General features: G+C 63.3%; 203 protein-coding genes and 1 riboswitch (2 of these 204 only partly in view). Of the genes, 118 read left to right on the top strand and 85 right to left on the bottom strand.

Annotated elements, in window-relative coordinates; genetic code table 11:
• The 9 genes from ACYVNQ_RS16370 to ACYVNQ_RS16330 form a co-directional block, all read left to right on the top strand.
• Positions 1–1,133, top strand: partial view of an efflux RND transporter permease subunit gene (locus tag ACYVNQ_RS16370; protein WP_460903539.1) — the end only. Its footprint begins 2,056 nt before the window's first position; the window shows 1,133 of its 3,189 coding nt (coding positions 2,057–3,189); its start codon lies off the left edge, out of view; its stop codon occupies positions 1,131–1,133.
• An 11-nt stretch (positions 1,134–1,144) separates the two neighbouring features.
• Positions 1,145–2,674, top strand: a complete 1,530-nt coding sequence (locus tag ACYVNQ_RS16365; protein WP_460903538.1) for an efflux transporter outer membrane subunit — start codon at positions 1,145–1,147, stop codon at positions 2,672–2,674.
• A gap of 218 nt (positions 2,675–2,892) precedes the next feature.
• Complete coding sequence (locus ACYVNQ_RS16360; protein ID WP_460903613.1) at positions 2,893–3,726, top strand: MetQ/NlpA family ABC transporter substrate-binding protein; 834 nt, start codon at positions 2,893–2,895, stop codon at positions 3,724–3,726.
• An 88-nt stretch (positions 3,727–3,814) separates the two neighbouring features.
• Entirely contained in the window at positions 3,815–5,209 is a 1,395-nt protein-coding gene (locus tag ACYVNQ_RS16355) for an LLM class flavin-dependent oxidoreductase (RefSeq protein ID WP_460903537.1), read from the top strand.
• 19 nt (positions 5,210–5,228) lie between these two features.
• Complete coding sequence (locus tag ACYVNQ_RS16350; protein ID WP_460903612.1) at positions 5,229–6,491, top strand: methionine ABC transporter ATP-binding protein; 1,263 nt, start codon at positions 5,229–5,231, stop codon at positions 6,489–6,491.
• The gene (locus ACYVNQ_RS16345; protein WP_460903536.1) at positions 6,484–7,140 is read left to right on the top strand and encodes a methionine ABC transporter permease; all 657 of its coding nucleotides are present in this window, start codon (positions 6,484–6,486) and stop codon (positions 7,138–7,140) included. Before ACYVNQ_RS16350 ends, ACYVNQ_RS16345 begins: the two co-directional genes overlap by 8 nt.
• Before the next feature lie 25 nt (positions 7,141–7,165).
• Entirely contained in the window at positions 7,166–8,011 is an 846-nt protein-coding gene (locus ACYVNQ_RS16340) for a hypothetical protein (protein WP_460903535.1), read from the top strand.
• Entirely contained in the window at positions 8,008–9,201 is a 1,194-nt protein-coding gene (locus tag ACYVNQ_RS16335) for an acyl-CoA dehydrogenase family protein (protein ID WP_460903534.1), read from the top strand. Before ACYVNQ_RS16340 ends, ACYVNQ_RS16335 begins: the two co-directional genes overlap by 4 nt.
• A 66-nt stretch (positions 9,202–9,267) precedes the next feature.
• Complete coding sequence (locus tag ACYVNQ_RS16330; RefSeq protein WP_460903533.1) at positions 9,268–10,599, top strand: Nramp family divalent metal transporter; 1,332 nt, start codon at positions 9,268–9,270, stop codon at positions 10,597–10,599.
• A gap of 105 nt (positions 10,600–10,704) precedes the next feature.
• Here the strand turns inward: ACYVNQ_RS16330 and flhC are convergent, their stop codons facing one another.
• The 3 genes from flhC to ACYVNQ_RS16315 form a co-directional block, all read right to left on the bottom strand.
• A complete protein-coding gene (gene flhC / locus ACYVNQ_RS16325) occupies positions 10,705–11,337 on the bottom strand; it encodes a flagellar transcriptional regulator FlhC (protein WP_460903532.1) in 633 nt (210 codons plus the stop codon).
• A 14-nt stretch (positions 11,338–11,351) separates the two neighbouring features.
• Positions 11,352–11,672 carry a flagellar transcriptional regulator FlhD gene (gene flhD / locus ACYVNQ_RS16320; RefSeq protein ID WP_460903531.1) on the bottom strand — a complete coding sequence of 107 codons (321 nt, stop codon included), beginning with the start codon at positions 11,670–11,672 and terminating at the stop codon, positions 11,352–11,354.
• Positions 11,673–12,303: 631 nt separating this feature from the next.
• On the bottom strand, positions 12,304–13,167 hold the full coding sequence (locus ACYVNQ_RS16315) for a helix-turn-helix domain-containing protein (RefSeq protein WP_460903530.1): 864 nt from the start codon (positions 13,165–13,167) through the stop codon (positions 12,304–12,306).
• Here ACYVNQ_RS16315 and ACYVNQ_RS16310 point away from each other — a divergent pair.
• The 19 genes from ACYVNQ_RS16310 (at position 13,166) to ACYVNQ_RS16220 (ending at position 30,391) form a co-directional block, all read left to right on the top strand.
• Positions 13,166–13,441, top strand: coding sequence for a hypothetical protein (locus ACYVNQ_RS16310; RefSeq protein WP_460903529.1), 276 nt, complete (start codon positions 13,166–13,168; stop codon positions 13,439–13,441). The two genes, ACYVNQ_RS16315 and ACYVNQ_RS16310, sit on opposite strands and share 2 nt — an antisense overlap.
• 100 nt (positions 13,442–13,541) lie before the next feature.
• Positions 13,542–13,910 carry a nuclear transport factor 2 family protein gene (locus ACYVNQ_RS16305; protein WP_460903528.1) on the top strand — a complete coding sequence of 123 codons (369 nt, stop codon included), beginning with the start codon at positions 13,542–13,544 and terminating at the stop codon, positions 13,908–13,910.
• Positions 13,911–13,948: 38 nt separating this feature from the next.
• Complete coding sequence (locus tag ACYVNQ_RS16300) at positions 13,949–14,209, top strand: hypothetical protein (RefSeq protein ID WP_460903611.1); 261 nt, start codon at positions 13,949–13,951, stop codon at positions 14,207–14,209.
• Between the two features lie 506 nt (positions 14,210–14,715).
• A complete protein-coding gene (locus ACYVNQ_RS16295; protein WP_460903527.1) occupies positions 14,716–15,765 on the top strand; it encodes a porin in 1,050 nt (349 codons plus the stop codon).
• A 180-nt stretch (positions 15,766–15,945) separates the two neighbouring features.
• Positions 15,946–16,692, top strand: coding sequence for a GntR family transcriptional regulator (locus ACYVNQ_RS16290; RefSeq protein ID WP_460903526.1), 747 nt, complete (start codon positions 15,946–15,948; stop codon positions 16,690–16,692).
• A complete protein-coding gene (locus ACYVNQ_RS16285; protein WP_460903525.1) occupies positions 16,689–17,465 on the top strand; it encodes an ABC transporter ATP-binding protein in 777 nt (258 codons plus the stop codon). The genes ACYVNQ_RS16290 and ACYVNQ_RS16285 overlap by 4 nt, the downstream gene beginning before the upstream one ends.
• Before the next feature lie 70 nt (positions 17,466–17,535).
• Entirely contained in the window at positions 17,536–18,288 is a 753-nt protein-coding gene (locus tag ACYVNQ_RS16280; RefSeq protein WP_460903524.1) for an ABC transporter permease, read from the top strand.
• Positions 18,289–18,364: 76 nt separating this feature from the next.
• Positions 18,365–19,366, top strand: coding sequence for a zinc-binding dehydrogenase (locus ACYVNQ_RS16275; RefSeq protein ID WP_460903523.1), 1,002 nt, complete (start codon positions 18,365–18,367; stop codon positions 19,364–19,366).
• A gap of 14 nt (positions 19,367–19,380) precedes the next feature.
• Positions 19,381–19,821: a PaaI family thioesterase gene (locus ACYVNQ_RS16270; RefSeq protein WP_460903522.1), complete on the top strand. Its 441-nt coding sequence runs from the start codon at positions 19,381–19,383 to the stop codon at positions 19,819–19,821.
• 8 nt (positions 19,822–19,829) lie between these two features.
• The gene (locus ACYVNQ_RS16265) at positions 19,830–20,753 is read left to right on the top strand and encodes a VOC family protein (protein WP_460903521.1); all 924 of its coding nucleotides are present in this window, start codon (positions 19,830–19,832) and stop codon (positions 20,751–20,753) included.
• Positions 20,740–22,281 (top strand): class I adenylate-forming enzyme family protein, encoded by a 1,542-nt coding sequence (locus ACYVNQ_RS16260; RefSeq protein ID WP_460903520.1) that lies wholly within the window; start codon positions 20,740–20,742, stop codon positions 22,279–22,281. Before ACYVNQ_RS16265 ends, ACYVNQ_RS16260 begins: the two co-directional genes overlap by 14 nt.
• A gap of 60 nt (positions 22,282–22,341) precedes the next feature.
• Positions 22,342–23,937: a UbiD family decarboxylase gene (locus ACYVNQ_RS16255; RefSeq protein WP_460903519.1), complete on the top strand. Its 1,596-nt coding sequence runs from the start codon at positions 22,342–22,344 to the stop codon at positions 23,935–23,937.
• A 76-nt stretch (positions 23,938–24,013) separates the two neighbouring features.
• Complete coding sequence (locus ACYVNQ_RS16250) at positions 24,014–25,030, top strand: ABC transporter substrate-binding protein (protein WP_460903518.1); 1,017 nt, start codon at positions 24,014–24,016, stop codon at positions 25,028–25,030.
• Positions 25,027–25,614 carry a UbiX family flavin prenyltransferase gene (locus ACYVNQ_RS16245; RefSeq protein WP_460903517.1) on the top strand — a complete coding sequence of 196 codons (588 nt, stop codon included), beginning with the start codon at positions 25,027–25,029 and terminating at the stop codon, positions 25,612–25,614. The genes ACYVNQ_RS16250 and ACYVNQ_RS16245 overlap by 4 nt, the downstream gene beginning before the upstream one ends.
• A gap of 136 nt (positions 25,615–25,750) precedes the next feature.
• Positions 25,751–26,482: a GntR family transcriptional regulator gene (locus ACYVNQ_RS16240; protein WP_460903516.1), complete on the top strand. Its 732-nt coding sequence runs from the start codon at positions 25,751–25,753 to the stop codon at positions 26,480–26,482.
• A gap of 129 nt (positions 26,483–26,611) precedes the next feature.
• A complete protein-coding gene (locus tag ACYVNQ_RS16235; protein WP_460903515.1) occupies positions 26,612–27,610 on the top strand; it encodes an ABC transporter substrate-binding protein in 999 nt (332 codons plus the stop codon).
• Entirely contained in the window at positions 27,607–28,860 is a 1,254-nt protein-coding gene (locus tag ACYVNQ_RS16230; RefSeq protein ID WP_460903514.1) for a Rieske 2Fe-2S domain-containing protein, read from the top strand. The genes ACYVNQ_RS16235 and ACYVNQ_RS16230 overlap by 4 nt, the downstream gene beginning before the upstream one ends.
• Complete coding sequence (locus ACYVNQ_RS16225) at positions 28,853–29,362, top strand: aromatic-ring-hydroxylating dioxygenase subunit beta (RefSeq protein ID WP_460903513.1); 510 nt, start codon at positions 28,853–28,855, stop codon at positions 29,360–29,362. The genes ACYVNQ_RS16230 and ACYVNQ_RS16225 overlap by 8 nt, the downstream gene beginning before the upstream one ends.
• Positions 29,363–29,380: 18 nt before the next feature.
• Complete coding sequence (locus ACYVNQ_RS16220; protein WP_460903512.1) at positions 29,381–30,391, top strand: D-2-hydroxyacid dehydrogenase; 1,011 nt, start codon at positions 29,381–29,383, stop codon at positions 30,389–30,391.
• A gap of 36 nt (positions 30,392–30,427) precedes the next feature.
• Here ACYVNQ_RS16220 and ACYVNQ_RS16215 read toward each other — a convergent pair whose 3' ends face one another.
• A complete protein-coding gene (locus tag ACYVNQ_RS16215; RefSeq protein ID WP_460903511.1) occupies positions 30,428–31,366 on the bottom strand; it encodes a LysR family transcriptional regulator in 939 nt (312 codons plus the stop codon).
• Positions 31,367–31,767: 401 nt separating this feature from the next.
• On the opposite strand from ACYVNQ_RS16215, the gene ACYVNQ_RS16210 reads away from it, so the two are divergent.
• Positions 31,768–32,466, top strand: a complete 699-nt coding sequence (locus ACYVNQ_RS16210; RefSeq protein ID WP_460903510.1) for a response regulator transcription factor — start codon at positions 31,768–31,770, stop codon at positions 32,464–32,466.
• 108 nt (positions 32,467–32,574) lie between these two features.
• Positions 32,575–33,114, top strand: coding sequence for a carboxymuconolactone decarboxylase family protein (locus tag ACYVNQ_RS16205; protein WP_460903509.1), 540 nt, complete (start codon positions 32,575–32,577; stop codon positions 33,112–33,114).
• Positions 33,115–33,222: 108 nt separating this feature from the next.
• On the opposite strand, the gene ACYVNQ_RS16200 is transcribed toward ACYVNQ_RS16205, so the two are convergent.
• Positions 33,223–34,122 (bottom strand): fructose bisphosphate aldolase, encoded by a 900-nt coding sequence (locus ACYVNQ_RS16200; protein ID WP_460903508.1) that lies wholly within the window; start codon positions 34,120–34,122, stop codon positions 33,223–33,225.
• A 457-nt stretch (positions 34,123–34,579) separates the two neighbouring features.
• On the opposite strand from ACYVNQ_RS16200, the gene deoC reads away from it, so the two are divergent.
• The 8 genes from deoC (at position 34,580) to ACYVNQ_RS16160 (ending at position 44,490) form a co-directional block, all read left to right on the top strand.
• On the top strand, positions 34,580–35,590 hold the full coding sequence (deoC, locus tag ACYVNQ_RS16195) for a deoxyribose-phosphate aldolase (protein ID WP_460903507.1): 1,011 nt from the start codon (positions 34,580–34,582) through the stop codon (positions 35,588–35,590).
• Between the two features lie 18 nt (positions 35,591–35,608).
• Complete coding sequence (locus ACYVNQ_RS16190; protein ID WP_460903506.1) at positions 35,609–38,017, top strand: aldehyde dehydrogenase family protein; 2,409 nt, start codon at positions 35,609–35,611, stop codon at positions 38,015–38,017.
• A gap of 53 nt (positions 38,018–38,070) precedes the next feature.
• Positions 38,071–38,553 carry an RbsD/FucU family protein gene (locus ACYVNQ_RS16185; protein WP_460903505.1) on the top strand — a complete coding sequence of 161 codons (483 nt, stop codon included), beginning with the start codon at positions 38,071–38,073 and terminating at the stop codon, positions 38,551–38,553.
• Positions 38,550–39,527, top strand: a complete 978-nt coding sequence (gene rbsK, locus ACYVNQ_RS16180) for a ribokinase (protein WP_460903504.1) — start codon at positions 38,550–38,552, stop codon at positions 39,525–39,527. The genes ACYVNQ_RS16185 and rbsK overlap by 4 nt, the downstream gene beginning before the upstream one ends.
• Positions 39,528–39,570: 43 nt before the next feature.
• Positions 39,571–40,593, top strand: a complete 1,023-nt coding sequence (locus tag ACYVNQ_RS16175; RefSeq protein WP_460903503.1) for an ABC transporter permease — start codon at positions 39,571–39,573, stop codon at positions 40,591–40,593.
• 141 nt (positions 40,594–40,734) lie between these two features.
• Positions 40,735–41,739 (top strand): substrate-binding domain-containing protein, encoded by a 1,005-nt coding sequence (locus ACYVNQ_RS16170; protein ID WP_460903502.1) that lies wholly within the window; start codon positions 40,735–40,737, stop codon positions 41,737–41,739.
• Positions 41,740–41,824: 85 nt separating this feature from the next.
• Positions 41,825–43,357: a sugar ABC transporter ATP-binding protein gene (locus ACYVNQ_RS16165; RefSeq protein WP_460903501.1), complete on the top strand. Its 1,533-nt coding sequence runs from the start codon at positions 41,825–41,827 to the stop codon at positions 43,355–43,357.
• An 86-nt stretch (positions 43,358–43,443) separates the two neighbouring features.
• Positions 43,444–44,490 (top strand): ABC transporter permease, encoded by a 1,047-nt coding sequence (locus ACYVNQ_RS16160; RefSeq protein ID WP_460903500.1) that lies wholly within the window; start codon positions 43,444–43,446, stop codon positions 44,488–44,490.
• A gap of 57 nt (positions 44,491–44,547) precedes the next feature.
• Here the strand turns inward: ACYVNQ_RS16160 and ACYVNQ_RS16155 are convergent, their stop codons facing one another.
• The gene (locus tag ACYVNQ_RS16155; RefSeq protein ID WP_460903499.1) at positions 44,548–45,273 is read right to left on the bottom strand and encodes a DeoR/GlpR family DNA-binding transcription regulator; all 726 of its coding nucleotides are present in this window, start codon (positions 45,271–45,273) and stop codon (positions 44,548–44,550) included.
• 252 nt (positions 45,274–45,525) lie between these two features.
• On the opposite strand from ACYVNQ_RS16155, the gene ACYVNQ_RS16150 reads away from it, so the two are divergent.
• Both ACYVNQ_RS16150 and ACYVNQ_RS16145 read left to right on the top strand, forming a co-directional pair.
• Positions 45,526–45,957 (top strand): DoxX family protein, encoded by a 432-nt coding sequence (locus ACYVNQ_RS16150; RefSeq protein WP_460903498.1) that lies wholly within the window; start codon positions 45,526–45,528, stop codon positions 45,955–45,957.
• 130 nt (positions 45,958–46,087) lie between these two features.
• Complete coding sequence (locus ACYVNQ_RS16145; protein ID WP_460903497.1) at positions 46,088–46,360, top strand: hypothetical protein; 273 nt, start codon at positions 46,088–46,090, stop codon at positions 46,358–46,360.
• A 188-nt stretch (positions 46,361–46,548) separates the two neighbouring features.
• Here ACYVNQ_RS16145 and ACYVNQ_RS16140 read toward each other — a convergent pair whose 3' ends face one another.
• The gene (locus ACYVNQ_RS16140) at positions 46,549–48,024 is read right to left on the bottom strand and encodes an MFS transporter (RefSeq protein WP_460903496.1); all 1,476 of its coding nucleotides are present in this window, start codon (positions 48,022–48,024) and stop codon (positions 46,549–46,551) included.
• A 283-nt stretch (positions 48,025–48,307) separates the two neighbouring features.
• Between ACYVNQ_RS16140 and ACYVNQ_RS16135 the strand changes: the two genes are divergently transcribed.
• Positions 48,308–49,039, top strand: a complete 732-nt coding sequence (locus tag ACYVNQ_RS16135) for a response regulator transcription factor (protein ID WP_460903495.1) — start codon at positions 48,308–48,310, stop codon at positions 49,037–49,039.
• A 116-nt stretch (positions 49,040–49,155) separates the two neighbouring features.
• Here ACYVNQ_RS16135 and ACYVNQ_RS16130 read toward each other — a convergent pair whose 3' ends face one another.
• Both ACYVNQ_RS16130 and ACYVNQ_RS16125 read right to left on the bottom strand, forming a co-directional pair.
• On the bottom strand, positions 49,156–50,292 hold the full coding sequence (locus ACYVNQ_RS16130; RefSeq protein WP_460903610.1) for a branched-chain amino acid ABC transporter substrate-binding protein: 1,137 nt from the start codon (positions 50,290–50,292) through the stop codon (positions 49,156–49,158).
• Positions 50,293–50,464: 172 nt separating this feature from the next.
• Complete coding sequence (locus ACYVNQ_RS16125; RefSeq protein ID WP_460903494.1) at positions 50,465–51,370, bottom strand: dihydrodipicolinate synthase family protein; 906 nt, start codon at positions 51,368–51,370, stop codon at positions 50,465–50,467.
• A gap of 381 nt (positions 51,371–51,751) precedes the next feature.
• Here ACYVNQ_RS16125 and ACYVNQ_RS16120 point away from each other — a divergent pair, with 381 nt between their 5' ends.
• The 6 genes from ACYVNQ_RS16120 (at position 51,752) to ACYVNQ_RS16095 (ending at position 56,791) form a co-directional block, all read left to right on the top strand.
• Complete coding sequence (locus tag ACYVNQ_RS16120) at positions 51,752–52,708, top strand: 4-hydroxyproline epimerase (protein ID WP_460903493.1); 957 nt, start codon at positions 51,752–51,754, stop codon at positions 52,706–52,708.
• Entirely contained in the window at positions 52,665–53,912 is a 1,248-nt protein-coding gene (locus ACYVNQ_RS16115; RefSeq protein ID WP_460903492.1) for an NAD(P)/FAD-dependent oxidoreductase, read from the top strand. The genes ACYVNQ_RS16120 and ACYVNQ_RS16115 overlap by 44 nt, the downstream gene beginning before the upstream one ends.
• A complete protein-coding gene (locus ACYVNQ_RS16110) occupies positions 53,905–54,174 on the top strand; it encodes a (2Fe-2S)-binding protein (RefSeq protein WP_460903491.1) in 270 nt (89 codons plus the stop codon). Before ACYVNQ_RS16115 ends, ACYVNQ_RS16110 begins: the two co-directional genes overlap by 8 nt.
• Complete coding sequence (locus tag ACYVNQ_RS16105) at positions 54,171–55,496, top strand: FAD-dependent oxidoreductase (protein ID WP_460903490.1); 1,326 nt, start codon at positions 54,171–54,173, stop codon at positions 55,494–55,496. Before ACYVNQ_RS16110 ends, ACYVNQ_RS16105 begins: the two co-directional genes overlap by 4 nt.
• A 148-nt stretch (positions 55,497–55,644) precedes the next feature.
• On the top strand, positions 55,645–56,424 hold the full coding sequence (locus tag ACYVNQ_RS16100) for a PAS domain-containing protein (RefSeq protein ID WP_460903609.1): 780 nt from the start codon (positions 55,645–55,647) through the stop codon (positions 56,422–56,424).
• A 31-nt stretch (positions 56,425–56,455) separates the two neighbouring features.
• On the top strand, positions 56,456–56,791 hold the full coding sequence (locus ACYVNQ_RS16095) for a hypothetical protein (RefSeq protein ID WP_460903489.1): 336 nt from the start codon (positions 56,456–56,458) through the stop codon (positions 56,789–56,791).
• A 64-nt stretch (positions 56,792–56,855) separates the two neighbouring features.
• On the opposite strand, the gene ACYVNQ_RS16090 is transcribed toward ACYVNQ_RS16095, so the two are convergent.
• The 3 genes from ACYVNQ_RS16090 to ACYVNQ_RS16080 all read right to left on the bottom strand — a co-directional run bounded on the left by ACYVNQ_RS16090 (position 56,856) and on the right by ACYVNQ_RS16080 (position 59,080).
• Complete coding sequence (locus tag ACYVNQ_RS16090) at positions 56,856–57,116, bottom strand: hypothetical protein (protein ID WP_460903488.1); 261 nt, start codon at positions 57,114–57,116, stop codon at positions 56,856–56,858.
• Between the two features lie 146 nt (positions 57,117–57,262).
• Positions 57,263–57,598 carry a hypothetical protein gene (locus ACYVNQ_RS16085; protein ID WP_460903487.1) on the bottom strand — a complete coding sequence of 112 codons (336 nt, stop codon included), beginning with the start codon at positions 57,596–57,598 and terminating at the stop codon, positions 57,263–57,265.
• A 201-nt stretch (positions 57,599–57,799) separates the two neighbouring features.
• The gene (locus ACYVNQ_RS16080) at positions 57,800–59,080 is read right to left on the bottom strand and encodes an NAD(P)/FAD-dependent oxidoreductase (protein WP_460903486.1); all 1,281 of its coding nucleotides are present in this window, start codon (positions 59,078–59,080) and stop codon (positions 57,800–57,802) included.
• A gap of 378 nt (positions 59,081–59,458) precedes the next feature.
• Between ACYVNQ_RS16080 and ACYVNQ_RS16075 the strand changes: the two genes are divergently transcribed.
• Positions 59,459–62,557 (top strand): transglycosylase domain-containing protein, encoded by a 3,099-nt coding sequence (locus ACYVNQ_RS16075; RefSeq protein WP_460903485.1) that lies wholly within the window; start codon positions 59,459–59,461, stop codon positions 62,555–62,557.
• A gap of 191 nt (positions 62,558–62,748) precedes the next feature.
• Positions 62,749–63,765, top strand: a complete 1,017-nt coding sequence (locus ACYVNQ_RS16070; protein WP_460903484.1) for a tripartite tricarboxylate transporter substrate binding protein — start codon at positions 62,749–62,751, stop codon at positions 63,763–63,765.
• Positions 63,766–63,778: 13 nt separating this feature from the next.
• Here the strand turns inward: ACYVNQ_RS16070 and leuD are convergent, their stop codons facing one another.
• The 9 genes from leuD to ACYVNQ_RS16025 all read right to left on the bottom strand — a co-directional run bounded on the left by leuD (position 63,779) and on the right by ACYVNQ_RS16025 (position 74,634).
• Entirely contained in the window at positions 63,779–64,402 is a 624-nt protein-coding gene (leuD, locus tag ACYVNQ_RS16065) for a 3-isopropylmalate dehydratase small subunit (protein WP_460903483.1), read from the bottom strand.
• Between the two features lie 8 nt (positions 64,403–64,410).
• Positions 64,411–65,814, bottom strand: a complete 1,404-nt coding sequence (gene leuC / locus ACYVNQ_RS16060) for a 3-isopropylmalate dehydratase large subunit (RefSeq protein WP_460903482.1) — start codon at positions 65,812–65,814, stop codon at positions 64,411–64,413.
• A gap of 201 nt (positions 65,815–66,015) precedes the next feature.
• Entirely contained in the window at positions 66,016–67,242 is a 1,227-nt protein-coding gene (locus ACYVNQ_RS16055; protein WP_460903481.1) for an ROK family transcriptional regulator, read from the bottom strand.
• A gap of 79 nt (positions 67,243–67,321) precedes the next feature.
• On the bottom strand, positions 67,322–68,119 hold the full coding sequence (locus tag ACYVNQ_RS16050; RefSeq protein WP_460903480.1) for an ATP-binding cassette domain-containing protein: 798 nt from the start codon (positions 68,117–68,119) through the stop codon (positions 67,322–67,324).
• An 87-nt stretch (positions 68,120–68,206) separates the two neighbouring features.
• On the bottom strand, positions 68,207–69,202 hold the full coding sequence (locus tag ACYVNQ_RS16045; RefSeq protein WP_460903479.1) for an ABC transporter permease: 996 nt from the start codon (positions 69,200–69,202) through the stop codon (positions 68,207–68,209).
• Positions 69,203–69,287: 85 nt separating this feature from the next.
• On the bottom strand, positions 69,288–70,292 hold the full coding sequence (locus ACYVNQ_RS16040) for a substrate-binding domain-containing protein (protein ID WP_460903478.1): 1,005 nt from the start codon (positions 70,290–70,292) through the stop codon (positions 69,288–69,290).
• 588 nt (positions 70,293–70,880) lie between these two features.
• A complete protein-coding gene (locus tag ACYVNQ_RS16035) occupies positions 70,881–71,621 on the bottom strand; it encodes an SDR family oxidoreductase (RefSeq protein ID WP_460903477.1) in 741 nt (246 codons plus the stop codon).
• Positions 71,622–71,836: 215 nt separating this feature from the next.
• Positions 71,837–72,736, bottom strand: coding sequence for an SDR family oxidoreductase (locus tag ACYVNQ_RS16030; protein ID WP_460903476.1), 900 nt, complete (start codon positions 72,734–72,736; stop codon positions 71,837–71,839).
• An 893-nt stretch (positions 72,737–73,629) separates the two neighbouring features.
• Positions 73,630–74,634, bottom strand: coding sequence for a helix-turn-helix domain-containing protein (locus ACYVNQ_RS16025; RefSeq protein ID WP_460903475.1), 1,005 nt, complete (start codon positions 74,632–74,634; stop codon positions 73,630–73,632).
• Between the two features lie 496 nt (positions 74,635–75,130).
• Here ACYVNQ_RS16025 and ACYVNQ_RS16020 point away from each other — a divergent pair, with 496 nt between their 5' ends.
• Positions 75,131–76,009 carry a LysR family transcriptional regulator gene (locus ACYVNQ_RS16020; RefSeq protein ID WP_460903608.1) on the top strand — a complete coding sequence of 293 codons (879 nt, stop codon included), beginning with the start codon at positions 75,131–75,133 and terminating at the stop codon, positions 76,007–76,009.
• Between the two features lie 210 nt (positions 76,010–76,219).
• On the opposite strand, the gene ACYVNQ_RS16015 is transcribed toward ACYVNQ_RS16020, so the two are convergent.
• On the bottom strand, positions 76,220–77,845 hold the full coding sequence (locus ACYVNQ_RS16015; protein WP_460903474.1) for a GMC family oxidoreductase: 1,626 nt from the start codon (positions 77,843–77,845) through the stop codon (positions 76,220–76,222).
• 577 nt (positions 77,846–78,422) lie between these two features.
• Between ACYVNQ_RS16015 and ACYVNQ_RS16010 the strand changes: the two genes are divergently transcribed.
• The 3 genes from ACYVNQ_RS16010 to ACYVNQ_RS16000 all read left to right on the top strand — a co-directional run bounded on the left by ACYVNQ_RS16010 (position 78,423) and on the right by ACYVNQ_RS16000 (position 81,644).
• A complete protein-coding gene (locus tag ACYVNQ_RS16010) occupies positions 78,423–79,400 on the top strand; it encodes a helix-turn-helix domain-containing protein (RefSeq protein WP_460903473.1) in 978 nt (325 codons plus the stop codon).
• Positions 79,401–79,957: 557 nt separating this feature from the next.
• Positions 79,958–81,043, top strand: a complete 1,086-nt coding sequence (locus ACYVNQ_RS16005; RefSeq protein WP_460903607.1) for a branched-chain amino acid ABC transporter substrate-binding protein — start codon at positions 79,958–79,960, stop codon at positions 81,041–81,043.
• A gap of 214 nt (positions 81,044–81,257) precedes the next feature.
• A complete protein-coding gene (locus ACYVNQ_RS16000) occupies positions 81,258–81,644 on the top strand; it encodes a DUF3331 domain-containing protein (protein WP_460903606.1) in 387 nt (128 codons plus the stop codon).
• Between the two features lie 98 nt (positions 81,645–81,742).
• Here ACYVNQ_RS16000 and ACYVNQ_RS15995 read toward each other — a convergent pair whose 3' ends face one another.
• From ACYVNQ_RS15995 to ACYVNQ_RS15985, 3 genes are read right to left on the bottom strand one after another with little or no spacing between them, the layout of a single operon-like run.
• Positions 81,743–82,990, bottom strand: a complete 1,248-nt coding sequence (locus ACYVNQ_RS15995) for a metal-dependent hydrolase family protein (RefSeq protein ID WP_460903472.1) — start codon at positions 82,988–82,990, stop codon at positions 81,743–81,745.
• Between the two features lie 14 nt (positions 82,991–83,004).
• Positions 83,005–83,547, bottom strand: a complete 543-nt coding sequence (locus tag ACYVNQ_RS15990; protein ID WP_460903471.1) for a GAF domain-containing protein — start codon at positions 83,545–83,547, stop codon at positions 83,005–83,007.
• Positions 83,544–84,908, bottom strand: a complete 1,365-nt coding sequence (locus ACYVNQ_RS15985; protein ID WP_460903470.1) for an MFS transporter — start codon at positions 84,906–84,908, stop codon at positions 83,544–83,546. The genes ACYVNQ_RS15990 and ACYVNQ_RS15985 overlap by 4 nt, the downstream gene beginning before the upstream one ends.
• A gap of 180 nt (positions 84,909–85,088) precedes the next feature.
• On the opposite strand from ACYVNQ_RS15985, the gene ACYVNQ_RS15980 reads away from it, so the two are divergent.
• Together ACYVNQ_RS15980 and ACYVNQ_RS15975 are read left to right on the top strand one after the other, a co-directional pair.
• Positions 85,089–86,000 (top strand): LysR family transcriptional regulator, encoded by a 912-nt coding sequence (locus ACYVNQ_RS15980; protein ID WP_460903469.1) that lies wholly within the window; start codon positions 85,089–85,091, stop codon positions 85,998–86,000.
• Positions 86,001–86,156: 156 nt separating this feature from the next.
• Positions 86,157–87,143, top strand: a complete 987-nt coding sequence (locus tag ACYVNQ_RS15975) for an aldo/keto reductase (protein WP_460903605.1) — start codon at positions 86,157–86,159, stop codon at positions 87,141–87,143.
• A gap of 127 nt (positions 87,144–87,270) precedes the next feature.
• On the opposite strand, the gene oxlT is transcribed toward ACYVNQ_RS15975, so the two are convergent.
• The 3 genes from oxlT to ACYVNQ_RS15960 all read right to left on the bottom strand — a co-directional run bounded on the left by oxlT (position 87,271) and on the right by ACYVNQ_RS15960 (position 91,941).
• Positions 87,271–88,617: an oxalate/formate MFS antiporter gene (gene oxlT, locus ACYVNQ_RS15970; protein WP_460903468.1), complete on the bottom strand. Its 1,347-nt coding sequence runs from the start codon at positions 88,615–88,617 to the stop codon at positions 87,271–87,273.
• 442 nt (positions 88,618–89,059) lie between these two features.
• Positions 89,060–90,793 (bottom strand): tetratricopeptide repeat protein, encoded by a 1,734-nt coding sequence (locus ACYVNQ_RS15965; RefSeq protein WP_460903467.1) that lies wholly within the window; start codon positions 90,791–90,793, stop codon positions 89,060–89,062.
• A 131-nt stretch (positions 90,794–90,924) separates the two neighbouring features.
• On the bottom strand, positions 90,925–91,941 hold the full coding sequence (locus tag ACYVNQ_RS15960; RefSeq protein WP_460903466.1) for a DUF2891 domain-containing protein: 1,017 nt from the start codon (positions 91,939–91,941) through the stop codon (positions 90,925–90,927).
• Between the two features lie 378 nt (positions 91,942–92,319).
• Between ACYVNQ_RS15960 and ACYVNQ_RS15955 the strand changes: the two genes are divergently transcribed.
• On the top strand, positions 92,320–92,739 hold the full coding sequence (locus tag ACYVNQ_RS15955; protein WP_460903465.1) for a DUF3331 domain-containing protein: 420 nt from the start codon (positions 92,320–92,322) through the stop codon (positions 92,737–92,739).
• 166 nt (positions 92,740–92,905) lie between these two features.
• A complete protein-coding gene (locus ACYVNQ_RS15950; protein WP_460903604.1) occupies positions 92,906–93,799 on the top strand; it encodes a LysR substrate-binding domain-containing protein in 894 nt (297 codons plus the stop codon).
• 13 nt (positions 93,800–93,812) lie between these two features.
• On the opposite strand, the gene ACYVNQ_RS15945 is transcribed toward ACYVNQ_RS15950, so the two are convergent.
• The 5 genes from ACYVNQ_RS15945 to ACYVNQ_RS15925 form a co-directional block, all read right to left on the bottom strand.
• A complete protein-coding gene (locus tag ACYVNQ_RS15945) occupies positions 93,813–94,547 on the bottom strand; it encodes an SDR family NAD(P)-dependent oxidoreductase (protein WP_460903464.1) in 735 nt (244 codons plus the stop codon).
• A 256-nt stretch (positions 94,548–94,803) separates the two neighbouring features.
• On the bottom strand, positions 94,804–96,108 hold the full coding sequence (locus ACYVNQ_RS15940; RefSeq protein ID WP_460903463.1) for an NAD(P)/FAD-dependent oxidoreductase: 1,305 nt from the start codon (positions 96,106–96,108) through the stop codon (positions 94,804–94,806).
• A 117-nt stretch (positions 96,109–96,225) separates the two neighbouring features.
• The gene (locus tag ACYVNQ_RS15935; protein ID WP_460903462.1) at positions 96,226–97,662 is read right to left on the bottom strand and encodes an aspartate aminotransferase family protein; all 1,437 of its coding nucleotides are present in this window, start codon (positions 97,660–97,662) and stop codon (positions 96,226–96,228) included.
• Positions 97,663–97,718: 56 nt separating this feature from the next.
• Positions 97,719–99,053 carry a glutamine synthetase family protein gene (locus ACYVNQ_RS15930; RefSeq protein WP_460903461.1) on the bottom strand — a complete coding sequence of 445 codons (1,335 nt, stop codon included), beginning with the start codon at positions 99,051–99,053 and terminating at the stop codon, positions 97,719–97,721.
• Positions 99,054–99,802: 749 nt separating this feature from the next.
• On the bottom strand, positions 99,803–100,588 hold the full coding sequence (locus tag ACYVNQ_RS15925) for a TetR/AcrR family transcriptional regulator (RefSeq protein WP_460903460.1): 786 nt from the start codon (positions 100,586–100,588) through the stop codon (positions 99,803–99,805).
• A gap of 285 nt (positions 100,589–100,873) precedes the next feature.
• Here ACYVNQ_RS15925 and ACYVNQ_RS15920 point away from each other — a divergent pair, with 285 nt between their 5' ends.
• The 4 genes from ACYVNQ_RS15920 to ACYVNQ_RS15905 all read left to right on the top strand — a co-directional run bounded on the left by ACYVNQ_RS15920 (position 100,874) and on the right by ACYVNQ_RS15905 (position 106,763).
• The gene (locus ACYVNQ_RS15920) at positions 100,874–102,055 is read left to right on the top strand and encodes an isovaleryl-CoA dehydrogenase (protein ID WP_460903459.1); all 1,182 of its coding nucleotides are present in this window, start codon (positions 100,874–100,876) and stop codon (positions 102,053–102,055) included.
• 53 nt (positions 102,056–102,108) lie between these two features.
• Entirely contained in the window at positions 102,109–103,716 is a 1,608-nt protein-coding gene (locus tag ACYVNQ_RS15915) for a carboxyl transferase domain-containing protein (RefSeq protein WP_460903458.1), read from the top strand.
• A gap of 101 nt (positions 103,717–103,817) precedes the next feature.
• On the top strand, positions 103,818–104,612 hold the full coding sequence (locus ACYVNQ_RS15910; RefSeq protein WP_460903457.1) for an enoyl-CoA hydratase/isomerase family protein: 795 nt from the start codon (positions 103,818–103,820) through the stop codon (positions 104,610–104,612).
• Between the two features lie 99 nt (positions 104,613–104,711).
• On the top strand, positions 104,712–106,763 hold the full coding sequence (locus ACYVNQ_RS15905; RefSeq protein ID WP_460903456.1) for an acetyl/propionyl/methylcrotonyl-CoA carboxylase subunit alpha: 2,052 nt from the start codon (positions 104,712–104,714) through the stop codon (positions 106,761–106,763).
• A gap of 9 nt (positions 106,764–106,772) precedes the next feature.
• On the opposite strand, the gene ACYVNQ_RS15900 is transcribed toward ACYVNQ_RS15905, so the two are convergent.
• Both ACYVNQ_RS15900 and ACYVNQ_RS15895 read right to left on the bottom strand, forming a co-directional pair.
• A complete protein-coding gene (locus tag ACYVNQ_RS15900) occupies positions 106,773–107,564 on the bottom strand; it encodes a phosphate/phosphite/phosphonate ABC transporter substrate-binding protein (protein WP_460903603.1) in 792 nt (263 codons plus the stop codon).
• Positions 107,564–108,331, bottom strand: coding sequence for a GntR family transcriptional regulator (locus ACYVNQ_RS15895; RefSeq protein ID WP_460903455.1), 768 nt, complete (start codon positions 108,329–108,331; stop codon positions 107,564–107,566). Before ACYVNQ_RS15895 ends, ACYVNQ_RS15900 begins: the two co-directional genes overlap by 1 nt.
• A gap of 158 nt (positions 108,332–108,489) precedes the next feature.
• Between ACYVNQ_RS15895 and ACYVNQ_RS15890 the strand changes: the two genes are divergently transcribed.
• The 3 genes from ACYVNQ_RS15890 (at position 108,490) to ACYVNQ_RS15880 (ending at position 112,398) form a co-directional block, all read left to right on the top strand.
• Positions 108,490–109,221, top strand: coding sequence for an enoyl-CoA hydratase/isomerase family protein (locus ACYVNQ_RS15890; protein ID WP_460903454.1), 732 nt, complete (start codon positions 108,490–108,492; stop codon positions 109,219–109,221).
• 149 nt (positions 109,222–109,370) lie between these two features.
• Positions 109,371–110,765, top strand: coding sequence for an MFS transporter (locus ACYVNQ_RS15885; protein ID WP_460903453.1), 1,395 nt, complete (start codon positions 109,371–109,373; stop codon positions 110,763–110,765).
• Positions 110,766–110,886: 121 nt separating this feature from the next.
• Entirely contained in the window at positions 110,887–112,398 is a 1,512-nt protein-coding gene (locus tag ACYVNQ_RS15880) for an aldehyde dehydrogenase (RefSeq protein WP_460903452.1), read from the top strand.
• 102 nt (positions 112,399–112,500) lie between these two features.
• Here the strand turns inward: ACYVNQ_RS15880 and ACYVNQ_RS15875 are convergent, their stop codons facing one another.
• Positions 112,501–113,592: a fatty acid desaturase gene (locus tag ACYVNQ_RS15875; protein ID WP_460903451.1), complete on the bottom strand. Its 1,092-nt coding sequence runs from the start codon at positions 113,590–113,592 to the stop codon at positions 112,501–112,503.
• Positions 113,593–113,751: 159 nt separating this feature from the next.
• Entirely contained in the window at positions 113,752–114,657 is a 906-nt protein-coding gene (locus ACYVNQ_RS15870) for a LysR family transcriptional regulator (protein ID WP_460903450.1), read from the bottom strand.
• A gap of 193 nt (positions 114,658–114,850) precedes the next feature.
• Between ACYVNQ_RS15870 and ampC the strand changes: the two genes are divergently transcribed.
• Complete coding sequence (gene ampC, locus ACYVNQ_RS15865) at positions 114,851–116,002, top strand: class C beta-lactamase (protein ID WP_460903602.1); 1,152 nt, start codon at positions 114,851–114,853, stop codon at positions 116,000–116,002.
• A 21-nt stretch (positions 116,003–116,023) separates the two neighbouring features.
• Here ampC and ACYVNQ_RS15860 read toward each other — a convergent pair whose 3' ends face one another.
• From ACYVNQ_RS15860 to cuyB, 7 genes are all read right to left on the bottom strand, one after another.
• On the bottom strand, positions 116,024–116,773 hold the full coding sequence (locus ACYVNQ_RS15860; RefSeq protein ID WP_460903449.1) for a CDP-diacylglycerol diphosphatase: 750 nt from the start codon (positions 116,771–116,773) through the stop codon (positions 116,024–116,026).
• Between the two features lie 15 nt (positions 116,774–116,788).
• A complete protein-coding gene (iaaH, locus tag ACYVNQ_RS15855) occupies positions 116,789–118,237 on the bottom strand; it encodes an indoleacetamide hydrolase (protein ID WP_460903448.1) in 1,449 nt (482 codons plus the stop codon).
• 93 nt (positions 118,238–118,330) lie between these two features.
• Complete coding sequence (locus tag ACYVNQ_RS15850; RefSeq protein ID WP_460903447.1) at positions 118,331–119,227, bottom strand: ferritin-like domain-containing protein; 897 nt, start codon at positions 119,225–119,227, stop codon at positions 118,331–118,333.
• 155 nt (positions 119,228–119,382) lie between these two features.
• Positions 119,383–119,598 (bottom strand): transcriptional regulator, encoded by a 216-nt coding sequence (locus ACYVNQ_RS15845; RefSeq protein ID WP_460903446.1) that lies wholly within the window; start codon positions 119,596–119,598, stop codon positions 119,383–119,385.
• Positions 119,599–120,108: 510 nt separating this feature from the next.
• A complete protein-coding gene (locus ACYVNQ_RS15840) occupies positions 120,109–120,762 on the bottom strand; it encodes an NADPH-dependent FMN reductase (RefSeq protein ID WP_460903445.1) in 654 nt (217 codons plus the stop codon).
• Positions 120,763–121,055: 293 nt separating this feature from the next.
• On the bottom strand, positions 121,056–122,384 hold the full coding sequence (locus tag ACYVNQ_RS15835) for a dicarboxylate/amino acid:cation symporter (RefSeq protein WP_460903444.1): 1,329 nt from the start codon (positions 122,382–122,384) through the stop codon (positions 121,056–121,058).
• Between the two features lie 191 nt (positions 122,385–122,575).
• Positions 122,576–123,391 (bottom strand): cysteate racemase, encoded by an 816-nt coding sequence (cuyB, locus tag ACYVNQ_RS15830; protein WP_460903443.1) that lies wholly within the window; start codon positions 123,389–123,391, stop codon positions 122,576–122,578.
• Positions 123,392–123,663: 272 nt separating this feature from the next.
• Here cuyB and ACYVNQ_RS15825 point away from each other — a divergent pair, with 272 nt between their 5' ends.
• Positions 123,664–124,986: a TIGR00366 family protein gene (locus ACYVNQ_RS15825; RefSeq protein ID WP_460903442.1), complete on the top strand. Its 1,323-nt coding sequence runs from the start codon at positions 123,664–123,666 to the stop codon at positions 124,984–124,986.
• Positions 124,987–125,079: 93 nt separating this feature from the next.
• Here the strand turns inward: ACYVNQ_RS15825 and ACYVNQ_RS15820 are convergent, their stop codons facing one another.
• Positions 125,080–125,571, bottom strand: coding sequence for a YkgB family protein (locus ACYVNQ_RS15820; RefSeq protein WP_460903441.1), 492 nt, complete (start codon positions 125,569–125,571; stop codon positions 125,080–125,082).
• A 113-nt stretch (positions 125,572–125,684) separates the two neighbouring features.
• Complete coding sequence (locus ACYVNQ_RS15815) at positions 125,685–126,056, bottom strand: DUF4148 domain-containing protein (protein WP_460903440.1); 372 nt, start codon at positions 126,054–126,056, stop codon at positions 125,685–125,687.
• 120 nt (positions 126,057–126,176) lie between these two features.
• Here ACYVNQ_RS15815 and ACYVNQ_RS15810 point away from each other — a divergent pair, with 120 nt between their 5' ends.
• On the top strand, positions 126,177–126,308 hold the full coding sequence (locus tag ACYVNQ_RS15810; protein ID WP_460903601.1) for an alpha/beta hydrolase fold domain-containing protein: 132 nt from the start codon (positions 126,177–126,179) through the stop codon (positions 126,306–126,308).
• Between the two features lie 238 nt (positions 126,309–126,546).
• On the top strand, positions 126,547–127,620 hold the full coding sequence (locus ACYVNQ_RS15805; protein WP_460903439.1) for a DUF6765 family protein: 1,074 nt from the start codon (positions 126,547–126,549) through the stop codon (positions 127,618–127,620).
• Between the two features lie 57 nt (positions 127,621–127,677).
• Here the strand turns inward: ACYVNQ_RS15805 and ACYVNQ_RS15800 are convergent, their stop codons facing one another.
• Together ACYVNQ_RS15800 and ACYVNQ_RS15795 are read right to left on the bottom strand one after the other, a co-directional pair.
• Positions 127,678–128,232: a carboxymuconolactone decarboxylase family protein gene (locus ACYVNQ_RS15800; RefSeq protein WP_460903438.1), complete on the bottom strand. Its 555-nt coding sequence runs from the start codon at positions 128,230–128,232 to the stop codon at positions 127,678–127,680.
• Between the two features lie 152 nt (positions 128,233–128,384).
• A complete protein-coding gene (locus ACYVNQ_RS15795; RefSeq protein WP_460903437.1) occupies positions 128,385–128,927 on the bottom strand; it encodes an ankyrin repeat domain-containing protein in 543 nt (180 codons plus the stop codon).
• A gap of 247 nt (positions 128,928–129,174) precedes the next feature.
• Here ACYVNQ_RS15795 and ACYVNQ_RS15790 point away from each other — a divergent pair, with 247 nt between their 5' ends.
• Positions 129,175–129,723 (top strand): DUF3280 domain-containing protein, encoded by a 549-nt coding sequence (locus tag ACYVNQ_RS15790; protein ID WP_460903436.1) that lies wholly within the window; start codon positions 129,175–129,177, stop codon positions 129,721–129,723.
• A 48-nt stretch (positions 129,724–129,771) separates the two neighbouring features.
• Here the strand turns inward: ACYVNQ_RS15790 and ACYVNQ_RS15785 are convergent, their stop codons facing one another.
• Positions 129,772–130,857 carry a DnaJ C-terminal domain-containing protein gene (locus ACYVNQ_RS15785; protein WP_460903435.1) on the bottom strand — a complete coding sequence of 362 codons (1,086 nt, stop codon included), beginning with the start codon at positions 130,855–130,857 and terminating at the stop codon, positions 129,772–129,774.
• Between the two features lie 222 nt (positions 130,858–131,079).
• On the opposite strand from ACYVNQ_RS15785, the gene ACYVNQ_RS15780 reads away from it, so the two are divergent.
• The 10 genes from ACYVNQ_RS15780 to ACYVNQ_RS15735 all read left to right on the top strand — a co-directional run bounded on the left by ACYVNQ_RS15780 (position 131,080) and on the right by ACYVNQ_RS15735 (position 141,257).
• The gene (locus ACYVNQ_RS15780; protein WP_460903434.1) at positions 131,080–131,820 is read left to right on the top strand and encodes an SDR family NAD(P)-dependent oxidoreductase; all 741 of its coding nucleotides are present in this window, start codon (positions 131,080–131,082) and stop codon (positions 131,818–131,820) included.
• 252 nt (positions 131,821–132,072) lie between these two features.
• Positions 132,073–133,386 carry an MFS transporter gene (locus ACYVNQ_RS15775; RefSeq protein ID WP_460903600.1) on the top strand — a complete coding sequence of 438 codons (1,314 nt, stop codon included), beginning with the start codon at positions 132,073–132,075 and terminating at the stop codon, positions 133,384–133,386.
• A gap of 67 nt (positions 133,387–133,453) precedes the next feature.
• Positions 133,454–134,650 (top strand): alpha-hydroxy acid oxidase, encoded by a 1,197-nt coding sequence (locus tag ACYVNQ_RS15770; protein WP_460903433.1) that lies wholly within the window; start codon positions 133,454–133,456, stop codon positions 134,648–134,650.
• A 44-nt stretch (positions 134,651–134,694) separates the two neighbouring features.
• The gene (locus ACYVNQ_RS15765) at positions 134,695–135,519 is read left to right on the top strand and encodes a phytanoyl-CoA dioxygenase family protein (RefSeq protein WP_460903432.1); all 825 of its coding nucleotides are present in this window, start codon (positions 134,695–134,697) and stop codon (positions 135,517–135,519) included.
• A gap of 37 nt (positions 135,520–135,556) precedes the next feature.
• Entirely contained in the window at positions 135,557–136,654 is a 1,098-nt protein-coding gene (locus tag ACYVNQ_RS15760; protein ID WP_460903431.1) for a Zn-dependent alcohol dehydrogenase, read from the top strand.
• 2 nt (positions 136,655–136,656) lie between these two features.
• Entirely contained in the window at positions 136,657–137,700 is a 1,044-nt protein-coding gene (locus ACYVNQ_RS15755) for an alpha/beta fold hydrolase (protein ID WP_460903430.1), read from the top strand.
• 90 nt (positions 137,701–137,790) lie between these two features.
• Positions 137,791–138,831: a GntR family transcriptional regulator gene (locus ACYVNQ_RS15750; RefSeq protein WP_460903429.1), complete on the top strand. Its 1,041-nt coding sequence runs from the start codon at positions 137,791–137,793 to the stop codon at positions 138,829–138,831.
• 118 nt (positions 138,832–138,949) lie between these two features.
• Positions 138,950–139,849 carry an L-threonate dehydrogenase gene (ltnD, locus tag ACYVNQ_RS15745; RefSeq protein WP_460903428.1) on the top strand — a complete coding sequence of 300 codons (900 nt, stop codon included), beginning with the start codon at positions 138,950–138,952 and terminating at the stop codon, positions 139,847–139,849.
• Between the two features lie 270 nt (positions 139,850–140,119).
• Positions 140,120–140,389: a hypothetical protein gene (locus ACYVNQ_RS15740; protein ID WP_460903599.1), complete on the top strand. Its 270-nt coding sequence runs from the start codon at positions 140,120–140,122 to the stop codon at positions 140,387–140,389.
• Between the two features lie 145 nt (positions 140,390–140,534).
• Entirely contained in the window at positions 140,535–141,257 is a 723-nt protein-coding gene (locus ACYVNQ_RS15735) for a haloacid dehalogenase type II (protein ID WP_460903427.1), read from the top strand.
• A 117-nt stretch (positions 141,258–141,374) separates the two neighbouring features.
• On the opposite strand, the gene ACYVNQ_RS15730 is transcribed toward ACYVNQ_RS15735, so the two are convergent.
• On the bottom strand, positions 141,375–141,941 hold the full coding sequence (locus tag ACYVNQ_RS15730; RefSeq protein WP_460903426.1) for a winged helix-turn-helix transcriptional regulator: 567 nt from the start codon (positions 141,939–141,941) through the stop codon (positions 141,375–141,377).
• Between the two features lie 178 nt (positions 141,942–142,119).
• On the opposite strand from ACYVNQ_RS15730, the gene ACYVNQ_RS15725 reads away from it, so the two are divergent.
• Entirely contained in the window at positions 142,120–143,325 is a 1,206-nt protein-coding gene (locus ACYVNQ_RS15725) for an MFS transporter (RefSeq protein WP_460903425.1), read from the top strand.
• A gap of 64 nt (positions 143,326–143,389) precedes the next feature.
• Here ACYVNQ_RS15725 and nudC read toward each other — a convergent pair whose 3' ends face one another.
• The 7 genes from nudC to ACYVNQ_RS15690 form a co-directional block, all read right to left on the bottom strand.
• Positions 143,390–144,328: an NAD(+) diphosphatase gene (gene nudC, locus ACYVNQ_RS15720; protein WP_460903424.1), complete on the bottom strand. Its 939-nt coding sequence runs from the start codon at positions 144,326–144,328 to the stop codon at positions 143,390–143,392.
• A gap of 134 nt (positions 144,329–144,462) precedes the next feature.
• Positions 144,463–145,056 carry a DUF302 domain-containing protein gene (locus ACYVNQ_RS15715; RefSeq protein WP_460903423.1) on the bottom strand — a complete coding sequence of 198 codons (594 nt, stop codon included), beginning with the start codon at positions 145,054–145,056 and terminating at the stop codon, positions 144,463–144,465.
• 46 nt (positions 145,057–145,102) lie between these two features.
• Positions 145,103–146,692, bottom strand: a complete 1,590-nt coding sequence (locus ACYVNQ_RS15710) for a solute symporter family protein (protein WP_460903422.1) — start codon at positions 146,690–146,692, stop codon at positions 145,103–145,105.
• Positions 146,685–147,050, bottom strand: a complete 366-nt coding sequence (locus ACYVNQ_RS15705) for a DUF485 domain-containing protein (RefSeq protein WP_460903421.1) — start codon at positions 147,048–147,050, stop codon at positions 146,685–146,687. The genes ACYVNQ_RS15710 and ACYVNQ_RS15705 overlap by 8 nt, the downstream gene beginning before the upstream one ends.
• A gap of 60 nt (positions 147,051–147,110) precedes the next feature.
• Positions 147,111–148,433 carry a fumarylacetoacetase gene (gene fahA, locus ACYVNQ_RS15700; RefSeq protein WP_460903420.1) on the bottom strand — a complete coding sequence of 441 codons (1,323 nt, stop codon included), beginning with the start codon at positions 148,431–148,433 and terminating at the stop codon, positions 147,111–147,113.
• 54 nt (positions 148,434–148,487) lie between these two features.
• Positions 148,488–149,717 (bottom strand): CaiB/BaiF CoA transferase family protein, encoded by a 1,230-nt coding sequence (locus ACYVNQ_RS15695; RefSeq protein WP_460903419.1) that lies wholly within the window; start codon positions 149,715–149,717, stop codon positions 148,488–148,490.
• Positions 149,718–149,719: 2 nt separating this feature from the next.
• Positions 149,720–150,490 (bottom strand): enoyl-CoA hydratase/isomerase family protein, encoded by a 771-nt coding sequence (locus ACYVNQ_RS15690; RefSeq protein WP_460903418.1) that lies wholly within the window; start codon positions 150,488–150,490, stop codon positions 149,720–149,722.
• 423 nt (positions 150,491–150,913) lie between these two features.
• Between ACYVNQ_RS15690 and ACYVNQ_RS15685 the strand changes: the two genes are divergently transcribed.
• From ACYVNQ_RS15685 to ACYVNQ_RS15660, 6 genes are all read left to right on the top strand, one after another.
• The gene (locus ACYVNQ_RS15685; RefSeq protein WP_460903417.1) at positions 150,914–151,969 is read left to right on the top strand and encodes an AraC family transcriptional regulator; all 1,056 of its coding nucleotides are present in this window, start codon (positions 150,914–150,916) and stop codon (positions 151,967–151,969) included.
• Positions 151,970–152,138: 169 nt separating this feature from the next.
• Positions 152,139–153,902: an FAD-dependent oxidoreductase gene (locus ACYVNQ_RS15680; protein WP_460903416.1), complete on the top strand. Its 1,764-nt coding sequence runs from the start codon at positions 152,139–152,141 to the stop codon at positions 153,900–153,902.
• A 177-nt stretch (positions 153,903–154,079) separates the two neighbouring features.
• Positions 154,080–154,832 (top strand): SDR family NAD(P)-dependent oxidoreductase, encoded by a 753-nt coding sequence (locus tag ACYVNQ_RS15675; protein WP_460903415.1) that lies wholly within the window; start codon positions 154,080–154,082, stop codon positions 154,830–154,832.
• A 93-nt stretch (positions 154,833–154,925) separates the two neighbouring features.
• Positions 154,926–156,302: an MFS transporter gene (locus ACYVNQ_RS15670; protein WP_460903414.1), complete on the top strand. Its 1,377-nt coding sequence runs from the start codon at positions 154,926–154,928 to the stop codon at positions 156,300–156,302.
• A 2-nt stretch (positions 156,303–156,304) separates the two neighbouring features.
• Positions 156,305–157,483: an L-rhamnonate dehydratase gene (gene rhmD / locus ACYVNQ_RS15665; protein ID WP_460903413.1), complete on the top strand. Its 1,179-nt coding sequence runs from the start codon at positions 156,305–156,307 to the stop codon at positions 157,481–157,483.
• A gap of 56 nt (positions 157,484–157,539) precedes the next feature.
• Complete coding sequence (locus ACYVNQ_RS15660) at positions 157,540–158,322, top strand: SDR family NAD(P)-dependent oxidoreductase (protein ID WP_460903412.1); 783 nt, start codon at positions 157,540–157,542, stop codon at positions 158,320–158,322.
• Positions 158,323–158,329: 7 nt separating this feature from the next.
• Here the strand turns inward: ACYVNQ_RS15660 and ACYVNQ_RS15655 are convergent, their stop codons facing one another.
• Positions 158,330–159,325, bottom strand: coding sequence for a LysR family transcriptional regulator (locus ACYVNQ_RS15655; protein WP_460903411.1), 996 nt, complete (start codon positions 159,323–159,325; stop codon positions 158,330–158,332).
• 150 nt (positions 159,326–159,475) lie between these two features.
• Here ACYVNQ_RS15655 and ACYVNQ_RS15650 point away from each other — a divergent pair, with 150 nt between their 5' ends.
• The 6 genes from ACYVNQ_RS15650 (at position 159,476) to rhaS (ending at position 165,555) form a co-directional block, all read left to right on the top strand.
• Positions 159,476–159,802, top strand: a complete 327-nt coding sequence (locus tag ACYVNQ_RS15650) for an L-rhamnose mutarotase (RefSeq protein WP_460903410.1) — start codon at positions 159,476–159,478, stop codon at positions 159,800–159,802.
• A 27-nt stretch (positions 159,803–159,829) separates the two neighbouring features.
• Entirely contained in the window at positions 159,830–160,723 is an 894-nt protein-coding gene (locus tag ACYVNQ_RS15645; protein WP_460903409.1) for an amidohydrolase family protein, read from the top strand.
• A 151-nt stretch (positions 160,724–160,874) separates the two neighbouring features.
• Positions 160,875–162,380: a sugar ABC transporter ATP-binding protein gene (locus ACYVNQ_RS15640; RefSeq protein WP_460903598.1), complete on the top strand. Its 1,506-nt coding sequence runs from the start codon at positions 160,875–160,877 to the stop codon at positions 162,378–162,380.
• Positions 162,377–163,435 (top strand): ABC transporter permease, encoded by a 1,059-nt coding sequence (locus ACYVNQ_RS15635; protein WP_460903408.1) that lies wholly within the window; start codon positions 162,377–162,379, stop codon positions 163,433–163,435. Before ACYVNQ_RS15640 ends, ACYVNQ_RS15635 begins: the two co-directional genes overlap by 4 nt.
• Positions 163,428–164,444, top strand: coding sequence for an ABC transporter permease (locus ACYVNQ_RS15630; protein WP_460903407.1), 1,017 nt, complete (start codon positions 163,428–163,430; stop codon positions 164,442–164,444). Before ACYVNQ_RS15635 ends, ACYVNQ_RS15630 begins: the two co-directional genes overlap by 8 nt.
• A gap of 91 nt (positions 164,445–164,535) precedes the next feature.
• Positions 164,536–165,555, top strand: a complete 1,020-nt coding sequence (rhaS, locus tag ACYVNQ_RS15625) for a rhamnose ABC transporter substrate-binding protein (protein ID WP_460903406.1) — start codon at positions 164,536–164,538, stop codon at positions 165,553–165,555.
• 69 nt (positions 165,556–165,624) lie between these two features.
• Here rhaS and ACYVNQ_RS15620 read toward each other — a convergent pair whose 3' ends face one another.
• Complete coding sequence (locus ACYVNQ_RS15620; protein ID WP_460903405.1) at positions 165,625–166,287, bottom strand: response regulator; 663 nt, start codon at positions 166,285–166,287, stop codon at positions 165,625–165,627.
• 350 nt (positions 166,288–166,637) lie between these two features.
• Between ACYVNQ_RS15620 and ACYVNQ_RS15615 the strand changes: the two genes are divergently transcribed.
• The 6 genes from ACYVNQ_RS15615 to ACYVNQ_RS15590 all read left to right on the top strand — a co-directional run bounded on the left by ACYVNQ_RS15615 (position 166,638) and on the right by ACYVNQ_RS15590 (position 174,492).
• Complete coding sequence (locus ACYVNQ_RS15615; protein WP_460903404.1) at positions 166,638–166,793, top strand: hypothetical protein; 156 nt, start codon at positions 166,638–166,640, stop codon at positions 166,791–166,793.
• A 94-nt stretch (positions 166,794–166,887) separates the two neighbouring features.
• The gene (locus ACYVNQ_RS15610) at positions 166,888–167,844 is read left to right on the top strand and encodes a hypothetical protein (RefSeq protein ID WP_460903403.1); all 957 of its coding nucleotides are present in this window, start codon (positions 166,888–166,890) and stop codon (positions 167,842–167,844) included.
• Positions 167,845–167,967: 123 nt separating this feature from the next.
• Complete coding sequence (locus ACYVNQ_RS15605) at positions 167,968–169,152, top strand: HlyD family efflux transporter periplasmic adaptor subunit (RefSeq protein WP_460903402.1); 1,185 nt, start codon at positions 167,968–167,970, stop codon at positions 169,150–169,152.
• A gap of 2 nt (positions 169,153–169,154) precedes the next feature.
• Positions 169,155–171,272, top strand: a complete 2,118-nt coding sequence (locus ACYVNQ_RS15600; protein WP_460903401.1) for a peptidase domain-containing ABC transporter — start codon at positions 169,155–169,157, stop codon at positions 171,270–171,272.
• Positions 171,265–172,587 carry a TolC family outer membrane protein gene (locus ACYVNQ_RS15595; RefSeq protein ID WP_460903400.1) on the top strand — a complete coding sequence of 441 codons (1,323 nt, stop codon included), beginning with the start codon at positions 171,265–171,267 and terminating at the stop codon, positions 172,585–172,587. The genes ACYVNQ_RS15600 and ACYVNQ_RS15595 overlap by 8 nt, the downstream gene beginning before the upstream one ends.
• A gap of 192 nt (positions 172,588–172,779) precedes the next feature.
• Positions 172,780–174,492, top strand: coding sequence for an IlvD/Edd family dehydratase (locus ACYVNQ_RS15590; protein ID WP_460903399.1), 1,713 nt, complete (start codon positions 172,780–172,782; stop codon positions 174,490–174,492).
• Between the two features lie 107 nt (positions 174,493–174,599).
• Here ACYVNQ_RS15590 and ACYVNQ_RS15585 read toward each other — a convergent pair whose 3' ends face one another.
• From ACYVNQ_RS15585 to nirB, 5 genes are all read right to left on the bottom strand, one after another.
• The gene (locus tag ACYVNQ_RS15585) at positions 174,600–175,751 is read right to left on the bottom strand and encodes a CmpA/NrtA family ABC transporter substrate-binding protein (RefSeq protein ID WP_460903398.1); all 1,152 of its coding nucleotides are present in this window, start codon (positions 175,749–175,751) and stop codon (positions 174,600–174,602) included.
• 10 nt (positions 175,752–175,761) lie between these two features.
• Positions 175,762–176,337 (bottom strand): ANTAR domain-containing response regulator, encoded by a 576-nt coding sequence (locus ACYVNQ_RS15580; protein WP_460903397.1) that lies wholly within the window; start codon positions 176,335–176,337, stop codon positions 175,762–175,764.
• 75 nt (positions 176,338–176,412) lie between these two features.
• Positions 176,413–179,115, bottom strand: a complete 2,703-nt coding sequence (locus ACYVNQ_RS15575) for a nitrate reductase (RefSeq protein ID WP_460903396.1) — start codon at positions 179,113–179,115, stop codon at positions 176,413–176,415.
• Positions 179,116–179,134: 19 nt separating this feature from the next.
• On the bottom strand, positions 179,135–179,458 hold the full coding sequence (gene nirD / locus ACYVNQ_RS15570) for a nitrite reductase small subunit NirD (protein ID WP_460903597.1): 324 nt from the start codon (positions 179,456–179,458) through the stop codon (positions 179,135–179,137).
• A 28-nt stretch (positions 179,459–179,486) separates the two neighbouring features.
• On the bottom strand, positions 179,487–181,919 hold the full coding sequence (gene nirB / locus ACYVNQ_RS15565; protein ID WP_460903395.1) for a nitrite reductase large subunit NirB: 2,433 nt from the start codon (positions 181,917–181,919) through the stop codon (positions 179,487–179,489).
• Positions 181,920–182,367: 448 nt separating this feature from the next.
• On the opposite strand from nirB, the gene ACYVNQ_RS15560 reads away from it, so the two are divergent.
• A complete protein-coding gene (locus ACYVNQ_RS15560) occupies positions 182,368–183,675 on the top strand; it encodes a dienelactone hydrolase family protein (RefSeq protein ID WP_460903394.1) in 1,308 nt (435 codons plus the stop codon).
• Positions 183,676–183,790: 115 nt separating this feature from the next.
• Here ACYVNQ_RS15560 and ACYVNQ_RS15555 read toward each other — a convergent pair whose 3' ends face one another.
• Positions 183,791–184,009: a hypothetical protein gene (locus tag ACYVNQ_RS15555; RefSeq protein ID WP_460903393.1), complete on the bottom strand. Its 219-nt coding sequence runs from the start codon at positions 184,007–184,009 to the stop codon at positions 183,791–183,793.
• Between the two features lie 145 nt (positions 184,010–184,154).
• Positions 184,155–184,796, bottom strand: a complete 642-nt coding sequence (locus ACYVNQ_RS15550; protein ID WP_460903392.1) for a histidine phosphatase family protein — start codon at positions 184,794–184,796, stop codon at positions 184,155–184,157.
• A 40-nt stretch (positions 184,797–184,836) separates the two neighbouring features.
• Positions 184,837–184,993, top strand: a riboswitch (cobalamin riboswitch).
• A gap of 39 nt (positions 184,994–185,032) precedes the next feature.
• Here ACYVNQ_RS15550 and ACYVNQ_RS15545 point away from each other — a divergent pair.
• The gene (locus tag ACYVNQ_RS15545) at positions 185,033–185,260 is read left to right on the top strand and encodes a CbtB domain-containing protein (RefSeq protein WP_460903391.1); all 228 of its coding nucleotides are present in this window, start codon (positions 185,033–185,035) and stop codon (positions 185,258–185,260) included.
• 13 nt (positions 185,261–185,273) lie between these two features.
• Positions 185,274–186,035, top strand: a complete 762-nt coding sequence (locus tag ACYVNQ_RS15540) for a CbtA family protein (protein WP_460903390.1) — start codon at positions 185,274–185,276, stop codon at positions 186,033–186,035.
• A 74-nt stretch (positions 186,036–186,109) separates the two neighbouring features.
• Here the strand turns inward: ACYVNQ_RS15540 and ACYVNQ_RS15535 are convergent, their stop codons facing one another.
• Positions 186,110–187,036: a LysR family transcriptional regulator gene (locus ACYVNQ_RS15535; RefSeq protein WP_460903389.1), complete on the bottom strand. Its 927-nt coding sequence runs from the start codon at positions 187,034–187,036 to the stop codon at positions 186,110–186,112.
• Between the two features lie 98 nt (positions 187,037–187,134).
• Between ACYVNQ_RS15535 and ACYVNQ_RS15530 the strand changes: the two genes are divergently transcribed.
• Positions 187,135–188,079: an AEC family transporter gene (locus tag ACYVNQ_RS15530; RefSeq protein ID WP_460903388.1), complete on the top strand. Its 945-nt coding sequence runs from the start codon at positions 187,135–187,137 to the stop codon at positions 188,077–188,079.
• Positions 188,080–188,157: 78 nt separating this feature from the next.
• On the opposite strand, the gene ACYVNQ_RS15525 is transcribed toward ACYVNQ_RS15530, so the two are convergent.
• The gene (locus ACYVNQ_RS15525) at positions 188,158–189,402 is read right to left on the bottom strand and encodes an NAD(P)/FAD-dependent oxidoreductase (RefSeq protein ID WP_460903387.1); all 1,245 of its coding nucleotides are present in this window, start codon (positions 189,400–189,402) and stop codon (positions 188,158–188,160) included.
• A gap of 281 nt (positions 189,403–189,683) precedes the next feature.
• On the opposite strand from ACYVNQ_RS15525, the gene ACYVNQ_RS15520 reads away from it, so the two are divergent.
• Complete coding sequence (locus ACYVNQ_RS15520; RefSeq protein ID WP_460903386.1) at positions 189,684–189,968, top strand: helix-turn-helix domain-containing protein; 285 nt, start codon at positions 189,684–189,686, stop codon at positions 189,966–189,968.
• 43 nt (positions 189,969–190,011) lie between these two features.
• Here ACYVNQ_RS15520 and ACYVNQ_RS15515 read toward each other — a convergent pair whose 3' ends face one another.
• Both ACYVNQ_RS15515 and pdxR read right to left on the bottom strand, forming a co-directional pair.
• Positions 190,012–190,311, bottom strand: a complete 300-nt coding sequence (locus ACYVNQ_RS15515; protein WP_460903385.1) for a 2Fe-2S iron-sulfur cluster-binding protein — start codon at positions 190,309–190,311, stop codon at positions 190,012–190,014.
• A gap of 102 nt (positions 190,312–190,413) precedes the next feature.
• On the bottom strand, positions 190,414–191,901 hold the full coding sequence (gene pdxR / locus ACYVNQ_RS15510) for a MocR-like pyridoxine biosynthesis transcription factor PdxR (protein WP_460903384.1): 1,488 nt from the start codon (positions 191,899–191,901) through the stop codon (positions 190,414–190,416).
• A gap of 97 nt (positions 191,902–191,998) precedes the next feature.
• Between pdxR and ACYVNQ_RS15505 the strand changes: the two genes are divergently transcribed.
• Entirely contained in the window at positions 191,999–192,661 is a 663-nt protein-coding gene (locus ACYVNQ_RS15505; RefSeq protein WP_460903383.1) for a pyridoxamine 5'-phosphate oxidase family protein, read from the top strand.
• Between the two features lie 55 nt (positions 192,662–192,716).
• On the opposite strand, the gene ACYVNQ_RS15500 is transcribed toward ACYVNQ_RS15505, so the two are convergent.
• Positions 192,717–193,886 (bottom strand): VIT1/CCC1 transporter family protein, encoded by a 1,170-nt coding sequence (locus ACYVNQ_RS15500; RefSeq protein ID WP_460903382.1) that lies wholly within the window; start codon positions 193,884–193,886, stop codon positions 192,717–192,719.
• A gap of 128 nt (positions 193,887–194,014) precedes the next feature.
• Positions 194,015–196,030, bottom strand: coding sequence for a sigma-54-dependent Fis family transcriptional regulator (locus tag ACYVNQ_RS15495; protein WP_460903381.1), 2,016 nt, complete (start codon positions 196,028–196,030; stop codon positions 194,015–194,017).
• 440 nt (positions 196,031–196,470) lie between these two features.
• Here ACYVNQ_RS15495 and ACYVNQ_RS15490 point away from each other — a divergent pair, with 440 nt between their 5' ends.
• Positions 196,471–196,761, top strand: coding sequence for a DUF1488 family protein (locus ACYVNQ_RS15490; RefSeq protein ID WP_460903380.1), 291 nt, complete (start codon positions 196,471–196,473; stop codon positions 196,759–196,761).
• Positions 196,762–196,917: 156 nt separating this feature from the next.
• On the opposite strand, the gene ACYVNQ_RS15485 is transcribed toward ACYVNQ_RS15490, so the two are convergent.
• The 4 genes from ACYVNQ_RS15485 to ACYVNQ_RS15470 all read right to left on the bottom strand — a co-directional run bounded on the left by ACYVNQ_RS15485 (position 196,918) and on the right by ACYVNQ_RS15470 (position 201,609).
• The gene (locus ACYVNQ_RS15485) at positions 196,918–198,219 is read right to left on the bottom strand and encodes an NCS2 family permease (RefSeq protein WP_460903379.1); all 1,302 of its coding nucleotides are present in this window, start codon (positions 198,217–198,219) and stop codon (positions 196,918–196,920) included.
• 394 nt (positions 198,220–198,613) lie between these two features.
• Positions 198,614–198,874 (bottom strand): DUF4148 domain-containing protein, encoded by a 261-nt coding sequence (locus ACYVNQ_RS15480; RefSeq protein ID WP_460903378.1) that lies wholly within the window; start codon positions 198,872–198,874, stop codon positions 198,614–198,616.
• A 99-nt stretch (positions 198,875–198,973) separates the two neighbouring features.
• The gene (locus tag ACYVNQ_RS15475) at positions 198,974–199,747 is read right to left on the bottom strand and encodes a slipin family protein (RefSeq protein WP_460903377.1); all 774 of its coding nucleotides are present in this window, start codon (positions 199,745–199,747) and stop codon (positions 198,974–198,976) included.
• A 14-nt stretch (positions 199,748–199,761) separates the two neighbouring features.
• The gene (locus tag ACYVNQ_RS15470) at positions 199,762–201,609 is read right to left on the bottom strand and encodes an NfeD family protein (protein WP_460903376.1); all 1,848 of its coding nucleotides are present in this window, start codon (positions 201,607–201,609) and stop codon (positions 199,762–199,764) included.
• Positions 201,610–201,812: 203 nt separating this feature from the next.
• Here ACYVNQ_RS15470 and ACYVNQ_RS15465 point away from each other — a divergent pair, with 203 nt between their 5' ends.
• Positions 201,813–203,519: an AMP-binding protein gene (locus ACYVNQ_RS15465; protein WP_460903375.1), complete on the top strand. Its 1,707-nt coding sequence runs from the start codon at positions 201,813–201,815 to the stop codon at positions 203,517–203,519.
• 149 nt (positions 203,520–203,668) lie between these two features.
• On the opposite strand, the gene ACYVNQ_RS15460 is transcribed toward ACYVNQ_RS15465, so the two are convergent.
• From ACYVNQ_RS15460 to ACYVNQ_RS15450, 3 genes are all read right to left on the bottom strand, one after another.
• Complete coding sequence (locus tag ACYVNQ_RS15460) at positions 203,669–205,045, bottom strand: TIGR00366 family protein (protein WP_460903374.1); 1,377 nt, start codon at positions 205,043–205,045, stop codon at positions 203,669–203,671.
• Positions 205,046–205,271: 226 nt separating this feature from the next.
• Complete coding sequence (locus ACYVNQ_RS15455) at positions 205,272–206,087, bottom strand: siderophore-interacting protein (protein ID WP_460903373.1); 816 nt, start codon at positions 206,085–206,087, stop codon at positions 205,272–205,274.
• Between the two features lie 62 nt (positions 206,088–206,149).
• Complete coding sequence (locus ACYVNQ_RS15450; protein ID WP_460903372.1) at positions 206,150–206,926, bottom strand: PadR family transcriptional regulator; 777 nt, start codon at positions 206,924–206,926, stop codon at positions 206,150–206,152.
• Between the two features lie 398 nt (positions 206,927–207,324).
• On the opposite strand from ACYVNQ_RS15450, the gene ACYVNQ_RS15445 reads away from it, so the two are divergent.
• From ACYVNQ_RS15445 to ACYVNQ_RS15430, 4 genes are all read left to right on the top strand, one after another.
• Positions 207,325–208,002, top strand: coding sequence for a hypothetical protein (locus tag ACYVNQ_RS15445; protein WP_460903371.1), 678 nt, complete (start codon positions 207,325–207,327; stop codon positions 208,000–208,002).
• Positions 208,003–208,527: 525 nt separating this feature from the next.
• The gene (locus tag ACYVNQ_RS15440) at positions 208,528–209,277 is read left to right on the top strand and encodes an AraC family transcriptional regulator (protein ID WP_460903370.1); all 750 of its coding nucleotides are present in this window, start codon (positions 208,528–208,530) and stop codon (positions 209,275–209,277) included.
• A gap of 257 nt (positions 209,278–209,534) precedes the next feature.
• Positions 209,535–210,614: a rod shape-determining protein MreB gene (mreB, locus tag ACYVNQ_RS15435; RefSeq protein ID WP_460903369.1), complete on the top strand. Its 1,080-nt coding sequence runs from the start codon at positions 209,535–209,537 to the stop codon at positions 210,612–210,614.
• Between the two features lie 171 nt (positions 210,615–210,785).
• On the top strand, positions 210,786–211,565 hold the full coding sequence (locus ACYVNQ_RS15430; RefSeq protein WP_460903596.1) for an alpha/beta fold hydrolase: 780 nt from the start codon (positions 210,786–210,788) through the stop codon (positions 211,563–211,565).
• 63 nt (positions 211,566–211,628) lie between these two features.
• On the opposite strand, the gene ACYVNQ_RS15425 is transcribed toward ACYVNQ_RS15430, so the two are convergent.
• Complete coding sequence (locus ACYVNQ_RS15425) at positions 211,629–212,057, bottom strand: hypothetical protein (protein ID WP_460903368.1); 429 nt, start codon at positions 212,055–212,057, stop codon at positions 211,629–211,631.
• Between ACYVNQ_RS15425 and ACYVNQ_RS15420 the strand changes: the two genes are divergently transcribed.
• From ACYVNQ_RS15420 to ACYVNQ_RS15405, 4 genes are all read left to right on the top strand, one after another.
• Positions 212,044–212,271, top strand: coding sequence for a hypothetical protein (locus ACYVNQ_RS15420; protein WP_460903367.1), 228 nt, complete (start codon positions 212,044–212,046; stop codon positions 212,269–212,271). The two genes, ACYVNQ_RS15425 and ACYVNQ_RS15420, sit on opposite strands and share 14 nt — an antisense overlap.
• Positions 212,272–212,460: 189 nt before the next feature.
• Complete coding sequence (gene gltA / locus ACYVNQ_RS15415; RefSeq protein WP_460903366.1) at positions 212,461–213,762, top strand: citrate synthase; 1,302 nt, start codon at positions 212,461–212,463, stop codon at positions 213,760–213,762.
• 314 nt (positions 213,763–214,076) lie between these two features.
• Positions 214,077–216,356 carry an amylo-alpha-1,6-glucosidase gene (locus ACYVNQ_RS15410; protein WP_460903365.1) on the top strand — a complete coding sequence of 760 codons (2,280 nt, stop codon included), beginning with the start codon at positions 214,077–214,079 and terminating at the stop codon, positions 216,354–216,356.
• Between the two features lie 664 nt (positions 216,357–217,020).
• Positions 217,021–218,175, top strand: coding sequence for a porin (locus ACYVNQ_RS15405; RefSeq protein ID WP_460903364.1), 1,155 nt, complete (start codon positions 217,021–217,023; stop codon positions 218,173–218,175).
• A 221-nt stretch (positions 218,176–218,396) separates the two neighbouring features.
• Here ACYVNQ_RS15405 and ACYVNQ_RS15400 read toward each other — a convergent pair whose 3' ends face one another.
• Positions 218,397–218,705 carry a DUF4148 domain-containing protein gene (locus ACYVNQ_RS15400; protein WP_460903363.1) on the bottom strand — a complete coding sequence of 103 codons (309 nt, stop codon included), beginning with the start codon at positions 218,703–218,705 and terminating at the stop codon, positions 218,397–218,399.
• A 343-nt stretch (positions 218,706–219,048) separates the two neighbouring features.
• Here ACYVNQ_RS15400 and ACYVNQ_RS15395 point away from each other — a divergent pair, with 343 nt between their 5' ends.
• Positions 219,049–219,477: an OsmC family protein gene (locus ACYVNQ_RS15395; RefSeq protein ID WP_460903362.1), complete on the top strand. Its 429-nt coding sequence runs from the start codon at positions 219,049–219,051 to the stop codon at positions 219,475–219,477.
• A 648-nt stretch (positions 219,478–220,125) separates the two neighbouring features.
• Positions 220,126–220,404, top strand: coding sequence for a YodC family protein (locus tag ACYVNQ_RS15390; RefSeq protein WP_460903361.1), 279 nt, complete (start codon positions 220,126–220,128; stop codon positions 220,402–220,404).
• A gap of 85 nt (positions 220,405–220,489) precedes the next feature.
• Here ACYVNQ_RS15390 and ACYVNQ_RS15385 read toward each other — a convergent pair whose 3' ends face one another.
• Entirely contained in the window at positions 220,490–220,813 is a 324-nt protein-coding gene (locus ACYVNQ_RS15385; RefSeq protein WP_460903360.1) for a superinfection immunity protein, read from the bottom strand.
• Between the two features lie 211 nt (positions 220,814–221,024).
• Between ACYVNQ_RS15385 and ACYVNQ_RS15380 the strand changes: the two genes are divergently transcribed.
• Positions 221,025–222,482: a M20 family metallopeptidase gene (locus ACYVNQ_RS15380; RefSeq protein ID WP_460903359.1), complete on the top strand. Its 1,458-nt coding sequence runs from the start codon at positions 221,025–221,027 to the stop codon at positions 222,480–222,482.
• 506 nt (positions 222,483–222,988) lie between these two features.
• On the top strand, positions 222,989–223,867 hold the full coding sequence (locus tag ACYVNQ_RS15375) for a crotonase/enoyl-CoA hydratase family protein (protein ID WP_460903358.1): 879 nt from the start codon (positions 222,989–222,991) through the stop codon (positions 223,865–223,867).
• Positions 223,868–224,124: 257 nt separating this feature from the next.
• On the opposite strand, the gene pdeR is transcribed toward ACYVNQ_RS15375, so the two are convergent.
• The 3 genes from pdeR to ACYVNQ_RS15360 form a co-directional block, all read right to left on the bottom strand.
• Positions 224,125–226,137 carry a cyclic di-GMP phosphodiesterase gene (gene pdeR, locus ACYVNQ_RS15370; protein ID WP_460903357.1) on the bottom strand — a complete coding sequence of 671 codons (2,013 nt, stop codon included), beginning with the start codon at positions 226,135–226,137 and terminating at the stop codon, positions 224,125–224,127.
• 155 nt (positions 226,138–226,292) lie between these two features.
• A complete protein-coding gene (locus tag ACYVNQ_RS15365) occupies positions 226,293–226,622 on the bottom strand; it encodes a hypothetical protein (RefSeq protein WP_460903356.1) in 330 nt (109 codons plus the stop codon).
• Positions 226,606–230,686 carry the 3' portion of a DEAD/DEAH box helicase gene (locus ACYVNQ_RS15360; RefSeq protein WP_460903355.1) on the bottom strand. 512 nt of this gene lie beyond the right edge of the window, so only the last 4,081 of its 4,593 coding nucleotides appear in the window; its start codon lies off the right edge, out of view — the gene reads right to left on this strand; the stop codon is at positions 226,606–226,608. Before ACYVNQ_RS15360 ends, ACYVNQ_RS15365 begins: the two co-directional genes overlap by 17 nt.

The following is a 230,686-nucleotide window of genomic DNA, read 5'->3' as shown; positions in this document are numbered from 1 at the left end:
GCGGCTTCAAGATGCAGATCGAAGATCACGGCGCGGTCGGCTACGCGGCGCTCAACGATGCGGCCGAAGCGTTTGTGAAGCGCGCCGCGCAGACCAAGGAGCTCGGCCCGACCTTCTCGAGCTATCAGATCAACGTGCCGCAGCTGAACGTCGATCTGGACCGCGTGAAGGCGAAGCAGCTCGGCGTGCCGGTCACCGATGTGTTCAACACGATGCAGATTTACCTCGGCTCGCTGTACGTGAACGACTTCAACCGCTTCGGACGCGTGTACCAGGTGCGTGTGCAGGCCGATGCGCCGTTCCGCCAGAACGCCGACGACATCCTGCAGCTGAAAACACGCAACACGAATGGCGACATGGTGCCGTTGTCGTCGCTGGTGAAGGTGACGCCGACCTTCGGGCCGGAAATGGTGGTCCGCTACAACGGCTACACGGCAGCCGACATCAACGGTGGCCCGGCACCGGGTTTCTCGTCGGGCGAAGCGCAGGCAGCGGCTGAACGTGTCGCGGCTGAAGTGCTGCCGCGCGGCGTGAAGCTCGAATGGACCGACCTGACGTACCAGCAGATTCTCGCCGGCAACGCGGGGCTGTGGGTGTTCCCGATCAGCGTGCTGCTGGTGTTCCTCGTGCTGGCTGCGCTGTACGAAAGCCTGACGCTGCCGCTCGCGGTGATCCTGATCGTGCCGATGAGCGTGCTGTCCGCGCTGACCGGCGTGTGGCTCACGCAGGGCGACAACAACATCTTCACGCAGATCGGTTTGATGGTGCTGGTGGGGCTTGCGTCGAAGAACGCGATCCTGATCGTCGAGTTTGCGCGCGAGCTCGAACACGACGGCCGCTCGCCGCTGGCCGCGGCGATCGAAGCGAGCCGGCTGCGGCTGCGCCCGATCCTGATGACGTCGATCGCTTTCATCATGGGCGTGGTGCCGCTGGTGGTGTCGAGCGGTGCGGGCTCGGAGATGCGCCACGCGATGGGTATCGCGGTGTTCTTCGGCATGCTCGGCGTGACGGTGTTCGGCCTGATGCTGACGCCCGTGTTCTACGTGGTGCTGCGGTTGCTGGCAGGCGGCAAGATTCACGTCGCACAGAAAGATTCGCCGCATCTGGTTGCACATGCAACGACCGATGCGTGAAGGGAGAAAATATGAAACGAACTGAATCGATGCGCGGGTGGGGCCGCGCGGCCGCGAGCGCGCTGCTGGTTGCATTGCTGGCGGCGTGCTCGGTCGAGCCGACCTATCACCGTCCGGATGCGCCGACGCCGACGGCATTCAAGGAAGCCGCTCCGCTCGACGCAAAAGAAGCGGGCACGTGGAAGCCGGCTGAGCCGGCCGACGACGCACATCGCGGCCAATGGTGGATGGTCTTCGGCGACCCGGTGCTGAACGATCTCGAGCAGCAGGCGGCCACCGCGAACCAGGACCTGAAGGCGGCTGCCGCGCGCGTGCAGCAATCGCGTGCGTTGGTGCAGTCGGCGCGCGCCGCGTGGTTCCCGTCGATCGATGCAGGCTTTGGGCCCACGCGCGAGCGTCTGTCGCCGGCATCGCAGTTCCTGCCGCAGGATGCGAACGTGCCGACCCAGACCTTGTGGCGTGCGCAGGGCACGGTGTCGTATGAGGCGGATCTGTTCGGGCGCGTCAGCTCGAACGTGAGCGCGTCGAAAGCGGATTCGCAGCAAAGCGATGCGCTGTTCCGTTCGGTGCAGCTGTCGCTGCAGGCCGACGTGGCGTCGAATTACTTCCAGCTGCGCGAACTGGATTCGCAGGTCGATCTGTTCCGCCGCACGGTAACGCTGCGTGAAGATGCGTTGAAGCTGGTGGAGCGGCGTTTCAAGGAAGGCGACATCAGCGAACTCGATGTGTCGCGTGCCAAGAACGAGCTCTCCACGGCGCGTGCGGATGCGGTGGGTGTTGCGCGTCAGCGTGCGACTGCCGAGCATGGTCTGGCGATTCTGCTCGGCAAGGCACCGGCGGATTTCTCGTTCCCGGAAACGCCGCTCGTGCCGGTTATGACGAGCGTGCCGGCTGGCTTGCCGTCCGCGCTGCTCGAGCGCCGGCCGGATATCGCCGCGGCAGAACGGGCGATGGCCGCAGCGAATGCGCGTGTGGGTCTGGCGAAGTCGGCATTCTTCCCGAAGCTGGATATTACCGGCGCGTTCGGCTATGAATCGGCGACGCTCGGCGATCTGTTCCAGTGGTCGAGCCGTGCGTTCCTGCTCGGGCCGTTTGCCGGCACCGCGCTGGCGATGCCGCTGTTCGATGGCGGCCGGCGTCGCGCAGGGCTCGCCCAGGCGCGTGCCAAATACGACGAGGATGTTGCGCAGTATCGTCAGCAGGTGCTGCAGGCGTTCCGAGAAGTCGAAGACAATCTGTCGGATCTGCGTTTGCTGCAGGATCAGACGCGCGAGCAGAACGATGCGGTCAATGCGTCGCAGCGCGCCGCGCATCTGTCGACCACGCAGTACCAGGAAGGGCAGATTGCCTACCTGGACGTGATCGATGCGGAGCGTCAGGTGCTGCAATCGCAATTGCAGGCAAGCCGGCTGACCGGCACGCAGGCGGTGGCAACCGTCAACCTGATTCGCGCGTTGGGCGGCGGATGGGGTGACGCGAAGCCGCAGGACGGCAGCGCGGTTGGGATGCAAAGTGGGCCGGAGCAGGTCGCGAAGCAGTAAGTTCGCGGTTCGCTTTTCCAGCTCGACGCAAGCGGCGTTATTCGCGCATCAGTGTGCGGATAACGCCGTTTTGTTCTATATGGCGGCGCACACGGCTGCTCCCGCATATCGCATTTCGCGATTTCCTTTCGAAAATCGCTTGGTAGACGCTAGTCAGGGTCGCTTCTATCATCGGCTGCAGTCAATTGACGAGCCAACCGATGAACCCGTTCCATTCGATGATTCGCGCGCTGCGGCACGCTGCGCGCAGGCCGCTGCATGTGTTGGGCGTTGCTGTCTTTGCACTGCATCTGTGCGGCGCAAGCGTGGCCGCGAGTGCGGCTGATACGGCAACGCTAAAGATCGGCACCGCCACCAGCCCGCAGATCGAAGCGCTGAAAATCGCCGCGCAGGAAGCAAAGCAGCAGGGGCTCGACGTCAAGATCATCGAGTTCACTGACTGGAACACGCCGAACGCGGCGCTGGCGAACAAGGACATCGACGTCAACTATTTCCAGCACATTCCGTTTCTGGAAAACGCCAACAAGCAGGGCGGCTATCACTTCGTGGCGATTGCGCCGGGCACGATCATGAAGATCGGCCTTTATTCGAAGAAGGTCACGCGTTTCGACCAGCTGAAAGATGGCGCGACCGTGGCCATCGCCAACGATCCGGTGAACGGCGGGCGGGGTTTGCTGCTGCTGCAGCGCGCAGGCCTGATCAAGCTGAAACCGGGCGTCGATTATCGCGCCACCACGCTCGACATCGTCGATAACCCGAAGCATCTGAAGATCGTCGCGCTTGAAGCGTCGCAACTGGCGCGCTCGCTCGATGATGTCGATCTCGCGCAAGGCTATCCAAGCTTTATCAAGCTGGCCGGTACGGCTGACCCGAATAGTGCGCTGCTGTTCGACGGCACCGAGAACAAGATCTTCGCGATCCAGTGGGTGGTGCGTCCGGAGAGTACGAACGACCCGCGCATTCGCAAGTTCATTTCGATTTACCAGCATTCGCCGGCGGTGCGTACGGCGCTCGACAAGGCGTTCGGCAATCTGTATGCGGTGGCGTGGTAAGTGCGCCAGTGAGCACGAACAAGTGCACAAACAGACGTTGCAAACAGGCGCCCGCTGAGCGCCCGACGCGTTGACAAGGACCCTCCCGATGCCGAGCAAGAAGATCCTGCTGAACGCGTTCAACATGAACGCGGTCGGCCACATCAATCACGGCTTGTGGACGCATCCGCGCGACCGCTCGCCACACTATACGGATCTCGACTACTGGACGAGCCTCGCGCAAACGCTGGAGCGCGGCAAATTCGACGGCATTTTTCTGGCCGATATCGTCGGCGTCTACGACGTCTATCAGGGTGGCCCAGGCACGCCGTTGCGCGAGGCTGTACAGATTCCGATCAACGACCCGGCGCTGATCGTGCCGGCGATGGCGCACGTAACAAAGCACATCGGCTTCGGCGTCACCGCGAATCTGACCTACGAGCCGCCGTATCTGTTCGCGCGCCGCATGTCGACGCTCGATCACCTGACCAAGGGGCGGGTAGGCTGGAACATCGTCACCGGGTATCTCGACAGCGCCGCGCGCGGCATGGGGCTGACCCAGCAGATCAGCCATGACGACCGCTACGACCGTGCGGACGATTACATGGACGTGGTTTACAAGCTGTGGGAGCAAAGCTGGGAAGACAACGCTGTGCGCCGCGACCGCGTGGCGCGGGTGTTTGCCGATCCGGCTAAAGTGCATCGGATCACGCATACCGGGCCGTATTATTCGCTCGACGCGATCCATTTGAGCGAGCCTTCGCCGCAACGCACACCGGTGCTGTATCAGGCCGGTTCGTCGGCGCGCGGCATCGACTTTGCGGCGCGCCACGCGGAATGCGTGTTCGTCGGCGGGCAAAACAAGCCGCTCACGCGCTCGATCGTCGACGATCTGCGCCGTCGCGCGGTGAGTTTCGGCCGCGCGCCGGACGACATCAAGATCTTTGCCGGCATGACGGTGGTGGTCGGACAAACCGAGCGGGCCGCGCATGAAAAGTACGAAGAGTATCGCCGTTATGCGAGCGCCGAAGGCGGTCTCGCGCATTTTTCGAGTTCGACGGGTATCGACTTCGCTGAATTTGCGCTCGACGAGCCGATTTCATATGTGAAGACCGAGTCGATGCAGTCGGCGGTAGAGGCGATTTCGAAGAAGAGCGTGAGCGGTGTCTGGACCAAACGCAAGGTGCTCGAACAGATGACGCTCGGCGGCCGCGCAAAACCGGTGGTCGGCTCGCCGCAGCAGATCGCCGATGAAATGATCTCGTGGATCGAAGAGACCGGCATCGACGGTTTCAATCTGACGCGCACCGTGATGCCGGAGTCGTTCGAGGATTTTGTCGATCTGGTGGTGCCCGAGTTGCAGAATCGCGGCGTCTACAAGGAAGACTATGCGGCCGCGCCGACGCTGCGCGAAAAGCTGTTCGGCGCGGGCCGTGCGCGTTTGCCGGAAGCGCATAGCGGCGCGCAGCACCGTTTGCATGCGCGTGCAACGGTAGGAGCGTAATCGAATGGACCATCTGCTGATGAGCAATCTGCTCGATATGGCGCGCTTCGTCGAACCCGTGTCCGTGCCCGTGCCAACCCAGCGTTCCAGTGAGGCGGCGGGCGATCTGGCGGCGCCCGCGGTGATCTTCGACAGCATTGGCAAGATTTTCGGCGATGCGAAGCAAAACAAGGCTGCCAATCCGGCGGGCGGTACCGCGGCGCTCGACAAAGTCGATCTAAGCGTCGCGCGCGGCGAGGTATTCGGCATCATCGGACGCAGCGGCGCAGGGAAGTCGACGCTGCTGCGCCTCGTCAACGGTCTCGAGAAGCCGACCTCCGGCACGGTGCGCGTGCATGGTGTCGACGTAGGCGCGCTCGACGAACGTGCGCTAGTCGCGTTGCGGCGACGCATCGGCATGGTGTTTCAGCATTTCAATCTGCTCTCCGCGAAGACCGTGAGCGAGAACATCGGGCTGCCGTTGAAGATCGCCGGCGTGCGCAAGGCCGCGATCGATGCGAAGGTTAGCGAACTGCTGGAGGTTGTCGGCCTCACGGCGCGCCGCGACGCGTATCCGGCGCAATTGTCCGGCGGGCAGAAGCAGCGCGTGGGCATAGCGCGCGCGCTGGTGCACGATCCGGACATCCTGCTGTGCGACGAGGCCACTTCCGCGCTCGATCCGGAAACCACCCAGTCGATCCTTGCGCTATTGCGCGACATCAACCGGCGCCTCAAGCCGACCATCGTGCTGATCACGCATGAGATGGCGGTGATCCGCGAAGTATGCGACAGCGTGGCCGTGCTCGAACGCGGCACGGTGGTTGAAACCGGCCCGGTGTGGCGCGTGTTCGGCGATCCGCAACACGATGCGACGCGCGCATTGTTGCGCCCGCTGGTGCACGATTTGCCAGCCGATCTGGCCGCACGCATGCAGCCGCTCGACCGCGCGCCGCTGCCTGGCGCCGCAGTGCTGTTCGACGTGCGCTATACCGGCGCGGACGGCCGCGAGCCGGATCTGGCCGCGCTTGCGCAAGCGCTCGGCGGCACGCGTGCGCACGTGAGTTTCGTGCATGGCGGTATCGACAGGATTCAGGGGCGCGCGCAAGGGCGGCTGGTCGTCTCCGCGCAATTGCGCGGCGGCGCGGCAAGTAATGCATCTGAAGCACGCGATGCGTCAGACTCACGCGATACATCCGAGGTGTCCGCTGTCCATACCGTCGGCGCATGGCACACGCAAATCGCCGCGCTGGCCGACGCAGCCCGTGCCTACGCAAACCGGGTCGAGGTGCTGGGCTATGTCTGATCTGTGGCTTTCCGAGCTGTGGGGTGCGATCGGCGACACCGTGCTGATGGTCGGCATCTCGGCACTGGTCGCGCTGCTGCTGGGCATTCCGCTTGCGCTGGTGCTGGTTGCGACCACACGCGGCGGCATCTACGAACGCCGCGCGCTGAACACGACGCTCGGCTCGCTGGTGAACGCGTTCCGTTCGACGCCATTCATCATCCTGCTGGTCGCGTTGCTGCCGCTGACGCGGCTGGTTGTCGGCACGACGATCGGCGTATGGGCCGCCATCGTGCCATTGAGCATCGCCGCGACTCCATTTTTCGCCCGCATCGCGGAAGTGAGCCTGCGCGAAGTGGACCGCGGCCTGATCGAAGCCGCACAGGCGATGGGTGCGCAACGCCGTCACATCATTCGCCACGTGCTGCTGCCGGAAGCGCTGCCGGGCATTCTGGGCGGCTTCACGATCACGGTGGTCGCTATGATCGGCTCATCGGCGATGGCGGGCGTGGTTGGCGCCGGCGGGCTCGGCGATCTGGCGATTCGCTACGGCTATCAGCGTTTCGATACCACCGTGATGGTGACCGTCATCGTGCTGCTGATCGTCATCGTGACGGCCGTGCAGTTCACCGGCGACTGGCTGGTGCGTCGACTGTCGCGCCGCGCCTGAATTTCCTTCCTTTGGCCAATCCGCTATGACCACCCAAGCATGGAACCCGCCGCAATGGAATGCGGAGTTCGAGGAACGTCTGTTTCTGCAGGTTGCGCGCCGTCACGTACCGGCATTTCCCGAGCGACTCGCAGTTGCGCCGCGTGCGCCGCAGAGTGCCGCCGAACTCGAGGCGGTGTGCGATTACTACACGCGCATGGCGGCGCACGATCTGTTCATCGTACAGGTCGTTGCGCGCGCAATCGATACGCTGTTCGCCGACGACCCGCATTTCCAGCTGATCCTCGCGCGCCAGCTCGGCGACGACGGCGCGCATGCGGTGCTGGCGCGCGAGCGTATCGTCGCGTTGACGTCGGTCGATCCGCTGCCCGCGATCGAGCGGCGTGTCGCCGAGCATTGGCAGCGGATCGGTGATCTGGCAGTGGCAGACCTCGCCGGCTTCCTCGCGTTCGAGTGGCACTACGAACTGCACATCCTCGCGAAGCTATGGATCCAGCGTAAAACGGGCACCATCGCCGACCCCGCGATGCGCGAGCACGGCGAAAATCGCATCCGGCCCGACGAGGAATGGCACCGCGTGCAAATCATCGAATGGTGGCGCACGCGGCTGGCCAGCACGTCGGGCCGCGCGCGCGAAGCGCTGATCGACCGGGTACTCGCAGCCGACGACGCGCTGCAACAGCGTCTGGACGCGTATCTGCATGACGAATACGCGCATACCGCGCACGTATTCGGCGCGGACATCGACGCATACCCCGCAATCTATGACGACTGGCGGCGCGAGATGCTGGCACGCCTGACCGGACGCGATCCCGCTAAACTGTCGGCACTCGTGTCGCTTTCGACGCGAAGGTCGACGGAGAACGCATGAACGACGCTTACAGGCCGACACAGCAGCGCACAGACGCGAGCGCACCGGCAACCGATCTGACCGCGCTGGTCGACGCGCTGCGCGCTAGCGCGGCGGCGCGCGATGCCGCGGGCGGCCACGCGGCGCAGGAAAAACAGTGGATCGCCGATGCCGGCCTGCTCACGCTGACGGTGCCGCGCGAATTCGGCGGCGCCGGCGCCGGCTGGTTCGACGCATATCGCACGGTGCGCATGCTGGCCGCGGTCGATGCGGCGCTGGCGCATCTGCTGGGCTTCCAGTTTCTGCAGGTCGCAAGCGTCGACCTGTGGGCCAGCGACGAGCAACGCGCGCGTTATCTGCGCGCAACCGTCGACGAGCGCTGGTGGTGGGGCAACGCGATCAATCCGCTCGACCCGCGGCTGACCGTCACCGCAGCCGGCGACGGCGGCTACCGTCTCGATGGCGTCAAAGGCTTTTGCTCAGGAACCCGCGGCTCGCAGATGATGACGCTGTCCGCACACGACCCGTCGAGCAGCAAACCGGTTTTCGGCATCGTACCGACCACGCGCGCCGGTATCACCGTCAACGAAGACTGGGACCCGATCGGGCAGCGCCAGACCGATAGCGGCAGCGTGTCGTTCGACGGCGTTTCGCTCGCGGCGCACGAAGTGATGCACCGCCCGGAAACGCCGCGCGCGACGCTGCGCACGCTGGTCGCGCAGATGGTGCTGACCAACCTGTTCGTCGGCATCGCGTTCGGCGCGCTGGAGGAAGCCCGCCAGTTCGTCACGCAGAATGGCCGGCCATGGATCAATTCGGGCGTCGCGCGTGCAGTCGACGATCCTTATATGATCCAGCGCTTCGGCGAAATGCGGCTAAAGGCAATCGGCGCCGAAGCCATGGCCGATCGTGCCGCACTCGCGCTCGACGCCGCCTGGCAGAAGGGCGGCGCACTCGCGGCCGAGCAACGCGCACAGGTTGCGCTCGCAACGTCCGAGGCCAAGGTGTTCGCGCATCGCGCGTCGCTCGAGGTTAGCGAAGCGCTGTTCGATGCGTGCGGCGCGCGCGCCACCGGCGCAGGTCTCGCGCTCGATCGTTTCTGGCGCAACGCACGCGTGCACACCTTGCACGATCCGCTCGACTACCGGGTACGTGATATCGGGCGCTATGCGCTTCTAGGGACACTGCCGGAAGTTTCTTTGTACACTTGAGGGAGTCGGGGGCGTACGGGTTGGCTGTGCGGCTGCGGCATCAACCTGGATCGAGGGCCACCGGCTTTGCAGTTCAAACTTCCCACTACCGCTACCGCTCCGTTTTGCCCTGCCGAAGTGCAGGGGTCCGTCGTCGTCACGCCCGGCGCACCGTTCTGGAAGCGCATCATGCAGTTCGCGGGCCCCGGCCTGCTCGTGTCGATCGGTTACATGGACCCGGGCAACTGGGCGACCGACATCGAGGCCGGCTCGCGTTACGGCTACAGCCTGTTGTTTGTGGTCGTGCTGTCGAGCGTCGCCGCGATGGTGCTGCAATGTCTGAGCATGCGTCTGGGCATTGCAACCGGCAGGGATCTGGCGCAACTGTCGCGCGACCGTTACTCGCCGGGCGTCGCGCGCGTGCAATGGCTGCTCGCAGAACTATCGATCGTCGCGTGCGACCTTGCCGAAGTGCTCGGCGGTGCGCTTGCGTTCCACCTGCTGTTCAAGATGTCGCTGACTTCCGGCGTGCTGCTCACTGCGCTCGATACGTTGATCGTGCTCGGCCTGCAGGGCAAGAACTTTCGCGACCTCGAAGCGATCATGCTGGCGCTGATTGCAACCATTGGTATCGGTTACATCATCGAGCTGGCGCTCGTCAAACCGGCCTGGTCCGCAGTTGCGCAAGGGCTCGTGCCGTCGCTCTCCGTGCTCAGCGGCCGTGAGCCGCTCTATCTGGCGATCGGCATTCTTGGCGCGACGGTGATGCCGCATAACCTGTATCTGCACTCGTCGGTGGTGCAGACGCGGGCGGTCAAGCGTAACTCGCAAGGCATCGGCTCGGCGATCAAGATGTCGCGCATCGATACGATCGCTTCGCTGATGCTGGCGCTGCTGATCAACGCGGCGATTCTGATTCTGGCCGGCGCGGCATTTCACGCCACCGGCCACAACCAGGTGACCGATATCGAAGACGCATACCGGCTGCTGGCACCCGTGGTCGGCACCGGGCTTGCCGCTGTGCTGTTTGCAATCACGCTGCTCGCATCGGGACAAAGCTCGACGTTCACCGGCACCGTGGCGGGGCAGGTGATCATGGAAGGCTTTCTGAAGCTGAGTATTCCGTGCTGGCAGCGGCGTCTGATCACGCGTGGGCTGGCGCTGATTCCGGCACTGATCGGCATTCAGCTGCTCGGCAACGGGGCAGTAGGCAAGCTGCTGGTGGCAAGCCAGGTGGTGCTGAGCCTGCAACTGCCGTTTGCTCTGTATCCGCTGATCCGCATGACCAGCGACCGCAAGCTGATGGGCGAATTCGCCAACAAGCTGGTGACGCGCGTGGCCGCGTGGGCGCTGTTCGTGGTGATCAGCGCCGCGAATATCTGGCTTGTCGTGCAGACGGTGACGGAGTGGGGCAGCTAGTACCGAAGCCGGTTTGCCTGACCCGGGCTGGCGGCAATGCCGTCAACCGGGAGGGCAACGAAAAATGGGCAGGCGAGTGTAAAACGCGGACTTCAGACGCGGACTTCAGGCGGCCAGCGGTGTCGGTTCCGCTCGCGCAGCTTCGATCACTTCAGCAGCTTCCTGAGCTTCACGGCTGTGCGCCTCAAGCTGCACCGCTTCGATTTCCTGCTTCGCCGCGGCCGCTTTCTTCGTCTTGCCGGCGCGCGACGGCGGCTGGCATGCGCCGCACACGACATTGTTCTGCAGGTCGTGACGATGCGCGACGAACTTGCCGCTACAACGGCAGCAACGCGTCAGTTGCAGGATGTCCGCGTCGAAGAAGCGCACCAGCGTCCATGCACGCGTCAAGTCGAGAACCGGTTCGCTCTGTGTGTGACGGCAGTGCTCCAGATACAGCCGGTAACCCTTGGTCAACGCATCGAGGTGCGAGCAGTGCGCCTCGTTCTTCAGAAACTGGTACGTGTTGTAGAACAGCGACGCATGAATGTTCGCCAGCCACGTCATGTACCAGTCTGCCGAAAACGGCAGCATGCCTTTCGGCGGCGATACGCCCTTTACCTCGCGATAAAGGCGAATCATCCGGTCGCGCGAAAGCGTCAGTTCGCTTTCCAGCACTTGCATGCGCGCGCCGAGTTCGATCAGCGCGATGGCGCGGAATACTTCCTGCGCGTCTTCGGTCAGGCTTTTCTTCTGCATCGCAGTTCTCTCAGTTAAGCAAACTGCTCGGCAGGCTGGCCTGCAAGCAGAATCGCCGCGTGCGTCGACGCGACTTCAGCGTGCTTGGCCGTCTGCGTCAACGCCGACAACATCGAGTGGTCGTTGAAGCGGAAGAAACATAAAAGCTGGTCGGAAGAGGCCAGCTTCACGATCTGCGCGAGAGACAGACCAGAAAGCAAGTCGGCCAATTCCGACGACAGGCCCAGACGGAACATGCCGACTGGCTTGTCCTCACGCAACATACGTTGCGCAAGCATGATGTACGACAGATTAATCTCGCGGATTGATTCCAGCGTCTCGCTGCTACGGTCCATTTTTTCGTTCCCGAAGCCCCGATTGTTTCGGCATTTCCTGCCTTATGGTCTTTGCCTCGTCCGGAGGTGGCTCCCCTCCGGCACAGCGGCCGCTCTGATACAACTGACGGCTCTTTGATACAAGGAGTTACATTTCGTAACAGCCTGGAGCGAATTGTATGAACAGGCCTGGAGGAATGCAATCCCTTTCTCAAAAAAATGTCGCTTAAATTCCACGCCATTCAGGTAACTTTTTCATGGCGCTGTAATAGTCGTTCGTAAAGCGCGAAAAGGCATTGGACGATTCCCGGAAAGTGTTGCTACATAAGGGTCCTGGAAAAGCAGGCGAGTACCGGAGTTGAGGCCTGGAATTAGTTGCGTCGGCAATTTTCTTTAAGAAAGGAAAAAGAAAGCATGTTCAATTTGCGGTAAAAAATGCGGGTAATCCCGTGGGCTTTCGGGTTGGGTGAATTTGTAACTGTTATGCGCAATGACTGTTACAAGAGGGGTGAGTTTGTAACGTGTAACAGCACATTTGCATGGTGTGCGCGCGTACGTGGCGCTTTGGAAGGCGCAGAGCCCTGCTTTTACAGATGTGGGATAGGCATCTTTTCGAAGCGTTTTAGCCGTTTCTGTCTAATTGGTTCGGTGGCTAGTCCTGCGGCTTGCCTGCCGCCTGCTGGGCGAATTCCCGCAGCGCGTCGGCGGTCTGTGCGTCGGCTGGGAAGAACGCTTCAATCGCGAGTTCGGACAGTGTGATGTCGACTGGCGTGCCGAACACGGTGGTCGTGCTGAAGAACGACAGCACGCCGAGCGTGGTCTTCAGGCGCAGCGGCACGGCGATCTGATTAAGCTCGGCGCTTTCGTCCTGCGCGGCGTGCCCGGCGCCGGCTGGCGGCGGATACGCGACAAGTTCTTCATAAAGCGCGGCAAGCGTCGCATCGCCGCTTACTTCTATTTGCCGCTGCAGGCGCGCGAGCAGATGCGCGCGCCAGCTGTGCCAGTTGACGATCGACGGTGCGATGCCGTCCGGATGCAGGCTCAGCCGCAACGCGTTGACCGGCGCCGCAAGCAGCGCGGGCTGCGCATCGGCAATCAGCGGGGTCAGCGCCCGATTCGCTGCGACGAGGGTCCAGTGCCGGTCGATCGCCAGCGCCGGGTAGGGCTCATGCCCTTTCAGCACCATCTCGACAGCCTCGCGCGCCGCGTTCAATTGCGGGTCCGACAGCGGCCGCTCGCGAAACAGCGGTGCGTAGCCCGCCGCGACCAGCAACGCGTTGCGCGCCCGCAGCGGCACCTCGAGCCGCTCCGCGAGATGCATCAGCATTTCTCGGCTCGGCAGCGCACGCCCCGATTCGACGAAGCTCAGATGCCGTGTCGAAATCTCGGCCTCGGCGGCGAGCAGCAGCTGGCTCATGCGGCGGCGCTGCCGCCATTCGCGCAACAGGTCGCCGACCGTGCGGCTCGACGCGGATGCACCCCGCTGCCCTTCGTGAGTGATCGAGATCGTATTCATGGTGTCGATGATAGCTAAAGCGTGCCGGGTTTCTATTACCTCGGAGGTCATGGCGCGCCGTGCGGCGGTATGGACAACTGATACGCGCGAATCCGGCGAGCCGTGCCTGATCCGCGGAATAGACCGGCTCGACCGCGTGTTCTATGTGCATCGGTTACTTCGGTACGCCGTTATTCCGGAGTGCGAGCGGCCTGATATTGAACTTGCATGCAACGCGCGAAATCCGGGCTCGCATGCCGAACCGGCCGCCGCAATTGCATTACCTCGCACGTAATCGACAGGCTGCTGCGCATCGCCGAATCTTCATTCCGGACACACCGCAAAACGCTGCTTCGCGAGTGTCGCCCGAGTTCAACCCAATGAAGGAGTTCGCGATGGACGCACATACCGCTTTGATCGACCGCTATTTCGATGCATGGAATGAAACCGATGCCGAGCGTCGCCGGCAATTGATTGCCGCGATTTGGGCAAACGATGCGGCGTACGTCGATCCGCTGTTATCCGGTGCCGGCCATGACGGTATCGACGCGATGATTCGCGCGGTACATGAGCGTTTTCCGCGCCATACGTTCCGGCGTACGACGGCGGTCGACAGCTTTTCGGATCGTCTGCGGTTCTCGTGGGAGCTGGCGACTCCGGAAGGCATTTCGATCGTCAAGGGTTCCGATTTTGGTGTGCTCGACGGAGCTGGCCGTTTGCAGAACGTGACCGGTTTTCTCGATAGCGCACCGGGCGCTGCGTAAGCGCGCTCCGCAACAACTGATAAGGAGAAGAGAAGATGTTGCACGAGTCCGATGTCGCACACACGGCCGCCAGATTTGCGCGTGCGTCGGGCGCGATCGACGCGCTGTGCGCCGCAATTGCCGGCTTCGCGCTGCTCGCAGGCGCTCGCGTGTTCATGTTTATCGCGCTGGTTGCCTGGCGCGAGCCGGTGCTGGGTGGCGCCGGGCTCGTGCTGCTCGCGGTGGTTGGCTGGATCCGGTGGTTTTGCACGCACGTGATGGCCGACAAGACAGGGCTGTTGTTGCGTCGTTTCAGATAACGAAGCGCGTCACGCGCAAGTTCTGGGCTGCTCGCGAATGCGCGACAGCACCGGAACGAATCTCGGCTAGTCCGAGTGATTTTTCTCCATCCTCCCCCTTATTCCTCCCACGTCTTTTCAATTCGCGCTCCCGAATTTGGCGCATCAGAGACTCGCGACGCACCATGTCAGAGCAGACAGGATGTCGTGTCTGCGTGAATAGCCGTTGTCACGGCGATCAAAGCGACGCTCTTCGATCATCCTGTTCTTGTGCAAGCGGCCTACGTGAGCATTTCACGCCTGAGGCAAATTGAAATTTAGCTTGTACGAAACTTTTTTTACGTTCTAAATTCGCCCCATCGAAACGCCTACCTGACAACGGTGAGCATCTCACCATGTCAGCGTAGAAGAGCGTAGCGAAGGGGTCGCACATCGGTTTTCCATCTAGCGAATAACCTTATAAGCGCCCTTGTCGATTCAATATTCTTAGCAATCCGATATTTAATCCTGACGAGAGTGAATCGAGAATGAAAAGAAGCTATCTGGGCGGTTCAGCGGCGGTCTTCATGTTTGCCGCGCTGCTGGCAAAGCCCGCATGTGCGGAAGTCACGTTGTACGGGATTCTGGATACCTCTGTCGGCTACGCGAACGCAGGCGGCAAGGGCACGCAGATCAGCGAGCAAAGCGGCGGCCTTTACGCGAGCCGTGTGGGGTTGCGAGGCAGCGAGAACCTGGGCGGCGGCTTGCGTGCAACCTTCAATCTGGAAAACGGCATTCTGACCAACACCGGCGCGTCGACGGATTCCACGCTCGCGTTTAGCCGCAGTGCGTGGGTGGGACTCGCAAGCGATTACGGCGAAGTTCGTTTCGGAAAGCAGAATTCCGTGCTGTTGCTGATGCACAGCAAGTTCGACGCGTTCAACGGCGGCACCTACGGTTCGCTCCTGCACAACACGTCGACGTTTTCGTTCCGCTACGACAACATGATCACGTACTGGTCGCCGAATATCGCGGGCTTTACGTTCTCGGCCGGCGTCAGTCTCGGCGGGCAGACCTCGCCGCACGACAGCATGAACGCGTACGTCGGTTCAGCCGAATATCAGCGCGGCCCGCTTTATCTCGGCGTGAGCCACGCGGAACAGAACGGTGCCAACGGCCAGAACAACACGAAGACGACCTTCGCCGGCGGCAGCTACCGGTTTGGCGACGTGACGGGGTACTTCGCGTTCTATCGCGGCAACAACCTCGGTTCGAATCTGACCACCAACGTGCAGGGAAAATATCACAGCGTGTACCAGCTATCGGCCGGCTACATGGCCACGCCGGCGCTGCGTCTCACTGCGGGTATCGGCTACGTGCAGGACAGCACTGCGCAGAACAACAACGCGGGCGAGCTGAGCGTCGGCGCGTTTTACAACCTCAGCAAGCGCACGCTGATCTACAGCACGGTCGCACGCCTCGTGAACCGTCATGGTGCAACGTACTCGCTGATGGGCAATGGCCCGTCGACGCCCAACACGCCGTTGCGCGGTGAAGGCACCACCGGCGCTCAAGTGGGCTTTGTGCAGTTTTTCTGACCGGGCGCGCTGCGATAACAGCAGCTTGAATGCTGCAGCGTACACATGAATTCCTTATGCCTGAGCAGCCTAAGATACGCACATTTTTTCGCGTGCAATTTTTTTATGGCTGTTCTAAGTTAACTCAACGCCTGCTTAGGTAATGTTCGTGAGCAGCTCACCAAGAGAAGGAGAGGTGTTGTGAAAGACTCAGCAGTCGCTCCGCCGGTGCAGTTGATCGATTGTTCCAACGAGGCCAAGCTGCTCAGCGAGCGCGCGTGTTCCGCGATCCGCCAGGACATCCTGTCGTGCGTGATCGAGCCCGCAGCGACCTTGACTGAAGCAGCGCTGATGGCGCGTTACGGCATCGGCAAGGCCACTTGCCGCGTCGCGCTGCAGCGCCTCGCACAAGAGGGTTTTCTGCGTGCGGTGCCGCGGCAAGGCTACGTGGTGCGGCCAATCACGCTGAAAGACGTCGAAGAAGTGTTCGCGCTGCGCCTGCAACTGGAGCCGCTTTCCGCGCGGCTTGCCGCAGGCAAGGCGGATATCGACCTGCTGCGGCGTCTCGAGCGTGCCTGCCGCAACGACGACGTGTCGCTGGGCATCAGCAGCCGTATCGGCCTTTTTATGGATGCTAACGCCGCCTTTCATATGGCCATCGCCGAAAGCTCGGGCAACAGCCGGCTCGTCAAGATGCTCGGTGGATTGCTGAACGAAATGGAGCGGCTCGTCGCATTGGGTTTCGGCGTGCAGAACACCAAGCCGGAGATCCGGCACGACCACACGAAGATGATCGAAGCCCTCGAAAGCGGCAATGGCCGCCGCGCGGAACAGATCGCTTACCGGCACGTCGCGACCTTTCGCGACATGACCATGGAGAAAGTCATGGCCAGTCTCAGGGATACGCATGCCGGCACGCCGATCGTGCCGCTACGGGGGGCGCGATGAATGCGTTGCCGATGCGCTCGGTTCCGGTGACGCCGACAGCGCGTCACGCGGTCGAGCTCACGCATGTGTCGAAGCATTACGGCAAGCTGCCGGTGCTCGAAGACATTTCACTCGCGGCGCCGGCTGGTTCGGTACTGGCGATCGTCGGGGCATCGGGCTGCGGCAAGAGCACGCTGCTCAACATTATCGCGGGCCTCGTGCAGGCGGACAGCGGCAGTGTGCAGATCGATGGGGTGGCGCAGAGCCCGGCACAGGACACGCGTGTCATCAGCTACATGTTTCAGGAAGACCGGCTGCTGCCGTGGCGGACCATCATCGCCAACGCGGAGTTCGGACTCGAGGCGGGTTCGTTGAGCGCGGAAACACGCCGTGAACGTGCTCTCGAGGCGCTGAAGATGACCGGCCTCGAAGGCTTCGAACATGCGTATCCGCACGAGCTTTCAGGCGGCATGCGCAGCCGTGTGGCCCTGGCGCGCAGCCTCGTCGTGAAACCTTACATCCTGCTGATGGACGAGCCGTTCTCGAAGCTCGACCCGCAGATGCGCTCGCAAATGCATCAGGAATTGCTGCGCATTCGCGAGCAACTGAAGATGACCGTCGTATTCGTTACGCACGACGTCGAAGAGGCGATCGTGCTGGCCGATCGCATCGTCGTGTTGCGGCCGCGGCCGGGCCGCGTGCGCGACGTGCTGCCGATCGACCTCGCGCGGCCGCGCGACCCGCTGGCGGCCGACGTCGCTGAAACCGTGCGCCGCGTGCGCGCTCTTATCTAAGGACTATGCGATGTCGTCTCTTCCCGCAGAGCGTTCCGCGTTGCCCCGCAAGGCCACACGATTAGGCGCAATGGTTCGGGTTGCCGGCCAGCGGCTGTCGCTGGTAGTGGTCTTTCTGGTGTTGTGGTGGCTCGCGGCGCAACGTGTGCCGGCGTTCATCCTGCCGGGTGTCGGCAAGACTTTCGATGCACTGCGCGAACTGATCGCGTCGGGCACCTTCGGCGAGGATCTCGGCATCACGCTTTACCGGGTGGTAGCGGGCTTCCTGCTGGCCGCGCTGATCGGCACGCCGCTGGGCATCCTGCTCGGTTCGAACCGCATGCTCGGCCATTTCTTCGAGCCGGTGCTGTCGGTGCTCAACACGGTTTCCGCTGCGATCTGGGCGATCTTCGCGCTGATCTGGTTCGGCATCTCGAACGGCACGACGATCTTCGTGGTGTTCATGGAAGCCATGCCGCTGATCCTGACCAACGTCTGGCAGGGCGCGCAAAGCGTGAACGCCGAATACGTCGAACTGGCACGCAGCTTTCAGATGTCGCGTGCCAAGGTCATGACGAAAATCTATCTGCCGACCGTGCTGCCGTACTTTTTCTCAGGCGCACGGCTGGCATTCGGTTTCGGCTGGCGGGTATCGCTGGTGGCCGAGACGATCGGTTCGTCGAACGGCGTCGGTTACCGCCTGCGCCAGGCAGCCGATCTGGTGCAGACCGACCAGGTATTTGCGTGGACGCTGACACTGGTCTTTCTGATGGTGCTGCTCGAATACGGCATTCTGAAGCCGCTCGAGAACCATCTGTTTCGCTGGAAAAAGCGCGTGAGCTGATCAGCGCTCATGCGGAAGTAAATGCAACCGAATCTATTCATAGATTCTATATATAGGAATCCGTATGGACAGTACGATGAAGGCCCTGATACTTGACGAGCATGGCGATGTCGACAAGCTGAGAGTCGGCACCAAGCCGATCCCCAAAGTCATCCCCGGCCACGTAGTGATTCGCGTGCGCGCGTCGTCGTTCAATTACCACGATGTGTTCACCGTACGCGGCATGCCTGGCATCAAGGTGCCGCTACCGGTGGTGATCGGGCTCGACATGGCGGGTGAGATCGCCGAAGTGGGCGACAACGTCGAAGGCTGGAAGGCAGGCGCCCGCGTGCTGGTGAATCCGCTCAACAAGAAGAAAGGCCTGATGGGCGAAATGCTCGACGGCGGGATGGCCGAGTACTGTCTGGTCTCAGCCGACCAGCTGATCGCGATGCCGGATGAAGTGACGTTCGAAGAAGCGGCGTCGCTGCCGGTCGCCTACGGTACCGCGCATCGGATGATCGTCACGCACAACACGATCAAGGCCGGCGACCGCGTCGTGATTCTCGGCGCGAGCGGTGGCGTAGGCACGGGCTGCGTGGTGCTGGCGAAGATGCTCGGCGCCGAAGTGGTGGCCGCCGCCGGCAGCGCGGACAAGGCAGAGCGGCTAAAGGCGCTGGGCGCGGACCACGTGATCAACTACAAGGAAGTCGATTTCTCGAAGTGGGTGATCGAAAAATACGGCAAGCCGCAACGCCGCAGCTATGAAGGCGGTGCCGACGTCGTGATCAATTTCACCGGCGGCGATACGTGGGTTCCGTCGCTGAAGTGCATCAAGCGCGGCGGCAGCCTGCTCGTGTGCGGCGCGACGGCCGGCCACGATCCTAAAGAAGACCTGCGCTACATCTGGAGTTTCGAACTTCAGGTGAAGGGCTCGAACAGCTTCTATGACGACAACCTGTCGGCACTGATGGAGCTGATCCGCACGAAGAAAATCTCGGTGCAGATCGACAAGGTGCTGCCGCTCGAACAGGCGGCAGAGGGGCTGCGCATGATTCGCGATCGCGAAGTGCTCGGCAAGATCGTCGTTACGCCTTGAGCCCGGAGACCGCTATGGCAGAAACAAAACAGCTTACCGCCGAAGAAGTGCAGGCACTGATTGCGCGCGGCCCTTATCACCAGTGGCTGGGTTTGCGTGTTGTGAGCGTCGGCGACGGAGAAATCGAAATCGCCGCGAAATGGCGCGAGGAATGGGTCGTCAATCCGGAGCGCCGCTATACGCACGGCGGCATTCTGGCCGCACTGGTCGATCTGACCGCCGATTGGGCGCTGGTTTCGAAGACCGGCCGAGGCGTGCCGACCATCGATCTGCGCGTCGACTATCACCGTGCCGCGATGCCCGGCGACCTGGTGGCGCGCGGCAAGGTCGTGAAATTCGGCAGTTCGATCTCGGTGGCGGAAGCGTCGATTTTCGATGAGGCCGGTGTGCTGCTCGCGAGCGGCCGCGGTGTCTATTCGACGGCGCCGCTTCCCGCACCGGCACCCAAGGCGTGACAGCCGTCATGACGCAAAGCGCGACTGTTGCTACGGGCCAGATGCTGGACCACGTCGTCGTCAATGCGATGTTCGAAACCGATGCCGCGGCGGCCTGTTTTGCGGCGCTCGGTTTTGCGCTGACGCCGCGCGGGTATCACTCGCTCGGCTCAGTCAATCACCTGATGATGTTCGGCGACCACTATCTGGAGCTGGTCGGCTTGCCGGTGGGCGCGACCACGGTGCGACGCGAGATCCTCGAAAGCCGGCTTGGCATCGATGGTCTCGTGTTTAGCAGCGGCGATGCGCAGGCGACGTACGCGAGGTTGCGGTTAGCTGGCATCGACGCCTCGGAGCCGCAGACGTTTTCGCGCCCGGTGCAGATAGACGGCAGCGAGCAGCTGGCGAGGTTTGCGACGACGCGTCTCACGCCTGGTGAATTGCCGGCCGGGCGGGTCTATTTTTGCGAGCATCTGACGCCGCAATGGGTGTTTCGCGACGAATGGACCCACCATCCGAACGGCGCACGAGCATTGACGGAATTGACGGTAGTCAGTGCGAACCCGCTGGCGGAAGCACAGCGCTATGCGCTGACCGCCGGGCAAGGCGAGGTCGTGCCGGCGCCGCATGGCAACAGTGCAACAACGGGTGCCACGCTACGCATGCACGGCTTCACCCTGTCGTTCGCAACGGAAGCCCAATACCGCGCCCACTACGGCCCGCTCGCATGCAACGCCGCCGACCGCGACAGCTACTTCGGCGCGCTCACCGTAGAAGTCGCCGACCTCGCGCCGATCCGCACACGCCTTGCCGCGCTCGCCACGCAGCAGGATTGCGCGATGACGGTTGCGGACACAACCAGCACGTCCGGCCAGCAGTCCGTTGCCGTGCTGCTGAATTCATTGAACACCTTGATCGAATTTATCGGAACTGTCGAACATGCACACTCGTGAGAATCTCGGCGACCTGATCGATGTGACGCGCGATCCGCACAAGCTCGCGCTGATCGCAATCGGGGACCGGGACGAAGCGGAGGAAGGCTGGCGCGACACGCGTATGACCTATGGCGAGCTCGACGCGCTCGCCGATGGTGTGGCGCGTGCGTTGTTGAGCCGCGACCTTGAAAAGGGCCAGCGGGTAGCGATTCTGGCCGCCAACTGCGCGGAATATGTTGCAGCGCTGCTCGGCATCATGCGTGCCGGACTGGTCGCGACGCCGGTCAACTTTCGCTTTCCGCCGGCGCTGTCGACCTTTGTGATCCGCGACAGCGGCGCGCAACTGGTGTTTTGCGATGCGGCCCGGCTAGCCGATTGCCCAGCGGATCTGCCGACTGTCGTTTTTGACGGCGATGGCGAAAATAGCTTCACGTCGTTCGTCGATCCGGGACCGTTTGAAACGGTGATGCCGGAATCCGGCACGCCTGCGATGTTTCTGTACACGTCCGGTTCGACCGGCAAGCCGAAGGGCGTGATGCTGTCGCACGAAAGCCACCTATGGGTTGCGCATACGCGTGCGGCCGCGCAACCGCCCGAGGCACACCGCTTTCTGGTCGCGGCGCCGATGTATCACATGAACGCATTGACGCTGGTACTGATGTCGCTCTACGGGCACGGCACGGTGGTGCTGCTGCCGCAGTTCAAGGCGCGCACCTATATCAGCGCAATCGAGCGCTACAACGTGACATGGCTCACGTCGGTGCCACCGATGATCGCGATGATGCTGCGCGAAAAAGATCTGCTGGCACGCACGAATCTGTCGTCGGTGCGCTTTATCCGTATGGGTTCTGCGCCGGTCGGCGAGAGTCTGCTCGAACAGATCGGCCAGGTGTTGCCGAACGCGAAAGTGACGAACGTGTACGGCACCACGGAAGGCGGCCCGATCGTATTCGGCCCACATCCGCAGGGAATCGAGCCGCCGCCTTTGTCGGTGGGCTATCCGCATCGCGAAGTGCAGGTGCAATTGCTCGACGCCTCCGACGATGGCAACGGTACCGCAACCGGCGTGCTCGCGGTAAAGAGCCCGGCGGTGATGCTCGGTTACCACAACCGCAAGGATCTGCCGGTGCCGATCACCGCCGACGGCTTCTACATCACGGGCGACGTGTTTCACCGCGACGAGCAGGGCTTTTACACCTTCGTCGGCCGCGCGGACGACATGTTCGTTTCCGGCGGCGAAAACATCTTCCCGGGCGAAGTGGAGCGCGTGCTCGAAACGAATCCGGATATCGCGCAGGCCTGCGTCGTGCCGGTCGACGACGACATCAAGGGCACCAAGCCGGTGGCGTTCGTGGTGCGCCGCTCGGGCGCCACGCTCACGGAGGAAGACGTCAAGCAGTATGCGCTTGCGCATGCGCCGGCCTACCAGCATCCGCGTCGGGTCTGGTTCGTCGATGCATTGCCGCTCGCGTCCACTAACAAGATCGACCGTGCGGTGCTGAAGAAGACCGCACAAAGCGAATTGCCGGCAACCGGCGCCGCGTGATGCATGCGCGTTGCGAACCGGCTTGGCCCAGCCCGGCCATCACCTATCCAGGAGTCCAGCATGAAAGAGAACTTTCGCGAGTTTCTTGAGCGGCTGCGTACCGCACAGGAACTGATCGACATTCGCCAGCCGGTCGATATCCGGCACGTCGGTACGCTTGTCGATCAAAGCGACAAGGCATTGCTGTTTCATAACGTGATCGGCTACGACATGCCGCTGCTGTCGGGCATTATCCGCACGCAGAAGCGCGCGATGATGTCGATGGGCTGCGAAAGCTACGGTGAAATCGAAAAGATGCTGGCACACGGCATCCAGAATCCGATTCCGCCGAAATACGTCGCGACGTCTGCGACAAAAGAAGTGATCTACAAGGGCGACGACGTCGATCTGTTCCGCCTGCCGATTCCGATGTCGTCGATCTACGACGGCGGCCCGATGATCACCGCCGGCATCGTGATTTCGCGCGATCCGGAATATGGCCTGAATAGCGGCATCTACCGCTTCATGGTGAAAGAAAAAGCGCTGACCGGCATCGACATCGTCACGCCGAACAATATGCGCATGTTCGCGCAGCGCGCGTATGAACTGGGACGGCCGCTGCCGATTTCGATTTCGATCGGCAATCACCCGGTGGAGATCATGGGCGCCGGCTACCGTGCACCGATCGGCGTCGACGAAATGGCGATCGCGGGCGGTATTCGCGGCGAACCAGTCGAACTCGCGCCTTGTGAAACGATCGACTTGCCGTATGTCGCGGATTCGGAAATCGTCATCGAAGCAGAAATTCTGCCGACCGGATGGACGCAACCAGAAGGGCGTTTCGGTGAATTTACTGCGTTGATGGGCGGCCTGCACTGGAACCCGAACGTGCGCATCAAGGCGATCCTGCACCGGCGCGATGCGATGTACTACTCGCTGCATATGCCGTGGGAAAACACCTGGCTTGCCGCGCCGACCCGCTATCAGGCGATTCGCAGCGCGCTGCGCACAGCCGGCGTGCAGGTGAAAGACATCAACGTAACGCTCGGCGGCCGCGCATTCTGGCACGCGGTGATTTCGATCAGGAAGCAGGCCGGCGAAGGCAAAAACGCGTTGCTGGCCGCGCTATCCGTAATGGATCTGAAGCACGTGGTGGTGGTCGACGACGATATCGACGTGTTCAACGGCGAGCAGGTCGAATGGGCAATCGCAACGCGTGTACAGGGTGACCGCGATCTGATCGTGATTCCCGGCGCACGCGCCAAACCGCTCGATCCGAGTCTGCCGGTGATGCCGCACGGGCGCGTGCCGACTGGCGCGAAGGTCGGTATCGACGCGACGATTTCCGAAGGCATTCCGCACGAACGTTATGAGCGCATCTCGTATGCGTACGCGGATACCGCAAAGATCGCGGACTACGTGGCCGGCAAGGCGGATGAAGTCGCGGTGTCCGGCGCGGGCGAGATCGAAGCCGCCGCGCGCGATGCGCTCGAACTGATCGGTGTCGAGCCGCTGTATTACACAGCGCTTGCCGAACGCCTCGCGAAGTACGATTTCCAGACGCTGGCGCGTGCGCTGGGCGTGCTGCACGAACGCGAGCAGCTGTGGAAAACCGCGGAAGGCAAACTGTGCGTACGCGGTTCGCGTTTCGACGCGGTACTGCCATCGACACGCTAGTCGTCAGGCCGCTCGTAGAGCGTTCCGAAATGCGCCGCGCACGCGCGGCGCTTTACTCAAGCAGAGACGAACCAATATGTTGCGATTCAAACGGCGAGTTGCACATCGGCTGATGGCGGCTGCGGTTTCACTGGTTGCGCTGACGGCGCATGTGGCGCACGCGGCGCCGTTACGCATTGGCTATTGGACGAGCGGTGTGAGCCTCGGGCTCGGCGCCGTGCTGGAAACCGGCGACTTTCTAAAGAAAGCCGGCATCGACGACGTGCGCTTCGTGCACTTCTCCGAAATCAATGCGCCCGCCAGCGGGCTTGCGGCAAATGTGATCGATATTAGTTTCAGCGTGCCTGCGGCGAGTGCGTTCAGCATTGCGGCTAGCGGTGTGCCGGTGAAGATTTTCGGCGCGACGGCGCCGGCCGATGTGACCTTCGTCACACCGGCTACGTCAACGGTCACTTCGCTTGGTGCGCTGCGCGGCAAGAAGATCGGCATGTCGCCGGCGGGCAGCTCGGTGGCGTTGATGACGGCAGCCGTCATGCACGCGAACTACGGCTTCACCGCGGCCGACTATTCGCTGGTGCCCGGCAATGAAGCGCGCCTCGCGCAGTTTCTGATGCAGCAGCAAGTGGATGCCGCCGCGCTGCGTTCGGTCACGGTTGCGCAGTTGACCGAGGTGAAGACAAGACGCCTCGGCACGCTGGTCGACGAATGGCACAAGATGACGAAGTCCGATGCGATGCCTTATCTGGGCGTGGGTGCGGTACGTACCGAACTGATCCAGCAGGACCCGCAGACGGTGGCGAAACTGATTGTCGCGATTCATAACGCCATTGCGTGGGGCAGTGCGCACCCCGATCAGGTTGCAGCGACCTTGCAGAAAGTTGCGAATCTGCCGGCCGGCGACGCGCAGGTCTACGCCGCGCATTGGGCGGAGCTGAATACGGTGTCGTTCGAGCCGACAGATATCGACACGTTAAAGCGTGAGCAACAGATCTTCGCGGCAAGCGGCGCGATCAAGGGTACCTTGCCGCCCGACGTGTTCGTGAGCGGACCGTACGACGCGGCGAAAAAGATTCTGGCAAGCCAGAAGCCATGAACGCAACGGATCACACGCGACGCCGCATCGTGGTGGGCATCAGCGGCGCATCCGGCGCGATCTATGGCGTGCGGCTGCTGCATTTGCTGCGCGCGCTCGACGTGGAGTCGCATCTGGTCGTCAGCCGCTCCGCGCAGATCACGCTGACGCAGGAAATGAATATGCAGCTGGCGGACCTGAAGGCGCTCGCCGACGTGCACTATCCGAACGCCGACATCGGCGCGGCGATCTCGAGCGGGTCATTCCGGGTCGACGGCATGATCGTTGCACCGTGCTCGATCAAGACGCTGTCGGAAGTCGCCACGGGCTGCACCAGTTCGCTGCTGTCGCGCGCCGCGGACGTGATGCTGAAAGAACGCCGGCGCCTCGTGCTGATGGTGCGCGAAACACCGCTGCATGCCGGGCACATCCGCAGCCTGGCTGCAGTAACCGATGCAGGTGCGATCGTCTACCCACCCGTCCCTGCGTTTTATGCGCAGCCGGCGACGCTCGAGCAGATGGTCGATCACACGCTGGGCAGGGTGCTGGATCTGTTCGACCTGGACGCGCGCACGGTGCGCCGCTGGCAAGGAACGGTTGGTTGAGCCAACGTTATTTTGACCTCTGTTTACTTGGAAATATGCATCTCCTAGAATGGGTTTCAGGGTTGCTGTGAGGTGCCCACCGCACCGCGTAAGCACAATAAGCCGATACACCACGGGGTAGTGCAAGGAGGTCGATATGCGGGCAAAAATCATCGCCGGGAACAAGGCGTCGTCGGGTGAAAGCATGCTACTGGGCGAATCCACCTATCTTGCGATTCGCCAGGCCATTCTGTCGTGCACGCTGCAGCCTGGCAGCATGCTGACCGAGGCGGAGCTGATGGAGCATTACGGCGTCGGCAAGTCGACCTGCCGTCTCGCGCTTGCACGTCTGACGCACGACGGTCTGGTGCGTTCCGTGCCGCGGCATGGCTACGTGGTGGTGCCGATTACGCTGAAGGATGTCGAAGAAGTATTCGCGCTGCGGCTGATTCTCGAGCCGGAGGCGGCGCGGCTCGCGGCCGGCAACGTCGATACGCGCGCGCTGATGCGCATCGACAAGGCGGCACGCGGCAACAATGCTTCGCAGAATCACGGCAACCAGATCGGCTTCTTTCTGGAAGGCAACCGCGCGTTCCATCTGCAGATTGCGATGGCTTCCGGCAACGATCGTCTGGTGCGCAGCATCTCGGATCTGTTCGACGATATGGCGCGTCTCGTTGCACTTGGCTTTGCCGATGAAGACGATAGCCCGCAAATTGCCGGTGATCACAAACTGCTGGCCGAAGCGCTCGGCGCCGGCGACGGCAAGACGGCCGCGCGCATCGCGCGCCGGCACATCGAGCGCTTTCGCGACATGACGATGGAGCGCGTATTGCGCAGCATGAAGCAGGATTTCGAGCATGCGCCGCTGCTGGCGGTGGGCAAATGAGCGCGCAAACAAGCGGGTAAATAAGCGCGCAACACGACGCGCACTCGTACCGCAGTACCGCAACATCCCGGTCCTCGCTTCGAGGTGGTCCCACGCATGCCGCGCAAAGCGCGGCGTAACGCGCATTGCATGATGAAAACAATCGGTCTTCTCTCGCAGCTTTTTGTGGCGCTGGTATTCACGGCGTTTAGCGCAGGTTATACAGGTGCGGCCGAATTGCGGGTCGGCTACTGGACGAGCGGTATCAGCCTCGGTTTCGGCGCGCTGCTCGAAGCGCAGAAGTTTTTCGAAAAGCAGGGCCTGCAGGTGAAGTTCATGCGTTTCCCGGACGTCAACGGTCCGACTACCGCACTGGCATCGAATGCGATCGATCTCGCGTTCGGCGCGAGTCTCGCCGGTGCGTTCAGCTTGAGCCAGCAGGGCGTGCCGGTGCGGATCGTCGCGGCGACGCAGCTGGTCGATGCGGAGCTGGTCGTGCTGGCCGATTCGCCGGTGCGCAATCCGGGCGAACTGCGCGGCAAGAAGATCGGCATGTCGCCGCTCGGCAGCGGCACGACCGGTGTCGGCACCGCGGTGCTCGACGGCAACTACGGGCTGAAGCTGGCGGACTATCGGCTGATAGCCGGCGACGAGCCGCGGCTTGCGCAGTTTCTGCTGCAAAAGAACGTCGATGCAGCGGTGATTCGTCCGACCACCGTGGCGCAGGTGTCCGACAACGCAAACAAGATTCGCGTGCTCGGCACGCTGTCGGACCAGTGGAAGCAAATGACGAAATCGTCGGCGCCGCCTTATATCGGTGTGGCGGTGATGCGCAGCGAGTGGCTGCAGGCCAACCCGGCCGACGCGGTCAAAGTGCTCGCGGCAATGCGCGCAGCCGTTCAGTTCGGCTCGACCCATCCTGATGCGGTGATCGCCGCACTCAAGCAAACCGCGAATATCAGCGATGAAGGCGCGCGCTTTTACGGTAACCACTGGGCCAGCATGAATACCGTCGCGATGGGACCGGACGACATCGCAACGCTAAAGCGCACGTTCGACGTATTCAAGGCAGCGGGCACGCTGAAGGGCGATCTTCCGGCGCAGCTGTTCGACCCGAAGCCTTTTCTTGAAGCGGAGAAAACGAAATGAACAGTACGATAGCGCCGCCGGCGAGGCGGATCGAATGGCCCGCCGAAGGCATCACGCGCGTGCCGCTGCGCGTGTTTGCCGATGCGGCACTCTACGAGCGCGAGCAGGACGCGATATTTCGCGGCCCGACATGGAGCTTCCTGTGCCTGGACAGCGAGATTGCGAATCCGGGCGATTATGTGACGACCAAGGTCGGCCATACGTCGGTGATCGTCGTACGGCATCAGGATGGCGGGATTCGCGCGCTGGTCAACAAATGTGTGCACAAGGGCTCGGTGCTTTGTTATGAGGCGCACGGGCACCGTCAGCGGCCGAATCTGGTTTGCCCGTACCACAACTGGGTCTACAACTTCGAAGGCGAACTGACCAGCGTGGCATTCGAAAAAGGCGTGCAGGGCAAGGGCGGCATGCCGGAAGACTTCGACAAGAGCAAATTCCGCCTGACCACGCTGCGTGTGGCCAGCATTCGCGGCCTCGTGTTCGGTACGTTTTCGGATGAAACACCGGAGCTGGTCGACTATCTGGGCCCTGTGATGGTTGCGCACATCGAGCGGACGCTCTACGGCAAGGTGAAGATTCTCGGCCGCTACAGCCAGGTGATGCATAACAACTGGAAGCTGTACGTCGAAAACAGCCGCGACAACTATCACCCAAGTCTGCTGCATGCGTTTTTCTCGACCTTCAAGATCAACCGCCTTTCCGCGGAAGGCGGCACGCTACAGGACGCAGACAGCCGTCATCACATCACCTTCACCAAGCGCTTTACCGATGCAGGCGATGCGGTGTACGACTCCGGCATCATCCGCGCGATGCGCGACGACTTCGGTTTGAAGGACCCATCGCTGATCGATCAATGGATGGAGTACCCGGATCAGATCACCAACGCAATTCAAAGCATTTTCCCGGGCTTCGTGTTGCATCAGATCATGAATTCGCTTGGCGTGCGGCAAGTGGTGCCGCTCGGCGTGGATCGCTGCGAACTGATCTGGACCGTGCTCGGTTTCGAGGAAGACACGCCGGAGCAGACACTGATTCGCCGCAAACAAAGCAACCTGGTCGGCCCGGCAGGGTACGTGTCGATGGAAGACGGCACGATCGGCGCATTCGTCGAAAAGGGCATTCGCGGCGACCTCGACGATACCGCCGTGATCGAAATGGGCGGCAAGGGCACCGGCCCGATGGCGACCCGCGCGACGGAGACCTCGGTGCGCGGCTTCTGGAAGTTTTATCGGGAGTTGATGCATGTCTAGTACGACCACGCGTTATGCCGAAATCGAAGTCGGCGTGCACGCCACTGCGTGCATCGGCCGCATGAATGCGCATTACTGCAGCGCGATCGACAATGGCGACCTCGAACAATGGCCTGGTTTCTTTACCGATGACTGCACGTATCGGATCCTGACGCGCGCGGATTTCGAAGCGGGCCGCGATTTCGGCATCTGGTTCTGCAACACGCGTGGCATGTTGCTCGACCGCGTCAGTTCGATCCGCTCGGTGAACGTGTTCGAGCCGCACGTCTACCGGCATGTGATATCGCCGACCGAGATCGTCGGCGTCGACGAAGACGGTGTGATTCGCTGCGAGACGAGCTATATGATCGTGCGCACCGGTTATGAAGGCGAGATGGTTGTGTTCAGTGCCGGGCGTTACGTCGATGCGGTCATGATCGAAGGCAGCCGCGCGCTGTTGCGCGAGCGTACCGTGGTCACGGATTCATGCCGCTACGACACGCTGGTCGCGTTGCCGCTATGACGATGGAGCACCGATAAAATGCCTACGCCGCCCGCGCGTCGTTACCGCTTGCACCTCGAAAGCCGGCGCGGCCAGGTGCCGGCTTTTCATCTGACCGAGGCCGTGTGGCGAGAAGCCGCCGCACGGCATGCCGAACTCGCGGCCTCGCTCGACCTATCGTTCGGCTGGGACGGCGAGCGCTTCGCAGCGCCGCTCGATGACATCGACTTTCTGCTCGCATCGCGCTTTCCGAGTGAGGCGGTCAACGACGCGCCACGCTTGCGATGGATTCACACCACCGGCGCCGGAGTGGACCAGTTGTTGCCGCTGTCGCAGTTCCGTGCCGATCTGATCCTGACTAACAGCAGTGGCATTCATGTCGACAAGGCCGGCGAATTCGTACAGATGGCCCTGCTGATGTTGAACGCGCAACTACCGGCGGTGTTGCACGCACAGCGCGAGCATCGCTGGGACGCGCGTTTGACTGCGCCAATTCGCGGCAAGACGGCGTTGCTGATCGGCCTGGGCGACATCGGCGGTGCGGCCGCGCGTGCCGCGCATTCGCTCGGCTTGCGGGTGATCGCGTTGAATCGCAGCGGCCGCGCGCAGCCGGATATCGCAGGTCTCGTGGACACGCTCGCACCGATCGCCGCACTCGACGACTGGTTGCCGCAAGCCGATTTCGTGATCGTCACCGCACCGTTGACACCCGCTACGCGCAATCTGCTGTGCGCAGACCGGCTTGCGGCGATGCGCCCCGGTGCGGCCGTGGTCAATCTGTCGCGCGCGGCGCTGATCGACTACGACGCGCTGTTCGAGCGCTTGCGCAGCGGCACGTGCGGCGGCGCGGTACTCGACGTGTTCGAGCCCGAACCGCTGCCGGCGCACAGCCCGGCGTGGGACGTGCCCGGCCTGATCGTCACGCCGCACATTTCGTGCGACGCGCCCGATTACAACCAGCGCGTGCTTGAACTATGGTTCGGCAACTTCGCACGATGGTTGCGCGCGGAACCACTGCTCAACGTGGTCGAGCGCGAGCGCGGTTATTGAACCGGCAAGCCGGCGCGGCGTATCGCGCGATGTCGGCTATAGCGCAAGATCCACATCCTGGCACACCGCATAGCGGGTGCGCGACCCGTTCATCGTGTCGACCACGAATTCCAGAAACGCCCTGACTTTCGGCGATAGTTGCCGCAGCGACGGATAAACCGCTTCGATATTGCGGCGGGGCGTGCTGTAGTTCTTCAGTACCTGTTCGAGCGTCCCCGCGCGCAGATGGTCTGCCACCGCATAGGTGTGCACGTAGACGATTCCTGAACCGGCCAGCGCCGCATCGATCAGCGCATCGCAATGATCGATCATCTGGCGCGCCGTATCGCCGACCCGCACGGTCCAGTCACGGCTTGCCGACATGAAGTACCAGTCGCGGCAGCGCCGCGTTTGCGCCGAGATATGAGCGACGCAAGTGTGACCCGCCAGATCTTCCGGCGTTTGCGGCCGGCCGTGCTGATCGAGGTAAGCCGGGCTCGCACAGGCCACCCAGAAAGCGGTGCCCAGTTCGCGCGCAATCAGCCGGTTCGACGGCACATCGCCGATCCTGATCGCGATATCGAAGCCCTGCTCGATGATGTCCTGAATGCCGTCCGAAAGGCTTGTTTCGATCGTCACGTCTGGGTGCAGCCGGCGAAACTGCGCGAGTGCCGGCATCAGCACCGTGCGCCCGAAGGTGACTGGCGCCGTGATCCTCAGCTTGCCTGAAGGCACCTGCGCGGCCTGCAACAACGCGGCTTCTGCGTCGCGCAGTTCGATCAGGATGGCACGGCAACGCTCGAAGAAAATCGCTCCCTCGGCCGTAAGCCCGACGCTGCGCGTCGAGCGATGCAGCAGTGCGACGCCGGTTTGCGATTCGAGCCGCGTCACGGCTTTGCTGACACCCGAAGCGGTCAAGCCCATCTGCTTGGCCGCTTCGGTGAAGCTGCGAGATTCCGCGGCGCGTACGAACGCCTCAACGGCAGACAAATCCATCTGAGCCTCAATCGATCGAAGAAAACGGCGCAGATGCGTGAAGCAAGAGCCGCCAGCCGATGCGCTGCAAAGCCGCACGCCGCCACCGTTGCGATGCGCGATTCTACGGTGTACGTACACAGCGAAAAACCCTTGTGGATTCATGACAGTAGTGAGCACTATTCCATACCCACCTTTTCGCGCAAAACGTGCCAACATTTCACGTAAACCTTGATAGGGTGCGTTGCACGTGCGGTTCGCAATGCGGCGTTATCGCCTGCTTCGATTCGACCAGACTGCTTTCTTTGAATTCCAGTCACAACTGTGATGAGACCGGGGCATGTTCAACGTGATAGCTGTCATTTCTTACGCATCTGACGTGCGGTGCGGCCCGTGGTGCAATGCTATGCGCGGAGGCACCGATGCACAGTGAAGCCGCTGCGTATGCGACGCAGCGCGCCGACGATGCGATCGTCTATGTGATCGACGATGATCCGGCGATGCGCGAAGCCTTGAATGCGTTGCTGCGTTCGGTCGGCGTCAGCGTTGAAACCTTTTCGAATGCTCAGGAATTCTTTGCATATCCGCTGCCGGATCTGCCCGCCTGCCTGATTCTCGACGTACGCCTGAAAGGGCAGAGCGGGCTGGCCGTGCAGGAACAGATCGCGGCAGCGCAAATCCGGATACCCATCGTATTCATCACTGCGCATGGCGACGTCGAGATGTCGGTGCGGGCGATGAAGGCAGGCGCATGGGACTTCCTTGCGAAACCGTTTCGCGACCAGGACATGCTGGACGCGGTCACGCAGGCACTCGCCGCGGACGAGGAGCGCCGCGCGGCGGACCGCACGATTGCCGATCTGCGCCGCCGTTACGATTTGCTGACACCGCGCGAGCGCGAAGTGATGGCGTTCGTCGTCAATGGCTTGCGCAACCGGCAGATTGCATCGGTGATGAACCTCAGCGAGAACACGACGAAGTTTCACCGCAATCAGGCGGTGAAGAAAATGGCCGCGAAAACGCTGGTCGATTTCGTCTTGATGGGTGGCGCGCTCGGCTTGAAGGACACGGAAGATGGCTTGTGCTACCGGGCAGCGTCGCGCAAGGTCGGGGGTTTTTAAGCGACGCGCGGACATCGTTCGAAACCTCAATGGCCGTGCGAATGCGCAAGGCGACGCTTGAAAAAGCATCGAAGATCATTCTCTCTTTCCTTCGAGACCCCGTTCGCCATGACCACGATTACCGTTCCGACCCGTGACGAAGTTTCTCCTGCGAATCAGGCCATTTTCGACCAGCTGAAAGGCGCGCTAGGCGTCGTGCCGAACCTGTACGCGACCTTCGCGTACTCGGAGCACGCGCTCGGCAGCTACCTCGCGCTGCAGAATGCGAAGAGCAGCATTACCGGCAAGGCACGCGAAGTGGTGAACCTCGCGGTCAGCGAAGTGAACCAATGCGAGTACTGCCTGGCTGCCCATACGATGATCGGCAAGAAGGTCGGCTTCACGGATGCGCAGATTCTGGAAATCCGCAGCGGCAAAGCAAGCTTCGACCCGAAGCTCGATGCGCTGGCGCGCCTTGTGCACGACACGACTGTCAAGAAAGGCCATCCGGACGAGGCGCTGATCGACGCGTTTCTGGCGGCGGGCTGGACCAAGGGCAACCTGGTCGACGTGATCGTCGCGATCGGCGACAAGGTCGTCACCAACTATCTGCACGGCGCCACGCACGTGCCGGTGGATTTTCCGGCTGCGCCGCCGCTGCCGCGTTAAGCATCGGAGTGCCCGCGCAGCACAACTGCAGCGCAAAAAAAACGGAGCCATGCGGCTCCGTTTTTCGTTAGCGGGCGAACCCGATGATCGCCGCGGCACAGATCCCAATCAGTTCTTGACCACCGACGCCTGATAAATCCGATCGACCACCTTGCCCAGCGTCGCATCGAATTCGCTGTCGCTCATGTTTTTCTTCAGATCGTTGATCAGCGCACGCGAGAAGCTTGCGATCAGGCCGTGGTTCGCGGCAAGGCGATCGCATGCCTCGTCGAGCGAATAACCGCCCGATAGCGCGACCACCCGCACGACGCGCGGGTGCTCGATCAGCGGACGATAGAAATCCGCATGTTCAGGCAGCGTCAGCTTGAGCATCACGTTGCTCGATTCCGGCAGCGCATTCAGGCCCTTGTGCAGTTCGGCCAGCAGGATTTTTTCCGCACCCGCCTTGTCCGGGCTCTTGATCAGCACTTCGGGTTCGAGAATCGGCACCAGCCCATGCGCGATGATCTGCGCGCCGAACTCGAATTGCTGTCTGGCGATTGCGGCAATGCCGGCCTGCGAAGGCAGATTGATCACCGAACGCATCTTCGTGCCGAACACGCCAAGCTTCGCCGCGCGCTCGAGCAGTGCGTCGAGGCCGGGCATCGGCTTGAGTAGCCGCACGCCGTCGGCTTCTTCGTGAATGCCTTTATCGACCTTCAGGAACGGCACTACGCCGCAATCGTCCCATAGGAACGACGGCACCGGTTTGCCTTTCACGAGGCCGTCCATCGTCTGCTCGAACAGGATCGCGCCGATCACCTTGTCGCCGGTGAAGGCAGGCGACGTAATGATGCGGCTGCGCATTTCGTGCATCAGCCTGAACATCTCGGCTTCGTTGCCTTGATACGCGTCTTCGGGAATGCCGTACTGTTTTAACGCGCCGGGCGTCGAACCGCCGCTCTGATCGAGTGCGGCAATAAACCCCGGTTTGTCCTGCATCTGCGCAAGCATCTTGTCGTTAGCCATGAGCGTCTCTCCGTTCAAAATCCAATCAGACTTTTGTAGCCAGGCGCACCCGAATGGGCCTTTCCATTTTGCATCCGGCAAGTGTAATGGCAATGACCTTCACACTAATTAAAACAGGCCGGTAAAAAAATCGCAGCGTAGGGTGGGCGCCCCTCCGGGAGGCGCGCTTTTCACATAACCCAGAGCACGAATTAGACAGCGCAAGCAACGCGCGTGCCGCGCCCTGGCGCACAGTGCGCAACATTGAAAATCACGTTAGGTGAAAACCCCGAGAACGTTTTCAGTGTGGGTGAAAGCCTTACCCAGCTTGGCTGTGCGTCGTGACAAGAAGCATTGCGGCGCGATCGGGCGTGGAATCAACATAACGACACTTGTTACGATCCTATCATTCGAGTACATTAACTGCGAACAACCCATCAGCCGTTGCTGTGCATTGCACAAAATTGCGGGACGTCTCATGCCTGAAGCTTCTACTTTGTCTACGTCGGTCGTTGCGCTGCGGCGCGGCCCGATCATCCATCCCACGCGCAACCCGGGCGTGCCGTTCGATGCCGGCTGGCTCGACGGGCTGCGGGTCAATCAGTCGGCAGTCGAGCGGCGCACGGCGACGCTCGGCACGCGCCGCACCGTCAAGAAAGATGCGCAGGCCGCGTGGCTGCTCAAAGCGATCACCTGTATCGATCTGACCACGTTAAGCGGCGACGATACCGAGGGCCGCGTGCGGCGCCTGTGCGCGAAAGCGCGTCAGCCGGTGCGCTCGGACCTGCTCGCGGAACTGGGTGTGGCGCCCAACAGCATCACGACCGGCGCGGTCTGCGTGTATCACCGCTTCGTCGGTGCTGCGGTCGATGCGCTGCGCGGTAGCGGCATTCCGGTGGCCGCGGTGTCGACCGGTTTTCCCGCAGGTTTGATTCCGCACGAACTGAAGCTGAAAGAGATCGAGGCTTCGGTGGCGGATGGCGCGGAAGAAATCGATATCGTCGTCACGCGCGAATACGTGCTCACCGGCAACTGGCGCGCACTGTATGACGAAGTGCGCGAGTTTCGCGCCGCCTGCGGGCCGGCCCATCTGAAAGCGATTCTCGCCACCGGCGATATCCGCACGCTGTCGAACGTGGCGCGTGCATCGATGGTGTGCATGATGGCGGGCGCCGATTTCATCAAGACGTCCACCGGCAAGGAAGGCACCAATGCGACGCTCGACGTGTCGCTCGTGATGGTGCGGATGATCCGCGAATATCACGCGCGCACCGGCATCCTGATTGGCTTCAAGCCGGCCGGCGGCGTATCGAACGCGAAGACTGTACTGTCGTACCAGATTCTGATGAAGGAAGAGCTCGGACGCCCGTGGCTCGAGCCGGAACTGTTCCGGATCGGCGCGTCGAGCCTGCTCGCCGACATCGAACGCCAGCTCGAGCATTACACGAGCGGCCGTTATTCCGCATTTAACCGTCACCCCGTTGCTTAAGCAGGCAGGCCGATTCTCATGAGCGTAGCCGAGTATTTTTCTTCGATGGATTACGGTCCCGCACCCGAGGACGATCAACCTGCCCGCGCATGGCTCGCGCAGCATCACGCGGAGCTGGGGCATTTCATTGGTGGCGCGTGGCGCGCACCGGCATCGGGTGAGCGTTTCGCTTCGCAGGAGCCGGCCACCGGCAAGCTGCTCGCGCAGATTGCGCAGGGCGATGCGGCCGACGTCGACGCCGCGGTGGCTGCCGCGCGTGCGGCGCAGCCGGCATGGCGTGCGCTGGGCGGAGCGGGGCGCGCGCGGCATCTGTATGCGCTGGCGCGGATGGTGCAGCGGCATAGCCGTCTGTTCGCGGTGCTCGAAGCACTCGACAACGGCAAGCCGATTCGCGAAACGCGCGACATCGATATTCCGCTGGTGGCGCGGCATTTTCTGCATCACGCGGGCTGGGCTCAACTGCAGGACAGCGAGTTTGCGCATCACACGCCGCTTGGTGTGATCGGCCAGATCGTGCCGTGGAATTTCCCGCTGCTGATGCTGTCGTGGAAAATCGCGCCGGCGCTGGCTACCGGCAACTGCGTCGTACTCAAGCCTGCCGAATACACGCCGCTTACCGCGCTGCTGTTCGCCGAGCTCGCGCAACGCGCCGGTTTGCCCGCGGGCGTGCTGAACGTCGTGACCGGCGATGGCCGTACCGGCGCCGCGCTGGTCGAGCATCCGGACGTCGACAAGATCGCCTTCACCGGTTCGACCGAAGTCGGCCGGCTGATCCGTGCGGCCACCGCCGGCTCCGGCAAATCGCTGACGCTCGAACTGGGCGGCAAGTCGCCGTTCATCGTATTCGACGATGCGGACCTGGACGGCGCCGTCGAAGGCGTGGTCGACGCAATCTGGTTCAACCAGGGGCAGGTGTGTTGCGCCGGTTCGCGGCTGCTGGTGCAGGAAGGCATCGAAGCGCGCTTTATCGAAAAGCTGAAGCGCCGCATGTCGACGCTGCGGGTCGGCGCGTCGCTAGACAAGAGCATCGATCTCGGCGCGATCGTCGATCCGGTTCAACTCGAGCGGATCCAGCAACTGGTCGAAGCCGGGCGCCGCGAAGGCTGCGCGGTGTGGCAGGCACCCGAATCCGCATTGCCGCAGCAAGGCTGTTTCTTCCCGCCGACTCTGGTGACCGGTGTGGCGCCCGCATCGACGCTCGCGCAGGAAGAAATTTTCGGCCCGGTGCTGGTGACGATGACGTTCCGTACACCCGATGAAGCCGTCGAACTCGCCAACAATACGCGCTATGGGCTCGCTGCAAGCGTATGGAGCGAAACCATCGGCCGCGCGCTCGATATCGCACCGCGCCTCGCGTGCGGTGTGGTGTGGGTCAACGCAACCAATCTGTTCGATGCGGCGGTTGGTTTCGGCGGTTATCGCGAATCCGGCTACGGACGCGAGGGCGGACGCGAGGGCATCTACGAATACCTGAAACCGAACGCGTGGCTTAAGCTGCCGCAGCGTCGTACGGTGCAGCGCGCGGCCGCGAACGAAGCGCGTGACGATGCGTTCGGTACCGCGCCCACGTCCGACGATACGTTCAGCGTGGACCGTACGCCGAAGCTGTTTATCGGTGGCAAGCAGGCGCGTCCCGACAGCGGCTATTCGCTGCCGGTGTACGGCGCGAGCGGTGCGCTGGTCGGCGAAGTCGGTGCGGGCAATCGCAAGGACATCCGCAACGCGGTGGCCGCGGCACGCGGCGCGACGAAATGGTCGAGTGCGACCGCGCACAATCGCGCGCAGGTGCTGTACTACATTGCGGAAAATCTCGCGGTGCGCGCGACGGAGTTTGTCGCGCAACTGCAGGCGCGCACCGGAGCGAGCGAATCCGACGCACGCCGCGAAGTGGATGCAGCGGTCAAGCGGCTGTTTACGTACGGCGCGTGGGCCGACAAGTTCGACGGTGCGGTGCATGCGCCGCCGCTGCGCGGTGTCGCGCTGGCGATGAACGAGCCGCTGGGTGTGATCGGTATTGCGTGCCCGGAAGAAGCGTCGCTGCTGTCGTTCGTCTCGCTGATCGGGCCGGCGCTGGCGATGGGCAATCGCGTCGTGGTGCTGCCGAGCGAGGCAAACCCGCTGACGGTGACCGATTTCTATCAGATCGCCGAAACGTCGGATGTACCGGCCGGTGTGCTGAACGTCGTCACCGGCGAGCGTGGCGCGCTGCTCGATGCGCTTGCGAAACACGACGATGTCGACGCGCTGTGGTGCTTCGGTTCCGCGCAGGATTCGACGCTGGTCGAACGCCTGTCCACCGGCAACATGAAGCGCACGTTCGTCGATCATGGCCGGCAGTTCGACTGGTTCGATGCTGCAAGCGAAGGCCCGGCGCTGCTGCGTCAGGCCACGCAAGTGAAGAATATCTGGATACCCTACGGCGACTGATCCGTCTGAAAACACAGAACGGATAGCGCGCCAACCGGAATGGAGGAGACAACGTGCTAAAGAATCTGGACCCGCTGCTTAACGCCGACGTGCTGCATGCCTTGCGCGCGATGGGTCACGGCGACGAACTGATCATTTGCGACGCCAACTTCCCGGCCGACTCCGTTGCGCGCGCAACGGTGCTCGGCAAACTGCTGCGTATCGACGGCGCCGATGCGGCGCGCGCGATTCGCGCGGTGCTGTCGGTGCTGCCGCTCGACACCTTTGTCGACGACCCCGCATTGCGCATGGAAGTAGTCGGCGAACCCAACACGATTCCCGCGGTGCAGCGTGAAGCTCAGGCTGAGGTCAACGCTGCCGAAGGGCGCGACCTGCCGTTCCATTCGATCGAACGGTTTGCGTTTTACGAGCGCGCCCGCAACGCTTATTGCGTGATCGCCACCGGCGAACAGCGCGGCTATGGCTGCTTCGTGTTCAAGAAGGGCGTGCTGCTCGCGCCCGATGCGCCGAAGGATGCGCAGGAGTCACGCAAATGAGCACGTCGACGGGCACGCAACCGCAAAGCCGCGGGCGCGTGGTGATTCTCGGCATCTACGTGACGGATCTGACGTTTCGTGCCGAGCGTATGCCGCTGATCGGCGAGACCATCGCCGGTTCCGGGTTTGCGATGGGACCGGGCGGCAAGGGCTCGAATCAGGCGGTGGCGGCGGCGCGCGCTGGTGCCGACGTGGTGTTCTGCACGCGCGTGGGCAACGATGCGTTCGGCCAGATCGCGCGCGCGACGTGGGACGCCGAAGGCATTACGTCGCGCGCCACGGTGATCGATGGCGCGTCGACCGGTGCTGCCCACATCTTCGTCGACGACACGACTGGCATGAACGCGATCATCGTCGCAGCCGGGGCGGCAGGCACGATGAACGCCGCGGACGTCGATGCGATCGAGGCGGATATCGCCGGCGCGCGCGTGTTCGTTACGCAGCTCGAGCAGCCGCTCAGCGCTGCAAGGCGTGGCCTCGAAGTCGCGCGCAAGCATGGCGTGACGACGGTGTTCAACCCGGCGCCGGCGATGGCGCTCCCCGACGACATGTTCCCGCTGTGCGACTACATCACGCCGAACGAGACCGAAACGGCAGCGTTGACCGGCGTGCCGGTCAGCACCGTCGACGATGCGCGCCGCGCGGCCGACCTGCTGCTGAAAAAAGGCGTCGGCACGGTGATCGTTACGCTTGGCGAACAGGGCGCGCTGCTGCATAGCGCGACGCAATCGGTGTTCGTGCCGGCGTTCCGCTGCGGCCGCGTGGTCGAGACCGCTGGCGCCGGCGACGGCTTTACCGGTGGCTTCGCGGCAGCGCTCGCACGCGGCGAGGAACCGCTCGCGGCCATGCGCTTCGCTAGCGCGCTCGCCGGTATCTCGGTGACGCGTGCCGGCACCGCGCCTTCAATGCCGAAGCTCGCCGAGATCAACGAAGTATTGCAGCAGTCCGGCACGAGCCACGCGTTGTCCGCGTGACGCAGGCCGTGTTGCATCGCGCTGTATGGAGGAAGCCTCAACCATGAAGTCTTCGTTTTCCGCTGCCAGGCTGTTCGCCGACCGGCAACTGAACTTCCTGTTGATCGTCAACGTGCTGGTCGTGCTCGTTGCGACGTGGCTGTCGCACGGCCAGTTCGTCGATATCGACAATCTTCAGTCGATGGGCAGCCAGCTGCCCGAACTCGGGCTGCTCGCGCTCGGCATCATGCTGTCGATGGTGTCCGGCAACGGCGGTATCGACCTGTCCGGCGTCGGCCTCGCAAATCTGTCGGGCATGGTGGCTGCATTGATCGTGCCGAAGTTCCTGAGCGGCGACGATTCGCCGATGCTGTACACCGGTGCGTTCTGCGCGATCGTCGTCGCAATGGGCGCGTTGGGCGGCCTGTTGAATGGTGTGGTGATCGCGCGGCTGCGCCTCACCCCGATTCTGGCCACGCTCGGCACGCAGCTGTTGTTTACCGGTTTCGCCGTGGTGTTGAGCAATGGCGCATCGGTGCGGATCGATTATGTCGAGCCGCTGGCTGATATCGGTAACGGCACGGCCTTCAACGTGCCGATCTCGTTCATCATTTTCATCGCGGCCGTGGTGCTGCTCGGCTGGCTGCTCAGACGCAGCCCGTTCGGCTTGCGGCTCTATCTGATGGGCACCAATCCGAAAGCGGCGTTCTATACCGGCATTCCGCGCGACCGGATGCTGATCCTGACATACATGATGTGCGGCGTGCTCGCGTCGCTCGCGGGACTCATCAGCGCAACGCATACGTCGAGCGCGAAATGGGACTACGGCAACTCGTATCTGCTGATCGCGATCCTGATCGCCGTGATGGGCGGTGTGAATCCGTCCGGCGGTTATGGCCGCATTATCTGCGTGTTTTTCGCCGCTACCGTGCTGCAGTTTCTGTCGAGCCTGTTCAATCTGCTCGGCGTGTCGCAGTTTTTCGGCGATTGCGCGTGGGGTTTCCTGCTTCTGCTGTCTTTGGCTTTCGCGGGCGGCGAGCGGGTGCGCGCGATCTTCGGGTTCATGCAGCCGAACCGCAGGCGCTAGCGCGAACGTGATGATTTGCTGGCGGACCTCGGCGCCCTCCTGGCCCGCCAACGAAAACCCAGGGGCAGTGCGGCAGATTCGAAAGCCGACGATCGACACCAATAACCTAGACGAATTGCCTGATACCAAGGAGACAACGCAATGAAACTGAAACGACTGACTGCCGCGCTCGGCGCAGCCGCCCTTGCCGTAGGCGTGATCGCCGCCGCTCAAGCCGCGACCGACCAGACCATCGTGACGGTGGTCAAGGTGACCGGCATCAACTGGTTCAACCGGATGGACGACGGCGTCAAGCAGTTCGCGAAGGACAATCCGGGCATCAACGCGTATCAGACCGGCCCGGGCCGCGCCGATGCCGCGCAGCAACTGAAGATCATCGAAGATCTGATCGCGAAGAAGGTCACCGCGATCGCGGTGGTGCCGTACGATCCGCCGACGCTCGAGCCGGCGCTGAAGAAGGCGATGGACCGCGGCATCAAGGTTGTCACGCACGAAGCGGACAACGAGAAAAACACCATGGTCGACATCGAAGCGTTCGACAACAGCGCGTATGGCGCGGGCCTGAACGAACGCCTCGCGTCATGCATGCACAACGACGGCAAGTGGGCCGTGCTGGTCGGCTCGCTCGGCAGCCGCTCGCAGGTGCAGTGGGCTGACGGCGGCATCAACAACGCGAAGGCCAAGTACCCGAAGATGAACCTGGTCGAGCCGAAGCTCGAAACCAACAACGACGGCGAGCGCGCCTATGAAGTCGCGAAGGAAGTGCTGCGCAAGCATCCGGACCTGAAGGGCTTCCAGGGCTCGTCGTCGCTGGACGTGATCGGTATCGGCCGGGCGGTCGAGGAAGCCGGCCTGCAGGGCAAGATCTGCGTGTACGGCACGGGCCTGCCGACTGAAGCCGGTAAATTTCTCGAAAGCGGTGCAGTCAATGGCATCGCGTTCTGGGATCCGAAGCTCGCCGGCATCGCGATGAACAAGATCGCGAAGATGCTGATCGATGGCAAGACCATCAAGAGCGGCGATGACCTCGGCATTCCGGGCTACACGAAGGTAACGGTCGAAAAGGGCCCGGGCAAGGGCATCATCGTGCGCGGCCAGGGCTGGGTGGATGTCGACAAGTCGAACTACAAGCAGTACCCGTTCTGATCGTTGTGTATTACCGCGCATCTCTCGCGATGGCTGCGGCCGTTACGCGCCGGGATGCGCGTTCCAAGACTTACGGCCTGGTACCATGAACCAACACGATTCCTCGACGCCGTTTCTCGAAGTGGTCGGCGTGCACAAGCGCTTTACCGGCGTGCACGCGCTGCGCGGCGTGAGCCTGTCGTTCGCGCGCGGGCAGATCTACCATCTGCTCGGCGAGAATGGCTGCGGCAAGAGCACGCTGATCAAGATCATCTCCGGCGCACAGCCGCCCGATGAAGGCGAACTGGTGATCGAAGGCGTGCATCATGCGCGCCTGTCGGCGCTGGAATCGCTCGCGGCCGGCATCGAGACGGTTTATCAGGACCTGTCGCTGCTGCCGAACATGAGCGTGGCGGAAAACGTTGCGCTCACGGCGGAACTGGCCGAACACAACGGCCGCCTCACGCGCACGTTCGACCGCAAACTGCTCGCGCAAACCTCGGCGCGAGCGCTGCAGGCCGTCGGCTTGCCGGGCAATGCCGAATTCCAGGCGACACTGATCGAGCAACTGCCGCTGGCGACGCGCCAGCTGGTAGCGATCGCGCGCGCGATTGCCAGCGAGGCGAAGTTCGTGATCATGGACGAACCGACCACGTCGCTGACGCAAAAGGAAGTGGACAACCTGATCGCCGTGCTCGCGAACTTGCGCGCGCAGGGCGTGACGGTGCTGTTCGTCAGCCATAAGCTCGACGAATGCTATGCGATCGGCGGCGAGGTGATCGTGCTGCGCGATGGCCAGAAAATGGCGCAAGGTCCGATCGACCAGTACACGAAGGCGCAGATCAGCGAGCTGATGACGGGCCGCCAGCTGTCGAACGAGCGCTATCGCGCAGGCGAAGTGGGCGGCGACGTGGTGCTCGACGTCAAGCATCTGACGCGTGCCGCGCAGTTTGCCGATGTGTCGTTCACGCTGCATCGCGGCGAGATTCTCGGTGTGACCGGCTTGCTCGATTCCGGTCGCAACGAGCTGGCGCGCGCGATCGCCGGTGTCGCGCCTGCCGACAGCGGCGCGCTGGTGCTGGACGGCAAGACGATCAAGGTGCGCACGCCGTCCGACGCGCGAGATCATCGCATCGGCTATGTGCCGGAAGACCGCCTGAATGAGGGCCTCTTTCTCGACAAGCCGATTCGCGACAACGTGATCACCGCAATGATCTCGACGCTGCGCGACCGCTTCGGCCAGATCGACCGCGCGCGGGCGCAGCAACTGGCGGTGCAGACCGTGAAGGATTTGCAGATCGCCACGCCCGACGTCGACAAGCCGGTGCAGTCGCTGTCGGGCGGCAACCAGCAGCGCGTGCTGATCGGCCGCTGGCTCGCGATCGACCCGCGCGTGCTGATCCTGCATGGGCCGACGGTCGGCGTGGACGTCGGGTCGAAGGACATCATCTACCGGATCATGCAGCGGCTGTCGCAGCAGGGCATCGGCATCATCCTGATCAGCGACGATCTGCCGGAACTGCTGCAGAACTGCGACCGCATCCTGATGATGAAGAAGGGCCGTGTGGCCAATGAATATCGCGCGGACCAGTTGCATGAAGCGGATCTGTATCACGCGCTGCTGTCGGAAGCGGCGTGAAAGTTGCGCGCGCAAGCATCGCGATTGCAATTGCGATGGCGCGGCATGCAAGGCAAGTGCTCTAAAGGTTTTGAAGGATGTCATCGATGTCAACCAGCTTGAAGCAGACCATGACCACTCCCAATGTCGCCGAAGTCGCTCCTGACGTGAAACCGCCCGGGTTGCGCGCGCGGCTCGCGCGCCAGCCGGAATGGTTCACCGCCGGACTGATCGTCGTGATGTGCGTGATCGTCGGCGCGATCAACCCGCGCTTTTTCCAGCTCGCGACGCTATTCGACCTGCTGCATTCGGCGACCACGGTGTCGCTGTTTGCGCTCGGCACGCTCGTGGTGCTCGCGTCGGGCGGTATCGACGTGTCGTTCACCGCGATCGCCGCGCTGACGATGTATGGGATCACCAAGGCCGTGTTCGCGTGGTGGCCCGATGCGCCGTTCGCGCTGATCCTCGTCACCGGAGCGGTGGGCGGAATACTGCTTGGCCTGATCAACGGCTTGCTGGTGCACCGGCTAAAGGCGCCTTCGCTGATCGTCACGATTGGAACGCAGTACCTGTACCGCGGCATTCTGCTGACCTTCATCGGGACCACGTTCTTTATGAACATCCCGCACAGCATGGATCACTTCGGCCGCATTCCGCTGTTCCTCTATCAGACCGGCGACGGCCTGCGCGCGGTGTTGCCGGTTTCGGTGCTGGCGCTGGTGATCGCTGCATGGGTGACGTGGTGGCTGCTGAACCGCACGATGATGGGCCGCGGCGTGTATGCGATGGGCGGCAGCCTCGCGATCGCCGAGCGGCTCGGCTATAACCTGCGCGCGATCCATCTGTTCGTATTCGGCTATACGGGGATGCTGGCCGGTATCGCGGGCATCGTGCACGTGTCGAACAACCGGCTCGCGAATCCGTTCGATCTGGTGGGCAGCGAACTCGACGTGATCGCCGCGGTGATTCTGGGCGGTGCGCGCATTACGGGTGGCACCGGCACGGTGGCCGGCACGCTGCTCGGCGTCGTGCTGGTCACGCTGATCAACAACGTGCTGATTCTGATCGGCGTGCCGAGCACCTGGCAGAAGGTGATTATCGGCGGGTTCATTCTGATCGCCGGCACGCTGTTCGCGTTGCAACGCAAGCGCTGATCCTGGCTGTTGAAACAATCCCACCTGCTATAGCAACCGCCGGCGCCGATTGACCTGTTACTTGCGCCGGCGCGCTTGCTGCCCCTTCTCGGTGATGATCGAATCGAAGTCGTCGACCTGCGAGAAGCGCACCGCCTTGACGACGCCGAACTTGCTGCTGTCCACCACGAGGTGGCTTTCCACCGCGCTCGCCATTGCCGCCTGCTTCAGCGCGACTTCATGAAAATTCCAGCAGGTCACGCCGCGCGTTGGATCGACGCCACCCGCTGAAATAAACGCCTTGTTGATGCCCATGCGACGCAGCACGTCGATGCTGTCCTCGCCGGAAAACGAATCGGACGACGGCACGTAGACGCCGCCCAGCAAGATCATCCGCACATTGGGCTTGCGCCGCAGAATCTCCGCGACGTTCAGCGAATAGCAGACTACCGTCACATGCCGCTCCGCCGGAATCAGTCGCGCGAGCGTGGTGAGCGTGGTGCCGCAATCGATAAACAGGGTTTCGTTGTCGCCGATCAGTTTGGCCGCATGCGCGGAAGCTTCTGCCTTGGCGGGCGCGAAGTGATCCTTTTCCTGTTCCAGCGAATAGCCGGCGGAATTCGGCACGTCGGTCGCGCTGACGATATAGCCGCCGAGATACGTGAATTTGCCGGGACTCGCGGCAATATCGCGGCGCACCGTCATTTCCGATACACCGAGCAGCGCCGCCGCGTCGCGCAGGCGCATCACGCTTTGCCTTGTCAACGCATCGGAAAGCACACGCAGACGTTCAGTTTTGAGCATGGAAGTCCTCGCGCGCGGGTTACGCGGGCGCGTTAGATTTTTTTCGGGTTATGGGAGAATTATAACAACTTGACGTCAGAGTCTGTCACATCAAAGCGCATCGATTGCATTTTTATCGGCCGCATCGAGCGGCACGAAAAATCTGCAAGGCCTGAAAATTTTGCTGATTTACGCAGGGCCGTAACGTAAAAGGGGGAACTGATGCGCGGTTCGCAGGGTCTTCTGCTTAATTCAAACGAAGGGGGAGAACCCATGACGCGTGCCGTCGATTCCGGCGTCATTTTGATTGCGCGCATTGCGCTTGCCGTGCTGTTTCTATGGGCAGGCACGATGAAATTGCTGGGTTACGCGGGTTTTGTCGGCTACCTGCAATCGAAGGGGGTACCGTTCGTTGCGATCGCGGCGCCACTCGTCGTCGCGATCGAAGTGCTGGGCGGCGTGCTGCTCGTGCTCGGTTTCAAGATTCGCGCCCTCGGTTTGATTCTTGCGATCTACGCGGTGGTGACCGCGGTGCTCGGCCACGATTTCTGGAACGTCACCGACGCGAGCCTGCAGCGCGACATGGTGGTGCATTTCTGGAAGAACATCGGTATTGCCGGTGGTTTTTTGCTGCTGACCGTGACGGGCGCTGGACGTATCAGTATCGACGGTGCGCGCGCGCCGCGCAGCGGCTTGTCGCTTTAGGCCGGTATCGGTGGCGTGCGTTGCCTTGAAGCGTGGCGCGGCACGGCGGGCCCGAACGTTGCGTAACACTGCGTGATACGCTCTGGCGAATCTCCCCAACGGTTTCGATCAAGCTAAAAAGGAGCACGCAATGATTCAAGGTTTCGACTACACGATCGGCGGCCAGGTCATGCAGTTTTGCGCGAGCCTGGGCGAAGGGCCGACTCCGCATCGCGTCATCATCAGCATTGCGGACTCAGCCAAGACTCTCGTTCTGATGGATGCGTCCGGCTTGATCGGCACGATCAAGGCAGAGATCGAAGAGCCCAAGGAACTCATTGCCAATGCGATCCGCAAGGTGCAGCACGAGAAGCTGATCGAGAAGGCGCTCGACACCGGCGAGATTCAGGAAGTGCCGTTGTAGGCAGCGGCGAGTGCGGCGCGTCGGGCATGCGACATCGTTCGGGCGTGCAACAAAGCCGCACAGCCGCACAGATCGCAACGCCCGCGAATGCTTTAGAGGGCATCGCGGGCGTTGTCTTGTTTGATGTCCGGCGTCAGACGCAAAAGCGCATTTGCAGCGACGCGCAGCGCTGCCCCTACTGCGTTGTCTTATTCGGCCGTATGCACCGCGTTGCGCGGGCCGGACGCACTCCCTCCATCGCGTACCGCGGCACCCACATGCGGATGCGGGTCGACCAGCCACGCCAGCGCAAACGCCGTGACCAGCACGACTGCCGAGATGGCTGCCGCCGCGTGCAGCCCGGCCACGATGTGCGTGCCGACCGCCAGCGCGCCAAATGCCGCGACGCCCACCGCACCGCCCGCCTGACGCGCCGTATTCAATACCGCCGACGCGATGCCCGAGCGGCGCGCGTCGGTGGAGGCGAGTACCGCGGTGGTCATTGCAGGCACGGCAAGCCCCATCCCGGACGGAATCAGCACAAACGGCACAAACAGCGCCCAGAGCGGCGAGTTCGCATCGATGCCGTGCAGCAGACCATAACCGAGCGCTGCGATCAGCGCGCCGCCCACCATCGGCACGCGCACGCCGCAGCGGCCGGCCAGCCAGCCGCTCGCGACATTCGACACCAGGAAGCCGCCGGTCAGCGGCAGGAACACGAGGCCCGCCTGCAGCGGCGTGTAGCCGCGCACGCGCTGCAGAAACAGGCTCAGCACGAACACTACGCCGTAGTACGTCAGATTCACGCAGATGCCGAACAGCACGGCAGCGCTGAAGGTGCGCGCGCGAAACAGCGTCAGCGGCAGCATCGGTGCGGCGCCTTGCCGCTCGGCGCGACGCTCGACCGCGACGAACGCGAGCGCCGCGACCAGCGCAAGCGCGAGGCCGCCCGCGACGAGCGGATGCGCGATGCCAAGCGGCCGCCATTCGATCACCGCAGCGGTGAACGCGGTCAACGCGACGACCGCAAGCGCCTGGCCGCGCAGATCGATGCCACGCGCGCTAGCGGCGCGAGCCGGCTGCTGCGATGCCGCGCCCGGCACCCAGACGAAGGTGGCCGCCAGACCCGCCGCGCACAGCGGCAGGTTGACGAGAAAGATGCTGCGCCAGCCGAATGCTTCGATCAGCAAACCGCCGATCACCGGGCCCGCCGCGATCGAGACCGCGCCGGCGGCGGTCCACAGCCCGACGGCGCGTGCGCGCAACCTCGAATCGTGCCTGCACGCGTCGTTCAGCAAGGCGAGCGAGTTCGGCAGCATCGCCGCCGCGCCGATCCCCTGGCACGCGCGTGCAGCAACCAGCAGCGCCGCGTTGCCGGCCAGCCCGCATAACAGCGAGGCGACGGCGAACAGTGCAATGCCGCACGCGAACAGGCGACGTGCACCGAAACGGTCGCCGAGCACGCCGGCCGACAGCATCAGCACCGCGAACGCGAGCGTGTAGGCATCGACGATCCATTGCAGGCCGGCGACGCTCGCGTGCAGGTCGTTGCCGATCTTCGCGAGCGCCACGTTGACGATGGTCACGTCGAGCTGCGTGACGACGAAGCCGACGCTGACCGTCGCAACGATACGGGCCAGTGCGGGCGAGAACGATGAGGCTCGGGGAGGGGTTGGTGTGTTCATAGGCCCATGTTACGGGCGTGCCGAGCCGCGACGTTTCCGGCCTGGCTGAACCATGCATGCGGCAATGCAGGGGGCGCGCGGCGTTTTTGCTGATTTACGAGACAAGCGCCGGGAACAGACGCGAACCCTTGCTGCACAAGGCCCGGCCACGCCCACGACGCCGCTTGCCCAGCCGCGCGCGTGCCGCGCAAGCATGTGGCCCTGCAAATTCAGACTGGTCTTATGGGCGATCGCAGTCGCACCTCACAGAATCGCCAGCGAGGCGAACTTGAGAATTTTTACAATGCGAATTGCGATCCTTCAACGAGATCCGGTGCGGAGCAAACAGCTCGAACGCATCCTTGTCCAGGCCGGCCATAGCTGTCTGCTCTTCGACGACGGCCTGATGCTGGCGAAAGCCCTGGCCCGTTCGACCACCGATCTGCTGATACTCGACTGGCCCGGCGCACGAATGTCGGGCAGCGACGTGCTGAAGTCGGTGCGTTCGGTCAGCGGCGACCGGGTGCCGGTGCTGTTTGCATCGGAAGATGCATCCGAAGAGAGCATCGTGCGCGCGCTGTCGTGCGGCGCGGACGATTACGTGACGTTCCCGGTGCGCATCGCCGAATTCCGCGAGCGCATTACCGCGCTGTTGCGGCGTGCTTATCCGGAGCGTTTCGGTTTGTCGAGCTTCGAGGTCGGGCCGTATCGATTCGATACGCGGCGCCAGATCGTGACGCTGCGCGGTCAACCCGTGCAGCTGTCAGGCACGCAGTTCCGGCTGGCGTCGCTGTTCTTCTCGAACGTCGGCCGGGTGCTGTCGCGCGATCACATCTTCGCGATGGTGTGGGGGCGTGAATTCCGCGAGGTGACGCGTACGATCGACAGCCACGTGTCGCGGCTGCGCGTGCTGCTCGAGATCGGCGACCACAACGATTTCCGTTTGCAGCCGGTGTACAAGAGCGGATACCGGTTGTTGTGCGTGAGTACGGGCACCCGCGAGAACGCCGCTGAGCGGCAGCCCGCCGCGGCTTGACGATGTGACGAAGCGCGCCGCAACGAGGCAATGACACACTGCGCGCGCCACGCTGCCCATGCATAGGGCACCGCTGGCGCGCGCGCATGTCTGTCTGGCTTTCGCAGGCAGCTTGTTCAGCTCTTGCCGCCGATCGTATCCATCGGCACGAACGCGCCTTTGTCCACCTTGTAGATCGTCACCGGCGCATCCTTCAGGTCGCCCTTCGTGTCATACGCGATGTCGTCGGACGTCACGCCTTTCAAGGTCAGCTTGACCAGATACGGCGTATAAACCTTCGGGTCCGTCGAGTTCGCGTTCTTCATCGCCGTCAATAGCGCGATCGTGCCGTCGTACGAGTACGGCGCATACGTCACCGGGCTTTCGTTGAAGCGTGCCTTGTAGCGCTCTGCGAAGCTCGCGAAGCCAGGCATCTTCTGGTTCGGCAGGCCGCCCATATAGACGATCGAACCTTCCGCCGCGCTGCCGCCCACCTTCAGGAAGGTCGGCGATTTCGACATCTCGCCGGTAATGAACGCCGACTTGATGCCGAGTTGCCGCATCTTGCGGATCATCGGCGACGATTGCGCGTCGCCGCCGCCATAGAACACCGCATCGGGCGCGATGCCCTTCAGGTTGGTCAGGATGGCGGAGAAATCGAGCGCCTTGTCGTTGGTGAAGTCGCGCTTGACGATCGTGCCGCCGGCGGCCTGCACGGCCGTCGCGAATTCGTCGGCGATGCCCTGGCCGTACGCGGTGCGGTCGTCGATGATAACGACGCGCTTGTAGTTCAGGCGCTTCACCACATACGCCCCCATGATGCTGCCGGCCTGAGAATCGCTGGTCAGCAACCGATAGGTGGTCTTGTAGCCGCGTGCCGTGAATTCCGGCGAAGTGGCCATCGAAATCTGCGGCAGGCCCGCGCGGTTGTAAAGGTCGGATGCGGGGATGCTGGTGCCCGAGTTGAAGTGGCCGATGATGCCGTGCACGCCATCGTCGATCAGCCGCTGCGCAACGGTGGTGCCGGTGCGTGGATCGGCCTGGTCGTCCTCCGAGGTCAGTGCGAAGGTGACCGGCTTGCCGTCGATCACCGGATGCGTCGCGTTGAAGTCGTCGATTGCGAGCTGCGCGCCTTTTTGCATGTCGGTGCCGTAGTTCGACTGCTGGCCGGTCAACGGCGCCGCAAAGCCGATCTTGACGAGATCGCCGTCCGCGGCGGACGCGCTGCCGGCGGCGAAGGCGACGGCAATTGCCGACGCGATGACAACGTGCATTTTGCTGAGCTTCACTTTCACTTCCCCCGTGTATGGATGAACGCCGACGCGGCTTGCGCGTTCTTGCGCATGCCGGCGGCACTTCGTTGACGTACGTGGTGTTGCGAATGGATGCGTGAGCGGGCGCGCGGCGTGTGCAACGCGCGCCCGCTCACTTGCGATAGAGCGGCGTTTACAGCTTCGGCAGTGCAGGGCGCGTTTCGATCGAGCGGCGGATCAGCGCTTCGACGCTCTTGCGCTCGTCGCCGGCAAGCGGCAGGCGCGGCGGGCGCACCGGCTCGGTGCCGAGACCGACGATCGCTTCGGCAAGCTTGATGTTCTGCACGAGCTTGGCCGACACGTCGAGCGCGAGCAGCGGCGCGAACCAGCGGTAGATTGCGCGCGCTTCTTCGAAGCGGCCGGCCTTGAACAGCTTGTAGATCGCTACCGTCTCATGCGGGAACGCGCACACGAGGCCCGCGACCCAGCCGTGCGCGCCCATCATCACCGCTTCGAGCGCGAGGTTGTCGACGCCGCACAGAATCGCATAGCGGTCGCCGACGGCGTTGATCAGATCGGTCACGCGCCGCACGTCGCCGCACGATTCCTTGATCGCGACGATTTTCTTCTCGTCGGCGATTTCCGCGAACATGTCGGGTGTCATGTCGACGCCGTATGCGAGCGGGTTGTTGTAGATCATCAGCGGCAGGCTGCTTGCGTGCGCAACCATCCGGAAGTGATTCAGCGTCTCGCGGCGATCCGACAGGTAGCGCAGGCCCGGCAGCACCATGTAGCCTGCGGCGCCGTGCTTCGCACCGGCTTGCGCCTGGCGGCACGCGTCGAGCGTGCTGTTTTCGGCGATGGTCAGCAGCACCGGCACCCGGCCGCGCGATGCTTCGACCGCCACGTCGAGCACCTGCAGCTTTTCGTCGAGCGACAAGGTCGACGCTTCGCCGAGCGAGCCGCAGACGATGATGCCGTCGACGCCCGCATCGATCTGTGCTTCGATATTCTTCTTGGTCCAGGCGCGGTCTATGCTGAAATCCGCGTGGAATTTGGTGGTGACGGCAGGCATCACGCCTTCCCAGATATGCGCCACGACTGCTCTCCTGATGGTGATGAATCGATCGCAGTGTAAGCAGCGAAAATGCGCACGTCTTGCGCGATTCGCGCGTGCCGGATGACGATTTCAGCATAGTGCGGTCGTGATGGCTGGCAGGCTATTGGGCTTCACGTCATGGTGGTTTACGGCAATCAGGGATGTTACGGAGGCTCGCTGCCTGTATTGCAACGGCAAAGCCGTAGGGCCGACGAGCACGTGTCGCGGACGATCTGGCATGCGGCCTGTTGCGCTTGTAACGTGCTGCCGTAGCATGGATTCGCTACAATGCCAGACGGCTCGCATCGCTATGCCGAAATCGTCACAATCGGCGCGCAACCGGGTCAAGACTCACGCGCGCCGCATTCCTACCATGACGCCATGAAAACCTTGAACGTAATCGATTCCCACACGGGCGGCGAGCCGACCCGTCTGGTTGTAGCGGGTGGCCCTGAACTCGGCGCGGGCACGCTTGCCGAGCGCTTCGACGTGTTGCGTACCCGGTTCGACGCGTGGCGCGCCGGCGTGGTGACCGAGCCGCGCGGCTCGGACGTGGTGGTCGGCGCGTTGCTGTGCGAACCGGACGACCCGGAATGCGCGGCGGGCGTGATCTTCTTCAACAACGTCGGCTATCTCGGCATGTGCGGGCACGGCACCATCGGCCTCGTCGTGTCGCTTGCGCATATGGGCCGCATCGGGCCCGGGCGGCACCGGATCGAAACGCCGGTCGGTATCGTCGAAGCGACGCTCAACGACGATCTGAGCGTGTCGGTGCGCAATGTGCCGTCGTATCGCTATCGCAAGGACGTCAGCATCGACGTGCCGGGTTACGGCGCTTTCACCGGCGACATCGCGTGGGGCGGTAACTGGTTTTTCCTCGTTGCGGATCATGGCCGCGCGCTGGAAGCGGCGCATATCGCGGAACTGACGACGTTCAGCTCGACAATGCGCGACGCGTTGAGCGCCGCCGGCATCACCGGCGCAGACGGCGCGCTGATCGATCACATCGAACTGTTCGGACCGGGCGCGCAAGCGGGTATCGATAGCCGCAGCTTTGTGCTGTGCCCGGGCGATGCCTACGACCGTTCGCCGTGCGGCACCGGCACCAGCGCGAAGGTCGCGTGCCTTGCGGCCGACGGCAAGCTCGAAGCGGGCCGCGTGTGGCGTCAGCAAAGCATTATCGGCAGCGTATTCGACGCGAGCTACGTACAAGGTGCACCGCTCGGCGGTACGCCGACGGTGGTGCCGACCATCACCGGCCATGCTTACGTGATGGCGGAGAGCCGTCTGTGTTTTGACGAGCGCGATCCGTTCGCCGCAGGCATCCGCCTCAGATGAGCACGGGCAATACGGTCACACGCATGCGGCGACGCATGCACGCGTCGATAGCCATGTTCGAGTCATGACGCATTCGATGAGAGCAGATGCAGTGATCGTCGGCGCCGGCATCGTCGGTGCGGCGTGCGCGGCGGAACTGGCGGCGCGCGGCATGCGCGTGATGGTGCTCGACGCGCAGGGTATCGGCGGCGGTGCGACGGCGGCCGGCATGGGCCATATCGTTGCGATGAACGACTCGCCTGCGGAACTCGCGTTGAGTGCTTATTCGCGCAGCTTGTGGCTGGAGCTTGCGCCGCAGCTGCGTGCACGCGATGCGTTCGTGCGCTGCGGCACGCTGTGGGTCGCCGAGGACGACGACGAATGGCAAGCCGCGCGCGCGTTGCACGACGGCTTCGCCGCGCAGCAAGTCGCGGCGCAATTGCTCGACGCGCACGCATTGCGCGAGTGCGAACCGGCGTTGGCCGAGCGGATGGCAGGCGGTCTGCTGATCGAAGACGACGGCATCGTCTATGCGCCGGCCGTTGCGCAATGGTTGCTGCAGGAAGGGCCGGGCGCATCGCGCATCGAATTGCGGCTCGGTGCGCAGGCGGTGGCAGTCGATGCGCGCAGCGTGACACTGGCGGACGGCGCACGCGTCGAAGCGGCACACGTGATCGTCGCGAACGGTATCGGCGCGAATACGCTGGTGCGATCGTTGCCGATGCAACCGAAAAAAGGCCACCTGCTGATCACCGACCGCTACCCGGGGCTGATCCGCCATCAATTGCTCGAGCTTGGCTATATCAAGAGCGCACATCACGCGAGCGGCACGTCGGTCGCGTTCAATGCGCAGCCGCGGCCCACCGGCCAACTGCTGATCGGTTCGTCGCGGCAGTTCGAGACGACCGATCCCAGCGTGGAAATGCCGGTGCTCGCGCAGATGCTGCGTCGTGCCGCGCATTATCTGCCCGCGTTGCCCACGCTGAACGGCATTCGCGCCTGGACGGGTTTTCGTGCGGCGTCGCCCGATGGCTTGCCGCTGATCGGACCCGCCGGCGCTTTCGCTCCCGGTGTGTGGCTCGCAACCGGCCATGAAGGGCTCGGCGTGACGACTTCGCTTGCCACCGCCAGACTGCTTGCCGCGCAGATCACTGCCAGTGCCGCGCCGATTCCGTGCGAACCGTATTTGCCTGCGCGCTTTGCGCTGGGAGTTTGTCATGCGTGACGAACATGCTGCGACGCTACGCGTGACGGTGGATGGCAAGACCGTCGACGTCGCGGCCGGCGCGACCATCGTAGCGGCGCTTGCGATGCGTACGGGAATTGCCGGTACGCGTCTGTCGGTAAGCGGTATGCCGCGCGCTGCGCTGTGCGGCATGGGCATCTGCCAGGAGTGCCGTGTGACGGTTGACGGCCGCGCGCACGTACTGGCGTGCCAGACGCTGTGCCGCGAGGGCCAGGTCATCGAAACCGTGAGGCTGCGATGAAGCAGCAATACGACGTGGTCGTGGTGGGGGCAGGGCCGGCAGGTTTGAATGCGGCGCACGCGGCGGCACGCGCGGGCGCACGCGTGGCGGTGCTCGACGACAATCCCCGCGTGGGCGGCCAGGTGTGGCGGCACGGTCCGCGGCATCCGCGCGCGGCGGCGTTGAGTCAGCGTCTGGCGGCTTTGCAGGAAGCCGGTAACGTCGTGCTTTTGAGCGCCGCGCGGGTCGTTGCGCCGCTCGACGCGCGTGGTCTGCTGGTCGAATCGGTCGAACATGGCGCGGTGACGGTCCAGTATCGAAAGTTGATCCTCGCCACCGGCGCGCGCGAGCGATTGTTGCCGTTCAACGGCTGGACTTTGCCGGGCGTCACCGGTGCGGGCGGGCTGCAGGCATTGATCAAAAGCGGCGTGCCGGTGCGGGGCGAGCGGATCGTGATCGCCGGTAGCGGGCCGCTCTTGCTTGCCGCGTTGGCGACGGCGCGACAAGCCGGCGCCGAGGTGGTGGCGGTGGTAGAGCAGGCAGCCTGGCCGGCAGTGGCGCGTTTCGGTCTGTCGCTCGCGGCGACGCCGGCAAAGCTGTGGCAGGCGGCGCAACTGACGCGTGGCTTCGCCGGGTTGCGCTACTGGAGCGGCAGTGTCGTGCGCGAAGCGCTCGGCAACGGGCGGGTCGAGCGCGTGCGCATCCAGCGCGGCGCCGAGGTTGGCGACGATATCGTGCTGGCTTGCGAGCGCATTGCCTGCGGCTACGGGCTGGTGCCGAACGTCGTGCTGGCGCAGGCGCTCGGCTGCGAGATGCGCGGCGGCGGTGTCGCTACAACTGCAACTGCGGGCGACGGCGCGGCTATCGCGGTCGACGACGCGCAGCGCACATCGCTCGAGCACGTGTTTGCCGCAGGCGAATGCACCGGCATCGGCGGTATGGAGCTGTCGGCAGTGGAAGGCGCGATCGCGGGATTGGCGGCGAGCGGCAGCAGTTCGCAGGAGCTGCCGCGGTTGCGCGCGCAGCGCGCGCGCTGGCAGCGTTTTGCGGCGCGCGTCGAAACGGCGTTCGCGCTAGGCGAACTCGCACGTACGCCGCCATCGGACGATACGCTGCTGTGCCGTTGCGAAGACGTCACGTATGGCGCGGTGCGCGCGCATGCGAACTGGCGCGACGCGAAACTGCATACGCGCTGTGGAATGGGCGCATGCCAAGGGCGTATTTGCGGCACTGCTGCTGCGGTCTATTTCGGCTGGGATGCTGCGCAACCGCGGCCGCCGTTCAGCCCGGCACAGATCGCCACGCTGATCGAGGCCGCGCCGCAGCCGGCGAATGCGGATTGATGCACGAACGCGGGCAGCGCTGCGGCCCGGGCTCCGATTGTTTGCTGCGCAACCCGGCTTCAGGCTCCTCCTGGTTTTGCCTCCGGGCTCGGCCCTATAATCGATCGCACCCGTCAACCGTTCGCCCGCACAGGCTCGCACGATGAATATGGCCAATCCGCTGGAAGCGCTCGGCGCGAGCGCCGCGACGCTTGCCGTGATGCTCGCGCATTTCACGCTACTCGAGCCGGTGTTCGACGCGATGCCGGACGTCGTGTTCTTCGTCAAGGACGACGCAGCGCGCTACGCGCTGGTCAATCGCACGCTGGCCTCGCGCTGCGGCTGCAAGGAAAAGGAAGCGCTGCTCGGCAAGACCGCCGAAGACGTGTTTCCACGCCGCTTCGGCCGTGTCTATACCGCGCAGGATCAGGCGATCATCCACGTCGGCAACCAGATGCTCGATCAGCTGGAGTTGCATCTGTATCCGGGGCGTCAGCCTGGCTGGTGCCTGACCACCAAGCAGCCGTTGCGCGATCCGTCGGGACGGGTCGTCGGGCTTGCCGGTATCTCGCGCGACCTGAAAGCGGATGAAGGCAGCCACCCGGCCTACAGCCGGCTTGCGGTGGTGGTGCAGTACATCCAGCAGAACTACGTGCAGCCGCTGAATCTCAAGCAACTCGCGGCCATGGCCGACATGTCGGTCGCTCAACTCGAACGTTATTTTCACAAGGTGTTTCAGCTGACGCCGCGCCAGGTGCTGCTGAAAACGCGCCTCGACGCGGCCACCGCACTGCTGGTGTCGCAGGAGAAAGTGACCGACGTCGCGGCGTTATGCGGCTACACCGATCACAGCGCGTTCACGCGGCAATTCAAGGCGACGGTTGGCGTGACGCCGACCGAGTACCGGATGCTGCTGCTCGGCAACGGCCGGCAGCGCGCAGCCGCGTGATGCGCTGCCCGATACTCCGTCACGCACGCAAATGAGTCCGCGCGGCCCCGCATTACGCTATTACGTGTACGTGGTGGCGCTCGACGATACGGTGTGGAACGAGCCGCGCTTCAGGCGCGCGAACCCGGACTATCGTTTCGACAAGCCGTGTGTGTATGTGGGGATGACCGGTCTCGACCCGGACCTGCGTTTCGACCGGCACAAGGCCGGTATCCAGGCGAACCGCTTCGTGCGCGATTACGGCCTGCGGCTGATGCCGAAACTGTATGAGGTTTTCAATCCGCTGCCGTACGATGGCGCGCGCGATATGGAAGTGGAACTGGCGATCGGCCTGCGCGAAGCAGGCTACGCGGTGTGGCAGGCGTGAAGCATCACGCCGTCGGTCAGGGAGTTGTGAGCTTGATTACGTTTGATCGTGCGTTGATTCCGTTTTAACGCACCCCAAGACCACGCAGGATGGCATTACCGTGTTCGGTCAGACGAATGCGCGGCGCGCCGGCGTCGGAGGCGATGGTTTCTACCAGCCCGGCTTCCTGCAGCATCGGAATTTCCGGCTTCGCAAGCGCGTCGACCGGCGCATGCAGCAACAACAGCAATGTGGCAATTTCGTGATGACTCAACAGCCGGCGCAATATGGTCGCCCGTTTCGGGGCCGCTTGCGTCTGCTTTGCATCAGGCGGGCTGCTGTCCATCGGACACCTCTTGTCGATCATGTTTAATTCTGGTGACCGCGATCATGCGCAGCCAAACTTAAACCGCGCTTAAACCGCGCTCAGGCACCGCACGCGGTTTGCGCACGGGCGTTGCGCGCCGACGCACACTGTTGCTTACATTTGCCTCACGGTGCGCAGGTCTGGCTCGCGGCTTCGATCCACATGTTCGACATGTGCCGCTGGCCTGCATAGAAACGGTAGGTGGTGCCGCCGTTGTCCTCGCGCACCTTGACGATGTTCGAGTCGCCGAAATCGAGCATCGTGCCCTGCGGAATCGGCGTGGCCTTGAAACTCGTGTTGTGCTTTTGTGCTTCCTGCTTCATGCATTGAACGACATCGTCGACGGGGCGTTTCGTCATCGTGTCTTTCATCGGGTCGCCCGCGTCCGGGTTGCTCTGGAACTGCGCGCACGCGCTGAGCGCGAGCACCGCACACAGCGTTGCAATATGTGTTTTCCTCATGACTCTCCTTGGATTTCGGGTCGTTTCCGGCAATTTTGCCGGTCGCGCAACATCACGGATTATATCGGCGCAAGAGCTGTGCCTAGCGCAAAGCTGCGGTGCAGCACGCGGCACTGTGCCGCAAGCGGACGCGCCGGCGCGGTTTCAGCGGCCCTGTTGCGTCGTCCCTGCGCACGGGCCGAAGGATGCATCTGCGTTGTTTCAGCGTACCGTGCGGCGCCTTGCGGCCAGCGCGTCGCGTGTTTGCATCGCGGTGTAGGTGAACTGCGCGGCGGCGAGGCCAAGCGCGCCGAAAGTCGGGGCGAGACCGAACTGTGCGAACGCTTCGGGAACCGGCCGTTCGCCGGCGATCGCGGCAGCCAGCAGTTCGCCCGAGACGGTGGTCGGCGCCATGCCGTGCCCACCGAAACCGACCGCGTACCAGACGCCGTCGCTGCTGCGGCCGATCTGCGGCATCTTGTGCCGCGCATAGCTCATCAGTCCGCCCCACGCATGATCGATCTGCACGTCGTGCAGCTGCGGATAGACCTTCAGCAGGTCGCGGCGCAGCAGCCGTGCGATCGCCTGCGGTGTGCGTTCGACGATCGAGATGCGGCCGCCCCACAAAATGCGCGTGTCCGGCAGCGGGCGATAGTAGTCGAATGCAAAGCGCGTGTCGTACACCGCGCAAGCGCAGGCGAGCGCCTCGGCGAGACGGGCGCCGAGCGGCTCGGTCGTCATCACGTAAGTGGCGATCGGCAATACCGCACGTTCGACGCGGCGGTACACGTTGCGTGCGTAGCCACCGCTCGCCATCACGACATGCTCGGCGTCGATCGCGCCATGCTGCGTTTCGACCACGAAGCCGCCGCCACGCTGCGCGCGTAGCGCTCTCACCGGCGATTGCTCGTAGAGCCGCGTGCCGGCCGCCGCGGCAGCGTCGGCCACGCCGAGCACGTACTTCAGCGGGTGGAAATGGAACGCGTTGCGCTCGAACAGGCCGCCGTGATAGCGGCGTGTCATCAGACGCGCGGCGAGCTCCGGTGCGGCAAGCGGTTCCCAGTCGACGCCGAACGATTCCTTCATCAGCCGTCGCTGCGTGTCGAGCCGGGCGGGCTCGTCGAACCAGTTTGCGAGTATCACGCCAGCATCGGTCGCGTCGCAGTCGATCCCGTAGCGGCGGATCCGCTTGCGCATCAGATCGACCGCGTCGATAGTCAGCGCGTACAGTTCGCGGGCCCGCGCCGGGCCGAGCAGTTTCAGCAGGTCCGCGCAGTCGAGGCTGTAGCCGCCGAACACAAAGCCGCCGTTGCGGCCGGAAGCACCGAAGCCCATGTGCTGCGCTTCGAGCACGACGACGTCGGTCACGCCGCGCTCGGCGAGACCGAGTGCGGTGGAAAGTCCCGCAAGCCCGCCGCCGACGATGCATACGCGTGCGCTGTGCCGGCCGCTCAAACGCGCTCGCTCGGGGCGTGCAACAGTGGCTTCGTAGAAACTCTGCATCGGGCTGGATAAGTGGTGCGGCTCGGATTGGATTCGTGCGGGACGCATGTGCGCTTCATATGTGCTGCGTGGCACTTCGTCGCGTGCATGGCCGGCGCTTCCCGCACGTCTTTCAGCGTGCCTCTCAGCGCGCTTCCTTGTGCATTCTCTCGCGCATTTCTTCGAGTTCTACCAAACGAAGCGCGCTATGGTACTGAAAATCTCCCGGCGCTCCAATCGGGCTTTTCATGGGCTGCGCATCGGTTATGGCCCGAGTGTTGCGTAGCGTACTCACAACTGCGGCGCCTTTCCGCGACAGTCCATCGAAAGCGGCCGTTACGCGCTAGACTGATACGAGTCGCATTTTTTGTGGTCCGGCATCTGCAAGGAGACGCCACCATGAATCGGCCGCTGCTACGGGTTCCGCTACGTGCCACCAGCACCACGTCCTTCTGGAAGTGGTTCAAGTGGCTGCTTATCGTGGGGTTTCTGGTCGCCGCTGCTGGTTTCGTGCGCTTCGTGCAGATCGAAATGGATACGTCGAGGCTGCAGGCGCGCTATCTGTCCGAGTTGACCAGCGAAGTCGGTTTTACCGTATCGGCTGGCTCGAGCGACCATATCCGCTTCCCGAAAGACGGCCCCTACGATCTGCGCCTCGGCTACACACTGCTGCCGTCGATCGAGCGGCGCCTGCGCGAGCGCGGTTTCATGGTCGCCGCGCAAGCACGCGATTCGGACCGCATGCTGTCTCTGGCCGACCAGGGCCTGTTCATGCCGTACATGGAAAAAGACCAGGCGGGTCTGCGCCTGTTCGATACCACCGGCGAACCGCTATTCGGCGACGACTATCCGAAGCGCATCTATGCGAATTTCAACGCGATTCCGCCGCTGGTCGTCGATGCGCTGCTGTTTATCGAAGACCGCCATCTGCTCGATGCGGACCAGCCGAACCGCAATCCGGCGATCGACTGGACCCGGCTTGGCCGCGCGGTAGCCGACCAGGGCGCGCGCCTGTTCAATCACAACCAGCAGACGCCGGGCGGCAGCACGCTCGCCACGCAGATCGAGAAGTTCCGCCATTCGCCGGGCGGACGCACGGCGACGCCGAAAGAGAAGCTGCGTCAGGTGGCATCGGCTTCGCTGCGCGCGTATCTGGATGGCCCGCGCACCCTCGATGCGCGCCGGCAGATCGTGGTGCGCTATCTGAATTCGGTGCCGCTCGCCGCGCAACCTGGCGTCGGCGAAATCAACGGCATTGGCGATGGGCTGGCCGCCTGGTATGGCCGCGATTTCGACGATGTGAACCGTATCCTGAGCCAGCCGCCTGGCGACGACAATCTCGCGGCTCAAGGCCTTGCATTCCGCCAGGTGCTGTCGTTGATGATCGCGCAGCGCGGCCCGTCGCATTTCCTGCTGCGCCGGAATGTCGATCTGGCTGCGCTGACCGACAGCTACTTGCGGCTGCTTGCAAACGGCGGTGCGATTTCGCCGGCACTGCGCGATGCCGCGCTGGCCGCGTCGATCGAACTGCATCGCTCGCAATTGCCGCCGCCGACCGAATCGTTCGTGTCGCGCAAGGCGGTCACTTCGTTGCGCGCGCATCTGATGGGCGCACTCGGTGTGCGCAATGTGTACGACCTCGACCGGCTCGACCTGAGCGTCACGTCGACGCTGAACGACGAAGTGCAGCAGGCGGTCAGCGAGCGTCTGGCCAGCGTCGCGTCCAAGGACGGCGCGCGCGCCGCGGGCCTGTACGGCAAGGATATGCTGCGCCCGCAGGACGATCCTTCGAAGATCGCATTCAGCTTTACGCTGTACGAAATGCGCGACGGCGCGAACCTCACGCGCGTGCAGACCGACAGCGTGAACCAGCCGCTCGACATCAACCAGGGCGCGCGGCTGAACCTCGGTTCGACCGCCAAGCTGCGCACCATCGTCACGTATCTGCAAACCATCGCGGAACTGCACGGCCGTTATGGCGCGATGAGCGTCGACGAATTGCGCGCGGTGAAGCCGGATCGGATGGATGGTTTGTCGTACTGGGCAGTCGATTATCTGTCGCATACCAAGGACCGTTCGCTTACCGCGATGCTGGATGCCTCGGTGGAACGCAAATATTCGGCGAGCGCCGGCGAGATGTTTTATACCGGCGGCGGCGGACAGGTTTTCACGAACTTCGAATCGACCGACAACGGCCGCATTCTGACCGTGCATCGCGCGTTCCAGCATTCGGTGAATCTCGTGTTCGTGCGCATGATGCGCGACATCGTGCATTACCAGATGATCCAGACGTCGGGCCAACCGTCGCAATGGCTCGACGATCCTGCCACGCGCCATATGTACCTGACGCGCTTCGCGGATCAGGAAAGCCGTGTGTACATGAATCGTTTCTACACGAAGTATCACGGCAAGAGCGCGGACGCCGCGCTGGCTGCGCTGCTGCACGGCGTGCGCAAATCGCCGCCGAAAGTGGCGACCGCACTGCGCAGTGTCGCGCCGAACGAGTCGCAGGAATGGTTCAACGCGCAGATGCGCGCTGCGCTGAAAGGCACGCCGGCTGCAACGATACTCGACAACGAAGACCTCGAAAAGCTGTACACCAAGTACGCGATCGACAAGTTCAACCTGAACGATCGCGGCTATATTTCCAGCGTGCATCCGCTCGAACTGTGGACCGCAAACTACCTGCGCACGCATCCCGATGCGACGCTGAACGAAGTGCAGGAAGCGAGCAGTTCGGCGCGTACTGACGCGTACAAGTGGCTCTTCAAGACGCGCTATCACGCAACCCAGGATCGCCGCATCAAGCGCATGGTCGAGCAGCGCGCTTACGAAGAGATCGGCAAGTCGTGGCGCGCGCTTGGTTACCCGTTCGCCAAGCTGACGCCTTCGTATGCGGCGGCGATCGGCGCATCCGGCGACCGTCCGGTCGCGCTCGCGCAGTTGATCGGCATCATCGCGAATGGCGGCAAAGAAGCGCCGGCGCAAAACATCGACGAGCTCGAGTTCGCGAAGGGCACGCCGTATGAAACGCGTTTCACGCGCGCTGCTGCACAGCCGGAGCAGGTATTGCAGCCTGAGATCGCGAAGGTTGTGCATATGCTCACGCGCGATGTGGTCGCGGGCGGCACGGCACGCCGTCTGGCGCAGGGCATCACGTTCCCGAACGGGCAGACGCTGCAGCTGTATGGCAAGACGGGTACTGGCGACCAGCGCTTCAATGTCTGGGCGCGCGGCGGCCGGTTGATCGAATCGCGCAAGGTGAACCGCACCGCAACCTTCGTATTCGTGCTCGGCGACCGTTTTTACGGCACGCTGACCGCATTCGTGCACGAGCCGTATGCGGCTCGTTACGATTTTACGAGCGCGTTGTCGGTGCAGTTGCTGAAGTCGATGGCGCCGGCGCTCGAGCCGCTGCTCGATGCGCCGCAGCGCGTGCCGAAACAGCGTGTAGCAGTGGCCGATGAACCGACTGCGGGAACATCGTCGACGAAATAGCGGTGCGTCTCTTTGGGACTATTGTTCGACGCCCGAAAGGCACCACCGCTAAGCTTAGCTGTTTAAATCGTTTGTACACGGTGCAGCCTGATTCTATGATTAAAGGCTCTCGCCGCTGCAGCGCCGCGCTAAAGCCGATTTAGAACGCAAGGCCGGGCAGCCCGTCTATCGATACCAGCCCGAGCCCCAGCATGCCGCCAAGCCTGTCACGCTATTTTTATCGCGCATTGCGGGCCGCGCGACGTGCCGCCGTTCTCGGCGTCCTTGTATTCGGTGCTACGCAGCAAGGGTTCGCCCAGCAATGGCATCCCACACGCCCGCTCGAACTCGTCGTGCCGAGCGCGGCGGGCGGTTCCGCCGACCTCGTCACGCGCACCCTGCAGAACGTCGTGCTGCAGACAGAGCAGACCAGTGTGCCGCTGCTGGTGGTCAACAAGCCGGGTGGCGGTGGCACGATGAGCCTTGCATACATCGACTCGCATCCCGGCGATGCGCGCTCGGTGTCCTTGCAGTCGCTGCCGCTGATCACCAATCGCGTCACGGGTTCGAGCACGCTCGGCCTCGCCGACGTGACGCCGCTGGCCCAAGTCGTGTCCGAGCCGATCGCGTTTTCGGTGCCGGCCGGCTCGCCGATCAAGACCGGCCGTGACCTGATCGCGCGGCTGCGCCAGGATCCTGCATCGGTCACGATTGCGGTATCGAGTTCGCCGGGCGGGCAGAGCCATATCGCCGCTGCGTTGCTGCTGAAATCGGCGGGCATCGACCCGGCCAGGCTCAAGATCGTTTTCTTCGATTCGGGATCGCAGGCGCTTACCGCGCTGATGGGCAAGCACGTCACGGTCTCGGTGACCGCCGCCGATGTGGTTGCCGGCGCAGCCGCGTCGGGCCAGGTGCGGATCGTCGCGACACCCGCGGCGGCACGTCAGGGCGGCCAGTTGTCGGGCGTGCCGACGTGGAAGGAGCAGGGCGTCGACTTCGAGTTCAGCACCTGGCGCATCCTGGTCGGCCCGAAGGACATGACCGCCGCACAGGTTGCGTGGTGGGATGCGCTGCTCGCGAAGGCGATCGCGTCGCCGCAATGGAACGAGGCCGCGAAGCGCAACCTGTGGACCGTCGACTACAAGAACAGCGCCCAGACGCGGACCTTTCTGGCCGCCGAAAACGTGCGCCTTGGTGCATTGCTGGGCGAGCTTGGACTCGCGCGGTGATCACCGCGTTCGATCAGCGCGCGTCGTTGACGGGCAGCCAGCTCGCGCACTTGTAGTAGGCCGCCTCGAAGTCCGGCAGGCGCGACGCAAAGCGTTCGGTCATGCCGATATCGTCGAGCCCGAGCAACAGCTTCTCGCGAATCAGCTCGTCGATGGCGAAGGCGATCGGCGCTGCGTCATCGGGCTGTACCGTGAGGGCGGCCAGATCGACGGTGATCTGCAATCCGGGGCGGTCCGTCACGAGCGTTTGCAATGAACGAACCGTTTCGGCATCCAGAGTGATCGGCAACAAGCCGTTCTTCAACGCGTTGTTGTGGAAGATGTCCGCGAACTCGGGCGAGATGACCGCGCGGATGCCGAAACCCAGCAACGCCGTCACCGCCGTTTCGCGCGACGAGCCGCACCCGAAGTTGCGGCTGCCCACCAGGATCTTCGCGTCCCGATACGGCTTGCGGTTCAATACGAAGTCCGGTTTTTCGCTGCCGTCCGCATTGAAGCGGCGGTCGTGGAACAGCACGCGTTCGTAACCGGGTCCCACCACGGTCTTGTTGAAACGCGACGGGCACAACTGGTTCGTGTCGAGATTCGTCTCGTCGATCGGTGCGGCAACCGCGCGCAACTGGGTGAAGGCTTCCATTGCCGTGCTTATCCTTGCAAGAGTGTGCGCACGTCGGTCAGCTTGCCGGTCAGCGCCGCGGCAACCGCCATCGCGGGGCTCATCAGATGCGTGCGTCCGCCTACGCCCTGACGTCCCTGAAAATTACGGTTCGACGACGACGCGCAGCGTTCGCCCGGCGTCAGCATGTCGCCGTTCAGCGACGTGCACATCGAGCAACCGGGCTCGCGCCATTCGATATTCGCCGCGCGGAAAACCGCATCGAGACCTTCGGCCTCGGCCTGGCGCTTCACTTCCTTCGACCCCGGCACGATCCACGCGGCGATCTTCGCGCGGCCCAGACGCGCAACCCGCGCCGCTTCGCGGATATCTTCGATGCGCCCGTTCGTGCATGAGCCGACAAACACGCGATCGATAGCGATATCGGTGAGCGGTGCGCCGGCGCGCAACCCCATGTAGGCGATGGCCTTTTCGAACTCGGCGCGCTGGTCGGCGTCGGCGATCGATGCGGGATCGGGCACGCAACCTGTGATCGGCAGGCACTGCTCGGGCGTGGTTCCCCACGACACCATCGGCGCAATGTCCGTGACCGCGAGCGATACCTCGCGGTCGAAGTGCGCATCAGCATCGCTGGGCAGCGCACGCCACGACACTAACGCCGCATCCCAGGCCGCATTCTTCGGCGCGAAGGGTCGGTCGTGCAGGTACTCGAACGTGGTGTCGTCGGGTGCGATCATGCCTGCGCGTGCGCCGGCCTCGATCGACATATTGCACAACGTCATGCGCGCTTCCATCGACATCGCGCGCACGGCTTCGCCCGCATATTCGATCACGTGGCCGGTCGCGCCACCGATGCCGATCTTCGCGATCAGCGCGAGGATCACGTCCTTGGCGCTCACGCCCGCACCGAGCTTGCCATCGATCGATACACGCATGGTCTTCGGCCGGCGTTGCCAGATCATCTGCGTGGCCATCACGTGAGTCAGTTCCGACGCGCCGATGCCAAACGACAGGTTGCCGAACGCGCCATGCGTCGAGCTATGCGAATCGGCGCCGACGATCAGCATGCCCGGCTGGGTCATGCCTTGCTCCGGGCAGACGATGTGCTGAATCCCCTGGCGCGGATCGTCCATGCCGATCAGCCTGAGACCATGCCGATGCGCGTTGGCCTCGAGCGTCTCGACCATCATCCGGTAAGTCGGGTCGACGAAATCGCGGGTGCGCTCGTGAGTGGGTACGTAATGGTCGGTGCAGGCGATGATCTGCAGTGGCCGAACTACCTTGCGGCCCGCCGCATGAAGTGCGTTGAACGCATGGATCGAGCCTTCGTGCAGCAGACCGAGATCGACGAACAGCAGCGCATCGACGCCTCGTTCGACGGCTACTACGTGACGGTTCCAGATCTTGTCGAACAGGGTTTCCGGCTGGCTCATGCCAAGTTCTTTACAGATGAAAGTATTTGATGGGCGCACTGCACAGGGACACTGCATATGCACGCAACACATAGCCGAGCCATGCAAACGAATGATTGTGATGCGCCGATGCATCCTAGGATGTGAAGTGCAAACTGTCAACAATTTGCATGAGGCTGCTAGCGCTGCGCTTCGAGTGGCGCAGTGTCAGGTTTTTGTCGGCTAGTAGCCAACCTCGGCAGCGGGCTTCAGAAACAGCTCGTGAACCGGTGCGAAATGCGCGTATAGCGGCAGAATCGCGCCGCCCATCGCGCGCGCATCGGCGCCGATGGTGCCTTCCAGCAACTGCGGCCGCACCATGCCCTGCCATTCGAAGCGGTCGAGCACGCACCCGGTACGGCGGATGATTTCGCGCACCAGTGGCCGGTCGAGCTCGCCGTCGATCACCACGGCTTCGAGATCGAGCAGCGCCGCGGCGTTGGTCAACGCACTGGCGATCGCGGGGCATGCGGTGTCGAGCCATCGATCGGTCAGAGGCCAGCCTTCCGCCGACATTGCGCGGTGATCGTGCGCGGCCGAAGGTGGCATGCCCGCATCCTCGAACAGCTTTTCGAGCACGAACCCCGATGCCGCATGCAGCAGCTGTTGCGCGGGCTGCCGGCCGCGGGCGCCAAGCGGAATCGAGCCGACCGCGCCCGCGTTGTCGTGCGGGCCGCCGTGCAGACGTCCATCGATCACGAGGCCACCGCCGATAAACGTGCCGACGAACAGATACAGAAAATGATGGATGCCGCGCCCCTGGCCCATTACGAGTTCGGCGGCGCAGGCAGCGGTCGTGTCTTTGGCGAATTCGACCGGCAGGCCAGTCAGTTGCGCGATGCGCGCGCGAATATCGATGTCGTTCCATGCGTCGAGCGCATCGCGCGGTGCGCCGAGAAACTCGCGCCAGCCGCCGAGCCATAGCGGCGCGGCCACGCCGACACCGACCACCTTGCGTTTGCGCGCCGCACCGAGCGCCGCGTCGATGCGCGCGAGTTTGCCTTCGAGTGCCGGGAACAGCGCGCGCGGATCGGGGTATGCATAGTCGAGCACTTCGCGGCAGCACACGTGGCCGGCGAAATCCATCGCCAGTACGTCGAGGCTGCGCCGCCCGACCTTGATGCCGATCGTGTACGCGCCTTCAGGCCGCAGTGCGATCGGCACCGACGGCTGGCCAATGCGGCCGCGCACGCGAGCCTGCTTCGCGAGCAGCCCATCGTCGATCAGCCGCTCGACGATCATCGATACGGTCTGCATCGACAGGCGCGTCAAGCGTCCGACGTCCGCTTTGGGCAGCGGCCCGTGCAGTCGGATTGCCTGTAGCACGATGCGCTCGTTGAACTGCCGCATACCGACCTGGTTCGAACCGACCGTGCGTTTGAGCGGGGCGTGGGTGCCGGTGGTGTCCATGGCGGCCGGTGCGTTTTTCAGGCGTGTACGTCGACGCGAATGCGAGCACGAGCACGTGCGATGGTTGCGCGCGCATCCATCATGCGATCGCCTTTACGTCCGCTTCCTTGGCGCCGGTCATGATCGCGACCGCCTCGGACATATGAATCTCGCTGCGATTGACGAGCGCCGCGCGCCGGCCCAGCCGCTGGATATGAATGCGGTCGGCAATCTCGAACACGTGCGGCATGTTGTGGCTGATCAGGATCACCGGCAGGCCGCGATCGCGTACGCGACGGATCAGTTCGAGCACCATGTTGCCTTCTTTCACGCCGAGGGCCGCAGTGGGTTCGTCCAGAATCACCACGTGCCGCGCGAACGCCGCGCTGCGCGCCACGGCGACGCCCTGACGCTGTCCGCCGGACAGCGTCTCGACGGCCTGACGCATCGAGCGGATGCCGATCTGCAGGTCCTTCATATGCGCGGTCGCTTCTTCGAGCATGCGGCGCTTGTCGATCATCTGCAGGATCGAGCCGCGCCAACCCGGTTTGCGCAGCTCGCGCGCAAGGAACAGATTTTCTGCGATGCTCATCGCCGGCGCGACGGCAAGGTCCTGATAGACCGTTTCGATGCCCTGTTGACGCGCGTCGAGCGGACTGCGAAATCTGACCGGCTTGCCGTCGAGCAGCAGCTCGCCCTGGTCGGGCACCAGCGCGCCGGATAGCGCCTTGATCAGCGACGATTTGCCCGCGCCGTTATCGCCGATCACGGCCATGATTTCGCCGGGCATCACTTCGAAATCACAGCCGTCGAGCGCGGTGACCTGGCCGTAGCGTTTGACGAGGCCGCGCGCGGCAAGCACGGGCGTTGCAGGTGAAGCAGAGGCGGGCGTCGACATGACGGACTCCATGCATGTTGGTGTGCACATCGAGTGCGCGTGAGCGCTGTGCCCGATTGCGTTCGAGGTTCCCGGTTCAGCTTTGTTTTAGCGTGCGCCACGGCGCGACAGCTTGTCGGCGGCAACGGCGAGAATCACCAGAATGCCGGTGATCAGCACCTGATACACAGACGACACACCGATCAGCGTCAGCCCATTGCGAAACACACCGACAATCAACGCGCCGAGCAGCGTGCCCGCAATCGAGCCGCGTCCGCCGAACAGGCTCGTGCCGCCGAGCACGACCGCGGTGATGCTGTCGAGGTTTTCGGTTTGCCCGGCCTGCGGATCGCCGACGCCGGTGCGCGACACCGACAGCAGCGCAGCGACGCCGTAGATCGCGCCGGCGAGCGTATAGACCGTGAGCAGAATCTTCTGCGACGACAGGCCCATCAGCCGCGCCGCTTCCGGGTTGTTGCCGAGCGCATACAGGTGGCGTCCCGGCACCGTATCGCGCAGCACGAACCACGTCACCAGATACATGACGAGCGTCAGCACCGTGCCGTACGTTACTTCGGCAGGGCCAAGCCTGAACGTGTTGCCGAAGAACATGATCGCATCGGGCAGGTTCGACACGCTCTCCGCGTTCGAATAGATCTGCGTCAGCGCGAACGCGATGTTAAATGTGCCTAACGTGACGATGAACGAAGGCAGCTTGATGCGCGTGATCAGCACGCCATTGGCGAGCCCAAACAACATGCTCGCCACGATGCCGCACAGAATGGCGAGCCCCGGCGGCACACCGAGTACGACCGCGAATTTGGTCATCACGATCGAGCCGAACGCCATCACCATGCCGCACGACAGATCGATGCCGCCGGTCAGCACGATCAGCGTCTGGCCGATCGCGATCACGGCGACCACCATGGTTTGTTGCAGGATCAACGAAATATTCTGTGCGGACAGAAAGCGGTCGCTCTGCGAAATAAAGAATGCGCAGGCGAGCACCAGCGCGATCAGCGGGCCGGCTTCGGCCAGCGACGGCAGACGCTCGGCGAAGCGGCGCCGGTTGTCGGGGGCAGGGGCGGCGGGGGTGGTCGACATGATGTTTCCTCGATGCAGTGCGCGACGCGTGCAGCGCGCGGCGTTCGGTGTGGCTACGCCGCGCGGTGGCGTCGCATTCGTCGCGTTACTTGTTGCCCCAGCAGTTGTCGAGGCCGAACTGCGTGTCCTTGCTGTCGACGCCGGAAAGCGGCTTGTCGGTGATTAGCGTGACACCGGTGTCGTGATAGCCGGTCGGCTTCTTGCCGGTCTTCGCATATTCGACGCCGGCATTCACGCCCAATTCGGCCATCTTTAGCGGGTACTGCTGCGAGGTGGCGGCGATCGCGCCGGCCTTCACGTTGCGCACGCCTTCGCAGCCGCCGTCGATCGACACGATCATCACGCTCTTGTCCTTGCCCGCGGCCTTCAACGCGCGATATGCGCCGGCTGCGGCCGGTTCGTTGATGGTGTAGACCACGTTGATGTCCGGTGCTTTCTGCAGGCAGTTTTCCATCGCGGTCTGGCCTTTCGCCTGATCGCCGCGCGTATCCTGGCTGCAGACGATCGACGCGTCGCCTTCCTTCACGCCGAAGCCCTTCAGAAAGCCGTTATGACGCAGCACGCCGACCGATACGCCAGGCGCGAGGTCGAGCGTTGCGATCTTTGCGGGCTTGCCGGCCAGCGCAGATTTGGCGTATTGGCCGATCAGCACGCCGGCCTTGAAGTTGTCGGTGGCAAACAGCGCGTCGGTGGCGTCTTGCGGTTCGGTGGGGGTGTCGAGTGCGATCACGATTGCGCCGGCGGCGCGTGCTTTCTTGATGCTCGGCACGATCGCCTTGGTGTCGCTCGGCGTGATCAGGATCGCTTTGGCGCCGGCCGTCAGCATGTTTTCGATCGCGGTGACCTGGCTCGCGTTGTCGCCGTCGAATTTGCCGGCCGCGCTGATCAGTTTGGCGCCGTCTTTTTGCGCGGCTGCATCCGCGCCCTGACGCATCTTGACGAAGAACGGGTTGGTGTCCGTCTTCGTGATCAGGCCGACTACGGGCTGGTCCGCCGCGCGGCTCGCGTTGGCGTAGCACAGCGCCGATAGAGCCATGCATGCGGCGGCGATACGCGTTGCGGCGCGCGGCCCGCTGTTTTTGTGAGTCATGGAAACGCTCCTCCGGGTTGATTGACAACGACGTTATGGGCTGCGGTCGATTCAATGGGTCTTGTGCGGACGCGGTGGGCCGCGCTGAAAACGGGCGAAAGAGATGCGCGCCGATTGACGCATAAGCTGGTATTTGATTGAAAAATATCTTCCACTACCTCCCTTCGGCAGACCTGTCGGTCCAGGGCCGAAGCCGGTAAGGCTTAATTAAATCGATTTGCTTTAGTTAAGATTTTGCGTGAGTTGATGTCAAGGGATATGCATGTTGCGGCGCGCCGATCCGGCAGGGCCTGCTATAGGCAAGTCCTTGCTATATCTCGCAGTACGGGAATTATTGCGCCGCTCGATGAACGGATACGAGCAATTGAGTGCGGAAGAGAAGAAGGCAGCCGATTTGTGTGGAAGCCGCCTTCTCCAATACATGCACAAAAAACGCAGATACTGAAGCTGGCCGGCATAAGGCCGCCGGGTCACCGCGTAACGGCCAACGATCTCTTGCGACGCAGGCGTTAAACGAGCCACATGCCTGAAAATCGCTGGCCAGGACCTTATCGCGGCGCTTCTGTTGCAGAATGCAGGCCGGCCCGCTTACGCGAATCCGCCGTTCGCCCGCAGAACCTGGCCGTTGATCCATGCGCCATCCGGACCGGCGAGAATCGAAACGGCGCTGGCGATGTCGTCGGGCATGCCGAGGCGTTCAAGCGGCGACAACTCGACGAACGCCTTGATCTGCTGCTCGGTCTTGCCTTTGAGGAACAGTTCAGTACCGGTCGGTCCCGGTGCGACGCAGTTGACGGTAATGTTGCGTCCGCGTAGTTCATTGGCGAGTACGCGCATGAGGCCTTCAACACCTGATTTCGATGCAATATATGCGCCGTAGTTCGGAAACGATTTACCGAGCACGCTGCTCGAGAAGGCGATGATACGTCCGCCGCTGCCAAGTGCATTGGCCGCCGCCGAGAAAATGAGAAACGTGCCGCGAAGATTCGTCGCGATCACTTTGTCGAAGGCCTGGACGTCACCAGCCGCAATTGGCCCGAGCGGCATGATGCCAGCGCAATTGACGACGACATCCGCGGGTCCGAGTATCTCGCGTGTTGTGTCGAACAGGCGCGCAACGTCGTCGGCGTTCGATACGTCGGCTTTAACGGCGAGTGCGTCGCATCCAAGTTTCTTGATATCTGAAACGAGTGTGTCGGCTGCGGCGGAGTGGCCGGAATAGGTCGCGACGATGTCGCATCCGTCGCGTGCGAGGCGCGTGGCAACCGCACGGCCGATTCCGCCCGATGCGCCGGTTACGATTGCGACCCGGTTGGAAGGCTTAGTCATTTGAACTCTCCTGGATTTGCTTGTTGTCCTGTCGACGCCTTGAATTCAGGGCGTCGACAGGGAAGGGTGAAACAGGGCCGGCGAGACGGCCTTGTAACGCTAAGGCGTTGATGAAGGAATGCCCCCCGCGAGTGGAGGGCAGGACACCGCCATTACGGGCAGAACCGCTTGCGTCCCTCAGGCAACCACGCACGTGGTGCGTGGGTCGTGGTCCGCTACGTCAGCACACGCGGCTTGAGCAGGTCGCTCATGCCGACCCGGTGAAGCATCTCTGCACGCACCCGGTCGAGGACCGCAAAACCGACTTCGGCGCCGTCTTCGGTGGGATCGACATAGACACGGAATGGGCGCTTGCCGAATTGCGCGTTGACGACCTTGACGATCGCATCGGCCAGCAGCGACGCGTCCGCATCGGGTGGCACGATCGCTCCGAACGCGTTCTGGATCTGCTCGCCGAATCCCGTATAGGGACCTTCCTCATACTCGGCGGCGCGCGCTGCGTCGGCCGGTGCCCCGGCATGCGAAAAGTGGTTCGTACCGCTAGTGAACGCGCCGGGTACGATGATTGATGTCTCAACGCCCCAACGCGACAGCTCGCGCGCATATTGAACAGCGATCGCGTCCATCGCGGCCTTTGCCGCGAAGTACGGCGCGAGGTACGGCGGCGTGCCGCCGGCCGAGCTGCTGCTTGATATCCACACCAGCAAGCCTTTGCCCTGGCGGCGCAATTGCGGCAGCACCGCGCGGTTCACGCGCTGCGTGCTAAGCACGTTCACGTCGTAAAGGTGGGCGTATTGCTCGGGCGTGAATGCCTCAGCCGGGCCGAACGCCATATGGCCTGCGTTGTGCATCACCACGTCGATGCGCCCTGCGTCCGCGACGATCTGCCCGACCGCCGCATCCACCGACGATTGAGACTGTACGTCGAGTTCGATGGTGCGCAAATCGACGCTGTTCTGGTGCGAGAACTCGGTCATTTGCGTGACGATCGGCGCATTACGGCTAGTCGTATTGCGCATCGATGCGTAGACGGTGTGACCGGCCTTCGCGAGTGCTTCGGCGGTGAGGCGACCAAAGCCGCTTGAGGCGCCAGTGATGAGGACGATTTTTCTCATGATCTGCTCCTTGGTGCGCGTAGTGCGCTGAGATGTCGATTCGACAGGTTTTGTCAGTAAAATTTATGGGTAGCTCTTAAATCTCGCCACGATTCGTTAGAAGAGGCGTCAGCGATTCAGATGCGCGCAGTCGCCGGCAGAGTTGATGAGACGTGAGGCGCGCGCGGGTCAGGTGATGGCCGCGACGATCATGAGCGACTCAACCCTAACGAGGGGAAGTCTGGTTGAATTTGGGGCTCAGGACTGCGCCCCGTCAGGTTAGGCCGCGCGCTAAAGCGCGGCATGGGATGGACGATACGTTGCTGCTAACCAGATCACCAATACGATTGTTCGCATTGCCAGGATTATGGAGATTTCAGAGAATTCCGTGTGCGGGATCGTCCTGGCCGGCATTGAGCGCGCTCGCGATCTCGTTACAATGAATGCTTCGTTTTGAGCACGTCGGGCTATGAGTCCCCACCAAAGTCAGGAACGCATTCCGTTGCGAATTATTTCCAATAGTCGCTCGAACCGTCATATTGATCTCTTTCGCTTGTCAATTGATCGCCGTATCACACAAGTCAACCTCAAAGAGGTTCCCTCAAAAGCGACGTTCCAACGTTCTCTCTAGCAGGCTCAATTGTCCAGGCTATCCGCCTGGAAAACTTGTCCATAAGATACAAGTTGCTGCTCCATATAGGTCGAACTCATTTGGGCTTCCGCCGGGAGATTTGGAGTGGCACGCGACCGCGCGTTGCAGAAGAAGCGTTCAGATTTCTCCTCCAATGGGATCCGAGCGCTTTGCTCGACAGTGTCAGGCAAGCATGGCTACTATGAGTGCCTGCTTGAACAGGCCGACCTGTCTTTGGGTTGTGCGCATGGAACTGCTAAAATTTCGTCGCTGCGTGTGTATCTCAATGTTCTTCGTCAAGCTCCGGTATCGGGTCTATGGCCAAACTGTTTTCAAGTCGAACCCTTTTTCGGAATTCACTCACCGCATTACTGTTGGCCATCGCTTCGCTTGCTGATACACCATACCGCTGCTTGAAGATACGGCAAAAATGCGTATGTGTAGAGAATCCGCACTGCAACGCCACCTCTTGAATTTTCGCATGACGAATGCCAGATCTTAAGAGGAGGCGACAAGCTACCTCCAATCGACGATTCCAGACGTAGCGCATAAGAGACGTACCTTCTACTCTAAAGAGACGGTTAAGGTGGACCTCCGACGCGCCCACGCCAGACGTAATAGCCGCAGCACTTAGCTTTGCATTGCGCAAATTGCGATCAATGTATCGTTTCGCCCGGAACAACGTAGCCTCACCGCTAGGCACACGTGCAAGAGCCGACGCATCTTCGATGACGACATCTATCATATCCAGGAGTTGATTGGCCTGACGACGGCGCATAGCCGAACTTGTGGCTGCGTTCTGACCCGCTACGGCAAGAATAAAATCCCGAACAACTCGTACATCTGCGCCAGTCGTATCGGGACTACCTAGCTGCTGAAATCCTTGTTTAAAACCACGCTCTCGTAAACTTCGACGCGGAATCTTGACGGTGACTACTCGCGTGGTTTCCTGAATCCGTTCTCTGTATGGTTGACCGGTATCAATCAGCAGCATCGCGCCAGGGGCAGATGCACGCACACGGGATCCCTGCTCGACAATCAGCTTTCCGGAAGTGACTACCTGCAGCAGAACGCCAGCATCACCTTGTTGCTCCAGTGACGAAAGAGTCTGATGGGCAAGTCGTGCATCAACTAATAGTAAATCGCCAACCGACCAACCTCGTACACATGATCCGATTGAGCGGTCCTTCTCAAGCACACAGCTTATGCCAAGCTTTTCGATAAATATTCTGTGCCACGTGTCCACATTGCGATCAATAAGGTCAAACTCGAAAATTTCATGCTTCATATTTATGAACAGGACTAGAAAACAACAGCGCAACCGTCATCGGACGAACCTTGGCGATTTGTGTTGGGCTAAGCGCGTACCCATGTAACATCCTGACCGCAAGAGTCGTTATCAACGGATAGCTGAATTGCAATACAGCGATACTTGCCGTCCTCAGTCCACTTATGTCCGACGTACAGCACGACATGGGCTAAACCTTATGAATCGCACCGATGCCTTCAGGCGCCTGACGCCAGCACTCTGTTATTCAGCACGCTGGTCGCCAGCGCGCATCCACCATGCTCCTATGTGATAGTGCGACGCCGTCGGTGCTGAGCATGACGACGGCGAGAACCATCCGCGCGGCGTCGCTCCTCGCGGCGGATCACCCGCTGAACGTGCGTGACCGTGCTCGAAATCGGTGTTGTGGATTACATGCCGCGCATTGTGTGCGCCTTGACTTCATCTGAAAAGCAAATTTATATTGACCAAATCATTCGAAAATCGAATAGAAACCATGCCAACCAAAGACATGCAACCGGACTGGCTGCGCGCGTTTGTGGCGGCGGTCGACACCGGCTCGCTCACCGCAGCTGCTAGCTTGGTGCATCGTTCGCAATCGGCTGTGAGCATGCAGATCAAGAAGCTCGAAGAAGTAGTCGGCAAACCCTTGCTGACCCGAGACTCGAAGCATCTTTCGCTGACGCCGGAGGGGGCAGACTTGCTGGTTTACGCGCGGCGTATGCTCGAATTGCAAGCGGAGGCCTTGGCCGCCATCCATGGAGCGCTCATCAAGGGGCGGATTCGCCTCGGCGTACCCGACGACTATGCGATGGCCTACATAACGCCTGTTTTTCGCCAGTTTTCAACTCGCTACCCCAACATCGAAGTCACGCTGGTTTGCGAGTCGTCCACCGTGCTTATACCTAAGGTCGAGCGCAGCGAGTTGGAACTTGTCGTCGTTACGCGCGATCATCCCGAACGGGGCACACTATTGTTTCGAGAGGGCTTGGTCTGGGTGGGGGCCGAACAACACGAAGCCTGGCGTCGCGATCCCTTGCCGATCGCGGTACACGAAGCGGGCAGCGTCCCTCGAGCCATTGCGCTCTCAGCCTTGGCGGCCCAGAAGAGGGATTACAGGATCGTGTATCACAGCCCGAACGTGGCTGGCCAGCATGCGGCAGCCGCGAGTGGAATGGCCGTAGCCGTGCTTACACGTTGCAGCGTGCCGCCTGCTCTGACGATACTCGATGCCCGGCATGGACTACCCGACCTACCCGAGCTCGAGGTCGCGGTCGTTCGGGCCAGGAAGTTCGTGCGCTCGCAGGCAGTCGATGCCATGCATGAGCAGATCGTTCTCGCTCTAAGCAAAGGCGCGGATAAAAACACAAGATGATCGCTTCCGAGGCCGATGCGGTGCGGGCATGTCCCAATGAACTAGGGTAGACAGACCTGAGTCATCGCCGGGATCCGATATACGACCCATTCCACGCCGGAACTGATACTGCTGCGGAGAGAGCCGTCGAGTCTTTGGCCAGTGCGATCCAACGCACGTGCTCGAGACTGAACGGCATCATACGAGTACTTGAAGCTTCTTACGGTAAGGCTATAGATTGTGACGGGCTTGTAGCAGACTGGCTGCCCGCTCACCCACAACGACACAAGGTGCCATCGTGTTTCCCGTCGTAATGCGAGGCAAGACAGACCCGTCAGCGATCGTCAAACTATTCAGGCCGTGAACCGCGAGCTTTCCATCAACCACAGAATCGGCGTCGTTTCCCATCTTTGCCGTACAGGTCTGATGCCAAACGCTCATGACGGAATCGCGCACAAAGTTCTCCAGTGCGGCTCCCTCAAGCCGACCCGGAGTGACTTGCCGCTTGATGAACGGCCTGAGCACCGCTGATCGACCGATTTCCTGAATCCGTTCAATTGCTCTCGTCAACGCTGCCAGATCCGCTGACGCGCTCAACGCATTCGCTTCTATGACAACCGGATCCGCGGGACCGGCACCAGTCAGCCTGACCCTGCCTCTCGATTCCGGCCTGACAAGCACAGGCAACAGGGTCCATCCCGTGTGCGGAATGGCAAATTGCGCCGCAATTTCCCGGCTTGGAATTGGCATGCCAGTCTGAATCAGCTGGATGTCCGGCGAACTTAACGACGGATCACTACGGAGGAATCCATTGGCTTGCACACCGCCTTCGTGAGCCGGATTCATGGAGTCCGGATACTCCCAGATGCACCCCGCAACCATCAAATGATCTTGCAGGTTGCGTCCTACGCCTCTCAGGTGTTGTACGACCGGTATGCTGAATTCACGCAGCGCCGCTTGGTCGCCGACCCCCGACTGCATGAGTACCTTCGGCGTATGAATCGCGCCTAACGAAAGCACGACTTCGTGGGATGCCTCAACGACGTGATGTTTCCCGTCGATAAGATACTCGACTCCCGTGGCGCGCTTGCCGTTGAAGATGATGCGTGTGACCATTGCGCCTGTGAGGACCGTTACGTTCGGTCGGTCCATGATCGGGTAGAGGTAGGATCGGAATACGGACACGCGGCGACCGTCCTTGACGCAAACATCTCCGATAGATGCGCCTTCGGGGGCCTCTACGATCTTGCCGTTCTGGCTCTCGAAAACAGGTATGCCGTGCTCCTCGCTGCCTTTTAGCCACGCTTGCGCGATAGGTGAGATGGGGGCGGAAGGGCCCACGTGAACCATTCCCCCGACGCCACGGTAGCGCGTATCCGGTTCCCCGTGCCAGTCCTCGATCTGCCTGAAGGTTTCGAGCAGGGACATATAGCTCCAGTCTGGATCCCCAGCCTCGGACGCGAAATAATCCCAATCGCTTCGATGCCCACGTGCCCAGTGCATCGCGTTGATGCTCGAGCCGCCCCCAAGCACCTTGCCCATGCTCATCGGGATCGACCGCCCGTTCACGTGCGGATTGCTACGCGCGACAAAGCTCCAGTCACGTTCTGATCCCAGATTGGCGAACCAGTTAGCGGCCTCTGTTACTTCGGGCGCGTCGTCTGCACCGCCTGCTTCGAGCACGAGGACGGTTGTTGCCGGGTTTTCCGCAAGCCTGCGAGCCACAACCGAACCTGAAGTACCCGCACCGCACACAACAAAGTCATAGCCGCGGCGCATTTCCGACGCAAGCCTCTTTTGATTGCTTAGTACCCGAAGATTATGTTCCCGAGTGTCGCGTTCCGTGTGAATATACATTTCTGAATGTCCTCAACGTTTTTAAGATAAGAGGCTGGCAGTCGATTTATTTTCAATTAAATCGAGGCGCCCATGGGAGATGCCATGAAAAGATATCTTGAATATTAAATGATGAATCAGGGAATTAAAAAATAGCCGATGATTTTTCTTGGTGGCGTATTACGAAAAGCTCGCTAAGTTCTCGTCGATAGACTATACGTCCACAATAAGATGACATTAAAAGTCCTACATACCTCGGTGCAATTGCTTCTTGCATCATTGCAACAGCAGTAGTGTATTGAACGCGCCCGATGAATCAACTGGCCATCGTCGTAGGGCCTCCAGACGCCCCGCACCTTGGAATCCTCGCCAACGCAAAGAGGTCATTTTCGGGCAACTCCGCCGCAAAACCTTCTCCATAAAATACAGGTTTCTGATCTGGTTCAGTCATTTGTCAAGGGCGATGGGATCGTGTTGATAAAATGGAATAGAGTGCGGACATGATCGTTTTAGAGGAGCACTTCTGTCATACGCGTGATAGGACAATCTATTCTTCGACGATGCATGTTAACGATGCGTTTGGAACCAGCTTCAGAATATGCAAACTGACGTCTTCGAAGTTCATCTAGACGATGACAACAGCAGTAAAGAGGTATGGCGAAGTATTTTTGCCAAGCAATTTGGCTTACATTGCCAGTTTGATCAGAGTGAATTTATCGGATCGTCGTTGAGAAGTTGGTCCCTTGGAGATCTGCTGCTAGTTGATGCGAAACTTTCCCACGCGGTGCTTTGGCCGATCGAACACCAGGGGGCAGCTGATGTGCTACTAAAGATAGTAGGGGCTGGCCGGGTAACCATCGAACAACGAGAGCGCGTATGGAACTTTGACTCGGGAGCGATGTTATTGGTCGATACGGGATGCCCATACAAGCAGACCATCGTGGAAGCTACACGGCTGATCATCGTTCGTATTCCGCGCCATCGCCTGCGAGAACGCGGCTTTGAACACAGTCTCCGTGGACTGACCTCCCCCGATATAACTCTGGCGGACGTGCAAGCATTACGTGATTTAATTTTTAATATTGCGAAGCAGAATGCGAGCACCAGTACCGCTGTCCGCTGCCGCCAAGGAAATCAGCTCCTCGATCTGATCGACGTCGTCATTGAGGATCCGTCTGCGTTCGGACGCTCACGTAGTAGTGAGGCGACGTTGTTTCGCGCGAAGCGCTATATTGAACGTAATCTGCGCAATGCGGACTTGAATGCGGCCGCTATTGCGTCGGCAGTCTGGACGTCTCATGTTCATTTAAATCGCTTATTTAGAACCGACGGTACCACCCTCATGCGATACGTATGGGATCGTCGCCTGGAGGTCGCGGCTCAGCTGATCTCCATCTCAGGTGAAAGCAGGCTAAAAGTCCACGAAATCGCGTTGCGGTGCGGGTTCTCGACGCATGCCCACTTCAGTCGTGTGTTCAAGAAGAGATACGGCGTATCGCCTCGCGAGGCATTGGTGGCCCGAAGCATCGTTTTTAACGGTGATAAAAACAGGGAAGGAGGAGAAGAGGAACTTTAAGGTTTCCGCCAGAGTTGATGGCGACGCTGGACACGCGCCGGCCAGGTGCTAGCGCTGTTAGAGAATTACGGCTCGATGAGCTACAGGGAAAATTGGCTTGTATGGAGTAGAAACGCGTATATTTTGGATAAGTTTTCCGGATAAATATAATAGATAATCAACTTTTTCCTAGTGGATCTTGTCGAGACAGTGCTCGCGAGGAATGCGACTGCAGCGTCGAACAGGTAGAAAGACGAAATCGATCAAGATAATGATGCGTAAGAATATCTTGCATTTTTCTGTTTTTCATCTCATAAGCTCATTTTTTTCATGAGAAATTAATGAAACTCATCAGGCATATTGCCGATTCAATCGCGCAATGTCTCTGGCGAGGTCCATGTGGAGAACAAGAGCATCATTCAAGCGTCAATGTTGGCGTGGTCAGCAGGTCCCACGCGACACCCAATGCATGTGGGGATTCAATAGCAACTCTTTCGTTCATAAACAAACAGTCGGAAAAGAGAATCATGAGAAAGGCTTTGAGTAAAAGTTTGGCAACCGTCCTCTCAACGCTTGCTATGTGCGGTGGCGTTCACGCAGAGCAGACTGTCAAGATTGGCGATGCCGCTCCGACGACGGGCCAGATCGCGCACCTTGGCAAAGACATTGAGAATGGCGCGCGCCTTGCGATTGAGGAAAGCAACGCGAAAGGGCTGACGATTGGCGGTCAGAAGATCACGCTGGTGCTGGACGGGCAAGACGACGCCGCGGATCCGCGCACTGCGACCCAAGTTGCGCAGAAGCTCGTCGATGACAAGGTCGTCGCGGTAGTCGGCCACCTCAATTCGGGCACGTCGATTCCCGCTTCGAGGATCTACAGCGACGCGGGCATCGTGCAGATTTCACCGGCATCGTCGAACCCCGCATACACACTGCAGGGCTTCAAGACAACGTACCGCGTAGTCGCGACCGATGCGCAGCAAGGTCCCGCATTAGCCAATTACGTTGCAAAGATATTGCACCTGAAGCGCCTGGCAATCGTCGACGATTCGACCGCATACGGTCAGGGTCTGGCAAACGAATTCGAGAGGACCGCAAAGTCGCTGGGTCTGACCGTGATTTCGCATGATGCGACCAATGACAAGGCCATCGATTTCCGCGCGATTCTGACGAAGATCAAGGGCGAAAATCCGGATGCGATTATGTACGGCGGCATGGACGCCACCGCTGGCCCGTTCGCGAAGCAGGCAAAGCAGCTCGGCTTGCGCGCCAAGGTGCTGGGAGGCGACGGCGCCTGCAGCGAAAAGCTGTCCGAACTCGCGGGCGACGCAACCGATAATATCGTGTGCTCGGATATCGGCATGTCGCTCGACAAGATGCCGGGAGGCAAGGCGTTCGCGACTAAATACGAGAAGCGCTTTGGCCAGCAGGTGCAGATTTACGCCCCGTTCGCGTATGACTCAGTGAACATCATCATCGATGCAATGAAGCGCGCGAAGTCGACGGATCCCGCAAAGATTCTGGCGGCGATGCCGAATACCGACTACATGGGTGTGATCGGCGAAACCACGTTCGACGCAAAGGGCGACCTGAAGCGCGGCGTGATCTCGCTGTACGGCTACAAGGCCGGCAAGAAGACGCTAATTGACGCGATCCATATGTAACGGCGGGCGTTGCTTCGTCTGCGCGCTACGATTGCGGAACCATTCCATGGCAAGACACCCGTTGCGGATTTTGCCGTTAGCGCCTTCGTTCGTTCCGTTCTGCCACGGATTACCGGAATCGATCGGTGGCGGTTCGATTTTCTCTGCGTCGTTTATTGCACCACTTTCCCGATGACACTGGAGGTCTCTTGAAAGTCGGAGGTTCAACGTGGGCATGAACGACCCTTGGAACGCGATCGTATGGGGATTGGTCGAGTCCGGAGCCGCAATGTTTCATGTCCACCGTAAGGGCGATGGCTGTTCAACGGGCGCGCATCGCGCCAGCTTTCAGTGCGTTTCGACGAGCGGGTTGGTTGTTAGCCGCATCGAATGGCAAACCGACTGCACAATACTCGTGTCGTGGAGTGATCCTACCCGCGGCCGGTATGTCGATCAGATCTGGCGGATGGGCTATGCGAGAGGGCCGGGGGCGTGTCTGCTAAGCGGAGTGCGAGTCACGCGCGGCGACCAGGTGTTCCGGCCGCTGTTTCGCAAAGGTGCCGAGCCGCCAAATGCGAGCGATATGATCCTGAGCACGACGGTCATCCCCCCCGCTGCGTAAGCGGGATGGAAAGTAGAATATTCCAGTAAGGGAAGTTCTACGGATGAGGAAGTCGACGAGAAAGCTTTACGTTTCTTCTTCGTGCATGCCCTGCCGACTCAATGCGCCAGTTCGTCGAACTCGATCTTGCCGCCCTTCATCACCAGCGGAATATGCTCGCCCTGCCCGGTCAGACACGCGATGTCCTTGAACGGATTGCCATCGACGACGATCATGTCCGCCCACGCACCCGGAGCGATGCAGCCGAGCTTCTCCGGCACGCCGAGCACTTCCGCGCCAATCAGCGTCGCGCTGCGAATCGCCGCAGCCGCGCCGAGCACGTCCGCGCGAATCAGGAACTCGTTGCTCTGCAAGCGCTGCGACGGTCCGAGCAGATCGGTGCCGAAGCCCATTTTGACACCCGCGTCACGAAAGATTTCGAGCGAACGCTTGCCGGCATCGCGCACGTCTTCGATCTTCGCGACGCTTTCCTCAGCGAGGCCATATTGCGCGCCTTCGCTGGCGAGTGCTTCGTACGTGACGAGCGTCGGTACGACGTAGGTGCCGGTTTCCGCCATCAGCCTGGCGGTCGGCGCATCGATCAGGTTGCCGTGCTCGATGGTGCGCACCCCCCAGCGCACCACGCGCTCGATTGCGTCTGCCGTGTACGCATGTGCCATCACGTACGTATGCCGGGCGCGCGCTTCTTCGACGATCGCGCGCACTTCGTCTTCGGCGAAACCATACGCGCCGACCGGATCGGTCGGCGATGCGACGCCGCCCGAGGCCATGATCTTCAGATGGTCCGCGCCCATCTGCAGTTCTTCGCGCGCGGCGCGGCGCACTTCATCGACGCCGTCCGCGACGCGCGACAGCGCACCGACCCGCACGCAGCAGCCGCATGGCGCGCTGGCGCCGATGTAATCGGTGCGTGAGCGCATATCGCCGTGGCCACCGGTCGGGCTCAACGCGCGGCCCGCGACGAACAGCCGCGGCCCCGCCGCGAGGCCGCTTTCGACGGCCTGCTTGTGCGGCGCGTTGGCACCCCCCGCATCGCGCACGGTGGTGAAGCCGCGCCGCAGCATGCCTTTCATCAGCGGCACCGAGCGCAGCGTGACCAGCACGTTCGGCATGTGCACCTGCTGCGCGAGATTCAACTGCACCGCAATCACGTGCACGTGCAAATCGATCAGGCCAGGCATCAGCGTCTTGCCCTTCAGGTCGATCGTGCGCGCGCTCGCGCTGTGCAGCGGCCGGTCCGACACTTCCTTGACGAGACCGTTCTCGACCAGCACGTCGCGCGTTTCGAGCAATTCGTCCTTGTGCGGATCGAGCAACGCGGCATTCTTGAACAGGGTACTTTCCACGACTTCCTCCTCAGTCAATCGGTTTGCGGATCGAGCAGCGCAGGCAGCGCGTATTGCGCGAATGCACGCGCGAGCGGCACCTGCTCTTCCCGATACCAGTTCTGCGTGTGCAGCAGATTCAGCGATGCAAGCGTTTGCCCGCGCCAGCGCACCGGCACGTTCAGCACGCTTTCGCAGCCAAGCGATGCGATCAGTTCGTGATCGGCGAACACGCTGGCGAGATCGTCGCGCGTGCGGCCGATATAGGCGTCGCCACGCTCCAATACGATGTCGACCCACGGGCCGCCGGCGAGCGGTTTTTTAGCGCCAGTCGGATAGGGCACCGGCATGTTGCTGTAGATGCGCGCGGATTCGCGGGTCACGGGGTCGTACGACAGGATCGTGAACAGCGTATGGCCGATCGTGCGTGCGAGCGCGTGGTCGAGTGCTGTATAGAGTGCATGCGGCGCTTGAGCGTGTCGATGCGTTTGCGCATCCGCGACTTCCTGCAGCGCCTGCAACACGTCATCGCAACCGATGTTTTGCGCGCCGGCCATCGCACTCGTGGCGCCGCTCATGCAGCCTCTCCCGCAGCGATTTCCTCGAGCGAACGTCCGCGGGTCGGCACGCCCATCACGAGCACCGCCAGTGCACCGAGTACCAGCACGACGGTCGTCATGCCGAACACGCCGCCGAAGCCGAACTTCGGAAACATATAGCCGACCAGAATCGGCGACACGATCGCGCCGATGCGGCCGATCGCCGACGCGAGACCCGTGCCGGTCGTGCGCACGCCCGTCGGGAAGACTTCGGAGGTGTACGCATAGACGCCCGCATATGTGCCGTTCATAAAGAACGACAGGCAGATGCCTGCCAGCATGATTTCGTTGGGCGTGCTCGCGAACGCCATGCCAAGTGCGCAGGCCCCGCCGAGCACCATATACGACGCGATGGTCGCTTGCCGGCCGATCCGTTCGTTAAACCACGCTGCGCTGAAATAGCCGGGAATCTGCGCGAGATAGATCGTCACCGAATAGCCGAAGCTCTGCGTAATGCTCATGCCGCGTTGCACGAGCAGACCCGGAATCCACGTGAAAAACGCGTAGTAGCTGAACGTGATGGCGAGCCACATCAGCCAGGTCATCGACGTGATACGTGCCTGGCGGCCGGCCCACAGCGCGCGGAAATTGGCGAGCAGCGTGCCGGTCGGCGCAGCGGCTGCACCGCTTGGCCCCTGCGTTTCAGGCGGCGGGAGGGTGACGCCTTGCGCGGCAAATTCGGTTTCGATCTTGTTCAGCACGGCGTCCGCTTCGGTTTGGCGTCCGCGGCTTTCGAGCCAGCGCGGCGATTCGGGCAACGCGCGGCGCCACCACAGCAGCATCACGACCGGCGCCGCCGTGATGTACAGCACGATGCGCCAACCGTCGGCAAACGCGGGCACGATGAAATAGCCAAGCAAGGCCGCGCCGACAAAGCCGAACGAAAAGAATCCCGCAAGCGAACCCGTGAAGAGCCCACGATAGCGCCGCGCAACGAATTCAGCGAGGTAGGGCGCGATAATCGCACTCTCCGCACCGGTGCCGATCCCAGAGATGATGCGCGCCGCGAGGAACGCGGGCCACGAGTGGGTCGTCGCGCTGACCACGGTCGCCGCGCTATACAGTAGCAATGCCCACATCATCACCTTGCGCCGGCCGATCAGATCGCCGAGCGTGCCCGCACACAGCGCGCCGAAGAAATAGCCGATGAAGTTGCCGCTGCCGAGCACGCCGGTCTGCACGCTGGTCAGCGCCCATTCGTGCCGCAGCACCGGCAGCACGAACGCGACGATCGCCGCATCCATCGCATCAAAGGTGTAGCCCAGGCCTCCCATCAACAGCAGGCGCTTGTGAAAGCGCCCGAACGGCAAGCGTTCGATGCGGCCGGATATCGTCGACACGTTTTGCTCTCCCTTTGTCAGAAACCAACATCGTGGCGGCCTTAGCGCATCTCGCCGTGCGCTTGACCGTATGCGGAACACGCCATGCATGGCGATTCTAGGGCTTGGCGCAACGTCAACAATATTTATAATTGTGATCCGCTATATAAATGCGCTGAATGTACGCCGGGCTAATCAACGATGAACTTCCGCACGCTCGACCTGAACCTGCTCAAAGTATTCGAGGCATTGATGTCGGAAGGCACGGTCACGCGTGCCGCATCGAAACTGGCGCTGACGCAGCCGGCAGTCAGCAATGCGTTGAGCCGGTTGCGCGAGGCGTTCGACGATCCGCTATTCGTGCGCCACGGCTCGGGCGTCACGCCGACGCAGCGCGCGCTGGCGCTGTGGGGGCCGCTCGGCGAATCGCTAACGCGGATTCGCGCGGCACTCGACGAAGAATCGTTCTCCGCCGAGACGGCGCAAACCAGCTTTAGCCTGTCGATGTCCGACTACGTGGCCGGCATCGTGATGCCGCGGCTGATTGCGCGTTTCAGCGAAACGGCGCCCGGGCTGCACTTCCATTCGGTGCCGAACCTTTTGCTCGATGCTCCAACCTTGCTCGAGGACAATCGCGTCGATTGTCTGATCGGGGTTTACGTGAACGAGACGCTGCCGCCTTCGTTTATCCGCTCGCGCTCGTTGTGGACTGTCGAATACGCGTGCCTGATGCGGCGCGATCATCCGCTGGCGAGCGCCGGGCGGCTGACGGCGCGGCGCTTCCTGAATGCGCGGCACGTCGACGTCAGTCTTGCCGGCCAGACGCAGCCGTCGTTCGAGATTTTTCTGGCGTCGCGCGGCTACAAGCGCAATCTGGTTTCGACGGTGAACCATTACGCCGTAGCTGCGGAAATGGTGCGCGAGAGCGATCTGATCGCAGTGATGCCGCGCGATCTGTGCGAACGCTTCGGCATGGCCGGCGAACTGGTCAGCGTGCGTGCGCCGCTCGAAGCGCCGGAACGCGTGATCAGCCTGTTCTGGCATCAGCGCAATGAGAGCGTGCCCGCGCACCGCTGGTTGCGCGAGCAACTAGTCGGCATGTTCGGCGCATAGTGCGTGCGTTTTGCATCTGCACTTTGCGTATATGCCTCAAGCGCGCCACAAGCGCGCCGCAAGCGAAACGACACGACTTGCTGGCACACTAGCAGGCTTGGCCGCTAGCGGTCATGTCAATCTCACATGTTGAACAAGGAGGGACGTTTGATGCAGATCAATCATCGCCGCTTCGGCCGTACTGGCTGGGATGTTGCGGAAATCGGGTTTGGCGCATGGGCGATCGGCGGCTCGTGGGGCGACGTGTCGGACGCGGATGCACGGCAAGCGCTCAATGCGGCGCTCGATGCCGGCGTAACGTTCATCGATACCGCCGACGTGTACGGCGACGGCCGCTCCGAACGCATCATTCGCGACGTGCTCAACGAGCGCGGCGGCCCGCGGCCGGTCGTCGCGACCAAGGCCGGACGCCGGCTCAATCCGCATGTTGCCGACGGCTATACGAAGGCGAATCTCGAAGCGTTCATCGACCGCAGCCGCGAAAATCTCGGTGTCGATACGCTCGACCTCGTGCAACTGCATTGCCCGCCCACCGACGTGTACTTTCGCCCGCAACTGTTCGACGGGCTCAACGAGCTGGTCGCAAAGGGTAAGCTGAAGCACTACGGCGTGTCGGTCGAGCGCGTCGAAGAAGCGTTGAAGGCGATCGAGTATCCGGATGTCGTGTCGGTGCAGATCATCTACAACATCTTCCGTCAGCGTCCGGCGCAGTTGTTCTTCCGTGAAGCGCAGGCGAAGAACATCGCGGTGATCGTGCGTGTGCCGCTCGCGAGCGGCATGCTGACCGGCAAGCTGAATGCGCAGTCCACCTTCGCCGCCGACGATCATCGCAACTTCAACCGGCACGGCGAAGCCTTCGATGTCGGCGAGACTTTCTCAGGCGTGCCGTACGAGGTCGCGCTCGAAGCAGTCGAGGCATTGCGCCGCAGCGTGCCGCAAGGCGCGACGATGGCGCAGTTTGCGTTGCGCTGGATCCTGATGGAAAAGGCCGTGACGGTGGTCATTCCGGGCGCGAAGAACGCCGCGCAGGCGCAGGCCAATGCGCAGGCCAGCGCGCTTGCGCCGCTGCAAGAGGAAGTGCTCGAGCATGCGCGCAAGATCTATGACGAACTGATCGCGCCGCACGTGCATCAGCGCTGGTAAGTACCGACGTAAGCCGTAAACGCCAAACGGGCCGCTGTTAAAAGCGGCCCGTTTTTTGTGAACCGATCGGTCCGTTTGCGTGCGCGATGCTGTCTATCCATGCACCGCGCTACCGATCGTCAGCCTATCAATGCCCGTCAGCCGAGATCCGCGCCGAATCGCTGACGAGCGTGCCGCCATACGGCACCTCGCGGCTCGGCGTCGAATGTTGCAACGCATAGGCGCGCCGCATCGGCTTCAGCACGAATAGTGCGAGCAGTGCTGCCAGTGCAGCCATACCCGAAGCCAGCATAAACACTGCATGCCAGCTGCCGGTTGCCGCGGTAATCACGCTGGAAAACGGCACCAGCAAGGCGGCGGTGCCTTTTGCCGTGTACAGCAGGCCGGCATTGGTCGCCGCGAACTTCGGTCCATACGTGTCGCCGCAGGTGGCCGGGAACAGGCTGTAGATTTCGCCCCACGCGAAGAACACCATGCCGGTCAGGATGACGAATGCCACCGGGCTATGGCCGTAGCGCGACAGCGCAACGATGCCGATCGCCTCGATCGCAAACGCGAGGAACATGGTGTTCTCACGGCCGATGCGGTCCGAGATCCAGCCGAAGAACGGTCGCGTCAAACCGTTCAGCACGCGGTCGATGGTCAGTGCGAAGGTCAGCGCAGGCAGCGTCAGGCCGAGCAGCGAAACCGGCGAATCCTGCAGGCCGAAGTCTTTGGCGATCGGCGCGAGCTGTGCGGTGGCCATCAGACCGCCGGCGGCCATCATCACGAACATCAGGTACATCACCCAGAACACCGGCGACGTGATCACTTCGCGCGGCGTTGCGTTATGCACGACGCGCTTCGCGGCGTTCGCAACGTTCTTCGCGGTGGCGAGCACGTTGGCCGACGGCGCGATCAGCGCGAGGCCGAGCAGGAAGACGATCAGCCCCTGGCCAAGACCGAACCACAGGAAGGTCGCTTCGTAGCCGGCGCTCTTGATCATGCTGGCAATCGGCACGACGGTGGCCGCCGAACCCATCCCGAAGCCTGCCGCGGTGATGCCGGCCGCCAGCCCGCGACGATCCGGGAACCACTTCAGCGCATTGCCGACACAGGTGCCGTACACCGCGCCCGCGCCGATACCGCCGATAGCCGCAGCGAAGTACAGCATCGGCAGCGATCCGGCCACCGAGTTAAGCGCCCATGCAATTGCGCACAGCAGGCCGCCGCCTACGACCACCGGCCGCGGGCCGAAGCGGTCGACCAGGTAGCCTTCCACCGGCACCAGCCACGTTTCCGTGACCACGAAGATCGTGAAGGCCACCTGAATTGCCGCACGGCCCCACTGATACTTCTCGTTGATCGGATTGACGAACAAGGTCCAGCCGTACTGCATATTCGCGATCATGGCCATGCATATCACGCCGAATACGAGTTGCACCCATGGCGTCGCCATCCATGACGACGCTTGTCCCTGGTGATCCGTTTTCATTGCTGTCTCCTAGGCATGTGTGCCTTGCTTTGTGTTTGCGGGGACGATGCGACTAAGGCATCGCCTGCCGTACGAAAGGCCGGTCATGGATTGACATAGTATGTGATATATCAAGTAAGTAAAGCGAAAGAAACGACGGGGTTTTCACCAGGCCATTCATCGAAAGAAAGGAAAATGAAGGAAACGCTTATCTCAACAGGCCTAAATAAAAAAAGCCCGCAAGTTGGGGCTTGCGGGCGAGGACATGCGGCGAGACAAAGCGGGTTCGCAACATGCATTGCCTTTATAGATGAAAGCAAACCGTAAAGTAAAGTTTTTTATTCGTAGGGTTGTGGGATGTCGCGCATAGCGCCGGCTAGAGCGGCTATCGATTGATGATGTGTGGTGTTGAATCCTGATATCGCATCGCTACGCGTCGGTGCAATGAACCGGCGGCAAGGCGTCATTGCCTCGCGTAGGTCCGCGCATGCTCGGCCAATGCGTTTGCCATTGCATCGATCACGTCGTGCCACTCACCGAGACGTTGCTGACGAAACAGCCTCGCGCTTCGATACCACGGGCTGTCGTCGCGTGCGAGCAGCCAGCGCCAGCACGTGTCGACGCGGTTCGGAATCCAGACAGGCTTGCCTAGCGCGCCGGCCAGATGCGCGGTCGACGTATCGACGGAAATCACCAGATCGAGTTGCCCGATCAATGCAGCGGTGTCGGCGAAGTCGGCGATCTCGCGGGTGAAATCGGCGATACGCTGCGGTTCTTGCCGTGGCGCGTTCAGTGCCGCGACCTGATGCGCGGCATCGCCGATTTGCAGGCTATAGAAACGCACATGCGGCACATTCAGAAGCGGTGCGAATGTTTCGAGTTGCAACGAGCGGCGCCGATCGGTTCTGCGTAGCTCTGAAACCTGGGGACGATCGCCGCCGGCCCATACGAGGCCTACGCGCAACGTGCCGGGCTCGCGTGGGCCGACGCGCTGCGCCCATTGCTCGAGGTCCGCGGGGCTCGCGTGCAGATAAGGCGTGGTTGCAGGGATCGATGCCAGCGTCGTGCGCAACGCGAGCGGCAAGCTCAGCAGCGGACAGTGACAATCGAAGTCCGGCAGCGGTGCGCCTTCTTCGATCAACTGCGCAACGCCGTCGAGGCTCTGCAGCAGCCGCAGCAGCGGTGCCGGCACTTCGAGTAGCACCTTCGCGCCAAGGCGTGCGACCTCCGTCGCGTAGCGGCAAAACTGCAGCGTATCGCCAAGGCCCTGTTCCGCATGAAGCAGAATCGTCTTGCCGCCAGGCGAAAAGTCCCCAAGCCATAGAGGCTGCGCAAAAGCGCGTGGCCGCGCGCCAATCCAGCGCCGCTGCCAGCGCACTTCGTATTCCCGCCAGCCCTCGTCGAACCTGCCCATGCGCAGCAGGCAATTCGAGCGGTTCCAGCGGCATTCAAGGTAGTCGGGGTTCAGTTCGAGTGCACGTTCGAACGCAGCGAGAGCGGCTTCATGCTCGCCGAGATCGATCAGCGTCAGGCCGAGGTTGTTCCATGCATCGGCAAATGCAGGCGCGATGTCCAGCGCCTTCTGGTAGCTCGCGCGCGCATCGGCTGCGCGGTCGAGATCGCTTAGCGCATTCGCGCGGTTGCTCCACGCCTGCGCATAGGCGGGTTGCAGTTCAAGCGCGCGCTCGCAGCTCGACAGCGCATCTTGTGGCTGGTTCAGATCGCGCAGTGTGCATGCGCGGTTGTTCCATGCGGGCGCCATGTCGGGTGCCAGCGCGATTGCCTTGTCGAAGCTCGCCAGTGCATCGTGCGGCCGTTCGAGTGCGGCAAGCGCAGTGCCGTGATTGTTCAACGCGTCTGCAAAGCGCGGTTGCAGCGTGAGCGCGCGATTCGCGCTGGCTAACGCTTCTGCGTGACGTTGCAAGGCGTTCAGCGCGTATGACAGATTGGAGTGCAGCGCGGGCTGCTTTGCGTCGACTGCGAGTGCGCGCTGTAGTTGCGCGGCACCTTCTTCGAGCCGGCCTTGCTGCAGCATCAGTGTGCCGAGCAGTTGCAGCGCGTCGAAGTGGCGCGGCCGCGCAGCGAGCAATTCGCGGTACAGCTCTTCTGCTTCGGCCAGCGCGCCATTCTTTTGCAAGGCCAGGGCCTGTTGCAGCAGCGCATCGATCTGGCGTGGGGTGAGGGGCTTCCTGGTCATCGTTCTGTCTGAGAGTGCGGCTGCCTGACACTAATGCTTGCCGCCGACGGCGGACTATATATGGACGAGCTTACATTTGCCGGGCGTTGCGGCCGATGCCTTGCGGTCACGTCACCTTCGGGCGCGCATGTTCAGGCTTCGAGTGCGAGCGTCGCGAAGGTGGCAAGCCAGTGTTCGCCCATATAGTCGCCCGCGACGTGAGCAAGCGCATCTCGCAGATGAAGTTCAGCAGCTTCGAGCAGCACGTGGTGTCGCGCGTCGGTCTGCGGCAATGCACGCGCGAGCGCGCGCTGGCACCATGCGCGGCTCAGGTTCAGGCCGTCCAGATGCGCGATCTTGCCGTCGCTACGGTCGGTCACGGTGGCCGGCGCGAACAGCGTTGCCGGCTGGCGCGCCGCGAGGTCAGGTAGAAAACGCGTGAACCAGTCCGCAAATTCCGCGGGTGCGAGCACACGGCGCATCAGTTCGGCCTCCATCAGCGCCGGCGACAGAAACTCGTCGCCGGAGGGCTCCCATGCCTGGCAGCCCGCGTCGTTCAGATACCAGCGTTTCGACGTGGCGACGATCAGTTGCTCGAGCGATGTGCGTGCCGTCGCACGCGCAAAATCGAGCGTCAGTGCGAGCGCAAATGCCGTGTTGAAGTGCGTGCCCACGCGCAGTGGGTAAGTCGCCTTCGGCAGGAACTCGCCGAAACGCTCGACGAATGCCTCGGTGAGCGGCGCAAACGTGCTTGACCAGCGTGCGGCTTGCGGCAGCTTGAGCGCATCGAGTTGCGCGGCGAGCGCGAGCAGCCACGCCCAACCATAAGGACGCTCGAAGCCGCGGTTGTGCGGCAAGTCCAGATACGCGCGTTCGCCGGCTACATTTGCTTCGGTGAAGTGCGCATCGACAACGGCGACGATGCGCGCGGCGTCCGGCAGATCCGGGAAACGGTCGAGCAGATGCAGCACCAGCCAGTAGCCGTGCACGCACGAATGCCAGTCGTAGCTGCCGTAGAAAATCGGATGCAGCGCACGCGGGCCCTGCACATCTTGCGGGCCGGCGAGGGCGTGGGTCAGCTTGTTCGGGTATTCGCGCGTCAGATGGTCGAGCGCGAGCCGTGCGAATTTCGCCGCAGTGGCGGCATCGAGTTGCAGATAGGCGGACATCGAAGGTTCTCGCGAATCAAGGTCGAGCCATGGGCGGTGCCGTGTTACCGATAGCACCGGGCGTGTTGCAACGCTTATTGTGTCAGGTTTGCGTGACGCCATATCCGCCCGTCTACGCAGTGCCGGTCGTTCGATCTGCTCAAACGATGCGTTCTCCATTCGCGTGTCTTATTTGAAATCCGGCAAGTCATAATCGTCGCGCAGACATTGAGTAGCGCATCAAGCGAATTTCGGCTGGCTCGATGCCTCGCGATCAGGTGCGCAAGCGGGCAGACGAAATGCCATTCGGCGCAGTTCACTTTGATAGAGCGGTAACTTCATGGACGTCATACATTTCTTTCGCATGTCGCTGTCGCAGGACGATGCCTGGGTGCTTCGATGACCACTCGCATCGAAGACGATATCGTGCGGCGCGCACTCGTTGGCCTGTTGATGCCGCAGCCGGCAGGCAATACAGCGAGCCGTAAAGCGGCTTGCAGCTTGCGCGGTGCGATGCAGTTGAAGCGGCAGCCGCCGGCTTTAGAAACGCTCGACGGTGGCCCGCAAACGGTGCGCGTGAATATCGTGGACAAACTTTCGTCGGTGACGATCAGCGTGTACTGGAGCGACCCGTGTTCCGGACGCTACGCGGAACAGATATGGCGGATGGGCTTTGCGCGTATCGACGCAGCGTGCGTGCTGACCGGTACACCGATTCGCCGCGGCGACCCGGTGTTTCGACCACATGCCCGCGCGACCAAGGCGCCGGCCAACGCCGGACGGATGATTCTTGCGTCCGCGGTGCCGGGCTATGTCTGATCGGTGGCGAACTGCGTTTCGCAAGCTGACCGGGCTACCCGAGCGCGGTCTTTAGCCACCTGTTTGCGGGCTTATTGCCTCGTCTACCGCTTCGCTATCGAATCCACTAGAATCGAAAGCCATCTCGTCGATAAATGGATAAGCGACTTTGGACCGACTGGAAGCGATGGCCATGTTGCTGGCCGCGGTTGAGAAAGGAAGCCTTTCTGCGGCCGCGAGAGAAATGAATATTCCCGTGCCGACGCTCACCCGAAAGGTCAGCGATCTGGAGGATCAGCTAGGCACGAAGTTGCTGACGCGCACCACACGCAAACTGACGCTGACCGATGCCGGCGAGGCCTACGTGGCAACGGCACGTCGCATCCTCGAACTGGTCGATGAGCAGGAGCGCGAGGCGGCCGGCGAATTCACTACGCCGCGCGGCGAACTGGTGATTACCACGTCGATGTTGTTCGGCCGTCTCTACGTGTTGCCGGAAGTCGTTAATTTTCTGGCGCTGTTTCCCGACATCAACGTCAAGATCATGCAATCCGACCGCAACGTCGATCTGGTCGATGCCCGGGTCGACCTGGCGGTACGCATCGGCAATCTGCCCGATAGCGGTATGATTGCCACGCGGATCGGCTCGTTTCGCTTCGTCACCTGCGCGAGCCCCGATGTACTGTCCCAGCACGGTGTGCCGCAGCATCCACACGAGCTGGCCAACATGCCGTGCGTGATGTTCACTGGGCCGATGCTGTCGCCGTACTGGCGTTTTCGCTTGCCGGAATCCGGTGAGTACACCACCGTCGACGTGGTGCCGCGTTTGCAGGTGTCGAGTCCCGACTCGGCGGTCGAGGCGGCGATGAACGGCGTCGGCTTTACGCAGCTGCTGCACTATCACGTCGCCGACGCGGTTGCCGCAGGCAAACTGCGCATCGTGCTCGAAGAATTCGAGGCGCAGCCTGTGCCGATCCACCTGGTTCATGTATCGCGTAACCTGATGCCGCTGAAGCTGCGCCGTTTCATCGATTTCGTGGCGCCGCGCCTGAGAGACGCGTTGTCGAAACTCAACGCCTGAATTCCTGAACGATCTAGCGACCGGCGCTTGCGCCTCCATCTACGGGCAAGATCACGCCGGTCGTGAAGTCCGAATCCATCAGATAAAGCACCGCGGCCACGATCTGCGCGCTGTCGCCGACGCGGCTAAACGGATTGAGTGTCGCGAGAAACTCATGTTTGTCAGGGTTGTGCAACGGCGTGTCGATTACGCCCGGCGCGACTGCATTGACCTTGATGTGATGCGGAGCCAGCTCGATCGCAAGCGCTTTGGTGGCCTGGTTGAGACCGCCTTTAACCATTGTCGGCAAGACCGACGGAACCTTCGCGTTCGGCTGAATGCCGACTGCTGCCGTGATGTTCACGATATGGCCGCCGCCGTTGCCGATCATATGTTCGGCGGCGATCTGGGTCGGATAGAAAAAGCCTTTGAGGTTGGTGTCGATCAAGCTGTCGAGATCGTCGGGCGTATAGCGTGTAATGGGCTTAGCCACAAAAACGCCGGCGTTATTGACAAGCACGTCGACGCGTCCGAATTTCGCAATCGCTGCGTCGAACAGACGCTTCGACGTGTCGGCGAGTGCGATGTCGCCTGAGATGCCCAGAAAGTTTTCCGGCTTGCCGATTGTTTGCGCGGCGGCGTTCAGGCGGTCTGCCGACCTCCCATTGCCGACCACGTTGTAACCGCGCGCGATGCAGGCTTGCGCCAGCGCGAGGCCGATGCCGCTCGAGGCGCCGGTGATGACAACGGTGCGTGGTCTGTTCGACATAGAAAGTCCTTGAATGCGCTTTGCTGGTTGCCATCGCTGCTGGCTGTGCGCACATCATGCCGGTTAGCGTGCGATCGTTTAACCGGGTGAATTCGAGTTACTGTTGCTCAAAAAATGACGAGCTCGATCCACCGAATTACGCAGGGGCAACAAAGCCTGTGCCACACGTGTAAAAATAGTCGAGGGTGCTCGGCTTTCTGAAGTGCGTAGACGGACAGCACCTTTGGTGTTAGAGGCGCGTGAACTGCGCCGCGATCTAGAAGCATTCCCGCAACCGGTGATAAAGCATGCCGAGTTCGAGGGCGGGCGCGCGCCATGTCGCACCGCCCGGAAAGCGCGCATGCCTGAGCTTTGCAAAAAGATCGAACGCTGCGCGCTCGCCGACGATGGCCTGTGCGATCACGCGTCCTGCGATGCCGGTCAGTGCCACGCCATGCCCTGAAAAGCCTTGCGCATAAAAGTAATTCGGATCGATCGCACCGAAATCCGGTGCACGGTTGCGCGTGACGTCGACAAAGCCGCCCCATGAATATTCGACGCGCGCGTCGGCCAGTTGCGGAAACACGGCCAGCATCCGTTGGCGGATCTGCTCGCTGATCTGCTCGGGCGGCACGCCAGTCGACGTGGCGCGTCCACCGAATAACATCCGATGGTCTGCGGACAGGCGGAAGTAGTCGAGAAAGAAGTTGTTGTCGCAGACGGCCTCGCGGCCCGCGATCAGCGCATCGGCGCGTGCGTTGCCGAGTGGTTCGGTGGCGATAATGTACGAAGCGATCGGCGCAACGCGCGCCGCCACGGTAGCCGGCAACACATTGCCGATGGTCGCATTGCCGCACGCGACGACAAAACGGCAACGTACCGCACCGTTGCGTGTGCGCACCAGCGGTTGCGCGCCGCGTACCACCTCGACCACCTGCGAATCCGCGAACAGCAGCGCGCCCTCGCTGCGCGCAGCTTGCGCGAGGCCAAGGCAATACTTGAGCGGATGCAGATGCCCCGACAGCGGATCGTAGACGCCAGCCAGATAGCGTTCGGAAGCGATGCGTCCGCGCATTTCATCGCGTTCCAGCCACTGCAACTGCGGATATCCCCAGCGTGTGGTCACTGCGTCCATCCAGCCGCGCAAGTCCGGCACACGTCTGGTTTTCGTCGCGACTGTCAAATATCCATGCGTCAGGTCGCAATCGATGCCGTAGCGCTCGATCCGCTCGCGCACCAGCCTCACGCCTTCCACCGATAACGCCCATGCCGCGCGTGCACCGTCCGTGCCGAGTTGCTGGTCGAGGACTTCGTCTTTCGCGAAGCCGACGATCATCTGGCCGCCGTTGCGCCCCGATGCGCCCCAGCCGGCTCGATGCGCATCGAGCACGGCAACGGTCAGGCCGCGTGCCCGGCATTCGAGCGCAACCGAAAGGCCGGCGAAACCTGCACCGATCACGCAGACGTCTACGTCGAGGGTGTCGGCGAGGACAGGGTCGTCGATCGCCGGGCGCGGCGTGGTGGCTTCGTAGAAGGAGTGGCGAATCAGTGCGTCCGCGCGCTGGTCGAGAGTTGGGGACATCGGAGAGTCTGGGTTGCCGTACATTACGAGGCTCGCACTACCAGCGCGAGCAGGGCCGGTCGAAATTCTACCCGGTGCGCTACGGTCTGCCAGTCCGTTGATGTCCCCAAACGATGTTTAGCCCGCTCCAGTCTGCCGGGCGGTTGCATCGATGGCTTGCTTCGCCTTCTCAACGATCTCGTCGATCTCGCCGTGCGTGATCACCAGCGGCGGCGACAGCAACATCCGGTCGCCGGTGGCCCGCATGATCAGATCGCCGTTGAAGCAGAAATCGCGGCATATCGCGCCGACCTCGCCGCCATTCGCAAAGCGCCGCCGCGTGGCGGGTTCCTCGGCCAGTTGAATGCCCGCCACCAGCCCGGTACCGGCGATTTCACCCACCAGCGGATGCCCTGCGAACGTCTCGCGCAAGCGCCGCTGAAAGTACGGGCCGGTTTCGTTCCTGACGCGCTCGACAATGCCCTCGTCGCGCAGCAACGTGAGATTCGCAAGCGCGACCGACGCCGCGACCGGGTGCCCGGAATAAGTCATACCGTGATTGAATTCGCCATGCGCGGCAAGGGCTTCGGCAATCCTGTCGTGCACAGCCACGGCGCCCATCGGCACATAGCCGCTCGTCAATCCTTTGGCCAGTGTCATCAGATCCGGCTCGAAGCCGAAATGCTGATGCGCGAACCATTCGCCGGTGCGTCCGAAGCCGCCGATCACCTCGTCGGCGATCAGCAATACGTCGTACTGGCGGCAAATGCGCTGGATTTCCGGCCAGTAAGTTTGCGGCGGAAAGATCACGCCGCCGGCCCCCTGGAAAGGCTCACCGATAAACGCCGCGACATTCTCGACACCCAGTTCAAGAATTTTCGCCTCCAGTTGCTGTGCACGGGCGAGGCCAAATGCTTCGGGCGTGATGTCCTGTGCCGCTTCGCCGAAGAAATACGGTTGATCGATATGCACGATATGCGGAACGGGGGAGGGCATCTGTTCGTGCATATAGTCCATGCCGCCAAGCGTTGCGCCTGCGATCGTCGAGCCGTGATAGCTGTTGTTGCGCGAGATCACATATTTCTTTGCGTGCCTGCCTTGCGTGGCCCAATAGCGATGAACGATGCGCAGCGCGGTGTCGTTGCCCTCCGACCCGCTATTGCAATAGAAAAAATGGTTGAACGGGGCCGGCGCGAGTTCTGCCAGCAACGCCGAAAGTTCGATCACCGGTGGATGCGTGGTTTTGAAAAACGTGTTGTAGAACGGCAATTCCTGCATCTGGCGCCACGCGGCGTCGGCCAGTTCCTTGCGGCCGTAGCCGAGGTTGACGCACCATAGTCCAGCCATGCCGTCGATGATGCGGTGGCCATCCGAATCCCACAGGTACACGCCCTCGGCGCGCACGATCACGCGGCTGCCGGCGCGGTTCAGCGCTCCCATGTCGGAAAACGGATGGATGTGATGCGCGGCGTCGAGTGCGCGATATCCGGCGGTGCTGCGTGCAGTACGCGGCCGCGTGGCGGCGGCATTGGCGCTAACGCTGGCCGATGCGACTTCTTTTACGGTGTCACTCATGATTGTTCCCATACGTATTGGGCTAATCCAGCAAAACGGCAATTGGGCGTTTGACGCTATACGTGCAGCAGCAAATGTCTGCGCTCCCACGAACTGATCACGCGGAAGAACGCCTCGTATTCGGTTTCCTTGAGCGTTACGAATGCCTTGACGAACTGCTCGCCGAGCGTTTCCGCGAGCGGCGCGCACGCCGCCATCAGCGTGAGGCCTTCCTCGAGATTGCGCGGCAACTGGTAGGGCAGCTGATAGCCATCGGTACCAAGCGGCTCGGTTGGACTCAGGTGCTGCGTCATGCCGAGATAGCCGGCCGCGAGCGTGCCGGCTATTGCCAGATACGGGTTGCAGTCGACACCCGGAATGCGGTTCTCGATACGCCGCGCAGCCGGCGCCGAGTGTGGAATGCGAAAACCCACCGTGCGATTGTCGTAGCCCCACTGCACGTTGATCGGCGCCGCCATGAAGCGCGACAGGCGCCGGTACGAGTTGATGTAAGGCGCGAAAATCGGCATCAGCGAAGGCGTGTATTTCTGCAAGCCGGCCACGTAGCTGTGAAACAGCGCGGTGGGTGCGCCGTCGCGTCCGGTAAACAGGTTGTCGCCGCTATGGCTGTCGACGATGCTCTGGTGCACATGCATCGCCGAGCCGGGTTCGCCCTCCATCGGTTTGGCCATGAAGGTCGCGTACATATGATGGCGCAGCGCCGCTTCGCGCACGGTGCGCTTGAACAGAAACACGCGATCGGCGAGATTGAGCGGGTCGCCGTGCAGGAAGTTGATCTCCATTTGCGCGGCGCCGACTTCGTGAATCAACGTGTCGACTTCGAGCTCCTGCACGTCGCAATACTCGTAGATATCTTCGAACAGCGGATCGAACTCGTTGACCGCTTCGATCGAATAAGCCTGACGGCCGGTCTCCGCGCGGCCGGTGCGGCCCACCGGCGGACGGAGCGGCAAGTCCGGATCCTTGTTCATGTCGACCAGATAGAACTCCAGCTCCGGGGCGATCACGGGCTTCCAGCCCTTCGCTTCATACAACTCCAGCACGCGTCTGAGTACGCGACGCGGTGAAATCTCGACCGGCGTGCCGTCGAAATGCACGCAATCGTGAATCACCTGCGCGGTCGGATCGACGGCCCATGGAATGATGCGGATGGTTGCCGGATCGGGCACGCACATCATGTCGGGATCGGTAACGCCGGTCAGGCTGCCGTCTTCCGGATAGTCGCCGGTAACGGTTTGCACCATCACCGCCTGCGGCAGGCGCATCGCTTCGCCCGCTTCGAACTTGCTGCGTGGAATGATCTTGCCGCGCGCAATGCCGGCCATATCGGGAATGATCGCTTCGATTTCAGTGATGCGATGCTTTTTCAGGAATTCGTCGATCGCGTTCATGATTGTTCTCGCTTTGGTTGGCGCGCGGTCGGCATATGCGTGAGCAGCCGGCCGCGGCCAATGGATCGCGGCACGCGAGGTGCGGATCCAGGGTGCGACGGAAAGCGGCGAAAAACAGCAAAGCGCAGCGAAGCGCACCGCTTTGCAGGAGCGCGCGCCGATGCACGCATGCGCACGTACGCCGCCTTGCGCGCCACGTCGGCGCGCACGGTGTGGTCAAACAGGTGGCAGCAGGGAAGGGGTGCTACGGCAGCAGCGACGCCACGCCGTCGCAATGCACGGGCACGAAGGCGCGCGAGCGCACGGCGTTATGGCGCCTGACGCAACGGCGGGAAAGCATTGAGAAGACCGACAGGAAACGGCGCAATGCATGCGTGCCGCTGCTGCGGTCGGTGCTGGGGCGATCGATGCGAAGACCTCTCGCAGCTGGATCGCGGTTCCACCTTACCCAAGAGCCTCGGACTTTCACGATGACACTCGACTGGCGACGTTGGAGTTTGAACATGCGTCGCCTGAACGCGCACAGCGCTCAAACGGACCACACGTGGGCGGATCGCATGACGAGGCAGGGGATCTCACGTCGGGACGAGATGCCAGCCTTTCGATAGCCCTGCGATTGCCTTCGCTCAGGATATACATGAGCTGGAAATCGCGTCAATTGCTTTTTAGGCAAGCCCCGTGCGGAGTTTCCCTGAGCCATGCAGCACTATGCGTGAGGAATCGTGGTGGTGTTCGATTGTCGATTGGCATCATTCAGGCGCGCTGCCATTGCTCTTGCGCGATCGCTTCGCGGCCGGCACAGCCGGCGCTGTCTGATGTACGGCTTCGTTCTGCTCGAGCCGGCGGGTCGCTTCGGCGACATCGTGGCGGAATTGCGCGAGTGCGGCGAGCGACGCATCCGGCGGCTGCAGCGCGGACCACAACACGTCGATCAAACGTTCCGCGGTTGCGTCGATATCGGTGCGGCGGTTGGCGAGCGTCGCGTCCCACAGCACATGCTCCATCGGCCCGAACACCAGCGAGCGCAACAGGCGCAGCGGCATGTCGGCGCGAATCTGGCCGGTGGCCTGCCCAAGGGCCAGCACGTGCATCAGCGGTGCGGTATAACGCCGGTGCAAACCGGTCAGCGCTTCGCTCAACTCGTGCTGCTGGGTGCGTCCTTCGGACAGCACCAGCGAGCACAAACCGGTGCCGTTCACCAGCATCAGCCGCAAGTGCGTACGCACGATGAACGCGAATTGCTGGCGCACGCTGCCGTCGCGCGGCAAGCCGGCTTCGATCGCTTCGATGATCTCGTCATACCAGTCGCCGATCACACGCGCACACAGTTCGCGCTTGCCGCGGAAGTAGCTGAAAACGGTCGCCTCGGAGATCGACAGGCGCTGCGCGATTTCGGCGGTGGTGGCACGCTCGTAGCCTTTCTCGGCGAACACGTCGCGGCCGGCTTCGAGAATTTCCTTCACCCGCTGCTGCGATTTGCGCCCTGCCGGCTGCCGGCGCGATGTCAGCGCTTCGTCTTTCACTATGCGCATCATATGAGTCCAGTTCAGATTTCGGTGCCGGAGCACGCCCGTTCTTGCCGATACTAGCATGAAGGAAGCGGCTAGACCGCCATCTGGCTTTATGAGTCAGGCTCAAAAACACCTATTGACGCATACGTAAATCTGGCGTGAAATGCTTCGTTGAAAGGCGGCCTGGCGAATCGGCGCGTGTCGATGCAGCAGCGGCCGCCGTCCATACTGAGCGCCGCTCAGGAAATGCCGGTAAGCGGGCGCAGCAAAACTGTGCAACGCGTCGGCGCGATCGTGGAGACACACACAATGAGCAGTCTGCCCGGTTTGCAATTCCCGCTTGGTGAAGAAATCGAAATGCTGCGCGACAGCATCGCCGGCTTCGCAGCCAAGGAAATCGCGCCGCGTGCCGGCGAGATCGACCGCACCGATCAGTTCCCGATGGACCTGTGGCGCAAATTCGGCGAACTCGGCGTGCTCGGCATGACGGTGGCCGAGGAATACGGCGGCGCCAACTTCGGCTATACCGCGCATATGGTCGCGATGGAAGAGATCTCGCGCGCATCGGCTTCGGTCGGGCTGTCGTATGGCGCGCATTCGAATCTGTGCGTGAACCAGATCCACCGCAACGGCACCGAAGCGCAAAAGCGCCAGTATCTGCCCAAACTCGTGTCGGGCGAACACGTCGGCGCTCTGGCGATGAGCGAAGCGAATGCCGGGTCGGATGTGGTCAGCATGAAGCTGCGCGCCGACCTGAAAGGCGACCGGTACGTGCTGAATGGCACCAAGATGTGGATCACCAATGGCCCGGATTGCGACACGCTGGTCGTTTATGCGAAGACCGATCTCGAAGCCGGGCCGCGCGGCATCACGGCGTTTATCGTCGAGAAGGGCATGAAGGGCTTCTCGGTGGCGCAGAAGCTCGACAAGCTCGGCATGCGCGGTTCGCATACCGGCGAACTGGTGTTCCAGGACGTCGAGGTGCCGCAGGAAAATATCCTCGGCCAGTTGAACGGCGGCGTGAAGGTGCTGATGAGTGGGCTCGACTACGAACGGGCGGTGCTCGCAGGCGGCCCGACCGGCATCATGGCCGCGGTGATGGATGCGGTGGTGCCGTACATTCACGAGCGCAAGCAGTTCGGTCAGTCAATTGGCGAATTCCAGCTGATTCAGGGCAAGGTCGCCGATCTCTACACGACGATGCAGGCGTGCCGCGCGTATCTATATGCAGTGGGCCGGCAGCTCGATACGCTTGGCAAGGATCACGTGCGCCAGGTGCGCAAGGACTGCGCCGGCGTGATTCTGTACACCGCTGAAAAAGCCACGTGGATGGCCGGCGAAGCGATCCAGATTCTGGGCGGCAATGGCTATATCAACGAATATCCGGTCGGCCGTCTGTGGCGCGATGCGAAGCTTTACGAAATCGGCGCGGGCACCAGCGAAATCCGCCGCATGCTGATCGGCCGCGAGTTGTTTGCGGAAACGATGTAAGCGCAACCCGTAGCACTACGCCGCTGTACGCCGAAGAACAGGAGAGCCGCTCAATGCCCGTTATCGAAACCAGGCTGAATCCGCGCGCGGACGAGTTCCGCACCAATGCCGCGGCGCTCGAGGCGCTGGTCGCCGACCTGCGCGACAAGATCGACACACTCGCGGCCGGCGGCGGCGCGGCCGCGCGCGACCGGCACGTGTCGCGCGGCAAGCTGCTGCCGCGCGCGCGGGTGGCGCAACTGCTCGATCCGGGCACGCCGTTTCTCGAGCTGTCGCAGCTGGCCGCGTTCGGCATGTACAACAACGATGCGCCGGGTGCCGGCGTGATCACCGGCATTGGCCGCATTGCCGGCCAGGAATGCGTGATCGTCTGCAACGACGCGACCGTCAAAGGCGGCACGTACTACCCGATCACGGTGAAAAAGCACATACGCGCACAGGAAATCGCAGCGGAAAACCGCTTGCCGTGCGTGTATCTGGTCGATTCGGGCGGCGCCAACCTGCCGAATCAGGACGAGGTGTTTCCCGACCGCGATCACTTTGGCCGCATCTTTTACAACCAGGCCAATCTTTCCGCTGCCGGCATTCCGCAGATCGCGGTGGTGATGGGCTCGTGTACCGCGGGCGGCGCATACGTGCCGGCGATGAGCGACGAGTCGATCATCGTGAAGAACCAGGGCACCATCTTTCTCGGCGGGCCGCCGCTCGTAAAGGCTGCAACCGGCGAAGAAGTGAGCGCCGAAGATCTCGGCGGCGGCGACGTGCACACGCGGCTGTCGGGCGTGGTCGATCACCTCGCGCAGAACGATGCGCATGCGCTGGCGATCGCGCGCAGCATCGTCGGCAATCTGAACCGCACGAAGACTGTACCGGTCGCGCTGCAGGAGCCCAAGCCGCCGCGTTACGATCCGCGCAGCGTCTACGGTGTGATTCCGGTCGATACGCGTAAGCCGTTCGATGTGCGTGAGGTCATCGCACGCATCGTCGACGATTCCGCTTTCGACGAATTCAAGTCGCGCTACGGCACGACACTTGTCACCGGTTTTGCGCATATCTGGGGGCACCCGGTTGGCATCGTCGCGAACAACGGCATTCTGTTTTCCGAGTCGGCCCTGAAGGGTACGCATTTCATCGAGCTGTGTTGTCAACGCAAGATTCCGCTGGTGTTCCTGCAGAACATCACGGGCTTTATGGTGGGCCGCAAATACGAAAACGAAGGCATTGCGCGCAATGGCGCGAAGATGGTCACCGCGGTGGCGACGGCCAAGGTGCCCAAGTTCACGGTGATCATCGGGGGTTCATTCGGCGCGGGCAACTATGGAATGTGCGGGCGCGCGTACTCGCCGCGTTTTCTGTGGATGTGGCCGAACGCGCGCATTTCGGTGATGGGCGGCGAGCAGGCCGCTTCGGTGCTGGCTACCGTGAAGCGCGACGGCATCGAAGCGAAAGGCGGCGCATGGAGTGCCGCGGAAGAGGAGGCGTTCAAGCAGCCGATCCGGACGCAATATGAAGAGCAGGGTCATCCGTATTATGCGAGCGCGCGGCTGTGGGACGACGGCGTGATCGATCCGGCACAGACGCGCGACGTGCTCGGCCTCGGGTTGTCGGCGGCGATGAACGCACCGGTTGAGGAAACGCGCTTCGGCGTGTTCAGGATGTGAAGCGCAGGATGTAAAGCGCAGGAAGGAAAGCGCAGGAAGTAAAGCGCACGATGTAGGCAGCAGAAGCAAGCACCAAGCGAGCGGCGCAAAGGAGTGTCGACATGGAACAGCCCAAGCCTGAAACACTGACAATCTCGTTCGATCATCAGGTGGCAACCGTCACGCTGAATCGCCCCGAGGTGCGCAACGCGTTCAACGAAACGATGATTGCCGAGCTGACTGTCGTGTTCCGCGCGCTGGAGCATCGCGACGACGTGCGCGCGATCGTGCTGGCCGCGAACGGCAAGGCCTTCTGCGCGGGCGCGGACCTGAACTGGATGAAGAAAATGGCCAGCTACTCGGACGACGAAAATCGTGCCGACGCGTTGCGTCTGGCGGATATGCTCACCGCTATCTATCGCTGCGGCAAGCCGGTCATCGCGCGCGTAAACGGCGATGCTTACGCGGGCGGCATGGGCCTGATCTCCGTATGCGACATCGTGGTGGCGGTCGACTCCGCACGTTTCTGCCTGTCTGAAGCGCGGCTTGGACTGATCCCCGCAACGATTGCGCCGTATGTGATCCGCGCACTCGGCGAGCGCGCCGCGCGCCGCTACTTCGTGACGGCCGAGCAATTCGATTGTGCCACTGCGTTGCGGCTTGGCCTCGTCAGCGAGGCTGTGGCCGAAGACAGGCTCGACGATACCGTGCTGCAACTCGCCGCGATCCTGTGCTCGAACGGGCCGCAGGCGGTACGTGCCTGCAAGCGGCTGGTGCAGGACGTCGCAGGCCGTGAGATCGATACGGAACTGATCGAAGACACGGCCGGGCGCATCGCGCAGGCGCGTGCGAGTGCGGAGGGGCGTGAAGGCGTGGCGTCGTTTCTCGACAAACGGGCGCCGACGTGGCGCAGCTAAACGGTGCAGCCGCCCCATCCGCTTGCGCCTGCCTGACACACAATAGCGAAACAAAAGCCGGACAACAGCAAATCACCAGCCGCCAAAGGTAGACACTTCATGTTCAACAAGATCCTGATCGCGAACCGGGGTGAAATTGCCTGCCGTGTCGCTGCGACCTGCAAGCGGCTCGGTATAGCGAGTGTAGCGGTCTACTCGGATGCGGACGCGCACGCGAAGCACGTTGCCGCATGCGACGAAGCGGTCCATATCGGCGGCGCTGCGGCAGCCGACAGTTATCTGCGCATCGAGCGCATCATCGCAGCGGCGCGTGCGAGCGGCGCGCAGGCGGTGCACCCCGGCTACGGCTTCCTGTCGGAAAACGAAGACTTCGCACAAGCCTGCGCCGACGCCGGCCTGGTTTTTATCGGGCCGCCGGTCAGCGCGATTGCCGCGATGGGTTCGAAAGCCGCAGCCAAAGCGTTGATGCACACCGCGGCGGTGCCGCTCGTGCCCGGCTACCACGGCGACGACCAGGACCCTGAACTGCTGCGCCGCGAAGCGGACGCGATCGGCTACCCGGTGCTGCTGAAGGCAAGCGCCGGCGGTGGCGGCAAAGGCATGCGCGTGGTCGAGCGTAGCGAAGACTTCGCGGCAGCGCTCGCATCATGCAAGCGCGAGGCGGCAAGCAGTTTCGGCAACGACCGCGTACTGATCGAAAAGTATCTGACGCGGCCGCGCCACGTCGAAGTGCAGGTATTCGCCGATACGCACGGCAACGCGGTGTATCTGTTCGATCGCGACTGTTCGGTGCAGCGGCGTCATCAGAAAGTGCTGGAAGAAGCGCCGGCGCCGGGGCTATCCGACGAACTGCGGCGCGCGATGGGCGAAGCGGCGGTCGCCGCGGCGCGCGCGGTCGATTATGTCGGCGCGGGCACCGTCGAATTCATCATGACAGGCGGCGATTTCTATTTCATGGAAATGAATACGCGCCTGCAGGTCGAACATCCGGTCACCGAAATGATTACCGGGCACGATCTGGTCGAATGGCAGTTGCGCGTGGCAGCCGGCGAAGCGCTGCCGTGCGCGCAGCAGGCGCTGCACATCGATGGGCATGCGATCGAAGCGCGCATTTATGCGGAGCATCCGGCGCGCGGCTTCCTGCCGTCGACGGGCACGCTGAGGCATTTGCGCATGCCGGAGGGCGTCGAGTTCACGATCGGCGCGCGGCACGATGCATCGGCCGGCGCGAGCGGCGCCAGTGCGCGCGCTCCCGTGCGTATCGACAGCGGCGTGCGTGAAGGCGATACGATCACGCCGTTCTACGATCCGATGATCGCGAAGCTGATCGTGCACGGCGCGTCGCGCGCGCAGGCGCTGCAGCGGATGAGCCGCGCGTTGCAGGCTTGCGAGGTGGTGGGCTTGCATACGAACGTCGAATTTCTGCGGCGCATCGTGACCAGCGAGCCGTTCGTGAGCGGCGATCTCGACACAGGGTTGATCGAGCGGCATCACGCCGAGCTGTTTGCGCCGGCGCGCGTGCCGTCCGATGCGGCACTCGCGCTCGCCTGTGCGGCTTTGTTGACGCGCGAGGGCGGTACCGCGCGTGGCACGACACACGGCACGTCGCCATGGGACGCACTCGCGCACTGGCGGCTCAACGGCGGCTACACGCAGACGCTAAACTGGCGCGACACCGAAAGCGACGCAGCGTTGACCGTCACGTTCGCACGCGACGGCGAAACAGCCACACTCGAGCACGCCGGACAGCGTGCACCGTTCGCATCGTGGAGCGGCGCAGGTCCGCACGAATACGGCGCGAGTTTCGGCGACAGGCGTGCAACAGGCCGCGTGTTTATCGACGGCGACACGTTCCACGTGTTCTGCAACGGCGAAACGCTCGCACTCGAATGGCAGAACCTGCTTGCGCACGCAGCGGATGCCGAACATGGCGAAGGCCGTCTGACCGCGCCGATGCCGGGCAAGGTGATCGCGGTGCTGGTCGAAGCAGGCGCGGTGGTGGAGAAGGGCGCACCGCTGATCGTGATGGAAGCGATGAAGATGGAGCACACGATCGGCGCACCGACTGCAGGCAAAATCACTGAAGTGCTCTACGCGGTCGGCGATCAGGTGGCCGACGGTGCGCAGTTGCTGGTGCTGGAGCCGCAATGACGCGCGCGATCAGGCAAGGTCCGGATAGCCTGACGCGATCGCTTCGTTTTCAAGTTGTGTGATGCGCGCGTAGTCGTCCATCGAAAGGATGTTGAAGCCCTTCAGCTTCAAACGCCGCGCGCATTCCGGCTGCGCCGCGACCGCATCGTGCAATGCGGTTCGCAGCGCTTCGACGGTGCGTGTCGCCACGTCGCGCGACGCAATCAGCGGCAAGCCGGGCGACGCACGGGTCCAGCCGATTTCGCGTACCGCTTGCGCAAGTGCGGGAAGCTCGTCGCGTACGAAGGCCATCGTAATGCAATCGATGGCCGCGACGTCCGCGCGGCCATCGGCCAGCGCCTGCAGCGAGCCCACATGTGAACCGGTGCGCAATGCGGCGCTAAAAAACCTGCCATTGTGTGCGAGCGGTGCAACCGTGTGCCGTAGTGCATTGAAGCCGCTATTCGAATCGCGCTGATTGAACGCGACGCGCGCACCGCGGCACTGCTCGAGCGTCTCGAACGGTCCATCGGCGCGGGTGACGAGCACGCTCGCATAATCGCTGCCGTCGCAACCCGGCGCCGCGAAGCACGGCGTGGCGACCAGTTGCACTTCATCGCGCAGCCCGTGCATCAGCGGATAGCCGCAGGTCTGCGCAAGCAGCAGGTCGCGGCGCCGCCAGAACGCGGGCAGATCGTCGCCGGGCTCGACGATGCGCGCCGTGCCATCGACCGCGCGCAATACATCTGCCAGCAGATCGCGCCAGCCCTGCGCAAGCGCGGGCGTGACGTTATACATCGGCAGTGCGGCGACGCGGCTCATCATCCGACCTGATTCAGTACATCCAGCGCTGCTTTGCACGCGCCCTGCAGTTGCGCGCGCATCAAATCCTGCACGCGCGGATCGTTATTGACGATCGCGTCGCGAATCCGTACCGACTGCTCGCACGACGCGCGCATGCGTCCGCCGCGCGCCATCGCGATGCGCCGCACGCGCCTTACCGGGCCGATCAGCGCCGCATGGCTTTCCTGCAAGGTCTTGTTGTCGGCAATCGTCATCACGACGGTATAGAAGCGGTCGAGCGCATCGACATAGCTGGAAGGATCGTCGGCTTCGACGCTCGCCTGCATCGCCTGCACGACGTCGTCGAGCTGCGCACGGCCCAGCGCCGTGATGCGGTCGGCGGCCAGTTGTACCGCGAGGCCCTCGAGCGCGCCGCGTACCGTATAGATCTCTTCGACGTCGCGCGTGGTGACCGAGCGCACGAATGCGCCGATGCGCGGCAGCACCGTGACGAGCCCTTCGCGCTCGAGCTGCGCGAACGCCTCGCGCATCGGCGTGCGGCTCACGTTCAGCTGCCTGGCGACCTGCACTTCCGACAGGCGGCTGCCCGGCGCCAGCACGCCTTCGACAATCGCCTCGCGCAACGCAGGCACTACCACGCCTTCGCTCAATGAATCGCTGGCGGCATGCACGGTGCGCATGCGCGCATGGTATTTGCGGCCGATCGTATCGAGCGGCGGCTCATGTGGCGCCTCGTGCGGCGCCTCACGATGGCCGTGGCTTTCGGTTTTTTTCGCGGTTCGCAATGGGCGCTCCTGTTGATGCGTCATGTTATCCCAGCGGCTAACCGGGAGCAGTTTCGCTGCCCCTTGTTAGCGCCGGAAATGTCTGGTTTTGTTTGCCAGTTGACACCGCGGGATTCGTTGAATACGCTGTATACAGATTATACAACACAGGAGATGACGTGGATCACGTTACTTTGCCGCAACCCGTACTAATCGAACGAAAGGGCGCCGTTCTCACGTTCACGCTGAACAATCCGGACGCGGGCAACGAGGTCAATGGCCCGATGTTCGACGCGATGATCGCCGCACTGCGCAGCGAAGCCATCGAGCCGGCCGCGCGCGTGCTGCGGCTGCGCGCGTCGGGCCCGGCGTTCTGCAAGGGCCGCGAGCGGGCCGGCCGCGATGCGGCGTCGATTCACGCGGAAGTGACGCGGTTGATCGAATTGAAGCGCCTGCTGCGCAGCACCTCGCTGATCAGCGTGGCCGAAGTGCAGGGCGACGCGCTCGGCTTCGGTTTCGGCCTCGCGATCCTGTGCGATTTCACGATCGTATCGAGCGATGCGCGACTCGGCTTCCCCGAAATGAAAGCGGGGCTGCCGCCGGCCGCGATCATGGCTTATCTTGGCCGCTATGCGCTGCCCAAGCGGGTGTTTCCGATGGTGTTGTTCGGCGACCCGATGTCGCCCGCCGCGGCGCTCGACGCAGGTCTGATCACGCAGGTCAGCGAGCCCGGCCTGCTGGCCTCGGCAACCGACGCGCTGATCGAGCGCGTGGTTGCGTTGAACGAAGCCGGCGCGCGTCAGTGCAAGGCGTTCTTCCAGTCGACCGAAGAAAATTCGCTCGAGCAGAATTTCCGCTTCGCCACCGAAACGCTGACTGTCACGAGCCTGCGCCTGATGCAAAGCCGTTGAACGGACAAGGCCCGGGCCGCGGCGCGCTGATGCGCCGCACCGTGCCGCACCGTGCGCGCGGATCGGGAGCAAGCCGAACGCACTCGACCCGCGCCGAAAAAGATCACCCTTACTAGAAGAAATCGCCCGGAAACTGGCTGGAGACGTACATGAACGTGAACGCAGGAGCAAGACTCGACAGGCTGCCGATGTCGCCTTTCCATCGCCGCATCATGTGGCTGATCGGCATCGGCATGTTTTTCGACGGCTTCGACATCTATGTCGCGTCGACCGTGCTGGGCGCCACGCTGCAAAGCGGCTTCTCGACGCTCGCGCAAAACGCGCTGTTCGTGTCGCTGACCTTCTTCGGCATGATGATCGGCTCGTTCGCGACCGGCTTTCTCGGCGACCGCTTCGGGCGCCGCTTCACCTATCAGGCGAACCTCGCGATCTTCGGTATTGCATCGCTGGGCGCGGCGCTTGCGCCGACCATGAGCGTGCTGATCGCGTGCCGCTTTCTGATGGGCGTGGGTCTCGGCGCGGAAAACGTGGTCGGCTACTCGACGCTCGCCGAGTTCGTGCCGCCGGCCAAACGCGGCCGGCTGCAAGGCCTGATGGCGGTGTTCGTCGTCACCGGCCTGCCGGTAGCCGGCCTGATCGGTCTGCTGGTGATCCCGGCATTCGGCTGGCGCGCGATGTTCGTGCTGGGCGGGATCGGCGCGCTTGCCGTCTGGTATGCGCGTAAGGCGCTGCCGGAATCGCCGCGCTGGCTCGAGTCGTCCGGGCGCGACAAGGAAGCCGAAGAAATCATGCAGCGTATCGAGGCGGAAGTGGCGGTATCGCACGGCACGCCGCTGCCGGCGCCGGTGATCGTCGCCAAGCCCGCGCATGCGCAGCCGTTGAACTTCGGCTCGCTGTTCAGCGGCATGATGCTGCAGCGAATGATCGTCGGCTGCGTGTGTCTGGTCGTGATCAACACGCTGCTGTACGGCTTCGTTACGTGGCTGCCGACCTTCTTCGTGCACCAGGGCTTCAGCATCGCGAAGTCGTTCGGCTATGCGCTCGTGATGTCGCTGGGTGCACCGATGGGTTCGGCGATCGGCGCCTTCACCGCTGATTCATGGGGCCGCAAGAAGACCATCATCGCGGCGTCGCTGATGGCGATCGTGTTCGGCGCGATCTACCCGTTCGTCAGCAATCCGTTGTTGCTGCCGGTGGTCGGCCTGCTGCTGACGATTCCGATCTACGTGCTGGTCGCGCTGCTGTTCGCCGTGTACGTGCCGGAACTGTTCCCGACGGAAGTGCGGCTGCGCGCGTCCGGCATTTGCAATACGCTGGGGCGTGGCGCGACGATCGTCACACCGTTCATCGTCGTTGCGCTGTTTGCGCAGCATGGCGTGATCGGCGTGCTCGCGCTGATGATCAGCCTGCTCGCCGTGCAGATCGTGGTGGTGGCGTGGCTCGGTGTGGAACCGACCGGCCAGCGCCTCGAAGACCTGCAACCGGGCGAGGCGCTCGCGCATGATGGCGTCAATGCCGGTGCGCGAGTCTCGGCGACCAAATAATGCATACGTACACAGATAGACGCTTTAACGCATAGGTATTGCGCGCCTGACGGCAGACGATAGCCTGCCGCTCGCAAGCAGGGCGCAAGAAAAACTGCAAGGAACCTAAAGGAAAATCGCAATGGATGCACTGAACAAGCAGCACCTCGACGCGCAGCTCTTCATCGACGGCGAGTGGACCAACGCGAGCAACGGCCGCACGATGGACATCGTGAATCCGGCGACCGGCGCCGTGATCGGCAGCCTCGCCGCGGCCACCGAAGCGGACGTCGATCGCGCGGTGCGCGCCGGCCATACCGCCTTCGAACACGGCGAATGGCGCGACATGCCGATCCAGCAGCGCGCGCGCATCATGAACCGTTTCGCCGATCTGTTCGAAGCGGACCTCGAGAGCTTCTACCGGCTCGAAACGCTGAACAACGGCCGGCCGATCTCCGAGACGCGTGCGCAGATTTCGCGTCTGCCACAGTTCTACCGCTATTTCGCCGCACTCGCGCTGACGCGCCGCAGCGACGTGATCCCGATCGAAGGCCCGTACCTGTGCTACACGCAGCGCGTGCCGCTCGGCGTGGTCGCGCTGATGACATCGTTCAACCACCCGCTGATGATCCTGTCGAAGAGCCTCGCGCCGGCGCTCGCAACCGGCAACAGCGTGGTGATCAAGGCCTCCGAACAGACGCCGCTGACCACCGTGCGCCTCGTGCGTCTGCTGCAGGAAGCGGGCGTGCCGAAGGGCGTGGTCAACGTGGTGAACGGCGAAGGACGTGAAGCGGGCGCGGCGCTGGCCAGACATTCGCTGATCCGCAAGGTGGTGTTCACCGGCGGCACTGAAGTGGGCCGCTCGATCGGCGAAGCAGCGGCGCGCACTTTTGCGCTGACTACGCTGGAACTGGGCGGCAAGGGCGCGATGATCCTGTTCGACGATATGGATCTCGAACGCGCAGTGAACGGTGCGGCGTTCGGGTCGTTTATCGGCGCGGGCCAGACCTGCGTGTGCGGCGCGCGTATCCTGGTGCAGGAAACCATCTACAAGGAATTCCTCGAGCGCTTCCGCGCGAAGGCGGCGGGCATTCGCGTCGGCGATCCGGAAGATCCGAAGACGCAGCTGGGCCCGGTGATTTCGGACCGTTCGCGTCAGCGCATTCTCGCAATGCTGGAGCGCGCGCAGAAGGATGGCGCGAAGCTGCTGACCGGTGGCAAGGTGCCGGCGCATCTGTCGCAGGGCTTCTATCTCGAGCCGACGGTGTTCTACGACGTCGACCCGGCATGCGAAATGGGCCAGGAGGAAGTGTTCGGCCCGGTGACGGTCGTGATGCCGTTCAAGGACGAAGCCGACGCGCTGCGCATCGCCAACGACTCGCAGTTCGGTCTGGCCGCATCGATCTGGACGCTCGATGTGGCGCGTGCGCACCGCGTGGCGAGCAAGCTGGAGTTCGGCATGGTGTGGGTGAACGACCACCACCGGCTCGACCCGGCATCGCCGTGGGGCGGCTTCAAGAACAGCGGTGTGGGCCGCGAGACCGGCATCGAATCGTTCGACCAGTTTAGCGAACCGCGTGCGGTGACGGTCAATACGAGCGGCAAGACGGTCGACTGGTATGCGGACGATGGTCAGCTGAAGCGTTTGAACTAACTGATAGCTGTTGTACCTTTAACGCTGCCGCCATCGCTCGATGGCGGCAGCGTGCCGTATTCTTCGCGAAACCTCATCCCCCCGGTTTCCCGCGAGCGTGGCCTATAAAGCCCGTCTCGTGCGCTGGTGTTCGACCGTCGCGACGCGATGAACCTCGTGGCGACTCAGCGGCCAGCTGCTTCCACTTCCACTCACCCGCGCTTGCCCCGCCACTCTGTTGGACGCAGGCGCATGTTGACGCGTGAAAACCGACAGATCGTCCGCATGCACCGGGTGGGCGATCGCAGTGAACGCGTAACGCTTCGCCCATTCGCCAAAGCCCTTTACGACAAAGCCGCCGCAGCGCTCGATGTACTGCTGGCGCGACGCCTGATAAACATGTCGAAGCGCGAACCACGGCACATACGGCAAGTCGTGATGGACCAGGTGGTAGTTGTTATTCAGGAACAGCAGGCGCCAGAACCAGCCGGCCTCATTGATCACCGTGCGATGGCGCGGCTCGTGCGCGACGCGATGCTCGTGAAACGAGCGCACCGAACTCAGCGCGAGCGCAGGGTAACCGGCGCCGACGATAAACTGCCACGGCGCGATGCCGCTCGCATGTTCGAGCCACAGCGTCAATCCCGCCAATGCGGCGCCGTGCGCGAGCCATGCCGGCAGATCGCTGAAGTCGCGCTGTGCGAGTTTGCGCACCGCGTCGCGTGCAGTCGCGGCGAGCGAGAACGCGGGGCCGAGCAGCAGACGGCCCGCGAACGTATTGCGCGCGATCAGCAGTGCGCGCAATACCGGATGAGCGCGCTGCCACGCAGCGCTGCTGACGAAATAACTCTCAGGGTCGTGTTCCGGGCCGGTCAGATGCGCGCTGTCGTGATGGCGTAGATGCGACTCGCGATAGACGCGATACGGCAGCCACACCGCCAGCGGCACGGAGCCCAGCAACGCGTTGAGACGCGGCCAGCGCGTCGGATGGCCATGCATCAGTTCGTGCTGCAACGACATGTACCACGCGCCCAGCAGTGCGAACAGTGCAAGCGCGCCGGGAATACCGAGCATGCGCGCATGAACGGCTACGCCGAACCAGCCCGCGTAGATCGCGACAAGCACCAGCCACGTCGGCCATTCGGTGCGCCATGTCCAGCTGTTACGGCGAGTCCGCAGGGTTTGACGCTGTGCGTTGTCGAGATGATCGTCCATCGGCAAAGTCGGTCCGTAAAGGCGCGGTCCATAAAAGCGCGGTCCTGAAGCGGTGTGCTGAAACCGTCAGGCAGGCCCGATTGCGCATTGAAACCGATGCTATCCGCCGTTCCTCGTCGGCAGAACCAATTTGTCGCGCAAAGCTTTGCTGGAAACGCGCTATGCGTTCGGTGGCGTGGCTCTGTCGGAGTCCGCTGCGGGGTTGCCCGTTTCCTTGAGAATCCATTGGTTGAACGCGCGCATCGCCGGCGTGGCCGGTTTCGCCTTTTGCCAGGTGAGCCAATAGCTGCCCGCCTGCACGTCGATGTCGAATGGCCGCACGAGGCGGCCCAGTGCCAGATCGCGTTCGAACATCGACGCCGGTGCCAGCGCGACGCCGGCGCCTTGCAGCGCCGCCTCCACCATCAAACGCGATGAATCGAACACCGGGCCGCGCACGGGGCGCGGCGCGAGCCCCGCCGCGCGAAACCAGTTGGCCCAGTCGTCGGCGCGGTACGAGCGCAGCAGCGTGTCGCTGGCGAGATCGGCGGGAGTATGCAGATGTTGCGCGAGTTCCGGAGCGCACAGCACCGACAGCGGCGCATCGAACAGTTTCAGCGCGCGCGAGCCGGGCCACGTGCCGTCGCCGAAACGGATCGCGAAGTCGAGGCCTTCGCCGGCCAGATCGACGAGGTTGTTATTCGTCATCATGCGCAGCTCGATAAACGGATGCGCGGCTGCAAACGATTTCAGGCGCGGCATCAGCCAGCCCACCGCGAAGGTGCCGACCGCGCCCACCGTGAGCACCTCATGGAAGTGGCCACCTTCGAATTGCCGCATCACGGCCTCGATGCGATCGAATGCGTCGCCGAGCACGAGGTAGAGCGCGAGTCCTTCATCGGTGATTGCGAGGCCGCGCGGCAGACGCTTGAAGAGGGTCGTGCCGAGCCGCTCTTCGAGAATTCTGACCTGCTGGCTGACGGCCGCCTGCGTGACCTTCAGTTCCAGCGCCGCGCGCGTGAAACTCAGATGGCGCGACGCCGCCTCGAAGGCGCGCAATGCATTGAGCGGCAGATAAGGTCGCATGATCGAGCCATAAGTTTTTCTGGGGCAAAGGCCAATTTATCATCGTTTGTCAGCCGCTGGCGAAAGCGCGATAGTGGCGGCTCTTCAAGGAGGAGCAATGGTCACGCGGCGCAAGTTCACGATTCGGGTGTGCGGGGGCGGATTAGCTGCTGTTGCGGCTCGGGCGAAAGGCGTGCGGGCGGCTGCGCTCGCGATGCTGCTGGGTGCGTTGTGCGGCGCGCCGGGTATAAGCCACGCGCGCGGCGCGACGGACAAGCCCGGCGAGCCGCTGCGGCATGCGGTAGACGAAGCGATCGGCGCGATGATGCGCCGCGACCAGATTCCCGGCGTGGCGGTCGGCGTGATCGTGGATGGCAAGCCGATGGTGTTCAACTACGGTCTTGCGTCGCTCGAAACGCATCGGCCCGTTACGGGCGCCACGCTGTTCGAACTCGGCTCGGTGAGCAAGACCTTCACGGCGACGCTGACCGCGTGGGCGCAGGTGAACCATCAACTGTCGCTGGCCGACCCTGTCGATCAGCACTTGCCGGCGCTGCGCGGCAGTCCGTTTGGGCGCGTGAGCTTGCTGAATCTCGGCACGCATACGCCGGGTGGGTTGCCGCTGCAGGTGCCCGACGAGATCCACGACGATCAGCAACTGATCGCTTATTTCAAGGCTTGGCACCCGACCTATGCGCCGGGCACGACGCGTACCTATACGAACCCCGGCATCGGCACGCTGGGTCTGATCGCTGCGCAGAGCATGGGGCAGGATTTCACGGTGCTGATCGAGCAGCGGCTGTTTCCTGCGCTCGGCCTGAAGAACAGCTTTATCGACGTTCCGCTGGAGCGCGCCGCCGATTACGCGCAAGGCTATACGAAGAATGGCAAACCGATTCGTATGGCCGGCGGCGAGCTGGCGCCCGAAGCGTATGGCGTGAAGGCGACGGCGGCCGACATGTTGCGCTTTATCGAAGCCAACATGAACCAGCTCCAACTCGATGCGCCGCTACAGCGCGCGATCGTCGCGACGCACACCGGTTACTTCAAGGCCGGGCCGATGACGCAGGATCTGATCTGGGAACAGTATCCGTATCCGGTCGCGCTGAATACGCTGCTGGCCGGCAATGGGCCTTCGATGGCGAGCGACGCGACGCCGGTGACAGCCTTCGATCCGCCGCTGCCGCCGATGGATCAAGCGTGGATCAACAAGACCGGTTCGACCAACGGCTTCGGCACGTATGTGGCGTTTGTGCCGGCGAAGCGGATGGGCATCGTGATTCTGGCCAACCGCAATTTTCCGATCGCAGACCGGGTCGCGGCCGCCTACCGGATTCTGGGCGCGCTCGACGCCGCCGCGCAGTGAATGGGCGGCGCGGCGAGCCGCTCAATTGTGCTGCGCGATCCGGCATTCATGATCGAGCAGCCGCTCCGCGTTGCCGCTGCCGTTCTCGACGTTCAACCCGCTGTTGACGATCAGCCAGCCGTCCTTGTTCGTCTCGCCGGTGCCCGTCACGAGAATGGTCTGCTGCGCCATGGCAGCGGACCCCTGCTGATCGCGCGCGACCACTCTGAACGGATTGTTCTCGCCTTCCAGATCCGCCACCCGCATCACCCGGTAACGCTCCCCATCGAGCATGAGCCATTGCCATTTACCCAGCACATCGTCGCGATGCGGCGCGAGGATGCCGATCACGTCAGGCCGCATGCAGTCGATATGAATATGCAGCTGCGACTGCGAGCGTCGCGCCTTCGCATTGATCTCCAGCCCGAGCTGATTGTCCGGCATGGTCTTCTTCGCGCGCTGTTCGGTGAAGCGCCGCGCTGCCCACGCATCGACCCAGTAGTCCTGCGCGTCGGGTGCGAGAATCAGCGGCGACTCGATACCGGTGATGCGATCGGTCGGAATCAGCAGGTACTGCGTGTGGCCGAAGATGTCCTTCAGGATCGCGTAGTGTTTCGCGAGGTTCACGACCGTGCAATTGCCGGGCGTGCCGTTGGCCTTCTGCGACGGCACGCATTGGCCGTCGACGATTTCCCACAACGCATTCGGGTTGGTGGCGGGCAGTGACGAGCAGCCGGCAAGCGCCGCCGCGGCCAGCGAGACGGCCAGGGTTCTCCGCAGGAGATCGAGCATAAAGGTGAGGGTCGGTCAGATGGTAGGCGGCGCAAGTACGCCGAGCAGGTTTTCACAGGCGATGCCGATCGCCAGCAGGCGCCGGTCGCTGCCGACCGGTCCGTCCAGTTCGATGCCGACCGGCAGGCCGTCCGCGGTGAGCCCGGCGGGCAGCGACAGGCCGGGCAGGCCGGCACTGGCCGAAGGCTCCGTGTTGCGCAGATAGGCGGCCATCGTATCGAGCGCCGTGCCGTTTACCGACACCACCGACGAACCGTTGATCTCGTCGAGCGGCACGGCGGCGAGGCGCGTGGTGGGAAACAGCAGCGCATCGAGGCGCTGCGCGGCAAAGGCCGCCGCAAAGTATTGCTGCAGCCGCGGGCGCCACACGGTGAGGGCGTCGCGATAGTGCGGCGCGAACGGGTCAGCCAGCATGTGGCGGAAGATGTCGCACACATCCGGGCTCGCGATCGAAGCAGCCAGCTCCGCGACGGTTTGCACCGGCGCGTCGTTGGCAACCAGCCAGTCGCGCACGTCTTCGAGTACTTCATGAGCGACGATCGGCAGTGTCTGTTCGTTCAACGCCAGCAGATCGGGCAGGTCGAGTTCGACGAAGCTCACGCCGGCTGCCGCGAGACGGTGCTGCGCGGCGCGCGCGACGGCTTGCACAGTCGGCTCGAGGTCGGCCCACAGCGGCGCGGGCAGGCCGATGCGCAACTGGTTCAGCGCAACCGGCGGCAGTATCGGCTCGGCACTGATCACCGCATCGAGCAGCGCGACGTCGGCCACCGTGCGCGCCAGCGGGCCTACCGTATCGCGCGTATGGCAGAGCGGCAGCACGGTGTCCCGGTCGTGGTAGCGGCGCTCGCTGACGCCGTTGCCGACCGATGGGCGGAACCCGACCACACCGGTCAGCGCAGCCGGGATCCGGTTCGAACCGGAGGTGTCGGTGCCGAGCGCGACGGGCACGATGCGCGCGGCGACTGCCACCGCGCTGCCGCCCGACGAGCCGCCCGGAATCAGCCCCGGGTCGTACGGATTGCGCACCGGCCCGCAGTGCGCGGCGAGATTGGTGCTGGTGATGCCGCACGCCAGTTCGTGCATGTTCGCTTTACCGAGCACGATTGCGCCTGCGTCTAGCAGACGCTGCACCGAACGCGCATTGCGCTTCGGCGTGAAGTTCGCCAGTGCAGGTGTGCCGCCCGAGGTCGACAGGCCGATCGTATTGATGTTGTCTTTCACGACCACCGGCAAGCCGGCGAGCGGCAGCGCCGCGCGCTGGGCGGGTGTCAATGCGTCGATGCGCTGCGCGTGCGCCAGCGCGCCTTCCATGTCGAGGGCGACCAGCGCATTGAGGCTCGACAGCGCCGCGGCGCGGGCGAGCAAGGTCGCGACGTAATCGGTGGCGCGCAGCCGCCCGGCCTGGATGGCGGCTACGGCTTCGCTTGCGGTGAGCGCCAGTTGTTCGTCGACGGTCCATGCCATGCTGGGGTTCTCCGGGTCGAACCTGTGCGGCCGCACCCTTGCAGCCGCGGCGGCACACCTGGCCGGCATCGCATCAGCGCATGGGTGCGCCGCTTACTTTCTCATGAAGCGCAATGCGAGGCGCACGAGGCGCGGCATTGCAACGGGACGCAACAGTCTCGCATCGTAACCGCTCATGCGCCGTTCGTTTTCGGCGAGACACAGTTCGAACAGTTGTCGCGCGCTGAGCGCTGCGCCGATCGACGCGCTGTTGGCGGCGAGGAAGTTCGAATCGTGCACCACGCCGTTCTTGTCGATGCCCTGCGCGATGCCGATGCGGTCCAGCACCAGTTTGACCCAGATCGCGCCGACCCGCAGCGAGTGCCACGGCCGACGCCACCACGGCATGGTGCGCCGGTACCACGCCACCCAGTTGATGAAGAACAGGATATGACGTGCTTCTTCCTGGATCACCGGCTCGAAGGTTTCGACCAGCTCTTCGGGAAAGTAGCCCGACAGCTGCGCGGAACGGAACAGGCCGAACGCAAAGAAACTGTCGATGCATTCGCTGTACCCGGTGAACATCCACGCCCATTCGGGGTCGCGCGGCGCCGGATAGCTGGGCTCGGGCGCGAGTTCGATGCCGTATGCGGCGACGAGGCGCGACAGCACGTGCTTGTGGCGTGCTTCTTCGGCCGCGTCCATTTCGATCGCTTCGCGCAGCAGCGGGTCCGCGAGGGTGGCCGCGTAGGTCGACACGCGGATCCACGCGCGGCCTTCGGTCTGCACGGCGATGTCCCAGATCGGCAGCGAGGTGAGGCGCTTCAAGGCATCGGCGGGCAGCTGGGGCCAATCGATGACGGCGGGCTTGTATGGGTTGTGTGTCTCGAGCAGCATGCGGCAAAACATCTGCTTGTGAGCTTCGGAGCCGATCGGCGTGCGAGCGTGGCCGCGAAAGGTCCAGTTGCGCAGCGCATGGTCGCCGGCGGTGTCTGTCAAGGTGTCGGACATGGCAGAGTGTTGAAAGCGTCGAGCAAGTTGGCGCTTATTTTGTCACAATCTGCGGGTATGGCGCTTGCAAAGCCTTGCGGGGCTTGCGTGCGGAGGGTTGGCGCGGGCGCCGGGAGGCGCGTTCTTACAGGCCGAAAGCCGGCTTTATACGTGGTTCACTGATGATGGTCGATCCACAATTGCCCCCAACTGAAAGCATAGGCAAGCGCGTGTTCTTCGTCGAAGAAGTAGTCGAGCGCGTCGAACGAATAGGCCCGGCCGGTCTGCGCGGTGGTCTTCTCGATGGTCAGGTTGGCCGCGAACAGCCCGTTTGGCAGGCGCTGCGCGGCCGGGGCCACCTGGTAGCCCTTGTAGCGGATCAGTCGGGTCATGTGAGTCTTCTGCAATGCCAATGTGCTTGTCGGTCCGGCGCCTGAGGCCGCGTGGCGGCCGGTGTCCCCCGCGGCCAGGCCATGCGTCGTGCGGTCAGCGCATCGGGACTGAGTTCAGCGTACGCGTTGCCGCGCGGAGCGTGAACCAGTCATTTGTCACAAGCAAATCACCGTGGTCTGCGGCGGTTATTCGTTGCGACGCAAGCGAATGCGTTGGCTGCGTGAGGCGACTATCCGTCGTCGAACGGGGCGCGTCTGTGGTTTGGCACACGGTTTGGGCGAGCGTTCTGTGCGGGCGGCCGCATAGGCGCTATGCATCATGGCCGGGTGTCTGCCGCGAAGCGGTGTGGGGTTGGGCGAACTGGGGTGCCGTGCGGCGCAGGTAGGCAGGCATGGTTGAGCACGGTACAACGCGCTGCTGCGCAGCGTGTGCGCAGAGGGCGCGCAGATGCGGTGACAGAGGGTGATACGCGGCCGCCATATCGCTGCGGCCGCTGTTAGAGGGTGGGGCTATTCCGCGATTGCAAACAGCTTCGCTGCGCCAGCCTGCGCGGCACCGTCGGGCTGCGCAGCGTCGCGCTGCGCGCCGAACGCCAGCGCAAACGCGGCGGCCTGCTGGCCAACCAGTGCGAGCTGCTCGGCCACCTTCGGATCCGAACACCCATCCGGCCCATCGAAGCGCGTCTCGAGCGTGTTGATGCCGGCACCGAACGGCGTCGGCCAGCCGCGCAACGCGTGCACGATCGAGCGCAACGAACTCAGCACCGAACCGGCCGCCTGCCAGCCATAGGCCGTGACGATGCAGCCGGCAGCGCGGCCGTCGAGATACGGGCGCGTGTCGTCGCGCAGGTCTTCGAGCGTATCGAGCGCGTTCTTCACGAGGCCCGAGATGCCGCCGTGATAGCCGGGCGTGGCGATCACGACCGCGTCGGCGCGGCGCACTGCATCGATCAGTTCGACTTGCTCAACGGTACGCTGCGCGTTTTCCGGCGAGTAGTGCGGCAGACGATGCAGGAATTCGCCGCCGAACAGCCGGGTGCGCGCACCCGCGCGTTGCGCGCCCGCAAGCGCGAGGGCCAACGCGCGCTCGGTCGACGAAGCAGCGCGCGTGGTGCCGCCGATGCCGACCACGAACGGCCGGCGGGTTGAATCGGGACGGGTCAACTGGAAACTCCTTGCTTCGGTAGCGTTCAGCCCGGCAAAGCATGTCACCTGCACGGCGGCTGCCACGGTCCGGCTCAAAACGTCATCTTAGAGACCGATACGCACAACGCGAACCGACTTTTCGTTCTAACGATATACCGAACAACAGGTGTCTGCAGTCAGCCGGGCGCGGCGCCACGCGCTGTGCGGCACTGGCCGGGGGGCTGCACGCCGTCGGCTGGAGGTGGTGGGTGGAGCCCCCCGCGGGCTGCGCGGCCGCGGACGGGCTCACGCGCCCACGGCGTCGTTCGTTGCTACCGCTGCGCCGCCGGCAGGGCGCTGACGTCGCCGTCATCATCGTTATCGGGCAACGCCGGCATCGCCGCAGGAAGCGGATACGCGTGGCCTCTCCACGGTTCCAGTGCGTTCTCCCATCTGGCGATCACCGCCGAAGCGATGCTATTGCCGACCACATTGGTAGTCGTGCGCCCCATGTCGATGAACTGATCGATTGCGAGCAGCAGCACCACGCCTTCCACCGGCAGCCCGAATAGCGGCAGCGTCGCCGCGATCACCACGATGGCCGCGCGCGGTACGCCGGCCACGCCCTTGCTGGTCAGCATCATCACCAGCAGCATCCAGAACTGCTGGCCGAAGCTCAGGTGGATGTTGTACGCCTGCGCGATAAACAGCGCGGCAAACGCCTGGTACATCATCGAGCCGTCCAGATTGAACGAGTACGCGAGCGGCAGCACGAAGTTGCTGACGCGCGGCTTGACGCCGAAGCGCGTCAACTGCTCGATGGTTTTCGGATATGCGGCCTCGCTGCTCGCGGTGCTGAACGCGATCAGCATCGGCTCGCGAATCAGCTTCATCAGCGCGAACACCGGCTTGCCGAGCACGCCGTAGCCGGCAGCGAGCAGCACACACCACAACACCATCATGCTGAAATACACCGCGCCGATAAACTTGCCATAGGTGACAAGCATGCCGAGCCCCTGCACGGTGATCACCGCCGCCACCGCGCCGAACACGCCGAGCGGCGCAAACCACATCACGTAGCCGGTGATTTTCAGCATGATCGTGAAGAGCCCTTCGATCGATGCGAACAGTGCGGGCGGCAAGCTGTCTTTCAGCGCACCCATCGCAATGCCGAAGAACACCGAGAACACGAGGATCGGCAGGATCTCGTTGTTCGCCATCGCCTCGACGATGCTGGCCGGTACGATGTGCGTGATGAAGTTGTGCAGATTGAAAGCCGATGTGCTGACCCCAGCCGCACTGCCGGCTGCGGGCACCTGCAGGTTCATCGTGTGGCCGAGATCGAACAGGTTCGCGAACAGCATGCCGATCAGCAGCGACACCAGCGATGCGCAGAAAAACCAGCCGAGCGCCTTTAGCCCGGCGCGGCCCACCACCTTCGCATCGCCCATCGATGCGAGCCCGGCCACGAGGCCGCTGAACACCAGCGGCGCGATCACCATCCTGATCAGCCGCAGAAAGATGTCGGTGATCAGCGAGAAGTTGCCGGCGAGCGCTTTTGCCGCGGCGGGCGACCCGGCGCCCTGATGGCACACGTAGCCCGCGGCAATGCCGGCCACCATGCCGACGACGATGGCCAGCCCCAGTCTGTTCCGTTTCACGCGGTTCTCCTATGTGTTGTTGCGTGCGTAGCGAGTTGGCGATTGCCTTACAGATGCACTACGGCGGATCGGCCGCGCCGTCCCCGCGTCGTCCCGGCATCGTCCCGGCATCGTCCCCGGATGGTTCCGTATCTTCTGCGAACAAAATTCCGTGCGCCGCGCCTGCACGTCAGGTGCGGCGGCGTGCTGCATCAAGCCTTCGATACTTCGATCGCGAACGGCTGCGCGTGCCCAGGCAGCGGCTCGAAGCCCAACGCGTAGCGTACGCAGCGCTGTGCGAGATTGGCAGATGTGTCGAGCACGGGCCGTGCGAGTTCGGTCGCGCCGAGTACCAGCGGCACCTCGGTACAGCCCGCGATGATCACGTCGGCGCCCGCGTCGATCAATGCGTTGCCGAAGCCGCGCATCGCGGCGCGCGCCGCGTTCGACTGATCGCCGAGCTTGATCCGGTATAGCAGTGCCATGAAGCGCTGCTGGTCGGCAGGCGACAGCGTAACCACGCTCGGGACACGCGCTGCGTGGTTGTCTTCAAAGGCTTCTTCGAGGTTGGCTTCGAAGTTGTCTTCGAAGTTGTCTTGATAGAGCCGCGCGGCGATGCAGCCGCTGGTTGCCAGCAGCCCGTAGCGCCGTGCGGCAGGCCAGTTGCGACGGCACGCCGCGCCGGCCTCGGCGACGATACTGACGAACGGCACGCCGAGCCCGGCGCGGATTTCCGCTTCGAATGCGTGTGCGGTATTGCACGGCATCACCAGAAAATCGACCCCCGCGCGTTCGAGCGCGGCCGCCATCGCGGCGAGCACCGGCCCGGGCGACGGGCCGCGGCCGGCAATCGCATCGCTGCGGTCCGGCACCTTGGGGTTCGAATCGATCTGCACGCGTAGATGGTCCTGCTCGCGATCGACCGGTGTGGCGGTAACCAGCTTCGCCAGAAAATCGGCGGTGGCTTGTGGCCCCATGCCGCCGAGTACGCCTATAACGAGTCCATCCGGTTTTACATCGTGGCCCATGATGATTCGCGGTTGGTGGGAATCGTATGGCGTCGATAATAGTTTTCAACGCGGCACTCTGCCAATCCGCTTTTGCGTTTGCGGGCGTGGCAGCAACAAAACCGTCGCAAAACAGGTAGTAAAACGTGCCCGATGCATAGGCGAGCTGATCCGCCGGACACGGCACACGCCACGCAAAGCTGGCCGTTTTATGCAAAAATCCTGCCCTTCACCGCAAACCGTGAATAAAAACGAAAGGTTGCGGCATTACCCAAGACGTTCAGGAGCAGACATTGATTCAGCGCATCTCGCAGTTTTTCACCCAGGTTGTCCACCGTATTCTTCCCGATCCACTGATCTTCGCGATCTTCCTGACCATCGCCACCTTCGTGCTGGCTTTCGGTCTGACACCCAAGCCGCCACTCGAACTCGTCACGCTGTGGGGCGCGGGCTTCTGGAATCTGCTCGCGTTCTCGATGCAGATGGCGATGATTCTCGTCACCGGGCATGCATTGGCGAGTTCCGGTCCGGTCAAGCGGCTGCTGGTCGCGCTGGCGAACTCGGCGCGCACGCCCGCACAGGGCGTGATGCTGGTCGCGTTCGTCGGCGCGGTGGCCTGCGCGATCAACTGGGGCTTCGGCCTCGTGCTTGGCGCGATGCTGTCGCGCGAGGTCGCGCGGCGCGTGCGCGGCACCGACTACCGGCTGCTGGTGGCCAGCGCCTATATGGGCTTTCTGACGTGGCACGGCGGCCTGTCCGGTTCGGTGCCGCTGGTTGCGGCCACCAAGGGCAACCCGATGGAAAAGACGGTTGGCCTGATCCCGGTGTCGCACACCATCTTCACCGGCTATAACGCGTTCATCACGATCGGCCTGATCGTGATGCTGCCGATTCTCGCGCGCCTGATGATGCCGAAGCCCGAGGACGTCGTCGCGGTCGACCCGGCACTGCTCGAAGATCCGCCCAGCGTCGAGCGCCAGTTGCCGCCCAATGCGACGCTGGCCGAGCGCCTCGAAGAAAGCCGCGTGCTCGCGCTGCTGGTGGCGGTGGTGTGCTTCGGCTACCTGGTGGTGCGCACGATCCAGAAAGGCTTCGTGCTCGATATCGACACCGTGAACCTCGTGTTCCTCGCGGCCGGCATGGTGCTGCACAAGACGCCGATGGCGTATGCACGTGCGGTGGGCGTGGCGGCGCGCGGCGCGTCGGGCATCATGATCCAGTTTCCGTTTTATGCGGGCATCCAGGCGTTGATGGACCACTCGGGGCTGGCCGGTGTGATTACCAAATGGTTCGTCGATATCGCGAACGTGCACACCTTTCCGCTGCTCGCGTTCCTGAGTTCGGCGGTGATCAACTTCGCGGTGCCGAGCGGCGGCGGCCACTGGGTCGTGCAGGGGCCGTTCGTGATGCCGGCCGCGCAGGCACTGCACGCCGATCTCGGCAAATCGGCGATGGCGATTGCGTACGGCGAAGCGTGGACCAATATGGCGCAGCCGTTCTGGGCGCTGCCGGCGCTGGCCATTGCCGGGCTCGGCGTGCGCGACATCATGGGCTATTGCGTAACGGCGCTGCTGTTCTCAGGCGTCGTGTTCGTGGCGGGCATGTACCTGTTCTGACGCTTGCACAAACACATCGAGGGCAGGCGCGGGATCGCGCTGCCCTCGATACTGCGGCGTCGCGGCGCCGCACGCGTTGCTACCTGCCGCTGCTTACTGGCGCTTTTGCGCAAGCACTCGCGCCACATCCTCCTTCAGCAGATAGATCGATACCGCCAGCAGCACGACGTCCTTCATCAGGAACGGCACGTTGCCTGCCATCGCCGGAAAACCGCCCGCCGATGCTGCCCAGCCGCCGGGCATGAACGGAATGATCGTTACGGTGCCGACGAAGGTCGCGACCGAACCGAGCGCGCCCAGCACGCCGATGCGTTTGTTCCAGAAGCCGATGAAGATCAGCGTGCCGAACAGCCACTCGGATACGCCGAGAAACCAGCTCGCGCCGCGAATGCCGAACAACGGATACAGCCAGAAAATCAGCGGGCCGTGACTGATGTACGGAATCAGCACTTGCGCCTCGTACTCGAACCACTTTTGATAGCCGAAGAACGCGAAGATCAGCACCATCGATGCACGCACGATGTGATAGTCGAGGTCTTGCTTGAGGAGGCCCGAGCGGCCCAGGGTGTTGGTCAGAATGTCCATGGTCGTTCCTTGTGAGACGAAGCCCGTCGCGCAGCGCAATCCGCGGTACGGCTCGCGGGTTGGGCTGGGCGAACGGTGTTGTCTGTTTGCTGGTCGAGGGTGAGGGTTGCTGATTAGTGGCCGCGATACAGGTCGCCGAACTGTGGCTGAAGTACCGCGCCGGCACGCCTGTTCGCGGCACCGGTGCCGGCGCTGGCGCCGCCACGTGTACCGGCACCGGCATCGGAGCTGCCTGCGGTAGCGGGGCCATACGCAGTCGCCGCGGCGCCGTGCTCGACAGCCTTGTTCGCAACGTACGTGGCAGCAAGGTCGGGCGTGGCGTCCGGGTAGTGCGTCTTGCTGGTGTGGTATGTGCCGTTCTGTTCGGCTTCGATCAACTGCGCGCGCACTTGCGCACGGGTAAGTTCGGCCGCGTGCACGGCATGGCCGACGAACGGCGTAAGAGCGAGCGAAGCAACGATCAGAGCGCGGTTGAGACGTTTCATGATGGCCTACCTTTGAGAGAGTTTCCGTCTGCGACGGCATGGACTGAACTTTAGGTTTTCGCGCCTCGTGCGTGAATCGCGGCACGGCTCATCAAATTGCTCGATCGGCTCACGGCCCGCGTGCAGCCGGGGCGCGCGCTTACGAAGCGCGTGCATTGCGTTGTCATTTCAAGCTGGTATCGTTTGGCGCCGGCGCATCCTTATCCGGCCGCAAACGAAGCCGAAGCAACGTGTTATCTGACTTTTAATTGACTCTTTATTGACTCACGGTTGCTTCCCGTTGTGGCCTGGCTGCCCATTTGAGAGCGTGAGTTGAAAGCCGGCGTGGCTCATTCGACTTTCAGGAAGAAGCGGGGAAAAGACGGGAACAAGACGGGAAAAAGCGGGGCGGGTGCGGCCGCACACCACACGGCGCAAGCGCGGCGTACCATGCGAACCATACGGCTGCGACTGTAGCGGCGCGCCCGCTGCAGATAATCAGGAGACCATTGTGAACATCGATTTCCACTACGGCGTGATCTACGTGGTCGCGCGGCTCGGCGGGCTCGACGCGCAGGATGCGCGGACCGTCGCGCACGCGTGCCAGTACATCGACGACGCGACCACGCCCGGGCTGCTGCAGTTCGCCGGCGGCGAACTGTTCGATCGTTTCGCGTCGGCGCACAAGCTGTTCGACTACCACAACATGGATGACGATCTAAACCGTCTGGTCTGGACGCCGTTCCATTTTCTGCCCGCAGGCAAGGGCGATACGCTCGAACAGCGCGCCGTGTGCCGGCCCGATAGCGAGGTGGCGCGCGATCTGGTCAGGCACGCGCTGCAGCGCCGCAATACGGGCAACGCGCTGCATCGCCTTGGGGTGACGCTGCACACCTATGTCGATACGTGGGCGCATCAGGGCTTCGCCGGCATCGAATCCGACTACAACCGCGTCACGCATCTGGAAGCGGAAAACTGCACGCGCGCGCAGTGGCTCGCGCGCATCGTGCAATTGGCCGAGCATCTGGCCGACGATGTGGCGACGCGCGTGCTGACGCATACGCTGCCGCTCGGGCATGGTGCGGCGCTTTCGTACCCGGATCTGCCGTGGGTGAAGTGGCATTACGTGAACGGCAAGGACGAGCGCATCGAGCGAGAAAACCTGCCGCAATTCATCGAGGCTGCCGACATGGCCTGCCGCGTCGTGCGCGCCTTTTGCGCCGATACCGACGATTTCGTGAATCAGCCCGGGCTGCCCACCGACGCGAAAATCGCGTTGCATCAACTGCTGGAATCGAATCGCAGCATGGATGAGATGCAACGGTTGAACGTGATCTGCGACTCGGTTGCTGCGGGCGCGATTCCCGGCGTGAAGGCGCATGTTCCGGCCTATGTCGCGAAAGGCGAAGGCTCGTGGAAGCACCTCGCGACCGGTATTCGCGTAGCCGACGATGGCCGCCGCCAGCCGCAATGGACACCTGCGTTCGAAGACAGCGACTATCGCAAGTTTCACGATGCTGTCAAAGAACATCGTTTCGCGGTGGTGCAGGAAATTCTGCCGGCTCACGGCCTGCGGCTTGCGTGAACCGGCGCTACCCGCGCCGCTTCGGCGGCGGGGTGCCTACCGTCCGCCTACCGCTTCCTACTCCGCGAATGGCAGCTCGTTCTGGCCTTGCGCGCGCATGTTGAACACGTTCAGTGTCATCGCGACCAGCGTGTAGTAGCCGAGCAGCCCGACCAGATTGATCACGACCGTATGACCGAAGCGCTCGACCGCTTGCTGGTAAGTCGCGTCTGACACGCGCTTCGTTTCGTACAGTTCGGTGGCGAAGGCATGAATCAGCTGATCGTTGGCGTCCGTGAACACCGGCTGGCTGCCGGTGCGGATCGCTTCGGCGAGCTCGGCCGGCAGGCCTGCATCGAGCGCGATCGGGCAGTGGATGTGCCATTCGGCCTGGGCCTGCCAGCGCGCGGCGGTGACGAGAATCGCCAGTTCCGACAGACGCAGCGGCAAGCCGGTCTGATAACGGCAGAAGGCGCCCAGACGCTGCGCGTGCTGAGCAAATTCAGGGCTGAAGATCCAGCCGAGGAACGGGCCGTTCAGATTGCCGCGCGGGCCGCTGAGAATTTCGTCGAGCACGGCCCTCTGTTCGGTACTGGCGGTTTCGGCGTGGAAAACGGGGAGTCGGTCGTTCATGGTCGGGTTTTCTTCGGGGAGAAGGGCGCACGCGTCATGGCGCCACTGGCTCGTGGCGGCCAACGATCGGGCGCGAGGCGACCGCCTGCCGGGTTGGCAAAGCGACCGGCGCGCCGTCGATCGCATCGGCCAGCCGTGCGACGATCGTGTCGTCAGTTGTGCGGCTTCGACAATTGCGCTGCGGTGTCGGCAGCGCCCATCCGTGCGGCAGCATCGGCGGCCGAATTGCCGCCCGCATCGCGCGCCTGCGGATTCGCGCCGCGCGCGATCAGCAGGTCGACGATATCGGTGCGGTTGAACATCGCGGCGACCATCAGCGCCGTGCGTCCATCGGGCGAGGCGCCTTCGACGTCCGCGCCGTGGTCGAGCAGGATCGCGATGATCGGCATGAAGCCTTTGAACGCAGCGCCGGCGATCGGCGTCTGGCCGTTGTTGTTGCGGATGTCCGGATCTGCGCCGCGCTCGAGCAGTGTGCGCACCGCATCTTCATGGCCGTAGTAGCTCGCGAGCATCACGAGCGTGTCACCCTTGTCGTTGCGCAGATTCGGCGGCACGCCTTTGTCGATCACGGCGGCGAGCATCGATGCATCGCCGCGCCGCGCGAGTTCGAACACCTCGTGCGCCAGTTCGATCAACTGCGGATCCATCGGTTCGTCGGGCTGTTGCGATGGCGGGGAATTCGGGCTGTCGGTCATAACGGTTCCTCGGAGTGGGGCGCCGCACGTCGGCGTGCGGCCGGCCGCGATGGCCTCTGCCGCGCGCGGTTTGCACCAGCGTCGCGGCGCGCATCCGCCAAGGATAGCGCGGATCGGTTGACGTCGCGCGATGAGGCGAGGCTAAATGCGGGTTCATGCCGAAGGAGTCGCTGTGATGATGCTTGCGCGATGCGATGCTCTAGCGAGAAAGGCTGTGACGTGCGCGAGCACGAGGTTGCGCGGCGCCGTGCGTGGCAGTTTTACGGCGCTGGCCCTGGCGTTTGCATGCGTATCTGGAGGCGCGCTCGCGTTGATCTCGAGCTCGACTCCGGCCGCTGCCGCGCCGTCGCAATCGATCGCGCTGCTGAACTGCGCGTTGCTCGACGACAACGCCGAGTACAACGATGCCGAGCTCACCCGCGCGCAGCTGGCGCGCGCCGCGATGATCAGCGATACGTTGCGCGCGCAACTGCGCGAACGCGCGCTGTATCGCGTTGCCGACAATGCGCCGGCGCACGCGCTGATTGCCGGCTTCGAGGCTTCGCAGAATCTGCACGCGTGCAACGGCTGCGAGCGCGAAATCGGTCGCCAACTGGGCGTCGATAAGGTCGGCGTGTGCTGGGTGCAGAAGATCAGCAATCTGATCATCAATATCAATCTGCGAATCGAAGCCGTGAAGTCCGGGCAGATTGTGTTTCAACGTTCGGTCGATATCCGCGGCAATACCGATATCGCGTGGCAGCGCGGCGCGACGGCGCTGGTCGATCTGCTCGCGGCGGGGAGCGGCGCGCCTTAGCGTGCAAGAGTGCGGCACACCAGTATCGCGGCAGTTGAATGACGCCAGCTACGCCCCGCGGCGCGCTGCGGCATTTGCAAACATCTGGCGCAACTGCGCACGCTCGTCATCGGTCAACTGCGCCGCTTGCGGCGGCATCGCGAGCGTCACGTGCAGCCTTAGCTCGCCCTGCGTGCCCGCTGCATCGGAGAGCCCATGAGCGGGCAGCCTGATCACGCTGCCTTGTGCGCAATGCGGCGGTACGTCGATCAGCAGATCGCGGCCGAGTACGTGAGCGGCGAACGGACCGCCAAGGGTCGCGGTGACGAAATCGATCTGCAGCGAACCGCTCAGATGCAAACCGTCGCGCTGAAAATCGGCACCGCACACGATCACAACGGACAGAATCGCATCGCCGGCAACGCCTCCATGCGTTCCGGGGTAACCGCCGCCGGCGATGCCGAGCCGCTGGCCGTCCCATGCGCCGCGCGGCACCGCGACAGTGTCGGTGTGCCAGTAGCTCTCGATGCCATTGCCTTGACATGCAGTACAGCGGATGCGGCTCGTGCGCCCGCTGCCTGCACAGGTTGCGCAGCGCGTGTCGTCCGCTGCACGGCCTTGTCCGTCACAAGCCTCGCAATGCCCAGCCTGCCAGCGCGCGCTTGCGCCGCCGCATAGACGGCACGCAACAGTTATCTGGTAACTGCTCGGCACGTTGCCGCCGTTCAGCGCGGCTTCGAGTGGCACGTACAGCTTGTCGTGCCGGTTCGCGCCGCGTGTCGGGATGCGGCGCTCGCCGTCTTCGTACGCGCGCCAGCGGCCTGCGGCTGCCCATGCTTTAGCCGTATGCGCTTCGCGCGGCTGGGCTTGTGCATGGTGCTGCGATTGAGCATGTGTTTGCCGCGTCGTCGCGGGCCGGGCATGGCCTCGCGCAGCGGCCGCTGCTGCCGCTGCGTCTGGCGCTGCGGCGCGCGCGCCCGTGAGGATTTCGAATGCTTCCTGGATACGCTTGAAGACCGGTTCGACGCTCGCCTCCCGGCCCTTGTTGAGATCGGGATGATATTTCGCCCTCAGGCGGCGATAGGCGCGCTTGATCTCGTCGGGCGATGCGGTTTCAGGTAGTTCGAGCCGCTTGTAATATTCACCGATGCTCACGCATTGTTTCCATCGTTTTTTCAAGCCGCCAGTCTATCAAGCCATGCGCGCGATGGTAGGGGCGGCGGTGGCTCTTCAGGACCTGCGAGTTTGCGTGAAGCGTCGTCAGGCGCCGTGCGCCGATCTGCGATGCGGTGGGGAACCTGGCCGTGCGCGCGGTTTCTCACCGCTAGTCCGGCGCATCATGCACATCGTGTTCGACATCCTGAAAGGAGGCTTGCAATGACGCAACAACCACTCGCAGCAAAGCGCGCGCTCATCACCGGCGGCAGCAGAGGCATCGGCCGCGCGATCGCGCTGGCCTACGCGAAACTCGGCGTGCAGGTCGCGCTCACTTACCGCGAGAGCGAAACAACAGCGCGCGAAACGGTCGCACAGATCGAAGCGGACGGCGGCCGCGCAGTCGCGCTTCAGGCTGACCTGCGCGACGCAGCGAGTATCGCGCGGATGATCGACGCGGCGCGCAGCGCGCTCGGCCAGATTGACATCCTTGTCAACAATGCCGGTGTCGCGACACCCAGGCCGTGGCAGCAGCTCGACATCGACGACTGGAACGCGACGCTAGGCACTAACCTGACTTCAGCGTTTCTCGTCACGCAGGCGCTCGCGCCGGACATGGTGACGCGCGGCTGGGGGCGGCTGATCATGGTGTCGTCGGTTGCGGCGCAGCTGGGCGGTGTGGTCGGGCCGCACTACGCGGCTTCGAAGGCCGGCATGATCGGGCTCGCGCATGGCTATGCGATGCTGCTCGCCAAAACGGGCGTGACGTCGAACACGATCGCCCCCGCGTTGATCGAGACTGACATGATCGCCGGCAATCCGAACATTAAACGCGACGTGATTCCCGTGGGCCGCTTCGGCACCGCGGACGAAGTGGCGCAAGTGGCCGTGCTGCTCGCGAACAACGGCTATATGAACGGGCAGACCATCAACGTGAACGGCGGGTGGTACATGAGCAGCTGAACCGCAATCGCGCCATCGAGCCGCTGCCTGAATGAGCTCATCAGCGAACTCATCAGGTTTGCTCATCAAGGTTAACACCTACCCACACCGCAGTTGACACCGTCGTCTCACGTCACTACGCTCAATGTACATTGGATGCATTGAACGTTTTGTGGGCCAGGCAACTGCGAACGTGGCGCTCCACGCCCGCTTGTCTCCTTGCCTCCTCGCATCCGACGCAGCAGCAGTCAAAAAAAGGAGACATCCATGCAGATGGAGACACGCACACGCTGGACGCTGGTGTGGCTGCTGTTCGTCGGTGGGGCGATCAGTTATCTGGATCGCGCGGCGCTGTCGATTACCGCGCCGTTGATCGTAAAGGAATTGCATCTGGATCCGGCGCAACTGGGCATCGTGTTCAGCAGCTTCTTCGTCGGCTATGCGCTGTTCTGTTTCGTCGGCGGTTATTGCGCGGACCGTTTTGGCCCAAGGCGGGTGCTGACCGTATCGATGCTGGTGTGGTCGCTGTTTTGCGGTTTGACTGCGACAACCGTCGGCATTGCGAGCCTGCTGGTGGTGCGCGTGATCTTCGGCATGGGCGAGGGGCCGTTCTGCGCCAACATCAACAAGCTCGTGTCGAACTGGTTCCCGCGCCGGCAGCAGGCAAGCGCGATCGGTATTGCGAACTCCGGGCAGTCGCTCGGCGCGGCGCTGGCGGGGCCGGTGGTGGGTTTCATTGCGCTCGGCGCGGGCTGGCGCCTGTCGTTCGTGATCATCTCGGCAGTCGGCGTGTTGTGGGTGGTCGCATGGCTGATGCTCGCGAGGGATAAGCCCACCGTAGCGCCCGACACTGACGGCGCTACCGATGCACGCGGCGCGCACGGCGGTGCACAAGCGGTGCCATCGGCGATCGCTGCGATCGCAGCAGCGGACACACGCGTCAACACACCCGCAGCGCCGCTGCGCGACTATCTGCTGCGCCCCGCGATTCTTGCGACCGCGTTTGCGTTCTTCGGCTACGCGTACATCCTGTACTTTTTCCTGTCGTGGTTTCCGACCTATCTGACTACCGCGCATCACCTGAGCATCCAGAAGATGGCGATAGTCAGCGTGATTCCGTGGGCGGTCGGCGCGACCGGGCTTGTAATCGGCGGCCTCGTGTGCGACTGGCTGTTCCGCAAGACAGGGCGCGCGATCTTCGCGCGCAAGGTGGTGCTGATCGGCAGCCTCGGCGCCGGCGCCGTATACATCGCGCTAACCGGCACGGTGACGGACCTGACCAGCGCGGTGACGCTGATGGCGATCGGCGTGTTCTTTATGTACGCGTCGTACAACACGTACTTTGCGATCGTGCTCGACACAGTTGAGAAAGATCGGGTCGGCGCGATCGGCGGCTTCGTGCATTTCATCGCGAATCTGGCAGGCATCGTCGCACCGGCGCTGACCGGATTTCTGGTGCAGTGGTCCGGCAACTTCAGAAGCGCGTTCCTGCTGACCGGTGCGATCGCGCTGGCCGGTGCGCTGCTGGTGGCGCTGTGCGTGCATGCGCCGAAGCGCCAGTTGCAGTTCGAGCCGGGCATCGCATGAATTCGATGCGGGCTTGCACACGTCACATCAGCGATCGAACAGCCCATCCAACCACAAGCCGACCACGATGACCCATTTCGCCACCATCGAAGAACTGCGCGTGCATGCAAAGCGCCGCGTGCCGAAGATGTTCTACGACTACGTCGATGCGGGCTCGTGGAGCGAGTCGACTTACCGTGCCAATTCCGACGATTTCGCGCAGCTCAAATTCCGCCAGCGCGTGGCCGTCGATTTCAGCCGCCGCAACCTGGCGACGACGATGATCGGGCAGCCCGTGTCGATGCCGGTCGCACTCGCGCCTACCGGCATTGCCGGCATGCAGCATGCGGACGGCGAGATTCTCGCGGCGCGCGCGGCGGCGCGCTTCGGCGTGCCGTTCACGCTGTCGACGGTCAGCGTCTGCTCGATCGAAGACGTCGCGGCGCACACGCAGCAGCCGTTCTGGTTTCAGCTGTACATGATGAAAGACCGCGTGTTTATCGCAGACCTGATTCGCCGTGCGCATCAAGCCGGCTGCTCGGCACTGGTGCTGACGCTCGACCTGCAGATTCAGGGGCAGCGTCACAAGGATCTGCGCAACGGCCTGTCGACGCCGCCGAAGCTGACGCTGCGCAATCTCGCGCATCTGGCGCGCTACCCGGCATGGTGCGCCGGCATGCTGCGCACTTCGCGGCGCACGTTCGGCAATATCGTCGGCCATGCGCCTGGCGTGAACGGCATCGCGTCGATGGCCGAGTGGGCGAAGAACCAGTTCGACCCGACGCTGACGTGGAAAGATATCGAGTGGGTGCGCAAGCACTGGGGCGGCAAGCTGATCCTGAAGGGCATTCTCGATCCGGAAGATGCGCGCATCGCCTCGCGCTGCGGCGTCGATGCGCTGATCGTGTCGAACCATGGCGGGCGCCAGCTGGATGGCGCGCCGTCGACGATCTCGATGCTGCCGCGCATTGCCGAAGCGGTGCAAGGCGACATCGAGCTGCATATGGATAGTGGCATTCGCAGCGGCCAGGATGTGCTGAAAGCGCTTGCGTGCGGTGCGCATGCGGTCTACATCGGCCGCGCGTTTCTGTACGGGCTGGGAGCGGCCGGCGAGGCGGGCGTCACGCGTGCGCTCGAAATCATCCGCAGCGAACTGGACATGACGATGGCGTTATGCGGTATCACCGACGTACGCAACGTCGATGGCCGTGCGCTAGTCGACGGCGGTTTTCGCGCGGCCGTGCGAGATGCAGCGGTGCAGGCAGCCGTGCATGCGGCAGCCTGAGCGCGGATTGATTTGCAGATTCAGATTCTCAATGGAGGAATGGCATGCCGAAGTCCTTGTCTGCGCAACAGATCGAGCATTTCCACCAGCACGGCTATGTCGCGCCGATCCGCGTGATGTCGACGCAGCAGGCACTCGAGCTGCGCAAACGCCTCGAAGATTTCGAGCATTCGGATAGCCCGCTGAAAAAGAAGGCGCTGAACGTGAAGAGCCATCTGCTGTTTCCATGGCTCAACCAGCTGGTGCGCAGCGATGCCGTGGTGAATGCGATCGAAGACCTGTATGGCGAAAACCTGCTGGCGTGGGCGAGCAGCTTCTTTATCAAGAATGGCAACGATCCCGCTTACGTGTCGTGGCATCAGGATTCGACGTATTGGGGGTTGTCGAAGCCGGATGTGGTGACCGCATGGGTTGCGTTGTCGGAAAGCACGCGCGAGAACGGCGCGATGCAGGTGATTCCGGGCACGCATCTGCTCGAGCAGATTCCGCACCGCGACACCTTCTCCGAACACAACCTGCTGACGCGCGGCCAGGAAGTGGCGGTCGACGTCGACGAGTCGCAGGCGGTGTCGATCGAACTCGAGCCCGGCGAGATGTCACTGCACCACGTGCGCATCGTGCATGGCTCGCCGCCGAACGCTTCGGCCAAACGCCGCATCGGCTACGCGATTCGCTACATTCCCACTTATGTGCAGCAGCTCGAAGGTGACGATAGCGCGACCCTGGTGCGCGGCGTCGATACGTTCAACACCTTCGAGCACGAACCGGCACCGGCCGCGGAACTCGAACCGGCGTTCGTCGCGCTGCATCAGAAGATCGGCGAGCGGAACATGAACATCCTGTACAAGGGCGCGGCGCAGCAGCGCTGATGCCAACGCGCTGTTGCCAACGATTACGGAATCCAACTTGTCTTTCAATGCCGCGGTACTGTTCGAAGCGCGCGGTGCGCTTCAGATCGAATCTCTGGACCTGACCGGCCTCACGGACACCGACGTGGTCGTGCGCGTACGCGCAACCAGTTTGTGCCACACCGATCTCGAAGCGGTGCGCGGCGACTTGCGCACGCCGCTGCCGATGGTGCCGGGGCATGAGGCCGCGGGTGTCGTCGCATGGGTCGGCAAGGATGTGACGGCCGTGGTGCCGGGCGACCATGTCGTGACCTCGTGGAACCCGCACTGCAATATGTGCTTCTACTGCAAACGTCAGCTGAACATCCTGTGCCAGCCGTATCGCGAGCGCGCGGCGCAGTCGTTTCACTTCGATGGCTTGCCGCGCTTGATGCGGCGTGGCGAGCCGGTGCATCAACTGATGTATTCGGGCAGTTTCGCGGAACTGTGCGTGGTTAGCGAAACGTGCGCGTTGCGCGTGCCGCGCGAGATTCCGTTCAACCGCGCATGCCTGATTGGCTGCGGCGTGATGACCGGCGTCGGTGCGGTAACGAATGTCGCGAAGGTCGAAGCGGGCGCGACGGTGACGGTGCTCGGCTGCGGTGCGGTCGGTTTGTCCGCGGTGCAGGGCGCGCGCCTCGCGGGCGCGGCGCGCGTGATCGCGGTCGACCGGCAGCGCGCGAAGCTCGAACTGGCTGCGGCGCTCGGCGCGACGCATACGCTGATGGCCGACGATACGCTGGCCGCTGCGCATGCGGAGCTGACCGGCGCACGCGGTGCCGATTACGTATTCGAGGCTGCCGGCAATCCCGCTGCGTTTCGCGCGAGCGTGGAACTGGTGCGGCCGGGTGGGCAAGTGGTATGGCTTGGCAAGCTGCCCGCCGACGACGAAATGCCGTTTCGCTGGGGCTCGCTGATGGGCGAGAAACACATCGTGCGTTCGAGCTATGGCGGCGCGCAGCCGGCCCGCGATTTTCCGGCGCTGGCCGAGGCCTACCTCGAAGGCCGGCTCAAGCTCGACGAATACGTGACGTCGACGCTCACGCTGGCCGACGTAAACGCGGGTCTCGAACGCCTCGCGGCGGGCGACGACATTCGCGCCGTGATCGAGTTCTGACGATGCGCCATCCGCCACTGCAACCGGGCTGGATCGATGTGCCGCATCGAAGCGCAGCGTTGGGTCGTTTTGCGCTGGAATCGGGCGAGCAGATCGACGATCTGCATGTGTCGTACGTGATGCACGGCGACGAGGATGTCGATGACGTTGGCGGCGCTCGCACTAAACCAGTGGTTCTCGGCTTGTGTGCGATCGGCAGCACCCATCACCGGCTCGATTTTCTGATCGGCGCAGCGCGTGCATTCGATCCCGCACGTTTCACCGTGCTGGTGATCGACGCGCTCGGCAACGGGCTGTCCAGCTCGCCGTCCAACTCGGCGACGCAAGCGGGCCGGCACTTTCCACGCTTCACGATTCGCGACATGGTGCGCAGCCAGAAGCGCCTGCTCGAGCATCTGCACATCGACGCGTTGCAGGCGGTGATGGGCGCGTCGATGGGCGGCATGCAGGCGCTGCAGTGGGGCGTGTCGTATGCCGGCCTGATGTCGCACATCGTTGCGCTCACACCGATGGCGAAAACCGCGCCGTGGGCGCAGGCGATCAACCATGCGGGCCGCCTTGCGCTGACCAACGCGCCGCTCGATGGCGACGGCGCACCCGACTGGTCCGCATGGGTGACGGTAATGCACGTGCTGGCGATGCGCACGCCGCAACGCTTTGCGCAAGACATCGCGCAGGACGCAGCCGAGCCGCCGGGCGTGACCGACTGGCTCGCGCGCCGCACGCAATGGTGGCGCGCGCAACAATGCGATCCGCTCGACTGGACCTACCAGTCGTGGGCCTACGACGCGCACGATGTCGGGCACACACCAGGCTTTGCCGGCGACACGGCGCGCGCGCTTGCGTCGATCACTGCACGCACGCTGATCGGCGTGCCGCGCATCGATCTTTACAACCCGGTCGAAGACGGTATCTGGGCCGCGCGGCAGATTCCCGGCAGCACGTTGCTGCAATTGCCATTCGACAGCGGCCACCTGATGGCTTCCGAAGCCGACGCCGCAGCGGCGCAGCAACTCAACGACGCAATCGGTCGCTTCATTGCATAGGCCCCGCGCGGCCGCGCGCCGCGGTCCGAAGCTGTACGCCGCGTAGCCGCCGGAGTATCGTTTACGGGCTACCCGACGACGGTCACCCTCATGAGCCAGCTGTCCGACACTACCGCCCTTGCCATTGCCGCCGCCCCCGAACCGGACGCCGGCGGCTCGATCCAGCAGCGCACCTATGAGCTGCTGCGCGACATGATCGCAGATGGCCGCATTGCGCCCGGCGCGAGACTGCTCGAAGCGCAGGTCGCGAAGTCATTCAGCATCGGCCGCTCGCCGGCGCGCATCGCGCTTGCCGCACTGTGCGCGGATCAGTTCCTCGTCGAATGCGAAGGGCGCGGTTATCGGGTGGCCGGTCATGCCGAGGCGGGCGCCGCCGGCAAGGTTGCCGTGCTCGACAAGGTCGAGCTGGCCAGCGCGCCGCAATGGCAGCGCATGTATGCGGCGGTCGAACGCGAACTATGCACGCGCGTGCTGTTCGGCTCGGTGCGCATCACCGAAGAGCGGCTCGCGCAGCACTTCGACGTGAGCCGCACCGTCGCACGCGGCGTGATGGCGCGCATGCACAGCGTCGGCACGCTATCCAAAGACCGGGGCGGCCATTGGGTGGCCGAGCAGGTCACCGCAGAGCGTATCGGGCATCTGTTCGAAATGCGCCGCCTGCTGGAACCGGCCGCGCTGCTGCACGCCGCGCCGCACGTGCCGCACGCGTGGCTGCAGACGGTGCGCGACAAACTCACCGGACAGATCGCACACGACCAGCGCGGCGCCGCCGAAATGGACGAGGCCGAGACCGATCTGCATATCGATCTGCTCGCGCATTGTCCGAACAAGGAGATCACGGTCGCACTGGCGCGCACGCATGTGCTGTTCGTACCGACCCGCTATCTGGGCGACCCGTACCTGCAGATTCCGATGCAACTGATCAACGATGCTTTCACCGAACACCTGCAGATCGTCGACGCGCTGCTCGCCGGCGATGCGCAGCGTGCCGCGCAACTGCTGCACGAGCATATCCGCGAAGGCGATACGCGCTGGATGCTGCGCTTCGAGATCGTGCGGCGTATGAAGCAGCCGCCGCTGCCCGCGTATCTGACGCAGATCGCGCAGGTCGACCGCCATCATGATGCATGACGGGCAGGCTCGCAAAGACGGCTTGCCTCGCTTTGTCGCGGTTTTTCCGCGCTTTATTTCCGCTAGCCGGACGGCATGTGCCCGTGCCCGGCGCTTCCATCCATAGAGAGAAACGTATATGTCCAGAAAGGTAGGCGTGATCGGTCTTGGCGCGATGGGTCTGGGTGTCGCGCGTTCGCTGCTGCGTGCGGGTTTCGATGTGCATGCATGCGACGTGCGCGCGCCCGTGCTCGAAGCGTTCGCAGCCGAAGGCGGCGTCGCGTGTGCTTCGCCCGCACAGCTTGGCGCACAGTGTGAAGTCGTGGTGACGCTGGTCGTCAATGCGGCGCAGACCGAGGCCGTGCTGTTCGGCACGCCGGATGAGCCCGGCGCAGTCGGCACAATGAAAGCGGGCGGCGTCGTGCTTGCGTGCGCAACGGTATCGCCGTCGTTCGCGGTCGAACTGGGCAAGCGTGTCGAGGCCGCGGGCCTGCTGATGCTCGATGCGCCGGTTTCCGGCGGCGCGGCGCGCGCGGCCTCGGGCGAAATGACGATGATGACGTCGGGCCCGGCCGCTGCCTATGCCGCCTGCGAGGACGTGCTCGCAGCGATCTCCGGCAAGGTGTACCGGCTCGGCGACGCGCACGGCATCGGCTCGAAGGTAAAAATCGTCAACCAGCTGCTGGCAGGCGTGCATATCGCAGCTGCTGCGGAAGCGATGGCGCTCGGCTTGCGCGAAGGCGTGGATCCGCACGCGCTGTTCGACGTAATCACGCACAGCGCCGGCAATTCGTGGATGTTCGAAAATCGCGTGCCGCATATTCTGGCGGGCGATTACACGCCTCTTTCCGCGGTTGACATCTTCGTCAAAGATCTTGGGCTGGTGCTCGATACGGCGCGCGCGTCGAAGTTTCCGCTGCCGCTTTCGGCGGCTGCGCACCAGATGTTCATGATGGCCTCGACCGCTGGGCATGGCGGCGAGGACGATTCCGCCGTGATCAATATTTTCCCGGGCATCGAGTTGCCGAAGAAATCGTAAGCAGGCTTACAAAGCAACCCGCATGGCTGCCGGCTAACGCCTACATTTACTTACACAACGACACATCCTGCGCGAGGCAACTTCAATATAGTGCGACGAGGCCGCCGGGTGCGGCAGCGGCGCACGCGCATCTGTCATGCTGCGGGCGTCTTGCCTGTGTCTTTGCGAGCATCGACGCAATACCGCATCCGCCACGAACACCGTCACAAGGAGGCTACCGGCATGGCACCTTCGCATGAACGCTCGCTGGCAGATCAGCAAATTTCGGGCATGGAGGAACAGCAGTCCAGCAATGGCCGCAGCGTCACGGTTCAGATAAACGGCAGGACGGTGTCTGCCGAATACAGCGATCAGACCGGGCAACTGCTGCTGCGCGAGGATGGCGCGATCGTGCAGGAATGGTATCCACCGCATTCGTGGGTGGCGATTGCATCGGCGGCGGGCGCGAGCAACTGGGGCACGCGGCCCAGTAGCGAAGACCTGCAGGCGCTGATTCGCAACGAGATGTTGCCCGCCGCGCAACGTGTGGGCTATCGCTAAGGCGTTGCACTGCGCGTTGTATCGTGTGTTGTGCAACCCGTCGTACACGGCATACCGCATTGCATGCCTGTGTGCCGCTTGTGCCGCTTGCGTCACGATCGTTTAGACTCGCCGTGAGACGAACGTCGCACTGCGGAGCAACGACATGACGAACACCACGCCAATCAAGGCGCTTCTTTTCGATACCTTCGGCACGGTCGTGGACTGGCGCAGCGGCGTGGCACGCGATGCCCAGCCGTTTCTCGAGCGGCACGCGCGTCATCTCGATGCGTTCGAGTTTGCCGATGCATGGCGCCGTGAATACATGCCGGCGATGGAAGAGGTGCGCAGCGGCCGGCGGCCTTTCGTGCGGCTTGACGTGCTGCACCGGGAAAATCTGCAAAAAGCGCTGCAGGGGTGCAAGGTCGATACCGGTTCGATCGACCCTCGTGAACTCGATGAACTGAATTTATGCTGGCACCGTCTCGACCCGTGGCCCGATTCCGTCGAAGGTCTGCAACGCCTGAAACAGCAGTTCATCGTCGCGCCGCTGTCGAACGGCAACATCCGTTTGATGGTCGATATGGCGAAACGCGCCGGCTTGCCGTGGGATACGATTCTCGGTGCTGAAGTGGTGCGCGGGTACAAGCCGTCGCCGCAGGTTTACACGCAAACTGTCGAGATTCTCGGGCTGCAACCGGCCGAGGTGTGCATGGTTGCGGCTCACAATAACGATCTTGCCGCGGCACGCAGCTGCGGTCTTAAAACAGCCTTTGTGCGACGTCCCACCGAACACGGCACCGCGCAAACCACCGATTTACACGCAGAACAAGCGTGGGATTTCGAGTCGCGCGATCTGATCGATCTGGCCGCACAGCTCTTGCAGTAACGCAAGCAGGGCGGCTTTTGCCAGCGGTGTCTGGCTGTCCGCTGCGCCTTCATTGCCTTAACTGCTTTAGCCGCCTCAACCGCCTTAACCGCCTTAACCGCCTCAACCTCAACCGCATTAGCGCGGCGGGTTTTCTTCCGCATCGTCCTGCGCGTCTTCCCCCGCAGCAGCCGCAGCATCGTCGATACCCAGCACGTGCCGATTGCGCTGCGCGATCACTCTGCGCGTCTGTTTGCTCGCGTGCTCGCGCGCTTCGTAACGCACATCCCTGAGCCCCAGCGCGCGCCCATCTGCCGAGCGCGGTCCCATCGTCGGGATCGGCTCGCCTGTCTGGTGGTCGACCAGTTCGATCGGGCCACCGTTGCCGCTGCCCGTCCAGCGATCTCCCCATTGCAACAACGCAATCAGCACCGGATAAAGCGCTTCGCCCTTGGCGGTGAGCCGGTATTCGAAGAAGCGTTCGCTGCCGTCTAACGGCGTTTTCTCGATGATGCCGTGCTCGCACAAGTGTGCGAGGCGGCTTGTCAGCACATTGCGTGCGATGCCGAGACGTTTCTGGAAATCGTCGAAGCGCTTCGTACCCGCGAGGCACTCGCGCACGAGCATCAGGCTCCACCATTCGCCGACCTGGTCGAGCGCGCGGGCGGTAGAGCAATCGATGGCTTCAAGGCTTTTTCTGTACATGGGCCGAATTGTATCACTTTGAGGTTGCGTCACGAAACTCGGAGTGTGTATAGTTGCGTGACGAAACTTGGAGGGTGGGCCCCGTATGCGGCGCGCCTCGCAGGTCCTTTCATTTGTATTTCGGCTGGCTGTGTTGCAGCTTTTCGGGTTCGCGCATGCGGGCCACAGGAGTGTTTTCATGGTGGACCGCCGTCTTCTGGTGCTGGCGCTAGGCACCTTTGCAATCGGCACGGATAGTTTCGTGGTCGCCGGCATTCTGCCGCTCGTCGCTCATTCGATGAACGTGCGAGTGGCGATCGCCGGGCAGATGGTGACGCTGTACGCGATTTCTTACTCATTGCTTTCGCCGGTGGTGGCGACGCTGTTTGCGCATTGGCCGCGCAAGAAATTGTTGTTGAGCGGGATGGTGGTATTTGTCGTCGCCAACGTGTTGACCGCGCTTTCACCGACCTTGCCGTTGTTATTCGTGAGCCGCTTGCTGGCGGGGCTGGGCGCAGCGATGTTCAGTCCGACCGCCACCGCGACCGGTGCGTCGATCGTGGCGCCGGAACAGCGCGGCCGCGCGTTGGCGATCGTGATTGCCGGGCTGTCCAGCGCAACCGCATTGGGCGCGCCGCTCGGCACGGTGATCGGCGGCCTCGGCGACTGGCGCGCGACGATGTGGTTCGTCGCCGCATTGGGCACCGCGTCGGGGCTGGGCGTGTGGGCGCTGCTGCCGTACGTGAGCGCGCCGCCTGCGGTCAGCTTGCGCGAGCGGCTCGCGCCGCTCGCCGATGCGCGCGTTGCATGGACGTTGGTGACCACGTTGTTCGCGTACACCGGTGCGTTTACGGTCTACACGTATATCGGCGTAACGCTCGACCGTGTCACGCACGGCGACGGCAATACGCTGGCCGCGCTGCTGGTGGTGTGGGGCATCGCGGCGACCGCCGGCAACATGCTGTCCGGGCGTTTCACGGATGCATTCGGCAATCGTCGCGTGATCAATACGGTGCTGGTTGTCGGCGTGATCAATTTTGCATTGCTACCGCTTACCAGCGCGCATATGGCAACCACCCTCGTCGCGCTGATCGTCTGGGGTGTGTGCGGATGGGGTTTGCTGGTGCCGCAGCAACACCGGCTGCTGCATATCTTTCCGTCGATGGGCGCGCTGCTGATGAGCCTGAATTCGGCGGGGATCTATCTGGGGGTGTCGGCTTCAGGCGTGCTTGGCGGTTTCGCCATCACGTATCTGGACAAATATCATCTGGGCCTGCTGGCCGCGTGTTTCATGGGCGTTTCGCTGGTGTTCTCGCAGGTGGCCGACCGGCTGATCGCGCGGCGCGCGGCAACGCGGGCCGGGGCGGAACGGGGGCACGCGTTGCCGGAATCGGGTACCGCGTAAGAGGGCGTAAGAGGTGCAATGGCTCGATTGGCGCGGCGCGCATGCGCCGCGCCAATCCTGCGGGCTACGCTACCAGCGCAGGCCCGTGCTCGACATAAGCGCGCAGCAGATGGTGCGCAATCGCGTACGGCTTGGGTGCCGACAACCCATCGGCGTGCGTGTTTGCGAGCATCGCCGCCACTTCGTCGCGCGAAAACCAGCGGGCATCTTCGAGTTCGGTCTTGTCGACCACGATTTCAGTATCGCTTGCGCGCGCAAAGCAGCCGATCATCAACGACGACGGAAACGGCCACGGCTGCGACGCGAAATAGACGACTTGCGCGCAATGCACGTGTGCTTCCTCGAACACTTCGCGGCGCACTGCATCTTCAACCGTCTCACCAGGCTCGATGAAACCGGCGAGCGCCGAATACATGCCCGGTGCGAATTGCGGTTGACGGCCGAGCAGGCAGCGCTCGCCGTCGATGGTCAGCATGATGACGACCGGATCCACCCGCGGAAAATGGCGTGTGCCGCAGCTATCGCACACACGTTGCCAGCCGGCGGCCGTCGCGCGGCTGACGGCGCCGCAATTGGCGCAGAAGCCGTGCCGGCGATGCCAGTCGAGCATCGACTTCGCTTCGCCAAGCATGCCGAGCAGTTCGGCTTCGAATAGCCCTTGCAGCGCGATCGAACGCACGTCGATGCGCGCGTACAGTGTTTCGTCGATCGACTCGCTGCGCTTGAAGCCGAGCGCGAAGCGTCCGCTACCGTCGGCGGCCTCGCCCAGAAAGATGCTTTGCAGCGGCTCGCCGAAGGCGGCCGCCTGATCGGCGACGAACCACGGGTCGAAGGTGTCGCCGATGCGTTTGAGCAGCGGCACGTCCGCGTCGAAAATGAAGAAGCGCGCGGTCGGCGCGCTGCGCAAGCCGTCGATGAACGCTTCGTCATCGCGCCTGTCGGAGCGCCGGTCGAGCGGATTGAAATTGAAACCGATGGCAGTAGGGGCGGGAGCGTGAGTCATGAGTGTCATAGGCAGTGGGTACGCAAGTATGGCATGAGGACTTGCATACGGCAGGCGCTTCACTGATGACTCGTCGAGCAAGGCTGCCCGGAGAAACCGGGCGTTGGCCTGTCAGAAGATCCGGCCGGCCACGCCTACTGCAATACCGACGCGCACAGTTTCGCCAGCCGGTCGTCGAGCGAACGGCCTTGCACGTCGATCGCGGCGCTGTGGAACTGGCTGAGTTGCGTCGACGGCTTGTCGTATTCGATGGTCGTGCCGCCCTGTGCGTTCTCGTAGACCATGATGCGCAACGGCGCATACAGTCCGGCCGCCATATTGACGCTGGTCATTTCAACCGCGGTGAGCACGTTGCCGGTGAAATACTCGGTGCCGTTCTTACGCTGTCCTTTCATGGCCAGCCAGTCTCCATGTATGCCGATGTAGTGAATCACCAGGCCGTCCTTGCCGGCGGCTTTCTGAACGGCGGCACGCAATTCGTCGATCTTGTCTTCCTTCAGCAGCGTGCGGATATGATCGTCGAGTCGACCGAGACGGCTCTCCAGCTCCTGTTTGACCGCTGCGTAGGGTTTGCTTGAGGAGACCGTGACATGATCGACGATGATCTTCGTTTCAGATACTTCGACGGTCGCCGCCATCGCAGGCGTACAGAACACGTTCAGGCCGAGCGAAACAACGGCGGCTGTGGACCATGCAAATTGTGAAACTGCGGTACGTAACTTGATCACCTGATGTCTCCATGTAAGACAGGTATGTCGATTGTTCTGTTTAACGTCAGTGTTCCGACGCGGCTTCCGCGCCGAGACCGCTGAGCATGCGCAATTGCTGGGCGTCGAACGAAGCGTCGCTGGCGTTCTCACGTGTCGTCACCGATCCGATCCAGCCCGCGATAAAACCCACCGGAATGCTGAAGAGCCCGGGATTCGACAGCCAGAACGGTGGCGTGACGTCCTTGAAGATGATGCCTTTCGCGCCAATGACGGCGGGCCCGATCAGCACGAGGCCAATCGAAGAGAAGGTGCCGGCAAGCACGGCTGCCACTGCGCCTCGATCCGTAAAACGCCGCCAGTACATAGAGAAAAGCACCACGGGCAAGTTGGCGCTCGCGGCGATCGCGAACGCGAGCCCGACGAGGAACGCCACATTGAACGTCTTGACGAGCAGCGCGAGTCCCATCGCGGCGATGCCGAAGACGATGGTGGCGATCTTCGCGATCACGACCTGGCGGCGCTCCCTGTTGCCGGATGATGCCGGGAAGAGCTGGCCGAAGATGTCGTGAGAAATGGTCGAGGCCGACGAGATCATGATGCCCGACACGACGGCGAGAATCGTTGCGAAGGCGATCGCCGACACGCACGCGAGCAGAAGTTCGCCGCCGGCCGAGCCCGCACCGCCGCCGAGCGTGGTGGCGAGCAGCGTGATTGCGCTGTTTCCCGAACTATGTGTGGCGAGAATCGCTGCCGGTCCTACGATCGCGGTGGCGGAAAAGCCGAGCACGATCATCATCATCGCAAAGGAGATCATCACGATCAGGCCGATCTTCGCGGACTTTCTCGCCGCGACGGCAGACGGCACGGTGTAGAACCGCGTCATCACGTGCGGCAGGCCTGCTGTGCCCAACGCAAGCGCGAGCGCAAGCGACAGCGTATCCAGCGGATCCTTGAAGTAGCCGCCCGGCACGAAGTACTGCGCCGGATGCAGCGACGACAGGCGTGCCTTGTTGAACAGTGCGCCCAAGTCGAAGGAGAAATGCGCGAGAGCAAGCAGCACCAGTACCGCACCGGCAGCCCACACGAGCACAGCCTTGACGATCTGCACATACGTTGCGGCGACCATGCCCCCGAACAGCACATACGCGATCATCAGCACGCCGATCAGCACGATGGCAGCGTTGGTGCCGATCGGCAGCAGCAGGCTCGCCAGCGCGCCACCGCCGACCAGTTGCGCAAGCAGATACGCCAACGAAATGAACAGCGAAGAAGCCGAGGTGGCCGCGCGCACGCCGCGGCTACGCAAACGCAGCGCGACCACATCGGAGAGCGTGTATTTGCCGCAGTTTCTGAGCGGCTCGGCGACGATCAGCATGATCATGATCCAGCCGGCGATAAAGCCGACCTGATACACGATGCCGTCGAAGCCGAACAGCGCGACGAGCCCGGTCACGCCGAGAAACGATCCGGCAGACATGAAGTCTCCGGCCAGTGCGAGGCCGTTCTGAAATGGCGACAGGTTGCGTCCTGCCACGAAGAAGCCGGAGGTGCTGCGCGAGCGGCGTGCACTCCACCCGGTCAGAACGAGGCTCAGGCCGATAAAGCCCACGAAGGCGATGATCCTGAGCCCGCCATGGCTGATCAGATCATTCATGGCCGTCACCGTTCGATTGTGCCAATGCGCTGCGCAGCAGTTCGGCCGCTTGTGGGTCGTAGGCTCGCTCGGCCCACGCACAATAGCCCCAGAAAGTGGCGATCGTCAGCGCGAACTGAACCACGACCACGAGCAAGCCAAGGTTGAGCTCACCGTAGACGGACAAGGACATCGCGCCGGGAAATTCCAGCACTGCGATCAACAGGCCGAAATAGACGCCTAAAGACGTGTTAAGCAATGACCATACGAAGCGGTTGCGCAGCTTCGCAAGCGCCTCGGTCTTCTCGACGACAGACAAGCCGGACGACCGTCGTTTTTTCGCGTTTTGCCGCTCGAACTCCGCGTTGATCGATTCCATCGAGTGCATGTCGGGTCTCCTCTGTTATAGGTTCGTGATAGACGTCTAACGACGTAATCGCTAGCGTCTTGCCGGCAGAACTTCGCCGCGGCTCTCGCCAAAGCCGATTCGTGCATGACCCGGTTTCTCGCAGTAGCCGCGCAGGATAATGGCGTCGCCATCCTCGACATAACTGCGGTTCTCACCCGTGCTCAGCGTGACGGGCTCCTTGCCGTTGCGTGCCAGTTCCATCAGCGCGCCCGCTTCCCGTTTCAGCGGACCCGAAATGGTGCCGCTGCCAAGCAGGTCCCCAGCACGCAGATTGCAGCCGCCTACCGCGTGATGCGCGACCATCTGCGCGATGCTCCAGTACTGATGCCTGAAACTGGTGAGAGAGAGCGACGACGGCGGCAGATGCGCGGCGCGGTGCAGAGCCGTTTCCATCGCGACTTCCAGCTGGATATCGATGGCGCCGGTCGTGCTGTTGCGGTCCGAGTCCAGATAAGGCAGGGGTTTTCCATCCGTTTCCGGCCGCGGCAGCGCAAGCCTGAAAGGGGCGAGCGCCTCGATGGTCACGATCCATGGCGAAACGGTGGTGGCAAAATTCTTTGCCAGAAACGGGCCTAACGGCTGCATCTCCCACGCCTGGATATCGCGGGCGGACCAGTCGTTGAGCAGGCACAAGCCGAATACGTGAGCGTCGGCGTGATCCAGTTCGATCGGCTCGCCAGGCGCATTGCCTTGTCCGATGTAGATGCCGAGTTCGAGTTCGTAGTCCAGCTTTAGCGATGGCGAGAAGATCGGGGCTTGTTCGCCAGGAAGCAGGATTTGGCCTGCGGGCCGATGGAACTGCTGACCGCTTAGGCCGATACTCGACACCCGGCCGTGGTAGGCAATGGGTATCGATTTGAAGTTCGCGCCGACACCGCTTAGACCGAGTAGCTTGCTGATGTTGGTCGCGTGATGAATCGAGGTATAGAAATCGGTGTAATCGCCGATCTGCGCAGGCAGGCTGTATTCCACTTCCGCTTGCGGGATCAGACAGGCTTCTAGCACCGCGCGATCTTCGCAAGGCGCGTGCTCGTGGAGTGCCGCGAACAGCGCGTGTCGCAATGCGCTCCATGCGGCCGGGCCCATCGAGAAGAACGTATTGAGTACGGGCTGCGCGCACGCTCGCGCAGCGTCGGCTGCTATTCCATCGAGATGGAAACGGGACGCCCATGCGGCGACGTCGACGAGCTGGTCGCCGATCGCGACCGCGCCCCGAAACGCTTCATCGGAATGCTTTCTGCGGAACACCGCAAACGGCAGGTTCTGGATCGGGAAGTCGCTCGTCAATGCATCGGCGGACTTCACCCAACTGCGGGCGGCGGGATCGTGAGTGTGATTCAGGGTGGGATGCATGGTCGTCTCGATTCAGGCGAGGTTCAGGGCGCGTTCTCGTGATGGCATCCGTGCTTAGTCGAACGGTCGCGTAGGGCCTTGCCTGCTAAGCAGAATTCCGCGTTCCTGCAGATCCCGGATCGCCGCCGCGCTCAGATTGCGCTCGGCGAGCACCTCGGCGTTATGCTCGCCCTGGAATGCGGGACTGCCCGGCTGCGGCAACTCGGACTGGCTGAAGTGCCAGGGCGCACCAGGCATGCGGGTCGTACCGCCAGATCGATCGTCCACATCGACTAGCGCACCCCATTCCTGCACCCAGCCAGATTCGGCGAACTCGTTGACGCTGCGCACTACGCCAATGGCGAGGCCCGCTTCGCTCACCTGCGTCTGCAGGAGATCCAGATCGTTGAACGTGAGAATCCATGCGCGCACTTCAGCCAGCAGATCGGCAAGGTGTTGCCGCCGCAACAGCGCCGTACCGAAGCGTGGGTCACTTAGCAGATCGTTGCGGCGCATCATCGCGCAGTAGCGCGAAAACATCGGCGTGTAGATCGGGCTGCCCGCGATCGTCAGCTGGCGTCCGTCGGCCAGATCGAAGATGTGCGAATCGGGCGCCGACAGAATGATCGGTTCGCCATCCGTATCGATCTCCGATAGTTGCGCGCCTACGCGTTCGTTCACCGATAGCATCGTGGCAGCCATCGATACATCTACATGCTGGCCTTCGCCGGTTCGCGCGCGATGCGCAAGCGCCGCCAGAATGCCGATCACGCCGTGCAGGCCGGTGTACATATCGGCATGGCTGCACGCATCGTTACGCACTTCGGTAAGCGCCGCGCCGAAATGACGCTGGACGATATCGGTCAGTCCCGACTCGGCTTGCACGGTCGGCGCGAAGGCCGGACGGTTTCGCCACGACGTCGCTTGCCCATAGCCGCTCAACGAAGCGTAGATCACCGACGGGTTGAACGCGCGCACCTGTTCATAGCCGAGCCCAAAGCGATTCAGCGTTCCCGGCCGAAAATTCTCGACGATGATGTCCGCGTCGCGGCACATATCGACCATGATCGCGCGCGCTTCCGGGAAGTTCAGATCGAGGCTCACGTTGCGCTTGCCGGCGTTCTGCTGCACGTAATACAGCGACATGTCGCCGATATGCGGCATGCTCACGCGGCCGATATCGCCGGAAGGCGGTTCGATCTTGGTTACGGTAGCGCCGAGATCGAGCAGGGTTTTGGTGCAATGCGGTCCGGCCAGCACGCGCGTGAAATCGATCACACGGATGCCTTCGAGCGGTGCTGACATGATCAGTCTCCCTTGAATTCGGCGGTGGCGGGCCCGGTCGAAAAGAACGAAGCGAAGCCCCGTTCGCGGTCGCCGGTCTGCCAGATCATGTTGTTGAGGTTGATCTGTTCGAGGTCTGCGCTACGCACGCCGCCGTTGGCGGCCAGATTGGCCTGCTGCTTGATGCCGTTGAGCACTTGGGTTGGGCCTGCCGCGAGTTGCCGCGCAAACGACATCGCAGCAGTCTGCAATTCCGCTTCGGGCACCACGTGATTGATGATGCCCCAGCGCTCGAATGCTTCCGGCGTGTGCCGCCGGCCGATCAGCGCAATTTCCTTCGCGCGTACCACGCCGGCTCGCTGAACCAGTCGTTGTGTGCCGCCGAGCAGCGGAATCAGGCCGACGATGTTCTCGACCTGGCCGAAGTAGGCGGTGTCCGCGGCGACGATCATGTCGCAGGTCAGCGCCAGTTCGAGGCCCCCTCCGAGCGCGGCGCCGTGCACGGCGGCCAGCGTCGGCACCGGCGCGTTCTCCAGCACGTCGAGGAACTCGAGAAATTGATCCGCGTTGTGCTGGATCATCGTCTTGCCGTCGGTAAACGAGCTCATTTCGGCGCCTGCGCAGAAGTGCCGCATGTCGCTTTTCAGCACGATCGCGCGGGCGCCTTCGGCCACTACGCCGCGATAGGCGGCGAGCAGGTCCGCGATCATCGCGTCGTCGATCAGGTTATGCGGAGGCTTGGCCAATGAGACGATTGCGACCGCACCATCCATTTCAATCTTTACTGTGGTCATATTTTTCTCTGCAGGATTCGATAGAGGCAGCGCAGACCACCCGGCATCAGGCGGTTTTTGCGGCGTTGCACGCGAGGGGGAATGACGGCTGACGCGCGTGTTGTGGTTGCTTTGCGCGCGAGCCGCCTTCGCTCAAAGCGGCGCAGCGTATTGCGGCGCCGCATCGACGGGACCGATTACGCCATTCGTGCGCGCGCAACGCGCATCGATCAGGGTTATCACTCGTGCTGCAGCGTGATTGACTGAAGGTGTCATCGCTTGTCTCCGTCTATTTTTGGGCTTGTGCCGTTGTGGTTACTATCTCAGCGAGCCTGTGGAACGACAACGACCAACCCTGCCAATTGCCGCGTCAAAATGTGCCAAACACGCCGGTGAAGACTGGGAAAATGTGCGAGCATTCCGCTAACTGGAGTGAGACATAACGTGCGACCCCCGAAAATAGTCACGCCTTTGCACCCCGATCTCGACGCACCGACGCAGAGTCTTCTGGGTCTCGCCGCGCTCGCGGCCGAACTGGCCGCGGAGGGCGTTTCGGTAGATAAACTGTTCGCGAACACCGGCGTCAATCCGAACCAGCTGGAGGATTCGCAGGCGAGAATTTCACATCGTCAGCGGCTTGCGATTTATCGGAATGCGCAACGTCTTGCCACACGGGCCGACGTGGGATTGCTGGCGGGTGCGCGTCAAAGGATCAGCGACTTCGGCATCTACGGCTATGCGATGGTCAGCAGCACGACCTTTGGCGACGCACTGAAATTCAGCGTCGAAAACGTCAGGATGGCCGGCGCGGTTTTGCAGATCAGCTATTCGACCGAAGGGAATACCGGCATTCTGAGCAGCCACGGGCTTGCGTCGCTCGGCGACATGCTGCCGTTCGTCGCCGAGTTCTGGCGAAGCTCGATGACGGTGCTATTCAGCCGTGTGCTGGAAGCGCCTTTCCCATCGAAGCGGATGGTGATGGCGTATCCGGCGCCGCCTCATTGGCGAAATTACGAAAGGATGTTCGACTGCCCGGTAGAGTTCGGCGCCGACACGATGGAATGGCATTTCGACGTGCACGTTCTGGACCGTCCGTGTCCTAATGCGAATCCGATTACCGCGCAAATCTGCCAGCAACTGTGCGATCGGATACTCGAAGAGCGGGATGGCATTCCCGAACTGCCGCGGCAAATTCGCATGGCCTGTCTGAACGCACCGGGCGTGTTTCCGTCTGCCGAGAAGATGGCCGCGCAACTCGGTATGTCGCTGCGCACCCTGCATCGACGGCTGGCCGACGATAACTACTCGTATCAAACCTTGCTAAACGATGTGCGCCGCACGCTAGCCATCGAATTTCTGGAAAACACGCGGCTGCCGATCGATCAGGTTGCCGAGCGCATCGGCTTCTCGGATGCGGCGAGCTTTCGCCGGTCGTTCCGGAAGTGGACTGGAAATTCACCGAGCCTTTATCGAAAGGGCGTGGAGAAGACATCGACGTAGCGCTTTTTCATCGAATTTCCCCGGCCAAACAATCGTCACGTAGCCTGGACTCAGCGTCCAGCACGATGGATGACTAGCTGGGACATGGCGTGCCGTGACGTGTCTGCAAGCCTGATCGCGTCAGGCTAAGATCGATTGCGAAAATTCTCTGCCGCCAGAACTGGAACTCATGAAAAACCGGAGCGAAGAAGATCAATGCGTCGACGTGAAGATCGTGTCGTCAGCCAGCCGCGAATGGGACATCGACGTGTCCGATCCCGCACGAGAAAATCAGGTTCCGTCGGGCCATGTTGCAGCGGAGCAGCATCTTCCTCAAATGTTTCCTCCGCTCAGTGCGGAGCGAGTTGCGCGGGCCAGGCGCTTTGGCACGATCGAGCGGCTGAAGGCGGGCGATGCGATGTATCGTACCGGCGAGCCGAGTCGCGGCATTCGTATCGTGCTTCGCGGCACCGTGCATCTGGACCGGCGCGACGGCCTGGGCAACATCTTCTTCTGGATGAGGCTGGGCGAAGGGCACTTTGTCGGTGAGGCCGGGCAACTGACGGGCAAGCCGCATCTGGTGGATGTCTATGCGGTGACCGATGTGGAGGCGCTGCTGATCCCGCCGGACAGATTGCGCGCACTTCTGATCGAAGAGGCTCAACTGGGCGAGCAGATGATGCGCGCGCTTATTTTGCGCCGCGTGAGTCTGGTGCAGCAGGGCGTGGGGCCAGTGCTGATCGGATCGCCGGCCAGCCCGAAATTTATTGAACTGGAAGGCTTCCTTCGGCGCGTACACCATCCGTATCGGATCGTCGACATCACGACGGGGATCGATCTATCGGGCTTGCTTGCCGCTCCACAGGAAATCAATGAACAGAATCCCGGCGTAGCGCTGGTCGGCGGAACCGTGTTGATTGCCCCATCCGAAGCCGAGCTTGCGGCAAGCCTGGGTTTGTTGCCTGAACTCGAGGGCTCCCGTGTCTACGACGTTGCGGTGGTGGGGGCGGGGCCGGCGGGACTCGCTGCAGCCGTATATGCGGCATCCGAAGGCTTGTCGGTGGTCGTCGTCGACGCACGCGGCCCAGGCGGGCAAGCCGGCACTAGCGCGCGAATCGAAAACTATCTCGGGTTTCCGGCCGGAATCTCGGGGCACTCGCTTTCGTATCGTGCATTCATGCAGGCAATCAAGTTCGGTGCGGAGATTGTCGTACCCGCCGAAGTCAGCGAGCTGGATTGCTCCAGCTCGCCATTCGAACTTTGCCTGCGGGTGGGCGGCACGATCAGATCGCGGACCGTGGTGATCGCCACCGGTGCGTCGTACAGAAAGCCCGACATCGATGGGCTCGATATTCTCGACACCCGTGGCGTTTATTTCTGGGCTTCGGCGATCGAGGCGCGCGTATGCGAGCACGAGGAGATCGCGTTGGTGGGCGGCGGAAACTCTGCCGGCCAGGCGATCGTATTTCTGTCCAGCTTCGCCAGACATATCCATGTGCTGATCAGAAAGCCAGATCTTGAACAAAGCATGTCGCGCTATCTGATCGATCGTATTGCCGCGCTGGATAACGTGACCGTGCATACCAGCACCGAGATCCGCTCGGCATGCGTCGACGCAGACGGCTTGTGCGGCTTGAATATGGTTCACGCCGATGAGCAGCGTTTCCTCGAAACACGCCATCTTTTTCTGTTCACGGGTGCCGAACCTAATGCCCAATGGTTGAAGGAGTGCGGCGTGCACGTGGATGGCAAAGGTTTTGTTTCGACAGACCGGGCCTCCGGTTCAACTTCGGAGTGCGGGCATGCTGCGTTTGAAACCAGTGTCGCCGGCATTTTCGCCATCGGCGATGTCAGGTCGTCTTCGATCAAGCGTGTGGCCGCGGCAGTGGGAGAAGGGGCCGCGGTGGTGGCCGAGATCCACAAGTTTCTTGTAGAGGCGCGCCAGGCTGGATGACGACGGTCCGCATCAGGGACGACTGCGCCGATCCACTTTTGCTATCGCCCCATCCAATACCCGGATTGTTCGTGTATCGCTTACCGTCATATAGTTGACCGCAGTGCCCTAACAGCAACAAAGCGGCAACAATGATAAAAGCGCGCGCAACTTCTAGCGCGCCGTACAGGAGCGAACATGAATCAGATCGATCTGGAGGGCCGTGTCGTCGTCATCACCGGCGGTGCGCGCGGTATCGGTTATGCGGTCGCGCAGCGTGCGCTGCGCTCGGGTGCAGCGGTTTCTCTGTGGGATATCGACGGCGAGCGGCTGGCCCGCTCGAAAAAAGAACTCGACGAACTGGGCAGCGTATCGGCTGTGACCGTCGAACTGACCAGTGAAAAATCCGTCGACGCAGCCGTGGCCGCCACGCTCGCCGAGCACGGTGCGATCCACGTGCTGATCAATTGCGCCGGCATTACCGGCGGCAACGGCACGACGTGGGAACTCGAGCCCGACGTATGGCGCCGCGTGATCGACGTGAACCTGATCGGCCCATACCTGACCTGCCGCGCAATCGTGCCGGTGATGCTCAAGCAAAACTACGGGCGTATCGTCAACATCGCATCGGTGGCCGGCAAGGAAGGCAACCCGAACGCGTCGCACTACAGCGCGTCGAAGGCCGGCCTGATCGGCCTGACCAAGTCGCTCGGCAAAGAACTCGCGACGAAGAACATTCTTGTCAACGCCGTCACGCCGGCCGCCGCGAAGACCGAGATCTTCGATTCGATGGCGCAGCAGCACATCGATTACATGCTGTCCAAAATCCCGATGAACCGCTTTTTGCTGCCCGAAGAGGCGGCCTCGATGATCCTGTGGCTGTCGTCGGAAGACTGCGCGTTCAGCACCGGCGCGGTATTCGATCTGTCGGGCGGGCGCGCGACGTACTGATTCGTCGCAACGCCAAAGCAACGCCAAAAACCCGTGGCCGTTCGGCCGCGGGCATTCCGCGCCGGCGCAAGACCGGCCGGTTCTGGAGACGACATGAACGCAAGCTGGGCTGCTTCGTCCGATGCGCTCGCCGGCAAGGTGATGCGTCGGCTGCTGCCATTCCTGCTGCTGATGTACGTGCTGGCGTTTCTCGACCGCGCGAATATCGGTTTTGCACAAAAGGCGCTGCAGCACGATACCGGTTTGTCGAATGGCGCATTTGCGTTCGGCGCGGGTGTGTTTTTCATCGGCTATGCGCTGTTCGAGGTGCCGAGCAACCTGCTGCTGCATCGGGTTGGCGCACGGTTGTGGATGTGCCGCATCATGGTGACGTGGGGCCTCGTTTCTGCGGCGATGTGCTTCGCGCACTCGCCGCAAAGCTTCTACGTATTGCGCTTTTTGCTGGGTGTTGCCGAAGCGGGCTTTTTTCCGGGCGTCATCTACTATCTGACGCATTGGTTCCCGCAGGCCGCGCGTGCGCGCGCGATCGGTGTGTTCTATTTCGGCGCGCCGCTGGCGTTTATGTTTGGCAGCCCGTTGTCGGGTTTTCTGCTCGACCTGCATGGCGCGCTCGGCCTCGCCGGCTGGCAATGGATGTTTATCGTCGAAGGTGCGCTGGCGTCTCTGGTCGGCATCTGGGCCTTCTGGTATCTGGACAACCGTCCGGCGGATGCGCGCTGGCTCACTGCCGGCGAGCGCGAGACCCTCGCTGCAGCACTCGCCGACGATGCGCGCGCCGCGGCCGCGCATGGCCCGCACAATCTGCGCACGGCGCTGTTCGACCGGCGCGTGTTGCTGCTGTCGCTGATCTATCTGCTGATCCAGATCAGCGTGTACGGCGTGATCTTCTATCTGCCGCAACAGGTGGCAGCCTTGCTCGGCACGTCGGTGGGTTTGCAGGTTGGCTGCGTAACGGCAGTGCCGTGGATTTGCGCATTGGCGGTGACGTGGTTCGTGCCGCGTTACGCCGATCGTAGCGGCGGCCATCGTGGTCTCGCGGTTGCGCTGCTGGTGGTGGCAGGTTTCGGCATCGGCGCGTCCGGTCTGCTGCATAGCCCGCTATTCGCGTTGTTTGCGCTGTGTTGTGCAGCAAGCGGCTTTATCGCTGCGCAGCCGTTGTTCTGGACCTTTCCGACGCGCTACCTGACCGGCGCCGCGGCCGCCGGCGGCATTGCGTTGATCAATTCGCTCGGCGGTATCGGCGGCTTTATCGCGCCGACGCTGCGCACCGGTGCCGAGCGCGCATTCTCGTCCGCTTCCGCGGGGCTGATCGCGCTCGGCGCGGCGAGCCTCATTGCCGCGCTGCTGATCGCCACACTGCTGCGTGGCGGCGGCGGGCGCGCGGCATGGTCGTCTTCCCAGCCGGCCGATGATGGTCCGGTCCCTCGCGCACGCCAGGTTGCGCACACAACCCATCAACGGAGCTCTTGAACATGGCGATGCCCACTATCCGGCACGTGCGTGCCTTTGTCGTGCGCGGCGGCGGCGCGGACTATCACGATCAGGCCGACGGCCACTGGATCGACGACCACATTGCCACGCCGATGGCGCGCTACCCTGAATACCGCCAGAGCCGCCAGTCGTTCGGCATCAACGTGCTCGGCACGCTGGTGGTCGAGATCGAAGCGAGCGACGGCACGGTCGGCTTTGCGGTGACCACTGGCGGCGAGATCGGCGCATTCATCGTCGAGCGGCATCTGGCGCGCTTTCTCGAAGGCCAGCTGGTGACCGATATCGAGAAGATGTGGGATCAGATGTATTTCGCCACGCTTTACTACGGCCGCAAGGGCGTCGTGCTGAACACGATCTCCGGGGTCGATCTCGCCCTGTGGGATCTGCTCGCGAAGGTGCGCAAGGAACCCGTGTACCAGCTATTGGGTGGACCCGTGCGCGACGAACTGCAGTTCTATGCGACCGGTGCGCGCCCCGATCTCGCCAAGCAGATGGGTTTTATCGGCGGCAAGCTGCCGCTGCAGCACGGCCCGGCCGAAGGCGAAGCGGGCCTCAAGCAGAACCTCGAACGGCTTGCCGATATGCGTAGCCGCGTCGGCGACGACTTCTGGCTGATGCTCGATTGCTGGATGAGTCTTGACGTCACCTACGCGACGAAGCTCGCGAAAGGCGCGCACGAATACGGCCTGAAATGGATCGAAGAGGCTTTGTCGCCCGACGACTACTGGGGTTACGCCGAACTGCGCCGCAACGTGCCGCACGGCATGATGGTGTCCACCGGCGAACACGAAGCGACCCGCTGGGGTTTCCGGATGCTGCTCGAAATGGGCTGCTGCGATCTGATCCAGCCGGATGTCGGTTGGTGCGGCGGCATTACCGAGCTGATCAAGATTTCCGCGCTGGCCGATGCGCACAACGTGCTGGTGGTGCCGCACGGTTCGTCGGTGTACAGCTATCACTTCGTGGTCACGCGGCACAACTCGCCGTTCGCCGAGTTTCTGATGATGGCGCCGAAGGCCGACCAGGTGGTGCCGATGTTCACGCCGCTGCTGCTCGACGAACCGGTGCCGGTGAACGGCCGCATGAAGGTGCCGGACACGCCTGGCTTTGGCGTGCGGCTCAATCCGGAATGCGCGCTGGCGCGGCCGTATCCACACTGAGCCACGCCGGGCGGCATTGCACGAAATAACGCTGACAGGACTTCAGGGAGACGCAAGTGCTGTTGAAAGACAAAGCAGTGATCGTCACTGGCGGATCGCGTGGCATTGGCCGCGCGATCGCGGTGGCTTGCGCGGCAGAGGGTGCTGACGTTGCGCTCAATTACTGGGGCGATAACGACGCGTCGTATGGGCGCCGTTCCGCGGTGGGCGAGGTCGTCGAAGAAATCGAAGCGCTGGGCCGCCGCGTGATCGCAGTCGAGGGCAACGTTGCGGACCGCGCGACCGGCGTCGAGCTGGTGCGCCGCACGGTCGAGGCGTTCGGCAAAGTGGATGTGCTCGCAAGCAACGCGGGCATCTGTCCGTTCCACGCGTTTCTCGATATGCCCGCGGACGTTCTGGAAACCACCGTCGCGGTGAACCTGAATGGCGCGTTCTACGTCACACAGGCCGCCGCGCAGCAGATGAAGGCGCAAGGCACTGGCGGCGCGATCGTCGCCACCAGTTCGATCAGCGCGCTGGTGGGCGGCGGCATGCAGACGCACTACACGCCGACCAAGGCCGGCGTGCATTCGCTGATGCAGTCGTGCGCAATCGCGCTAGGGCCGTACGGTATCCGCTGCAATTCGGTGATGCCGGGCACGATCGCTACCGACCTTAACGCAGAAGACCTCGCCGACGAAGCGAAGCAGGCTTACTTCGAAAAACGCATACCGCTCGGCAGGTTGGGCCGTCCGGACGATGTCGCCGATTGCGTAGTGTTTCTCGCGTCCGACAAGGCGCGTTACGTGACAGGCGCTGCGCTGCTGGTGGACGGTGGGCTGTTCGTGAATCTGCAATGACGCGCGCTCAATGCGCGGGCACAGTGGGCGGGTTCACCAACGTACCGGCCGCCTCGTTTTCGCGCGCAAGCGTAGCGGAATGCAGACGCAGCAATTCAATGAAGCGCGCCGCCGGTTCAGCGAGCGCTTCTTCCTTGCGCGTCAAAATGCCGAAGCCCGCAAGGCTCTTGCCGATTTCGACCGGCAGCGCGACCAGCAGCTTGCCGCGCATATGATCGCGCACGACGGATTCAGGCAGCATCGCAACCGCATCGTAGTGTTCGAGCAGTTGCAGCGTCGCGAAGATCGATGCGCATTCGGTCAGGTTGGTCGGTGTCGTCAGGCCGGCACGCGCGAGCTCTTCTTCGAACAGCACGCGCGCGGGGCTCGTGACCGGCTGCGCAACCCACGGCCACTCAACGAGCTCCGGCAGCGCCACCACCCGGCGCCGCGCCAGCGGATGCACCGCGCGCACCACCAGCAGCAGCGTTTCGCGCGCGAGCGGCTCGAAGCTGAAATCGTTGTGCTGCAGCGGATTGGTCAGCCGGCCGAGCGCGAGATCGACTTCGCGGCGATGCAGCAGTTGCACGACCTGGTCGCTGGTTTCGCCGAGAATGCGCACGTTCAGCAGCGGCCGCTCGGTTTTCAGCGTGGCGACGGCCATTGCGAGCAGATCGGGTGCGGCACCCATGATCGCGCCGACGGTCAGCTGGCCGTGGCCGCCTTTGCGTTTCACGTCGAGGTCTTCGGCAAAGCGGTTCAGTTCGGCGAGCGCGCGCCGCGCATACGCGAGCGTGACGACGCCGAGCGGCGTCGGCTGCATGCCGCGTGCATTGCGCTCGAACAGCAGAAAGCCGAGTGCTTCTTCAATGTCGCCGAGCATGCGGCTTGCGCTCGGCTGCGCGACGTTGATTGCATCGGCGGCCTGGTGCACGTTGCGCGCGTCGTCGAGCGCGACCAGCAGCGCGAGGTGCTTGAATTTGAGCCGGTTGATCAGGGCGATGGACGCAGCGTTCTGGCTCATGGTCGGTGCGATTCGGTTTCTGTATCGCCCAATCCCAACTTCGGATTGAGAGGCTATCGATGCGCGCATTATAGTCGCTGCAGATGCTTTATCGCGCATCACGCCTGGCACGCAGAAACGGGACGAAACCAACGACTGGAGACGGGCCCCATGGAGACGATCGCTTTCCGGATGGTGCTGAACCCCGGCATGCGCGAAGAATACGAGCGCCGGCATGCGCAAATCTGGCCGGAACTGGTTGATGCATTGCATCATGCCGGCGTGCACGAGTACCGGATCTTTTTCGACGACGCCACGCATCACCTGTTCGCGGTGCTCACGCGCAGCGACAATCACACAACGGAACAGTTGCCGCATCTACCTGTGATGCGCAAATGGTGGGATCACATGGCGGACATCATGCAAACCGCCGTCGACCACACGCCGTTCCAGCAGCCTCTCGCACAGCTATTCCGATTGCCGGATGCTCCGGCTTGATCACGCCCATCGGGCGGAGGACGCTTCATGCAAGTTGTCGACCCGCATATTCATCTGTGGGACCTGAAAGCGCTGCACTATCCGTGGCTGGCGAACCCCGGCATCTCGTTTGTCGGCGATGCGCGCGAGCTGCGGCATGACTATCTGCTCAACGACCTGTTGCATGACGCGCAGGCGGTGCAACTGCTGAAAGTGGTGCACGTCGAGGCAAATCACGATCCGGCGGACCCGGTTGCCGAAACGCGCTGGCTGCAACGCATCGCTGAAGAACCGGATGCGCGCGGCATGCCGAACGGCATCGTCGCGGCCGTCGATCTGGCCGCCAGCAACGCCGCGGAAGTTCTCGAAGCGCATGCGGCGTTCGCCAATGTGCGCGGCGTGCGGCAGATTCTGAACGCACATGAAAACAAGCTATATGACTACATCGGCAAGCACCTGATGCGCGATGCGGTGTGGCGCGACAATTTCGCGCTGCTGCGCCGCCACCAGATGTCGTTCGACATGCAGCTGTATCCGTCGCAAATGGATGACGCCGCGCAGCTCGCGCGCACGCATGCGGACACGCAATTCATCGTCAACCACGCCGGCATGTTCGTCGATCGCGATAGCGTGGCCGGTTATCGCGCATGGCGCGACGGCATGCGCAAGCTTGCTGCGTGCGCCAACGTCGCGGTGAAGATCAGCGGGCTGGCGATGTTCGATCATCATTGGACCGTCGAAAGTCTGCGGCCCTACGTGCTCGAAACGATCGACGCGTTCGGCGTCGAGCGTGCGATGTTCGCATCGAATTTTCCGGTGGACCGATTGTTCGGTTCGTACGAAGCGTTATGGAATGCCTATGCGTCGATTGTCGGCGGTGTGAGCGAAGCGGAGCGCGACGCGTTGTTCGTGCGTAATGCGGAGCGTTTGTACCGTATCTGACGCGTCGCAACGTGCGCCACGTACGGATGCGGTAACGGAAATACGCGGCACGCGGCAGCATGTTACGCGGCACACGCGCTAACGCCGCCGCCAGTTGGGAGGAGACACGACTGTGCAGCAACAGACGAAAACAGAAACTCAAGCGGGCGCAGTGCCGAGGCTCGAACTGCTCTATGCAAGCAAATCGTTCGGGCGAGTGCGCGCGTTGTCGGCCGGCGAACTGGTGCTGTGGCCCGGTGAGGTGCATGCGCTGCTCGGCGAGAACGGCGCGGGCAAATCGACGCTGGTCAAGATTCTGGCGGGCGTGCATCAGCCCGATACCGGCGAGCTGAAAATCGACGGCGCGTCGCGCCGTTTCGCAACGCCTGCCGAAGCGCGCGACGCGGGCCTTGCGGTGATCTATCAGGAACCGACGCTGTTCTTCGATCTGTCGATTGCGGAGAACATCTTTATGGGTCGCCAGCCGGTGGATCGCATTGGCCGCATTCAATACGACGCGATGCATCGCGAAGTGGACGAACTGCTGGTATCGCTCGGCGTCGATCTGCGCGCGGAGCGGCTGGTGCGCGGCCTGTCGATCGCCGACCAGCAGGTGATCGAAATCGCCAAGGCATTGTCGCTGAATGCGCGCGTGCTGATCATGGACGAGCCGACTGCCGCGCTGTCTTTGCCGGAAGTCGAGCGGCTCTTTACGATCGTACGCAAGCTGCGCGAACGCGATGTCGCGATCCTGTTCATTACGCACCGGCTCGACGAAGTGTTCGCGCTGACCCAGCACGTGACGATCATGCGCGACGGCGCGAAGGTATTCGACGCGCCTACCGATACGCTTTCCACCGATGCGATCGTCGCGAAGATGGTTGGGCGAGATCTCGAAACCTTCTACCCGAAGGCCGACGTGTCGCCAGGCGAGGTGCGCCTCGCGGTGCGCGGCCTGACACGAGTGGGCGTATTCAAGGATATTTCGTTCGACGTGCGCGCGGGCGAAATCGTCGCGCTGGCGGGGCTTGTCGGAGCAGGGCGCAGTGAAGTAGCGCGGGCGATCTTCGGCATCGATCCGTTCGATGCCGGCGAAATCCGCATCGCAGGCCAGCGTCTTGCGCCGCACCGGCCAGCTGCCGCGGTGCGCGCGGGGCTTGCGCTGGTGCCTGAAGACCGTCGTCAACAAGGTCTCGCGCTGGAGCTGAGCATCGCCCGCAATGCATCGCTGACGGTGCTCGGCCGGCTGGTGCGGCATGGGCTTATTTCGTCGCGCAGCGAAACGCAGCTGGCAACGAAGTGGGGCACACGGTTGCGCCTGAAGGCGGACGACCCGGGCGCAGCGGCCGGCACGCTATCGGGCGGCAACCAGCAAAAAGTCGTGCTCGGCAAATGGCTCGCAACCAATCCGAAAGTGCTGATCATCGACGAGCCGACGCGCGGCATCGATGTCGGCGCGAAGGCGGAGGTGTACGGCGCATTAGCCGAACTGGTGCGCGACGGTATGGCGGTGCTGATGATTTCGAGCGAACTGCCCGAAGTGCTCGGCATGGCCGACCGCGTGCTGGTGATGCATGAAGGCCGCATCAGCGCCGAGATCGCACGTGCCGATGCGAGCGAGGAACGGATCATGAGCGCTGCGCTTGGGCAGAACGCGCCGTTAGGGCGGGCCGCATGATGCGCCATACGTCAACTCATGCTGCACCGGTGGGCACGCCCGCAACCGGACGTAACGCGCCACGCGCGGGCGGTTTGCTCGGCGCGCTGGCCAAAAGCCGCGAGACGACACTGTTCATCGTGCTGGTGCTGCTGATCGTCGGCACCTCGCTGGCGCGGCCGCAGTTTCTGAACCTGCAGAACCTGCGCGACGTGCTGCTGAACGTGTCGATCATCGGCTTGCTGACGGCGGGCATGACGGTGGTGATCCTGATGCGGCACATCGACCTGTCGATCGGTTCGACAGTCGGCATCAGTGCGTATGCAGTCGGCAGCCTGTACGTTGCGTTTCCGCAGATGCCCGTGCCGATCGCACTGGCCGCTGGCGTGGCAATCGGCCTCGTCGCCGGCGGCATCAACGCGGTGCTGGTGGCAGTGGGGCGGGTGCCTTCGCTGGTCGCGACACTGTCGACGCTGTACATTTTTCGCGGCGCCGATTATGCGTGGGTGCATGGCGGCCAGATCAACGCGACCAGTCTGCCCGATGCGTTTTCGCGGCTCGCCACCGGCACGCTGTTCGGCGTACCTGCACTCGCGTTGATCGCTGCTGTTGTGCTATTTGCGCTGTCGTTCTATCTGAAACACTTCCGCGGCGGCCGCGAGCACTACGCAATCGGCTCGAATCCGGAAGCCGCGCGGCTGGCGGGCGTCAACGTCGAACGGCGCCTGATGGTGGGCTTTCTGCTGTCCGGTGCGATTGCCGGCTTTGCCGGTGCATTGTGGCTCGCGCGTTTTGGCACGGTCGACGCGAGCACCGCAAAGGGCATCGAATTGCAGGTGGTCGCGGCCGCGGTAGTCGGCAGCGTCGCGATTACCGGTGGCGTCGGCACCATTCTCGGCGCGACGCTCGGCGCGTTGGTGCTCGGCGTGATCAGTATCGCGCTGGTGGTGCTACACGTGTCGCCGTTCTGGGAACAGGCGATTGAAGGCGCGCTGATCGTCGCGGCGATTGCTGCCGATACGCTGCTCGCGCGCTCCGTCGCCAAACGCATGATGAGGAAACGCGACCATGGCTAAACCCGATTCCGCGCTGCTGACCCGCAAGGGCGCCACGCCGCTGCGCTGGGAAACGCTGCTGGTGATCGTGCTGGCTGCATCCGTGCTGCTTGGGCGGCTGCTGTCGCCGGTGTTTCTGACCAGTGCCAATCTCGCCAACGTGCTTGCCGATCTGACCGAAATCGCATTGATGGCGCTGCCGATGACGCTGATCATCGTTGCCGCGGAAATCGATCTGTCGGTGGCTTCGGTGCTGGGTGCGTCGAGTGCGTTGATGGGTGTGCTATGGCACCTTGGCTTGCCGATGCCAGCGGTAATGGCGCTGGTGCTGCTGTTCGGCGTGCTCGCCGGGCTCTTCAACGGGCTGGTGATCGTCAAGCTGAACCTGCCTTCGCTGGCGGTGACGATCGGCACGCTCGCGCTGTTTCGCGGTCTTGCTTACGTGCTGCTCGGCGACCAGGCGATCGCCGATTTTCCGCCGGCCTACACCGCGTTCGGTATGGATACGCTTTGGCAAAGCTTCATTCCGCTGCCGTTCGTCATTGTGATTGTGTGTGCGGTGCTGTTCACGGTGCTGCTGCAGGCTACCGCGTTTGGCCGCAGCCTCTATGCGATTGGCGCGAACCCGACTGCTGCGGCATTTTCCGGCATCGAGGTGGCGAAGATCCGCGTGTGGACCTTCGTTCTGTCCGGCGCAATCAGTGCGCTTGCCGGCATCGTTTATACACTGCGTTTCACCAGCGCGCGTGGCGATAACGGCGAAGGCTTCGAACTGTCGGTGATTGCCGCGGTGCTGTTCGGTGGCGTCAGCATTTTCGGCGGACGCGGCTCGATGATCGGCGTGCTGCTGTCGCTGCTGATCATCGGCATCCTGAAGAATGCGCTGACGCTCGACGACGTGTCGAGCGAAACGCTGACCATCGTGACCGGTGCGCTGCTGCTCGCCTCGGTGCTGATCCCCAATCTGGTCGCGCGCTGGCGGGCGCTGCGCGACCGGCGTTTCATCGCGAAGTCTGCTTCGCCATCTTGAGCGCATCCATTAGAAGACCCCGCACCATATCTCGCACAACACCCGAAACCCGGACCCATGCGGTCCTGCATATAGAGAGAGGAGACACAACATGCAAACACCTTTGCGTCACAAGCTCAGTGCGGCCGGTACGGCGCTGCTGTGCGCGACGCTGCTAGGCATCGGCGTCGCGGCGCATGCGGCCGATCTGAAAAGCGGCCTGAAAATCGCTTTCGTGCCCAAGCAGATCAACAACCCCTACGAAGTCATCGCCGACGATGGCGGCATGGCCGCGATCAAGGAATTCAAGGGCGATGGCAAGGTGGTCGGGCCGTCGGATGCGGGCGCGTCGTCGCAGGTGCAGTACATCAACACGTTGACCACGCAACGGCAGGACGCGATCGTGATCGCCGCCAACGACGCGAACGCGCTGGTGCCGTACCTGAAAAAGGCGATGTCGCAAGGCATCAAGGTCGTCACGTTCGATTCGGATACCGCGCCTGAAGGGCGGCAAGTGTTCGTCAACCAGGCGAACGCGGAGAGCATCGGACGCGGGCAGATCCAGCTGGTGTCGAAGCTGATGGGCGGCGAAGGCGAATTCGCGATCCTGTCGGCCACGCCGAACGCGACCAACCAGAATACGTGGATCAAGTGGATGCAGGAAGAGCTGAAAAAGCCCGAGTACGCGAAGCTGAAGCTGGTCAAGATCGCGTATGGCAACGACGACGACCAGAAGTCGTTCGTCGAGACGCAGGGCTTGCTGCAGGCGTATCCGAACCTGAAGGCGATCGTCGCACCGACGTCCGTCGGCATTGCGGCGGCGGCGCGCTATATCTCGACGTCGTCGAGCAAAGGCAAGGTTGCGGTAACGGGCCTCGGCACGCCGAACCAGATGCGCGCGTTCGTGAAGAACGGTACCGTCAAGGCGTTCCAGTTGTGGGATCCGGGTCAACTGGGCTACCTCGCTGCCTATGCGGCGGCAGGTCTCGCGTCGGGCTCGATTACCGGTAAGGAAGGTGAATCGTTCGACGCGGGCAAACTCGGCAAGCGCACGATCGGCGCGCATGGCGAAGTCATTCTTGGGCCGCCGACCACGTTCGATGCGGCGAATATCGACAATTTCAATTTCTGACGCGCGCAATACACGAACTGCGCAGTGCAGCACGAGCCGCACCGGTTGACGCAACCGGCGCGGCTTTTTTCATGGCACTAACCGATTGGCGCGCGCATAGCGGATCACCTCCGCATGCGTGCGAATGCCGAGCTTGCGCATCGCATGCGCTTTTTGCGTGGCCACGGTCGACACCGAACGGTTAAAGCGCGCGGCGATCTCGGTCAACGATAGCCCGAGGCCATACAGGCGCAACACCTCGATTTCTTTCGCGGTGAGCAACGACGCACCGGCAGCCGGCTGCATGACCGATGCCTGGTCCAGAATGGCGCGTACCTCTGGCGAACGGTACGCGATACCGTGATGCATGACCTCACGTACCGCCTGCGCAAACGTAGCGAGGTTGTCCACTTTCGATACGATCCCTGCCACCTTCATCCGGTCGAGTTCGAGCAGCACGTCGCGATTGGCAAGCATCGTGAACACGATGACCGGAATCGACGGATAAAGTCGCTTCAGCTTGACGATCAGATGCAGGCCGTCATGATCGGTTTCTACACCGTGCATCGACAGATCAGTAACGATCAGGTCGTATGGGCCATTCTGCAGCGCATTGAGCAATTCGATGCCGCAAGCAGCGCTCGTTGCGACGCGCATGTGCGGAATCTGCGCGACGGCCGCAACCACGGCATGGCGGATGACCGGATGATCGTCGGCGACGACGATCCGCAATTCGCGTATCGGATTATTCATGAGGTAAGGGTTGCAGACCGAATACCGCCACCACAACATGGTGCGTGGAACGGCCCGAATTCTATCCGCCGTCGTTCGCGGCTGCTGGCCACTGACGATATTTGACGGATCACGCCGGGACTTTCGAACAATTCCGATATCTTGCGTGGGTTGGCGTCTGGATACTTCTGTCTGTTCGCAGCAAGTGCAGTGCGATTTGTTGCGGACGCTACGGTTGTCTTTTTTCTGGAGTCAATGATGCAAAAAATCGATCGCAACGCCCTGATGCAAGCGGGTATCGCAGGTGGCTGCAACAAATCGCGCAACGCTGCCACGGCCACCACGGTGGTCGTCGTGACGACGGGCAAGTAATGCAGAAAATCGAACGTACTGCGTTGACGCAAGCGGGTATCGCCGGCGGCGCTAACAAGGCTTCCAATTCGGCTACCGCGACGTCGGTGGTGGTGGTGACGTCGTTGTCATCGTCATCCTCGTCCGGCGGCGGCGGCAAGCCGATCCCGCATTAAACCTGTTGCTGCCGTTTAAACGGCAGCATGCCACGGCCGGTTCCTGTCCGCAGCGGCCGGCCGTGGCTGCGCCGGCTTGTCTGGCCTTGAATCGATGAATATCCGTATTTTCTCGTGGCGTCGCATGTTGCGGACCGTGCTGCGAACAGGTGCCGCATTGCGTGAGCGGCTCAAGGCGCAGCTGTTGTGCCGCCTGTCGTTGCGCATGATCGAGCGGCTGGCGCTGATCGGCTGGTCGATGCATGGCGTCGTCGATGCGCGTGTGCGCTGGGCCGGCCTCGAACGGTGGGAAACCGGCCATCGTGTGTTGCAGCTGCCGGCATTGCAGCGACGCGACGTATTGATTGGCAAGCGCCTCGAAAGCCTGCTCGACCAACGGCTGCATTTCGGGCGGCAACGATACCGCACTGAAGCATGGCCCGATCTGCAAACGGCGGCCGCACAGCTTGCACAAGGCATTGCTAGCCTGAGAGCGCAGACGCCGCAGCGTCCGGTGATCGTTGCGCCTTTTCACTACGTGTCGCAATACGCGAACATCTACGTAATCGACGAACTGCGCAAGCTGCTCGGGCTTGCCTCGATCGGCGTCGTATCCGGCGTGCCGCGCAATCTGTACGGCAACGACGACGCGGTGATTCCCGCCATCGAGATCCTGCATACCAACAGCGGCGAGAACCGCAACGGCCTCGGGCTGCGCGTGGCGCGCTCGCTGCGCCGCAACGGTGTGGTCGTGCTGTTTGCCGATGTGCCGCCTTATACGTTTGCGCGCTTTCCGATGGAAACGGTGGGCGTCACGATGTTCGGGCGCGCGGCACGTATTCACCGTGGCGTGTTTCGTCTCGGCGCGCCGCTGAACGCATCGCTGTTGCCGTTCTATTTGCGCTTCGAGCGCGGGTGCTTCGGTGCACAGTTGTGCGAGCCGATTTCACTCGCTGCAGCCGATGCACCGCAACGGGTCGCGGATTGCATCGAGCGAGCGTTGACCGACAACTTCGCGCGCTCGCTGATTACCGGCCATCCATCGATCTACGCGTTTTCCGCGGCGCGCTGAGGTTGCGCTGGACGATGCTCCAGGGTCGGCTCGCGCTGCGCCTTCCATCATGCTTCTCAACTCTTTCCGGGCTTCACGCCGCCGTGCTGGCGGTTTTGCCTTACTGCAATGGATCCAACCAGTGTGCCCCAGTTTCGCGACGTTTCGTGGCGATGGATTGCGTACGCGACGTCGGGAATGCTCGTCGCGGCCGTGGTGTTCGCCTTCCACTACGAGATCGAAATCAAACAGGACGTGCCGTGCGAAATCGTGTCCTCGTCCGAAGTGAAGATTCGCGGCCTGAGCGGACTCGTGGTGTCGATCCACGCGCAACCCGGCGCGCGAGTCGCACAGGGCGCACCGCTGTTCAGGCTGCAGCGCGATTTGTCACTGGCAAGCGACGGCCGTCAGCGTTTCGATTTCGATATGCGTATGCGTGACGGGCAGATTGCGGCGGCCGATGCGCAACTGCTGCTGCGCGAGGCCCAGTTGCGCGCGCAATCAGATGGTGCACGTGCAACCGAAGCCAGCCGGCGCGCCGAGGTCGCCGCACTCGACGCGCAACTCGAGCAGAGCCGGGAATTGGCGCAGGGGGCCGGGCGCAAACTGATGCGGTTGCAATCCGCGGCTGCGTTCGTCACCGCGGACCGGATCGAGCAGGCGAGCGCCGAGCTGCACCAGGCAAAGGCAGCGGTTGCGCAAGGCATTGGGCGGCGCGCACAACTGGCGGGCGAAATCGACGCGCTGCGCAATTCTCGCGCCGACCTCGAAGCGCAACTGAAGGAACTCGGGGTACGCCATGCGCGCGATGTGCAGGACATCCGCTTGCGTTTTGAACAGGCGCGCCAGGATACGACGATTTCCGCGCCGAAAGCGGGCGTGGTGATGTTTTCGAGCCTCGTGCCTGGCCGCATGCTGGCGCCCGAAGACGTGGCGCTGGTAATCGCGACCGGCGACGCCCCGCGCTTGCGCGCGGCGCTGCGGATTGCGTCGCGCCGGCGTGGCTTCGTGCGCGTCGGCCAGACGGTGCGGCTCAAGTTCGATGCATTTCCGTACGCGAAATTCGGCACTTACGAGGCGCGTCTCGATGCGCTGTCGGATACGACCGTGGAAGCGCCCGCCGACACCGGTAACGCGCCGAAAGGCAAGGACAAGCCGGGCGGCGACAGCTATATGGCGTGGGCCACGCTGCGCGGCCATACCTTCGATTTCGACGGGCAGCGCTTCGACATTCTGCCGGGGATGAGCGCGACGGCGAGCATCGTCGTCGAACGCAGGACGATTGCCGAATGGGTGCTTGCGCCTTTGTTCCGCGTATTGAGGGGGTAGGCATGCGCACGATTTACCAGAACGAAGTGGCCGAATGCGGCTATGCTTGTCTTGCAATGGTGCTGTCCGATCTCGGACGCGCAACCGAAGTGCGCGAATTGTCGGCGTTCCGGCCGATTTCATCGAATGGGCTGACGTTGATGGATCTGTACGACATGGCCGTCGAATTCGGCCTGGCGGTGCAGGCCTATCGTTTCGACGCAGCCGATGTGATTTCGATCCGGCATGGTTCGATCCTGCATTTCGGCGGTGCGCATTTCGTCGTGTTCGACAAATGCGGGCGTGGCTATGTGCAGGTGATCGACCCGGCCACCGGCACAAGGCGCATCTCGATGGACACGTTTGTGATGAGCATTTCGGGCTACCTGCTCGAATGCTCTCCGACGCCGGCGATGCCGAGGATTCGCGCGAAATCCCGCATTCCGGCGGCGCTTGCGCGAGTGCGCGCGCTCAACCCGTTGCTCGGACAACAGCTTGCGAAGGTGCTGTTTATCGCGCTCGGCAGCCAGTTCGCGATTCTGGCGATGCCGTATCTCGGCAATCTGGTGCTCGACTATGTGGTGGCGGCGGACAATCTGAACCTGTTGAACGTGCTGGTGCTGACGTTCACCGGCATCTTCGTGAGCGGTGCGCTCAGCCAGTACGTGCAAGGCATGCTGGTCGAACTGCTCCACGGCCGCGCGCAGATCAACGCAACAGAAGGACTGCTCGGACATCTGCTGCGCAATCCGATGTCGTGGTTCGAAAAGCGGCATGTCGGCGACGTATTCGCGCGGGTGAAGGCTCAGGACGAGATCAGCGTGTTTGCCACGCGTACCGTCGTGACGCTTTGCATCGACATCACAGTCGGCCTGCTCGCGCTGGGTTTGATGCTGATGCAGAACCGGCGCCTCGCGCTGGTCGCGCTGGCGATGTTTGCCGGCTATGTTGCGATCGCTGCCGCGATGTTTGCGCGGATGCGTGACACACATGCACTGGTGGTCGAGCGCTCCGCGCACTGCGACGATGCGCTGATCGAAACCGTGCGCGCCGCTTCGCTGATCAAGCTCGCGCAGGAGGAAACGCGCCGTACCGCGCAGTTCATGACGAAGTACCGGGAATATGTTGCCGCGACGCTCGCCAGCGCGCGTCTTGCCAACAAGCGCGATGCGATTCTGAAACTGGTCAACTACGCGGATACGCTCGCGATTACCTGGTTCGCGGCGCGCCTGATGCTCGGCGGCGTGGTGTCGGTTGGGGTGTTCTATTCGTTTCTGATCTATAAGGCGTTGATGTCCGAGCGCTTCGCGCATGCGATCAATGCGGGCTTTGCGTACCTGATGCTGAGCGTGCCGGCCGCGCGCGTGGCCGATATCGTCGAGTGCGAGGGGGAGCGCTATACGCCGTTTGCGGACGCCCAGCGCGCCGCCGAAGTGCGCAGCTTCCGGCACATCAGCGTGCGCGACGTGACGTTCCGTTACGGCGTGTCCGACCAGCCGGTGCTCAAGGATGCGAGCTTCGACATCCGCAGCGGCGACAAGATCGCGATTATCGGCGCGTCGGGTAGCGGCAAGTCGACCCTGTTCAAACTGCTATCGGCAGCCGAGCCGCTGCAGCACGGGCGGATCACGCTGAACGGCATCGACTGGCACAACCTCGCCGTCGATGAAATCCGCCGCCACGCCGCGCATATGCGGCAGGGCGATCTGATCCTGCACGGCTCGATTGCCGACAACGTGTCGCTGTTTGCGGCGAGCCTCGACGAAACCCGTCTGCAGGAAACACTCGCTGCAGTCGGCCTGCTCGATGACGTGATGCGTTTGCCGATGCGCACGCGCACTGTCATCAGCGACACCATCGCGAACATCTCGGCTGGACAGCGGCAGCGCCTGCTGCTCGCGCGTGCGCTGTATCAGCAACGCAGCCTGCTGCTGCTCGACGAGCCGACCTCCAACCTCGATCCGGTGTCGGTCCGGCATATCGCTGCATTGTTGCAACGGCTTGACTGCACGGTGGTCGTGATCACGCACGACATGACGCTGGCATCCGCGTTCGATGTGCGCTACCAGTTGCGCGACGGCGCGCTGCTGCGCGAACCGGCTAACGCGGCGAACACTGCCACGGAGGCTTTACATGGCTAGGCTCCATACAGCGCTCGGTGCGCTGGCGGTTTGGCTTTGCGCCGGCGCCCATAGCGCCTGCGCTACGGATCTGCTGACGGTCGTGCAGCAGGCGGTCGATTACGACGCGAACGTCGCGCAAGCCCGTGCGTCGTACGATGCCGCGCGGCAAGCGGTGCCTGGCGCCCGAGCCGCGCTGCTGCCACAGCTGACGGGCGGCTGGGGGCGTGGCTACAACCGCATCGATACGGATGGGTTTCCGAGGTCGGATTACTGGCAAAGCGGCTGGAGCGTCAGCCTGACGCAGCCGCTGTTCGACTGGACGCGCTGGACCGCTTACCGTCGGGCGGACCTGATCGAGGCACGCGGCGCAGTCGAATTCGGCGGTGCACAGCAGACCTCGATCTTGCGCGCCGCCAAAGCGTATTTCGAAGCACTCGCAGCAGAAGACGAACTGCGCCGTATCGACGACTACCTTGCGGCGATCGACGCGCAATCCGCCCAGTTACAACGCCGGCGTGCGGCCGGCGAAGCGACGCTGATCGATGTGCGCGAAGCGCAAACGCTGCACGATGCAGTGATGTTGCAGCAGCGCACTGCGCAAAACGACCTGCGCATCAGGCGCCGCGCGCTCGAGCAGGTTACCGGGGCGCCGTTCGAAGCGCTCGCGCGGCTGAACGCCGCGACGAAGCTGCCGGCGGCGGCGCCCGCCGATCCGGACGCATGGGCCGAGCAGGCGCGCGAGCACGGCTTTAACGTGCAGCTGCGCCAGCTCGACTGGCAGATCGCGCAATACGATGTCAGCAAGGCACAAGCTGCGCACTATCCGGTGGCGGGCGTAACGGCCACCTATTCGCCGGCGGGCGCGGCGGCCGGATATGCAAGGCCGACCACCACCACTACCGCGATGCTGATGGTGACGATTCCGATCTACTCCGGCGGCGAGCTGCAGGCGAAAGTAAAGACCTCGACCGCGCTCGAAGAAAAGGCCCGCAACGGCCTGCTGGCCGCGCAGCGCGACGCGCAAGGCGCCGCGCGCGACAGCTTCGAGCGCTACGAGGCGGGGCGCGAGCGGATCGCCATGCAGCAGGACTTCGTCGAGACCAGCCGCGACACGCTGGCCGCGATCCAGGCCGGCTACAAGGTAAGCAGCCGCAGCAGCACCGACGTGCTGCGCGCGCTGAACGCGCTGTACGTCGCGCAGCGCGACCTGCGAGCCGCACGCTACGAGACGATCGTCGCACTGCTGCAGTTGAAAGCGGACACCGCCGCGCTGAACCTCGACGATATCGCGCGCCTCGGCACACTGCTGATGACTCAGCCGGATGCAACGTGAAGCACCTGACGCGCACGACGCACCTGACGTCCACATGACGCAACCTGACAAATAACGCGTCCTTGCACGCCTCACAAAGCCCTGCGCAGCCCCCGCGCCGATGCGGTAAGCTCGTGATTCGCCGCATCGCACGGCATCGACGGCCAAACGCACGGCACGCACACAACACCCACAACAGACTCAGGAGACGACATGCGCAAGCTCCGCTCGCAGAGCTGGTTCGGCAGGGACGACAAGGACGGTTTCATCCATCGCTCGTGGATGAAGAATCAAGGCATTCCGCACGACGAATTCGATGGCAGGCCGGTAATCGGCATCTGCAATACGTGGTCCGAACTCACACCATGCAACGCGCATTTCCGCGAACTTGCGGAATACGTGAAGCGCGGCGTGCGCGAAGCGGGCGGCCTGCCGCTCGAATTCCCGGTGATGTCGCTCGGCGAAACGCTTTTGCGGCCCACCGCGATGCTGTTTCGCAATCTCGCTTCGATGGACGTCGAGGAATCGATTCGCGGCAATCCGATCGACGGTGTGATCCTGCTGGTTGGCTGCGACAAGACCACGCCGGCGCTGCTGATGGGGGCGGCGTCGTGCAACCTGCCGTCGCTCGCGGTGTCGGGCGGGCCGATGCTGAACGGCCGCTTTCGCGGCGGCACGCTCGGCTCGGGCACTGGCGTGTGGCAGATGTCCGAGGAAGTGCGCGCCGGCACGATGACGCAGCAGGAATTCATCGAAGCCGAGTCGTGCATGAACCGCTCGCGCGGCCATTGCATGACGATGGGCACGGCGTCGACGATGGCTTCGATGGTCGAATCGCTCGGCATGGGTTTGCCGCACAACGCCGCGATTCCCGCGGTCGATGCGCGCCGTCAGGTGCTTGCGCATCTGGCCGGCCGGCGCATCGTCGACATGGTGCGCGACGACCTGACGATGGACAAGATCCTGACGCGTCAGGCATTTGAAAACGCGATCCGCACCAACGCGGCGATCGGCGGCTCGACCAATGCGGTGGTGCATCTGATTGCGCTCGCCAAACGCATCGGCGTCGAGTTGACGCTCGAAGACTGGGAGTTGGGTTCCGACGTGCCGTGTCTGGTGAACCTGCAGCCGTCCGGCGAGTTTCTGATGGAAGATTTCTACTACGCGGGCGGCTTGCCGGCCGTGCTGCGGCAACTCGGCGAACAGGGCCTGTTGCATCGCGATGCGCTGACAGTAAACGGCAGCACGATCTGGGACAACGTGCGCGACGCGGCCAACTACAACCAGCAGGTGATCACCACCTTCGCCGAGCCGTTCAAGCCGCACGCGGGCATTGCGGTGCTGAAGGGCAATCTCGCGCCGAACGGTGCGGTGATCAAGCCTTCCGCGGCCACGCCTGAATTGCTCAAGCATCGCGGCCGCGCGGTGGTGTTCGAAAACATCGAGGAACTGCACGCCAAAGTCGACGACGATGCGCTCGATATCGACGAGCACTGTGTGATGGTGCTAAAAGGCGCGGGGCCGAAGGGCTACCCGGGCTTTGCCGAAGTGGGCAACATGCCGCTGCCGAAGAAGGTGCTGCAAAAGGGCATTACCGACATGGTGCGGATTTCCGACGGACGCATGAGCGGCACCGCGTATGGCGCAGTGGTGCTGCACGTATCGCCGGAAGCGGCGGCGGGCGGTCCGCTTGCGCTGGTGCAGACCGGCGACATGATCGAACTCGACGTCGCGGCGCGGCGCCTGTATCTGGAAGTATCGGACGAGGAACTCGCACGCCGGCGCGCGGCATGGCAGGCACCGGAGTTACCGAAGCGCGGCTATTACCGGCTGTATGTCGAGCATGTGCTGCAGGCGGATCAGGGCGCGGACCTCGATTTCCTTGTCGGCGCGAGTGGCGCGGAGGTGCCGCGCGATTCTCACTGAGCGCGGTGCATTGATTTTGCGTTTTTGTGTCGAGTTCGCATTGAGCGCGCGCCGCATGCCGTAGCTGCGGCCGCGCGCTTGAGCGACACGGCAACGGCGAACCGCGCCTAAGCGCCGCCGATATCGAACGATTCCGCGTACGCGGCAGGATCGCTGCCGTCCCAGACTTTACCGTCGATCAGCGTTTGCGAGGCTGCGTCTCCCGGCACCGCAATGCCCATCGCGCCCGCCGCCTGCCGGTACAACTCAGTCTGATTGATCTGTGCGGCAAGTTGCGCATAGCCGTCACGGCTGTCAATCATGCGCCAGCGCCGGTATTGCGTGATGAACCACACGCCATCGGCCGGCCGCGGGTAGTTGACGCTGCCGCCTTCGAAAAACCGCACCGGCAGCCGCGGCGCTTGTGCTGGTTCGATCTCGCGTGCGAGCCGCGGCGCGATCAGCTCTGCCGGCACACCGAGGAATTCCGGCTGTGCCAGGCGCCGCGCAATTTCCGCGCGGTGCGTGTCGTCGTCGAGCCAGCGGCACGCTTCCAGCATCGTCCTCACCAGCGCCTGCGCGGTGTTCGGAAAGCGGCTGACGAAATCGCGCCGGCTGGCCAGCACTTTCTCCGGATGGTCCGGCCAGATCTCGCTGCTGTAAGCGATCGTCGTGCCGACGCCCTGGGCCTGTGCCACCGCATTCCACGGTTCGCCGACACACAGCCCGTCGAGCTTGTTCTGCGCCAGCGCATCGACCATCTGCGGCGGCGGAATCGCGACGCTGTCGATGTCGCGCAACGGATGCACGCGTTGCGCGGCGAGCCAGTAATACAGCCACATCGCGTGAGTGCCGGTCGGAAAGGTGTGCGCGAAGACCGGCTTGCGTTCGAGCGTCGCGAGCGCGGCAGGCAGCGTGCCGTGCGTGGTGAGCGCATCCGTGAGGCGCTGCGACAGCGTGATGGCCTGGCCGTTGCGGTTCAGCACCATCAGCACCGCCATATCGGTTTGCGGTCCGCCGAGGCCGAGCTGCACGCCATAGACGAGGCCGTACAGCGCATGCGCAGCGTCGAGATCGCCGGCAAGCAGCTTGTCGCGCAGGGCGGCCCACGAAGGCTGGCGCACCAGTTCGAGCGTGAGGCCGTGCGCGTGGCCGAATTCGTAGAGCTTCGCTGCGACCAGCGGCGCGGCGTCGCTCAACGCGACGTAGCCGAGCCGCAGATGCGTTTTTTCGAGCCGCTGTGCGGCATCCAGCCCACTGGTTTGTGCAGGTTGAGTCATATGCAGCCCATCATTCCGGCAAGCCCGCCGCCGCGACGATCTGCCGTGCGACGTCGACGAGTTTGATGCTCTGGTCCATCGCGCGCTTGCGCAAGCTTGCGTAGGCGGCGTGCTCGGTCAATTTGTGCCGTTCCATCAGTACGCGTTTGGCGCGGTCGATCAGCTTGCGTTCCGCGAGTTCGTTTTCCACCTGCGCCAGCCGCTCGCGCAGTTGCGATTCCTGCGCGAAGCGGGCGAGCGCGACTTCGAGAATCGGCGCGAGCCGCTCGGTGGCGAGTCCTTCGACCAGATACGCGGTGACGCCCGCGCCGACCGCGTCGCGAATCAGCTGCTGGTTTGCGTCGTTGCTGAACATCAGCACCGGGCGCGGCGCGGTGGCGTTCATCACCGCGAGCTGTTCGAGCGTATCGCGCGAAGGGGATTCGGTATCGATGATGATCACGTCGGGCCGTTCGCTCGCGACCGTCTCGTGCAATGCCTGCGGCGTTGCCGTGCCGGCCAGCATTTCATAGCCGAGCTGCGCGAGGGTTTCGCGCAGCTCGCCTATCGGCTTGTCGGTATCGGTGACGAGCAATACGCGCAGCATGGAGTTCCAGTTATCTTCGACAACACAGGTGGGGTTTGTTTTAGCCCGCGCTCAGCCGGTTAGCCGGCTAGCCGGTTAGCTGGTGACGACAGCGCTTTCGACGAGGCGCTTCAACTCCGGCACACACGATCCGCACACGGTGCCGCAGCCCAGCGTGGCCTTCAGTTCCAGCACCGTCGCGCCATTCGCGATCGCTTCGTTGATGTGCGACTCCTTCACCTGCTTGCAGCTGCACACCACGCGGTCGCGCACCGCCGGTTCGACGCGCAGCGCGGCAAATGCCGCAAAGCGCGGGCCGACCCACGGCTTCGCTTCGCGCAATTGTGCCAGCAATGCGGCGCCGTTGGCAGTGTCGCCGGCCAGCACGAAACCGTCGACCATGCTTTCGGTGCCGCGCGTGCACCAGATCACGCGTTTGTCGAGCTGGCGCCGTGCGTCGCGGTATTCGAGCGTGTGTTCTCCGGTCGGCAGGTCGAGCGCCGCGTATACGCGTTCGAGCCAGCCTTGCGGTGCGTTGCTGTGCGCGGCGCGCAGGGTCAGCAGGTCGTCGCCGTCGAGCGTCAGCGATGCGTACGCGCATTCCTTCAGCAACGGCTGGACTGCGGCGTGCAGCGCAAGCGCGTCGCCGCGCCGCGCCGCCATCATGCGCCACGGCAATTCGGCGCGTTCGACACGTATCGCGGCGTGCTTCAGCTCCGGCTGCGACGAATGCGGATCGACCGCGCCCAGCGTGGTTTCATTGATGCCGCCGCTCGAAACGAATTGTGCGTTCCAGTGCATCGCGGCAAATAGCGCGCCCGATTGCACGTCGTCGGACAATTGCAGCGGCAACACCAGCGCCCCGCGGCGGCTGATGACGCGCACCAGTTCGCCTTCTTTCAGGCCGCGCCGCGCGGCGTCGCCCGGATGCATCGACAGCGACGGCTCCGGTGCATGCGAAAACAGCTTGCCGACCCGCCCGGTGCGGCTCATGCCATGCCACTGGTCGCGCAGGCGGCCGGTGGTCAGGCAAAACGGGAAGCGCGGATTGACGTCGTCGGCAACCGGCAGGTAGCGCGTCGCATGAAAGCGCGCGCGGCCGTCGGCGGTGGCGAAGGTGCCATCCGTGTAGCGGCGTGCGGCGCCCGCTGCGGCGCCGGCCGGGTAGGGCCATTGCTGCGGGCCGGCCGTATCGAGCAGCGCGTAATCGATGCCGCCGATGTCGAGATCGCGGCCGGCCGTGAGCGTGCGATGTTCGTCGAACACGGCTTCGGTCGTGTCGAAATCGAACATCTGCGTTTCGCGGTTGAGCTTTTGCGCGATGCGACGCGCGACTTCATTCGCGATCCACCAGTCCGGTTTCGCTGCGCCGGCCGGTTCGACCGCGGCGCGCACGCGCGTGATGCGCCGCTCCGAGTTGGTCACCGTGCCGGTTTTTTCGCCCCATGTCGCGGCGGGCAGCAGCACGTCCGCGTATGGGACGGTGTCGGTCAGCGCGAACGCGTCCTGTACCACCACGAACTCGGCCGTATCGAGCGCGGCACGTACCTGCGCGATGTCCGGCATCGAATGTACGGGGTTCGTGCAGGCAATCCAGATGGCCTTGATCTTGCCGCTTTTCACCGCGTCGAACATCGCCACGGCGGGCAGGCCCGGTTTGGCCGACAGCCGCGACGCATCGGCCAGCCCCCACAGTTGCGCGACTTCGTCGCGATGCGCGGCATTGCCGATGTCGCGGTGGGCCGCCAGCATCGTCGCCATGCCGCCCACTTCGCGGCCGCCCATCGCGTTTGGCTGACCGGTCAGCGAAAACGGGCCCGCGCCCGGGCGGCCGATCTGTTGCGTGGCCAGATGCAGGTTGATCAGCGCGAGGTTCTTGTCGGTGCCGTGGCTCGACTGGTTCAGGCCCATGCAGTACAGCGACAACGCCGCCGGGCTCGCGCCGAACCATTCGGCAGCCTGCAGCAGATCGCGTTCCTCGATGCCGCACAACCCGGCCGCCATCGATGGTGTGAAATCGCGCACCAGTGCTTTCAGTTGCGCAAAACCGCTGGTGTGCGCATCGATATACGCACGGTCGATCAGCCCTTCCCAGATCAGGTGATGCAGCATGCCGTTGAACAGCGCGACGTCGGTGCCCGGCTGGATCGCCAGATGCAGGTCGGCCATTGCGGCGGTGTCGGTGCGGCGCGGGTCGACCACGATCCAGCGGATCGCCGGGTTGGCCGCCTTCGCGGCTTCGAGCCGGCGGTACAGGACCGGATGGGCCCACGCCATATTGCTGCCGGCAAACAGCACGGTCTGCGCCTGTTCGAGGTCTTCGTAGCAGGTGGGCGGGCCGTCCGCGCCGAGCGCCATCTTGTACGCAGTGACCGCGCTCGACATGCACAGCCGCGAATTCGTATCGATGTTGTTGGTGCCGATCAGGCCTTTGGCGAGCTTGTTGAAGACGTAATAGTCTTCGGTCAGCAACTGGCCGGATACGTAGAACGCAACCGCATCCGGCCCATGCTGTTCGATGATCTCCGCAAAGCGCGTGGCGACCGTGTCGAGCGCGCTCGGCCACGACACCGCGCGGCGCGCTTCGCCGCGTGCGGTGCGCAGTTCCGGCTGCAGCGCGCGGCCGGTTACGCTGCGTGCGCTATCGGCGAGCGCCATGCCCTTGCTGCACAGCTTGCCGAAATTCGCCGGATGGTCAGGGTCGCCCTGAACACCGGTAATGCGTCCGTCTTCCGCTTCGATCAGCACGCCGCAGCCGACGCCGCAGTAACAGCAGGTGGAACGGGTGACGGTCTTCATCGTGCCTCCGTACGGCGAACTAGCTTAGCGACAGGTACACGGTGCCGTCTTCGTCGACGCGCACCGGAAAGTGGCGCGCACAACCGACGTCGGGCGCTTTCGCCTCGCCGCTTGCGAGGTCGATATTCCACGCATGCAGCGGGCAGGTGACGCTGTTGCCGTGCACGATGCCCTGCGACAGCGAGCCGCCTTTATGCGGGCAGCGGTCGAGCAGCGCGAACACGTCGTCCTGCGCAGTGCGGAAAATCGCGATGTTGCCGTCCGGATGTTCGAGCACGCGGCTGCCCAGCGGCGGAATGTCGGCGACGGTGCAGATGCGCGTCCACGCGCGGGTGACTTGCATATCCATGTTCATGTCCTCGTAGAGCGCGTCAAGCCACGATTTTCAGCGGGATGTATTCGTTCTTCTGCGTGCCGCCGATGCGTGCTTCCCACGGGTCGGGCAGGCCTTCGAGCGAATACAGCAGACGTTCGTACAACGCCTTGCGGTTGGCCGCGTCTTCCACCACTTTCTGCTTCACGTAGTCGAGGCCGACGCGCGCGATGTAATGCACGCTGCGGTCGAGGTAGTACGCTTCCTCGCGATACAGCTGCAGGAACGCGCCGCTGTATTCCATCACCTCTTCGGCGGTCTTCACCTTGACGAGGAATTGCGCGACTTCGGTCTTGATGCCGCCGTTGCCGCCGACGTACAGTTCCCAGCCGCTATCCACCGCGATCACGCCGACGTCCTTGATGCCGGCTTCCGCGCAGTTGCGCGGGCAACCCGACACCGCGAGCTTGACCTTGTGCGGCGCCCACATGTTGGCGAGCATCGTTTCCAGATCGATACCCATCTGCGTGCTGTTCTGCGTGCCGAAGCGGCAGAACTCGCTGCCTACGCAGGTCTTCACGGTGCGGATCGACTTGCCGTAGCCGTGGCCCGACTTCATGCCGAGGTCTTTCCATACGTGCGGCAGGTCTTCCTTCTTCACACCGAGCAGGTCGATACGCTGGCCGCCGGTCACCTTGACCATCGGGATGTTGTACTTGTCGGCCACATCCGCGATACGGCGCAGCTCCGATGCATTGGTCACGCCGCCCTTCATCTGCGGGATCACCGAGAAGGTGTTGTCCTTCTGGATGTTCGCGTGCACGCGTTCGTTGACGAAACGGCTTTGCGGATCGTCCACCGCTTCGCGCGGCCACGTCGACAACATGTAGTAGTTGATCGCCGGGCGGCACACTGCGCAGCCGTTCGGCGTGCGCCATTCGAGGAAATCGTAGACCGCGCGGTGCGTCAGCAGATGATGATCGCGGATCGCCTTGCGTACGTCGCCATGCGGGTGATCGGTGCAGCCGCACATCGGCTTGGTCTTCGGCGTTTCCTGGAAGCTCGAACCGACCGTGCTCATCAGGATCTGCTCGACGAGGCCGGTGCACGAGCCGCATGAGCTCGAAGCCTTGGTGTGCTTCTTCACGTCGTCGAGCGTGAACAGGCCCTTCTCGGTGATCGCCTTGACGATGGTGCCCTTGCATACGCCGTTGCAGCCGCACACTTCGTCGCTGTCGGCCATCGCGGCCGCGCGGCTTTGGCCTTGTACGCCCGCATCGCCGACGCTCGATTCGCCGAACATGATGTGATCGCGCAGTTCGCCGAGCTTGCGGCCTTCGCGCAGCAGCTTGAAGTACCACGCGCCGTCGGCGGTGTCGCCGTACAGGCACGCGCCGACCAATTGGTCGTCCTTGATCACGAGCTTCTTGTAGACGCCGCCCGCCGGATCCGACAGCACGATTTCCTCGGTGCCTTCGGCGCCCATGAAGTCGCCCGCCGAGAACAGGTCGATGCCGGTCACTTTCAGTTTGGTCGACAGCACCGAGCCCTTGTAGCTGCCGATGCCCATCAGCGCGAGGTGGTTCGCACACACCTTGGCCTGTTCGAACAGCGGCGCGACGAGGCCGTACGCGATGCCGCGGTGGCTCACGCATTCGCCCACTGCGTAGACGCGCGGATCGTAGGTCTGCAATGCATCGCTGACCACGATGCCGCGGTTGCAATAGAGGCCCGCGGCTTCGGCCAGCGCCGTGTTCGGGCGGATGCCGGCGGCCATCACGACGAGGTCGGCGGCCACCGTTGCGCCATCGGCAAAGCGCACGCCGGCGACTTCGCCCGCGTCGTTGCCGATGATTTCCGAGGTCGCCTTGTTGAGCATGAACGTCAGGCCGCGCGCTTCCAGCGAACGCTGCAGCAGCTTGCCCGCAGTCGCGTCGAGTTGCCGTTCGAGCAGCGTGTCGGCGAGGTGCACCACGCTCACTTCCATGCCGCGCAGCTTGAGGCCGTTGGCTGCTTCGAGGCCGAGCAGGCCGCCGCCGATCACCACGGCATGACGCTTCACCGCGGCGGCGTCGATCATCGCCTGGGTGTCGTAGATGTCGCGATAGCTGATCACGCCTTTCAGCTTGTTGCCCGGCACCGGCAGGATGAACGGCGTCGAGCCGGTGGCGATCAGCAGGCGGTCGTAGGGCGCTTCGGTGCCGTCGGCGGCGATCACCTTGCGGCGCACGCGGTCGATGCGCTCGACGGTCTTGCCCAGATGCAGTGTGATGTCGTTCTGCTCGTACCAGTCGAGCGGATTGAGCACGATGTCGTTGAAGTTCTGTTCGCCGGCCAGCACCGGCGACAGCAGGATACGGTTGTAGTTCGGGTGCGGCTCGGCGCCGAATACGGTGATGTCGTAGTGGCCGGGTGCGATCGTCAGCAGTTCTTCGAGGGTCCGGATGCCGGCCATGCCGTTGCCGATCACGACGAGTCGGGGTTTGCTCATGATGTTCGTGTGCCGTTGTGTCTCGAACCGGGTAGGTGACCCGATGCGACGAACGTCGAACGCCATTGCCCGACCAGAGTCAGCGCGCACCCGGTGGTGCGGCGGCGCTGCCATTGTGTGCTGCGCGGCGCCTGCCTTCGGTAGGAGTGCTCGCGCCGGATGCTGCCTGCGCCCTTGCAGGTAGCGCCTCGTTTAAAGCAACCTGCATGCCATCCGGCAGCAATCGTGCAAAGCCTTGCTGCGTAAGGCTCGGCGCGGATACGAATGAGGCTTCGTATTGCACCGCAGCAGTGCGTGCCGCGGGCCGCTGCACTGATTTAGCGCGGCGGTGTGCACGGGCGGCGCGCGGCGCAATTTTTTTCGGCGCGGCGGAATGAATGGCGACGATCGGACGTTCTGCAAAGGGATGTGCCGTAAATCATGCGCTACGGGCGCGCTACACAAGTAGATGGAACCAGACTGGATTGAAATTGCCGCGAGCCATGGCCAGAGCTTCACCGGCTATGCTGCAAGACCCGCGCAACATGGTGCGCCGGGCATCGTATTGCTACACGACGTGTTTGGCATCGACGAGCATGTGAAGGCGCTCGCGAGGCGCTATGCCGAAGAGGGATACCTGGTGGTGGTGCCGGATCTGTACTGGCGGCTTGTCGCGGCGGATGCGCCTGATGCGCCTGATGCGCCTGATGCGCCTGATGCTGGCCGCGATCGCGGCGGGTACGGCGATCGCGATGGTGCCGGCGGCCGCGGCATCGCCCCGGCCACGGCGCGCGACTACGACCGCCGCCTCGACGTCGAACTCGCGATCGACGACATCAACGCGACCTTCGAGGCACTGCGCAACGAATCGGCGCACGCCGGCAAGGTTGGCGTGCTCGGTTACGGCCTGGGCGGCAAGCTTGCGTTTCTGGCGGCCGCGCGCACCGACGTCGATTGCGCGGTGGCCTATAGCGGCCCGGGCTTCGAAACCTACCTGCGCGAAGCGCGCGCGGTGCGCTGCCCGCTGGCGCTGCATGTGGGGCGCCGCGACGACCTGCAACCGCCGAAGACGCGGCACCAGATTGCGTCGGCGTTCGAATATCAGCAGGGCGTGGTGGTGTACACGTACGGCAGCAGCGAGCGCTTTAACGTGCCGGGGCCTGGGTACGACCACAACGCGGCGAGTCTTGCCTACTCGCGCTCGCTCGCGTTGCTGAAAAAGACCATGGGCCCGATGTTCGCGATCGAGCGCGTGTGGAAGCGGCACGCGTATCACAAGTACGTGACGCGCGACTTCGATGCGCTGATGGACACGATGGTGTCCGACCCATACTTCAACGACGTGCCGACCATGACCGGCGGCGTCGGCCGCGAATCGCTGGAGCGCTTCTATAGCGAGCATTTCATCAATTCGATGCCGGCCGATGCGCATATGCTGCCGGTGTCGCGCACGGTGGGCGTCGACCGGCTGGTCGACGAGTTCGTGATGTGCTGCACGCACGACGTCGAGATGCACTGGATGCTGCCAGGCGTCGCGCCGACCGGCCGCTACTTCGAAGTGGCGATGCTGGCAGTGGTGCGCTTTCGCGGCGAGCGGATCGACAGCGTGCACGCGTATTGGGATCAGGCGTCGGTGCTGGTGCAGATCGGCATGCTCGATCCAGCCGGCTTGCCGGTGACCGGCGTCGAGTCGGCGCGCCGCGTGCTCGACTTTACGCATGGCAACGGTACGCTGATGCCGGGGTTGAGCGGCGGCGGGCTTGATCGGCCTGCGTGATTTGGCTCGCATGAGTCGGCCTGCGTGATTTGGCTCGCCTGAGTCGGCCCGCCTGAGTCGGCCCACATGAGCCGCCGCCCGGCGGCCGCGCGCTAGCGCCGGCCGCTGCGTCGTTTCAGCCAGTGCTCTCGGCAGTACGCTTGTTCAACTCACGCGATGCGGCGAGCGGAATGCGCGCGTCGTCCCACGTCGCGAGCCACTCGATCTCCTTCGACGTGAAGACCTGGCCGTAATTGCGCAGCGCGTACTGCAGCGAATCGATGATGTGGTTGCGGATGATCTCGGGCGTGCGTGTGTCGTCGAGCACGGAGCGAAACGCTTCGAGCGTAGCCATCGGATTGCCTCGGGAAAACGTGAACGTCGGAACCGTGGTGTTATCGCACGTCAAAAAAAGCCGCGGCAAGCGGACAAAATAGTTCGACGTGCACGGGGCGTGGTGCGACAGGGACCACGTGAAGCCGCCGTTTAGCGCGCATGACTCATTGCCGAGGCGCAGTCGCCAGTGCAGTCGCCTGTGCCGGCCACCATGCCCAGCCGCGCGCGGACCGGCGCAATTCGACCACCGTAAGCGGCGCAATCTCGATGTGCGCGAAGGCGGCGGACGTAGCGTGCAACGTATGAACGATCGCCGCGCGCATCACGGCCGCATGGGTGATAGCGATCACGGTGCGATCGGATGCGCGACCTTGTGCCTCATCGGGCGCGGCAAAACCGTCGAGCCATGCGCCGACGCGTGCCAACACCGCATCGAAAGATTCCCCGCCTGGCGGCGCGGCGGCAGGATCGCGCAGCCATGCTTCGAGCACGTGACAGGCATGCGGTGCCTGCGATGCTTCAGCGGCGAGTTCAGCGAGCCGTCGGCCGCGCCAGGCACCGTAGTCGGTCTCTGCAAGCGCATCGCAAACGGTGGCAGCGAGCCCGAGGGCGGCTGCTGTCTCACGCGCGCAGGCCGCAGGGCTCGTCAGCGCCGCGCTGCTGCCGCGCGCGAGGTCTGCGGCCTGCGCATACGCGGCAGCGGCAGCGTGGCCGCGCGCGTCGAGCCCTTCGTCGGGGCCGGCAAACCTGCCGCTGCGCTGCGCCGCGGTCGGCGCATGGCTCACCAGCAACAGACGTGTCTGCATTTTTCCTTTCCGTTGAAACGCGCAGTGCGCATGAGCCACGCCCCTTCTGGCGCGGCACAGTTTAACGCGTAGAATAAGCGCAATCCGAAGCGCGGAAGCCGGTGCAAGTCCGGCGCGGTCGCGCCACTGTAATCGGCCACCCGGTATGGTCCTGGTGTGGCCCGTAAGTCAGACCCAGCTTCGTCACCTTTCCCTTTATCGCTAGCGGGGCGCGCATCCCCAAGGAGATCTCCGTCATGACCGACACCGTACTCAAGCCGCTCGACGCTCTCGAGCCCGCCGCCGCGCCCACGCCGATTCCGCTGCGCGAGCTGCTGCCATGGGTCGTGTTCGGCGGCTTGCTGTTGCTGCTGGTGCTGTATTTCGTCGGTGCCGAAGAGGGCGCCACCTCGCTGATCCCGGGCATGTACGTGCATGAGTTCGTGCACGACGGCCGTCACCTGCTCGGCTTCCCCTGCCACTGAACCGGAGCGGAACATGGTAGGTAAATTGCTGGTGCGCGGCATGCTGGCAGGCATCGCCGCGGGGCTCATCACGTTCGCGTTTGCCCGCGTGGTGGGCGAGCCGCAAGTCGATCAGGCGATCTCGTTCGAAGAGAAAGCGGACGCGGCGAAAGAGGCCGCTGAAGGCCACGCGCACGAACATGAAGAAGAACTGGTGAGCCGTCCGACCCAGGCGGGGCTGGGGTTGCTGACCGGCGTTCTCGCGTACGGCGCGGCGATCGGCGGCTTGTTCGCGCTGACTTTTGCGTACCTTCACGGCCGGGCCGGCCGTGTCAGCGCGCGTGCGCTGTCGGCCTTGCTCGCGCTAGGCGCATTCGTCGCAATCGCAATCGTGCCGGCGCTCAAGTATCCGCCGAATCCGCCGTCGGTCGGCGACCCTGAAACGATCGGCTATCGCACCGGCCTGTACTTTCTGATGATCGCGATTTCGCTGACTGCGCTGGTGTTTTCAATGAAGGTGCGGCGCCATGCGGCGGCGCGCCTCGGTGCGTGGAACGGCTCGATTGCGGCGGGCGTGCTGTTCGTTGCGATCATCGCGGCCGTGCAGATTGGCCTGCCGGACATCAACGAAGTGCCGGCCGCGTTCCCGGCCGTCGTGCTGTGGAAATTCCGGGTCGCGGCGCTCGGCATGCAGACGCTGCTGTGGGGCGTGCTTGGGTTGCTGTTCGGCGCGCTCGTCGAACGGATGCAACGCGTGCAGCGCGGCGCACGGGCGCCGGGGCGCCTCGCGGGTTGAAGCGCGCGTAGCAGCGGGCAAGTCCCGCGGATCCGATCTGCGAAGCAACGACCTGATCCGCGAACCCATTTCCTCTACGCAGCCGGTGCGACATGCGCGCGCCGGCTGCCATCAAGCGGTGCGAGCGGCAGCTCGCCCACCATCTGCAGAAAGCGCGCAAGACACGGATTGCGATTTGCGTGCGACCACACCAGCACCTGCGAAACCGTCGGCGCATCCGCGAGCGGCTTGAATACCACGCCCGCCAACTGCGCGCGGCGCATCGATGCCGGCACCAGCGCCACGCCCGCACCCTCGTCGACGAGGCTTAGCACGGTCTGCTGCAAGCGCACTTCGAAGCGCACGTCCGGCTCGAACCCGGCCTCACGGCAATGGCCGGCGATGGTTTCGTGCAGGCCCGGACCGACTTCCTTGCTGGCGATCACGAACGGTTCCTGCGCCAGTTGCGCGGCGTGCAGCTTGCGCTGCCGTGCGAGCGCATGCGTACGCGGCAGCGCCACGCACAACGGCTCGACCAGCACGGTGCGCTCGGTCAGGCCGCGTGGCGGCGCATCGGCCAGCATGATCGCCGCATCGACCTGGGCGTTCTGCACCTGTGGGCCAAGATCGTTCGACACGATTTCGCGCAGGTTCAGCGTGACGTCCGGAAAAGCCGTGCTGTAAGCGCGCGCGAAGGTGGGCAGCACGCTATACGCGGCGCACATCGTAAAACCGATCGTCAGTTCGCCGCGCTCGCCGAACGACGCGGCGCGCGCATGGTGGCCGGCCTGGTCGAGCGCGGCGAGGATCGCCTTGGCATCGGTGTAGAAACGCTCGCCGGCAGCGGTCAGCGTGACGCTGCGTGGTGTGCGCTCGATCAGCCTGACGCCCAGCGACGCCTCGAGCGCGGCCAGTTGGCGCGACAGCGGCGGCTGCGACAGATGCAGACGCGCTGCGGCACGGCCGAAATGGCGTGTTTCGGCAAGCGCGACGAAATAGCGGAGCGGTTTGACGTCGATCATGATGCAAAAAAAGTATTGTTGGCGGCTTCAATCAGCATTGGATTGTATCGCTGCTAACGTTTACCCTGAGGTGCACTTCACCAGACCCACTCGCCGCGATGCTGTCCACGCTTGAAATCCTGCTGCCCGTTTTTGCACTGATTCTGGCCGGCTTCTTCAGCCGCCGGCGCAATCTGCTCGGTCCGAGCGCCGCTTCCGAACTGAACCGCTTCGTCGTCTGGCTCGCGCTGCCTGCGTTGCTGTTCGATACGATGGCGCACTCCACGTGGCAGCAACTGGACCAGCCGGGCTTCGTCGCGACCTTCTCGCTCGCGTGCGCGGGCATCTTCGTGCTGGTGCTGATCGGGCGGATGCTGCGCGGCCGTCATCTGGCCGATGCGAGTATCGATGCGATTGCCGCGTCGTACCCGAACACCGGCTACATCGGCTTTCCGCTCGGCATGCTCGCGTACGGCAAGGCCAGCCTGACGCCGACCACCATCGCGACGATCATCGTCGCGTGCGTGCTGTTTGCGGTGGCGATCGTGCTGATCGAAATCGGCCTGCAAAGCGAGCGCGCGCCGCACAAGCTCGGGCTGAAAGTGCTGAAGGCGCTGGCGAAGAATCCGCTGATCGTGTCGCCGATTCTGGGCGCGCTGGTCGCGAGTGCGCACACGGCGTTGCCGCAGAGCGTGGAGACTTTCCTGAAGCTGCTCGGCGGCGCGGCGAGCCCGTGCGCGCTGGTGAGCCTCGGTCTCTTTCTCGCGGAGAAGCGGCCGGCCGGCAACGGGCGTGCGACCTCGGTGGTGTTCACTGTGGTCAAGCTGGTGGCGCAGCCGGCGCTGGCGTGGTGGATGGCGGCGCATGTGTTTGCGCTGCCTACGCTCGAGGTCGACATGGCTGTGCTGCTCGCGGCGTTGCCCACCGGTACCGGTCCTTACATGCTCGCCGAGTTCTATGAGCGCGAAGCGCATGTGACGTCGCAAACCATTCTGTTTTCGACGATCGCGTCGCTCGTTACGCTGTCGGTGTTGCTGATGTTCATGCAGCGGCATGGCGTGTAGGCGCGCCGGCAAATGCGGCTGATGACGTGGTGCGCCCGCTGCGGGGGCGCCGACGCACGTCGTGGGTAGCGACACTCGCTAGCCGAATCGTTCTGCCCGATACGGGCGCGCATCGGTGAACGGCTCGGCGCCGGTCATCAGTTCCGCCAGTAGCCGGCCGGTGACCGGCCCGAGTGTCAGTCCGTGATGGTTGTGGCCGAACGCAAACCATAAGCCGCGATGGCGCGGCGCAGGGCCGATCACAGGCCGCATATCGGGTGTGCACGGCCGCATGCCGAGCCACGGTTGCGCATCGACGCGCTCGCCGATGCCGAAGGTTGCGCGCGCAAGCGGTTCGACGCGCGCGAGCTGGATGCCGGTAGGCGGCGCGCCGCGTTTTGCGAGCTCGGCGCCGGTGGTCACGCGCAAGCGGTTGCCTTGCATCGGCGCCACCACATAGCCGCGTTCCGTATCGATGACCGGCACCGACAGCATCGTGCGGGTCGGACGGTAGTGCATGTGATAGCCGCGCTTCGCACGCAGCGCGATGCGATAGCCGAGCGGTGCGAACACCATGTCGGACCACGGGCCGAGCGCGACTACGACCTCGCGGGCCGCGATGCGTCCGGATGCGGTTTGCACGCTCCATGCATCGTGTTCTGCGCGCAGCGTGGTTGCATCGCCGTTGACGAATACGCCGCCGTTGCTTTCGAACAGGCGCGCATAGCTTTTGACTAGCATGCCGGGGTCGCGCACGCTCTTCGGGTCGCGCCAATGCAGCGCGCCGCACAGGCCCGTGCCGATGCCGGGCTCCCGTGCTTGCAGCGCGGCGGCATCGAGCGCTTCGACGTGCAGGCCCTGGTCGCGCACGGCGGCTTGTGCCAGTGCGAGATCGGCATCGAACGCGCGCTGCGTGCGGAACACTTCGATCCAGCCGCCGTCGTGCACCAGATCCGCTGCGCCCGCGCGTGCGATCAGCGCATCGTGTTCGGCGACGCATGCGCGGATGAGCGGCAGCATGTCGCGCGCGGCGGCTGCGTGCCGCTGCGGCGCGGATTCCCACCAGTAGCGCGCGAGCCATGACGCGTATGACGGTAGTGCGCGATAGTCCCAGTAAAGTTCCGGGCACTGGTTACGCGCATAGCGCAGCAGTGTGCTGAATTTGCGTGGAAAGGCGTACGGCACGACCGACGAGCGCTCGATCAGCCCAGCATTGCCGAAGCTGGTTTCTTCGCCGGGTCCGCGCCGGTCGAGCAGCGCGACGCGTTTGCCGCGGTCCTGCAGATGCAGCGCCGAACACACACCGATGATGCCGGCGCCTAACACGATGACGTCGAAGTCCATCCGCGTTCTCTGTTTGTTGGGGTGCAGGCATGGACTGCACGTTGTTGTGCGGGCGGGTGACCGCGCGGATGCGGCGATGGTGCGCGCGAGCATCACGAATTGATGATTATAGGGGCGCGGGGTTGGGGCGAATCGTGCGACGACGAGCGTTGTCGGGAGCTCGATCATTTTCAGAGTTTTCGTATGCGTTTTGAGCACCGGTTTTACGGCAAGCCATGCGAACATCGCATGAGCGACACCATCGTGTCTTTCTCGATTCTGGATATCGCCTGGAGCACAACATGCCAATGAATGCGCGCGCGACCGACTTTGCACAAATCACGGCCGAGCATCGCGCCGGACGGCAATTGATTCCACACGACGTGGTGAGTCGTGTCGTTGACGGTGCAACGCCCGCACGTGCATGGCGCGAACACCTTGGTTTCACGCAAGCGGAAATGGCCAGGCGACTTGGCGTCACCGAGGCGGCTTATGCACAGCTGGAAAATGTCGTTGCGCTGTCGGAACGCTCACGCAAAAGTATTGCCGCTGCGCTTGGCACGACGCCCGGGCAATTGAACTTTTAGTCAACGATCTTGCTACCTGTGGAGCCCACGCAGGCGCCTCGACTCAGATTTCCTCCACCCCCGACACCTCAATCACCAGATCGCTTTGCGCGATCGCCACGCACGGCAGGATGTAGCCTTCGGCTTTTTCCTCCGCGCTGACGCCTGGCCATTCGATCTGATAGCTCACGCGCCCGTCGAGCATCTTGCACAGGCAGGTGCGGCACGTACCGTTGCGGCACATGCGCGGCAGACGCAGGCCCGCGAAGCTTGCTGCTTCAAGCAGCGTCAGCGAATCGGCCGCTTCGAACGAGCGGCCGAGCGGCTGGACATGCACGGTGTAGGTTGCATCAGGCTCGAGCATGGCAATCGATTCAATCGGGTGACGGAAAGCAAAAAAAGCAAACTGAAAACCTGCAAGCAGAACAGCGATAGTAACCGAGCCGCTTGCCGCGCGTGCCTCGGCTTATGCAGCCTTCTGTGCGACAGCCTGCGCAATCACGTCGCCAATCTGCCGCGCGAGCCCATCCATTTGTGCGGCATCCACTGCACCGTAACCGAGTACGAGGCCGTTGTAGCCGCGCTCGGTTCCGGGCAGGCAGAAACGCGACAACGGCCGCAGCACGAGGCCATTGATGCGCCCGATGCGGCTCACTTCGGTATCGGCCACCGGCGCGTCCAGCCGTGCCGATAGATGCATGCCGCCGGCTCCGCCAGAGACTGTCACAAGGCCGCGCAGATTGCGCTCGAGCGCGTCCTGCAACGCGGCGCGCCGCTCGCCGTAGAGCCGCCGCATTCTGCGCAGATGCCGCGTGAAATGTCCCGCCTCGATAAAGTCGGCCAGCGCGAGCTGCTCCGCAACGCGCCCGCGCAATGCCAGTGCGCCCGCAGTGCGGCGCAGAACCGGCGCGAGTGCGGGCGGCACCACCATAAAACCGATGCGCAGCGCCGGAAACATCACCTTGCTGAAGGTGCCGAGGTAGATCACCGGCGCGTCGTCGGTCAAGCCCTGCACGGCCGGGAGCGGCGCGCCCTGATGGCGGAATTCGCTGTCGTAGTCGTCCTCGATGATCCACGCGCCCGCGGCTCGCGCATTGGCCAGCAGCGCGAGCCGCCGCTCGACGCTCATCACCGCGCCCAGCGGGTACTGATGCGACGGCGTGATGTAGATGAGCCGCGGCGGCGCGTCGCGCCAAAGCTGCGGGCCCGGTGCGAGGCCGTCCGCATCGACGGGCACCGGCACCAGCCGCAGGTCGGCTGCGGCGAGCGCGTGCCGCGCGCCGTTGTAGCCGGGATTCTCGATCCACGCAACGTCGCCCGCATCGGCGAGCGTGCGTGCGCATAGATCGAGACCGTCTTGCGTGCCATCGGTGATGAACACGTGGCTGGCATCGCAGCGCACGCCGCGTGACACACGCAGATATTCGGCGATGGCTCGCCGCAGCGTCGCGTTGCCTTCCACCGGCATATAGCCGAGCTGACCCGGCGTCGCGTCGCGCCACGCGCGCTCGACGCAGCGGCGCCATTGCGCGAGCGGGAATTCGTCGAGCGCCGGGCTGCCGGCCAGAAACGGCAGCGGGTCGTTCAAGCCGTCGGCCGGCCGCTCGATGCGCGCCACGCGCCGCGACAGTGCGGGCGCGGGCGCAGGCACTGTGCCGCCGCGCGTGGCCGGCGCCTCGCGCACGCCGACACGCGCGACCGTCGTGCCTTGCCGCGTGCTGCAAATGAAGCCTTCCGCAGCGAGCCGTTCGTACGCGTACAACGCTGAATTGCGCGCAATGCCGAGTTCGTCGGCGAGCGCGCGCGTGGCGAGCAGGCGCGTGCCCGGTTCGAGCCGGCTGCCGAGAATCGCGTCGCGCAGACAGGTATAGAGCCGTTGTTGCTGCGACATCCGCGCGTAGGCATCGGGGCCGATCTGATGCGCAAAGCGCGACAGCAGCGCACTGTAGTCCAAGCGTGGCTCCAGAATCAAGGTCTCGGGTGGGTCTATTCATAGTGCCACGAATTTCTTATCGTGACGATTGTTCCATCTCACGATGCTTCCATTCGCCATGAACCACACTGAAGCCAGCCCGCCATCCGACCGCACGCGAGTGCGCCGTGTCGCACACCGCGGCGACTACGATCGCGCGACGCTCAACGCAATCATCGATGCCGCTTATGTATGCCACCTCGCGTTTGCCGACGAGCACGGCGTGCACTGCATTCCGACCGCATGCTGGCGCGAGGGCGACCATCTGTATATCCACGGCTCGAACGGCAGCCGCATGCTGAAACTCGCGGCAAGCGGCGCGCAGGTCTGCGTGACGATCACGCACCTGGACGGCCTCGTGCTGGCACGCTCGGCGTTCCATCATTCGATGAACTATCGCTCGGCGGTGATTTACGGTGCGTTTGAGGTGATCGACGGTGTGGCGAAGACGGCTTCGCTTGAGGCGTTCGTCGAGCGCATCGCACCCGGACGCTCGCGCGAAGTTCGCGGTGGCGATGCGAACGAACTGGCGGCCACGACCGTGCTGCGGCTGCCGCTCGACGAGGCGGCGGCGAAGGTGCGCACCGGCGGCCCGCTGGATGACGATGCAGATATGGCGCTGCCGGTGTGGGCGGGCGTGCTGCCGTTAGCGCTGCAAGCGCAGGCGCCGGTGGTGGATGCGGCGCCGGGTGGCACGCCCGAATATGTGGCGGCGTGGCAGCGCGCGGCGCGAGTGGGGTAGAGAGGGCGCGACGAGGGAGCGATGAGTGCGCGCTGTCAGTCCGGCGCGCCTCCGTTTACGAAATCGACACTCCCAGCACTCGCCCGGCACCGAACGTAAACGCCGCCGCGATCAACCCGATCACGATCTGCCTTAGCGCGGAAAACGCAGCACTGCGTCCATTGAACAGCGACGTGAACACGCCGACCGCCGCCAGTCCGAACGCGCTCAACCCGATGCACTGTGCGATCGCCGCGCTGCCGTGCGTCCATAGAAACGGCAGCACCGGCAGAATCGCACCGAGCGAAAACAGGCAAAACGATACCGCCGCGGCCGACCACGGATTGCCGCCGAGTTCGGCAGGGTCGATGCCGAGTTCTTCGCGCGTCAGCGTATCGAGCGCTTTTTGTTTGTCGCGCATGATCTGCGCCGCCACGCGCCGCGCTTCGGCAGGTTCGATGCCTTTTTGCTCGTAGATCAGCGCCAGCTCGTGCTGTTCGGCGTCCGGCGCGTGCTCGATCTCGTCGGCTTCCTTTGCGATCTGCGTCTGCGCGAGCTCGCGCGCGTTCGTCACCGAAAGCCATTCGCCGAGTGCCATCGAGCATGCACCGGCGATCAGGCCGGCCAGCCCCGTCAGCATGATCGCCTTGTTGCCGGTGCCGGCACCGGCCACGCCCATGATCAGGCAGAAGTTCGACACGAGCCCGTCGTTCGCGCCGAGCACCGCGGCGCGCAAGTCGTTGCCCGAGGCGATGCCTTTGTGCCACGCCTCGGCGTGCGCCGCGGGTTCGGCGGCGGGTGGCGTGCGATGCCGCCGGGCACGCTTGAGGGCGGGCTGCTTGACGCGCGCCTTGTCTTCGGCAACCGCCGCCTGCATCAGCGCCGCATGATGCTGTTCGTCGGCGGACAGTTGGGCGGCGTCGGGCTGGTGCGCGTACTTGTCGCGATCCGCGGTCTCGGCGGCTGCCAGCGTTGGCAACACGAACGACGGCCCGAGTGTGTGGATCAGCCCGCGCAGCAGATGCGTCTTCGCGCCTGGGCGATGCCGCCGTACCTGCACGCCGTTCGCCTGCAATTTGTCGTGCCAGACCTTGGCGTGCTCGCGTTCGGCTGCGGCGAGCTGCGCGAACATGGTCCGGCGTGCCGGGTTTTTTTCGACGTGCGCCAGGGTGTCGTAGACGGCGGCGCTGTCGAGTTCGTCCGCGAGATTGGTGCGGAATCGTTTGAGTTCGTGACGCGTAGCCATGTGCGGGGCGCGTTATCGTGGGGATGGGTTTGCGCAAGCTTAACCCGGCATGCTGGGCTCGGCGTGGTTGCGCTGCGGAAAGCGGCGGGATGGCCGTAGCACCGCAGTGGGCGAGTCACAAGCCACGCTCAATGCGCACCGCGCATCCGCAGATAGCGGTACACCGTGTTGCGGGCGAGACCGAGTTCGCGCGCGGCCGCCGAAATATTGCCGCCGTGCCGCGCCAGCGTCTGTTCAATCAGCGCGGCTTGCCACTCGCTCATGCGCACGGCGGGGTCCGCTTTGGGCCTCGCGACAACCGCGTGCGCATGTGCGTGTGCGCCGATATCGTGCGGCGCGGGCACCGCAGCCGCCTGTGTAGCGTCGCGTGGGTGCGCGGCGCATTCGTCGACGAAATCTTCCGGCAAATGCTCGATAGCGATCTCGTCGTCGCCTTCGGCCATGATCTCGGCGCTGCGCAGCACATTGGCCAGTTGCCGCAGATTGCCGGGCCAGCGGTGCCGTGCGAACAGTTCGAGCACTTCCGCGCGAATCCGTGCCGGTGTCGCGCCGTCTTCTGCGCGCTGCATGGCGAGCATCCGCTCGACCAGCACCGTCAAATCCGTTCTCTCGGCCAGTTCCGGCAGCGTCACCGCCAGCCCATTGATCCGGTAATACAAATCCTCGCGGAACGTCCCGTCGGCGATCATTTCACGCAGGTTGCGGTGCGTCGCGCAGACGATGCGGATATCCACCGGAATCGCCCGCGTGCCGCCCAACGGCACCACCGAGCGGTCCTGCAGGACACGCATCAGCCGCACTTGCTGCGCCAGCGGCATGTCGCCGATTTCATCGAGAAACAGCGTGCCGCCGTCGGCCTGCACGATCTTGCCGACGCTGCCGCGCTTGCGCGCGCCAGTGAACGCACCGTCCTCATAGCCGAACAACTCCGCTTCGATCAGTGTGTCGGGCAGCGACGCGCAATTCACCGCGACGAACGGCGCCGCGCGGCGCGGCGATTCACGGTGCAGCGCGCGTGCGAGCCATTCCTTGCCGGTGCCGGTCTTGCCGAGCACCAGCAGCGGGATGTCGCGGCCGCAGATCTTTTCCACGCGGCGCAGTACGGCGGTCATTTTGGCGTCGCCGGTGTCGAGTTGCGCGAAGCTCAATGTGTCGCGTGGCGTGGTTTTGCGGGCGCCGGTTGCGGATGCCGGCGGCGTTGCCGCAGCCTGCGAAGCCTGGGCAGCCTGGGCAGCCTGCGGATCGGCTGCGGCGGCTGAAAAAGCCGGCCGCGCCGGGCACTCGCCGCGCGCCACCACACGCACGCCGCTCGGCAGCGTCAGCATCATGCATTCGCCGGGCGCGCGTGCCGCCTGCCGCAGCAAAGCTGCGAACGGTGCGCCGAACAATGCATCGAACGGTTGCTGGTACAGCGTGGCGAGCGGCCGGCCGAGCTGAAACAGTGCGCTGCGGTTTGCCGACAGGAAACGGCCTTGTGCGTCGAATGCGGCGAGGCCCTCGAACAGCGTGCCGATAAACTCGGCGCGCGCATGAAAACGCACGCGCAGCGAGTCGGCGAACTGGTTCGCAAACAGATGATTCTCGATGATCTGCGCCGACATTCGCACCAGCGCCAGCGTGTGCTTGTGAAAGCCGCGCGTGTCGCCGCTCACGTCGAGGGCGCCGATCGTGCGGCCGAACGGATCGGCAATCGGCGCGCACGAGCAGGTCAGGATGCGGTTCGCATGCAGAAAATGCTCGCCGCCGTGCACGACGGTCGGCTGGGCATCCGCCAGCGCGGTGCCGATTGCGTTGGTGCCGCGATCCGCCTCGGCCCACGAAACACCGGGGCACAGTGCGACGCGTTTGGCCTTCGCGACGAAATCGCTGTCGCCCAGGCTGTGCAGGATCACGCCATTGCTGTCGGTCAACAACACCATGCTTTGCGTATCGACGATCTGCGCATGCAGGGTTTCCATCACCGGCAGCGCGTGCGAATACAGCGACTGGTTGCGCTCGACGAGGCCGCGCAGATCGGGTTGGCGCAACGGGTGAAAATCTGGAGCCTCGGACACGCGCAGCCCGAAATCGCGCGAGCGCGCGTGGGCCTGGGCGATGACCTCCAGTTGCGCGGCGGGTTGGCCGATGGCGGAACGAGGGGGCACTGATTTGTCTCCGTGGTGATCCGGGGCTGCGCGGCACACGCTGCGCGGGCCCGGTCTGCCGCATGGTTATTTCACATTGCCGGTTTGCCTGGTCTATTGCGCCCGTGTATTGCGCTTTGTTATTTATTTGGCACTGCAACATGCTGCGGATCGGCTGCGCAAGTGGACTTATCTTACCGGACTTGTGGCGACGTGCGGCCGCGCGGCACGCGCTGGTGCACCGCGTCAGGGCCTTTTTCACCGGTTTTTTGCACTGGCGTGGGGGGCCGGCACAGGAAAACTTGCGGCGCGGCGCAAGTCGTCTACAGTAAATGAAATCGTTTTGGGCGTGCGCGGACGCACGGACTCGATCGATCCAGTCCGCGCCCGCGTTCCGTTTTGGAAGGCATCTGTCGATCTGGCGCGGCCCCTAGACTGCATTCAACCCGGCGGGCCATCCCATGCAGATCATTTTCCCGAAAGAAATGCCCGAGTATTCGGGCCGCGAGCTGACCCTGGCGTTTCCGGCAATGGTCGATGGTGAACGGGTGGAGTGCATGATCACCGCAGAGGCGCTCGAAGACCACTTCGGCGCCGCGTCGCCACGTCTCGAAGACATGCTCGGCGCGTTCGACGCGCACCGTACGCGCATCGAAGCCGCTACGCGGCGGCTGCTCTCCGAAACCAACGCGCGCTGCCTTGTATTGCGTAGCGGTTACGTGCGTTTTTATGAGGCGAACTGGCGCGCGTGAGGGCCAAACAAGTCCCGCGCGGGCGCTACTTGAGCGCTACCTAAGCGCCGCATGCGCCACGCGGTTGCTACCTGAGCGGCGCGAGGCGGGCAGCGGCGACGGCTCGCCTCGCGTGCGACATCAACTTTCCTTCCTGCTGCGTCGCGTCGGCACGGGTTACTCGGAGCCGAGGTAGAAGTATCGGAACAGGAAGATCGCCGCGATGATCCACACCACCAGCTTCACCTGGCGCGCCTGACCGGTCAGCAGCTTGAGCCCCGCATACGAAATAAAACCAAAGGCGACGCCATTGGCGATCGAGTACGTGAACGGCATCAGCAGCGCGGTCAGTGCGGCCGGCACGACTTCGGTCGCATCGTTCCATGGCAGGTCCATCAATTCGCGCAGCATCAGGCACGATACGTAGAGCAGCGCGGGCGCTGTCGCATATGGCGGCACGACGCCCGCGAGCGGCGCGAAAAACAGGCTCAGCAGAAACAGCACCGCCACCGTCAAAGCGGTGACGCCGGTGCGCCCGCCCGCCTGCACGCCGGATGCGCTTTCGATATAGGCGGTGGTCGACGACGTGCCGAGCAGCGAGCCGGCGAGAATCGCGGTGCTGTCGGCCATCAGCGCGCGGTTCAGCCGGTGCATCTTGCCTTCGACCAGCAGCCCGGCGCGATTGGCGACGCCCATCAGCGTGCCGGTCGCATCGAACAGTTCGACCAGGAAGAACACGAGGATCACGTTCAGCACCCCGGTGGACAGCGCGGCGCGAATGTCGAGCTTGAACAGCGTCGAGTCGATCGACGGCGGCGCCGACACGATGCCGTGAAACTGGTTGCCGCCGAAAAAGAAGCTGAGCACCGTTACGCCGACGATGCCGATCAGGATTGCGCCGCGCACGCGCAGGTGATCGAGCGTGACGATCGCGAAGAAGCCGATCACGGCGAGCACTACATGGGCGTCGTGCAGGTTGCCGAGCGTGACGAGCGTGGCCGGGCTGCCGGCGACGATGCCGGCCGATTTCAGCGAGATGATCGCGAGGAACAGGCCGATGCCGCCAGTGATCGCAATGCGGATCGAGTGTGGAATGCCGTTGACGATCACTTCGCGCACGCGAAACAGCGTGACCAGCAAAAACAGGCAGCCCGAGATGAACACCGCGCCGAGCGCCGCCTGCCACGTGAAGCCCATGCCCTTGACGACCGTGTACGCGAAGTACGCGTTCAGCCCCATGCCGGGCGCAAGCGCGATCGGATAGTTCGCATACAGGCCCATGATCGCCGATGCGAGTGCCGCGACGAGGCACGTCGCGACGAACACGGAATCTTTCGGCATGCCTGCATCGCCGAGTATCGCGGGGTTGACGAAGATGATGTAGGCCATCGTCAGAAAGGTCGTCACGCCTGCCAGCACTTCCGTGCGCAGCGTGGTGCCCGCCTCGTCGAAGCCGAAATACCGTTTTAGTGAGTCCATGGGCCGATGCTCTCGTCGTATGAGGTCGTTGTTGTCAAAGGAGTCTGGCACGGCCGGCGCATGCCGGGCGGCCGCCGCGTCGGCGCGAGCGCCACGGGGCGGATTGTAAACAGGATCGGGGCGGCCGAGCAGATGCCAAAAAAGCGCGTGGAGCGTGAGCAACACCTGGCGGTTGACGGGGCAGACGGCGGGCGCGAATTGCAGTAATGCTTAGGTGGCTTCGGCGGGGCTTCGGGGAACACCGCATCTGCGGACTGGACGGGGCAGACCAGCGCTCAGCAAGGAATCAGACAACGAACCACGCACGGCGCGCGGCGGTCGCTTCGCGCCGGTGGTGACAAGCACGCACGGCCATGCTGCGCGAACGCGCAACGGCTGCGGCGCGTGCGCTGCGCTACTGCAGCGACGGACTGCTCGCCGCATGCGCGGCGCGTCTTTCGGCAACGATGCGGCCCGCGGCAATCGCGTTTTCCGGATAGTCGATCCAGTCGTTCGGGTCGTAGCCGGCGGCGCGCCAATCGGCGAGATCGGCGATCACTTGCGCGCGCGTCTTAGGCGCCGAAGGATCGTTCGGGTAGCCGGACGTATCGGCATAGGCATATGCACACATCGCGCCGAACAGCGCGACGGCAAGCAGGCGAGGAAGGAGTTTCATGGTTGCGGCCTCAACTTTCGATCAAGCTTTTTCATTCTAGAAGGCGCGCTAAAGGCGCGTATGGCAAAGGCGAACTGTTCTTTGCAATTCACATGGTAATCAGGTCTGTGGCGGCTTGCTGACGCGCTCGATCACCGCGTTCAGCAAATCGACCGGTAATGGAAAGACGATTGTCGAGCTCTTGTCGGCGGCGATCGTCGTCAAGGTTTGCAGGTAGCGCAGCGTCATCGCTTGCGGCTGTTGCGCAAGCATGCGCGCAGCCATCAGCAGTTTTTCGGAGGCTTGCAGTTCGCCTTCCGCATGGATCACCTTGGCGCGCCGTTCGCGTTCGGCTTCGGCCTGCCGTGCGATCGCGCGGATCATCGTCTCGTTGATATCGACGTGCTTGATTTCGACGGTCGATACCTTGATCCCCCACGCATCGGTTTGCGTATCGAGCACCCGCTGGATATCGGCGTTCAGCTGTTCGCGCTCGGCCAGCAGTTCGTCGAGTTCGTGTTTGCCGAGCACCGCGCGCAGCGTGGTTTGCGCAAGCTGGCTGGTCGCTTCGAAATAGCGGGCAACCTGGATCACCGCGCGTTCCGGATCGACCACGCGAAAGTAGACCACCGCGTTCACCTTGACCGACACGTTGTCGCGCGTGATGACGTCCTGTGGCGGCACGTCGAAGACGATGGTGCGCAAGTCCATCCGCACCACCTGCTGGACCACCGGGATGATCAGCACCAGCCCCGGTCCTTTGACTTTCCAGAAGCGCCCGAGCATGAACACGACGCCACGTTCGTATTCGCGAAAGATGCGGATCGATGCGGCGGCCAGCAGGATCGCGAATACGATCAGGATGCTGCTGAAACCGAATGTGAAGCCGATCATTTAGTGGTCTCCTTCTAATGAACCTGTGTGTGCGATGAAGTTGCGCTTACGGGCACGACCGTCAATGTCAGCCCATGCCGGGCTGTGACTCGTATCGCGTGGCCAGCGGGTAGCGGCGTCGCGCTTTCTACGCGCCAGCGTTCGCCGTGCACGCGCGCCCAGCCGGCGTGACGGCCGTCCTGCGGCGTCAGGCCGTCGTCGAGCGTGATGCCGGGACTGCCGATCAGCGCTTCCGCACCGGTCACGACCGGCCGTCGTCGGGCCCGCAACGCGAGATTCGATACGGTGAACACGAATAGCGCGCTGAATACCGTGACCGCAGCAATCATCGGCAATGGAATGCCGTAGCCGGGTATGTCGGTATCGATCAGCATCAACGCGCCGATCGCAAACGCAATCACACCGCCGACGCCTAGCGAGCCGAACGCCGGCAGAAACGCTTCGGCGATCAGAAACGCAAGGCCGAGAAAAATCAGCCCGAGTCCCACATAGTTGACGGGCAGCAATTGCAGCGCGAACAGCCCGACCAGCAGACTGATTGCGCCGGCTACGCCCGGCAGCACGAAGCCGGGGTTCGCGAATTCGAAGAACAGGCCGTACATGCCGATCATCAGCAAGATCAGCGCCACGTTCGGATCGGTGATCACCGCGAGAAAGCGGCTGCGCCAATCGGCTTCGAGTGTGGTCACGGTGGCGTGCGCGAGGTCGAGGCGGTGCATGCCGTCAGCGGTGTCAAACGTGCGGCCGTCCAGCTGATGCAGCAGATCCGGCAGGTCGCGCGCGATCACGTCGACGACCTTTTGCTCGTGTGCTTCGCGCGCCGACAGGCTGACCGCTTCGCGCACCGCGCGTTCGGCCCAATCCGCATTGCGGCCGCGCAGTTGCGCAAGGCCGCGGATATAGGCGGACGCGTCCTGCACCTGTTTGCGGGTTTCGGTGGAAGGCGTGTCGAGTGGCAGCGCTTTGGAGGCACCCGCGTCGTTGTTGCGCAGAGGGGTATTGCCGGGCGTTGGCGTCGGCTTCGGCGCATCGTTGCCGCCGATGCCGATCTGCACCGGCGTCGCCGCGCCGAGGTTGGTGCCCGGCGCCATTGCCGCAATGTGGCTCGCATAGATGATGTAAGTACCGGCGCTGGCGGCACGCGCACCGCCGGGTGCGATCCATGTCGCGACCGGCACCGGCGATGCGAGGATCGCCTTGATGATCTGCCGCATCGACGTATCGAGGCCGCCAGGCGTATCGAGTTGCAGCACCACGAGTTGCGCGTGATCGTGTGCGGCGCGCGCGAGGCCGCGCACGATAAAGTCGGCGCTGGCGGGGCCGATTGCGCCGCTGAGCGGAAGCACGACGACGCTGGGTGATGCGGTGGCGCTCAACGCAGCGCCTGCAGTGCTGGTGAGTTCGACGAGGGTGCCGCTGCTCAGATTGACCAGCGGCTTGGCTGCCGCGTTGCTGGTTATTTCGACGAGGGGTTTGCCGCTGCTCAGATCGACCGGCGGTTTGGCTGCCGCGTTGCTCGTTAGTTCGACGAGAGGTTTGCCACTGCTCAGATCGACTGGCGGCGTGCCTCCCGTCGTGCCGGTCATTTCGACGAGGGGTATGCCGCTGCTCACATCGACCGGCGGCCCGGCGTCCACAAGATTGGTTGTGCTGCTTGCATACGCGGGTTGCGCGGCGCCGGCAGCGGATAGGCGCGACGCGGTCGCGCACAGGCAGACCAACACCAGCCAAAGCGCCAGCGTGCCGCAGCGGCGTAGACCACTGCAGGCGAGCGCTGCTGCAAGCCGCGACACACCGTTTGCGCGCAAGCGCACAGGCGGTGCGGGGTTTTGCCGGTACGGGAGAAGCGGGTCGTTTCTCATCGCCGACAGCCGGCGCCGTGCCCCGCAGATGTCGGCTGCGGGTGGACGCCGGCCCTGAAAGAAGCCGGTTGTTTAAGCTTAGTCGGGATTTCGCGGATTTACGAAGAGTGTCCCCCCAGACAAACAATGTTCATCGCGCGAAGTTTGCGTGCAGAATTGAGCGCGCCATCGCAGAGCGCAGGCGCGCCCACCTGGAGACGACGATGACGGCAGCCGACGGCTTTATCGAAGCGCGCGACCTGTTGTTGCGCCATCGCACCGACTATGAACGCGCATACCGTGAATTCCGCTGGCCGGTGCTGCGCGAGTTCAACTGGGCGCTCGATTATTTCGACGTGATCGCGCGCGGCAACGACAATCCGGCGTTATGGATCGTCGACGATCCGGCCAGCGACGGCCGCAAGCTGTCGTATGCGCAAATGGCGGAGCGTTCGAATCGCATCGCGAACTTTCTGCGCCGCCTGAACGTGCGGCGCGGCGACCACGTGCTGCTGATGCTGCCCAATCGCGCCGAAATGTGGGACGTGATGCTCGCGGCGATGAAGCTGGGCGCGATCGTGCTGCCCGCTACCACGCAGCTTTCCGCCGACGACGTGCGCGACCGCGTGCAGATCGGCGCCGTCAACGTCGCGGTGGTGGATAGCGCGGAAGTCGCGAAGTTCGCCGCGCTATCCACTACCGTGCCGCTTACGCGCATCAGCGTCGGCGCGCCGCGCGACGGCTGGACCGATCTCGCCGCGGGCTACCTGGCGTCGCCGGTGTTTCGTCCGGAGGGCGTGACGCGCGCAACCGACCCGATGCTGCTTTATTTCACGTCCGGTACGACGTCGAAGCCGAAACTCGTCGAGCATACGCATCAGAGCTATCCAGTCGGGCATCTGTCGACGATGTACTGGATCGGCCTGAAACCCGGCGACGTGCACTGGAACATCAGCTCGCCTGGCTGGGCCAAGCATGCGTGGAGCTGTTTCTTCGCGCCGTGGAATGCGCAGGCCTGCGTGTTCGTCTATAACTTCGCGCGGTTCGTGCCGAAGGAGGCGCTGCAGGTGTTGGTGCGCTGCAACGTGACGACGCTGTGCGCGCCACCCACCGTGTGGCGGATGCTGGTGCAGGAACCGCTGGCGTCGTACCCGGTGCATCTGCGCGAACTGGTCGGCGCGGGCGAGCCGCTCAATCCGGAGATCATCGAACGGGTGCGCCATGCATGGCGGATCACGATCCGCGATGGCTACGGGCAGACCGAAACCACCTGCCAGATCGGCAATTCGCCGGGACAGAAGGTCGTGCCGGGGTCGATGGGGCGGCCGCTGCCGGGCTACCGGATCGAACTCGTCGATGCCGACGACCGGCCGCTCGACGGCGAAGGCGAGGGTGAAATTGCGTTGCCGCTGTTGCACCGGCCGCTCGGCCTGATGACCGGCTATGCGAACAGCACCCGCGCCACCGATGAAGCAATGCGCAACGGTTATTACCACACGTCGGATGTCGCGCTGATCCGCGACGACGGCTACCTCGTGTATGTCGGGCGCTCCGACGACGTGTTCAAATCGTCGGACTACCGCCTGAGTCCGTTCGAGCTCGAAAGCGTGCTGATCGAGCATCCGGCGATCGCCGAAGCGGCGGTCGTGCCGAGTCCCGATCCGGTGCGGCTCGCGGTGCCGAAGGCCTTCGTGACGGTAAGACAGGGCTACACGGCGAGCGCGGAACTCGCGCGCGACGTGTTTCGCTTTTCGCGCGACAAGCTTGCGCCGTACAAGCGGATTCGACGGCTGCAGTTCAGCGAATTGCCGAAGACGATTTCAGGGAAGATTCGCCGCGTCGAATTGCGCCGCCGCGAGGGCGAGCGCGATGCGGAGCCGCCGCGTTTGACCGATGAGTATTGGGAAGAGGATTTTCCCGATTTGCGCTGAGGAGTGCGGCGCGGGGTAGCTTCGATCGTGTGGCTAGCTGGTTGCAGTTGCAACCAACTGCGGTGTTGTTGCCGGCGCAGCAGTGGGATGGCGCAGCGGCAACGGCGCTGCGGCCGGCCGTCGCGCGTGCGCCTGTCGTGTCTGCCGCATCAAGGAATCAACCACAACGCCAGCGCGTACAGAACCAGCGACACCACAAACGTCACCGCCGTATACCCCATCACCCGCTGAATCCGGATCCCGGCGATCGCCACCACCGGTACCGCCCAGAACGGCTGCAGCATGTTCGACACGTTCTCCGCCATCGCCACACCCATCGCCACGCGAGCCACCGGTGCATGGATCGACAGCGCGGCCGGCAGTACGAACGGCCCTTGCACCGCCCAGTGGCCACCGGCGCTCGGAATCAGCAGCGTGATGATCAGCGAGCTCAGATAGCTCCACAGCGCGAGCGTGGTCGGCGTCGCGATCGCGACAAACGTCTTGGCGATTACCGAGGCCAGCCCGGTGCCGCTCATGATGCCCATCACGCCGCCGTACATCGGGTATTGCAGCAGCATCGAGCCGGTTTGCCGCGCGGCGCGGCGGATCGCATCGGCGTATGCAATCGGCTTGCGCTGCAGCGCGAGGCCCGCCAGCAGGAAGATCAGGATCGTCGTGTTGATGTCGAGTTCGAAACCCTTCGCATGCCATTGCACCGCCAGATAACCGACGCCCAGCGCGAGCAGCAACAGCGTGCCGAGCATCGATTGCTCGAGCCGCGCGGCGAACGAATCGCTGCCGGCGGCGCGCGCATGCGGATCGTCGACGGGGGCTTCGGCTTGCTCGCGCAGCGGCGTGATGTCCGCCTGGCGCGGATGCATCCTGATGAAGATGAAGGTCATCACAACCACCACCGCGACGGTCGGCACGAACACGAACGGGGCGAACACCGTTTGCGACAGCGGCACGACCTGGCCGGTGGCTTTTTCGACGAGATTCAGCGCATTGCCGTGCGATGCCTGCGACAGCGCAATCGAACTCGACAGCCCGCTATTGCAGATCGACCACGCCGAATAGCTGCCTGCGACGAGCCACGCGAAATCCACGTTGACGCGCTTCGCGATTTCGCGCGCGAGCAGCGCGCCGACCACCAGCCCAAACCCCCAGTTCAACCATGCCGCCACCGCGACGATCGGGAACACCACCAGTGCCGCCTTGGTCGGCGTCTGTACGCGCGAGGCGAGCGCGCGCAGCCCACGCTGCACGATCGGCGCATCGGCAATCGCGAAGCCGGTGGCGAGAATCAGGATCATCTGCAGTGCAAAGCCGAGAATGCCGAATGCGCCGCCGTACCACGAGGTCAGGATGTGTTCGAGGCCGGCGTTCGGTGCAAAGGCCATCGACAGCAAAATGACAACCAGTGTCAGGCCAATCGAAAGAACGAACGGGTCCGGCATCACGCGTTCGAACAGGTAAACGAGCGCGCTGACGATGCCGCGCCGTTCAGATTGCAGGGGAGATGCAGCAGGAGGTCTCGCGTCCATCGGTTTCTCGTTTCGCTAGCGCATGATTGCGGAGGTGGTTTATCGTCAGTGCACGAGCCTTCAGTTTGAAAGCCGTGCGCTGCGCTTTGTACTGCCGCGTTTTCGGATGGGCACGAAACATACCGTAAATCTGCGATGTCTGCTTGTCGCTACGCACGCTGCGTGGTGGGCGGGATGAATAGCCGACCGGTAGGAAAACTACGTTGTTCTGGCATCTTGGGAGACGTTAGTCGTCGAGTGCTTCGTGTACCGCCGCCGCACCCTGTTTCCAGTATGCTGCTGCGCGAATGCGCGACTTGTCGATGCCCCGTTCGTTGACGAGGTGATAGCGCACGGCACGCATCGTTGCGGCTTCGCCTGCGGCCCATACGTAGCCTTCGCCATCGGGCAGCCAGGTTTCGCGCACCGCTTGCAGCAGCGCTTCGCCGCGCGAAACGGCATTGCTGCGGTAGCGCCATTCGCTATACAGGCTTGCCGCAGTGGCGAGCTCGACGCGCGCCGCCGGCTCGCTCACTTCGATGATCGTCGCCACGCGGGCACTTGCCGGCAGTTCTTCGAGACGCCGCGCGATTGCCGGCAGTGCAGTTTCGTCGCCGATCAGCAGATGCCAGTCGAAGCCGGTCGGGATCACCAGCGAACCGCGCGGCCCGCCGATCCCCAGGTACTGCCCGACGCGCGCCTGCGCGGCCCACGCGGTGGCCGGGCCGGCGTCGTGCATCGCGAATTCGAGGTCGAGCTCGCGCGCGGCACGGTTAAAGCGCCGCGGCGTGAAGTCGCGCGCAACCGGCCGTGCTGCGCCGTCGGCAAACACCGGGCCGTCCGGGCCCGCTTGCGGTAGCAGCGGTTTGTCCGCGCCGGGTTCGGGAAAGAAAACTTTGACATGGTCGTCGAACGACGCGGATTCGAAGTCGTGCAGATCTTCGCCAGTGAGCGTGACGCGCAACTGGTATGGCGTCAGCGCCCACACCTGCTTGACCTGCAGCAGGCGAAAGCGCAGCGGATGCCGCACGCGTGTCACGGCGAGTTCGGATGGGTTATGCATGGATATCCTGTGTATTTGTCGGTTAGTAGCAGAGGCGCCAGGCCTCGCACGACGCCGTGGGTTCAACCCGCATCGCCTTCGCCTTTGCCTTCGATTTCGGCGGTGGCGCGCCGCAGGATCGCGGCGATGCGGCGCTGCTCGTCTGGGCTCGCGTTATCGCGCATCAGCAGCGCGTGCTTCAGTGCGCGGCGCGCGACGATGAATTCCGGCAGCCAGCCGGTACCGTTGTCGTCGTCGCCGGCGGTACCTGCTTCGCCGGCAAACGCGCGGCGCACCGAATCCATCTTGCGTGCGATGTGCGACAGCTTCGCGAGCATCAGATCGGCCCGCTCGCGCTGCGCGGCGAGATATTCGCGGCCGGCCTCCGCCAGCGAATAGCGCTTGCGGTTGCCTTCGAGCTGCACCGTCACGTAACCCAGCTCTTCGAGGTACGTGAGCGCCGGATAGACCATGCCGGGGCTCGGGGCGTAAAAGCCGTTCGAACGCGCTTCGAGCGCCTTGATCAGCTCGTAGCCGTGGCGCGGTGCTTCGTCGATCAGCGCAAGCAGCATCAGTTGCAGGTCGTCGGAGGTGAATTTGCGGCCGCGCGGGAAGCCGTCGCCTTCGTTGTCGAAGCCGCCGGGGCCGCCGCCGGTAAAACGCCCGCCGCCGCGCCCATGGTGGTGGCGGCCGATCGCATGCCACGCGTGCCACAAGCGGTGCAGCGAGAACGCTTCGTGAAGGCCTGGCCGGGAGCCGGAGTCGCGCGGCGCGTCGGGATCGCAGGGGTGGCCGGAGTTGTGGGAATCGGACCGGGAATGGCCATGAAGGCCGTGGTGAGAGTGGTGGTGATGGCGCATCGGGCATCGCTCCATGAGTCGTAAGATGTATCTTAAGATATATATCGAAAGATACTTTGTCAAATCTCATTTTGCGGATACCGGCGTGCAACAAAGTCTGCGGCAACGGCAGATCAGCCATTCACATGCAACAAAGTCCGCGGCAACGCGAATTTTCGTTGTGCGATGTGTCCTCCTGAGCGCGTACGCCGCGTACGTGTGCAGTGCCGGTGCGCTTCCGTGCGGGGCCGCGTCAGGCGTGCTGGCGCGCGAACAGGCCGGGAATGCCGGGTGAACCGGCAAATGCGAAAGACAATAGACCGGACTTTGCATGCCGGAATTTTGTGTTTGCTTCGCATGGTGAGCCGCTGCTTCCTGTGTGCCCCCGTTTAGCGGGCTCGCTTCGCTAAAACTACCTGATGGTGATCGCCTGCGCACGTCCCTGCTGCCGCCTGCGCAACCGGCTTTGGCGCGGAAGATCTGAAATCCGCCTGAATGATTTTGCCGGTTCGCATGAGCGGCGGCGTGTCGTCGCCGGCGATGGACGCTCGCCCGTTGTGGGCATACTCAAAGTGGAACGGCAATACATGGCACGGTTGATCATTTATGTACCATTTCCCCGTGGCGCAGCGCCCATAGGCGACCTTCGCGAGAATGCAGCCGAACTGGTCAACGCGCCGCGGACTGGCTTCACGATTCACGGGGCGTCGATTTCCGGTGTAATCGACGTCTACGAGGGCGAGGAGGGGGACCCCCAACGTCAGGTCGCCGTAGGCGACGTGCTTTGCGTGCACGCTCACGGAGGCCCTGGCAGCTACACCGACGTGACCGATAACCGCGGGGCGGATACGACGCTCAACGACCTTCTCAATGGGTTGCACACGCTGAATGCGGGAAACGCCAGCGCGTCCTATTTTTTCGTCTGTTATTCGGCTGAGAATGCGCATATTGCTCAAGTGTGGCGTGCCCAGAACCAGAATCAGCGGGTGTACGGCTGCCATAGCGAAGGCCAAGGCGCAATCATCTCCACGACGAGGCGCTCGATCAAGAGTTCGATATTCGACGCGACCAGCCGGCAGATCACCCAGTTGCAGTGAATGCGCATCCTGCCTGTGCGGGTAGGTCCGGCAGTCGCTGCGCGCCGGGCTGATGCCGGTGCAGGCTTCATGTATTTCTGCGAACCGGCAGCGGACCAGGCTGGCAACACCACGATCCGCTACCGGCACGCCACGGCTGGTTCGCGAGCGATGCACAGCAGCTGGCGAGCTTCCATGCGGAACTCGGGGTCGAGGGATTTGCCGCGTGAAGCCTGCGATGTCTGACGACGTTCAGGATGCTCCGAAGCAATCGCACCGGCCCGGCTGAGAGCCCCTTGCATTGCGAATGCAGCGAACTTTGCGTTCGCGCTGGCGACCCGTACGGACATTTGCTCCGGCTAGCAGCAAACCTTGCATTTTTCTTCTGCGCTGATTGCGACGACGTGCATCGCCGCGCAGGCGCTGTCCCCCATTGGCTTTGATGTCCCCCGATACGCACCTGGGCTGCGCGCGCGAACGGACAAGCACACCCCCGACGTGTTAATCTCGCTGCGTTTGCAAACCTGACAGGGCAAAACGGACATCATGGAAGCCGCCGCTCCGCATGCCATGCAGTGCCCAGTATTCGTGATCGCCGAGCGGCACGACGCGCTGGACAAACCGTGGCACGCCGAACGCCGCGCGCAATTCGTCCACGTCAGCGAAGGGGTGCTGAGCGTGCGTACCGACAGCGGGCTGTGGGTCGTGCCGCCTCATCACGCGGTGTGGCTGTTGCCGGGCGCGTTACACCGTGCGTCGTCGTTGAACCCGGTGCTCACCCGGACGCTGTTCGCCGATCCGGACGTGGTGGCGGCGCCGGCGCGTAACTGCGTGGTCGCCGTCGATCCGCTGGTCAGCGAATTGCTGATCGCGGCCGCGGTATTCGGCGACGGCTATCCTGCGGGTGGACCGCAAGCGCGGCTCATCGACGTGATTGTCGATCGTCTGCCGCTGCTTCCGACCGCGCCGCTGTCGCTGCCGTATCCGCGCGACCGCCGCATCCTGCGCATTACCGAGGCGTTGATCGCGCAGCCCGCGCAGCCGGGCGTGCTCGATGAACTGGCTGCCAGTGCCGGCGTGACGGCGCGCACCGCGGCGCGGCTGTTCGTGAAGGACACCGGGCTGACGTTCGGGCAATGGCGGCAGCAGCTGCGTCTGCTGGTCGCGCTCGAGCGCCTGGGCGCGGGCGCGAGCGTGACGCAGGTCGCGCTCGAGGTGGGGTACAACGACGTGTCGTCGTTTATTGCGGTGTTCAAGGAATCGCTCGGCGAAACGCCAGCGCGGTATTTCCGCTAGCGCGGCGCGCAACGCGCTGCTTTCGGTCCGCGCCGATCGGTTGTGCGCGCAACCGGTTTCTGTAGTCATTTTGCAAGGTTCGGCACTTGCGCACGTATGCACTAAAGATTTCGGGCGAAACGCCGTTAACGGGCGTCATAAGCCGGAAAAACGTGCCGATGCACAAGTAGGCGCCATGCCTCGCCGCGCCAACCGCGCATTCGACTTTTTGTGCCGCCTCGACCAGGTGGCCGAACACACACCTACAGAGCCTGTCTATGGCCCGCTCGATGCTACCCGCTTCGCCGAATCACTCCCCGTCGCATCAATCCCTTTTCGGACGCCTGTTTGGCTATTCGCTGGCCGTCGATCTCGGTACCGCCAATACATTGATCTACACGGACGACGGCGGCATCGTCGTCAACCAGCCATCGGTGGTGTGTTTTATGAAGCAGATGGCCGAGGGGCACCGCCGGGTTGCGGCAGTCGGCAGCGCGGCCAAGCAGATGCTCGGCCGCGCGCCCGGCAATCTCGAACCGGTGCGGCCGATGCGGCACGGTGTGATCGCCAATTTTTCGGCGGCCGAGCACATGATGCGGCAGTTCGTCGAAATGGCGCGGCCGCGGCCGTTCTTCGCGCGCCGCGCCGCGTTCACGATCTGCGTGCCGGGCGGCGCGACCCAGGTCGAGCGGCGGGCGATTCGCGAGGCGGCGGTTGCGGCGGGCGCGTGGAAGGTCAACCTGATCGACGAATCGTTCGCGTCGGCAGTCGGCGCAGGGCTGCCGGTTTCGTCGGCGACCGGCTCGATGGTGGTCGATATCGGCGGCGGCACCACCGAGATCGGCGTGATCGCGCTCGGCGGCATCGCGTATAGCGGCTCGATCCGGGTCGGCGGCGACCAGTTCGATCAGGCGATCGTCAACTACGTGCGCAATGTGTACGGCGTGGTGCTCGGCGAGCAGACCGCCGAGCATGTGAAAAAGACTATCGGCTCGGCGCTGCGCGACGTGCCCGAACAGAAGATGTGTGCGACCGGCCGCAGCGTCGACGACGGCCTGCCGCGCACCATCGAGATCCGCACTCAGGACGTGGCCGAGGCGATCGCCGTGCCGTTGCGGCAGATGCTGGTGGCCGTCAAGGCGGCACTGGAAAACGCACCGCCCGAACTCGTCACCGACATCGCGAACACCGGCGTGGTGCTGACCGGCGGCGGCGCGTTGCTCGGCAATCTGCCGCGCTATCTGGCCGACGAACTGGGGCTCGACGTGCGGGTTGCCGACGAGCCGCTGACCTGCGCAGTGCGCGGTGCGGGTGCGGCAGCCGAGGCCGGTTTGATCGATGCGTACGCTTACGAGTGAAGCGGTTTTCGGCGCGCTGAGAGTGGGCGCGGCGGGCGGGGTGCGGTAGCATCGGCGTGCTGCTCTGCGCGTTGCCGCGTTTCTCATCTGTCCTGCCTGCCCGTGAATTCATCCAGCTTTATCGCCGATTCCGTCACACCGCGCTTTATCGAACTCAGCAACGGCCTGAGCGTGCCATACGTCGAACGAGGCGATGGCCCGTTGCTGCTGTTCGTGCATGGCTCGTTGTGCGACTACCGTTACTGGCAGCCGCAACTCGACGGCCTCGCGGCGCGCTATCGCTGCGTCGCAGTGAGTCTCACGCACTATTGGCCCGCCGTCGATACGCCCGCACAGTCCCCGTTCAGCTGGAGCCGCCATGCGGACGAAGTGGCCGAATTCATCGAACGTCTTGATGCGGGCCCGGCTCATGTGATCGGCCATTCGCGCGGCGGCTGCGTGGTGTTCCATTGCGCGCGGCGTCACCCGCAGCACGTACGCACGCTGACGCTGGCCGACCCCGGCGGGCCATTGCAGATCGAAGGACGTGCTCCCGCGCAATTGCCCGAAACGGTGAATGCCTTGCGCGCGCGGGCGGCGCAACTGATCGAAAGTGGGGAAGTCGAGGCGGGCCTGCAGTTGTTCGTCGACTCGGTGAGCCGCCCCGGCTTCTGGGCCAAGAGTACGGCCGCGTTTCGCACCATGGCGCTCGACAATGCGCACACGCTGGCGCGTCAGTTTCGCGATCCGTTGCCGGCTTATGAGCCGCAACAGGCGGCGCAGGTACGCTGCCCGGTGCTGTTGATCGATGGCGAAAAGAGCCCGCAGATGTTCAGGCGCGCAGTCGCGGCGCTCGAATCGTGGCTGCCCGATGCGCGCCGCAGAACAGTGAACGGTGCCTCACACGGGATGAATCTCGCGCATCCGTCAGCGTTCAATCGTTACGTCGACGAATTCGTGCGTGGTGCTTGACACGCGCCCGGCGCATTGCAAGCGCACGGGCGGTTGAACTACCTCAAATCTTTTTAAGCCTTTTCAAGCCTTGCGATGCGACCGCTTGCTGCCGGACTTCGCATGCGCATCGGCGTCGAGCGTGCGTTCCGCAGCCTCGCCAACCAGCCCGCAATAGTACAGATGCGCGCCAATCGCGAGCGAGTCGTTGCGGATCTCGTGAAACGCCTTCCACGCGTTTTGCGGGCTCTTGAACACGAGGTAGTGCGCCTGTTGCGAAATCAGCCGCGCGACTTCGTGCAGGCCGTGGCCATGCAGGCGATCGACCAGTGCATCGAGACTGTGATTGGTACGCGCGTCGGTGCGCGGATAGAGCATGTGCACGACCGCAATCTTTTCGGTCGCGAGGGCCGCGGACATGGCCAGCACGATATCCTGGTGATTCAGTGCAGTGACCACCGCACCTTCGTGTTCTTCGGTATCCGGGAAGAGCGTATCCATGTTGATGTTCATCTTTGGCAACCCTGTCTATGTTCAGTTGGCTGCGGAACGTCTCTTTTTCAAGCGGCGTGGCAGCAAAGCGGTTATGCAGTGCAAAAGTGCATGGACTGCAGTATCGCAGACCGCTTTCTCCGCGGCATCGTTCAGTCAGGCAAAAGATTGTTGCATTCGCAGCATTTCCTTTCATTTTGTTGGTAACAGAAAACGCGCTTTAAAGCTCTTTTAAGTCTGAGTGTTTCACTGAGCGTCAAGCATTGTTGCGAATAACGAGTCAAAGAAGCGAGGGCGGCACCGTAGAATGCTGAAAGCGACCGTAGCGGGTCGCGTCAGTGATTGCGCGTCAAGCGCGCCTCTTACCGCATGCCGCTAGCGGCAGCAGCCCGCTCCACTTCCAACTGCATGAAACGAGGATTGGATGAACAGTTCAAGCGCACACGCAACGCTCACGTTTTCGGATACCAACGAGAAGATCGATCTGCCGATCTACAAAGGCACGATCGGCCCCGACGTGATCGATATCCGCAAGCTCTACGGCCAGACCGGCAAGTTCACGTACGACCCAGGCTTTATGTCGACGGCCGCGTGCAACTCGGCGATCACGTACATCGACGGCGACAAGGGCGAGCTGCGATACCGCGGCTACCCGATCGATAACCTCGCACAGAATGCGGACTTTCTCGAAACCTGCTACCTGCTGCTGCACGGCGAATTGCCGAATGCGCAGCAAAAGCAGGCATTCGTCGGATCCGTGACGAACCACACGATGGTTCACGAGCAGATGCAGTTTTTCTTCCGCGGCTTCCGCCGCGACGCGCATCCGATGGCGATTCTGGTGGCGGCCGTCGGCGCGCTGTCGGCGTTCTATCACGACTCGCTCGACATCACGAATGCGCAACACCGCGATGTCTCCGCAATCCGTATGATCGCGAAGCTGCCGACGCTGGTGGCGATGGCGTACAAGTACACGATCGGCCAGCCGTTCGTGTACCCGCAGAACGACCTGTCATATAGCGCAAACTTCATGCGCATGATGTTCTCGACGCCGGCCGAGGAATACAAGGTGAACGACGTGCTGGTGCGCGCACTCGACCGCATCCTGATCCTGCACGCGGACCACGAGCAGAACGCGTCAACTTCGACGGTGCGTCTGGCGGGTTCGTCGGGCGCGAACCCGTTTGCGTGTATTGCGGCCGGTATCGCGTGCCTGTGGGGTCCGGCGCACGGCGGCGCGAATGAAGCGGCGCTGAACATGCTGGAAGAAATCGGCTCGGTCGACAAGATTCCTGAATTCATCGAACAGGTGAAGGACAAGAATTCCGGTGTGAAGCTGATGGGCTTCGGCCATCGCGTGTACAAGAACTACGATCCGCGCGCGAAGCTGATGCGCGAAACCTGTCACGAAGTGCTCGAAGAACTGGGTCTGCACGACGACCCGCTGTTCAAGCTGGCGATGGCGCTGGAAAAGATCGCGCTCGAAGATGAATACTTCGTGTCACGCAAGCTGTACCCGAACGTCGATTTCTATTCGGGTATCGTGCAGCGCGCGCTGGGCATTCCGACCGCCATGTTCACCTGCATCTTCTCGATGGCGCGCACGGTGGGCTGGATTGCGCAATGGAACGAGATGATTGCGGATCCGGAACAGAAGATCGGCCGTCCACGCCAGCTGTTCGTGGGTAACGCGCCGCGCGAAGCGAAGCCGCTCGCGAGCCGCTAGGTCAGGCACGTCGCGCGCTGCAAGCCGGTGCGCGTAGTCGGGCGCCGCCTCCGGGCCACGGAGACGGCGCCCGTTTTGCATCTGTAGCGCGGTAGAGCGTGTCGCGTGCGCACGAAAACCGCATCACACGTGCCAATCGAACAAGCAACGCGTGCCAGCCCGGTGCCCGTCGTGTCGCGCTACCCCAGCGAGCGATCAACGTGCGATCAACGTGCATCCACGCAAGGATGCGTGCACGCGTGCAACGCTGCTGTGCCCATTTCAAGAGTACCCTCTACAATCGACACCAAAGTGACCAGCACAGGAGGGAGCTGATGCAGAACCCGGAAGCACTCGGTGGACTCACGCATTCGAGTGGCGTGGACTATCAGGAACAGGAGATCGACGGCGCCTTCATCGCGCCAGAAAATCTGAGCACGGCAAGCACCGACCAGTACGTGCTGAAATCGGGCGGCACGTTTATCGTCAACGATCCTTTGGGCGACATCACCGGTATCGACGACGGTTTGTTCGTCAACGACACGCGCGTGCTGTCGCAATTGCGGCTGACCTTCGGCGGACGCGCGCCTTCGCTGCTGTCGGGCAGCGTCAGCAGCGACAACACCGCATTCACCGCGCATCTGACCAATCGTCCATTGCCGCCGTTAGGCGGCGACAGCACACCGGAAGGCGTGATTCACGTCGAGCGCATTCGCGTGCTGTCCGGTACCGTGCTCAACGAAGCAATCGAGCTGACTAACTACGGCACCAGCGATGCAATCGTGCCGCTGTCGATCTCGTTTGCCAGCGACTTTCGCGACATGTTCGAGGTGCGCGGCCTGAAGCGTCCGGTGCAGGGCACCGTGGAGCCGGCGCGCGTCGAGAATGGCGAGGTGCTGCTCGGCTATGTCGGCCTTGATCACGTCGAGCGCCGCGTGCGGATCGCGTTTGCGCCGACGCCGGACAAACTGCTCGCCGGCCGCGCCGATTATTCGGTGCGCTTGCCGGCCCAGGCGTGCATCTCGATCTATCTGTCGGTGGCAGTCGACGTCGAAGCGAAGAAAGAGAACGCCGATGCGGACGTACCGCAATCTACCCACACGATGACCGAAGCGCACATGTCGCAGATCGACACGGCACGGCCGCGCGTCGGCCGCGCTGCGGTGCGTGCGGCACTGGTGGACGCCCACCTCGTGATGCGCGAACGGCGCCGCGCGTCGGCGCGGATCCGCTCGAGCAACCCGCTGTTCAACGCGTGGATCGATCGTTCGCAAGCCGACCTGAACCTGCTGACCACCGACCTCGAAACCGGCCCGTACCCGTATGCGGGTATCCCGTGGTTTTCGACGCCGTTCGGCCGCGACGCGGTGATCACGTCGCTGCAATCGTTGTGGCTGCAACCCAGTCTTGCACGTGGCGTGCTGCGCTTTCTCGCCAAGCATCAGGCGCGCGAGGAATCCGCGTTTCGCGACGCGGCGGTCGGCAAGATCATGCACGAGATGCGCCGCAGCGAGATGGCGGCGACCGGCGAAGTGCCGTTCGCGCTGTACTACGGCGGGGTCGACACCACGCCGCTGTTTATCGTGCTGGCCGGCGCCTACGTGGCGCGCACCGGCGATCTCGGGCTGATCGACGAACTGTGGCCGGCGCTCGAGCGCGCGGCGCAGTGGGTGGCCGGCGTGTGCGACAGGAACCGCTTCGGCTTGCTCGATTATCAACGGGCCTCCGACGGCGGCCTCGCGAACCAGGGCTGGAAAGACAGCCACGATTCGGTGTTCCATGCCGACGGCAGCTTCCCGGAAGGGCCGATCGCGCTGGTCGAAGTGCAGGCCTATGCGAGCGCCGCGTTCGACACGATGGCGCAATTCGCGGCGCTGCGCGGCATGGCGGAGGCGGCGGTGCGCTACACGAATCGCGCGGCGTCGATTCGCGAGCGCGTCGAAGAGAAGTACTGGATGGACGATCAGAACTTCTACGGTATCGCGCTCGACGGCAAGGGCGATCTGTGCCGCGTGCAGGCATCGAATGCGGGACACCTGCTGGCGTTCGGGCTGGCCCGGCGCGAGCGCGGCGAAGCGGTGGCGCGTTCGCTCGAATCGGCACTGTTCCATACCGGCTGGGGCGTGCGCACGCTGGCCGCCGGGCAGCCGCGCTTTAACCCGATGGCCTATCACAACGGCTCGGTGTGGCCGCACGACAACGCGATCTGCGCGCGCGGCCTGGCGCGCTACGGTGCCAAGCCCGCTGCAGTGCGGCTGCTGCAGGCGCTGTTCCAGGCGGCGGTCAATTTCGACATGCGTCTGCCGGAACTGTTCTGCGGCTTCCCGCGCCGGCGCGGCGAACCACCGACCGCTTATCCGGTAGCCTGCCTGCCGCAGGCGTGGGCGGCCGGCTCGCCGTTCATGATGCTCGAGGCGTGTCTCGGCGTGACGATCGACGCCGCGCGCCGCGAGGTGCTGATCGAACAGCCGATGCTGCCTGACGGCATCGACTGGATCGAGATCAGCGACTTGCGGGTAGGCGACGCATCGGTGTCGATCACGTTCCGGCGCGTGGCCGGCAAGGTGGTCGCGTCGGCGGAGCAGGGTGACGTGCGGGTGATCGCGCTGCTGTAGACAATGCGCCCTGTTGTCTTAGTCTGAATTGACGCGCGGCAAATATGCCGCGCGTCTGTATTAATTCCAGCGCCGCCGTCTATACGATCTTTCTCGTACCCATTATTGCGTAAACGCACTTCACGAGTGCGTGGCGAAGTCGCGTTTAGCGAAGGGTGCTGATAATTGTTGAGAATTCCAGCGTAGAATTCCGCTGCTTCGCTTCATTGCAGGAAATAATCATCAAAAATAATCAGATTGAAAGCCGGATTCCGTGCTTTCAGTATCCGATCTGACGAGACTGGACAACTCGCGTGCATTTATCAGATAAGCCCGCAACCACCGCGCTGCCCGCCAGGCCGCGCCACACTGTCGTCTTGCGGGCGGCAGCAGCTCCTTGCATATAATCGCGAGAGCGCTATCTTTCGGCAGGGAAATGTTGTTTCTAAAATGAAAAGCCGAGCCTCGCGTTGTCGCTACACCACTATCTCAACGCGATTGATACTCTCATTGCCGGGTGAAGTTCGCTAAATCGTTGTCAGTATTGGGTATGACAGAATTGTGAAAGATTATTCTGCTGACCGGTGAAGTGTATTTCTTTATGCGAGACGCGGCGTATCACTGAACCCTCCCTATACTTGCGTTCGCCGTTTATTACGCGTTCCCACACGAGAAGGAGTTACCAGTGAAGAAAATCGCCATCCCTGTAGCAGTGGCTGCGGCATTCGCCGCGTCGGCCGCGCACGCGCAAAGCTCCGTTACGCTGTACGGCCTGATCGATGCCGGCCTGATGTACACGAACAACGTCAAGCCGAAGGGCGGCGCAGGCGGCCCGCTGTTCCAGGCAACCAGCGGCGAAATCAATGGCAGCCGTTTCGGTTTCCGCGGCGCTGAAGACCTCGGCGGTGGCCTGAAGGCGATCTTCGTGCTCGAAAACGGTTTTAGCGTGACGAACGGCAAGCTGGCTCAGGACAGCCGTCTGTTCGGTCGTCAGGCGTATGTGGGCCTGTCGAGCGACCAGTGGGGTACGGTCACGCTCGGCCGCCAGTATGACTCGCTGGTCGACTACGTCGCACCGCTGTCGGGCACGTCCGGCACGTTCGGCGACACGGGCTTCGCTCACCCGTTCGACAACGACAATCTGAACCACTCGGTCCGGATGAACAACGCAGTCAAGTTCAACAGCGCGAACTACGCCGGCTTCAAGTTCGGCGCGTTGTACGCGTTCTCGAACAACACCGACTTCTCGATCAACCGTGCGTATAGCGCGGGCGCAAGCTACTCGTTCGCGGGCTTCAACATCGCGGCCGGCTACTTGCAGATCAACGGTTCGAACAGCACGGCCAACACGGCTGGCGCGGTCGACCTCGCCGAATCGCAATCGAACGGCACCGGCGGCTTCGTGCTCGGCGCGGACGTGCAACGCACCGTCGGCGCAGGCGTGAACTACGCGTTCGGCCCGGCACTGGTCGGCTTCGTGTACACGCACAGCCAGTTCCAGGGCACGCAGTCGTTCGGTTCGAACAATGGCCGCGTCAGCTTCGACAACTACGAACTGAACGGCAAGTACGCGCTGACGTCGGCATTGAGCCTCGGCGCAGCGTACACGTACACGAACGGCCACGTGACCAACAGCACGACGTTCGGCGAAGATCCGAAGTGGAGCCAGATCAACCTGCAGGCGGTGTACTCGCTGTCCAAGCGTACCGATGTGTACGCGGAAGGCATGTACCAGCACGTGTCGGGTCACAACTTCGTTGCGTTCATCAACAACTCGGGTGGTGCATCGTCGACCAACAACCAGGTGGTTGCGACGGTCGGTATGCGTCACCGCTTCTAAGCAGCCGCTTTTCAGGCTGGATTGCGCCGCCGGCCGTGATGGCCGGTGGTGCGACGGTTGCGCGGCAATGCGCCGCGCAACAGAAAACGCCCCGTTTCGGCGCTATGCCGAAACGGGGCGTTTGTCATTCGTGCTGTAGCCGCTGAGCCTCGCCGCCGGCCGCGGCGTCTGTGCGTAGCTCAGTTACCGCCTCTCGGTTGCTGCCTCTCAGTTACCGCCTGTTAGTTACCGCGGAACGTCGAGAAGATGCGCTGTTCGATGGTTGGCGTGCGCGAGCCCGATTGCGAAGTACCGCCCGTCGAACCGCCAACACCCATGCTCGGCGACGTATCCGCTACTGCGAGGGTTTGCGGCGCCGGGCCCGGATAGTCCGAATTGCCCAGATACAGCGAACCGTCTTTTTGCGCGGCGGCCAGTTCGGCCTTCACCTGAGCGCGGGTGACTGGGCCGTTGTTCGCCTGCTGGGCGAACGACAGCGCGGGAAGGGCAAGTGCCGACGCGACCACGACGGCGGAAACCAGTGCTTTCATGACGAACCTCCAGAATTTTGCTGTTGGCGAGTTCGGCAGAAGCAAACCTTCCGAACCGTTGCCGAAGTTTATTGACGCAACCGTCCACCGGAAAGTGTAAGTTTGGATAAACGCTATTACGCGTTACGCAATAATGAGATAGCGCAAGGACCTGATCGGCTTCATCGCGGCGTCGCAAGCTTGAGCCTATGATGAAGTTCGGTCCGCGCCTGCCCCTCACGCGAAGCGCAGCATGGTCGAGCGATGCCGATTTCCGCAGATCAATCCGGGCGGGACCGATGCGGACGGCAGCGCGGCAGCCTGACGGGCTGCGTCGAGGCAGGGGCAAAAACAGGAGAGCGTAATGAAGCGCAAGGCATCGGCAGTCTGGCAGGGCGGTCTGCAGGACGGGAAGGGCTCGATCTCCACAGATAGCGGCGTGTTGAAGGAAACGCAGTACTCGTTCTCGACGCGTTTTGAAAACGGCGTCGGCACCAACCCCGAAGAACTGATCGCGGCCGCGCATGCAGGATGTTTCTCGATGGCGCTGTCGGCGGAACTGGGGCAGGCCGGCATCAAGCCGGAGCGCATCGCGACCACCGCCACCGTGACGCTGGACAAGGACCCCGCCGGCGGCTTCAAGATCAGCGCGGTGCATCTGGATGTGGCAGTGAAGATTCCCGGCGGCGACAAGGCGGCGTTCGACAAGGCGACCGCCGGCGCGAAGGCCAATTGCCCGGTCTCGAAGGTGCTCAGGGCCGACATCACGATGGACGCGAAACTCGAAAGCTGAGCGACGCGTGTACTAGTTAGGAGCCGACAGGCGGGTGAGCGGTGCGCGCGCTGGCGCGCCGCGCCGCCGGGGCTATTTTCCGGACGCCGGCCGGTGCGCGATCGGCCGGACATCCGCCAAAGCGTCGTGCTTATATGTAGCCGCAGATCTTCCGCGAAAGTCACATATCATTTGCCGCGCATTAATTAGCATTAACCCGCATCCGTCGGATGATTTTCCGGTTTTGCCGGCTCCATGTGCGGTTTTTCCCGTTCAAAGATGATGCGCCGATTTACAGGTGAGCCGATTTATTCGAATTAACTGGATTTGTCGGCTGTGAACCACAATTATGGCGTGGTTATGACACGCCGCTGCCGGAACAGATTACAGTGCCAGCCAGACCTGCCGTAACTCCTACTGCAGGCGAGACGAAACCTTACAGCGCGGGGCGAGAATTCTGACGGATGACCTGCCAGGCATAACCCGAACGTCCGTTCAAAAATATTTTATAAGGGTGTTTAACAGCGTGGCGAGAATGGTTTCGTTTAAAAAATGCTTGCTCGCTGAAAATCCGATTGATAATCTTGCGGCACTCATTAAATCTGTTCGACTGTAGTGCGTTTACGGCAGTGGTGATCAGAGAGCTCGACTCTTATAACGGGGACAATCATGCTGACTGCTACGCTCAAACCATTCGGTGCGCCGCCAGCCGGTCAATTCAACGTGGGTGATGTGGTCACGCTCAAGGCCGGGGGCCCGCGCATGACGGTAACTTATGCCGGGCCGGTGGGCAGTGCGCCGGGGGAGTGGCTGGTGTGCCAATGGTTCGACGAACATGGCGAACTGCGCCAGGACATGTTCGAACTTGACAAGGTACGTGCCGAGCCGCGTTCGATTCCGGCCGGATCGGTACAACTGCACAAGTTCATCCGGGTGGCGCTGCCTTAGTATTGCGCCCGGTGCACCGCATCGCGCACCGCGCACCGCCAGCACGCGGGCCTGCCGCGTCACGTCAAACCTCATTCCTCTGAATTTACTTCGACTTCGGTGCACGGTCGCGCGCGGCACCGCGCGCGCCGCGCAACTGCACGCGTTCGGCGAGCATCTTCGAGAAGTTGCGCATCCGTACCAGCTTGCGCGACTTGACCACTTCCCCGGCGACGTCTTTCGGCGGATTGGGTTGCAGCGCCCAGTAAAGCGCGAGTAGCCAGCCGAACACAGTCCAGCCGACCACCGCATTGAATAATGCGATCGTCAACAGGTCGTGGCGCTTGCGGCGATCGGCGAGAATCGCCGGCAGGAAATACAGCGCGAGCGCGACAACGGCGGCGACGCCTTCGAATGCAAAGTTAAGCATGAGAACAGATTGACGGATGCAAGGCAGATGTCGGCATTGTCGCGCGAAACACGGCTCGCGCGCAGCGATGGGTGGGCAGCCGCGCATCCGCGGATCCTTGCGCGGCATAGCCGGCCAGCTGCAGCCGCACCGCGCACGCTGCGCGCCGGACGCTGGCCGCATCGCGCGGCGCGGGACTATCATGTGTTTTTTCCCGAACCGGACCGCTGCGATGACTTCGGACGCTACCACTCAAACCCGCCTGAACCCCGACACCTTGCGCGATTTCGTCGAGCGCAAATGGAACGACGAGATCGTCCCGGCGCTGACCGACTATATTGCGGTGCCGGCCAAAAGCCCGGCGTTCGACCCGGACTGGCAGAAGCACGGTTATCTCGAACGCGTGATCACCGACGCGGCGCAATGGGCGCAAACGCAGCCGGTACGCGGACTGAAACTGGAAATCGTGCGTCTGGCGGGCCGCACACCGGTGATTTTCTTCGAGGTACCGGCGACCCGCTCGGGCAGTACCGACACCATCGTGCTATATGGCCACCTCGACAAGCAGCCCGAATTCGCCGGCTGGCGTAACGACCTGGGCCCGTGGACGCCGAAGCTGGAGGACGGCAAGCTATACGGCCGCGGCGGCGCCGACGATGGCTACGCGATCTACGCAAGCATCACCGCGCTGGCCGCACTCGACGCGCAAGGCGTCGAGCGGCCGCGCTGCGTCGGCCTGATCGAAACCTGCGAAGAGTCGGGCAGCTACGATCTGCTGCCGTACGTCGATGCATTGCGCGACCGGCTCGGCAAGGTCGGGCTGGTGGTGTGTCTCGATTCGGGCGCGGGCAACTACGACCAGCTGTGGCTCACCACGTCGCTGCGCGGTCTGGTCTCCGGCGACCTCGAAGTGCAGGTGCTCGACGAGGGCATCCATTCCGGCGGCTACGGCGGCATCGCGCCGTCGAGCTTCCGCATCATGCGCCAACTGTTCGAGCGGCTCGAAGATGCGTCGACCGGCAATCTGCTGCCGAAGGGCTTTCACTGTCCGATTCCACTCGACCGCCTGCGCGAAGCCGAAGCGACCGCCGCGATTCTCGGCGACGACGTCTGGAAGAAGATGCCATGGGCGTGCGGCCAGGACGGCCGCCAGGTGCTGCCCACCACCACCGATCCGCAACAGGCGCTGCTTGCTTCGACGTGGCGTCCTTCGTTATCGGTAACAGGAGCGTCCGGCCTGCCGTCGCTCGCGGATGCGGGCAACGTGCTGCGGCCGCGCACCGCATTCAAGCTGTCGCTGCGGCTGCCGCCGCTGATCGATGGCGCAACGGCGGTCGGCGAGCTGAAAGCGTTGCTCGAACTCGACCCGCCGTACAACGCAAAAGTGACGTTCAAGCCGGACCACGGCTCGGCAACCGGCTGGAACGCACCCGCGGTCGCGCCGTGGCTCACCGGCGCGTTGAACGATGCGTCGCGCCAGCACTTCGGCGCCGACTGCGCATACATCGGGCAGGGCGGTACGATCCCGTTGATGAACGTGCTGCAGGACGGCTTCCCGCAGGCGCAGTTCATGGTGTGCGGCGTGCTGGGACCGAAGTCCAACGCGCACGGGCCGAATGAGTTCCTGCATGTGCCATACGGCAAGCGGCTGACGGCCTGCGTGGCCGAGGTCATCGCCGCCGCACCCTGACTGTCTCTGGTTGAAAGCGCACCGTGCCGGCGCATTGCCGCGCACGCACGGTGCGTCACCCGCCTCGCCTGTGCATCCCACCGATTCCCTATCCTGAACTTCAGGAGTCCCCGCGCCTTGTGCAGCGCGTGGTCTGATTCCCTTCTGCGTTAATTCGACAAAAAATGCAATTCGAATATATTGCGTTTGCATTGCGCAGCGTGAAGCAAAATCCCACTGAAATTCCGACGCAAAGGTTCTAATGCAAGTATGCCCATCCCGCCGAAAAACCTCGCGGATCGGGCATTCGCAGCACTAATTCCCTCGCAATCGTTTGCTTAGTAGAACGTCGGTACGAGTTACCATGCAGCCGCGCGAGGGCGCACTGGCGCGGCACTTCCGGTTTGTCACGCGGAAGTTCCAGCAACTTGCGTAGAAGTGTTGGCCAGCCACCCTTGCGGGCTTCCGGTCTGATTTAGGCTCATATCGCTCTGCCGACGTTCTGTAACCTAAAAGGACCACCGGAAATGAACCTGAATAGCCATCACGCATGTCGCCCGTTCCTTGAAGCGGGCAATCTGACGCAAATCGCCGCTTATTACGAAGAAGAACGCAACATCATGTGGATGATGTTGCGTGCGCAACCACGTCCGTGCTTTAACCTGGAACTCGTGCACGACATTCTCGGGCTCGCGCAGGCCGCGCGCGAGTCAGGGCTGCCGATCGATTTCTGGGTGACAGGCTCAGTGATTCCAACCATGTTCAACGTCGGCGGCGATCTGAGCTTCTTTGCCGATGCAATCCGTTCCGGTAAGCGCCAGGCACTGATGTCATACGCGCGCGCCTGTGTCGATTGCGTGCACGCGGCGGCGCGCGGCTTCGATACCGGCGCGATCTCGATTGCGATGATCGAGGGCACCGCGCTGGGCGGCGGCTTTGAAGCGGCACTCGCGCATCACTTCATCCTCGCGCAAAACGACGCGCGCATGGGCTTCCCGGAAATCGCCTTCAACCTGTTCCCGGGCATGGGCGGCTATTCGCTGGTGGCCCGGCGCGCCGGCATGCGTCTGGCCGAAGACCTGATCGGCGGCGGCGAAGCGCATACGGCGGAGTGGCATGCGGACAAAGGTCTGGTCGACCATCTGTTCGAACCGGGCGAAGCGTATATCGCGACACGCACCTTCATCGACTCGCTGCGGCCCAAGCTGAACGGCATTCGTGCGATGGTGCGCGCGCGTCAGCGCGTACTGCAGTTGTCGCGTGCCGAGTTGATGGAGATCACCGAAGACTGGGTCGAAGCTGCTTTCACGATCGAGGAAAAGGATCTCGCGTTTATGGAACGGCTCGTGATGCTGCAGAACCGCCGCACGTCGAACTTGCGCCAGCCCAGCGCAAACGTCGCGTGATGCCGCGCATGATGTCGTATCGGACGGGCAGCCGCACCGTGTACGTGGCGCAGGTGCGGATGGCGGGCAGGGTGGCAGCGCAGCGCGGGTGTTGCCACGGAAGATGCGGATGGCTTGAGCAGTCCGTTTAAGCAAGCCCGGCCAGACGTCGGCGGCTTCACTCACAACGCTTTACCCGCATGGTTGCAGCAACGGTCCTGATGATACGAGTCGGCAGAAGCTCCCGGCGGCAGCCGCAGGTTGCCGCCGCAGCCCGGTCAGGCAATCAGCCGGACCTTCTGTCGGTCGCTCAACCATTGCTCGAATTCAGCGGCCGGCATCGGCTGGCCGTAGAGGAAGCCCTGTACGTATTCGACACCGAGCCCCCTCATGAACAGCTCTTCGGCTTCGTTCTCGATGCCTTCGGCCACCACCTGCAGTTGCAACGCCTGCGCGACCGCCACCATCGAGCGCACCAGCGCCTGTGCCTTGCGGTCGGAATTGATCGAGCGCACGAAGCTGCGGTCGAGCTTGATCACGTCGAGCGGAATGCGGCCGAGCTGCGACAGCGACGAGTAACCGGTGCCGAAGTCGTCCAGATGAACCTGCGCGCCGAGCTTGCGAAATTGCGTGATCAGGTCGATCGCGGCGGCTTCGTCTTCGATCAGGCAGCTTTCAGTCAGCTCGAGATCGATCAGGCAAGGATCGAGATTCGCGCATTGCAACGCTTCGCTGAAGTGACGCACCACGGCGGTGTCGACCAGTTGCCGCGCCGACACGTTGATCGCCACGCGCAGCGGCATGCCGCGCGCCTTCCATTGCGCGGCCTGGGCGGCGGCGGTTTGCATCACCCAGCGGCCGAGCGGGCCGATCAGACCGGACTCCTCGGCATAACGGATGAACTCGCTCGGCATGATCTGCCCACGCTCCGGCGAATTCCAGCGCACCAGCGCTTCGACGCCATACACGGTGCCGGTGGCGAGCGACAGCTTTGGCTGGTAATGCAGCGTCAGCTGCCCTTCTTCGAGGCCGCGCCGCAGATTGGTGTCGAGCCACATGTATTCGGCGACCCGCCGGTTCATCTCCGGCGAGAACACGCGGTAGGTGCGCTTGCCGCCGTCTTTGGCGACGTACATCGCGGTGTCGGCGGCGCGCACCAGCGATTCGAGGCTGTCGCCATGTTCCGGGAACAGCGCGATGCCGATCGAGCAGCCGGTATACACCTCCACCAGACCGAGACTGAACGGCGTACGCAGCCGCTCGAGAATGCGCTGTGCAATCGCTTCCAGCGATGCGGCGGTGGCGTTCGGTGACAGTACGATGAACTCGTCGCCGCCCAGGCGCGCTAGCGTATCGCCGGCTTCGAGGCAATCGCGCACGGTGGCCGACACGTCCTGGATCAGGCGGTCGCCGAACACGTGCCCATAGTGATCGTTGACCTTCTTGAAGTTGTCGAGATCGAGAAACACGATGCCGACCGATTCGCCCGGCGGGGCGCTCGCAATCGCGGTGCGGATCATGTCCTGGATCGCGTTGCGGTTCGGCAGGCCGGTCAATGAATCGGTGTTCGCGAGTTCGGTCAGGCGTTCCTGCGCGCGGCGTTCTTCGGTAATGTCGGTGCCTGAGCAGATCAGGAACTGCTCGTCGATGCCGCTGCCGCTTTGCACGAACTTGTTGCGAAACAGGAAGAGCCGTTCGCCGTGCACGGTGCGCACCTGCCGTTCGACTTCGTACGACACGCCCTGGTTGAAAAAGCCGGCGATGTTCTGGCTCGACGCCGCTCCGGCTTCCGACGACATGAACAGCGCCCACACGCTGCGGCCGACCACATCTTCTTCTTTCATGCCGGTCAGCTCTTCGGCGAGCCTGTTGAAGCGCTGTATACGGCCATTACGATCGACGATCACCACCACCGAGTTGACTTCCGACACCACCTGCTCGGCGAACGACAGGCCGTGTACCAGATCGCGCGCGACCGATTCGGTGTCTTCGAAGGCGGATGCGGTGCCGGCCCATGTGTTGCTGTTCAGTTTTTTGCCGACAAGATGCAGGCGCATTGATTCGCCGGAAAGGTGCACGTCGAGCATCAGGTGCGCGGTGATGCCGGTGAGCTTGCGGATCTGCGCGGCCTGCTGCGCGGACAACGCGATCACAGCCGTGGCTGGACCACCGCCGGTAACCGGTGACAACTCGAGCGCATTGCTGTCGTTCGACAGACGCCAGCAAGGGCTGTTCGTGCCGAAACGTGCATAGAGCACCTCATGCACCTGATCGTAGTGGTCGTCGTTCATGAAGGCGGTGTCCGGGCAAAAATTGCCACCTGTGCGGAACAGGCATGCAGCGTTTTGGATGGCGCAGATCGTCTTCCTTGAAGCTGTCCCCATTGTATCGAAGCGCGATCATTTTCGGGCTCCGAACAGGTTAACGGTTTAGCTCAGATCATTCTTTATGGCAATTGGTGGCTTGCCTGTACCGGCCAATTCGTGGCCGACGCAACGATTTTTCTGCAGTCGTGCATAGCGTTGCAGCTATCGGCGTGCCATCCCTTCAAACGATTTGCTCCGTTACGGTGCAGTGTGAAACCTGCAAGCGCGTCGATGTGTCGCGAACGGTGTGGCGCTTCGTGCAGATCGATGGCGATGCGTGCAGAAATATCAGAAATTTTTTCCGCATCGGCGTGGTTGCGACGGCAACTGGACTGCAATTGCAACCGCAATCCTGAGCGCAGCGCGAGCAGCGATCCGCGCGCTGCTGCAGTTTCAACGCCGCCGTGCAAGATGGACGCGCATCTGTTCCTGTGTGGCGGCGTCCGGCTCACCGGAGTAGGCGAATTCGCCGGCGCTTAGCGTGGCGACCGGTACGCCGTCGCGGAACAGCACGCGGTTGCCTGCCACGGCCGGTATCTTGTCGCCGGGCAGCAGCGTGCCGACCAGGTTCAGCGGATCGGTTGCGGCGATGCCGACATACGCGCCGTCGTGCGCGTGTCGACGTGTTTCGCGTAGCAGTGGAATCGCTTCCGGCAGCGCGAACTGTTCGCCTGCCAGCCCGTTGACGAAACGTCCGCCGCGCACCTGGCCGCGTGCCTCGAGCCGCTGATAGACGCGCAGCAGATCCCGCCACGGCGGCAGCCACTCGGCCTCGCGTTCGAGCAGCCGCCAGAACACGACGCCATAACGGCGCAGCAGACTCAGCGCGATGTGCTCGACCACCTCGGGAGCAAATGCCGCCACGCGCGTGGCGGGTACAGTCGCGCGGCGCGATGCCGGCGCGTGGTCGGCGGGTTCATCCGGCGCAGTCTTGCGCCGCTGCACGAGCGCCCAACGTCCGGCGTCGTCCATGCCGCCGATCAGCGGCTGCACCGCGCGGCGCCGGCCGAAATGCGAAGCGGCGCGCCTGGCCGCTGGTTTGAGCAGCGCACGCAGGCCAGCGAAGCTATCCGAATTGACGAGGCCCGCGGCGACCAGTTCGCCCAGCGCAGTCTCCAGTTCGACTGGCAGCAGATGCACGTCGGCCAGCAGTTCGTCGAAGAACATCGCGCCATGCTGGCTGAGCGCATCGCGCACCAACTGCGCACGCGACGATAGTTCGACCGGCTGTTGCGTATCGAACAGCGCGCCCCATACCGCCAGATGTCGACGCGGCAACAGCACCACCGGCGTGCTGCGCACCGGTGAACTGACGGCGCGCGTGCGTTCGGTCAAACGTGTCCAGACGATCTTGCCGGCGCGGCACAATTCGTCGAGCAGCAGTGGCGAATAGTCGGTCAGCCGTGCCGGCAGGATGTCTTCCTCCCATGCGCCGGCCGCTGCTTCATAGCCTTCGAGCTGATCGAGCACGGCTGCCAGCGCATCGCGGCCTGTGCCGCGCGTATCGGTCGCGACGCGCTGCCAGGCGAACAGAAAGCGCATGAAGTCGTGCCGCTCGACCGGTTCGATTTCGCGACGCAGCTTGCGTACCGTATACCGGTGAATGCGCGCGAGCAGGTGACGCTCGCACCATTCTTCGTCGGCGGCGTGCGGCGTGAAGCGGCCGCGCATCACGTAGCCTTCGGCTTCGAGTCGCGTCAGCGCCTGCGCGACCGCGGCGGCGGGCAGCGCAAGCGGGCGCGCGATGGCCGGCACCGGCAGTGGTCCAGATCCCGATAGCCGCGCACGGATTACCTCGACCAGCGCATCCGCTTCATCCCATGCATCCGCGTAGCCCTTGGGTACGCGCAGTTTCGGCGCAAGCGGCGCATTCGGGTACAGCGCACGCACGCAGGTGAGCCGTTCCACCGGTACCCATAAAGCGTCGTGCTGCGCGATCTGCAGACGCGTCGCGTGGCCCGATTGCGCGAGTTGCGCAAGCCATGCGGGCCAGCCTTCGTTGCGCGGCGCTTGCGCCTCGGCTTCGGTGACGCAGGCGAGGGCGCTCAGTGCTTCGTGCATCTCGTCGACACTGCGCACTTGCGGCCAGGCTTCCTCACGCACGCTGTCGATCGCGTCGGCATCGAGCGCGCCGAGATCGTCGGCGGCTGCCGGGTCGGTCCAGCGACGGTTGAGCACCGCCTGGGTGCGGCGCTCTTCGATCGGCGCATCGTCGAGATATGCATACGGCTTGGCGGTCAGCACTTCCGCGGCGAGCGCGGACGGCGCGGGCAATTCGCGCGTGACGAGCCTCACTTCGTTGCGCTCGATCCGGCGCAGCAGCTGCAGCCAGCCGTCGCTGTCCATCGCGTCGTGCAGGCAGTCGTCGAGGGTCTGGTCGACCAGCGGATGGGCCGGCAGCTCGCGTTCGCCGGCGAGGTTTTCCGCGCACGCTACCTGATCCGGGAACACGGCGGCCAGCAGGTCTTCGCCGCGCATCCGCTGCAGTTGCGGCGCGGTCTTGTGGCCGCCGGTATAGCGCGGCAGCGCGAGCGAGGTGGTCGCGTTCCAGCGCCACCGCACGTTGAACAGCGGCGCGTCGAGCAAGGCCTGGATCAGCACGTGTTCTGCGCTATTCGAATGCAGATAGCGCCAGACGTCGTCGAGCGGAAAGCTGTGGCTGCCGGTCAGCGACAGGACGATTGCGTCTTCGGTGGCGGCGGCCTGCAGTTCGAAGTTGAAGGTGCGGCAAAAGCGCTTGCGCAGCGCGAGCCCCCACGCGCGGTTCAGGCGGCTGCCGAACGGTGTGTGGATAACAAGCTGGGTACCGCCTGACTCGTCGAAAAAGCGCTCCATCACCAGTGTGTCGTGGGTCGGCAGCGTGGTGAGCGCGTTGCGGGCGCGCGCCAGATAATCGACGATCTGCTGCGCGGCAGGCTTCGGCACGCCGAGTTCGTCGCCCAGCCAGCGGATGGCGCGCTCGAGCGGTGCGTCGGCGTGGGCGCGGTCGGTTACGGCGGTGGCGGATGACATCACGGAGGTCGCGCCGCTGGGCTGTGCACCCGCGTCAGCCTTAGCCTTAGCCTTCGCCTTGGTCGCCCGCACAGGCGTAGTTGCCTCTGCTTCCGCCTGCGTTGCGGACACCACCATCTCGCCGCTCAGACAGCGCTCGATTTCCTGGCGCAACCGCGCCACGCCAAACGACAGTTCATCGCTGCGCCCCGGCGCCTCGCCGAGCCAGAACGGAATATTCGGCGGCTGGCCCTGCGCGTCCTCGACGCGCACGCGGCCGCTCTCGACGCGCATGATGCGATACGACGCATTGCCGAGTTGAAACACATCGCCGGCAATGCTCTCGACCGCGAAGTCTTCGTTGACCGTACCGACCTGGATGCCTTGCGGCTCGAGCACCACCGAGTAATCGGCGTTCTCCGGAATCGTGCCGCCCGAAGTGACTGCATACAGCTTGCCGCCGCGCCGGCCGCGCAGCGTGCCGTTCACCGTGTCGCGATGAATGTAGGCAGCGCGCGGACCATGGCGTGTGGTGAACCCGTCGGCCAGCATCTTGACCACTGCGTCGAATTGTTCGCGCGTGAGTTGCGCATACGGCGCCGCATGCCGGCAGCGCTCGAACAGTGCATCTTCACTCCATGGCTGGCTGCACACCTCGGCGGCGATCTGCTGTGCGAGCACGTCGAGCGGCGCGCGCGGAATGCGCAGCGCGTCGAGTTCGCCGCGCCGCACGCAGTCGAGCAGCGCCGCGCATTCGATCAGGTCGTCGCGCGATACCGGGAACAGGCGCCCCTTGGGCGTGCCGCCCACCTGGTGACCGGAGCGCCCGACGCGCTGCAGAAAAGGTGCAATCGCGCGCGGCGAGCCGAGCTGGCAGACCAGATCGACGTCGCCGATATCGATGCCGAGTTCGAGCGACGCGGTCGCAATCAGCACGCGCAGTTCGCCGCGTTTGAGGCGCTGCTCGGCGGCGAACCGGTGTTCCTTCGCGAGGCTGCCGTGATGCGCGGCCACCGCTTCCTTGCCGAGCCGTTCGGTCAGATGACGCGCGGCGCGCTCGGCCATGCGCCGCGTGTTGACGAATACGAGCGTGGTGCGATGCGTCGCGACCAGCTCCGCGAGCCGGTTATAGACCAGCTCCCACGTGTCGTTCGACATCACCGCTTCGAGCGGCACCGGCGGGATTTCGAGGGCGAGATCGCGCTCGCGTATATGACCGACATCGACGATCGCGCACGGCGCAGGCGTTGCGTCATCGATGCTCGCGCCGCCGACCAGAAAGCGCGCGACCGCGTCGATCGGCTTTTGCGTGGCCGACAGGCCGATGCGCGGCAGCGGTCGTTTACACAGTGCATCGAGCCGTTCGAGCGTCAGCGACAGATGGCTGCCGCGCTTGCTGCCGGCGAGCGCATGGATCTCGTCGACGATCACGGTGCGCACCGTCGATAGCATCGCTCGGCCCGAATCCGAGCCGAGCAGCACG

It is taken from the genome of Paraburkholderia jirisanensis (genome assembly GCF_054782355.1).
The sequence above is the reverse complement of the archived record's forward strand: the minus strand, read 5'-3'. Positions and strand labels throughout refer to the sequence as shown.

Coding starts and splice junctions, on each gene's coding strand:
- nirB (WP_460903395.1), bottom strand. CDS start 181,919: ATGAGCAAACCCCGACTCGTCGTGATCGGCAACGGCATGGCCGGCATC.
- ACYVNQ_RS15875 (WP_460903451.1), bottom strand. CDS start 113,592: ATGGACGATCATCTCGACAACGCACAGCGTCAAACCCTGCGGACTCGC.
- ACYVNQ_RS16160 (WP_460903500.1), top strand. CDS start 43,444: ATGTCAACCAGCTTGAAGCAGACCATGACCACTCCCAATGTCGCCGAA.
- ACYVNQ_RS16100 (WP_460903609.1), top strand. CDS start 55,645: ATGGCCAATCCGCTGGAAGCGCTCGGCGCGAGCGCCGCGACGCTTGCC.
- ACYVNQ_RS15390 (WP_460903361.1), top strand. CDS start 220,126: ATGCTGACTGCTACGCTCAAACCATTCGGTGCGCCGCCAGCCGGTCAA.
- ACYVNQ_RS16280 (WP_460903524.1), top strand. CDS start 17,536: ATGGTTCGGGTTGCCGGCCAGCGGCTGTCGCTGGTAGTGGTCTTTCTG.
- ACYVNQ_RS15440 (WP_460903370.1), top strand. CDS start 208,528: ATGGAAGCCGCCGCTCCGCATGCCATGCAGTGCCCAGTATTCGTGATC.
- ACYVNQ_RS16255 (WP_460903519.1), top strand. CDS start 22,342: ATGAAAGAGAACTTTCGCGAGTTTCTTGAGCGGCTGCGTACCGCACAG.
- ACYVNQ_RS15450 (WP_460903372.1), bottom strand. CDS start 206,926: ATGCGCCATCACCACCACTCTCACCACGGCCTTCATGGCCATTCCCGG.
- ACYVNQ_RS16035 (WP_460903477.1), bottom strand. CDS start 71,621: ATGACTAAGCCTTCCAACCGGGTCGCAATCGTAACCGGCGCATCGGGC.
- nirD (WP_460903597.1), bottom strand. CDS start 179,458: ATGCAAGTCACCCGCGCGTGGACGCGCATCTGCACCGTCGCCGACATT.
- ACYVNQ_RS15530 (WP_460903388.1), top strand. CDS start 187,135: ATGCTGTCCACGCTTGAAATCCTGCTGCCCGTTTTTGCACTGATTCTG.
- ACYVNQ_RS15920 (WP_460903459.1), top strand. CDS start 100,874: ATGAGCAGTCTGCCCGGTTTGCAATTCCCGCTTGGTGAAGAAATCGAA.
- ACYVNQ_RS16000 (WP_460903606.1), top strand. CDS start 81,258: ATGAACGACCCTTGGAACGCGATCGTATGGGGATTGGTCGAGTCCGGA.
- ACYVNQ_RS16085 (WP_460903487.1), bottom strand. CDS start 57,598: ATGAGGAAAACACATATTGCAACGCTGTGTGCGGTGCTCGCGCTCAGC.
- ACYVNQ_RS15585 (WP_460903398.1), bottom strand. CDS start 175,751: ATGACTCAACCTGCACAAACCAGTGGGCTGGATGCCGCACAGCGGCTC.
- ACYVNQ_RS16050 (WP_460903480.1), bottom strand. CDS start 68,119: ATGTCGACGCCCGCCTCTGCTTCACCTGCAACGCCCGTGCTTGCCGCG.
- ACYVNQ_RS15680 (WP_460903416.1), top strand. CDS start 152,139: ATGAAAAACCGGAGCGAAGAAGATCAATGCGTCGACGTGAAGATCGTG.
- ACYVNQ_RS16250 (WP_460903518.1), top strand. CDS start 24,014: ATGTTGCGATTCAAACGGCGAGTTGCACATCGGCTGATGGCGGCTGCG.
- cuyB (WP_460903443.1), bottom strand. CDS start 123,391: ATGGGCCACGATGTAAAACCGGATGGACTCGTTATAGGCGTACTCGGC.
- ACYVNQ_RS15380 (WP_460903359.1), top strand. CDS start 221,025: ATGACTTCGGACGCTACCACTCAAACCCGCCTGAACCCCGACACCTTG.
- ACYVNQ_RS16365 (WP_460903538.1), top strand. CDS start 1,145: ATGAAACGAACTGAATCGATGCGCGGGTGGGGCCGCGCGGCCGCGAGC.
- ACYVNQ_RS16110 (WP_460903491.1), top strand. CDS start 53,905: ATGCGTGACGAACATGCTGCGACGCTACGCGTGACGGTGGATGGCAAG.
- leuD (WP_460903483.1), bottom strand. CDS start 64,402: ATGGAAGCCTTCACCCAGTTGCGCGCGGTTGCCGCACCGATCGACGAG.
- ACYVNQ_RS16015 (WP_460903474.1), bottom strand. CDS start 77,845: ATGTATATTCACACGGAACGCGACACTCGGGAACATAATCTTCGGGTA.
- ACYVNQ_RS15460 (WP_460903374.1), bottom strand. CDS start 205,045: ATGGACGCGAGACCTCCTGCTGCATCTCCCCTGCAATCTGAACGGCGC.
- ACYVNQ_RS15525 (WP_460903387.1), bottom strand. CDS start 189,402: ATGGACTTCGACGTCATCGTGTTAGGCGCCGGCATCATCGGTGTGTGT.
- ltnD (WP_460903428.1), top strand. CDS start 138,950: ATGTCCAGAAAGGTAGGCGTGATCGGTCTTGGCGCGATGGGTCTGGGT.
- rhmD (WP_460903413.1), top strand. CDS start 156,305: ATGGCGATGCCCACTATCCGGCACGTGCGTGCCTTTGTCGTGCGCGGC.
- ACYVNQ_RS16020 (WP_460903608.1), top strand. CDS start 75,131: ATGCCAACCAAAGACATGCAACCGGACTGGCTGCGCGCGTTTGTGGCG.
- ACYVNQ_RS16210 (WP_460903510.1), top strand. CDS start 31,768: ATGCACAGTGAAGCCGCTGCGTATGCGACGCAGCGCGCCGACGATGCG.
- ACYVNQ_RS16270 (WP_460903522.1), top strand. CDS start 19,381: ATGGCAGAAACAAAACAGCTTACCGCCGAAGAAGTGCAGGCACTGATT.
- ACYVNQ_RS15465 (WP_460903375.1), top strand. CDS start 201,813: ATGACGGCAGCCGACGGCTTTATCGAAGCGCGCGACCTGTTGTTGCGC.
- ACYVNQ_RS15630 (WP_460903407.1), top strand. CDS start 163,428: ATGGCTAAACCCGATTCCGCGCTGCTGACCCGCAAGGGCGCCACGCCG.
- ACYVNQ_RS16350 (WP_460903612.1), top strand. CDS start 5,229: ATGAGCAATCTGCTCGATATGGCGCGCTTCGTCGAACCCGTGTCCGTG.
- ACYVNQ_RS15540 (WP_460903390.1), top strand. CDS start 185,274: ATGGTAGGTAAATTGCTGGTGCGCGGCATGCTGGCAGGCATCGCCGCG.
- ACYVNQ_RS16205 (WP_460903509.1), top strand. CDS start 32,575: ATGACCACGATTACCGTTCCGACCCGTGACGAAGTTTCTCCTGCGAAT.
- fahA (WP_460903420.1), bottom strand. CDS start 148,433: ATGCATCCCACCCTGAATCACACTCACGATCCCGCCGCCCGCAGTTGG.
- ACYVNQ_RS15740 (WP_460903599.1), top strand. CDS start 140,120: ATGGAGGAACAGCAGTCCAGCAATGGCCGCAGCGTCACGGTTCAGATA.
- flhC (WP_460903532.1), bottom strand. CDS start 11,337: ATGCAGAAGAAAAGCCTGACCGAAGACGCGCAGGAAGTATTCCGCGCC.
- ACYVNQ_RS15990 (WP_460903471.1), bottom strand. CDS start 83,547: ATGAGCGGCGCCACGAGTGCGATGGCCGGCGCGCAAAACATCGGTTGC.
- ACYVNQ_RS15580 (WP_460903397.1), bottom strand. CDS start 176,337: ATGCTGCGCGTATTGCTCGTCACCGATACCGACAAGCCGATAGGCGAG.
- ACYVNQ_RS15860 (WP_460903449.1), bottom strand. CDS start 116,773: ATGCTCGATCTCCTGCGGAGAACCCTGGCCGTCTCGCTGGCCGCGGCG.
- ACYVNQ_RS15470 (WP_460903376.1), bottom strand. CDS start 201,609: ATGAGAAACGACCCGCTTCTCCCGTACCGGCAAAACCCCGCACCGCCT.
- ACYVNQ_RS15500 (WP_460903382.1), bottom strand. CDS start 193,886: ATGGCTACGCGTCACGAACTCAAACGATTCCGCACCAATCTCGCGGAC.
- ampC (WP_460903602.1), top strand. CDS start 114,851: ATGCTGCTGGGTGCGTTGTGCGGCGCGCCGGGTATAAGCCACGCGCGC.
- ACYVNQ_RS15965 (WP_460903467.1), bottom strand. CDS start 90,793: ATGACCAGGAAGCCCCTCACCCCACGCCAGATCGATGCGCTGCTGCAA.
- ACYVNQ_RS16155 (WP_460903499.1), bottom strand. CDS start 45,273: ATGCTCAAAACTGAACGTCTGCGTGTGCTTTCCGATGCGTTGACAAGG.
- ACYVNQ_RS16285 (WP_460903525.1), top strand. CDS start 16,689: ATGAATGCGTTGCCGATGCGCTCGGTTCCGGTGACGCCGACAGCGCGT.
- ACYVNQ_RS15935 (WP_460903462.1), bottom strand. CDS start 97,662: ATGAGTGACACCGTAAAAGAAGTCGCATCGGCCAGCGTTAGCGCCAAT.
- ACYVNQ_RS15980 (WP_460903469.1), top strand. CDS start 85,089: ATGAACTTCCGCACGCTCGACCTGAACCTGCTCAAAGTATTCGAGGCA.
- ACYVNQ_RS15910 (WP_460903457.1), top strand. CDS start 103,818: ATGGAACAGCCCAAGCCTGAAACACTGACAATCTCGTTCGATCATCAG.
- ACYVNQ_RS15420 (WP_460903367.1), top strand. CDS start 212,044: ATGTTGATGTTCATCTTTGGCAACCCTGTCTATGTTCAGTTGGCTGCG.
- ACYVNQ_RS15615 (WP_460903404.1), top strand. CDS start 166,638: ATGCAGAAAATCGAACGTACTGCGTTGACGCAAGCGGGTATCGCCGGC.
- ACYVNQ_RS16045 (WP_460903479.1), bottom strand. CDS start 69,202: ATGTCGACCACCCCCGCCGCCCCTGCCCCCGACAACCGGCGCCGCTTC.
- ACYVNQ_RS16200 (WP_460903508.1), bottom strand. CDS start 34,122: ATGGCTAACGACAAGATGCTTGCGCAGATGCAGGACAAACCGGGGTTT.
- ACYVNQ_RS15375 (WP_460903358.1), top strand. CDS start 222,989: ATGAACCTGAATAGCCATCACGCATGTCGCCCGTTCCTTGAAGCGGGC.
- ACYVNQ_RS15675 (WP_460903415.1), top strand. CDS start 154,080: ATGAATCAGATCGATCTGGAGGGCCGTGTCGTCGTCATCACCGGCGGT.
- ACYVNQ_RS15505 (WP_460903383.1), top strand. CDS start 191,999: ATGAACCACACTGAAGCCAGCCCGCCATCCGACCGCACGCGAGTGCGC.
- ACYVNQ_RS16235 (WP_460903515.1), top strand. CDS start 26,612: ATGATGAAAACAATCGGTCTTCTCTCGCAGCTTTTTGTGGCGCTGGTA.
- ACYVNQ_RS16260 (WP_460903520.1), top strand. CDS start 20,740: ATGCACACTCGTGAGAATCTCGGCGACCTGATCGATGTGACGCGCGAT.
- ACYVNQ_RS15595 (WP_460903400.1), top strand. CDS start 171,265: ATGGCTAGGCTCCATACAGCGCTCGGTGCGCTGGCGGTTTGGCTTTGC.
- ACYVNQ_RS15490 (WP_460903380.1), top strand. CDS start 196,471: ATGCAGATCATTTTCCCGAAAGAAATGCCCGAGTATTCGGGCCGCGAG.
- ACYVNQ_RS16135 (WP_460903495.1), top strand. CDS start 48,308: ATGCGAATTGCGATCCTTCAACGAGATCCGGTGCGGAGCAAACAGCTC.
- ACYVNQ_RS16335 (WP_460903534.1), top strand. CDS start 8,008: ATGAACGACGCTTACAGGCCGACACAGCAGCGCACAGACGCGAGCGCA.
- ACYVNQ_RS15950 (WP_460903604.1), top strand. CDS start 92,906: ATGGCCATGTTGCTGGCCGCGGTTGAGAAAGGAAGCCTTTCTGCGGCC.
- ACYVNQ_RS15955 (WP_460903465.1), top strand. CDS start 92,320: ATGACCACTCGCATCGAAGACGATATCGTGCGGCGCGCACTCGTTGGC.
- rhaS (WP_460903406.1), top strand. CDS start 164,536: ATGCAAACACCTTTGCGTCACAAGCTCAGTGCGGCCGGTACGGCGCTG.
- flhD (WP_460903531.1), bottom strand. CDS start 11,672: ATGGACCGTAGCAGCGAGACGCTGGAATCAATCCGCGAGATTAATCTG.
- ACYVNQ_RS15560 (WP_460903394.1), top strand. CDS start 182,368: ATGGAACCAGACTGGATTGAAATTGCCGCGAGCCATGGCCAGAGCTTC.
- ACYVNQ_RS15900 (WP_460903603.1), bottom strand. CDS start 107,564: ATGAGCCGCGTCGCCGCACTGCCGATGTATAACGTCACGCCCGCGCTT.
- ACYVNQ_RS15600 (WP_460903401.1), top strand. CDS start 169,155: ATGCGCACGATTTACCAGAACGAAGTGGCCGAATGCGGCTATGCTTGT.
- ACYVNQ_RS16105 (WP_460903490.1), top strand. CDS start 54,171: ATGAAGCAGCAATACGACGTGGTCGTGGTGGGGGCAGGGCCGGCAGGT.
- ACYVNQ_RS15575 (WP_460903396.1), bottom strand. CDS start 179,115: ATGAAGACCGTCACCCGTTCCACCTGCTGTTACTGCGGCGTCGGCTGC.
- deoC (WP_460903507.1), top strand. CDS start 34,580: ATGCCTGAAGCTTCTACTTTGTCTACGTCGGTCGTTGCGCTGCGGCGC.
- ACYVNQ_RS15410 (WP_460903365.1), top strand. CDS start 214,077: ATGCAGAACCCGGAAGCACTCGGTGGACTCACGCATTCGAGTGGCGTG.
- ACYVNQ_RS15845 (WP_460903446.1), bottom strand. CDS start 119,598: ATGACCCGACTGATCCGCTACAAGGGCTACCAGGTGGCCCCGGCCGCG.
- ACYVNQ_RS15655 (WP_460903411.1), bottom strand. CDS start 159,325: ATGAGCCAGAACGCTGCGTCCATCGCCCTGATCAACCGGCTCAAATTC.
- ACYVNQ_RS15545 (WP_460903391.1), top strand. CDS start 185,033: ATGACCGACACCGTACTCAAGCCGCTCGACGCTCTCGAGCCCGCCGCC.
- ACYVNQ_RS16315 (WP_460903530.1), bottom strand. CDS start 13,167: ATGAATACGATCTCGATCACTCACGAAGGGCAGCGGGGTGCATCCGCG.
- ACYVNQ_RS15905 (WP_460903456.1), top strand. CDS start 104,712: ATGTTCAACAAGATCCTGATCGCGAACCGGGGTGAAATTGCCTGCCGT.
- ACYVNQ_RS15820 (WP_460903441.1), bottom strand. CDS start 125,571: ATGGACATTCTGACCAACACCCTGGGCCGCTCGGGCCTCCTCAAGCAA.
- ACYVNQ_RS16150 (WP_460903498.1), top strand. CDS start 45,526: ATGACGCGTGCCGTCGATTCCGGCGTCATTTTGATTGCGCGCATTGCG.
- ACYVNQ_RS15610 (WP_460903403.1), top strand. CDS start 166,888: ATGAATATCCGTATTTTCTCGTGGCGTCGCATGTTGCGGACCGTGCTG.
- ACYVNQ_RS16245 (WP_460903517.1), top strand. CDS start 25,027: ATGAACGCAACGGATCACACGCGACGCCGCATCGTGGTGGGCATCAGC.
- ACYVNQ_RS15725 (WP_460903425.1), top strand. CDS start 142,120: ATGGTGGACCGCCGTCTTCTGGTGCTGGCGCTAGGCACCTTTGCAATC.
- nudC (WP_460903424.1), bottom strand. CDS start 144,328: ATGACTCACGCTCCCGCCCCTACTGCCATCGGTTTCAATTTCAATCCG.
- ACYVNQ_RS15710 (WP_460903422.1), bottom strand. CDS start 146,692: ATGAATGATCTGATCAGCCATGGCGGGCTCAGGATCATCGCCTTCGTG.
- ACYVNQ_RS15385 (WP_460903360.1), bottom strand. CDS start 220,813: ATGCTTAACTTTGCATTCGAAGGCGTCGCCGCCGTTGTCGCGCTCGCG.
- ACYVNQ_RS15690 (WP_460903418.1), bottom strand. CDS start 150,490: ATGACCACAGTAAAGATTGAAATGGATGGTGCGGTCGCAATCGTCTCA.
- ACYVNQ_RS15770 (WP_460903433.1), top strand. CDS start 133,454: ATGACCCATTTCGCCACCATCGAAGAACTGCGCGTGCATGCAAAGCGC.
- ACYVNQ_RS16140 (WP_460903496.1), bottom strand. CDS start 48,024: ATGAACACACCAACCCCTCCCCGAGCCTCATCGTTCTCGCCCGCACTG.
- ACYVNQ_RS16030 (WP_460903476.1), bottom strand. CDS start 72,736: ATGAGAAAAATCGTCCTCATCACTGGCGCCTCAAGCGGCTTTGGTCGC.
- ACYVNQ_RS16120 (WP_460903493.1), top strand. CDS start 51,752: ATGAAAACCTTGAACGTAATCGATTCCCACACGGGCGGCGAGCCGACC.
- ACYVNQ_RS15485 (WP_460903379.1), bottom strand. CDS start 198,219: ATGGACTCACTAAAACGGTATTTCGGCTTCGACGAGGCGGGCACCACG.
- ACYVNQ_RS15620 (WP_460903405.1), bottom strand. CDS start 166,287: ATGAATAATCCGATACGCGAATTGCGGATCGTCGTCGCCGACGATCAT.
- ACYVNQ_RS16130 (WP_460903610.1), bottom strand. CDS start 50,292: ATGCACGTTGTCATCGCGTCGGCAATTGCCGTCGCCTTCGCCGCCGGC.
- ACYVNQ_RS16310 (WP_460903529.1), top strand. CDS start 13,166: ATGGTGTCGATGATAGCTAAAGCGTGCCGGGTTTCTATTACCTCGGAG.
- ACYVNQ_RS15650 (WP_460903410.1), top strand. CDS start 159,476: ATGGAGACGATCGCTTTCCGGATGGTGCTGAACCCCGGCATGCGCGAA.
- ACYVNQ_RS16025 (WP_460903475.1), bottom strand. CDS start 74,634: ATGAAGCATGAAATTTTCGAGTTTGACCTTATTGATCGCAATGTGGAC.
- ACYVNQ_RS16190 (WP_460903506.1), top strand. CDS start 35,609: ATGAGCGTAGCCGAGTATTTTTCTTCGATGGATTACGGTCCCGCACCC.
- ACYVNQ_RS15705 (WP_460903421.1), bottom strand. CDS start 147,050: ATGGAATCGATCAACGCGGAGTTCGAGCGGCAAAACGCGAAAAAACGA.
- ACYVNQ_RS15635 (WP_460903408.1), top strand. CDS start 162,377: ATGATGCGCCATACGTCAACTCATGCTGCACCGGTGGGCACGCCCGCA.
- ACYVNQ_RS16240 (WP_460903516.1), top strand. CDS start 25,751: ATGCGGGCAAAAATCATCGCCGGGAACAAGGCGTCGTCGGGTGAAAGC.
- ACYVNQ_RS16275 (WP_460903523.1), top strand. CDS start 18,365: ATGAAGGCCCTGATACTTGACGAGCATGGCGATGTCGACAAGCTGAGA.
- ACYVNQ_RS15400 (WP_460903363.1), bottom strand. CDS start 218,705: ATGAAAGCACTGGTTTCCGCCGTCGTGGTCGCGTCGGCACTTGCCCTT.
- ACYVNQ_RS16295 (WP_460903527.1), top strand. CDS start 14,716: ATGAAAAGAAGCTATCTGGGCGGTTCAGCGGCGGTCTTCATGTTTGCC.
- ACYVNQ_RS16345 (WP_460903536.1), top strand. CDS start 6,484: ATGTCTGATCTGTGGCTTTCCGAGCTGTGGGGTGCGATCGGCGACACC.
- ACYVNQ_RS15425 (WP_460903368.1), bottom strand. CDS start 212,057: ATGAACATCAACATGGATACGCTCTTCCCGGATACCGAAGAACACGAA.
- ACYVNQ_RS16080 (WP_460903486.1), bottom strand. CDS start 59,080: ATGCAGAGTTTCTACGAAGCCACTGTTGCACGCCCCGAGCGAGCGCGT.
- mreB (WP_460903369.1), top strand. CDS start 209,535: ATGGCCCGCTCGATGCTACCCGCTTCGCCGAATCACTCCCCGTCGCAT.
- ACYVNQ_RS15850 (WP_460903447.1), bottom strand. CDS start 119,227: ATGTCCGACACCTTGACAGACACCGCCGGCGACCATGCGCTGCGCAAC.
- ACYVNQ_RS16005 (WP_460903607.1), top strand. CDS start 79,958: ATGTGCGGTGGCGTTCACGCAGAGCAGACTGTCAAGATTGGCGATGCC.
- ACYVNQ_RS16175 (WP_460903503.1), top strand. CDS start 39,571: ATGAAGTCTTCGTTTTCCGCTGCCAGGCTGTTCGCCGACCGGCAACTG.
- ACYVNQ_RS15455 (WP_460903373.1), bottom strand. CDS start 206,087: ATGCATAACCCATCCGAACTCGCCGTGACACGCGTGCGGCATCCGCTG.
- ACYVNQ_RS15520 (WP_460903386.1), top strand. CDS start 189,684: ATGCCAATGAATGCGCGCGCGACCGACTTTGCACAAATCACGGCCGAG.
- ACYVNQ_RS16265 (WP_460903521.1), top strand. CDS start 19,830: ATGACGCAAAGCGCGACTGTTGCTACGGGCCAGATGCTGGACCACGTC.
- ACYVNQ_RS15695 (WP_460903419.1), bottom strand. CDS start 149,717: ATGTCAGCACCGCTCGAAGGCATCCGTGTGATCGATTTCACGCGCGTG.
- ACYVNQ_RS15550 (WP_460903392.1), bottom strand. CDS start 184,796: ATGCAGACACGTCTGTTGCTGGTGAGCCATGCGCCGACCGCGGCGCAG.
- ACYVNQ_RS15480 (WP_460903378.1), bottom strand. CDS start 198,874: ATGAAACTCCTTCCTCGCCTGCTTGCCGTCGCGCTGTTCGGCGCGATG.
- ACYVNQ_RS16075 (WP_460903485.1), top strand. CDS start 59,459: ATGAATCGGCCGCTGCTACGGGTTCCGCTACGTGCCACCAGCACCACG.
- ACYVNQ_RS15940 (WP_460903463.1), bottom strand. CDS start 96,108: ATGTCCCCAACTCTCGACCAGCGCGCGGACGCACTGATTCGCCACTCC.
- ACYVNQ_RS15730 (WP_460903426.1), bottom strand. CDS start 141,941: ATGTACAGAAAAAGCCTTGAAGCCATCGATTGCTCTACCGCCCGCGCG.
- ACYVNQ_RS15945 (WP_460903464.1), bottom strand. CDS start 94,547: ATGTCGAACAGACCACGCACCGTTGTCATCACCGGCGCCTCGAGCGGC.
- ACYVNQ_RS16230 (WP_460903514.1), top strand. CDS start 27,607: ATGAACAGTACGATAGCGCCGCCGGCGAGGCGGATCGAATGGCCCGCC.
- ACYVNQ_RS16145 (WP_460903497.1), top strand. CDS start 46,088: ATGATTCAAGGTTTCGACTACACGATCGGCGGCCAGGTCATGCAGTTT.
- ACYVNQ_RS16055 (WP_460903481.1), bottom strand. CDS start 67,242: ATGGACACCACCGGCACCCACGCCCCGCTCAAACGCACGGTCGGTTCG.
- ACYVNQ_RS15590 (WP_460903399.1), top strand. CDS start 172,780: ATGCGCAAGCTCCGCTCGCAGAGCTGGTTCGGCAGGGACGACAAGGAC.
- ACYVNQ_RS15960 (WP_460903466.1), bottom strand. CDS start 91,941: ATGTCCGCCTATCTGCAACTCGATGCCGCCACTGCGGCGAAATTCGCA.
- ACYVNQ_RS16340 (WP_460903535.1), top strand. CDS start 7,166: ATGACCACCCAAGCATGGAACCCGCCGCAATGGAATGCGGAGTTCGAG.
- ACYVNQ_RS15555 (WP_460903393.1), bottom strand. CDS start 184,009: ATGGCTACGCTCGAAGCGTTTCGCTCCGTGCTCGACGACACACGCACG.
- ACYVNQ_RS16215 (WP_460903511.1), bottom strand. CDS start 31,366: ATGGATTTGTCTGCCGTTGAGGCGTTCGTACGCGCCGCGGAATCTCGC.
- ACYVNQ_RS15765 (WP_460903432.1), top strand. CDS start 134,695: ATGCCGAAGTCCTTGTCTGCGCAACAGATCGAGCATTTCCACCAGCAC.
- ACYVNQ_RS16360 (WP_460903613.1), top strand. CDS start 2,893: ATGATTCGCGCGCTGCGGCACGCTGCGCGCAGGCCGCTGCATGTGTTG.
- ACYVNQ_RS15750 (WP_460903429.1), top strand. CDS start 137,791: ATGAGCCAGCTGTCCGACACTACCGCCCTTGCCATTGCCGCCGCCCCC.
- oxlT (WP_460903468.1), bottom strand. CDS start 88,617: ATGAAAACGGATCACCAGGGACAAGCGTCGTCATGGATGGCGACGCCA.
- ACYVNQ_RS15930 (WP_460903461.1), bottom strand. CDS start 99,053: ATGAACGCGATCGACGAATTCCTGAAAAAGCATCGCATCACTGAAATC.
- ACYVNQ_RS15755 (WP_460903430.1), top strand. CDS start 136,657: ATGCGCCATCCGCCACTGCAACCGGGCTGGATCGATGTGCCGCATCGA.
- ACYVNQ_RS15395 (WP_460903362.1), top strand. CDS start 219,049: ATGAAGCGCAAGGCATCGGCAGTCTGGCAGGGCGGTCTGCAGGACGGG.
- leuC (WP_460903482.1), bottom strand. CDS start 65,814: ATGAGCCAGCCGGAAACCCTGTTCGACAAGATCTGGAACCGTCACGTA.
- ACYVNQ_RS15535 (WP_460903389.1), bottom strand. CDS start 187,036: ATGATCGACGTCAAACCGCTCCGCTATTTCGTCGCGCTTGCCGAAACA.
- ACYVNQ_RS15645 (WP_460903409.1), top strand. CDS start 159,830: ATGCAAGTTGTCGACCCGCATATTCATCTGTGGGACCTGAAAGCGCTG.
- pdeR (WP_460903357.1), bottom strand. CDS start 226,137: ATGAACGACGACCACTACGATCAGGTGCATGAGGTGCTCTATGCACGT.
- ACYVNQ_RS15445 (WP_460903371.1), top strand. CDS start 207,325: ATGGTGATCGCCTGCGCACGTCCCTGCTGCCGCCTGCGCAACCGGCTT.
- ACYVNQ_RS16165 (WP_460903501.1), top strand. CDS start 41,825: ATGAACCAACACGATTCCTCGACGCCGTTTCTCGAAGTGGTCGGCGTG.
- ACYVNQ_RS15795 (WP_460903437.1), bottom strand. CDS start 128,927: ATGACCGACAGCCCGAATTCCCCGCCATCGCAACAGCCCGACGAACCG.
- ACYVNQ_RS15735 (WP_460903427.1), top strand. CDS start 140,535: ATGACGAACACCACGCCAATCAAGGCGCTTCTTTTCGATACCTTCGGC.
- ACYVNQ_RS16090 (WP_460903488.1), bottom strand. CDS start 57,116: ATGGACAGCAGCCCGCCTGATGCAAAGCAGACGCAAGCGGCCCCGAAA.
- ACYVNQ_RS15880 (WP_460903452.1), top strand. CDS start 110,887: ATGGATGCACTGAACAAGCAGCACCTCGACGCGCAGCTCTTCATCGAC.
- rbsK (WP_460903504.1), top strand. CDS start 38,550: ATGAGCACGTCGACGGGCACGCAACCGCAAAGCCGCGGGCGCGTGGTG.
- ACYVNQ_RS15800 (WP_460903438.1), bottom strand. CDS start 128,232: ATGAACGACCGACTCCCCGTTTTCCACGCCGAAACCGCCAGTACCGAA.
- ACYVNQ_RS16355 (WP_460903537.1), top strand. CDS start 3,815: ATGCCGAGCAAGAAGATCCTGCTGAACGCGTTCAACATGAACGCGGTC.
- gltA (WP_460903366.1), top strand. CDS start 212,461: ATGAACAGTTCAAGCGCACACGCAACGCTCACGTTTTCGGATACCAAC.
- ACYVNQ_RS16305 (WP_460903528.1), top strand. CDS start 13,542: ATGGACGCACATACCGCTTTGATCGACCGCTATTTCGATGCATGGAAT.
- iaaH (WP_460903448.1), bottom strand. CDS start 118,237: ATGGCATGGACCGTCGACGAACAACTGGCGCTCACCGCAAGCGAAGCC.
- ACYVNQ_RS16040 (WP_460903478.1), bottom strand. CDS start 70,292: ATGACTCACAAAAACAGCGGGCCGCGCGCCGCAACGCGTATCGCCGCC.
- ACYVNQ_RS15515 (WP_460903385.1), bottom strand. CDS start 190,311: ATGCTCGAGCCTGATGCAACCTACACCGTGCATGTCCAGCCGCTCGGC.
- ACYVNQ_RS16225 (WP_460903513.1), top strand. CDS start 28,853: ATGTCTAGTACGACCACGCGTTATGCCGAAATCGAAGTCGGCGTGCAC.
- ACYVNQ_RS15475 (WP_460903377.1), bottom strand. CDS start 199,747: ATGATCGGCTTCACATTCGGTTTCAGCAGCATCCTGATCGTATTCGCG.
- ACYVNQ_RS15925 (WP_460903460.1), bottom strand. CDS start 100,588: ATGATGCGCATAGTGAAAGACGAAGCGCTGACATCGCGCCGGCAGCCG.
- ACYVNQ_RS15815 (WP_460903440.1), bottom strand. CDS start 126,056: ATGAAACGTCTCAACCGCGCTCTGATCGTTGCTTCGCTCGCTCTTACG.
- ACYVNQ_RS15780 (WP_460903434.1), top strand. CDS start 131,080: ATGACGCAACAACCACTCGCAGCAAAGCGCGCGCTCATCACCGGCGGC.
- ACYVNQ_RS15915 (WP_460903458.1), top strand. CDS start 102,109: ATGCCCGTTATCGAAACCAGGCTGAATCCGCGCGCGGACGAGTTCCGC.
- ACYVNQ_RS16010 (WP_460903473.1), top strand. CDS start 78,423: ATGCAAACTGACGTCTTCGAAGTTCATCTAGACGATGACAACAGCAGT.
- ACYVNQ_RS16220 (WP_460903512.1), top strand. CDS start 29,381: ATGCCTACGCCGCCCGCGCGTCGTTACCGCTTGCACCTCGAAAGCCGG.
- ACYVNQ_RS16095 (WP_460903489.1), top strand. CDS start 56,456: ATGAGTCCGCGCGGCCCCGCATTACGCTATTACGTGTACGTGGTGGCG.
- ACYVNQ_RS15870 (WP_460903450.1), bottom strand. CDS start 114,657: ATGCGACCTTATCTGCCGCTCAATGCATTGCGCGCCTTCGAGGCGGCG.
- ACYVNQ_RS15670 (WP_460903414.1), top strand. CDS start 154,926: ATGAACGCAAGCTGGGCTGCTTCGTCCGATGCGCTCGCCGGCAAGGTG.
- ACYVNQ_RS16170 (WP_460903502.1), top strand. CDS start 40,735: ATGAAACTGAAACGACTGACTGCCGCGCTCGGCGCAGCCGCCCTTGCC.
- ACYVNQ_RS15775 (WP_460903600.1), top strand. CDS start 132,073: ATGGAGACACGCACACGCTGGACGCTGGTGTGGCTGCTGTTCGTCGGT.
- ACYVNQ_RS15885 (WP_460903453.1), top strand. CDS start 109,371: ATGAACGTGAACGCAGGAGCAAGACTCGACAGGCTGCCGATGTCGCCT.
- ACYVNQ_RS16070 (WP_460903484.1), top strand. CDS start 62,749: ATGCCGCCAAGCCTGTCACGCTATTTTTATCGCGCATTGCGGGCCGCG.